This window comes from Sporofaciens sp. St.21A7 (assembly GCF_059728535.1).
This window is the reverse complement of sequence record NZ_BAAGFN010000001.1, coordinates 4,310,028-4,535,533: the sequence shown is the minus strand read 5'-3', so window position 1 is coordinate 4,535,533 and position 225,506 is coordinate 4,310,028. Positions and strand designations below refer to the sequence as shown.

Annotated in this window: 241 protein-coding genes, 9 tRNA genes and 9 pseudogenes (2 of these 259 cut by a window edge); 192 read left to right on the top strand and 67 right to left on the bottom strand. The window is 43.9% G+C overall.

Features of this window, described 5'->3' with window-relative positions:
* The 7 genes from AC6I3O_RS22555 to AC6I3O_RS22525 form a co-directional block, all read left to right on the top strand.
* On the top strand, positions 1-294 hold the 3' end of the coding sequence (locus AC6I3O_RS22555; RefSeq protein WP_497852775.1) for a type I restriction-modification system subunit M. Its footprint begins 1,281 nt before the window's first position; the window shows 294 of its 1,575 coding nt (coding positions 1,282-1,575); its start codon lies beyond the left edge, outside the window; its stop codon occupies positions 292-294.
* Complete coding sequence (locus AC6I3O_RS22550; RefSeq protein WP_497852774.1) at positions 287-2,317, top strand: restriction endonuclease subunit S; 2,031 nt, start codon at positions 287-289, stop codon at positions 2,315-2,317. The genes AC6I3O_RS22555 and AC6I3O_RS22550 overlap by 8 nt, the downstream gene beginning before the upstream one ends.
* Before the next feature lie 23 nt (positions 2,318-2,340).
* Complete coding sequence (locus AC6I3O_RS22545) at positions 2,341-2,991, top strand: hypothetical protein (RefSeq protein ID WP_497852773.1); 651 nt, start codon at positions 2,341-2,343, stop codon at positions 2,989-2,991.
* On the top strand, positions 2,991-6,167 hold the full coding sequence (locus AC6I3O_RS22540; protein WP_497852772.1) for a type I restriction endonuclease subunit R: 3,177 nt from the start codon (positions 2,991-2,993) through the stop codon (positions 6,165-6,167). Before AC6I3O_RS22545 ends, AC6I3O_RS22540 begins: the two co-directional genes overlap by 1 nt.
* Before the next feature lie 159 nt (positions 6,168-6,326).
* A complete protein-coding gene (locus AC6I3O_RS22535; RefSeq protein WP_497852771.1) occupies positions 6,327-6,707 on the top strand; it encodes a hypothetical protein in 381 nt (126 codons plus the stop codon).
* A 53-nt stretch (positions 6,708-6,760) separates the two neighbouring features.
* On the top strand, positions 6,761-7,774 hold the full coding sequence (locus AC6I3O_RS22530) for a PDDEXK nuclease domain-containing protein (protein WP_497852770.1): 1,014 nt from the start codon (positions 6,761-6,763) through the stop codon (positions 7,772-7,774).
* Between the two features lie 91 nt (positions 7,775-7,865).
* Complete coding sequence (locus AC6I3O_RS22525; protein ID WP_497852769.1) at positions 7,866-10,511, top strand: AAA family ATPase; 2,646 nt, start codon at positions 7,866-7,868, stop codon at positions 10,509-10,511.
* A gap of 387 nt (positions 10,512-10,898) precedes the next feature.
* On the opposite strand, the gene AC6I3O_RS22520 is transcribed toward AC6I3O_RS22525, so the two are convergent.
* Together AC6I3O_RS22520 and AC6I3O_RS22515 are read right to left on the bottom strand one after the other, a co-directional pair.
* On the bottom strand, positions 10,899-11,351 hold the full coding sequence (locus AC6I3O_RS22520) for a GNAT family N-acetyltransferase (protein WP_135991689.1): 453 nt from the start codon (positions 11,349-11,351) through the stop codon (positions 10,899-10,901).
* Positions 11,352-11,379: 28 nt separating this feature from the next.
* Positions 11,380-11,907 (bottom strand): helix-turn-helix domain-containing protein, encoded by a 528-nt coding sequence (locus AC6I3O_RS22515; protein WP_497852768.1) that lies wholly within the window; start codon positions 11,905-11,907, stop codon positions 11,380-11,382.
* A gap of 175 nt (positions 11,908-12,082) precedes the next feature.
* Here AC6I3O_RS22515 and AC6I3O_RS22510 point away from each other — a divergent pair, with 175 nt between their 5' ends.
* The 15 genes from AC6I3O_RS22510 (at position 12,083) to AC6I3O_RS22440 (ending at position 21,974) form a co-directional block, all read left to right on the top strand.
* Entirely contained in the window at positions 12,083-12,283 is a 201-nt protein-coding gene (locus tag AC6I3O_RS22510; RefSeq protein WP_268766767.1) for a helix-turn-helix transcriptional regulator, read from the top strand.
* Positions 12,284-13,363, top strand: a complete 1,080-nt coding sequence (locus AC6I3O_RS22505; protein WP_497852767.1) for a site-specific integrase — start codon at positions 12,284-12,286, stop codon at positions 13,361-13,363.
* 1 nt (position 13,364) lies between these two features.
* Positions 13,365-13,700, top strand: a complete 336-nt coding sequence (locus AC6I3O_RS22500) for a plasmid mobilization protein (protein ID WP_497852766.1) — start codon at positions 13,365-13,367, stop codon at positions 13,698-13,700.
* On the top strand, positions 13,690-14,787 hold the full coding sequence (locus tag AC6I3O_RS22495) for a helicase RepA family protein (protein WP_497852765.1): 1,098 nt from the start codon (positions 13,690-13,692) through the stop codon (positions 14,785-14,787). Before AC6I3O_RS22500 ends, AC6I3O_RS22495 begins: the two co-directional genes overlap by 11 nt.
* 268 nt (positions 14,788-15,055) lie before the next feature.
* Positions 15,056-16,213, top strand: coding sequence for a plasmid recombination protein (locus AC6I3O_RS22490; RefSeq protein WP_497852764.1), 1,158 nt, complete (start codon positions 15,056-15,058; stop codon positions 16,211-16,213).
* 8 nt (positions 16,214-16,221) lie between these two features.
* Positions 16,222-16,599, top strand: coding sequence for a TnpV protein (locus tag AC6I3O_RS22485; RefSeq protein WP_497852763.1), 378 nt, complete (start codon positions 16,222-16,224; stop codon positions 16,597-16,599).
* 149 nt (positions 16,600-16,748) lie between these two features.
* Complete coding sequence (locus tag AC6I3O_RS22480; protein WP_160203107.1) at positions 16,749-17,162, top strand: DUF3788 domain-containing protein; 414 nt, start codon at positions 16,749-16,751, stop codon at positions 17,160-17,162.
* A gap of 54 nt (positions 17,163-17,216) precedes the next feature.
* The gene (locus AC6I3O_RS22475; protein ID WP_497852762.1) at positions 17,217-17,756 is read left to right on the top strand and encodes a DUF1697 domain-containing protein; all 540 of its coding nucleotides are present in this window, start codon (positions 17,217-17,219) and stop codon (positions 17,754-17,756) included.
* Between the two features lie 36 nt (positions 17,757-17,792).
* On the top strand, positions 17,793-18,242 hold the full coding sequence (locus AC6I3O_RS22470; protein WP_497852761.1) for a HEAT-like fold family protein: 450 nt from the start codon (positions 17,793-17,795) through the stop codon (positions 18,240-18,242).
* A gap of 42 nt (positions 18,243-18,284) precedes the next feature.
* A complete protein-coding gene (locus tag AC6I3O_RS22465; RefSeq protein WP_497852760.1) occupies positions 18,285-18,482 on the top strand; it encodes a hypothetical protein in 198 nt (65 codons plus the stop codon).
* A 69-nt stretch (positions 18,483-18,551) separates the two neighbouring features.
* Entirely contained in the window at positions 18,552-19,337 is a 786-nt protein-coding gene (locus AC6I3O_RS22460; RefSeq protein WP_497852759.1) for a class I SAM-dependent methyltransferase, read from the top strand.
* A 42-nt stretch (positions 19,338-19,379) separates the two neighbouring features.
* Positions 19,380-19,850, top strand: a complete 471-nt coding sequence (locus AC6I3O_RS22455; protein ID WP_497852758.1) for a GNAT family N-acetyltransferase — start codon at positions 19,380-19,382, stop codon at positions 19,848-19,850.
* A gap of 24 nt (positions 19,851-19,874) precedes the next feature.
* Positions 19,875-20,051 carry a hypothetical protein gene (locus AC6I3O_RS22450; RefSeq protein ID WP_497852757.1) on the top strand — a complete coding sequence of 59 codons (177 nt, stop codon included), beginning with the start codon at positions 19,875-19,877 and terminating at the stop codon, positions 20,049-20,051.
* 284 nt (positions 20,052-20,335) lie between these two features.
* Positions 20,336-21,076, top strand: coding sequence for a hypothetical protein (locus AC6I3O_RS22445; protein ID WP_497852756.1), 741 nt, complete (start codon positions 20,336-20,338; stop codon positions 21,074-21,076).
* A 28-nt stretch (positions 21,077-21,104) separates the two neighbouring features.
* On the top strand, positions 21,105-21,974 hold the full coding sequence (locus tag AC6I3O_RS22440) for a KilA-N domain-containing protein (protein WP_172537379.1): 870 nt from the start codon (positions 21,105-21,107) through the stop codon (positions 21,972-21,974).
* Between the two features lie 339 nt (positions 21,975-22,313).
* Here AC6I3O_RS22440 and AC6I3O_RS22435 read toward each other — a convergent pair whose 3' ends face one another.
* Both AC6I3O_RS22435 and AC6I3O_RS22430 read right to left on the bottom strand, forming a co-directional pair.
* A complete protein-coding gene (locus tag AC6I3O_RS22435) occupies positions 22,314-23,078 on the bottom strand; it encodes a nucleoside phosphorylase (RefSeq protein WP_497852755.1) in 765 nt (254 codons plus the stop codon).
* 16 nt (positions 23,079-23,094) lie between these two features.
* Positions 23,095-23,643, bottom strand: coding sequence for a helix-turn-helix domain-containing protein (locus tag AC6I3O_RS22430; RefSeq protein WP_120480612.1), 549 nt, complete (start codon positions 23,641-23,643; stop codon positions 23,095-23,097).
* Between the two features lie 179 nt (positions 23,644-23,822).
* Here AC6I3O_RS22430 and AC6I3O_RS22425 point away from each other — a divergent pair, with 179 nt between their 5' ends.
* From AC6I3O_RS22425 to AC6I3O_RS22375, 11 genes are all read left to right on the top strand, one after another.
* On the top strand, positions 23,823-24,017 hold the full coding sequence (locus tag AC6I3O_RS22425; protein WP_497852754.1) for an ICEBs1 excisionase: 195 nt from the start codon (positions 23,823-23,825) through the stop codon (positions 24,015-24,017).
* 15 nt (positions 24,018-24,032) lie between these two features.
* Positions 24,033-25,097, top strand: a complete 1,065-nt coding sequence (locus AC6I3O_RS22420) for a site-specific integrase (protein ID WP_497852753.1) — start codon at positions 24,033-24,035, stop codon at positions 25,095-25,097.
* Complete coding sequence (locus AC6I3O_RS22415; protein WP_289227833.1) at positions 25,094-25,483, top strand: plasmid mobilization protein; 390 nt, start codon at positions 25,094-25,096, stop codon at positions 25,481-25,483. Before AC6I3O_RS22420 ends, AC6I3O_RS22415 begins: the two co-directional genes overlap by 4 nt.
* A 99-nt stretch (positions 25,484-25,582) precedes the next feature.
* Positions 25,583-26,560, top strand: a complete 978-nt coding sequence (locus tag AC6I3O_RS22410) for an AAA family ATPase (protein WP_497852752.1) — start codon at positions 25,583-25,585, stop codon at positions 26,558-26,560.
* 23 nt (positions 26,561-26,583) lie between these two features.
* Entirely contained in the window at positions 26,584-26,820 is a 237-nt protein-coding gene (locus tag AC6I3O_RS22405; protein ID WP_497852751.1) for a hypothetical protein, read from the top strand.
* A gap of 78 nt (positions 26,821-26,898) precedes the next feature.
* On the top strand, positions 26,899-28,248 hold the full coding sequence (locus tag AC6I3O_RS22400) for a plasmid recombination protein (RefSeq protein ID WP_497853569.1): 1,350 nt from the start codon (positions 26,899-26,901) through the stop codon (positions 28,246-28,248).
* A gap of 21 nt (positions 28,249-28,269) precedes the next feature.
* Entirely contained in the window at positions 28,270-28,584 is a 315-nt protein-coding gene (locus AC6I3O_RS22395; RefSeq protein ID WP_497852750.1) for a hypothetical protein, read from the top strand.
* A 107-nt stretch (positions 28,585-28,691) separates the two neighbouring features.
* Entirely contained in the window at positions 28,692-29,141 is a 450-nt protein-coding gene (locus tag AC6I3O_RS22390) for a HEAT-like fold family protein (protein WP_497852749.1), read from the top strand.
* A gap of 29 nt (positions 29,142-29,170) precedes the next feature.
* Positions 29,171-29,932 (top strand): MBL fold metallo-hydrolase, encoded by a 762-nt coding sequence (locus tag AC6I3O_RS22385; protein WP_497852748.1) that lies wholly within the window; start codon positions 29,171-29,173, stop codon positions 29,930-29,932.
* Between the two features lie 307 nt (positions 29,933-30,239).
* Positions 30,240-30,656: a YjdF family protein gene (locus tag AC6I3O_RS22380; protein WP_497852747.1), complete on the top strand. Its 417-nt coding sequence runs from the start codon at positions 30,240-30,242 to the stop codon at positions 30,654-30,656.
* 97 nt (positions 30,657-30,753) lie between these two features.
* Entirely contained in the window at positions 30,754-32,625 is a 1,872-nt protein-coding gene (locus AC6I3O_RS22375; RefSeq protein ID WP_497852746.1) for an NACHT domain-containing protein, read from the top strand.
* Positions 32,626-33,015: 390 nt separating this feature from the next.
* On the opposite strand, the gene AC6I3O_RS22370 is transcribed toward AC6I3O_RS22375, so the two are convergent.
* A complete protein-coding gene (locus AC6I3O_RS22370) occupies positions 33,016-33,468 on the bottom strand; it encodes a GNAT family N-acetyltransferase (RefSeq protein ID WP_497852745.1) in 453 nt (150 codons plus the stop codon).
* 28 nt (positions 33,469-33,496) lie between these two features.
* Positions 33,497-34,024, bottom strand: a complete 528-nt coding sequence (locus AC6I3O_RS22365; RefSeq protein ID WP_497852744.1) for a helix-turn-helix domain-containing protein — start codon at positions 34,022-34,024, stop codon at positions 33,497-33,499.
* 225 nt (positions 34,025-34,249) lie between these two features.
* On the opposite strand from AC6I3O_RS22365, the gene AC6I3O_RS22360 reads away from it, so the two are divergent.
* Together AC6I3O_RS22360 and AC6I3O_RS22355 are read left to right on the top strand one after the other, a co-directional pair.
* On the top strand, positions 34,250-34,450 hold the full coding sequence (locus AC6I3O_RS22360; protein WP_016304095.1) for a helix-turn-helix transcriptional regulator: 201 nt from the start codon (positions 34,250-34,252) through the stop codon (positions 34,448-34,450).
* Positions 34,451-35,431 (top strand): site-specific integrase, encoded by a 981-nt coding sequence (locus tag AC6I3O_RS22355; protein WP_497852743.1) that lies wholly within the window; start codon positions 34,451-34,453, stop codon positions 35,429-35,431.
* Between the two features lie 33 nt (positions 35,432-35,464).
* On the opposite strand, the gene AC6I3O_RS22350 is transcribed toward AC6I3O_RS22355, so the two are convergent.
* The 9 genes from AC6I3O_RS22350 to AC6I3O_RS22310 form a co-directional block, all read right to left on the bottom strand.
* Entirely contained in the window at positions 35,465-35,614 is a 150-nt protein-coding gene (locus AC6I3O_RS22350) for a hypothetical protein (RefSeq protein WP_497852742.1), read from the bottom strand.
* A 97-nt stretch (positions 35,615-35,711) separates the two neighbouring features.
* Complete coding sequence (locus tag AC6I3O_RS22345) at positions 35,712-35,900, bottom strand: cysteine-rich KTR domain-containing protein (RefSeq protein WP_172509772.1); 189 nt, start codon at positions 35,898-35,900, stop codon at positions 35,712-35,714.
* A gap of 24 nt (positions 35,901-35,924) precedes the next feature.
* Entirely contained in the window at positions 35,925-36,092 is a 168-nt protein-coding gene (locus AC6I3O_RS22340) for a DUF6440 family protein (RefSeq protein WP_172509773.1), read from the bottom strand.
* 28 nt (positions 36,093-36,120) lie between these two features.
* Positions 36,121-36,768 carry an ABC-2 transporter permease gene (locus tag AC6I3O_RS22335; RefSeq protein ID WP_288156309.1) on the bottom strand — a complete coding sequence of 216 codons (648 nt, stop codon included), beginning with the start codon at positions 36,766-36,768 and terminating at the stop codon, positions 36,121-36,123.
* Entirely contained in the window at positions 36,765-37,625 is an 861-nt protein-coding gene (locus AC6I3O_RS22330) for an ABC transporter ATP-binding protein (protein WP_120432885.1), read from the bottom strand. Before AC6I3O_RS22330 ends, AC6I3O_RS22335 begins: the two co-directional genes overlap by 4 nt.
* A gap of 2 nt (positions 37,626-37,627) precedes the next feature.
* The gene (locus tag AC6I3O_RS22325) at positions 37,628-38,005 is read right to left on the bottom strand and encodes a GntR family transcriptional regulator (protein ID WP_353957160.1); all 378 of its coding nucleotides are present in this window, start codon (positions 38,003-38,005) and stop codon (positions 37,628-37,630) included.
* A gap of 212 nt (positions 38,006-38,217) precedes the next feature.
* Complete coding sequence (locus AC6I3O_RS22320; RefSeq protein WP_497852741.1) at positions 38,218-38,517, bottom strand: hypothetical protein; 300 nt, start codon at positions 38,515-38,517, stop codon at positions 38,218-38,220.
* 72 nt (positions 38,518-38,589) lie between these two features.
* Positions 38,590-39,462 carry a DUF6017 domain-containing protein gene (locus AC6I3O_RS22315; protein WP_120432886.1) on the bottom strand — a complete coding sequence of 291 codons (873 nt, stop codon included), beginning with the start codon at positions 39,460-39,462 and terminating at the stop codon, positions 38,590-38,592.
* Between the two features lie 29 nt (positions 39,463-39,491).
* Positions 39,492-40,016, bottom strand: coding sequence for a DUF5720 family protein (locus tag AC6I3O_RS22310; RefSeq protein WP_497852740.1), 525 nt, complete (start codon positions 40,014-40,016; stop codon positions 39,492-39,494).
* Between the two features lie 259 nt (positions 40,017-40,275).
* On the opposite strand from AC6I3O_RS22310, the pseudogene AC6I3O_RS22305 reads away from it, so the two are divergent.
* The 12 genes and pseudogenes from AC6I3O_RS22305 to AC6I3O_RS22250 form a co-directional block, all read left to right on the top strand.
* Positions 40,276-40,443 (top strand): annotated as a pseudogene (locus AC6I3O_RS22305) (site-specific integrase); the annotation flags it as partial.
* A 1-nt stretch (position 40,444) separates the two neighbouring features.
* The gene (locus tag AC6I3O_RS22300) at positions 40,445-40,777 is read left to right on the top strand and encodes a plasmid mobilization protein (protein WP_268766769.1); all 333 of its coding nucleotides are present in this window, start codon (positions 40,445-40,447) and stop codon (positions 40,775-40,777) included.
* The gene (locus AC6I3O_RS22295) at positions 40,767-41,906 is read left to right on the top strand and encodes an AAA family ATPase (protein ID WP_497852739.1); all 1,140 of its coding nucleotides are present in this window, start codon (positions 40,767-40,769) and stop codon (positions 41,904-41,906) included. The genes AC6I3O_RS22300 and AC6I3O_RS22295 overlap by 11 nt, the downstream gene beginning before the upstream one ends.
* Positions 41,907-42,238: 332 nt before the next feature.
* Positions 42,239-42,937, top strand: a pseudogene (locus tag AC6I3O_RS22290) (plasmid recombination protein); the annotation flags it as partial.
* Between the two features lie 253 nt (positions 42,938-43,190).
* Positions 43,191-43,568: pseudogene (locus tag AC6I3O_RS22285) on the top strand (TnpV protein).
* A gap of 142 nt (positions 43,569-43,710) precedes the next feature.
* Positions 43,711-44,418: an SAM-dependent methyltransferase gene (locus AC6I3O_RS22280; RefSeq protein ID WP_497852738.1), complete on the top strand. Its 708-nt coding sequence runs from the start codon at positions 43,711-43,713 to the stop codon at positions 44,416-44,418.
* 74 nt (positions 44,419-44,492) lie between these two features.
* A complete protein-coding gene (locus AC6I3O_RS22275; protein ID WP_482673191.1) occupies positions 44,493-45,008 on the top strand; it encodes an adenylate kinase in 516 nt (171 codons plus the stop codon).
* 265 nt (positions 45,009-45,273) lie between these two features.
* Positions 45,274-45,642: pseudogene (locus AC6I3O_RS22270) on the top strand (GNAT family N-acetyltransferase); the annotation flags it as partial.
* 26 nt (positions 45,643-45,668) lie between these two features.
* The gene (locus AC6I3O_RS22265; RefSeq protein WP_482673192.1) at positions 45,669-46,187 is read left to right on the top strand and encodes a GNAT family N-acetyltransferase; all 519 of its coding nucleotides are present in this window, start codon (positions 45,669-45,671) and stop codon (positions 46,185-46,187) included.
* Positions 46,188-46,192: 5 nt separating this feature from the next.
* A complete protein-coding gene (locus AC6I3O_RS22260) occupies positions 46,193-46,642 on the top strand; it encodes a hypothetical protein (RefSeq protein ID WP_497852737.1) in 450 nt (149 codons plus the stop codon).
* Positions 46,643-46,654: 12 nt separating this feature from the next.
* A complete protein-coding gene (locus tag AC6I3O_RS22255; protein WP_482673194.1) occupies positions 46,655-47,125 on the top strand; it encodes a GNAT family N-acetyltransferase in 471 nt (156 codons plus the stop codon).
* Positions 47,126-47,152: 27 nt separating this feature from the next.
* Complete coding sequence (locus AC6I3O_RS22250) at positions 47,153-48,022, top strand: KilA-N domain-containing protein (protein ID WP_497852736.1); 870 nt, start codon at positions 47,153-47,155, stop codon at positions 48,020-48,022.
* Between the two features lie 137 nt (positions 48,023-48,159).
* Here AC6I3O_RS22250 and AC6I3O_RS22245 read toward each other — a convergent pair.
* A pseudogene (locus tag AC6I3O_RS22245) lies at positions 48,160-48,816 on the bottom strand (IS1634 family transposase); the annotation flags it as partial.
* A 150-nt stretch (positions 48,817-48,966) separates the two neighbouring features.
* Here AC6I3O_RS22245 and AC6I3O_RS22240 point away from each other — a divergent pair.
* Positions 48,967-49,230, top strand: coding sequence for a hypothetical protein (locus tag AC6I3O_RS22240; protein ID WP_497852735.1), 264 nt, complete (start codon positions 48,967-48,969; stop codon positions 49,228-49,230).
* 582 nt (positions 49,231-49,812) lie between these two features.
* Here the strand turns inward: AC6I3O_RS22240 and AC6I3O_RS22235 are convergent.
* The 3 genes and pseudogenes from AC6I3O_RS22235 to AC6I3O_RS22225 form a co-directional block, all read right to left on the bottom strand.
* Positions 49,813-50,139: pseudogene (locus AC6I3O_RS22235) on the bottom strand (helix-turn-helix domain-containing protein); the annotation flags it as partial.
* A gap of 372 nt (positions 50,140-50,511) precedes the next feature.
* A complete protein-coding gene (locus tag AC6I3O_RS22230) occupies positions 50,512-50,829 on the bottom strand; it encodes a hypothetical protein (protein ID WP_300701040.1) in 318 nt (105 codons plus the stop codon).
* A complete protein-coding gene (locus AC6I3O_RS22225; RefSeq protein ID WP_497852734.1) occupies positions 50,805-50,984 on the bottom strand; it encodes a hypothetical protein in 180 nt (59 codons plus the stop codon). Before AC6I3O_RS22225 ends, AC6I3O_RS22230 begins: the two co-directional genes overlap by 25 nt.
* 257 nt (positions 50,985-51,241) lie before the next feature.
* Here AC6I3O_RS22225 and AC6I3O_RS22220 point away from each other — a divergent pair, with 257 nt between their 5' ends.
* Both AC6I3O_RS22220 and AC6I3O_RS22215 read left to right on the top strand, forming a co-directional pair.
* Entirely contained in the window at positions 51,242-51,472 is a 231-nt protein-coding gene (locus tag AC6I3O_RS22220) for a helix-turn-helix domain-containing protein (RefSeq protein WP_300701036.1), read from the top strand.
* Between the two features lie 39 nt (positions 51,473-51,511).
* A complete protein-coding gene (locus tag AC6I3O_RS22215; protein ID WP_300701043.1) occupies positions 51,512-52,246 on the top strand; it encodes a PDDEXK nuclease domain-containing protein in 735 nt (244 codons plus the stop codon).
* Between the two features lie 285 nt (positions 52,247-52,531).
* Here the strand turns inward: AC6I3O_RS22215 and AC6I3O_RS22210 are convergent, their stop codons facing one another.
* Positions 52,532-53,416, bottom strand: coding sequence for a MerR family transcriptional regulator (locus tag AC6I3O_RS22210; protein ID WP_497852733.1), 885 nt, complete (start codon positions 53,414-53,416; stop codon positions 52,532-52,534).
* 382 nt (positions 53,417-53,798) lie between these two features.
* Here AC6I3O_RS22210 and AC6I3O_RS22205 point away from each other — a divergent pair, with 382 nt between their 5' ends.
* The 3 genes from AC6I3O_RS22205 to AC6I3O_RS22195 all read left to right on the top strand — a co-directional run bounded on the left by AC6I3O_RS22205 (position 53,799) and on the right by AC6I3O_RS22195 (position 55,547).
* Entirely contained in the window at positions 53,799-54,044 is a 246-nt protein-coding gene (locus tag AC6I3O_RS22205; RefSeq protein WP_497852732.1) for a hypothetical protein, read from the top strand.
* A 261-nt stretch (positions 54,045-54,305) separates the two neighbouring features.
* Complete coding sequence (locus AC6I3O_RS22200) at positions 54,306-54,755, top strand: HEAT-like fold family protein (protein WP_497852731.1); 450 nt, start codon at positions 54,306-54,308, stop codon at positions 54,753-54,755.
* 30 nt (positions 54,756-54,785) lie between these two features.
* Positions 54,786-55,547 (top strand): MBL fold metallo-hydrolase, encoded by a 762-nt coding sequence (locus AC6I3O_RS22195; protein ID WP_497852730.1) that lies wholly within the window; start codon positions 54,786-54,788, stop codon positions 55,545-55,547.
* A 196-nt stretch (positions 55,548-55,743) separates the two neighbouring features.
* Here AC6I3O_RS22195 and AC6I3O_RS22190 read toward each other — a convergent pair whose 3' ends face one another.
* Positions 55,744-55,992: a helix-turn-helix domain-containing protein gene (locus AC6I3O_RS22190; RefSeq protein ID WP_497852729.1), complete on the bottom strand. Its 249-nt coding sequence runs from the start codon at positions 55,990-55,992 to the stop codon at positions 55,744-55,746.
* A gap of 325 nt (positions 55,993-56,317) precedes the next feature.
* On the opposite strand from AC6I3O_RS22190, the gene AC6I3O_RS22185 reads away from it, so the two are divergent.
* The 3 genes from AC6I3O_RS22185 to AC6I3O_RS22175 all read left to right on the top strand — a co-directional run bounded on the left by AC6I3O_RS22185 (position 56,318) and on the right by AC6I3O_RS22175 (position 57,903).
* Entirely contained in the window at positions 56,318-56,698 is a 381-nt protein-coding gene (locus AC6I3O_RS22185; protein WP_497852728.1) for a hypothetical protein, read from the top strand.
* A gap of 132 nt (positions 56,699-56,830) precedes the next feature.
* Positions 56,831-57,649, top strand: a complete 819-nt coding sequence (locus AC6I3O_RS22180) for a hypothetical protein (RefSeq protein WP_497852727.1) — start codon at positions 56,831-56,833, stop codon at positions 57,647-57,649.
* A 125-nt stretch (positions 57,650-57,774) separates the two neighbouring features.
* A complete protein-coding gene (locus AC6I3O_RS22175) occupies positions 57,775-57,903 on the top strand; it encodes a helix-turn-helix domain-containing protein (protein WP_497852726.1) in 129 nt (42 codons plus the stop codon).
* A 58-nt stretch (positions 57,904-57,961) separates the two neighbouring features.
* Here the strand turns inward: AC6I3O_RS22175 and AC6I3O_RS22170 are convergent.
* Positions 57,962-58,102: pseudogene (locus AC6I3O_RS22170) on the bottom strand (helix-turn-helix domain-containing protein); the annotation flags it as partial.
* 66 nt (positions 58,103-58,168) lie between these two features.
* Positions 58,169-58,747: a GNAT family N-acetyltransferase gene (locus tag AC6I3O_RS22165; RefSeq protein WP_497852725.1), complete on the bottom strand. Its 579-nt coding sequence runs from the start codon at positions 58,745-58,747 to the stop codon at positions 58,169-58,171.
* 144 nt (positions 58,748-58,891) lie between these two features.
* On the opposite strand from AC6I3O_RS22165, the pseudogene AC6I3O_RS22160 reads away from it, so the two are divergent.
* The 8 genes and pseudogenes from AC6I3O_RS22160 to AC6I3O_RS22125 all read left to right on the top strand — a co-directional run.
* Positions 58,892-59,109, top strand: a pseudogene (locus AC6I3O_RS22160) (plasmid recombination protein); the annotation flags it as partial.
* A gap of 19 nt (positions 59,110-59,128) precedes the next feature.
* Positions 59,129-59,260: a hypothetical protein gene (locus tag AC6I3O_RS22155; RefSeq protein ID WP_497852724.1), complete on the top strand. Its 132-nt coding sequence runs from the start codon at positions 59,129-59,131 to the stop codon at positions 59,258-59,260.
* Between the two features lie 244 nt (positions 59,261-59,504).
* Positions 59,505-59,975, top strand: a complete 471-nt coding sequence (locus AC6I3O_RS22150; RefSeq protein WP_497853567.1) for a GNAT family N-acetyltransferase — start codon at positions 59,505-59,507, stop codon at positions 59,973-59,975.
* Positions 59,976-60,113: 138 nt separating this feature from the next.
* A pseudogene (locus tag AC6I3O_RS22145) lies at positions 60,114-60,500 on the top strand (GNAT family N-acetyltransferase); the annotation flags it as partial.
* Between the two features lie 51 nt (positions 60,501-60,551).
* Positions 60,552-61,040, top strand: a complete 489-nt coding sequence (locus AC6I3O_RS22140; protein WP_497853565.1) for a GNAT family N-acetyltransferase — start codon at positions 60,552-60,554, stop codon at positions 61,038-61,040.
* Positions 61,041-61,114: 74 nt separating this feature from the next.
* Positions 61,115-61,963, top strand: a complete 849-nt coding sequence (locus tag AC6I3O_RS22135; RefSeq protein ID WP_497852723.1) for a YitT family protein — start codon at positions 61,115-61,117, stop codon at positions 61,961-61,963.
* 93 nt (positions 61,964-62,056) lie between these two features.
* Positions 62,057-62,689 (top strand): hypothetical protein, encoded by a 633-nt coding sequence (locus tag AC6I3O_RS22130; RefSeq protein ID WP_497852722.1) that lies wholly within the window; start codon positions 62,057-62,059, stop codon positions 62,687-62,689.
* 49 nt (positions 62,690-62,738) lie between these two features.
* Entirely contained in the window at positions 62,739-63,164 is a 426-nt protein-coding gene (locus AC6I3O_RS22125) for a GNAT family N-acetyltransferase (protein WP_497852721.1), read from the top strand.
* A 68-nt stretch (positions 63,165-63,232) separates the two neighbouring features.
* On the opposite strand, the gene AC6I3O_RS22120 is transcribed toward AC6I3O_RS22125, so the two are convergent.
* From AC6I3O_RS22120 to AC6I3O_RS22105, 4 genes are all read right to left on the bottom strand, one after another.
* Positions 63,233-65,860 (bottom strand): FtsX-like permease family protein, encoded by a 2,628-nt coding sequence (locus tag AC6I3O_RS22120; RefSeq protein ID WP_497852720.1) that lies wholly within the window; start codon positions 65,858-65,860, stop codon positions 63,233-63,235.
* Positions 65,857-66,540 carry an ABC transporter ATP-binding protein gene (locus AC6I3O_RS22115; RefSeq protein ID WP_497852719.1) on the bottom strand — a complete coding sequence of 228 codons (684 nt, stop codon included), beginning with the start codon at positions 66,538-66,540 and terminating at the stop codon, positions 65,857-65,859. Before AC6I3O_RS22115 ends, AC6I3O_RS22120 begins: the two co-directional genes overlap by 4 nt.
* Before the next feature lie 429 nt (positions 66,541-66,969).
* Entirely contained in the window at positions 66,970-67,980 is a 1,011-nt protein-coding gene (locus AC6I3O_RS22110; RefSeq protein ID WP_497852718.1) for a sensor histidine kinase, read from the bottom strand.
* Between the two features lie 4 nt (positions 67,981-67,984).
* The gene (locus AC6I3O_RS22105; RefSeq protein ID WP_497852717.1) at positions 67,985-68,662 is read right to left on the bottom strand and encodes a response regulator transcription factor; all 678 of its coding nucleotides are present in this window, start codon (positions 68,660-68,662) and stop codon (positions 67,985-67,987) included.
* Between the two features lie 162 nt (positions 68,663-68,824).
* Here AC6I3O_RS22105 and AC6I3O_RS22100 point away from each other — a divergent pair, with 162 nt between their 5' ends.
* From AC6I3O_RS22100 to xylB, 8 genes are all read left to right on the top strand, one after another.
* Positions 68,825-69,736 carry an ABC transporter ATP-binding protein gene (locus AC6I3O_RS22100; protein ID WP_497852716.1) on the top strand — a complete coding sequence of 304 codons (912 nt, stop codon included), beginning with the start codon at positions 68,825-68,827 and terminating at the stop codon, positions 69,734-69,736.
* Complete coding sequence (locus tag AC6I3O_RS22095) at positions 69,711-71,753, top strand: DUF6449 domain-containing protein (protein ID WP_497852715.1); 2,043 nt, start codon at positions 69,711-69,713, stop codon at positions 71,751-71,753. Before AC6I3O_RS22100 ends, AC6I3O_RS22095 begins: the two co-directional genes overlap by 26 nt.
* Entirely contained in the window at positions 71,754-72,710 is a 957-nt protein-coding gene (locus AC6I3O_RS22090) for a carbohydrate kinase family protein (RefSeq protein ID WP_497852714.1), read from the top strand.
* The gene (locus AC6I3O_RS22085; protein ID WP_497852713.1) at positions 72,676-73,506 is read left to right on the top strand and encodes a helix-turn-helix transcriptional regulator; all 831 of its coding nucleotides are present in this window, start codon (positions 72,676-72,678) and stop codon (positions 73,504-73,506) included. Before AC6I3O_RS22090 ends, AC6I3O_RS22085 begins: the two co-directional genes overlap by 35 nt.
* Positions 73,507-73,725: 219 nt before the next feature.
* Complete coding sequence (locus tag AC6I3O_RS22080; protein ID WP_497852712.1) at positions 73,726-74,703, top strand: hypothetical protein; 978 nt, start codon at positions 73,726-73,728, stop codon at positions 74,701-74,703.
* A 175-nt stretch (positions 74,704-74,878) separates the two neighbouring features.
* Complete coding sequence (locus AC6I3O_RS22075) at positions 74,879-75,496, top strand: DUF4867 family protein (protein WP_497852711.1); 618 nt, start codon at positions 74,879-74,881, stop codon at positions 75,494-75,496.
* A 73-nt stretch (positions 75,497-75,569) separates the two neighbouring features.
* Positions 75,570-77,060: an L-fucose/L-arabinose isomerase family protein gene (locus AC6I3O_RS22070; RefSeq protein ID WP_497852710.1), complete on the top strand. Its 1,491-nt coding sequence runs from the start codon at positions 75,570-75,572 to the stop codon at positions 77,058-77,060.
* Between the two features lie 9 nt (positions 77,061-77,069).
* Positions 77,070-78,527 (top strand): xylulokinase, encoded by a 1,458-nt coding sequence (xylB, locus tag AC6I3O_RS22065; protein WP_497852709.1) that lies wholly within the window; start codon positions 77,070-77,072, stop codon positions 78,525-78,527.
* A 64-nt stretch (positions 78,528-78,591) separates the two neighbouring features.
* Here the strand turns inward: xylB and AC6I3O_RS22060 are convergent, their stop codons facing one another.
* On the bottom strand, positions 78,592-79,359 hold the full coding sequence (locus AC6I3O_RS22060; protein WP_497852708.1) for an HAD family hydrolase: 768 nt from the start codon (positions 79,357-79,359) through the stop codon (positions 78,592-78,594).
* 159 nt (positions 79,360-79,518) lie between these two features.
* Here AC6I3O_RS22060 and rpiB point away from each other — a divergent pair, with 159 nt between their 5' ends.
* From rpiB to AC6I3O_RS22005, 11 genes are all read left to right on the top strand, one after another.
* Positions 79,519-79,965, top strand: a complete 447-nt coding sequence (rpiB, locus tag AC6I3O_RS22055) for a ribose 5-phosphate isomerase B (RefSeq protein WP_497852707.1) — start codon at positions 79,519-79,521, stop codon at positions 79,963-79,965.
* A gap of 18 nt (positions 79,966-79,983) precedes the next feature.
* On the top strand, positions 79,984-80,616 hold the full coding sequence (locus tag AC6I3O_RS22050) for an HAD family hydrolase (protein WP_497852706.1): 633 nt from the start codon (positions 79,984-79,986) through the stop codon (positions 80,614-80,616).
* Between the two features lie 31 nt (positions 80,617-80,647).
* Positions 80,648-81,787, top strand: a complete 1,140-nt coding sequence (locus AC6I3O_RS22045) for an ROK family protein (protein ID WP_497852705.1) — start codon at positions 80,648-80,650, stop codon at positions 81,785-81,787.
* An 83-nt stretch (positions 81,788-81,870) separates the two neighbouring features.
* Positions 81,871-83,043: an ROK family transcriptional regulator gene (locus AC6I3O_RS22040; RefSeq protein ID WP_497852704.1), complete on the top strand. Its 1,173-nt coding sequence runs from the start codon at positions 81,871-81,873 to the stop codon at positions 83,041-83,043.
* A 14-nt stretch (positions 83,044-83,057) separates the two neighbouring features.
* Entirely contained in the window at positions 83,058-84,107 is a 1,050-nt protein-coding gene (locus AC6I3O_RS22035) for an NAD(P)-dependent alcohol dehydrogenase (RefSeq protein ID WP_497852703.1), read from the top strand.
* A 404-nt stretch (positions 84,108-84,511) separates the two neighbouring features.
* Positions 84,512-85,288, top strand: a complete 777-nt coding sequence (locus AC6I3O_RS22030) for an SDR family oxidoreductase (protein ID WP_497852702.1) — start codon at positions 84,512-84,514, stop codon at positions 85,286-85,288.
* Between the two features lie 27 nt (positions 85,289-85,315).
* The gene (locus AC6I3O_RS22025) at positions 85,316-85,498 is read left to right on the top strand and encodes a hypothetical protein (protein ID WP_497852701.1); all 183 of its coding nucleotides are present in this window, start codon (positions 85,316-85,318) and stop codon (positions 85,496-85,498) included.
* Positions 85,499-85,581: 83 nt separating this feature from the next.
* On the top strand, positions 85,582-86,559 hold the full coding sequence (locus AC6I3O_RS22020; RefSeq protein WP_497852700.1) for a sugar ABC transporter substrate-binding protein: 978 nt from the start codon (positions 85,582-85,584) through the stop codon (positions 86,557-86,559).
* Between the two features lie 27 nt (positions 86,560-86,586).
* Positions 86,587-88,089 (top strand): sugar ABC transporter ATP-binding protein, encoded by a 1,503-nt coding sequence (locus AC6I3O_RS22015; protein ID WP_497852699.1) that lies wholly within the window; start codon positions 86,587-86,589, stop codon positions 88,087-88,089.
* 12 nt (positions 88,090-88,101) lie between these two features.
* Positions 88,102-89,052 carry an ABC transporter permease gene (locus AC6I3O_RS22010; protein ID WP_497852698.1) on the top strand — a complete coding sequence of 317 codons (951 nt, stop codon included), beginning with the start codon at positions 88,102-88,104 and terminating at the stop codon, positions 89,050-89,052.
* 104 nt (positions 89,053-89,156) lie between these two features.
* Positions 89,157-90,179 carry a zinc-dependent alcohol dehydrogenase family protein gene (locus AC6I3O_RS22005; RefSeq protein WP_497852697.1) on the top strand — a complete coding sequence of 341 codons (1,023 nt, stop codon included), beginning with the start codon at positions 89,157-89,159 and terminating at the stop codon, positions 90,177-90,179.
* A 94-nt stretch (positions 90,180-90,273) separates the two neighbouring features.
* Here the strand turns inward: AC6I3O_RS22005 and AC6I3O_RS22000 are convergent, their stop codons facing one another.
* The 6 genes from AC6I3O_RS22000 to AC6I3O_RS21975 form a co-directional block, all read right to left on the bottom strand.
* Positions 90,274-91,524 (bottom strand): aminopeptidase P family protein, encoded by a 1,251-nt coding sequence (locus AC6I3O_RS22000; RefSeq protein WP_497852696.1) that lies wholly within the window; start codon positions 91,522-91,524, stop codon positions 90,274-90,276.
* Positions 91,521-91,943 (bottom strand): bacteriohemerythrin, encoded by a 423-nt coding sequence (locus tag AC6I3O_RS21995; RefSeq protein ID WP_497852695.1) that lies wholly within the window; start codon positions 91,941-91,943, stop codon positions 91,521-91,523. Before AC6I3O_RS21995 ends, AC6I3O_RS22000 begins: the two co-directional genes overlap by 4 nt.
* A gap of 105 nt (positions 91,944-92,048) precedes the next feature.
* Complete coding sequence (locus AC6I3O_RS21990) at positions 92,049-92,717, bottom strand: phosphatase PAP2 family protein (RefSeq protein WP_497852694.1); 669 nt, start codon at positions 92,715-92,717, stop codon at positions 92,049-92,051.
* A 129-nt stretch (positions 92,718-92,846) separates the two neighbouring features.
* Entirely contained in the window at positions 92,847-93,581 is a 735-nt protein-coding gene (locus tag AC6I3O_RS21985; RefSeq protein WP_497852693.1) for a glycerophosphodiester phosphodiesterase, read from the bottom strand.
* Between the two features lie 98 nt (positions 93,582-93,679).
* Entirely contained in the window at positions 93,680-94,630 is a 951-nt protein-coding gene (locus tag AC6I3O_RS21980) for a diacylglycerol/lipid kinase family protein (protein ID WP_497852692.1), read from the bottom strand.
* Between the two features lie 170 nt (positions 94,631-94,800).
* Positions 94,801-95,415 (bottom strand): TetR/AcrR family transcriptional regulator, encoded by a 615-nt coding sequence (locus tag AC6I3O_RS21975; protein WP_497852691.1) that lies wholly within the window; start codon positions 95,413-95,415, stop codon positions 94,801-94,803.
* Between the two features lie 371 nt (positions 95,416-95,786).
* Between AC6I3O_RS21975 and AC6I3O_RS21970 the strand changes: the two genes are divergently transcribed.
* The gene (locus AC6I3O_RS21970) at positions 95,787-97,943 is read left to right on the top strand and encodes a Tex family protein (RefSeq protein ID WP_497852690.1); all 2,157 of its coding nucleotides are present in this window, start codon (positions 95,787-95,789) and stop codon (positions 97,941-97,943) included.
* 230 nt (positions 97,944-98,173) lie between these two features.
* The gene (locus AC6I3O_RS21965) at positions 98,174-99,568 is read left to right on the top strand and encodes an ATP-binding protein (protein WP_497852689.1); all 1,395 of its coding nucleotides are present in this window, start codon (positions 98,174-98,176) and stop codon (positions 99,566-99,568) included.
* A gap of 550 nt (positions 99,569-100,118) precedes the next feature.
* Here AC6I3O_RS21965 and AC6I3O_RS21960 read toward each other — a convergent pair.
* From AC6I3O_RS21960 to AC6I3O_RS21950, 3 genes are all read right to left on the bottom strand, one after another.
* Positions 100,119-101,576, bottom strand: a complete 1,458-nt coding sequence (locus tag AC6I3O_RS21960; protein ID WP_497852688.1) for an AAA family ATPase — start codon at positions 101,574-101,576, stop codon at positions 100,119-100,121.
* Between the two features lie 26 nt (positions 101,577-101,602).
* Entirely contained in the window at positions 101,603-102,331 is a 729-nt protein-coding gene (locus AC6I3O_RS21955) for an SWIM zinc finger family protein (protein ID WP_497852687.1), read from the bottom strand.
* Positions 102,332-102,412: 81 nt separating this feature from the next.
* Complete coding sequence (locus tag AC6I3O_RS21950; protein WP_497852686.1) at positions 102,413-104,971, bottom strand: DEAD/DEAH box helicase; 2,559 nt, start codon at positions 104,969-104,971, stop codon at positions 102,413-102,415.
* Positions 104,972-105,303: 332 nt separating this feature from the next.
* On the opposite strand from AC6I3O_RS21950, the gene AC6I3O_RS21945 reads away from it, so the two are divergent.
* The 3 genes from AC6I3O_RS21945 to AC6I3O_RS21935 are packed head-to-tail and all read left to right on the top strand — an operon-like array spanning position 105,304 to position 109,467.
* Positions 105,304-105,834, top strand: coding sequence for a MarR family winged helix-turn-helix transcriptional regulator (locus AC6I3O_RS21945; RefSeq protein WP_497852685.1), 531 nt, complete (start codon positions 105,304-105,306; stop codon positions 105,832-105,834).
* Entirely contained in the window at positions 105,812-107,560 is a 1,749-nt protein-coding gene (locus tag AC6I3O_RS21940) for an ABC transporter ATP-binding protein (RefSeq protein ID WP_497852684.1), read from the top strand. Before AC6I3O_RS21945 ends, AC6I3O_RS21940 begins: the two co-directional genes overlap by 23 nt.
* Before the next feature lie 2 nt (positions 107,561-107,562).
* A complete protein-coding gene (locus tag AC6I3O_RS21935) occupies positions 107,563-109,467 on the top strand; it encodes an ABC transporter ATP-binding protein (RefSeq protein ID WP_497852683.1) in 1,905 nt (634 codons plus the stop codon).
* Between the two features lie 81 nt (positions 109,468-109,548).
* Here AC6I3O_RS21935 and AC6I3O_RS21930 read toward each other — a convergent pair whose 3' ends face one another.
* Positions 109,549-110,880: an ATP-binding protein gene (locus AC6I3O_RS21930; protein WP_497852682.1), complete on the bottom strand. Its 1,332-nt coding sequence runs from the start codon at positions 110,878-110,880 to the stop codon at positions 109,549-109,551.
* A 270-nt stretch (positions 110,881-111,150) separates the two neighbouring features.
* Between AC6I3O_RS21930 and AC6I3O_RS21925 the strand changes: the two genes are divergently transcribed.
* The 8 genes from AC6I3O_RS21925 to AC6I3O_RS21890 all read left to right on the top strand — a co-directional run bounded on the left by AC6I3O_RS21925 (position 111,151) and on the right by AC6I3O_RS21890 (position 116,882).
* The gene (locus AC6I3O_RS21925) at positions 111,151-112,428 is read left to right on the top strand and encodes an L-cysteine desulfidase family protein (RefSeq protein ID WP_497852681.1); all 1,278 of its coding nucleotides are present in this window, start codon (positions 111,151-111,153) and stop codon (positions 112,426-112,428) included.
* Between the two features lie 41 nt (positions 112,429-112,469).
* Positions 112,470-116,090: an SNF2-related protein gene (locus AC6I3O_RS21920; protein ID WP_497852680.1), complete on the top strand. Its 3,621-nt coding sequence runs from the start codon at positions 112,470-112,472 to the stop codon at positions 116,088-116,090.
* A gap of 109 nt (positions 116,091-116,199) precedes the next feature.
* Positions 116,200-116,271 (top strand) — tRNA-Glu (locus AC6I3O_RS21915).
* A 37-nt stretch (positions 116,272-116,308) separates the two neighbouring features.
* Positions 116,309-116,381: transfer RNA gene (locus AC6I3O_RS21910), tRNA-Thr, on the top strand.
* A gap of 27 nt (positions 116,382-116,408) precedes the next feature.
* A tRNA-Ile gene (locus AC6I3O_RS21905) sits at positions 116,409-116,482 on the top strand.
* Between the two features lie 75 nt (positions 116,483-116,557).
* A tRNA-Asp gene (locus AC6I3O_RS21900) sits at positions 116,558-116,631 on the top strand.
* 64 nt (positions 116,632-116,695) lie between these two features.
* Positions 116,696-116,768, top strand: a tRNA-Val gene (locus AC6I3O_RS21895).
* Positions 116,769-116,796: 28 nt separating this feature from the next.
* Positions 116,797-116,882, top strand: a tRNA-Leu gene (locus AC6I3O_RS21890).
* Positions 116,883-116,952: 70 nt separating this feature from the next.
* On the opposite strand, the gene AC6I3O_RS21885 is transcribed toward AC6I3O_RS21890, so the two are convergent.
* The gene (locus tag AC6I3O_RS21885; RefSeq protein ID WP_497852679.1) at positions 116,953-117,516 is read right to left on the bottom strand and encodes a site-specific integrase; all 564 of its coding nucleotides are present in this window, start codon (positions 117,514-117,516) and stop codon (positions 116,953-116,955) included.
* Positions 117,517-117,797: 281 nt separating this feature from the next.
* On the opposite strand from AC6I3O_RS21885, the gene AC6I3O_RS21880 reads away from it, so the two are divergent.
* The 7 genes from AC6I3O_RS21880 (at position 117,798) to AC6I3O_RS21850 (ending at position 123,645) form a co-directional block, all read left to right on the top strand.
* Positions 117,798-117,992 carry a hypothetical protein gene (locus tag AC6I3O_RS21880; RefSeq protein WP_497852678.1) on the top strand — a complete coding sequence of 65 codons (195 nt, stop codon included), beginning with the start codon at positions 117,798-117,800 and terminating at the stop codon, positions 117,990-117,992.
* Positions 117,993-118,093: 101 nt separating this feature from the next.
* Positions 118,094-118,384, top strand: coding sequence for a PLC family EF-hand domain-containing protein (locus AC6I3O_RS21875; protein ID WP_497852677.1), 291 nt, complete (start codon positions 118,094-118,096; stop codon positions 118,382-118,384).
* Positions 118,385-118,634: 250 nt separating this feature from the next.
* On the top strand, positions 118,635-119,768 hold the full coding sequence (locus tag AC6I3O_RS21870; RefSeq protein ID WP_497852676.1) for a hypothetical protein: 1,134 nt from the start codon (positions 118,635-118,637) through the stop codon (positions 119,766-119,768).
* 154 nt (positions 119,769-119,922) lie between these two features.
* The gene (locus tag AC6I3O_RS21865) at positions 119,923-121,218 is read left to right on the top strand and encodes a CHC2 zinc finger domain-containing protein (RefSeq protein WP_497852675.1); all 1,296 of its coding nucleotides are present in this window, start codon (positions 119,923-119,925) and stop codon (positions 121,216-121,218) included.
* 107 nt (positions 121,219-121,325) lie between these two features.
* Entirely contained in the window at positions 121,326-121,964 is a 639-nt protein-coding gene (locus tag AC6I3O_RS21860; RefSeq protein WP_497852674.1) for a class B sortase, read from the top strand.
* 371 nt (positions 121,965-122,335) lie between these two features.
* Positions 122,336-123,268, top strand: a complete 933-nt coding sequence (locus AC6I3O_RS21855; protein ID WP_497852673.1) for a ParM/StbA family protein — start codon at positions 122,336-122,338, stop codon at positions 123,266-123,268.
* Positions 123,269-123,273: 5 nt separating this feature from the next.
* Positions 123,274-123,645 (top strand): hypothetical protein, encoded by a 372-nt coding sequence (locus AC6I3O_RS21850; protein ID WP_497852672.1) that lies wholly within the window; start codon positions 123,274-123,276, stop codon positions 123,643-123,645.
* Positions 123,646-123,847: 202 nt separating this feature from the next.
* Here the strand turns inward: AC6I3O_RS21850 and AC6I3O_RS21845 are convergent, their stop codons facing one another.
* Entirely contained in the window at positions 123,848-124,180 is a 333-nt protein-coding gene (locus AC6I3O_RS21845; protein WP_497852671.1) for a helix-turn-helix transcriptional regulator, read from the bottom strand.
* 411 nt (positions 124,181-124,591) lie between these two features.
* On the opposite strand from AC6I3O_RS21845, the gene AC6I3O_RS21840 reads away from it, so the two are divergent.
* From AC6I3O_RS21840 to AC6I3O_RS21775, 14 genes are all read left to right on the top strand, one after another.
* A complete protein-coding gene (locus AC6I3O_RS21840) occupies positions 124,592-125,026 on the top strand; it encodes an RNA polymerase sigma factor (protein ID WP_497852670.1) in 435 nt (144 codons plus the stop codon).
* Complete coding sequence (locus AC6I3O_RS21835) at positions 125,026-125,217, top strand: helix-turn-helix domain-containing protein (protein WP_497852669.1); 192 nt, start codon at positions 125,026-125,028, stop codon at positions 125,215-125,217. Before AC6I3O_RS21840 ends, AC6I3O_RS21835 begins: the two co-directional genes overlap by 1 nt.
* Before the next feature lie 132 nt (positions 125,218-125,349).
* Positions 125,350-125,841, top strand: coding sequence for a hypothetical protein (locus AC6I3O_RS21830; protein WP_497852668.1), 492 nt, complete (start codon positions 125,350-125,352; stop codon positions 125,839-125,841).
* Between the two features lie 68 nt (positions 125,842-125,909).
* Positions 125,910-127,640: an ABC transporter ATP-binding protein gene (locus tag AC6I3O_RS21825; protein ID WP_497852667.1), complete on the top strand. Its 1,731-nt coding sequence runs from the start codon at positions 125,910-125,912 to the stop codon at positions 127,638-127,640.
* Positions 127,637-129,355 carry an ABC transporter ATP-binding protein gene (locus tag AC6I3O_RS21820; protein WP_497852666.1) on the top strand — a complete coding sequence of 573 codons (1,719 nt, stop codon included), beginning with the start codon at positions 127,637-127,639 and terminating at the stop codon, positions 129,353-129,355. Before AC6I3O_RS21825 ends, AC6I3O_RS21820 begins: the two co-directional genes overlap by 4 nt.
* Before the next feature lie 18 nt (positions 129,356-129,373).
* Positions 129,374-129,862, top strand: a complete 489-nt coding sequence (locus AC6I3O_RS21815) for a YecH family metal-binding protein (RefSeq protein WP_016219425.1) — start codon at positions 129,374-129,376, stop codon at positions 129,860-129,862.
* A 3-nt stretch (positions 129,863-129,865) separates the two neighbouring features.
* Positions 129,866-130,630: a LytR/AlgR family response regulator transcription factor gene (locus AC6I3O_RS21810; protein WP_497852665.1), complete on the top strand. Its 765-nt coding sequence runs from the start codon at positions 129,866-129,868 to the stop codon at positions 130,628-130,630.
* Positions 130,631-130,640: 10 nt separating this feature from the next.
* Complete coding sequence (locus tag AC6I3O_RS21805; protein ID WP_497852664.1) at positions 130,641-131,576, top strand: trigger factor; 936 nt, start codon at positions 130,641-130,643, stop codon at positions 131,574-131,576.
* A complete protein-coding gene (locus AC6I3O_RS21800; protein WP_016219428.1) occupies positions 131,577-131,891 on the top strand; it encodes a thioredoxin family protein in 315 nt (104 codons plus the stop codon). It abuts the gene before it with no gap.
* A gap of 12 nt (positions 131,892-131,903) precedes the next feature.
* The gene (locus AC6I3O_RS21795) at positions 131,904-134,684 is read left to right on the top strand and encodes an insulinase family protein (RefSeq protein ID WP_497852663.1); all 2,781 of its coding nucleotides are present in this window, start codon (positions 131,904-131,906) and stop codon (positions 134,682-134,684) included.
* 18 nt (positions 134,685-134,702) lie between these two features.
* Positions 134,703-135,971, top strand: a complete 1,269-nt coding sequence (locus AC6I3O_RS21790) for an L-cysteine desulfidase family protein (RefSeq protein ID WP_497852662.1) — start codon at positions 134,703-134,705, stop codon at positions 135,969-135,971.
* Positions 135,968-136,855 carry a YitT family protein gene (locus AC6I3O_RS21785; protein WP_497852661.1) on the top strand — a complete coding sequence of 296 codons (888 nt, stop codon included), beginning with the start codon at positions 135,968-135,970 and terminating at the stop codon, positions 136,853-136,855. Before AC6I3O_RS21790 ends, AC6I3O_RS21785 begins: the two co-directional genes overlap by 4 nt.
* 345 nt (positions 136,856-137,200) lie before the next feature.
* Positions 137,201-137,665 carry a recombinase family protein gene (locus tag AC6I3O_RS21780; protein ID WP_497852660.1) on the top strand — a complete coding sequence of 155 codons (465 nt, stop codon included), beginning with the start codon at positions 137,201-137,203 and terminating at the stop codon, positions 137,663-137,665.
* Positions 137,666-137,825: 160 nt separating this feature from the next.
* Positions 137,826-138,014, top strand: a complete 189-nt coding sequence (locus AC6I3O_RS21775) for an SOS response-associated peptidase family protein (RefSeq protein WP_497852659.1) — start codon at positions 137,826-137,828, stop codon at positions 138,012-138,014.
* A gap of 453 nt (positions 138,015-138,467) precedes the next feature.
* Here AC6I3O_RS21775 and AC6I3O_RS21770 read toward each other — a convergent pair whose 3' ends face one another.
* The 3 genes from AC6I3O_RS21770 to AC6I3O_RS21760 form a co-directional block, all read right to left on the bottom strand.
* Positions 138,468-139,829 (bottom strand): ATP-binding protein, encoded by a 1,362-nt coding sequence (locus AC6I3O_RS21770; RefSeq protein WP_497853563.1) that lies wholly within the window; start codon positions 139,827-139,829, stop codon positions 138,468-138,470.
* 174 nt (positions 139,830-140,003) lie between these two features.
* The gene (locus AC6I3O_RS21765; protein WP_497852658.1) at positions 140,004-141,242 is read right to left on the bottom strand and encodes a hypothetical protein; all 1,239 of its coding nucleotides are present in this window, start codon (positions 141,240-141,242) and stop codon (positions 140,004-140,006) included.
* An 18-nt stretch (positions 141,243-141,260) separates the two neighbouring features.
* Positions 141,261-142,523 carry a single-stranded DNA-binding protein gene (locus AC6I3O_RS21760; RefSeq protein WP_497852657.1) on the bottom strand — a complete coding sequence of 421 codons (1,263 nt, stop codon included), beginning with the start codon at positions 142,521-142,523 and terminating at the stop codon, positions 141,261-141,263.
* Between the two features lie 491 nt (positions 142,524-143,014).
* On the opposite strand from AC6I3O_RS21760, the gene AC6I3O_RS21755 reads away from it, so the two are divergent.
* The 6 genes from AC6I3O_RS21755 (at position 143,015) to AC6I3O_RS21730 (ending at position 145,822) form a co-directional block, all read left to right on the top strand.
* Positions 143,015-143,551, top strand: a complete 537-nt coding sequence (locus tag AC6I3O_RS21755) for a flavodoxin family protein (RefSeq protein WP_497852656.1) — start codon at positions 143,015-143,017, stop codon at positions 143,549-143,551.
* A 23-nt stretch (positions 143,552-143,574) separates the two neighbouring features.
* Entirely contained in the window at positions 143,575-144,177 is a 603-nt protein-coding gene (locus AC6I3O_RS21750) for a DNA-3-methyladenine glycosylase I (protein WP_497852655.1), read from the top strand.
* A 29-nt stretch (positions 144,178-144,206) separates the two neighbouring features.
* Complete coding sequence (locus AC6I3O_RS21745) at positions 144,207-144,599, top strand: TIGR04076 family protein (protein WP_497852654.1); 393 nt, start codon at positions 144,207-144,209, stop codon at positions 144,597-144,599.
* Positions 144,600-144,683: 84 nt separating this feature from the next.
* On the top strand, positions 144,684-144,953 hold the full coding sequence (locus AC6I3O_RS21740; protein ID WP_162212047.1) for a type II toxin-antitoxin system RelB/DinJ family antitoxin: 270 nt from the start codon (positions 144,684-144,686) through the stop codon (positions 144,951-144,953).
* 2 nt (positions 144,954-144,955) lie between these two features.
* Positions 144,956-145,360 carry a type II toxin-antitoxin system VapC family toxin gene (locus AC6I3O_RS21735; protein ID WP_497852653.1) on the top strand — a complete coding sequence of 135 codons (405 nt, stop codon included), beginning with the start codon at positions 144,956-144,958 and terminating at the stop codon, positions 145,358-145,360.
* 389 nt (positions 145,361-145,749) lie between these two features.
* Positions 145,750-145,822, top strand: a tRNA-Lys gene (locus tag AC6I3O_RS21730).
* Between the two features lie 732 nt (positions 145,823-146,554).
* Here the strand turns inward: AC6I3O_RS21730 and AC6I3O_RS21725 are convergent.
* The 3 genes from AC6I3O_RS21725 to AC6I3O_RS21715 are packed head-to-tail and all read right to left on the bottom strand — an operon-like array spanning position 146,555 to position 148,654.
* Positions 146,555-147,487: a hypothetical protein gene (locus tag AC6I3O_RS21725; RefSeq protein ID WP_497853561.1), complete on the bottom strand. Its 933-nt coding sequence runs from the start codon at positions 147,485-147,487 to the stop codon at positions 146,555-146,557.
* A 15-nt stretch (positions 147,488-147,502) separates the two neighbouring features.
* Positions 147,503-148,213 carry a hypothetical protein gene (locus AC6I3O_RS21720; protein ID WP_497852652.1) on the bottom strand — a complete coding sequence of 237 codons (711 nt, stop codon included), beginning with the start codon at positions 148,211-148,213 and terminating at the stop codon, positions 147,503-147,505.
* Positions 148,214-148,234: 21 nt separating this feature from the next.
* Positions 148,235-148,654, bottom strand: a complete 420-nt coding sequence (locus tag AC6I3O_RS21715; RefSeq protein WP_497852651.1) for a fimbrial protein — start codon at positions 148,652-148,654, stop codon at positions 148,235-148,237.
* Positions 148,655-149,241: 587 nt separating this feature from the next.
* On the opposite strand from AC6I3O_RS21715, the gene AC6I3O_RS21710 reads away from it, so the two are divergent.
* The 9 genes from AC6I3O_RS21710 to AC6I3O_RS21670 all read left to right on the top strand — a co-directional run bounded on the left by AC6I3O_RS21710 (position 149,242) and on the right by AC6I3O_RS21670 (position 155,387).
* Positions 149,242-149,562 (top strand): helix-turn-helix domain-containing protein, encoded by a 321-nt coding sequence (locus AC6I3O_RS21710; RefSeq protein ID WP_497852650.1) that lies wholly within the window; start codon positions 149,242-149,244, stop codon positions 149,560-149,562.
* Between the two features lie 160 nt (positions 149,563-149,722).
* Positions 149,723-150,427 carry a hypothetical protein gene (locus AC6I3O_RS21705; RefSeq protein WP_497852649.1) on the top strand — a complete coding sequence of 235 codons (705 nt, stop codon included), beginning with the start codon at positions 149,723-149,725 and terminating at the stop codon, positions 150,425-150,427.
* 305 nt (positions 150,428-150,732) lie between these two features.
* The gene (locus tag AC6I3O_RS21700; RefSeq protein WP_497852648.1) at positions 150,733-151,788 is read left to right on the top strand and encodes an alpha/beta fold hydrolase; all 1,056 of its coding nucleotides are present in this window, start codon (positions 150,733-150,735) and stop codon (positions 151,786-151,788) included.
* A gap of 24 nt (positions 151,789-151,812) precedes the next feature.
* Positions 151,813-152,439: a DUF4317 family protein gene (locus tag AC6I3O_RS21695; RefSeq protein ID WP_497852647.1), complete on the top strand. Its 627-nt coding sequence runs from the start codon at positions 151,813-151,815 to the stop codon at positions 152,437-152,439.
* Between the two features lie 35 nt (positions 152,440-152,474).
* Positions 152,475-152,693, top strand: coding sequence for a hypothetical protein (locus AC6I3O_RS21690; RefSeq protein WP_497852646.1), 219 nt, complete (start codon positions 152,475-152,477; stop codon positions 152,691-152,693).
* Positions 152,694-152,844: 151 nt separating this feature from the next.
* Positions 152,845-153,645: a non-homologous end joining protein Ku gene (ku, locus tag AC6I3O_RS21685; protein WP_497852645.1), complete on the top strand. Its 801-nt coding sequence runs from the start codon at positions 152,845-152,847 to the stop codon at positions 153,643-153,645.
* Positions 153,645-154,583, top strand: a complete 939-nt coding sequence (locus AC6I3O_RS21680; RefSeq protein WP_497852644.1) for an ATP-dependent DNA ligase — start codon at positions 153,645-153,647, stop codon at positions 154,581-154,583. The genes ku and AC6I3O_RS21680 overlap by 1 nt, the downstream gene beginning before the upstream one ends.
* Before the next feature lie 114 nt (positions 154,584-154,697).
* The gene (locus AC6I3O_RS21675; protein ID WP_497852643.1) at positions 154,698-155,156 is read left to right on the top strand and encodes a YaiI/YqxD family protein; all 459 of its coding nucleotides are present in this window, start codon (positions 154,698-154,700) and stop codon (positions 155,154-155,156) included.
* Positions 155,157-155,183: 27 nt separating this feature from the next.
* Positions 155,184-155,387, top strand: a complete 204-nt coding sequence (locus tag AC6I3O_RS21670) for a hypothetical protein (RefSeq protein WP_497852642.1) — start codon at positions 155,184-155,186, stop codon at positions 155,385-155,387.
* A gap of 126 nt (positions 155,388-155,513) precedes the next feature.
* On the opposite strand, the gene AC6I3O_RS21665 is transcribed toward AC6I3O_RS21670, so the two are convergent.
* From AC6I3O_RS21665 to AC6I3O_RS21640, 6 genes are all read right to left on the bottom strand, one after another.
* Positions 155,514-156,446 (bottom strand): RNA-binding protein, encoded by a 933-nt coding sequence (locus AC6I3O_RS21665; RefSeq protein WP_288893113.1) that lies wholly within the window; start codon positions 156,444-156,446, stop codon positions 155,514-155,516.
* Positions 156,447-156,461: 15 nt separating this feature from the next.
* The gene (locus tag AC6I3O_RS21660) at positions 156,462-158,489 is read right to left on the bottom strand and encodes a VirD4-like conjugal transfer protein, CD1115 family (protein ID WP_288893116.1); all 2,028 of its coding nucleotides are present in this window, start codon (positions 158,487-158,489) and stop codon (positions 156,462-156,464) included.
* Entirely contained in the window at positions 158,479-159,585 is a 1,107-nt protein-coding gene (locus AC6I3O_RS21655) for a hypothetical protein (protein WP_497852641.1), read from the bottom strand. Before AC6I3O_RS21655 ends, AC6I3O_RS21660 begins: the two co-directional genes overlap by 11 nt.
* 148 nt (positions 159,586-159,733) lie before the next feature.
* Complete coding sequence (locus tag AC6I3O_RS21650; protein WP_288893120.1) at positions 159,734-160,399, bottom strand: DUF6100 family protein; 666 nt, start codon at positions 160,397-160,399, stop codon at positions 159,734-159,736.
* A 2-nt stretch (positions 160,400-160,401) separates the two neighbouring features.
* Positions 160,402-160,941, bottom strand: a complete 540-nt coding sequence (locus tag AC6I3O_RS21645) for a DUF5697 family protein (RefSeq protein WP_288893122.1) — start codon at positions 160,939-160,941, stop codon at positions 160,402-160,404.
* 371 nt (positions 160,942-161,312) lie between these two features.
* A complete protein-coding gene (locus tag AC6I3O_RS21640; RefSeq protein ID WP_288893125.1) occupies positions 161,313-161,756 on the bottom strand; it encodes a LytR/AlgR family response regulator transcription factor in 444 nt (147 codons plus the stop codon).
* Between the two features lie 265 nt (positions 161,757-162,021).
* On the opposite strand from AC6I3O_RS21640, the gene AC6I3O_RS21635 reads away from it, so the two are divergent.
* Entirely contained in the window at positions 162,022-165,288 is a 3,267-nt protein-coding gene (locus AC6I3O_RS21635; protein ID WP_497852640.1) for an ATP-binding protein, read from the top strand.
* Positions 165,289-165,324: 36 nt separating this feature from the next.
* Here the strand turns inward: AC6I3O_RS21635 and AC6I3O_RS21630 are convergent, their stop codons facing one another.
* Positions 165,325-166,995: a carbamoyltransferase family protein gene (locus AC6I3O_RS21630; protein WP_497852639.1), complete on the bottom strand. Its 1,671-nt coding sequence runs from the start codon at positions 166,993-166,995 to the stop codon at positions 165,325-165,327.
* Between the two features lie 526 nt (positions 166,996-167,521).
* On the opposite strand from AC6I3O_RS21630, the gene AC6I3O_RS21625 reads away from it, so the two are divergent.
* Both AC6I3O_RS21625 and AC6I3O_RS21620 read left to right on the top strand, forming a co-directional pair.
* Entirely contained in the window at positions 167,522-168,010 is a 489-nt protein-coding gene (locus AC6I3O_RS21625) for a hypothetical protein (RefSeq protein WP_497852638.1), read from the top strand.
* Between the two features lie 7 nt (positions 168,011-168,017).
* Positions 168,018-168,887, top strand: coding sequence for a YecA family protein (locus AC6I3O_RS21620; protein ID WP_497852637.1), 870 nt, complete (start codon positions 168,018-168,020; stop codon positions 168,885-168,887).
* A 239-nt stretch (positions 168,888-169,126) separates the two neighbouring features.
* Here AC6I3O_RS21620 and AC6I3O_RS21615 read toward each other — a convergent pair whose 3' ends face one another.
* The 3 genes from AC6I3O_RS21615 to AC6I3O_RS21605 form a co-directional block, all read right to left on the bottom strand.
* Positions 169,127-170,053 (bottom strand): tyrosine-type recombinase/integrase, encoded by a 927-nt coding sequence (locus AC6I3O_RS21615; protein ID WP_497852636.1) that lies wholly within the window; start codon positions 170,051-170,053, stop codon positions 169,127-169,129.
* Positions 170,054-170,115: 62 nt separating this feature from the next.
* On the bottom strand, positions 170,116-170,682 hold the full coding sequence (locus AC6I3O_RS21610; protein ID WP_497853559.1) for a hypothetical protein: 567 nt from the start codon (positions 170,680-170,682) through the stop codon (positions 170,116-170,118).
* 181 nt (positions 170,683-170,863) lie between these two features.
* The gene (locus AC6I3O_RS21605; RefSeq protein WP_497852635.1) at positions 170,864-172,054 is read right to left on the bottom strand and encodes a MarR family transcriptional regulator; all 1,191 of its coding nucleotides are present in this window, start codon (positions 172,052-172,054) and stop codon (positions 170,864-170,866) included.
* Positions 172,055-172,353: 299 nt separating this feature from the next.
* Here AC6I3O_RS21605 and AC6I3O_RS21600 point away from each other — a divergent pair, with 299 nt between their 5' ends.
* Both AC6I3O_RS21600 and AC6I3O_RS21595 read left to right on the top strand, forming a co-directional pair.
* On the top strand, positions 172,354-173,025 hold the full coding sequence (locus tag AC6I3O_RS21600; protein ID WP_497852634.1) for an Ig-like domain-containing protein: 672 nt from the start codon (positions 172,354-172,356) through the stop codon (positions 173,023-173,025).
* A gap of 67 nt (positions 173,026-173,092) precedes the next feature.
* Positions 173,093-174,985: a dockerin type I domain-containing protein gene (locus AC6I3O_RS21595; RefSeq protein ID WP_497852633.1), complete on the top strand. Its 1,893-nt coding sequence runs from the start codon at positions 173,093-173,095 to the stop codon at positions 174,983-174,985.
* Between the two features lie 79 nt (positions 174,986-175,064).
* On the opposite strand, the gene AC6I3O_RS21590 is transcribed toward AC6I3O_RS21595, so the two are convergent.
* From AC6I3O_RS21590 to AC6I3O_RS21580, 3 genes are all read right to left on the bottom strand, one after another.
* The gene (locus tag AC6I3O_RS21590) at positions 175,065-176,843 is read right to left on the bottom strand and encodes an MATE family efflux transporter (RefSeq protein WP_497852632.1); all 1,779 of its coding nucleotides are present in this window, start codon (positions 176,841-176,843) and stop codon (positions 175,065-175,067) included.
* Positions 176,833-177,831, bottom strand: a complete 999-nt coding sequence (locus tag AC6I3O_RS21585; protein WP_497852631.1) for a phosphotransferase enzyme family protein — start codon at positions 177,829-177,831, stop codon at positions 176,833-176,835. Before AC6I3O_RS21585 ends, AC6I3O_RS21590 begins: the two co-directional genes overlap by 11 nt.
* 300 nt (positions 177,832-178,131) lie before the next feature.
* Positions 178,132-178,202: transfer RNA gene (locus tag AC6I3O_RS21580), tRNA-Gly, on the bottom strand.
* Between the two features lie 131 nt (positions 178,203-178,333).
* Between AC6I3O_RS21580 and AC6I3O_RS21575 the strand changes: the two genes are divergently transcribed.
* The 3 genes from AC6I3O_RS21575 to AC6I3O_RS21565 are packed head-to-tail and all read left to right on the top strand — an operon-like array spanning position 178,334 to position 181,978.
* On the top strand, positions 178,334-179,053 hold the full coding sequence (locus AC6I3O_RS21575) for an ABC transporter ATP-binding protein (RefSeq protein WP_497852630.1): 720 nt from the start codon (positions 178,334-178,336) through the stop codon (positions 179,051-179,053).
* The gene (locus AC6I3O_RS21570) at positions 179,050-180,606 is read left to right on the top strand and encodes a COG1361 S-layer family protein (RefSeq protein ID WP_497852629.1); all 1,557 of its coding nucleotides are present in this window, start codon (positions 179,050-179,052) and stop codon (positions 180,604-180,606) included. Before AC6I3O_RS21575 ends, AC6I3O_RS21570 begins: the two co-directional genes overlap by 4 nt.
* The gene (locus AC6I3O_RS21565; RefSeq protein ID WP_497852628.1) at positions 180,572-181,978 is read left to right on the top strand and encodes an ABC transporter permease; all 1,407 of its coding nucleotides are present in this window, start codon (positions 180,572-180,574) and stop codon (positions 181,976-181,978) included. The genes AC6I3O_RS21570 and AC6I3O_RS21565 overlap by 35 nt, the downstream gene beginning before the upstream one ends.
* Positions 181,979-181,985: 7 nt before the next feature.
* Here AC6I3O_RS21565 and AC6I3O_RS21560 read toward each other — a convergent pair whose 3' ends face one another.
* Complete coding sequence (locus AC6I3O_RS21560; RefSeq protein ID WP_497852627.1) at positions 181,986-182,249, bottom strand: hypothetical protein; 264 nt, start codon at positions 182,247-182,249, stop codon at positions 181,986-181,988.
* Between the two features lie 76 nt (positions 182,250-182,325).
* Here AC6I3O_RS21560 and AC6I3O_RS21555 point away from each other — a divergent pair, with 76 nt between their 5' ends.
* From AC6I3O_RS21555 to AC6I3O_RS21515, 9 genes are all read left to right on the top strand, one after another.
* A complete protein-coding gene (locus AC6I3O_RS21555) occupies positions 182,326-182,907 on the top strand; it encodes a cob(I)yrinic acid a,c-diamide adenosyltransferase (RefSeq protein WP_497852626.1) in 582 nt (193 codons plus the stop codon).
* 147 nt (positions 182,908-183,054) lie between these two features.
* Positions 183,055-183,765 (top strand): GTP pyrophosphokinase, encoded by a 711-nt coding sequence (locus AC6I3O_RS21550; RefSeq protein ID WP_497852625.1) that lies wholly within the window; start codon positions 183,055-183,057, stop codon positions 183,763-183,765.
* Positions 183,766-184,118: 353 nt separating this feature from the next.
* Positions 184,119-185,462 (top strand): ATP-binding protein, encoded by a 1,344-nt coding sequence (locus AC6I3O_RS21545; protein WP_497852624.1) that lies wholly within the window; start codon positions 184,119-184,121, stop codon positions 185,460-185,462.
* Between the two features lie 182 nt (positions 185,463-185,644).
* Positions 185,645-186,325 carry a PHP domain-containing protein gene (locus AC6I3O_RS21540; protein WP_497853557.1) on the top strand — a complete coding sequence of 227 codons (681 nt, stop codon included), beginning with the start codon at positions 185,645-185,647 and terminating at the stop codon, positions 186,323-186,325.
* Positions 186,326-186,473: 148 nt separating this feature from the next.
* Positions 186,474-187,079 carry a sulfurtransferase-like selenium metabolism protein YedF gene (yedF, locus tag AC6I3O_RS21535; RefSeq protein ID WP_497852623.1) on the top strand — a complete coding sequence of 202 codons (606 nt, stop codon included), beginning with the start codon at positions 186,474-186,476 and terminating at the stop codon, positions 187,077-187,079.
* A 192-nt stretch (positions 187,080-187,271) separates the two neighbouring features.
* Positions 187,272-188,312: a selenide, water dikinase SelD gene (selD, locus tag AC6I3O_RS21530; protein WP_497852622.1), complete on the top strand. Its 1,041-nt coding sequence runs from the start codon at positions 187,272-187,274 to the stop codon at positions 188,310-188,312.
* Between the two features lie 61 nt (positions 188,313-188,373).
* Positions 188,374-189,801, top strand: a complete 1,428-nt coding sequence (gene selA / locus AC6I3O_RS21525; RefSeq protein WP_497852621.1) for an L-seryl-tRNA(Sec) selenium transferase — start codon at positions 188,374-188,376, stop codon at positions 189,799-189,801.
* Positions 189,802-189,857: 56 nt separating this feature from the next.
* Complete coding sequence (gene selB, locus AC6I3O_RS21520) at positions 189,858-191,771, top strand: selenocysteine-specific translation elongation factor (protein ID WP_497852620.1); 1,914 nt, start codon at positions 189,858-189,860, stop codon at positions 191,769-191,771.
* Entirely contained in the window at positions 191,771-192,682 is a 912-nt protein-coding gene (locus AC6I3O_RS21515; RefSeq protein ID WP_497852619.1) for a selenium metabolism-associated LysR family transcriptional regulator, read from the top strand. Before selB ends, AC6I3O_RS21515 begins: the two co-directional genes overlap by 1 nt.
* Before the next feature lie 48 nt (positions 192,683-192,730).
* On the opposite strand, the gene AC6I3O_RS21510 is transcribed toward AC6I3O_RS21515, so the two are convergent.
* The gene (locus AC6I3O_RS21510; protein WP_497852618.1) at positions 192,731-192,922 is read right to left on the bottom strand and encodes a hypothetical protein; all 192 of its coding nucleotides are present in this window, start codon (positions 192,920-192,922) and stop codon (positions 192,731-192,733) included.
* A gap of 254 nt (positions 192,923-193,176) precedes the next feature.
* Here AC6I3O_RS21510 and AC6I3O_RS21505 point away from each other — a divergent pair, with 254 nt between their 5' ends.
* From AC6I3O_RS21505 to AC6I3O_RS21490, 4 genes are all read left to right on the top strand, one after another.
* Positions 193,177-194,310: an aminotransferase class V-fold PLP-dependent enzyme gene (locus AC6I3O_RS21505; protein WP_497853555.1), complete on the top strand. Its 1,134-nt coding sequence runs from the start codon at positions 193,177-193,179 to the stop codon at positions 194,308-194,310.
* A 242-nt stretch (positions 194,311-194,552) separates the two neighbouring features.
* Complete coding sequence (gene yedE, locus AC6I3O_RS21500; RefSeq protein WP_497852617.1) at positions 194,553-195,650, top strand: YedE family putative selenium transporter; 1,098 nt, start codon at positions 194,553-194,555, stop codon at positions 195,648-195,650.
* Between the two features lie 96 nt (positions 195,651-195,746).
* The gene (locus AC6I3O_RS21495) at positions 195,747-195,950 is read left to right on the top strand and encodes a sulfurtransferase TusA family protein (RefSeq protein WP_497852616.1); all 204 of its coding nucleotides are present in this window, start codon (positions 195,747-195,749) and stop codon (positions 195,948-195,950) included.
* Positions 195,951-195,952: 2 nt separating this feature from the next.
* Positions 195,953-196,189: a putative Se/S carrier protein gene (locus AC6I3O_RS21490; RefSeq protein ID WP_497852615.1), complete on the top strand. Its 237-nt coding sequence runs from the start codon at positions 195,953-195,955 to the stop codon at positions 196,187-196,189.
* A gap of 90 nt (positions 196,190-196,279) precedes the next feature.
* Here the strand turns inward: AC6I3O_RS21490 and AC6I3O_RS21485 are convergent, their stop codons facing one another.
* Positions 196,280-196,867, bottom strand: a complete 588-nt coding sequence (locus tag AC6I3O_RS21485; RefSeq protein ID WP_497852614.1) for a TetR/AcrR family transcriptional regulator — start codon at positions 196,865-196,867, stop codon at positions 196,280-196,282.
* Positions 196,868-197,059: 192 nt separating this feature from the next.
* Positions 197,060-198,094: a proline racemase family protein gene (locus tag AC6I3O_RS21480; RefSeq protein ID WP_497852613.1), complete on the bottom strand. Its 1,035-nt coding sequence runs from the start codon at positions 198,092-198,094 to the stop codon at positions 197,060-197,062.
* Positions 198,095-198,409: 315 nt separating this feature from the next.
* On the opposite strand from AC6I3O_RS21480, the gene AC6I3O_RS21475 reads away from it, so the two are divergent.
* The 8 genes from AC6I3O_RS21475 (at position 198,410) to AC6I3O_RS21440 (ending at position 204,558) form a co-directional block, all read left to right on the top strand.
* Positions 198,410-198,507, top strand: a tRNA-Sec gene (locus AC6I3O_RS21475).
* A 115-nt stretch (positions 198,508-198,622) separates the two neighbouring features.
* On the top strand, positions 198,623-200,026 hold the full coding sequence (locus tag AC6I3O_RS21470) for a proline reductase-associated electron transfer protein PrdC (protein ID WP_497852612.1): 1,404 nt from the start codon (positions 198,623-198,625) through the stop codon (positions 200,024-200,026).
* A 237-nt stretch (positions 200,027-200,263) separates the two neighbouring features.
* The gene (prdA, locus tag AC6I3O_RS21465; RefSeq protein ID WP_497852611.1) at positions 200,264-202,105 is read left to right on the top strand and encodes a D-proline reductase (dithiol) proprotein PrdA; all 1,842 of its coding nucleotides are present in this window, start codon (positions 200,264-200,266) and stop codon (positions 202,103-202,105) included.
* An 18-nt stretch (positions 202,106-202,123) separates the two neighbouring features.
* Entirely contained in the window at positions 202,124-202,420 is a 297-nt protein-coding gene (locus tag AC6I3O_RS21460; RefSeq protein ID WP_497852610.1) for a CBO2463/CBO2479 domain-containing protein, read from the top strand.
* Positions 202,421-202,422: 2 nt separating this feature from the next.
* Positions 202,423-202,875: a glycine/sarcosine/betaine reductase selenoprotein B family protein gene (locus AC6I3O_RS21455; RefSeq protein WP_004607307.1), complete on the top strand. Its 453-nt coding sequence runs from the start codon at positions 202,423-202,425 to the stop codon at positions 202,873-202,875.
* A 135-nt stretch (positions 202,876-203,010) separates the two neighbouring features.
* Entirely contained in the window at positions 203,011-203,148 is a 138-nt protein-coding gene (locus AC6I3O_RS21450) for a hypothetical protein (RefSeq protein ID WP_497852609.1), read from the top strand.
* Positions 203,149-203,297: 149 nt separating this feature from the next.
* Entirely contained in the window at positions 203,298-204,065 is a 768-nt protein-coding gene (gene prdD / locus AC6I3O_RS21445) for a proline reductase cluster protein PrdD (protein WP_497852608.1), read from the top strand.
* A 13-nt stretch (positions 204,066-204,078) separates the two neighbouring features.
* Positions 204,079-204,558 carry a glycine/sarcosine/betaine reductase component B subunit gene (locus AC6I3O_RS21440; protein ID WP_491866244.1) on the top strand — a complete coding sequence of 160 codons (480 nt, stop codon included), beginning with the start codon at positions 204,079-204,081 and terminating at the stop codon, positions 204,556-204,558.
* A gap of 516 nt (positions 204,559-205,074) precedes the next feature.
* Here AC6I3O_RS21440 and AC6I3O_RS21435 read toward each other — a convergent pair.
* The 4 genes from AC6I3O_RS21435 to AC6I3O_RS21420 form a co-directional block, all read right to left on the bottom strand.
* Positions 205,075-205,635, bottom strand: a complete 561-nt coding sequence (locus tag AC6I3O_RS21435; protein ID WP_497852607.1) for a YcxB family protein — start codon at positions 205,633-205,635, stop codon at positions 205,075-205,077.
* Between the two features lie 123 nt (positions 205,636-205,758).
* On the bottom strand, positions 205,759-206,649 hold the full coding sequence (locus AC6I3O_RS21430; RefSeq protein ID WP_497852606.1) for a permease: 891 nt from the start codon (positions 206,647-206,649) through the stop codon (positions 205,759-205,761).
* Between the two features lie 220 nt (positions 206,650-206,869).
* Positions 206,870-208,237 (bottom strand): sensor histidine kinase, encoded by a 1,368-nt coding sequence (locus tag AC6I3O_RS21425; protein ID WP_497852605.1) that lies wholly within the window; start codon positions 208,235-208,237, stop codon positions 206,870-206,872.
* Positions 208,234-208,965, bottom strand: coding sequence for a LytR/AlgR family response regulator transcription factor (locus AC6I3O_RS21420; protein WP_497852604.1), 732 nt, complete (start codon positions 208,963-208,965; stop codon positions 208,234-208,236). The genes AC6I3O_RS21425 and AC6I3O_RS21420 overlap by 4 nt, the downstream gene beginning before the upstream one ends.
* Before the next feature lie 451 nt (positions 208,966-209,416).
* Here AC6I3O_RS21420 and rpsJ point away from each other — a divergent pair, with 451 nt between their 5' ends.
* The 31 genes from rpsJ to AC6I3O_RS21265 form a co-directional block, all read left to right on the top strand.
* Positions 209,417-209,734 carry a 30S ribosomal protein S10 gene (gene rpsJ, locus AC6I3O_RS21415; RefSeq protein ID WP_159750265.1) on the top strand — a complete coding sequence of 106 codons (318 nt, stop codon included), beginning with the start codon at positions 209,417-209,419 and terminating at the stop codon, positions 209,732-209,734.
* Between the two features lie 68 nt (positions 209,735-209,802).
* Positions 209,803-210,483, top strand: coding sequence for a 50S ribosomal protein L3 (gene rplC / locus AC6I3O_RS21410; RefSeq protein ID WP_497852603.1), 681 nt, complete (start codon positions 209,803-209,805; stop codon positions 210,481-210,483).
* A gap of 29 nt (positions 210,484-210,512) precedes the next feature.
* Complete coding sequence (gene rplD, locus AC6I3O_RS21405) at positions 210,513-211,133, top strand: 50S ribosomal protein L4 (RefSeq protein WP_497852602.1); 621 nt, start codon at positions 210,513-210,515, stop codon at positions 211,131-211,133.
* Positions 211,133-211,438, top strand: a complete 306-nt coding sequence (gene rplW / locus AC6I3O_RS21400; RefSeq protein WP_497852601.1) for a 50S ribosomal protein L23 — start codon at positions 211,133-211,135, stop codon at positions 211,436-211,438. Before rplD ends, rplW begins: the two co-directional genes overlap by 1 nt.
* Before the next feature lie 165 nt (positions 211,439-211,603).
* Positions 211,604-212,446 carry a 50S ribosomal protein L2 gene (gene rplB, locus AC6I3O_RS21395; RefSeq protein WP_497852600.1) on the top strand — a complete coding sequence of 281 codons (843 nt, stop codon included), beginning with the start codon at positions 211,604-211,606 and terminating at the stop codon, positions 212,444-212,446.
* A gap of 24 nt (positions 212,447-212,470) precedes the next feature.
* Positions 212,471-212,752, top strand: a complete 282-nt coding sequence (rpsS, locus tag AC6I3O_RS21390) for a 30S ribosomal protein S19 (protein WP_159750270.1) — start codon at positions 212,471-212,473, stop codon at positions 212,750-212,752.
* 26 nt (positions 212,753-212,778) lie between these two features.
* Positions 212,779-213,165, top strand: coding sequence for a 50S ribosomal protein L22 (gene rplV, locus AC6I3O_RS21385; protein ID WP_497852599.1), 387 nt, complete (start codon positions 212,779-212,781; stop codon positions 213,163-213,165).
* A 12-nt stretch (positions 213,166-213,177) separates the two neighbouring features.
* Positions 213,178-213,831, top strand: a complete 654-nt coding sequence (rpsC, locus tag AC6I3O_RS21380; RefSeq protein ID WP_159750272.1) for a 30S ribosomal protein S3 — start codon at positions 213,178-213,180, stop codon at positions 213,829-213,831.
* Between the two features lie 3 nt (positions 213,832-213,834).
* The gene (gene rplP, locus AC6I3O_RS21375; RefSeq protein WP_491867978.1) at positions 213,835-214,272 is read left to right on the top strand and encodes a 50S ribosomal protein L16; all 438 of its coding nucleotides are present in this window, start codon (positions 213,835-213,837) and stop codon (positions 214,270-214,272) included.
* A complete protein-coding gene (rpmC, locus tag AC6I3O_RS21370; protein WP_491867979.1) occupies positions 214,262-214,465 on the top strand; it encodes a 50S ribosomal protein L29 in 204 nt (67 codons plus the stop codon). Before rplP ends, rpmC begins: the two co-directional genes overlap by 11 nt.
* A gap of 175 nt (positions 214,466-214,640) precedes the next feature.
* Positions 214,641-214,895 carry a 30S ribosomal protein S17 gene (gene rpsQ, locus AC6I3O_RS21365; RefSeq protein ID WP_497852598.1) on the top strand — a complete coding sequence of 85 codons (255 nt, stop codon included), beginning with the start codon at positions 214,641-214,643 and terminating at the stop codon, positions 214,893-214,895.
* Positions 214,896-214,914: 19 nt separating this feature from the next.
* Positions 214,915-215,283, top strand: coding sequence for a 50S ribosomal protein L14 (rplN, locus tag AC6I3O_RS21360; RefSeq protein ID WP_016220065.1), 369 nt, complete (start codon positions 214,915-214,917; stop codon positions 215,281-215,283).
* Between the two features lie 13 nt (positions 215,284-215,296).
* Positions 215,297-215,608 carry a 50S ribosomal protein L24 gene (gene rplX, locus AC6I3O_RS21355; RefSeq protein WP_159750275.1) on the top strand — a complete coding sequence of 104 codons (312 nt, stop codon included), beginning with the start codon at positions 215,297-215,299 and terminating at the stop codon, positions 215,606-215,608.
* 23 nt (positions 215,609-215,631) lie between these two features.
* A complete protein-coding gene (rplE, locus tag AC6I3O_RS21350; protein WP_497852597.1) occupies positions 215,632-216,171 on the top strand; it encodes a 50S ribosomal protein L5 in 540 nt (179 codons plus the stop codon).
* 12 nt (positions 216,172-216,183) lie between these two features.
* Positions 216,184-216,369, top strand: a complete 186-nt coding sequence (locus AC6I3O_RS21345; RefSeq protein WP_497852596.1) for a type Z 30S ribosomal protein S14 — start codon at positions 216,184-216,186, stop codon at positions 216,367-216,369.
* Between the two features lie 14 nt (positions 216,370-216,383).
* Positions 216,384-216,785 carry a 30S ribosomal protein S8 gene (gene rpsH / locus AC6I3O_RS21340; RefSeq protein ID WP_497852595.1) on the top strand — a complete coding sequence of 134 codons (402 nt, stop codon included), beginning with the start codon at positions 216,384-216,386 and terminating at the stop codon, positions 216,783-216,785.
* Between the two features lie 362 nt (positions 216,786-217,147).
* Positions 217,148-217,690 (top strand): 50S ribosomal protein L6, encoded by a 543-nt coding sequence (rplF, locus tag AC6I3O_RS21335; RefSeq protein WP_497852594.1) that lies wholly within the window; start codon positions 217,148-217,150, stop codon positions 217,688-217,690.
* Between the two features lie 17 nt (positions 217,691-217,707).
* On the top strand, positions 217,708-218,076 hold the full coding sequence (gene rplR / locus AC6I3O_RS21330; protein ID WP_491867982.1) for a 50S ribosomal protein L18: 369 nt from the start codon (positions 217,708-217,710) through the stop codon (positions 218,074-218,076).
* 14 nt (positions 218,077-218,090) lie between these two features.
* Entirely contained in the window at positions 218,091-218,600 is a 510-nt protein-coding gene (gene rpsE, locus AC6I3O_RS21325) for a 30S ribosomal protein S5 (RefSeq protein WP_491867983.1), read from the top strand.
* Positions 218,601-218,614: 14 nt separating this feature from the next.
* Positions 218,615-218,794, top strand: coding sequence for a 50S ribosomal protein L30 (gene rpmD, locus AC6I3O_RS21320; protein ID WP_491867984.1), 180 nt, complete (start codon positions 218,615-218,617; stop codon positions 218,792-218,794).
* A gap of 25 nt (positions 218,795-218,819) precedes the next feature.
* Positions 218,820-219,260, top strand: a complete 441-nt coding sequence (rplO, locus tag AC6I3O_RS21315) for a 50S ribosomal protein L15 (protein WP_497852593.1) — start codon at positions 218,820-218,822, stop codon at positions 219,258-219,260.
* The gene (gene secY / locus AC6I3O_RS21310; RefSeq protein WP_497852592.1) at positions 219,260-220,576 is read left to right on the top strand and encodes a preprotein translocase subunit SecY; all 1,317 of its coding nucleotides are present in this window, start codon (positions 219,260-219,262) and stop codon (positions 220,574-220,576) included. Before rplO ends, secY begins: the two co-directional genes overlap by 1 nt.
* A 229-nt stretch (positions 220,577-220,805) precedes the next feature.
* On the top strand, positions 220,806-221,450 hold the full coding sequence (locus AC6I3O_RS21305; protein ID WP_497852591.1) for an adenylate kinase: 645 nt from the start codon (positions 220,806-220,808) through the stop codon (positions 221,448-221,450).
* A gap of 4 nt (positions 221,451-221,454) precedes the next feature.
* On the top strand, positions 221,455-222,225 hold the full coding sequence (map, locus tag AC6I3O_RS21300; RefSeq protein ID WP_497852590.1) for a type I methionyl aminopeptidase: 771 nt from the start codon (positions 221,455-221,457) through the stop codon (positions 222,223-222,225).
* An 18-nt stretch (positions 222,226-222,243) separates the two neighbouring features.
* Positions 222,244-222,513: a KOW domain-containing RNA-binding protein gene (locus tag AC6I3O_RS21295; RefSeq protein ID WP_497852589.1), complete on the top strand. Its 270-nt coding sequence runs from the start codon at positions 222,244-222,246 to the stop codon at positions 222,511-222,513.
* Positions 222,495-222,713, top strand: coding sequence for a translation initiation factor IF-1 (gene infA, locus AC6I3O_RS21290; protein WP_004607275.1), 219 nt, complete (start codon positions 222,495-222,497; stop codon positions 222,711-222,713). The genes AC6I3O_RS21295 and infA overlap by 19 nt, the downstream gene beginning before the upstream one ends.
* 202 nt (positions 222,714-222,915) lie before the next feature.
* Complete coding sequence (gene rpmJ / locus AC6I3O_RS21285) at positions 222,916-223,029, top strand: 50S ribosomal protein L36 (protein WP_005339020.1); 114 nt, start codon at positions 222,916-222,918, stop codon at positions 223,027-223,029.
* Positions 223,030-223,399: 370 nt separating this feature from the next.
* Complete coding sequence (gene rpsM / locus AC6I3O_RS21280; protein ID WP_497852588.1) at positions 223,400-223,768, top strand: 30S ribosomal protein S13; 369 nt, start codon at positions 223,400-223,402, stop codon at positions 223,766-223,768.
* Between the two features lie 44 nt (positions 223,769-223,812).
* Complete coding sequence (gene rpsK, locus AC6I3O_RS21275; RefSeq protein WP_004607272.1) at positions 223,813-224,208, top strand: 30S ribosomal protein S11; 396 nt, start codon at positions 223,813-223,815, stop codon at positions 224,206-224,208.
* Positions 224,209-224,290: 82 nt separating this feature from the next.
* Positions 224,291-224,884, top strand: coding sequence for a 30S ribosomal protein S4 (rpsD, locus tag AC6I3O_RS21270; RefSeq protein WP_497852587.1), 594 nt, complete (start codon positions 224,291-224,293; stop codon positions 224,882-224,884).
* A 30-nt stretch (positions 224,885-224,914) separates the two neighbouring features.
* Positions 224,915-225,506: the 5' portion of a DNA-directed RNA polymerase subunit alpha gene (locus tag AC6I3O_RS21265; RefSeq protein WP_497852586.1), read on the top strand. The gene runs 368 nt beyond the window's last position; the window shows 592 of its 960 coding nt (coding positions 1-592); the start codon lies at positions 224,915-224,917; the stop codon falls past the right edge of the window.

Genomic DNA, 225,506 nt, shown 5'->3' with positions numbered 1-225,506 from the left:
GTAAAGATTACAAACAATAACAAACTCACAAGTGAGAATATAGAGAATATTCTAAATGCCTATGAGGCAAGAGCAGATAAAGAGCATTATGCAACGGTGGTTGTAAATGACAGGATTGCTGAAAATGATTATAACCTTTCAGTTTCCTCTTATGTGGAGCAGGAAGATACAAGAGAAAAAATAGATATTAAGGTACTGAATGCCGAGATTGAACAGATTGTAGCGAGAGAGCAGGCACTTCGGGATGAAATTGCTAAAATCATCGCAGAAATCGAGGTGGATATTGATGAGTAAATTGAATGAACTAATACAAGAACTTTGTCCAGATGGGGTGGTGTATAGAGCGTTTGGAAAAATGGCACAGATTGTTAGAGGAGCGTCACCACGACCAATTAAAAATTATATTACAGATGACAGCAATGGGGTAAATTGGATTAAGATTGGAGATGTTGCGGTTGGAGATAAATATATTAGAAAAAGTGCTGAGAAGATTACAGAGGAAGGAGCACTAAAATCAAGATTTGTAAAAAAAGGTGATTTTATTTTATCAAACTCAATGAGCTTTGGTAGACCATATATTTTGGATATAGATGGCTGTATTCATGATGGCTGGTTAGCAATTAGTAAGTTTCAAAATTACTATATAACAGACTTTTTGTATTACTTATTAAATTCAACAGATATACAAAATGAAATGAAAAAAAGAGCCTCTTTTGGAGGTGCAGTACAAAATTTAAATGCAGATATTGTAAAGGCAATACGTTTGCCTGTACCTCCGTTGGAGGTACAACGTGAAATAGTCCATATTTTGGACTCTTTCACGTTACTTACAGCCGAGCTTACAGCCGAGCTTACAGCTCGGAAGAAACAATATGAGTTTTACCGGGATAAAGTACTTTCTTACAATAAAGAGCATCCTATAAAATCACTTTCTGATTTGGGAAAATGGTCAGGCGGAAAGACTCCAAATATGGCTGAAAAGAGCTTTTGGGAGGATGGTACAGTTCCTTGGATTTCATCTAAAGATATGAAAGCATCAACATTGTATGATACTCAGGATCATATTACAGAAAAAGCTGTGGAAGAAACATCTATGACGATGCATCCGGCTAATAGTATTGCAGTGGTAACTCGATCTGGAATTTTAAAACATACATTTCCGGTTGCTTATATTCCTTTTGAAACTACTGTAAATCAAGATATTAAAATTCTTGTGGTTAATGAAGATATTCTTCCACGTTATGCGTTTCACGTTATTCAGGGAAAGGGAAGAGATATTCTTGCAAAAACAAAAAAGCAGGGGGGAACAGTGGATTCTTTAGACTTTCAGAAAGTTCTTGCATATAAGGTTCCGGTTCCATCTATAGAAGTGCAGAAAAAGTTAGTTGAGGCGTTGGATAATTTTGAAAAAATCTGTAACGATTTGGATATCGGACTTCCGGCAGAAATAGAGGCGAGGAAAAAACAGTATGAATATTATCGAGATGTGTTGTTGACATTCGCTGAATGCGGCGAGACAATTCTTGACAGACAGACAGACAGACAGACAGACAGACAGACAGACAGACAGACAGACAGACAGACAGACAGACAGACAGACAGACAGACAGACAGACAGACAGACAGACAGACAGACAGACAGACAGACAGACAGACAGACAGACAGACAGACAGACAGACAGACAGACAGACAGACAGACAGACAGACAGACAGACAGACAGACAGACAGACAGACAGACAGACAGACAGAATGTAATTAGATTGATCCAGTATGTATTTGGCGCTATTTATTTAGAACTTGGAAGTGTGGTAAAAGTATTTCGCGGTGAATATATAACAAAAAAGGATACGGCTAGTGGGGATATTCCTGTCATTTTAGGCGGTCAGGAACCAGCTTATTATATTGATAAGTCTAATCATAAAGGAGAAGTCGTTGTTGTGGCTCGCAGCGGTGCTTCTGCTGGATTTGTTTCATACTGGAATCAGCCTATTTTCATAACAGATGGATTTGGGTATGATGCAGACGAAAATACTCTTATTCCAAAATATTTATATTATGTTATGAAAAATATGGAGAAACAATTTAACGATATGAAACGTGGCGCAGGTGTACCGCATATTAGTGGTGCTACACTGTTGGAAACGAAAATACCCATTATATCTTTATCTGAGCAAGAACGTATTGTTGCAATTTTGGATCGTTTTGAGGCGCTTTGCAATGATATTTCAGAAGGACTTCCGGCAGAGATAGAAGCAAGGCAGAAGCAATATGAGTATTATAGAGATAAGCTATTAAATTTTAAAGAAAAGATATGAGTTCATTTAAGTAGGAGAAAACAATGGATAAATTGACTTTTCGGAATACATATTGGAATTATTATAAGCAATTGGAAAGTGATTTCTTTTCATATAGTCCATATTGCGAAGTTGATGAGTGCAATGATGATGCCTTTTCGGTAAGATATTTGCAGCTTTATTTATCTATATGTGGTGAAATTGATACTATTTGTAAAAGATTTTGTAAATTGCTGGATGATAATCTGGAATTGAATAGATGTGGAATCAAGAATTATATCTCTATTTTAAATCGAGAGTATCCGACAATCGCAGAGGAAAAAGTAAAGTTGTTAAATTATAAATACAATGAAATGCAACCATGGCAATCTATTAAGGATGATGAAGTACCGAGTTGGTGGACTACATATAATGCTATTAAACACCATAGGGATGAAATAAAAAATGGGAAAGAAAATTATAAGTGCGCAAATCAGAAAAATGTGATAAATGCATTATGTGCGTTATATGTTCTGATTGAATATTGGGCAGCAAAGAATTTTGCTATAGATAAAAATGAAACACAAAATTCAGTTATGATTTTGTTTGTATCTAAGAAATTGAGATTGATTCATTGGAATTTTTATGAGTCATTTATAGGGGAGTGGTTCAATACAAAAAGATTCTATGAATATTTAGAAAAGAAGGTAGTATAATGAGCACATTCAATATGGTTGCATCCATGAATGAAAGTACGGTGGTGGCAGAGTATACATCGGAGAGCAGGCGTTCCGACAGTTATCAAAGTGAGGCGGAGCTTGAAAAAGAGTTTATCCGTATGCTGACGGAACAGAGTTATGAATATTTGCAAATCCATTCAGAAGCTGAGTTGATAGAAAATCTTAAACATAAGCTGGGGCAGTTGAATGGCTATGATTTCACGGATAGCGAGTGGGAGAGATTTTTCCGGGAACATATTGCAAATGCTAACGAGGGTATTGTAGAGAAGACGCGTACCATTCAAGAGGATTATACAAAGGTTTTAAAGCGTGATGACGGAAGTACGAAGAATATCAGGCTGATCGATAAAGGGAACATACATAACAATCGCTTGCAAGTGATTAATCAGTACGAAGTGCCGGGAAAAATAGGAAATGCTACGGAAGATGCGAAAAATCCGGCTAATTATGATAACCGCTATGATGTAACGATTCTTGTCAATGGTTTGCCGATTGTCCATATAGAGCTAAAAAGGCGTGGAGTTGCAATCAGAGAAGCGTTCAATCAGATTAACCGTTATCAGCGTGATAGTTTTTGGAGCGGGTGTGGGCTGTATGAGTATGTGCAGATTTTTATTATCTCGAACGGCACAAATACAAAGTATTATTCTAACACCACAAGGTTTTCTCATTTAAAGGAACAGGAGAAAGGTTCCAGTAAAGGGAAAAAGACAAGTAATAGTTTTGAATTTACTTCCTTTTGGGCAGATGCAAATAACAAAGTGATACCTGATCTTGTAGATTTTACAAAAACTTTTTTATCCAAGCATACTCTTCTGAATATTTTGACAAAGTATTGTGTATTTACCACAGAAGAACTGCTCCTTGTTATGCGTCCGTATCAGATAGCAGCTACGGAGAAAATATTAAACCGTATAGAGATAGCTGCGAATTATAAGAAATTGGGAACGCTTGACGCAGGAGGGTATGTCTGGCACACAACTGGAAGTGGAAAGACACTGACTTCCTTTAAGACAGCACAGCTCGCAAGCCAGCTCAATTTTGTTGATAAAGTGCTGTTTGTAGTTGACAGAAAAGACCTTGATTATCAGACAATGAAAGAATATGACCGTTTTCAGAAGGGAGCAGCGAACAGCAACACATCTACTGCAATTTTGCAGAGACAGTTGGAAAACAAGGACAAGAACGGTAATTATCACGAGTACAAGATCATTATAACCACCATTCAGAAATTAGACGGATTTATCCGCAAAAACAAAGGACACGAAGTATTTGACAAGCATATTGTCCTGATATTTGATGAATGTCACAGGTCGCAGTTCGGGGATATGCACACAGCGATTGTCAAGAACTTTAAGAAGTATCATATCTTTGGGTTCACGGGGACACCGATATTTTCGGTCAATGCAGGAAGCGGCAAACACGCTGATCTGCGTACCACACCGCAGGCTTTTGGCGAAAAGTTGCATACATATACAATCGTTGATGCTATTAATGATGGAAATGTACTTCCATTTCGTATTGATTATATTAAAACTATCAAGGACAGCGATAAAGCAAAGGACAAACAGGTATCGGCAATAGATACAGAAAAGGCACTTTTAAATCAGTCGCGTATTAGCGAAATTGTATCCTACATATTAGGACATTTTTATCAAAAGACAAAGCGTAATCGGGGAGACAGTTTCGTATTTTCTATTTTGGAAAATGTGGAAGAAGTGGCTACAGCAAAGAATAGAATCGAGATAGAGGAAAAGAAGAATAAAATTCGTATAAAAGGTTTTAACTCCATATTTGCAGTAAGCTCCATAGCGGCTGCAAAGCTCTATTATACAGAATTTAAGCACCAAATGGGGAACTTGCCAGAGACGAAAAGGCTCCGGATTGCCACAATATTCAGTTATGGTGTCAATGAGGCGGAGAATGATGATTTTGTGGTAGACGAAAATTCTGAGAATACAGACGGACTGGATCAAAGCTCACGGGATTTTCTGGAAAGCGCTATTGATGATTATAATAAGCTGTTTTCTACTACCTACGATACCTCAAGCGACAAGTTCCAAAACTATTATAAAGATGTATCGCTTAGAATGAAAAACCGGGAGATTGATATTTTAATTGTTGTAAATATGTTCCTTACCGGATTTGATGCGACAACGCTGAATACTCTTTGGGTGGATAAGAATTTAAAGTACCATGGACTTCTGCAGGCGTTCTCCCGTACCAACAGGATTCTCAATTCGGTAAAGACATTTGGAAATATAGTCTGTTTCCGTAACTTGGAGCAGGAAACAAATGATGCGATTGCACTTTTTGGGAATAAAGAGGCAGGCGGTATTGTTCTGCTGAAAAACTATGCAAGTTATTATAATGGATATGATGAAAACGGAAAACACTATGAGGGATATGCAGAGCTGATTGACAAGCTGCAGACCCTATTTCCCCTTGGGCATTTTTCGGAATTAGGAGAGCAGGACAAGAAAAAATTTATATCTTTGTATGGTGCAATTTTGAAAATGAGGAATATCCTCTCAACCTTTGATGATTTTGTTGGGCAAGAGATACTTTCACCACGGGATTTTCAAGATTATCAGAGCGAGTATATAGATCTTTATCACGAGTTCAAGCCCAAAAAGGGGGGAAAGGAAAATATTAATGATGACATTGTATTTGAGATCGAACTTATAAAGCAGGTCGAGGTCAATATTGATTATATTTTAATGCTTGTGAAGAAGTATCAGAAAGACGGGAATAAGGATAAAGAGATTGTAGTTACGATTGAAAAAGCAGTCAATTCAAGCTTGAACCTGCGAAGCAAAATAGCGCTTATCAGAGAATTTTTGTTAAGGGTTAATGCTGATACCGAGGTTGACGGGGAGTGGCTGAAATATGTTGATGAGCAACGGGAAAATGACCTTGTTGCAATTATAAAAGATGAAAAGCTAAAGGATAAGGAAACACATATTTTTATCGAAAATTCTTTTCATGACGGAGTATTAAAAACTACGGGTACAGATGTTGATGCGATAATGCCTGCAGTATCAAGATTTGGCAGTGGCAGTGCAGGGAACCGCAGTGAAATGAAGAAAAGAGTTATTGACAGGTTGCTTGCGTATTTTGAGAAGTATTTGGATTTAGTTGGGGTAAAATAATTTTGTTTGTATTTTTGAAATTCGCTACATGAGTGTAGCGAATTAGAAAAGGTATATGTCGAAAACAGAAGTTATGGGATGTGCTATTTTATTTTGAGAAATTTGCAGATGTTTTGCGAGAACTGTAACATAAAAAGGTTGTAAAGTGGAGAAATGGGAATGATACATTTTTATAAGGAACAAGTAGAATTTGCGGTAAAATTATTAGAAATAAAAAGCAAATATGATGATATAAAAGCATCGAAGGATGTAACTGAAATAAATACTATGATTAATATTGCAAAGCCAACTGTGGAGTTTGTCAATGCGGCGAAACAGTTAGATAAAAGAATCAATGCGGACTATCCAGAAATCAAGGAAATGCATAACATAGCATCAAACATGGCAAATCCTGTAAGTATATGTCAGGACAAGTCATTTTCTGAATATGATGCAATTTTAAAAGATTTGAATAGTGACTTATATGGAATTTTAGCATCTGTATTATTAAAACATGGGAAGATCTCTTGTATTAAAGAGTTTATTGAAACCGTTGATTAATATTTATCAAATTGAATTCGCTACACGCATGTAGCGAATTGAGGAGAATGAAAATGGCGAATACAGAATTGATGGATACAGAAGATGAACTGAAATTTTATCAGGATGTTCATGCGATATTGGATGAGGCAAAAAGTAAAACATATGAAGCGGCTAATAATATCATGACATATACATATTGGAATGTCGGAAAAAGAATTATTGAGCAGGAACAAAAGGGCAATAGAAAAGCAAAGTACGGTTCATATCTTATAAAACGTCTTTCGCAAGAATTGTCCAATAAATATGGCACAGGATTTTCAGTTGCCAATATTAGGAATTGCAGACAATTATATTTGACATTTCCAAAGGAATCCTACGGTTATTCATTGATTGGGAAAATTCATTGGTCACATCTTAGAACTATTATGCGATTGGATAATGAAGAAGAGCGGAATTTTTATTTGAATGAGGTTGCAAATGAATACTGGTCTGTCAAGGAATTGGAACGCAATATAAAATCAGGTTATTTTAAACGGATTCTCTCGACGCAATTTCCTGAGAAAATTGGGCAGACACCTAAATTTGTAAAAGATCCGTATGTGTTAGAATTTATGGGTATAAAAGATGATAGTGCAGTTATTGAAAAGGATGTAGAAAATGCAATTATCAGTAATTTGCAGAAATTTTTGTTAGAGATGGGGCGGGGATTTTGCTTTGTAGACAGGCAGATGCATATATGTACTGAAACATCAGATTTTTATATCGACTTAGTGTTTTACAATTATATACTGAAATGCTTTGTGTTGATAGATTTGAAAACTCATAAGCTGACTCATCAGGATATTGGGCAAATGGATATGTATATCAGAATGTTTGATGATCTAAAAAGACAGTCAGATGATAATCCGACTATTGGTATTATCTTTTGCACAGATAAAGATGAAACGATGGTAAAGTATTCCGTTTTGAACGAGAGTGAACAGATATTTGCATCTAAGTATATGACTGTGTTGCCTACGGTAGAAGAACTAAGAAATGAGTTGGAACGTAATCAATTAATGTATATTGATGAGAATAAGAGATAGTAAATTGTCTATACAGTGTGTAGCCAATTTGAAACAAGCTATATTTGTGAAAATTGTTTTAGAGAATAGTTAAACGGAGGATAATGGTAATATGAGTGTGATTGTGGGCAAAGAGCTAAAAGATTGGTGTGATTCATTGAATGTTGGAAGTTTGAATGATTATGAAATAACGGTAGCTAATATTATTATAAATCATTATAGTGACCTTATGACAGCTGGAGGAACAGCTAATGGAAAAAGGGCAAATAAATTTGTGGAATATGTAAATGCAAAAAAAGGTATTTGTGACAAGAATCTAGATATAATGTCGGTTGGCACAATGGAGGAAACTGGAAAAATAAAAAGACTGAAAAAGTTGTCTTTAAGTTCATTTAGAGGTTTTGCCATTAGTAGGGAGTTTGATTTAAACAAACAGTATGTTTTTTTATATGGACCAAATGGTTCTGGAAAATCAAGTTTTAGTGAAGCATTGGAATATGGTTTGCTTGGAGCAATCCAAGAGGCAGAGGCAAGTAAAATTAAGTTATCTACTTATATAAAAAATGCATCGACGGGAAAAGGAAAGGCGCCTCAAATTATATGTATATATGAAGATGATACAGAAGGTGTTGTAGCCGCAAATTATGGATTATACAGATTTGCGTTTGTTGAAAAAAATAGAATTTCAGATTTTTCCCACATTAGTGTTTTAAATTCCAAAACACAAAGTGAGAGAATTTCTGCCTTATTTGGATTATCAGTATTTAACGATTTTGTACAAGGATTTACTTTAAATTTTGATGATAAATATTTACCAGTAAAATCGTCAACAGAGGATTCGTTTAGGGAAGGAAAAGCACTTAGGGATTCCAAAGAAAATCAAATGCAGACAACTAAGGAAGAACTGCAAAATATTCAAAATATTAGTCAGGATACAATTAAAAAGTTAGGGAAACCTGAAATCACGGATATCGATGTAGCTTTGGATTATATTCAGCATCCTCAAAAAGGAATTTTAACTATTAAGATTGCTGAACGAGAAAAAAGTCATAAAGAATTACTTATAGCCGATGAAATTGATATCTTGAAAAACAATGCAAATGAAATTTATAAAAATATTGAAAATGTGATAGAGTGTAGGAATAAATTATGTGATAGAGCAATGCAAGTAAACTATAAATCATTGTATGAGGCAATAGAGAATTTACAAGAAACAGATGCTTGTCCAGCATGTGGTACTCCAATAGAAAATGCAATAAGAAATCCATTTTTATATGCTAGGGAACAATTAAATTCATTTTCGGAATTAGAAAGAATACAGGAAAATATAAATAACTATGTAAGAGATATAAAATTAAAGATTCAAGAAATGATAAAATTCTTTTCAAAAAATACTCAGTTAATTCATCAGTTGAACATTGATATAAGTGATGCGGTTTCCGTAGATATTGATGAAATAAAATTAATGGGTGAAAAAGTTGTAAAATGGAAAACTTTATGCAGAGAAATTTCTGATGTTGATAAAGTTTCTGCTATTGCCCAAATTGATAAATATAATGATGATGCAAAAAAATCAAATGATTTATATGAGGAACAAGTAAAAAAACTTAGTGAATTAAACAACCAATTATTAGCACTAAAAACGCAGATATGTGAGAAAAAACAGCAAATTGAATTATTTAAGAAGGAAATTCAGGAGTTTGATAATCAAAGTGTAGAAATACTAAAGAAGATAAAGCAAGAAAAGGATTTATGCAAATTTAATGAAGGAATTATTGAAGCATATGGCAAAATAATAAACAATATCATTTTATATAACAATGAATTACCAAAGAAAATAGCAAAAGATTTAGAAGAAAAAATTATTGATTATTATAATGTCATAAATCAAGATGATGCTGATTTTGAAAAGATAAAAGAAATTGAATTGCCGGATGCGCAATCGGACAAACTAAATATCATATTCAAAGATGGAAGTAGAGCTGAGGCATTGCAGGTACTTAGTGAGGGGCATATAAAGATTCTTGGATTATCTATACTTTTAGCCAAAGCTGTGCATGATAAATTGAACTTCATTGTTTTCGATGATATTGTTAATGCCATAGATGATGACCATAGAAATGGTGTTGCCGATTTGCTGATGAATCATACGGATTTTAGTGATATCCAAATTATTTTGTCAACACATGGGGATCAATTCATTGTTAAATTACAAGATAAGCTTGGAAAATCGCGTTATAATAAAGCTGCTATAACTTATAAATTTATTCCCGCAGATTCACTGATTGAAAGGGGAGTTGTTGCTGAGTATTCTGATGCGAAAGCGCCTTTAGATGCGGCAGAAAAGAAATATGAAGAAAATGAGATTAAAGATTCGGCATCGAAGTGCCGTCAGGCAATGGAATGTATAGCATATAATTTATGGAACGTGATTGCTAAAACACCAAATGGGATGATTTCAGTTGGCATTCGTAGTCCTAAGGCAATTCCAGACTTGAGTTCCATTATTGAGGCGCTAATTAAAAAGACGAATAAAATGGAAGGGATGGAAGATATACATACTGAATTGGTCTGCTTGAAAGAGGATAGCAATTGGCGAGTTTTTAATAAAGGGACGCATTATGAAGATGAACAGAAAGAATTTGAACGTTCCGAGGTAAAAAATGTTATAGAACATCTAAATAAGTTAGATGATTTGGTTAGAAATGTCAAAATTGTAGAAAAGGTTGTGAATCAAGAGGAACAATTAAAAAAATAAAGTGGGTACAAAATGGGTACGCCAGCTTCAGAACCACATAAACAATCAACAAAAACGTATCAAAATGATACGTTTTTTGTAAGAAAAAGCAATGTAAAACAGGAATTGCAACGGACAGGAAAAAGAGTTCGAATAAACAAAAATGCTTAGTAAACCTAGTGTTTATGCGGGTTTGCGGACTTTGGAAAGGTCTTTTGATAACAAATTGATAACAGTCGTTTGGGTGCGATTATTCTTACTGTCAGGTGGTTTGTTGGTGGGAGAATGATTTGCAAGAGGTTTGGACGGCTGAAATAAATCCATATTAGAAACGCCCTTAGCTGTGGGTAGGAACTCATGGCTAAGGGCGTTTTGTTGTGTTTTTTGATTAGTGAATTGGGGTGATGGTTAAAGCGGTTTTTCCATAATGTAATTCGTCAAGGGGATATTTGACCTGATTACCTGCTGTTCTTTAATTATGTTATATCCTCTGTGAAGAAAGAACGGCTTTGCAGTGATGGAAGCATGTGTGGTTATTTTGCTTACCTCAAAAGCGTGTTCCAGTTTATCGCAGATAGCGGCGGCAATCCCTTGGCTTTGATAGTCCTTGTGGACATAAAGTCTGTCAAGGTAGCCTGTTTTGTCAATATCGCCAAACCCTGCTATGATGCCGCCTTTTATGGCAACAAGTGAGAAATGCTCGGATAAAGACAGGTTCCATTCATTTATGTCTACATTGCCAGTTGCCCAGACGTTTAACTGTTGGTCTGTATAGTCTTTGGCATTTATGGAATGGACAGTCTGATAAAACAGCTCCGCTAAGTATTTACAGTCCGAGGGGCGGTATTCTCTGATAATCACGTTTTTTACACCTTCCAATCTGGATTGGTTAGTCTGGCAGCTTGTCTTTGAACGCTTCGACTAAGGCATCGCTCAATTCATCAGAGGGAGATTTCGCCCAATGCTGCGTGGTGTCAAACTTCGGGTAATTGTACCGCCACTGGTCGTAATCTTCCCTGCTGATTTCCTCGGCAGAGAGCTTGTCTGCCTGCTCTTTCCAAGCAGAGAGCATTTTCAGCAGTTCGGCGGCATCCTTATTTTTGTCTTTGTTGACTTTTAAGCGGATTTCACCGTCTGATTCACTGATGGTAAGACCGTAAATGTCCTCAAGGGTAAATAAGGTGTGCATAAGCCCGATGTAACTGTCAATGTCGGGTATGTCAAGAGCCTGCGGCGCAACGTCAAGAGCCTGCGCCAGTGTAGCCGTCAAGTCTGCCTTTGGCTTGCGTGAGCCAGTTTCATACTGTGCCAGACGTACGTCTGCGCTCCGTTCGGGAAACCCGACAAGCATGCCAAGATATTTCTGTGTCATGCCCCGCATGATGCGGAAAAAATGTATTCTTTCGCCAATTGCCATGATGTTTCACTCCTTGTTTTTATGTTTATGAGGAGTATAGCATATATGTTTAGATAAAGTCAAGCATAGGAGAAACAAAAAAGTTTAATATTTTCTTGCAAACCTATTGACAGTAGCAAAAATGTTTAGTGTTATGAATTAAGCAAAAATGCTTAGACAAGAAAGGGGAAATTGTATGGACAACAAATTTATCCGTGTGGATGAGGTGGCGCAAGAGCTTTCCGTATCAAAGCCTTATGCTTACAAGCTCATCAAGAAACTGAATGACGAGCTGAAGGAGCAGGGCTTTATCACGATTGCGGGGCGTGTCAACCGCCAGTATTTTGAGGAAAGGCTCTACGGGGCAGGAGAAAAACAGGGAAAGGAGATGGTATAAATGCCAGTATTTAAGAACGAGGGCAACGGCACATGGTATGTGATGGCAAGGTATGTGAATTGGAAGGGCGAACGTAAACAGAAATGCAAGCGTGGGTTTGCCACAAAGCGGGAGGCGCAGGAGTGGGAGCGGAAGTTCCAGTTACAAAATTCCGCTGACCTTGATATGGACTTTGAAGCCTTTACAGAGCTTTATGCGAATGATGTCAAGAACCGACTGAAAGAGAACACTTGGCTGACAAAAGAGCATATCATTCGGACGAAGATTCTTCCGTATTTTGGAAAGATGAAAATTAGCGGGATTGGCACAAAGGAAATCATTGCATGGCAGAATGAGCTGCTTGCCTACCGTGATGAAAAGCGCAATCCCTATTCGCAGACGTATCTGAAAACCGTACACAACCAGCTTTCCGCGATTTTCAACCATGCGGTGCGTTATTATGACCTCCGCTCCAACCCTGCGGCAAAGGCGGGGAACATGGGGAGCGAGGAACACAAGGAAATGCTGTTCTGGACGAAAGAGGAATATAAGAGGTTTGCGGATGAAATGATGGACAAGCCAGTTTCCTTTTATGCTTTTGAAATGCTTTACTGGTGCGGAATCCGTGAGGGAGAATTATTAGCTTTGACTGCCGCAGATTTTAACTTTGATAAGGAAACGGTCACGATTAATAAATCTTATCAGCGTCTGCATGGCGAGGATGTGATTACCTCTCCGAAAACGAAAAAGAGCAACCGTACAATTAAAATGCCAAAGTTTCTATGCGAGGAAATGCAGGAGTATATTGGTATGCTGTATGGTTTAAAGAAAAAAGACCGTATCTTTACAATAACAAAGAGCTATCTCCATCACGAGATGGACAGAGGTGCAAAAGCCGCAGGGGTGAAACGCATACGGATTCACGATTTGCGGCATAGCCACATCAGTCTGTTGATTGACATGGGGTTCTCGGCGGTGGCGATTGCTGACCGAGTAGGGCATGAGAGTATTGAAATCACTTACCGCTATGCACATCTGTTTCCGTCAAAGCAGGCAGAAATGGCAGACAGGCTTGACGATTTAGGAAAGGGGGATTTTTAATATGTCGAATAAGAACTTAGATAACTGCAACCGATGGAGAAATAAAACTGTTGCTTTTCGGGTATCTCCCGAAGAAAGCGAGCGGATTGATAAAGCGGTGCGGCTTTCGGGGCTTACCAAGCAGGACTATATCACAAGGCGGCTCTTATGCCAAGACGTAGTAGTGCAGGGCAATCCGAGGGTGTATAAGGCACTCCGCAATGAGCTTGCCGTCGTTCTTGCAGAATTGCAGAGGATTGAAGTGGGCGGGGGCGTAAATGAAGAACTGCTTGACACAATCGAACTGATTGCGGTTATTTTTGGCGGTCTGAAAGGAGAAAGTGAAGATGGCGAATAAAAAAGAAACGGCTACCCTGAATGTATCTGTTGGCGCAGATACGGGGCAACCGTCTGATGTAAACAATAACAGTATAACCAATTACTCGCCGAAAAACAATAGCAAAGTCCTTGAAACTGTATCTATGGCTGAATTGTATGATTCTGTATATCCGAGCAAGCCGCCCTTGATTGACGGTCTGCTCTACCCTGGGACTTATCTTTTTGTAGGTGCGCCGAAGCTTGGAAAGAGCTTTCTGATGGCGCAGATTGCCTACCATATCAGTATGGGTGTGCCGCTGTGGGAATATCCCGCCCGAAAAGGAACGGTCTTGTACCTTGCCCTTGAAGATGATTACCGCCGCCTGCAGGAAAGGCTGTACCGTATGTTTGGAACGGACGGGGCAGACAGTTTGTTTTTTTCTGTTTCGGCGGGTAATCTCGGAAACGGATTAGACGAGCAGTTGCAGGAATTTATGAAACAGCATACCGATACAAAACTGATTATCATTGACACGCTCCAAAAGGTGCGGGAAGTCGGCGGGGACAATTACAGTTACGCAAACGACTATGAAATAATTACAAGGCTGAAACAGCTTGCAGACAGCTACGGTATCTGTATCCTGCTTGTCCATCATACCAGAAAGCAGGGTTCTGATGATAAGTTTGACATGATTTCGGGGACTACTGGCTTGCTTGGTGCGGCTGACGGAGCGTTCCTGTTGCACAAAGAAAAACGTATCGGCAACGCCGCCACGCTTGAAGTGTCGGGCAGAGACCAGCAAGAGCAGAAACTCTATCTTCTCCGCAATCCCGAAACATTGTTATGGGATTTTCAAAAGGCAGAAACAGAACTTTGGAAAGAGCCGCCAGAGACTTTACTTGAGGAAATAGATAAAAGAATTACTGCCGACTGCCCATTGTGGCAGGGAACGGCGACGGAGCTTGCGGCTTGGTTGGAAACAGAGTTGCAGCCGAACAGCCTTGCACGGAAACTGAATGTCCTGTCGGGACGTTTGCTCAACGAATACGGCATTTTCTATAAGCGGGAGCGGTGTCACGAGGGGCGTATGATAAAGCTGTACCGTGGGGAGCGTGACGGTATGTGACGGTGTGACGGTATTTTTAGGAGCGAGGTGCGGTACTGAAATAACCGTCATACCGACGCAAACCGTCACGGATAAAGTTTAGACGGGGTTGTAAGGGTGTTCTTTTCAAAGGACAGCCCTTGCCCCTCGGAGAGCGCAAAACCTGCTTGCAGGTTGCATTTTTGTTGGCACAGCCGACAAAAGTGCTTTTGCGTTACTTTCGGGAAAGTAACAAAGCCTACCAGCCGAAAAGAAAGGGTGTGATTTTATAAGACGGACGATTAGTGCAATGGTGGGGAAAGGCTCGGTCAACCATAACAGCCGTAAATTCAAGGCTGAAAATGTGGATGCTGAACGCTCCCACCTCAATGTAGATTACTGTAATGAGAATATCAAGAAAGTATATCATAAGCTATTTGATGAAGCATTACAGAGATATAACGAGAAACAGACAAGGGCAGACCGCCGCATTGCCGATTATTACGAGAAGATACGGAACTCAAAGCAGGAAAAGCCGTTCCATGAGCTGATTTTGCAGATTGGGGATAAGGAAAATATGGGCGCAGGAAGTGAAAACGGACAGCTTGCAAGGCAGATTTTGGATGAATATTATCATGGATTCCAAGAACGAAACCCTAATCTCTATGTATTTTCCGCTCATATCCATATGGATGAGGCAACGCCACATCTTCATATTGATTTTGTCCCATTCACGACTGGCAGCAAGCGTGGACTTGATACGAGGGTATCTCTAAAACAGGCATTAGCGGCGCAGGGATTCAAAGGCGGCTCCCGTGGCGATACGGAGTGGAGCCAGTGGGTACAGTCCGAAAAAGAAAACCTTGCCGCTGTGATGGGGCGGCATGGCATTGAATGGGAGCATAAAGGCACGCATGAGAAACATTTATCTGTCCTTGATTATAAAAAGCAGGAGCGGGAAAAAGAGGTCGTCCAGCTTGAGGGGCAGATTTCGGAGAAAAAAGAGGAATTTCAAATATTGTCGGACAGGGTGGAGAATTACGACAGAGGAATGGAAAACCTAAAAACTTTGGAACAGGTGCTTGACACTTCTCCAGAGTACCAGTTGCCAGAGCCGCAGGGGTTTATGTCTGCAAAGTCATATAAAAATAAATTGGCAGAGCCTTTGGTGCAAAAGCTGAAATCGCTTGTTAAAACAGCTCTTATAAGGTGTTTTGAAGCGTGGGACAGCTACTATCGGTTGAATGTCACAAACAGCAATCTTCACCGTGAGAATGAGGGGTTAAGGAAAACCAATGAGAAACTGGCAGGGGAAAATGAAAATCTCCGTGCAGAAAACAAAGATTATAAGCTGCTCCGCAAAGCATTTGGGAGTAAGCAGATGGACAGCTTTTTGGAGCAGGCAAAAGCGGCGCAGAAGTCAAAACAGCGTGATAAACGCTTAAAAAACAACAAAGAGGAAAGGTAGGAAACACTATGGAAAACAGGATTTATGACGAAAGTAACGGTCTTTGGTATGCAAGGCAAGGCGAATACTATCTCCCAGAGCTTGCATTACCTCCCGAAGAAGAAAAGCCGATTGGTGTATGGGGTCAACGACATTTGCGGTATCTAAAAGAGCATAAGCAGCTTGTTTATATCAATCTGCTGACAAGCGGCAGATTGAATGAATACCTTGTAAGCATGGATGAACAGGCAGAGGATATGTTTTTTCGGCTGGTAAAGGAATATGCCGACAGGCAAGGTGTGACGGAACAGTTAAAGGCAGAAAATCAGCTTTTATGGGTTAGAAGAATGAATAATATTCGGGCTTGTGCGAGGGAAGTTGTGGAGAGCGAATTTATCTATTCATAAGCGATAAGTGGCACTTCTGCGGTATGTGGGAGTGCTGCTTAGTTAAGCAAAAGCAGTTCGGGGAATTGAAAAATCTTATAATTTTGTGTATACTTAGAAAAAGAAATTAGACTGAAAAATCGGGAATTATATTATATAGGAGGGCTAATATGCTTGATACGATACCTAACGAAGAAGAAATGACTGCTTTAATCGGACAATCTTTATATGATGTATGGAATAAGTTGTGTATTTTAATTGATGAAAAATACGAAATGGAATGTCAGTGGAATAAAGGCGGTAAAGCATGGAATTATGAGTATAAATACCGCCGAGGTGGTAAAACATTGTGTGCATTATATGCAAGAGAAAATTGTATAGGTTTTATGATTATATTTGGAAAAGATGAGAGAGCAAAATTTGAAACAGAACGAAATAATTATTCGGAACAAGTTCAAAAAATCTATGATGAAGCACAAACTTACCGTGATGGTAAATGGGTAATGTTTGAACCGACTGATACATCAATGTTTCATGATTTTATTAAATTATTAGGAATTAAGAGAAAGCCAAACAGGAAGTAGCAATTTTTTGGTAGGATTTATATAAATTTAGAATATGCAGAGGTGCTTGTGGATATGAAAAGATATGTTGCATTATTAAGAGGTATCAATATAAGCGGTAAAAACAAAGTACCGATGGCGGAATTAAAGAAAGAGTTTGAAAAGCTGCAGTTTGGAGGGGTTAAGACATATTTGAACAGTGGTAATGTGCTTTTTTCGAGTGAAAAAGGTGATACAGAGGGGGTTGCAAAACAGATTGAGATAATGATAAAAAAACAGTTTGCTTTAGATATTCCTGTTTTTGTCATATTAAGAGACGAACTTGATGACATTTTGCTCAATGCGCCCGACTGGTGGGGAAACGATAATAAGGAAATCTATGACAATCTAATCTTTATTATACCACCCGCTACATTCGCAGAGGTATATAATGAGATTGGAGAGCCTAAAGAAGGTTTAGAGAAAATAGAGAATTATAACGAGGCGGTATTCTGGTCTTTTAGTAGAAAAGATTATCAAAAAACGAACTGGTGGTCTAAGACGGCAAGTGCCAATATCAGTACTAAACTAACAATAAGGACAGCAAACACTGTTAGAAAAATAGTCGATATGTAATCACTTTTCCAATTCTAACTTGTGAAGGAGGAGTTTATGTTAGGCAATATAGAGGAAACATTTGAATTATTGTTTGATAAAAATAATAATGTTGCTTACAAAGCATTACAAGAATTGCAAAAAGAAAGTGAAGAAACGGATTGTGTTTATCCTTTTATAGATAGATTAAGTGATATGCTTGATAGTGACAATTCTTATATTCGCACAAGGGGGCTTACACTGCTTGCCTACAATGCAAAATGGGATAAAGAGTATAAGGTTGATGAAATTATAGATGAATATTTGAAACACATAACAGATGTTAAACCAATTACTGCCAGACAGTGTATTAAGTTGCTGCCGATTATTGCAAAACATAAGCCAGAATTGAAAAATGATATTCTTTCCGCACTTAATAAAGCTAATATATCTATTTATGATTATAGTATGCAACCATTGGTTTATAAGGACATTCAGAAAGCGTTGAAGGAAATAAAAAAATTATAAAAACGACAAATCGACATTTGCTAATTTGAAAGGAGTAATATTATGGGAGAATTAAAATCTATTATGGAGAAGTTTGTTGCATCTGGTTGGGATTTAATATCTATTCCCGCACAACAATGGTTAGATGGAAAAGCTCATAAAGATACTTTAATATCAGCAATTAAACAGGCAAACGAAAAATGTGGAAGTTGTGGTTGTGATTTAGACCCACTATATAAAAGAGCTTTAGAGCTGATTTAACAATACAGTCAATTGTTGTTTATCGGGAAGCTGCATACAAAGAAAAATCGGGGTTGAGGAAGGTCTGATATGAAGATAATAAACAGAAATATAGATAGCGGAAAACCCTTTGACTGGGGGAAAACCTCTTTCGATTATGCGAAATTTCGTGACATTTATCCGAAAGAGTTTTATCAAAGAATTATTGACCGTAAACTATGCTTAAAAGGACAATCTGTCCTTGACATTGGAACGGGAACAGGCGTCCTTCCTAGAAATATGTACCAGTATGGGGCGAAGTGGACGGCGGCAGATATTTCAGAAAACCAAATCGAACAAGCGAAAATTCTTTCAAAGGGTATGGATATAGATTATCATGTTGTATCAACGGAGGATATCAGTTTTTTGGACAACTCTTTTGATGTAATTACAGCGTGCCAGTGCTTTTGGTATTTCGACCATGAGACTGTTATGCCTAAGTTTTATCGTATGCTGAAACAAGGGGGAAGTATTCTTGTTTTATATATGGCATGGCTGCCGTTTGAGGATGAAATTGCAGGAGCCAGTGAAAAACTCGTATTAAAATATAATCCAAATTGGAGCGGCGCAGGAGAAACGAAACATCAAATAGACATACCAGATTATTATAAAGAAAAATTTGAGCTTGTATATCATGAAGAATTTACTTTAAGAATACCATTTACCCGTGAAAGCTGGAATGGGAGAATGAAGGCTTGCCGTGGAATTGGGGCTTCACTTATCGAGAAAGAAATTTCGATGTGGGAACGAGAGCATATGACGCTCCTTGAACGAATTGCGCCGAATGAATTTGACATTCTGCATTATGCTGCTATTGCAGAGCTTAAAAAGCATTAAATTCCGTTTAGTGGATTGATAGATGTGAGGTTTTATATAGGTATGGATTATAAAATTCGAGAAATTAGAAAAAATGAATATTCAATATTGTTTGATTTTCTGTATGAAGCAATTTTTATTCCAGAGGGCATGGACAAGCCGCCAAAATCTATTATTGAACAGCCAGAGTTGCAAGTATATATTGAAGATTTTGGGAAAAAAGATGATTGGTGTTTAGTTGCAGAAATAAAAGAGAAGATTGTAGGCACAGTATGGGTGCGTATTATGGATGATTACGGGCATATTGATGATGAAACGCCCTCATTTGCTATTTCACTGTATGAGGAGTACAGGAATATGGGCATTGGTACAGCACTTATGAGGAATATGCTTGAACTTTTAAAGAATAAAGGTTATAAGCAGACATCCCTTTCTGTGCAGAAGGCAAATTATGCAGTTCGTATGTATCAAAAAGTAGGTTTTGAAGTCATTGACGAAAATGAAGAAGAATACATCATGGTTTGTCGGTTGTGATGTGATGGGGGAGGCTATGTGTAAATGACTGGTAATTCAGATGAAAAAGCGGTAAAGGAATTCTTAAAAAAGATTATTGAGAATAATAACAATATTCCGTATAAGGCTAAAGCAGAGATAAAAGCGATAATAGAATTAGAACACAATCCAGAAAAATTGATTCAAGAGTGTCTGTTGTATATGCTGTCATATAGGGGATAATCTGTGCTAAAGGAAGTGGTTGGAGACGATGAAAAATAAAGAGAGTTAAATAATGCTTGATGCTGTAAACAAAATTATTTATAATGTGAGCCATGCATATAGTTGTTTTTGCACAGTTAGAGTTGTTGTTATAATTTATAGAGGGTTTAAGAAAGAGAAATTATATCATCTTATACGATTGGTGGAAAGTTTCTTGGATTATCAGATAATATGTTTTATTTGTATTTATTTAAGAAGTTGGGTTCCAGTGTTTTTATAATTACAAAGGAAAGGATATATAAGTAATGAGTGAAGAACAAGAAAACAATAAAAACAATAGTAGTGAGAAAAAACAACAGAATAAATCAGAAAAAGATAGAAATGGCGTGATAGGGGGTCTTGTATTTGGATTAATTTTAGCATTCCTTGCGTATCAAATATATATCAAAATATTTGAATTTCCAATTGGACAGATGTTGGTGTATATAGTTGGATTTCTTGCATTTATTTGCTTTATGGCATCTGTAAGTTGTTTCTTTGATTTTAAAGAATCGAAAAAAATTGAAAAATTAGATGAAGATGCTCGTAAAGAAGAAAAAGAATTTTCGGAAATAGATCTCGAACAGAAAGAACTGCGCGCAGAAAAAATGTTTAGAATGAATCAAAAAGAGTTAATGAGATACTATGATATGAATTTAACTCAAACAAAATTTCTATCTGCACTTGGCATCATGATGGTTATATTTGGAATGTTGATAGTGGCGGCAAGTTTGTATATGTATATGTCTTTGAATGCAGATAAAGTTTTGTTGTGTATAGGCAGTTTAAGTGGAGTTATAGCAGATTTTGTTGGTGCAGTTTTTATAAAAATGTATACAAAAAATATTGAAGCGGCTGTAAAATTTCATGCAAAATTTGCAGAAAGTAATAATCTTTTATTGGCAAATTTAATTGCAAATAAAATAGAGAATGAAAAATTAAGAGAAACTACTTTATCGGAAATATCTAAAAATATTATATTGAGTAAAGAAAGTATAGGAGAATAATTGAAATGAATATAAGGAAAAGTTTAATATGAAAAACATGAAAATAGATGCCAATGGAACAAAAATCAGAGTGAGGGGCGATGTTGTTAATGAGAATGCCTATATTTCTCTTACGGATATTGCTAAATATAAAAATCCAGACAATGCTTTTATCGTGGTTGCGAACTGGATGCGTAACCATTCGACAATCTCGTTTTTGGGTTTGTGGGAGCAGATTCATAATCCCAATTTTAAACCTATCGAATTCGATAGGTTTAAAGCGAAGTCGGGAGATAATGCATTTACATTGACACCGCAACAGTGGATAAAAGCAACAGATGCAATCGGTATTATATCAAAATCGGGACGATACGGCGGTACATATGCCCATACAGATATAGCCTTTGAGTTTGCGTCTTGGATTTCACCAGAATTCAAGCTCTATATTATTAAGGACTATCAGCGATTAAAGAAAGATGAAGCGAACCGATTAGCGATTGGATGGGATGCTAAGAGGGAACTTTCAAAAATAAATTATCGTATTCATACAGATGCGGTAAAGGAATTTCTGATAACACCAACATTATCTCCGCAGGAAATGGCTTATACATATGCAACCGAAGCAGATATTCTTAATATGGCTTTGTTTGGCAAAACGGCGGCACAATGGAGAAATGAAAAGGGAATAAGCGGAAAAACACCTAATATCAGAGATTTTGCTTCGGCAGAGGAATTAGTTGTACTTATCAATTTGGAAGATACCAATGCAGATTTGATAAGGCAAGGGTTATCTAACATTGAACGATTAAAGATATTAAGAGAAAAGGCATATAGGCAGCTTGAACTTTTGAAAAAGAACCAAGAAACTCTTAATGCATTGAAGAAAAATCTGATTGAAGATACGGAAACAACCGGTTGATTTTCTTAGCAAAATCGCTTATAATTTAAACCATAACATATAGCTATTATCCGCAGTTACAGAGCCAGTGTTATCAACAGCGATAACAAAATGATAACATTAGCTTATACAGGCAGGATAATATGGATATATCAAATAATCAAAAGATTTACATACTCGACAGAGAATAATACCTAAGCAAAATTAGTTAGGAAAAGTCGAGTTCGAGTAACGGATAAAATCCCGGAAATGCTGATAAAATGGGCGTTTCCGGGATTGCTTTATGCCTGTTGGCTCTAAAATGGCTCTAATTATTTGATGAATACTGGATTTCGGGCGGGTATCATGATACCTGCTTTTTTACATGGCAAGTCCACATTCAAAGGCAAGAACCATATACTTTTCCGCATTGGTAAGACCATAAGACATTAAATCTCTGATTTCCCATGTATCGGAACTAAGGTTATCCGCTCCATACAAAAACTGGATAAAAGGAATGTGCCTGTATTTTGAAACTGCCAACATAGAAGCACACTCCATTTCTACAGCAATACAGCCCTCTTGTCGGCGTTCTTCAATAGCGGAGAGGGTTTCTCTGTAAATGGCGTCCGAAGTCCATGTTTTGCCTTTTACATAGGAGTAGCCACAGTCTGTTAAAACGTTTTCTAATATCTGAATGGAATGTGCGTCTGCTTCGATTTCAGGCGAAGGTGCTATATAATGATAGCTTGTACCTTCATCACGGACAGCGGAAACAGGGATAATAATGTGGTCTTTTACCTTATCATCGTCCAATACTCCGCAGGAGCCGAACAAAACAAACTTTTTAGCTCCCATAGCAATGATTTCTTCAAAACACGCAACACAAGCAGGTGCGCCTGCCATAGAACGATAAAAAGCTATCGCAGTATTCTTGTAATTGGTTTGGTAGACAGGTAGTGCGCCGCTTGCAGAGTAGAGTTCTGCTATTTTCTCCACATTATCCAAAGAAGAAAACTTTTGAATAATGTTGTCAGAAAATGTGGAAATACAAATTTCCGGGAAATTTTCTATTCTTTTGGTTGTGTCGGACGGACTGAATAAGGATGGTTCTGAGATTTCTGTTCTTTGAAATATTGTATACAATTTTTACACCTCGTTTCTATTCATTTTCGGGATATATTTTGACGGAGATACCTCTAACCCCTTTTTTGACAATCTTACTGTCATCAAGAATACTCTGCTTAACAGCGTCCAAATCTTTTGAGAGTGCTTCAATCGCCCGTTGGTGTTCTTCCTCCGACGAGAAGCGTTCCGTATCATTCAAAAGGTTCTCCTGCAATTCCCTTGCTTTCATGTATACGCCCAGCTTATGATTGAGCAGGGAGTTCTGAAAAGATATTTTGATTGTGGCGGGATTGAAACTTCCGTCCTCGTATCTCTCTGCTTCAAAGTTCATATCTAATTGTTCGTCCATTTTCAAAATTAAAGACAATACATCTGACACTGTTTCTATATCAAAATCCATGAAAACATTGATACTGATACCCAAAGCATTTGCAATTTTCAGCAGTTGGTCGGGCTTGGGATTGCGGATGCCATACTCATATTTTTTTATTGTGGCGGAATTGATGCCGGAAAGCTGACCGAGCGTTTCCTGTGATATGCCGCGCAAATTCCGAAAGTGTTTAATCTTTTCCCCGGTAGTCATGCCAAAACCTCCATTTTTTGTGATTTTCGTTAGTGCTTAGTTCAATTCTATCACATCAGGACACATTTGTGTATAGAAATTTAAAATAAATACTTGACGTTCACAAAAGTGTACCGTATAATAAAAACATAAAGGTCACATATGTGTACCTAAAATAAAAAAGGAAAGGACAGGATTATATGGAGAATGGAAAGAAAATGTATGTAACGGCAGAGGAAGCGGCTGAAATGCTTGGCGTATCAACGGGTTATGCCTATAAGATTATCCGGGGGCTGAATGAGGAGCTGAAAGCAAAGGGTTATCGGACAATCTGCGGCAAAATCCCGACAAAATACTTTGAAGAAAAATTCTACGGTCTGACCGTAGCCATGTAGGAAAGGAGAAATTTTATGTCAGCGACAAGGGATGGAAAGATGTGGCGTTGCCAGTTCTATTATAAGGACTGGCAGGACGTAAGCCACAAGAAGAACAAGAGGGGATTTAAAACAAAAGCGGAAGCGGAACAGTGGGAGCGTGACTTTCTGCAACAGCAGCAGAGGAATTTAGACATCAATTTTGAAAACTTTGTGCAAATCTATTATGAGGATATGGAACACCGTCTGCGTGAAAATACCATGCGTACAAAGAAATTCATTATTGATTTGAAAATCATTCCGTATTTCAAGAAAAAGAACATGAATGAGATTAAGGCTTCCGACATTCGGGCATGGCAAAATGCACTGATGAAAAAAGGCTATTCGGAAACGTATCTGAAAACAGTCAATAATCAGTTGTCGGCAATCTTCAATTATGCGGTTCGGTATTACGACTTGAAAGACAATCCTTGCAGGAAAGCCGGGAGTATCGGAAAGAGCCACGCCGGGGAAAAGGAGTTTTGGACGAAACAGGAATTTAAGCAGTTTCTTGTGACTGTGGAGAACAAGCCGGAAACAAAAATGGCGTTCCTGCTCCTTTACTGGACGGGCATGAGGATTGGAGAATTGCTTGCTCTTACTTACAATGATATAGATTTGGAGAAGCGCACCATTTCCGTAAACAAGTCCTATCAGCGGATAGAGGGCAGGGACATTATCACGCCGCCCAAAACGCCAAAGAGCAAGCGCATCATAACGATACCGCCGTTTCTGGCGGAAGAATTAAAGGAGTATATTTCACATTTGTACGGAATTATGGCGGATGAAAGAATGTTCCGTTTTACAAAATCCTATATGGAGCATGAGATTATCAGAGGTATCAAGGCTTCGGGAGTGAAAAGGATACGCTTGCACGATATTCGTCATTCCCACGCTTCGCTACTCGTGGAAATGGGTTTTACGCCATTAGCGATTGCGGAACGGTTGGGGCATGAGAAAATCGAAACAACATTGAATACTTATTCGCATTTATATCCCAATAAGCAGGGGGAACTTGCAGATAAATTGGAGATGGAGAACAGCAGGGAGGAAGAAGAATGAGCGGAGTGCATAAATACCCGACAATCAGTTTTCGTATTTCCACCAGAGAGAGGGAGGAAATCGAAGCAAAGATTTTAGCAAGCGGACTTTCTAAGAAAGATTATTTTGTCCGCTCCTGCATTTATAACCGGGTGTGCGTGGTTGGTAAAAAAGAACTTGTTTACCAGTTGGTAGAGGAACTAAAGATAATGCAGACCAATATCCGGGAAGTAACAGAACAGTTTGAAAAGGCAGATGTTGATTTAACGCCGGAGGGATTAAAAGATATGCGGAATGACTGTCTTGATATGCTGAAAGCTATCCTGTGGGTATTGGACGGAGCAAAATATCTGTGGCAGGGCAACACCAACGGAGAAGAAAAAAGCCCCGACAGCGGCAACTGTTAGGGCTGTGATAACTGGAAAACCTCTGTTATCAGTATCCACAATACAAGTATAGCAGAGGTTTCTTCCAATGACAACGATTTTTCAGAAATGGAGGGCATTATGGAAGAAACAAAAACAGAATTGCAGTTGATTAAGTTATCGGAGATACAGTCTCAGGAAGTTTCTTGGCTGTGGTTTCCGTTTATCCCTTATGGAAAACTGACAATTATTCAAGGTGATCCGGGTGACGGAAAGACAACATTTATATTGAACATAGCGGCGAAGTTGTCTAAGGGAGAAAGTTTAGACGGTGGAATGAATTTTACAGAGCCTTTGACTGTAATCTATCAGAGTGCAGAGGACGGTCTTGCCGATACGGTCAAGCCCCGATTGGAACAGGCAGGGGCAGACTGTGAGAAAATCTCGGTCATTGATGAAAAGATAAAATCTCTATCCATGATAGATGAACGGTTGGAGCAGGCTGTGATAAAGACGAGCGCAAAGCTGCTGATTTTAGACCCGATACAAGCCTATTTGGGCGGCGGCATGGATATGAACCGGGCAAACGAAGCAAGGGATATGACGAAGAAATTAGCGGCACTGGCAGAGAAATACCAGTGTGCGATTGTCCTTGTCGGGCATATGAACAAAGCGGCAGGAAATAAAGCGGCATATAGGGGAATGGGTTCGATTGATTTCTTTGCAGTCGCTAGAAGTGTTTTGTTGGTCGGCAGAGTAGAGGGGGAAGAAAATACAAGGGCTGTGGTGCAGATTAAAAACAACCTTGCTGCGTTCGGACACCCAAAAGCATTTGCACTGTCGGAGGACGGTTTTCAATGGCTTGGAGATTATGAGATTACCGCTGATGAAGTGTTAGGCGGCATTGCTCCAAAAGTAAATAAAATGGAACAGGCGAAACGGTTACTCCGGGAACTGGCAGAAACAAACAACGCCATACAAAGCAATGAGATTTTCAATCTTGCAGACGAACAGGGCATATCGAAGCGGACACTGGAAAATGCGAAGAAAGAGTTGGGTGTCCGGGCGAAACGGATAAACAACACATGGTATTGGGAACTGGATAAAATCAGACAGTGACGGAGAAAGGTAACAGCGCAACAATGCAGGGTATTAGAATTTTGCAGTCTTGGAATTGCGCTCTTGAAGATTGCAAGGTTGCAAAAACTATAGACATTGCAATGTTGCGCTGTTGGGAGGAAGCCGGGAAGCGGCGGTATCAAGGCGGCGAAAAGCCGCCCACCGTCCGCAGGACGGAAAGCCCCCGGCAGGGCGCAAAGGCACTTTTGATAGAGCGTAGCCTGTCGAAAGTGCTTTTGCGTTACTTTCGCAGAAAGTAACAAAGGCTATGCGCCGTTTCCGGCGCTCATTACCCGATAGGGAGAAAGGAAAATTTATTGAAGCGGACAATCAGCGTTATGACAGGGAAAGGCTCTGTCAACCACAATAGCAGAAAATTCCACGCAAAGAACACCGACCCGGAGCGGAGTTGTCTGAATGTGGAATACTGCAATGAAAATATCAAAGACGTATACCACGAATTATTTGATGAAGCACTTGCCCGGTACAATGAGAAGCAGACCAGAAGTGACCGCATAATTGATGATTATTATGAGAAAATCTGTTTCGGCAAACAGGAGAAGCCATTCCATGAGATTATTTTGCAGATAGGCAACAAGGACGATATGGGGGCAAAGACAGAGGACGGACAGCTTGCGGCAAAAATACTTGATGAATATATGCAGGACTTTCAGCGGCGCAATCCTACGTTAAGGGTATTTTCGGCACATCTCCACATGGACGAAGCCACGCCACATCTGCATATAGATTTTGTACCTTATACGACTGGAAGCAAGCGGGGACTGGAAACAAGGGTGTCATTAAAAAAGGCACTGGCAGAACTTGGCTTCAAAGGCGGCACAAGGAGTGAAACAGAGCGCAATCAGTGGGTAGCGGCAGAAAAAGAACGGCTTGCGGATATTATGTTACAGCATGGTATTGAGTGGGAGAAAAAGGGAACACATGAGAAGCATTTATCTGTTTTGGATTTTGAGAAAAAGGAGCGTGCAAAAGAAGTTGCGGAACTGGAACAGACAATCTCTGGCAGTAAAGAGGAATTATCCGATATTCTTCATCAGCAGACAGTGGCAGGACAGGAAACGGAACAGATACGGAAAGAGGGCGAAGCGATCCGGCAGGAAGTATCGGAACTTACCATAACAAATCATCTTTTAAAAGAGCAGACGGAAACACTGGCAGAGGATAAGGAAAGATTGTTATCCGAAAATGAGAAGTTGGAGAAACAGCAGAAAAAGTTACAGCAGGAACTTAACAAAATGGTACAGTCAAAGGAAGTCATGGAGAGAAATATCCATGCCTATGATGAAGATGTGAAATGGCAGTTGGCAGAGCCGGGGGCATGGATGAGCGCAAAGAATTATCGGGATAAAAAGGCACTTCCACTTGTGGAGAAATTGAAAGAGGTCGTTAAAAATCTGACTATCAAATGTGTACAGCTTACGGAGCAAAGCAAGAAGCTGACCGCCAAAATGGACGGGCAACAAAAACAGATTAGCCGCTTGACGGATAAGGTTATGGAACAGAGCGACATCATAGACCGATTGCAGGAAAAAGCGTCTGATTTGGAGCGTTTGGAGCGTCATTTAGGCAGGGAACAGGTACAGTCGATAGTGGAACGGTCAAAGGCATTAGAACAGGCAGAAAGGGCAAATAAATGCCCGAAACGTGCCTTTGAAATGAGCCGATAGGAAAAGGGGGATTGAAAGGATATGACGGATATGGAAAAGAAAATAATGATACGGTTATGTGCTAAAATTGTGGCAGATACAGACCTTTACGAAACGGACAGGGAAGTGCGAAATCTGATAGACTGGGTATGCCTGTCGGAGCAGATAAAGGAAAACAATAATACAATCCGCAATCTGACCGGGGAATATAAAAAGATAGAGCCAGATTGCCGGGAGGGAGTACGGGCGCAGTTGGAGCGCATGAAAGAACTCTGCAAAGAGCGAAATAATCTGTATGAGAAGCAGAATGACCTGAAGGGGCAGAAACAGCAGATTGAGAAATCATTGGAGCGATAAAAAATGTGGGGTGTGGCGGTTGTCATGCCCTGTATTTTATAGTGGCAGATACAGAGAGAAAGTGCTATAATCGGAAGCATGATTAAAGATAGGGGAGATGAAACAGCATGGAAATAAATGTTGAGGATAATTTTACGCTGTTATTTGACAAAAATAATAATACGGCATACAAAGCATTACAGATGTTGCAAAAAGAATGTGAGAAATCAGACAAGGTATATTGTTATATGGATAAGTTAGCCGATATGATCGACAGTGATAATTCTTACATTCGGACAAGAGGGCTTACGCTGATTGCCTATAACGCTAAATGGGATAAAGATAATAAAATTGATGAAATCATAGACAAATATTTGAAGCACATAGAAGATGTTAAGCCGATAACAGCAAGACAGTGTATAAAATTGCTGCCTATGATTGCGAAGAATAAGCCGGAATTAAAGTGTGATATTGTTTTCGCACTGCAAAAAGCAGATACATCTATTTATGCAGAAAGTATGCAGTCGTTGGTCTATAAGGATATTCAAAATTCTTTGGCAGAGATAGAGAAACTATAGGTTGTTGAGATTTTAAGGAGTGTGGAGTAATGGATAACTGGTTTACAATAGATGAAATTGACGCAAATACATATATTATCAGTGAATACCGACATTGGGAGGAAACGCATTGCTATCTGTTGAATGGAAATACCCGAAGCCTGCTTATTGATACGGGGCTTGGCATTTCTAATATCTATGAGGAAGTGCTGAAGCATACCGATAAGCCAATTACGGCAGTAGCCACGCATATTCACTGGGATCATATTGGCGGGCATAAGTATTTCCCGGATTTTTATGCTCACGCTGATGAATTGGATTGGCTGAATGGTAAATTCCCTTTATCAATCGAAACGATAAGAGAGATGGTCATAGACCGTTGTGATTTGCCCGAAGGTTTTTGCGTGAGCGATTATGAATTGTTTCAGGGTATGCCAACAAAAGTACTGACAGACCATGACATCATTGATATTGGCGGTAGGGAAATTGAAGTGCTGCATACTCCCGGACATTCCCCGGGGCATTTGTGCTTTTTGGAAAAAAGCAGAGGATATTTATTTACAGGCGATTTGGTTTATAAAGATACTCTGTTTGCTTATTATCCGTCTACTGACCCGGAGGCATATCTCGATTCTTTGGAAAAAGTTGCGGCATTGCCTGTGAAGAAAGTGTTTCCGGCACATCATTCACTGGATATAAAGCCGGAAATCTTAAGCCGTATGCGGGAAGCGTTTAGAAATCTCAAGATGGACGGAAAACTTCATCATGGCAGTGGAACATTTAATTATGGGGATTGGGGAGTATGGTTATAGGAAATAAGCTGTGACAAAGATAATGTTCCCTTTGACGATAGTTATCACATGGTGCTAGCACCATGTAACTTAAAGCAGATAAGGAAAATGGTAAAATGGCAGTTTGCAGTTATATGTGGATTGCCATATTTTTGTGGAAAAATGGGCGTTTATGTGGTAAACTATAAGGGCAAAGATAAAAACACAACGCAAGGCAATCTTGTAGAGCTGGTAGGTAGTCCAGTCGCACCGATTTGGTGTAAGTAGCCCTCCCTCCTTAGGGTCGTCCGTTCTTTGTTCATCACAATTATTTTAAGGAGGAATTGTCATGGACAAAGTATCGGGAAAGTTGACAGTATTTTTTGAAGAACCCTTTTGGGTGGGAGTGTTTGAAAGTGTATCAGATGGAAAGCTATCTGTATGTAAGGTTACGTTTGGCGTAGAACCCAAAGACTATGAGGTATATGACTTCGTTTTGAAAAATTACTATCGGTTACGATTTAGTCCGGCTGTGGCAACTGATGTAAAAGAGGCTGGTCGCAATCCTAAACGAGTACAGCGTGAAGTGCGTAAACAGGTACAGAATAACGGAATAGGAACAAAATCACAACAGGCTTTGAAATTACAGCAGGAGCAGTTGAAAACTGAACGCAAGACTATGAGCCGGGAACGGCAGGAAGCAGAGAAACAGCGGCAGTTTGAACTGAGACAGCAGAAAAGGAAAGAGAAGCATAGGGGGAGGTAATATCAACCTGATTTTTTAGTAGTGTAAATAATTTGGCTTTAATTTCATATGTTTGCGTAAAGTAAATATGGTATTATTAAGCAGAAAGGAATTAATTATGTCAGGAGCGAATGATAAAGTCTCATTTGTGGAAATTGAACAGAATGTGATGAAGAAAACGGCTGAAAATGTTAGTGAAAGAGCCTTGAATGCGATTTTAAATTTTATTAAAAATAAATATGGAAAAGCAAGTGTAGCAACAGGTAGTGCGTTTAGGGCATACCTTAGAAATTCTGAAATAAGATATAATAAAGTAAAAACTTTGGCAGATTTATCTGAACCTAGGGTGCTAGAGGGAACAGATGGAATATATGTAGATGTATTTGTAAAATATAAGAAGAAAAAAATCCCCATGACAATAGTTGATAATGTTATGAAAATCAGTAATAATATTGTCATTACAGGTAGCGGTGGAACGGGCAAATCAATGATGATGCGGCATTTATTTTTGAATACACATCATAGAGGTGAATATATACCTGTTCTGGTTGAATTAAGGAAAATTGGTGACATTAAGGAGGAAAATGCGCTGTTTAATTTAATTCATTATTGCATAGAAAGTTTTGATGTAAAACTGAATCAAGAGCAGTTTGAATATAGTTTGAGGTCAGGTAAATATTTATTTTTATTTGATGGATTAGATGAAGTAAAAGAAGAATATCGTGAAAAGGCAATGCAACTAATACAAGAAATAAGCAAGAAATATCCAGATAATGGTTATATTGTTTCTTCAAGAGAAGAGGGAGTAAGTTTTCATGAATTAGAAACATATACTTTATTGAAAGCATGTCCATTAGAAAAAAATCAGGCGATTGAATTAGTAAAAAAAATTGGAAAAAATGATGAGAAGATATTTGAATTTGCAAATTTATTAGAATGTGAGTTATATGATAAGCATGAGGATTTCGCATCAAATCCTTTGTTGTTAACGATGATGTATATTACGTTTATAGATAATAATATGATTCCTGAACATTTAACGGATTTTTATGATAGTGCATATGATGCTTTATATAAGAGACATGACGCAAATAAAGAAGGATTATTTAATCGAGAATATAAATGTAAAAAAGTTGGAGAACGGGAATTTAAAGATTTATTTGCTTATTTTTGTTTTCAGTCATATTTTTCTCAACAATATGAGTTTAGCAAGGAGGAAATCTGTAAGTACATTGAAAGAGGGATAAAAAGACTGAATTTGGTATCTTCTATAGATAGACCAGAACTGTTTTTTGATGATATTAAAGACATAGTATGTTTGATAGTTGATGAAGGAAATAAATATAAGTTTGCACATCGTTCTTTTCAAACATATTTTGCAGCTTATTATACTGCAACACATGTTACAGACGAACAGCAAAAAATTTTTTTGAAAAAGGAAATGGATAAAAGACATCTTTTTCGTGAAGATTTTTTTCATATGTTATATAGATTAGAAGGGGAACGTTTTAATATTAATGTATTGGAAACGGGGTTAGAAGATGTTCTGAATAATCTTAAAAATAATGATTCTCCTCAATTTGCTTTTTTTAAAACTGCTTATCAAAGTTTATCGGTTCATAATAATATATTATATAGAGGTATTAATTCTGCCGAACATATGGATATCCCTTATGAGAGAAATATTATTTTGCTTTTTGATGAGTTATATTGTGTGGAGAGACACCAGGATAAAGTATTGGGCGAGAAAATCATTATGTTATTAAAGGAGCAACATGGTTTTTTCCGAGAAAAAAATGAAATTGAGATTGAAGATTTGGCAAGAATAGAACCAGAGAGTAAAAAAAGTGAGATTCTAAAATTGCTTTATGAGTACTGTGAGGTTGATAGTTTGCTAGAAAGGATAGGGAGATGGATGTCGGAACAGAAGAGAAAGAGGGATAGTATAACAGAAAACAGCGCAAAAGACGAAATGTTGTTATTGTTATAAAAATTGGCTCTATTTTGGCTCTAAAAACTTTGACTGGTACAAATATAAAAGCGATTTTTAAAGAATATGGATAATAAATGCTTGAGAAATGAGGGAAAAACAGTCAGTTCAAGCTATCCGCCGAGGAGTTCGAATAAACAAAAATGCTTAGTAAACCTAGTGTTTATGCGGGTTTGCGGACTTTGGAAAGGTCTTTTGATAACAAATTGATAACAGTCGTTTGGGTGCGATTATTCTTACTGTCAGGTGGTTTGTTGGTGGGAGAATGATTTGCAAGAGGTTTGGACGGCTGAAATAAATCCATATTAGAAACGCCCTTAGCTGTGGGTAGGAACTCATGGCTAAGGGCGTTTTTTGTCGTGCTTTTTAATTGATGAATGGGGGTGATAATTAAAGTGTTTTTTCCATAATGTAATTCGTCAAGGGGATATTTGACCTGATTACCTGCTGTTCCTTAATTGTATTATATCCCCTGTGAAGAAAAAACGGCTTTGCAGTGATGGAAGCATGTGTGGTTATTTTGCTTACCTCAAAAGCGTGTTCCAGTTTATCGCAGATAGCGGCGGCAATCCCTTGGCTTTGATAGTCCTTGTGGACATAAAGTCTGTCAAGGTAGCCTGTTTTGTCAATATCGCCAAACCCTGCTATGATGCCGCCTTTTATGGCGACAAGCGTAAAATGCTCGGATAATGATTGATTCCATTCATTTATGTTTACATTGCCAGTTGCCCAGACGTTTAACTGTTCATCTGTGTAGTCTTTGGCATTTATAGAGTGGACAGTCTGATAAAACAGCTCCGCTAAGTATTTACAGTCCGAGGGGCGGTATTCTCTGATAATCACGTTTTTTACACCTTCCAATCTGGCTTGGTTAGTCTGGCAGCTTATCTTTGAACGCTTCAACTAAGGCATCGCTCAATTCCTTAGAGGGGGCTTTCGCCCAATGCTGCATGGTGTCAAACTTTGGGTAATTGTACCGCCACTGGTTGTAATCTTCTTTGCTGATTTCCTCGGCAGAGAGTTTTGCAGCCTGTTCCTGCCAAGCGGTAAGCATTTGCAGTAACTCGGCGGCATCCTTATTTTTGTCTTTGTTGACTTTTAAGCAGATTTCACCGTCTGATTCGCTGACGGTAAGTCCGTAAATGTCCTCAAGGGCAAATAAGGTGTGCATAAGACCGATGTAGCTGTCAATGTCGGGTATGTCCAGAGCCTGCGGCGCAACGTCAAGAGCCTGCGCCAGTGCAGCCGTCAAGTCTGCCTTTGGCTTGCGTGAGCCAGTTTCATACTGTGCCAGACGCACGTCTGCGCTCCGTTCGGGAAAACCGACAAGCATACCAAGGTATTTCTGTGTCATGCCCCGCATGATGCGGAAAAAATGTATTCTTTCGCCAATCGCCATAATGTTTCACTCCTTGTTCGTATGTTTATAAGGAGTATAGCATATATGCTTAGAAAAAGTCAAGAATAAGCGAAACAAAAAAGTTTAATATTTTCTTGCAAACCTATTGACAGTAGCAAAAATGTTTAGTATTATGAATTAAGCAAAAACGCTTAACAAAAAACGCCGCAAGGGCATACCTATATGCCCAGAGTAATGGGCGGCAATAAGGAAAGGAGAGGTTGTATGGACAACAAATTTATCCGTGTGGACGAGGTGGCGCAGGAGCTTTCTGTATCGAAGCCTTACGCTTACAAGCTCATCAAGAAACTGAATGACGAGCTGAAGGAGCAGGGGTTTATCACGATTGCAGGGAGAGTAAACCGCCAGTATTTTCAAGAAAGGTTTTACGGAGCAGGAGAAAAACAGGGAAAGGAGATGGAGTAAATGCCAGTATTTAAGAATGAGGGAAATGGCACATGGTATGTGATGGCAAGGTATGTGAACTGGAAAGGGGAGCGGAAACAGAAATGCAAGCGTGGGTTTGCCACAAAGCGGGAGGCGCAGGAGTGGGAGCGAAAATTCCAGTTGCAAAATTCCGCTGACCTTGATATGGACTTTGAAGCTTTTACAGAGCTTTATGTGAATGACGTCAAGAACCGACTGAAAGAAAACACATGGCTGACAAAGGAGCATATCATTCGGACAAAGATTCTTCCGTACTTCGGGAAAATGAAGATTAGCGGGATTGGCACGAAGGAAATCATTGCATGGCAGAATGAGCTGCTTGCCTACCGTGATGAAAAGCGCAATCCCTATTCGCAGACGTATCTGAAAACCGTCCACAACCAGCTTTCCGCTATCTTCAACCATGCAGTAAGGTATTACGACCTCCGCTCCAACCCTGCGGCAAAGGCGGGGAACATGGGGAGCGAGGAACACAAGGAAATGCTGTTCTGGACGAAAGAGGAATATAAAAAGTTTGCAGATGAAATGATGGACAAGCCAGTTTCTTTTTACGCCTTTGAAATGCTTTACTGGTGCGGAATCCGAGAGGGAGAATTATTAGCCCTGACCGCCGCAGATTTTAGTTTTGATAAGGAAACAGTCACGATTAACAAATCCTACCAACGCCTGCACGGGGAAGATGTGATTACCTCTCCGAAAACGAAGAAAAGCAACCGAACAATCAAGATGCCGAAGTTTCTCTGCAAGGAAATGCAGGAGTATATCGGTATGCTGTACGGCTTAAAAAAGAAAGACCGTATCTTTACAATAACAAAGAGCTACCTCCATCACGAGATGGACAGGGGCGCAAAAGCCGCAGGGGTGAAACGCATACGGATTCACGATTTGCGCCACACGTATGTCAAGCCCACGACAAAAAAATTTATAACTTTTTTTGAAGTTTTTCGGGCAGCTTCATAGCTGCCCATAGCTGTTTCAAATGGGTGTTCACGGTTATACCTCCTTTTCGGATTCCTTAGTTTCTAAGAAATCCTGTGTTGCATATTCAATCTTAATCCGATCTCCTGGAAAGACGTAAACTTTGTTGATAAGCCGGTCAATCAGAGCTTTCGTCAGCATGTTGGCGTTTCCGACTTCCTGCACAATTTCCTGTTGTTTCAGCTTAATCTCATAATCACTTTTCCTATAAATTCACAGCTGATTAGGAAAAAAGAGTCGATAACACAAGGGGTCTTGTGTGCTATCGGCTCTGCGTCTGTGCGTCTGGCTCTTTGATAACAGTAACTTCTAAATGTTTGATATTTACAAGAAATTCCTTTTTGCATTTCGGGCAAAACAATGGAAAATTCTCTAAAACTGAATCTGTTCTGATTTTTGTACGGGTTTTACTCTGACATATTGGACACAGCACCCAATGTTCAAGCTGCATGGCATATCTCTTTTCCATAGGCAGTTACTTTGTAACAATGGGTTTTCCATCTTTATCAATTAAAGGACAGATACCAGCACCCGCACCAAACTTTGCAACAAGATAATTGACACCGGTTTCTTTATCTACCACCACATAAAACCCCTTTACACTTCCAGCGGTTTCGGTAATTTCAAATCTCTTATTTTCCATATAGATACCTCCTAACTATTCAAAAAAATCAAATTTCTTGCTTTGCAAAAATACGATAACTGATTTGATACATCACATAGCACCACGCTAATGCCAAAAGCGGAGAGCAACAGAGAAGAATAAACACAAGCTGATCGGTCAGCGTAACTCCTAATGTAGCAAGAAGCTGATATACTCCAAAACAAATCCCTGCCGGAATAAGGAAAGATACCAACAGCAGGACGCGGCCTCTTTCTGCTCCAAACTTGAATACAAGAGGAATTGACATACTACCAAAAATCAGAGCAATTACCCATGAAATCAAGGTCAAAAATAAAAGTTCTCCAATCCCTATAAGGTCAAGCGTGATTTTATTTGAGATAAGGCCGCCGATAGAACCAACAACCAGTCCAAAGAGGCTGCCAACAGCGCAGAAGATAGCCAGTACAATAAATTTTCCGCCCACCAATTCTTTCTTGGAAACTGGCATAATCATGGCATATCGTGTCCACTTAGAATTATCGTCAAAAGAGAAAGTTGTTACAATCATCATGCTACACAGAATGGCGCACACAAAGATATAACCTTCAACACCAGAAAACGGGATAAGGGCAATAGCAAAAACCAAAAGGATGAACAACATAGATTTGGCATTATGACCGATATTCAATAAATCTTTCAAAACAAGGCTTTTCATTTAGCTTGATCTCCTTTCACATACAGCAGCAGAATATCATCAATCGTTGCATCATCCACTACGGCATTTTTATATTTTCTTTTGGCCTTTTCCTTATCAGCTACCAGAACATTCCATTGGTAATCGTCTTTACGGTAGGCCAGAATTTCGTCTTTGTCCAACTGATCGAACAGAGCTGCCCCACAGCGAATAATACCGTAGTTATAACGGAGTTCATCTTTCGTTTTGCAGAAAAGGACTTTTCCTTGATGAATAAAAGTAATATAGTCTGCAACTTTTTCTAAATCCGTCGTGATATGCGAGGACATCAAAATAGAATGTGTTTCATCCTGCACAAAGTCGAGGAACACCTCAAGAATATCATCCCGCATTACAGGATCAAGTCCACTGGTGGCTTCATCTAAAATAAGCATCTTCGGTTTATGTGAGAGTGCGAAGGCAATGCACAGCTTCATTTTCATACCTTTGGATAAAGTTTTGATTTCTTTATCCAAAGGGAGCTGAAAGCGTTTCAGATATTCCTGATATAAATGTGCATCCCACTGTTTGTAGGCCGTTCTACCGATTTTTCCGACTTTGGCAGGGGTGAGAGTTTCATAGAAGTTAATTCCATCGAACACCACTCCAATATCCTCTTTGAGCTGTTTCGATCCCGATAACTCCTGCCCCCAAAAAGTGACAGTTCCCTCGTCCTTATGGATTAAATCAAGAATGGCATTGATAGTCGTACTTTTTCCAGCTCCATTTTCACCAATCAACCCCATAATTGCTCCTTTTGGAACCGAAAACGAAACATGATCTAATTTGAAGCCATCGTATTGTTTTGTTAGGTTATTAACCTGCAAAATAGAGTCCATAGTTAATCCTCCTCATGATAAAACATCGTCAGTAATTCAACCAATTTTTCTAACGATATTCCACTTGTTCGGCCAATATCAGCCGCTTCCTGCAAATGTTCTTCAGCCAATCTCTGCTGTTCTTCTTGATAAAAGTCTTTGTTCTGTGCCGACACAAAACTGCCTCGACCAACTGTTGTTTCTATAAACCCGTCCCGCTGCAAATCTTCATACGCCTTTTGGACGGTAATGACACTCACATGAATGGATTTTGCCAGTGCCCGCATAGAGGGAATCGGGTCGCCAGTTTTCAGTTCACCACTCATAATCATGGCTTTTATCTGCGAAGTTATTTGCTCATAGATTGGCTTGCTGGTATTGCTACTTATGATAATTTCCACTACGCCCCTCCTTTGTTTTATAGTGTGATTATTGAACAAGTACATTATACACAAGTTGGGTGGCGTTGTCAACAAAAGTATGTCAATAAATGAGGATAAACTACTGGCAAGCAATGCAATCTTCCGTAAGATTGCGTATTTTGGCAGGAATCCCTTTCCGGTATTCCTGCCAAAATGCTTGTTGGTGACATATCCCCAAACCCCTGAGATCATCACCTGCGGTAATGGCTGCGCGTTCCGTTGGAACGCTGAAAAACAAAAGAGAGCTGTTTTAAGTTGAACACCTTCGCCCAGCGTTCATACCCCGGACCTTTGCCGGAACGGATCGCCGCCTCAATATCCACCAGCAGCCCGACTTTGGAAACCGGCTTTTGTGGGGAGGTACGGCGGGGCTCCGCCGTCCGCGTGCCGGCGATCCGTTCTTTCAGCACCCCAGGCTCATGGAACTGCAGGTAAGCAAACAGGTCCGCCTCCCTCGCCGCCTGAATCTGCTCTTTGCTTACGCCGGGCATAGTGCCGGCACAGAATTTCTTTTCATCGTGCCCCGCCTCCTTTCTGTGATGAAAAAAGACGCCCGAAGGCACCTAACAGCCGTATAGGTCGTGATTGACCTCGGCACGGTAATAACTGTCCATTGTTGCCGGGGCATTATACAGCGCTGCCAGCAGGTATGCCTTGATATTTCCGACTTTTGTGGTGTTCTTGTCAATACAGTCAAAGACATACTCCAGGTGGCCGGAATTGATCTTCAGGAAACGGCCCTTTACCACCTCCCTGGGAAAATCATCCCCGGCAATACGGATATATGGCCGCTTGGACAAAACAACTTCAAGCATAAGCTCCATAGTCTCGTCTAAGCGTTCTTTCCCATAACGGGAAACCATACAGTCATACTCAATATTTTCTTTAATGATCTCGCGGTAGGCGTCTGTCAGCTCTATTCGATCCATCCTATCCGGGCGGCCTGCCGCCTCCGGCTCTGCCGGATAGATTGATTGATGGGTCCTTGATATATCCGTTTTTGATTTTTTAGTCCTTAGTGGATTAGTATTTAATTGTGTGGGATTTTCCTGTCCAGGTTCGGCCTGTTCAGGTTTTGCCTGTCCTGGATTTACCTGTCTTGGATTTTCCCGTTTAGGTGAATACTCCCGTTTTTCAGCATTTACAGGCTTTTCATGGATCGTATACTCAATGTCTCCGAGCTGTCCGTTCCCATAGCGGAGGCGCTGCCTGGTGAGATACCCGTGCCGCTCCAGCTCTTTCAGGGCGGTAGTGATCGAATCCACGCCATCCTTACAGATATGGGCGAGCCCCTTTGTGGTATAATCCCAATCTTCCGGCAGCGACAGCATGAGCGAGAGGAGCCCCTTTGCCTTTAAGGACAGTTCCGTATTGCGCAGGTGGTGGTTGCACATGATCGTGAAGTCCTTTGTTTTTTCTACCCGGAATACAGCCATAACAAAAACCTCCTTCCTTTTCCTCCGGGTTACAAGGCGCGGTCCCTGCAGTCATAGTGCAGATGGCCGCCCGGTGCAACCTTCGCATGGTTTTTCAGTCTGACCTCGCCCCGTTCCTGGCTGTCTAAAAATTTCTGGTAGCCGGCATCCGTAAGGAACAGGCGCATCTTGTCGCCTTTATCCCCGACAGGGGCATTACCTGAAAGCACGTCAAAGACAATCATGTGCTTTACTTCCGGGTCAAAGCGCTCCAGAGCCATGATGTCATGCCCCTTCAATTTCTCCGCGCCGGATTTCTGCCTGGCCTCTGCCAGTAGTTCCCCCATCGTCTTAGGTCCTGCCGGAATCCGGTAGTTTTTCCGAATATCCTGAATGAGCGCCAGACAGTCTTTTTCCGGCATGGCGTCCAGCTTTCGCATAAGCTCCTCCGCCGTTTTCCTCTTTACCGGGTCCGGTATATAGGGGAGGCACATGCGCAGCTCATAAGTGACATCTGATTTCCCATAGCTTTCCGTCTGGAAGATCAGGCGCTTTTCCATTTCGTTCAGTTCCATGTGAATCTCCTTTCTCCTGAAAATGGATATGAAAAAGGGCGTCCACCTATAAAAGTGAAACGCCCACGGCAATCAGCGGCCAGGCAATACACCGGACCGCTGGCGTTATTAAATTTTGTCGTTAATGAAACAGCCTCCTTTTTTCGATATTTTTCTCGTCAGATTTCAACTTGGAAAAGGAATTGAATAAATGACGGCAAACGCTCAAACCCCTTGAAAATAAAGGCTTTTTCCGTTTGTCGTTATTATACCGTAATGGCACAGCCACATCAGTTTATTGATTGACATGGGGTTTTCAGCGGTGGCGATTGCCGACCGTGTGGGGCATGAAAGCATCGAAATCACTTACCGTTATGCACACCTGTTTCCGTCAAAGCAGGCGGAAATGGCGGACAGGCTTGATGATTTAGGAAAGGGGGATTTTTGAGATGTCGGCAAAGAATTTAGACAACTGCAACCGTTGGAGGAATAAGACCGTCGCTTTTCGGGTATCTCCCGAAGAAAGCGAGCGGATTGACAAGGCGGTGCGCCTTTCGGGGCTTACCAAGCAGGACTATATCACAAGGCGGCTCTTATGCCAAGATGTAGTAGTGCAGGGAAATCCGAGGGTGTATAAGGCTCTCCGCAATGAGCTTTCCGCCGTCCTTGCAGAATTGCAGAGGATTGAAGCGGGCGGCGTAAATGAAGAACTGCTTGACACAATCGAACTGATTGCCGTTATCCTCGGCGGTCTGAAAGGAGAGTGTGAAGATGGCGAATAAAAAAGAAATGGCTACCCCAAATGTATCTGTTAGCGCAGATACGGAGCAGCCAATTCAAAAATGTACTGACCATAGTATATCCAACTATGACGAAAATATCAATAGTTTTGAGGAAATGCAGAGGGAAATGCTGCGGCAGCTAGACTCGTCCTATCTGAAAACCGTATCTATGGCGGCACTTTATGATACGGTATTTGATATACAGCCGCCGCTGATTGATGGTCTGCTCCAAAGAGGAACCTACCTTTTCGTAGGCTCTCCAAAGGTGGGGAAAAGTTTTATGATGGCTCAGATTGCCTACCATATCAGCATTGGAATGTCGTTGTGGGAATACAAGGTGCGGAAAGCGACGGTTTTATATTTTGCGCTTGAAGATGATTACCCACGTCTGCAGAAACGGCTGTTCCAGATGTTCGGTGCAGAAGAAACAGGCAACCTATATTTTGCAACAGAGTGTAAAACGGTCAATGGCGGTTTGGAAGAACAAATCAGAGGGTTTATGCAGGAACATCCCGAAACTGGTTTAATAATCATAGACACCTTAAAGCGTGTCCGTGAAGCTGGCGGTGCAGATTACAGTTACGCAAGCGACTATGACATTGTGGCAAGGCTCAAAGCATTGGCAGACAGTTACAAAGTTACGATGCTCATTGTCCATCACACCCGAAAGCAGAAAGCGGAAGATATTTTTGATATGATTTCGGGAACAAATGGACTGATGGGTGCAGCAGACGGAGCATTTGTTCTCAGCAAGGAAAAGCGAATTTCCAATAACGCCACGCTTGATGTGGCAGGCAGAGACCAGCAGGATATGAAAGTCCATCTTGTGAGAGATGCCGAGCGTCTGGTGTGGAACTTTGAAAAATCGGAAACAGAGCTGTGGAAAGAGCCGCCAGAGCCTTTACTTGAAAAAATAGCAGCTACTCTTTTTTCGGCGAGTGACAGGGAGGGGACAGCTTCAGAACTTTGTGAAAGGCTCGGCGTGGATATTAAGCCGAATGTGCTTTCCTTAAGGCTTAGTATCAATGCAAGCAGGCTGTTCCGTGATTATGGTATCCGCTATCAGAACAGCCGTACCCACAATGGCAGAAAGGTTTCCCTTTGGAAAGAGATTAATGGGGAAGCGTGACAAACGGTGTCAAAGGTGACAATGTTTATGAGCGCAGGGGCGTTGTCTAAAACATTGTCACCATCGTCACACATTGACACTGTTTGAAGTTTGGCGGAGAGTGCAGAGAGTGCCTTTTCAAAGGCGGCTCTGTCTCGTCTGCCGACTCGGTCGGTTCGCAGCTTGTGTGCCACTGGCACACGCTCACCCCTCGGAGTGCGCAAAACCCGCCTGCGGGTTGCATTTTTGTTGGCACAGCCGACAAAAGTGCTTTTGCGTTACTTTCGGGAAAGTAACAAAGCCTACCAGCCGAGAAGAAAGGGCGTGATTTTATAAGACGGACGATTAGCGCAATGGTGGGGAAAGGCTCGGTCAACCATAACAGCCGCAAGTTTAAGGCTGAAAATGTGGATGGTGAACGCTCCCACCTCAATGTAGATTACTGCAATGAGAATATCAAGAAAGTATATCATAAGCTGTTTGATAAAGCATTACAGAGATATAACGAGAAACAGACGAGGGCAGACCGCCGCATTGCCGATTATTACGAGAAGATACGGAACTCGAAGCAGGAAAAGCCGTTCCATGAGCTGATTTTGCAGATGGGGGATAAGGAGAACATGGGTGCGGGAAGTGAAAACGGACAGCTTGCAAGGCAGATTTTGGATGAATATTATCATGGATTCCAAGAACGAAACCCGAACCTTTATGTATTTTCCTCTCATATCCATATGGATGAAGCAACGCCGCATCTGCACATTGATTTTGTTCCGTTCACGACTGGCAGCAAGCGCGGGCTCGAAACAAGGGTATCTTTGAAGCAGGCGTTGGCGGCGCAGGGATTCAAAGGCGGCTCCCGTGGCGATACGGAGTGGAGCCAGTGGGTACAGTCCGAAAAAGAAAACCTTGGCGCTGTGATGGGGCGGCATGGCATTGAATGGGAGCATAAAGGCACGCATGAGAAACATTTGTCTGTCCTTGATTATAAAAAGCAGGAGCGGGAAAAAGAGGTCATCCAGCTTGAGGGGCAGATTTCAGAGAAAAAAGAGGAATTTCAAGTTTTGTCGGACAGGGTGGAGAATTATGACAAAGGAATGGAAAACCTAAAAACTCTGGAACAGGTGCTTGACACTTCCCCAGAATACCAGTTGCCAGAGCCGCAGGGGTTCATGTCGGCGAAGTCGTATAAAAATAAAGTGGCAGTAAGCAGATGGACAGCTTTTTGGAGCAGGCAAAAGCGGCGCAGAAGTTGAAACAGCGAGGGAAATGCTTTAAAAACAACAAAGAGGAAAGGTAGGAAACATTATGGAAAACAGGATTTATGACGAAAATAACGGTCTTTGGTATGCAAGGCAAGGCGAATACTATCTCCCAGAGCTTGCATTACCTCCCGAAGAAGAAAAGCCGGTAGGCTTATGAGGGCAAAGGCATTTGCAGTATATCAAAGAGCATAAGCAGTTCATTTATCTCAATCTACTGACAAGCGGCAGGCTGAATGAATACCTTGCAAGTGTGGATGAACAGGCAGAGGATATGTTTTCTCGGCTGGTAAGGGAATATGCCGAAAGGAAGGGGGTGACGGAGCAGTTAAAGGCAGAAAATCAGATTTTATGGGTTCAAAAGATGAATAATATTCGGGCTTGTGTAAGGGAAGTTGTGGAGCGCGAGGTAATCTATTTATAAGTTATAGGTGGCACTTCTGCCGTATGTGGAAGTGTCTCTCAATCAAAAAAATAGTTCGGAGAATTGAAAAATCTTATGAATTTGTGTATACTTGGAAAAAGAAATTAGATTGAAAAATCGGAATTTAGAGGAGGTAAGACTTTTGAATATTAGCAGCTATAAGAAATACATTTCAGAAGAAACGATGATGGGACCAAATAGTGTCAGGATTTTAGCTGAATTACTTGACAAATATCCCTTACAACTGACCGATGATGATTTGATTCTTGATTTGGGATGCGGAACAGGATTAACAAGTTTTGTAATTGCGAAAGAAACAAAGGCGAAGGTTTATGCAAACGACCTATGGATTAGTGCAGAAGAGAATGGGAAGCGATTTACTCAATGGGGAGTTGGTGAACAGATAGAGCCAATTTGCGAAGATGCGAACAACCTTCATTTTGAAGAAAAGCAGTTTAATGCTCTGGTTAGTATTGATTCTTATCATTATTTTGCAGGTCAAGAGGGATTTTTTCAAGAGAAAATTTTGCCGTTTATGAAAGACGGTGGGGTAGTTTTAATTGGTATTCCTGGTTTGAAAGATGAATACACAAACTGTGCAAAAGAGCTCCTATTTGATTGGCTTGGTGATGATGCCTATATGTTTAAAAGTCCAACACACTGGAAAAAACTTGTTGGCAGCCACGACAGAATTAAAACGGTCATAACATGGGAAATGGATTGCTTTGAAAAAGCATGGGGTGAGTGGATTGCAACAAATAATCAGTTTGCTTATGGTGACAGACAACACTTTGAAACAATCATTAGGCCATATACTTGTTTTGTAGGTATCTATATAAAGCTGAAATAGGCGCTATAATATAAATTCCAGTTTATCAGGAAGTTACAAGGAACGAAAAGTCTGAAATTGTGAGGATACAAGAGATGGTTATTTTAATTACAGGAGCATCGCATACAGGTAAAACAGCACTTGCTCAAAAGTTACTTGAAAAATATAAATACCCATATTTATCAATAGACCATCTAAAAATGGGGTTAATTCGCAGTGGAAATACAGAACTCACACCAATGAGCAGTGATAAGGATTTAACCGCATATCTATGGCCTATCGTTCGTGAGATAGTTAAAACGGCTATTGAAAATAAGCAGAATTTAATTGTTGAGGGTTGCTATATTCCGTTTGATTGGCAAAAGGATTTTGTTTACGAATATCTCGAAAATATTAAATATTATTGTCTTATAATGAGTGAAGGCTATATTAGAAGTCATTTTGCAGACATAAGAGGATATGCAAACACCATTGAAAAACGATTAGATGATGAATGCTATACGATGAAGAGTGTTTTGGAAGACAATGCAGAAGTATTACGTAATGCACAGAAATATCAATTAAACTACATACTCTTTGAAGATAAATATGAAGTCAATATTGATTTCTAGGGACAATTTCCTGTTTGTAAAATTGACTCCAAAACTTAGTGTTGATTTTCTTAACAAACTCGCTTTTAATTTAAGCCATAGCATATAGCTATTATCCGCAGTTACACAGCCAGTGTTATCAACAGCGATAACAAAATGATAACATTAGCTCATATAGGCAGGATAATATGGATATATCAAATAATCAAAAGATTTACATACTCGACAGAGAATAATTCCTAAACAAAATTAGTTAGTAAAGGTCTATCCGAAATATTATCCAAAGGAAGTAGTGGATTTCTTTTGCAGACATCATAGTAAAGAACACATTCTAAACGGAATAGCATCGGGAAATATGGGAGTGTTGGTGTATAATGATATGATTGTCGGAACAGGTTGTTTTGATGGCAATCATATTACAGGGGTATATGTGCTGCCCGCTTATCAAAATCAGGGCTGCGGCTCGCATGTTATGAATTGTTTGGAAAAGGAAATTTCTAAAACATATGATACGGTTATTTTGGACGCTTCGCTTCCGGCAGCGTGTTTATATGAGCATAGAGGCTATAAAACGGTGGGGCATGGGATATACGAATTGGAAAATGACGTAAAGCTGATTTATGAAATCATGGAGAAAAAGCTAAAAGAAAATTGAAAATGTGGATTGAGAGGAATTGAAAAATGAAATGCAGAATAAGAAAATGGGAGCTATCAGATGCAAAAGATTTGGCGGCTGCACTTTCAAATAAAAAAGTACAAGATAATCTTCGTGATGGGTTGCCTTACCCTTATACTGAACAGGATGGAAAAGATTTTATTTCTGCTATGCTTTCCGCAGATGAAAACGAAACCTTTGCTTTTGCTATTACCGTAGATAATACAGTGATTGGCAGTATTGGCATTTTTCGGCAAGAAAATATTCATAGGCAAACCGCCGAGTTAGGATATTATATTGCTGAGGAATATTGGGGCAAAGGCATTATGACCGAAGCTGTCAGGCAAATATGTGAGTATGTTTTTAGAGAAAGTGATATTATCCGTATCTATGCAGAGCCGTTTGTTTATAATATAGCGTCTTGCAGGGTGCTTGAAAAAGCAGGGTTTCAATATGAGGGTACATTGAGAAGCAATGCCGTGAAGAATGGTAAGGTAATGGATATGAAAATGTACTCTTTACTAAAAGAAGAAATAAGGGAGTGAATTTGGTGCTAAAAGAATATAAGTTTGGGTTCAATATTTATGGGCTATTATTGTTTTTGATTATAATGATACCTAACTTTATTTGGTTTGCTGTTCCAGCACCTAATGATGTATTAAGGGCGGAATCGGTTACTGAAGTGATTGACACCATAGCTTCTGTCTGTCAGGTTATGATGGTTATAGCTTTGTGTGTTTTTGTTAACGTAAAGAGCCATAAATTCCATATCACGCCTTTAATTATTCTTGCGATAATTTGTTGCTTAATATATTTTGCAAGTTGGGTAGGATATTATTCAGGTACCGTGAATACAGGTGTTATAATGGGGCTGACAATTCCCCCGTGTTTGGCGTTTTTGTTTTTTGCTATTGATAGAAAAAATATGATAGCAGTTGTGCCAATTTCCATTTTTCTAATTTGCCATTTGACATATGGTATTGTTAATTTTATTGTTTGAGGTTATATAAGTATGGATTATCGGATTAGAGAAATCAGAGAAAATGAATACTACATATTATCTGATTTTCTGTATGAAGCGATTTTTATTCCAGAAGAAATGGAAAAACCGCCAAAATCTATTGTTGAACAGCCAGAGCTTCAAGTATATATCGCTGATTTTGGGAAAGCAGATGATTGGTGCTTGGTTGCGGAAGTAAAAGAAAAGATTGTGGGCGCAGTATGGGTACGTGTTATGAATGATTACGGGCATATTGACGATGAAACGCCTTCCCTTGCCATATCGCTTTATGAAGAATACAGGCATTTGGGGTTAGGTACGGCACTTATGAAAGAAATGCTGCGATTTCTAAAACACAAAGGATATAAGCAGACATCTTTATCCGTGCAGAAAGCGAATTATGCAGTTAATATGTATCAGAAAGTAGATTTTCAAGTAGTAGGGGAAAATGAAGAAGAATATATAATGGTTTGCCAGTTGTAGCGTGGCAGAAGGAGATAATGAGAAATAATGAAGAATATGAAAATAGATGCTAACGGAACAGAAATTAGAGTAATGGGCGATGTCGTTAATGAGGACGCTTATATTTCGCTGACAGATATTGCTAAATATAAAAATCCTGATAATGCTTTTATTGTGGTGGCAAACTGGATGCGTAATCATTCCACGATTTCGTTTTTGGGCTTGTGGGAACAAATCCACAACCCCAATTTTAAACCTATCGAATTCGATAGGTTTAAAGCAGAATCGGGAGATAATGCGTTTACGCTGACGCCGCAGCAATGGATAAAAGCAACGGACGCAATCGGTATCATATCAAAATCAGGTCGGTATGGCGGCACTTATGCTCATACAGACATTGCCTTTGAGTTTGCTTCGTGGATTTCGCCAGAATTTAAACTTTATATTATCAAGGACTATCAACGATTAAAGAAAGACGAAGCAAACAGATTAGCGATTGGATGGGATGCAAAGAGAGAATTATCAAAAATTAATTATCGTATCCATACAGATGCGGTAAAGGAATTTCTGATAACACCAACATTGTCTCCGCAGGAGATGGCATATACATATGCTTCAGAAGCGGATATTTTGAATATGGCTTTGTTTGGGAAAACGGCGGCGCAATGGAGAAGTGAAAAAGGAATAAGCGGAAAAACGCCAAATATCAGAGATTTTGCTTCAGCGGAAGAATTGGTGGTACTTATCAATCTGGAAGATACGAATGCTGACTTAATAAGACAGGAAGTGCCGAAAATAGAGAGGCTGAAAATATTAAGAGAAAAAGCTTATAGGCAGTTAGAACTTTTGAAAAAGAACCAAGATACGATTGAAGCACTAAAGAAAAATCTTATTGAAGATACGGGAACAAACAGTTGATTTTCTAAGCAAAATCGCTTATAATTTAACACGGAACATATAGCTACTATCCGCAATTACAGAGATTACGGATATGCCTGACCATATGATTTATTTGAATAAGTACAACCTAAAATCCCATATAAATTATACATATGTTAGCCGATGTTAAGACCAAAGAGTTCAATAATTTCTTTCTGAAAAGCTGTTGTCGTTGTGTAGATCTGTTTACGTTTCCCTTCAACAGAAACTACCCGCAAGGATTTCATCTCATCTATCACTTCCTGCATATTATGGCTCTTGAACCATCCGGCCTCATTCATGATGTTTTTAATCTGAGAAGTAAGTATCAGGGCAATATACTGGATAAACAGCCGCCCGTCCATTGCTGCTGAGGAATGGATACGCAGCCTTTTCATATCAAGGTCATTTTTCAAGTCATCGAAGTGCTTTTCTATTGTATCCTTCATCCGATATATTTCAAGTGCCTTCACCGGATCTTTGACATCATTTGTCGCAAGCACAAGCCAGCCAACACTGTTCTTTCTGCAGACATCTATCGCTTCCTGATTGTATTCAACCTTCCTGCCCCGCTTAGGAGTCTCCTTGACAGTAAAAAATCTTTCGTAGTCTTTCTGATGCTCTTTTACCGTACTCCCTGAGCAGAGTTCCTCATATTCCATCAGAATCCGATGGCTGAACTTTTTCTCATCCAGCGCGGCTTTGATACTGTCAAAATAAACATGAAGGTAGCAGCGGTGCCCTTTCCACTTTATGAGTTCTGTGTCCGCATAGAGTTCTTCCCCAAGGACATCCATATCTCAAAGGCAACAAGGTAGGAAATAGACCACACTATTATTGCTTTGAAGATACAAGCAGAGGAATTTATTGGATGATACCCTTGTCCAGCCAGATTGATAAATATAAGCGAATTGTAGAGAAGAAAGAGAAAGCAGGAAAGCCCTGTGATATTATCACATATTGTGAAATTGGATGATAGCAGGCAGAGTGCATTTTTGATACAGGATATGTTTCCAATAACAGATGAGTACATAGAGCGAGAATATACCATAGCCGGAAATCATTTGATGCTGACAAGTGAGCATACTGCTAAAGAGATTGAACAGAAAGCAAAAAAGGTTATGGGTATGCTGAAGCGTGGTATAAAATTTATACCAACGCAGCCGAATGTGATAGCCATATTAGAAAAGTTGAAGCAGAGCAAATAGTTGTTCTTTAGGGGCGTTAATTACATGGTGCTAGCACCATGTAGATATGGCAGTCAAGGGGAAAATCTGTGATACCCGTATGATACCTGTTTGCTCTGAAACTGCAAATACGACGTGAAATATGGATATTATAGCTATGAAAACCCTTAAAAAGTAATCAAGTATTTAGCAATTATGTTATAGCTATAGGGATTTCAAATAAACAAAAATGCTTAGCAAATCCAGTGCTTATGCGGGTTTGCGGACTCCCAAGAGGTCTTTTGATAACAAATTGATAACAGTCATTTCAGCGGCATTATTCTTGTTGTCTGATGGTTTATAGGTAGAAGAATGATTTTAAACTGGCTGGCAATGTTCAGAGCCATACTGAGAAATATTACATATTTCTCAGTTGTGGCGTATCCGCCAAATGGACTTTTGCCAATATATGCTCTTGAATGTAAACATTCATCGCATATATTGTCTAAATTCCGCTTGGCTCTGAACGAATCCATATTAGAAACGCCCTTAGCTGTGGGTAGGAACACATGGCTAAGGGCGGTTTTGCCGTTTTTATAACACGGTGGGCAATTATTTCGGTATTTAGTAATCTTTTAAGCGGTCTTTGAACTGTTCAGCCAAGGTATCGCTTAATTCCTTAGAGGGGACTTTCGCCCAATGCTGTGAAGTATCAAATTTAGGGTACTGATACCGCCACTGGTCATATTCCTCTTGGGTGATTTCTTTATTAGCGAGCCTTGCCGCCTGTCCCTGCCAAGCGGTGAGCATTTGCAGTAAATCATCGGCGGCTTTGCATTTGCCTTTATTGACATGCAGACAGATTTCCCCGTCTGTTTCACAGACAGTAAGACCGTAGATGTCCTCAAGGGCAAATAAAGTGTGCATAAGCCCGATTTGACTGTCTATATCGAACAGCATGGAATGGTCAAGAGGAAAACGTGCTGCTTCCCGCAGCACGTTCTTATAGGCGTTATTTGGAACTAGAGATTTTAATTTGACGTTTTTGTGCGGGAGATTGGAACTTTAGTTTGCGGGACGACAGGATGGGATGCTGGGGAAGTTTGTGATAGATTTCGTTTTCAGCTGGTAAAATAGGCAGTGTCGGATGCAGATAGCGGACAAAAAATCAATACACAATACCAGCCAGCAAGCAACGCCTTTGGATTGCCACGCCCATATGGGCAGCGGCAACCTCCGGCACTTGTCAGGGGAAATCCCCTGGCCCTTTTTTGACAACCATACTTTTAAAATGTTCCAGTCTAATGTATGGAAAAATTCAGGTTATTGTTTTGTAGAATCAATGTTGGAATTCAACTTTTCAGAATTTGAGCTATCGTTTCCTTTGGCACATTCCATAAATAAAGACCAGGCATATTTGAATTCCAAAGTAGACAGCAGTTCGTCATTCCTTGAACTGTACTGTAAGATAATATTTTCCAGCTTGCGGAAATCCTTCATGTCCAGAATACCCTCCAGCCAGTCGATGTCAAAATCGTTGTTCATAAGAATCTCGTCATTTTCCCATCTGCTGACGTACTTTTCGTAAATTCCATGGATTCTGCGTTCCGTTTCGTCTATCTCCAGATAAATGTTTCGCACTTGGCATCCCTGTTTGAAATTTTAATCGGGAATTCGCTATTATCAGAAGTTTCTATTGCAAATAAACCTTTGTCCGATTGTATGCGCTTTATTTCTGCAATAGGAAGTCCAGATTTTTCAATGTCTTTTAAAAGTATGGCTGCAAAATTTTTCATATCCATAACATCACCTGTTCCCCTTTAAATTAGTATATTTGGCGGCATTCTAATTCAAAATGAATGAAAATGCGGTGGACAGGTATTGTGAAAATGACATTACCCGGTTGGACACCTTTGTATTGTGCAAGCTCTGCACCGCCTTGGAATGTGAAAATTTAGTGTTCTGATATTTGTTTAGGGTTAGCGAGTTTCTGCAATAAATATAGAATCAAACTGTGAGCATGAAACAAATATGAAAATGTAGAGGTGGGAACGTGGAGGAAAATTACGGATATTTGGAAATAAGGCTGAATGAACTGCTGAAGAAAAAGGGACTGAGCAAGAACAAGCTGTCACATAAGGCAGAAATGAATTGGAAACAGATAGATAATTACTGCACGAACAGCATTACCCGGCTGGATGTGTATGTGTTGTGTAAACTGTGTACGGTGTTAGGACGTGAGATACAAGATTTGCTAGTATTCCATCCGCCGGGGGAAAAATAGCCAGGTCGTTATTGAAAATATCAATTTGATAGTAGATTTATAAAACTCGCGCCACTGGTGCGAGAAATTAGCTGGAGCAATAATATCGTCATTATGGAAAAATGCAAAGACGATTTGCAGAGGGAATTCTACATCCAGATGGCAAAGCGGTATGGATGGACAAAACGTATTTTAGCCAATTTCATTGAGGCACAGACTTACGAAAAGTATTTATTAAATCAGACTAATTTTGATTTAACACTGCCGAAGGAACGCAGGATTCAGGCAAAGCTGGCAGTAAAAGATGAATATACTTTTGACTTTGCGGAACTGTCGCCGGAATACTCTAAGCATGAGCTGGAAATGCAGTTAGTAAACAATATCCGGGCATTTCTAATAGAGATGGGCGGGGATTTTACATTTGTCGGTAATCAATACCATTTGACCGTTGGGAATCGGGATTTGTATACTGATTTACTTCTCTTTCACAGAAGATTGAGGAGCTTGGTGGCAATCGAATTGAAAATAGGCGAGTTTGAGGCGGAATACTCAGGGAAGATGCAATTATACCTAACAGCACTGGACGAGCAGATAAAACTGCCGGGAGAAAATCCGTCTATTGGCATTACTATTTGTAAGAGCAAGGACAAGACATATGTGGAATATGCATTGAAACAGTCGAATGTGTCGATTGGGGTGGCGACTTATAAGTTGAGTGATTCTCTGCCGGAGGATATGAAGGAAATGCTGCCGGAGCCGGAGGAGATTGTGGAGAGACTGAAGATATTTCAATAGATGAGTTATTAGCGTGAAAGATTTATGATAAGGGACTGTGTGGAGGAAGAGTAATGAATAAAAAACCAGAATTTATTTAGCTTCATATGTAACATATAAAGAATTATATAAATGTGAAAAATATTGAATAGGGAATGTCAGGATTTTCCTGTAAGAATTCATAAAATACCTATTTGTAGGATTTTTTGACATAACTTACACAGAAATCCTGACACTCCCGTCGAATATGTCTATTGTCACATATTTTGTGCCTTTAGTCGAGGTACTCGCTATCTACCGTTTACTCTAATTGTTTTCGGAAGCGTTATTCTCCGAGTAGTAACGGAACGCTTTTACGATATAATCAGAAGCCCCCTCTCCGTATTTGCTATCAGTCATGCTTTTGATATAATCGCTTGAATATGCGTTGATAAGCATATTCATGTAGGATTTACTACAAGATATGGATACGTTAGTGCTGTTTTCCTGTATAAATGACCATATTTCCTGAACAATGGACTGAATTTTGGAAGAGGAAACATCTTCTGACAAATCAGCAGTTAGTCTGCCATACAGTATATCAGATTGTTTTCCGATTTCTTTCACTTCTTCCGTTAAATGTGTATCTATGAGTTCAGAGAAATGCTCTAAATTATGTTTCATGGCTTCGGTGTACTTTTCAATGCTGCCGAATTGCTGAATGGCAAGTTTAGCTACCTCTGCTTCATCATCTTTGATTTTTTGAATAAACATATCAAAATTTTCAATACTTCCCCAGTGCTTGATAACATCATCAGTGCTGTTATTTTTAAAATCCTCTAAAGCGGTAATGTAATCAGACAGGTCAAATTCCTTAAAACTCATACATTGTTCTCCTTTCTCTAAGCGGCTAAGAAGCTGTATAAGTCGGTCTGTCCGATTGCGTTTTAGCAGAAGCAACTCTTTTTGCCTTTTGAAAGCCTTGATTCTATCAAAGTCTGGTTTTAGCAGAATTTCTTTAATCTCTTTCAGCTTAAATCCCAATTCCTTAAAAAATAGAATTTGTTGCAGCTTTTGTAAGGCTTCATCATCATATAGGCGATAGCCGGATTCGGTCAATTTGCTTGGCTTTAACAATGCAATTTCGTCATAGTATTGTAATGTTCGTATGCTTATGCCTGTTAATTCGGCAACTTGGCTTATGGTTCGCATTCTTATCAGCTCCTTAAATTTGTGAAGAAGCAAGACAGAGATTGTCGGCTTATATCTATTCTGCTCCTATGAGTAAAGAATACAGTATCACGTTACGTGGAAGTCAATACTTTTTGCAAAAATTTTTCTCATTCATTTTCGGGATATATTTTAACAGATATTCCCCGAACACCTTTTTTAACAATCTTGCTGTCATCGAGAATACTCTGTTTAACAGCGTCTAAATCCTTTGAGAGTGCTTCAATCGCCCGTTGGTGTTCTTCCTCCGACGGGACGGTTTTCAGTGGCTAGGGGATTATGAGATTACGGCTGATGAAGTCTTAGGCGGTATTGCCCCGAAAGCAAATAAAATGGAACAGGCGAAACGGAACGTAACCAGTGGGTGGCGGCAGAGAAAGAACGGCTTGCGGAAATTATGCTAAAGCATGATATTGAGTGGGAGAAAAAAGGAACACATGAGAAGCTCTTATCAGTTTTAGATTTTGAAAAGCAGGAGCGACAGAAAGAGGTTGCGGAACTGGAACAGATAATCTCCGGCAGTCAAGAGGAATTATCCGATATTCTTCATCAGCAGATAGCGGCAGGACAGGAAACGGAGCAGATACGGAAAGATAAAGCTGTTATCTGAAAATGAAAGGTTGGAAAAATAGCAAAAAAGGTTACAACACGAACTTAACAAAATGGTACAGTCAAAGGAAATCATGGAGCGCAATAATCTTTATGAGAAGCAGAATGACCTGAAAGGGCAGAAACAGAAGATTGAGAAGTCGTTGGAGCGATAAGAAATGTGGGGCGTGGCGGTTGCTGTGCCCTGTATTTTATAGTGGCAGGTACAGAGAGAAAGTGCTATAATCGAAAGCATGATTTAAGACATGGGAGATGAAACGGCATGGAAATAAATATTGAGGATAATTTTACATTGTTATTTGATAAAAATAATAATACGGCATACAAAGCATTACAGATGTTGAAAAAAGAATGTGAGAACTCGGACAAGGTATATTGTTATATGGATAAGTTAGCCGATATGATCGACAGTGATAATTCCTACATTCGGACAAGAGGGCTTACGCTGATTTCCTATAACGCTAAATGGGATAAAGATAATAAAATTGATGAAATCATAGACGAATATTTGAAGCATATAGAAGATGTTAAGCCAATAACGGCAAGACAGTGCATAAAATTACTGCCTATCATTGCAAAGAATAAGCCGGAATTAAAAGAAGATATTTTTACGGCATTACAAAAAGCGGATATATCTATTTATGCAGACAGTATGCAACCATTGGTTTATAAGGATATTCAAAATTCTTTGGCAGAGATAGAGAAGCTATAAATTTATTGAGATTTTAAGGAGTGTGGAGTAATGGATAACTGGTTTACAATAGATAGAATTGATGCAAATACATATAGTATCAGTGAATACCGCCATTGGGAGGAAACACATTGTTATCTGTTGAATGGAAATAACGGAAGTCTGCTTATTGATACAGGGCTTGGCATTTCCAATATCTATGAGGAAGTGCTGAAGCTTACCGATAAGCCAATTATGGCAGTTGCCACGCATATTCACTGGGATCATATTGGCGGGCATAAGTATTTCCCGGATTTTTATGCCCATGCTGATGAATTGGATTGGCTGAATGGTAAATTCCCTTTATCAATCGAAACGATAAGAGAGATGGTCATAGACCGCTGTGATTTGCCCGAAGGGTTTTGCGTGAGAGATTATGAATTGTTTCAGGGTATGCCAACAAAAGTGCTGACAGACCATAACATCATTGATATTGGCGACAGGGAAGTTGAAGTGCTGCATACTCCCGGACACTCTCCGGGGCATTTGTGCTTTTGGGAAAAAAGCAGGGGATATTTATTTACTGGCGATTTGGTTTATAAAGATATTCTGTTTGCTTATTATCCGTCTACTGACCCGGAAGCATATCTTGATTCTTTGGAAAAAGTTGCGGTATTGCCTGTAAAAAAAGTGTTTCCGGCGCACCACTCACTGGATATAGAACCGGAAATCTTAATTCGTATGCGGGAAGCGTTTAGAAATCTCAAGGCGGACGGAAAACTTCATCATGGCAGTGGGACATTTGATTATGGAGATTGGGGAGTATGGCTATAGGAAATAGGCTATGACAAAGATAAACTTTTATTTCTTATCCAGAAATGCCCGGAAACACTGCATTTGCGGGCATTTGAAGCAATATGACGATTGAATTTACTACCAATTTACTACTTTTGCCGAACCTTACAAAGAATGGCATAATAAATTAAGGAACGTTCCAAATACGAAATCACGGAACGTTCCTTTTCTTTTGCTAACTATTAGGAAATGATTCAGAATCATCTTGGGTATCGCTGTCGGGGATAAAGCGGACAATCTTTGAAATATCACAATCTAAGATATTGCATAAGGAGTTCAATGTATTCGTAGATACAGATTCATCATTCATCAATCTTTTGATTGTCTTGCTATCCAGATTATAATTCCCGCATTTATTGCGGAGATAATAAGTTGTGATACCTCTCTGAACGAAGAGTTCTCTTAATGGTTCAAAGGAAATCATCCAAATTCTCCCTTTACTTTTTCTTTATTATTACACATAATAATTGTGGATAATATGAGGGTTATTCCTCATATATTAATACGGATAGTACAATAGGGAATGTTGACAAAAAATACTGGGGGGGGGGTATTATTAATTAAGTAAATTTTATTTACGTCTCAATCTTGCACAAATCAGACGACAATCTGATTTTTGAGGGAAATTTGCAGAAGGGAAAGGAAATTGGAAGAAGCTCTCTTCTTACGGCAGGACTCCGCCAAATGAGAATACGGCAGTAAATGAAAATGTAGAAACGATTGACAACCCAAAAGAAACTAAAGGGAAATTGAACATCGGGCATATTGGCGTACTGGCAGGAAGTATCTTGGCGTTGGTTTCGGCGTTTATAAAAAACAGCGGCACATGGAGCGGTGAATCCATCATAATGCTGATAAGCTCCAGTAACGTTAATAACGGCGATGGGAAAACATATATCATGGTTTTAGCGGCACTCTTGATTGCTACGATTGTATTAGGCTTTTTCCAGAAAAACTTGATTATGCTTATTACTTCCTTAGCAAGTATGGGATGGATTATATATACATACAGGAATTGCGGGCAATCGTTTTTAAATGGAATCGGTCTTCTCCTGTTTCTGGCAGGTGGAATCCTTCTTGTTGTATCGTCCATAGCCGCTTTCCAAATCAGCAGAAGCCAAAAGGCGTAAAGGGGTGCATTCCATTCGGAATGCCGGGTGTGTCAATAGAGCAATCGGATTTAGTTTAGGAAGGAGCGCATGACCATGAGAAAAAAGGAAACATATGTGGGGAAGACTTGAGTCTGCCTTTCATGTTAAACCATGGCTAAAATGGATACGGTCGAGATTGACCGTGACAAAGAGGATACTCAAGATAAGAAGGACGATACTTCCAAGACGGAAGATAAGAAAACCGACGACAAGAAAGAGGAATCCAAGATAGAGGATAAAAAGACGGAGGATACCAAGACGCCGGACGACAAGAAAGAGGAATCCAACAAGACGGATACCAAGAAAGAAGATACGAAAAAACCGTCTACGTCCACGGATACCAAGAAGCCGTCTACCTCTACGGATACCAAGAAGCCGTCTACATCCAACGATAAGAAACCGTCCACACCGTCCAAGCAGCCGTCTACGTCCAACGACAAGAAGCCGAGCCAGCCAACGACCAATGACAAAAAGCCAGAAGCTCCGAAGGGATGCAGCCATAACTGGAAAGCAAACTATAAGACCGTAACTACAAAGGCAGCATGGGATGAGACTGTAACAGTCAAGGCGGCATGGTCCGAGCAGGTACTGGTCAGAGACGCATGGTCCGAGCAGGTATGTGTAAGAGAAGCACAGACCACTACCAGAAGCTACGACTTATGTTCATGCGGTGCAAAACTATATACCGAAGCTGAAATTCAGCAGCACTCACTGCTGGCATTCACGAATCCCGCAGCAGCAGCGAACTGCGGCAGCCGTAACGGTAAAACAGAAACCATTACGATTCCTGCGGAATACCAGACCGTAAACCACCCTGCGGAATACAAGACGGTAAACCATCCTGCCGAGACAAAGACCGTTCATCACAACGTAGAGACGAAGCAGGAACTGGTAAACCATACCTGTACGAAATGCGGGGCTGTGAAATAAACAGCATAAAAAAAGCGATATCCACCACGGATGTCGCTTTTTTTTGCGTATGCCGATAGTATAACGGAGATAGCACCCAGCAAATACTGGGTGCTATCTTATAAGTTGTGCTCCAAAACGCCTACATGAATGTATGTGAAAATGACATTACCCGGCTGTACACTTTTGGATTGTGCAAGCTTTGTACCGCCTTGGAATGCAAAATTCAAGATTTGCTTGTCTTTGTCTCAGCAGAGAAAGAGCTGGAAAAATAGATATATATGCATAATCTGCATACCAGAAAACAGAACTAGCGTTTCTGCATTTCAATATCTTTGCCATTTCCAATAAAGTGTTGGTTTTAAGAACACGATAGCCGGATTCATACTGTGCGATACGAACATCAGCGTTGCGTTCCTCATATCCCAATTTCAAGCCCAATTCACGCTGTGTCAAGCCCCGGAACGTGCGTATTCTCTTTAGCCGCTTTCATATTGCCATGTTAATTCTGTCCTTTATGAAATCATATATTTAAGGGAATCATTTCTTTTGATATCTCATGTATATTTTTGCCGAAAATCCTTTCTGCTTACTGTGCTTTTCTTTTACTCTTTTAAATTCCTTGAATCCTAATGCAGAATAACAATGGATAGCGGCAGTGTTGACATCTGTAACGTCAAGTACATAATCTTCATAGGAGCTCTGTATTATACTTTCTTTCAACATAGATGTAGCAATTCCTTTTCTTTGGTATGTATTTCGGACAGCGACAAATTCAATATAGCCTGTGGTTGGCGGATAGTCTAATGATGATTCAAATTCTTCTTTTAACACTAAATTTGCAATGTTCCCTTTGATAAATCCAAAATTTTCTTTATAAAAAGCTATATCTGTTACTGCGGCTCTGCCATTGCAATCAGATATAGCTACGACACCAACTACTTTATTTTCGGATTCCGCCACATAAAACTTTGAAATCTGTATGCCTGTACTGATTGCGGTTGCTACGGTATGTGTATTTTTGCATAATACATTAAAGTCTTTTTTAAATCCCTCTGCGATACACAAAGCGATATCACTCCTATCATTTTCGGTAGCTTGTCTGATATTTATGTTCATGTAATTTCCTTTCAAAAGTTCGATTGTTTTATTTACTATATTTTAACACATTTCAAATAATACAGTAACAAAAATTTATCAGAAATGCTAAATCTAATAAAAAAGATAAGTTTAACAAATGGGATATTTGTAACTGCAGGGGAACTGGACGGGCAACAAAAACAGAATAGCCGCTTGACGGATAAGGTTATGGAGCAGATCGATACCATAGAACGATTGCAGGAAAAAGAGTCTGATTTGGGGCGTTTGGATCGTCATTTAGGCAGGAAACAGGTGCAGCCGATAGTAGACGGTCAAAGGCATTAGAGCAGGCAGAAAAGGCAATTAAACGCCCGAAACGTGCTTCTGAAATGAGCCGATAGGAAAGGGGATTGATAGGATATGCCCTATAAAGTCAATGAAGAGAGAAAGAAAACGCCTAATTATCGACAGCTTGAACTGCTGAAAAAGAACCAAGAAACTCTTACTGTGTTGAAGAAAAATCTGATTGAAGATACGGAAACTAATAGTTGATTTTCTTAGAAAAATCGCTTATAATTTAGGCCATATTATATAGTTATGATTGAGTAGCAGGAGAAGCAGATGGCAGGCAAATAACATCTTGCCATTGATGTGAACTCGATAGTGAATGATTTTTGTTAAGTTTCTTAGGTGGTGCTTTGGAAAGTGGAGAAAGTCATTTGGATTGTGTTAAAAGAATTTGCCTATAATTGAGCATCTTGCAGAGTGTATTAAAAGAAGTAATAAAGGAGTAAGTATGCATTATCAAATTAGGAAAATCAGAGAAAATGAATATCCAATATTATCTGATTTTCTGTATGAAGCAATTTTTATTCCAGAGGGTATGGGAAAACCACCAAAATCTATTATTGAACAGCCAAAGCTTCAAGTATATATCGAAGATTTTGGGAAAGAAGATGATTGGTGCTTAGTTGCAGAAATAAAAGAGAAGATTATAGGTGCGGTATGGGTGCGTATTATGGATGATTACGGGCATATTGATGATGAAACGCCCTCATTTGCAATATCACTGTATGAGGAATACAGGAATTTAGGAATTGGTACAGCGCTTATGGAAGCTATGTTGCAATTTCTGAGAGAAAAAGGGTATAAGCAGACCTCTCTTTCTGTGCAGAAGGTAAATTATGCGGTTTGTATGTATCAGAAAGCAGGTTTTGAAATCATTGACGAAAATGAAGAAGAATACATCATGGTTTGTCGGTTGTAAAGAAGATAAAAGCGATAATAGAAACACAAAGATGCTTATTTATTATGGTGAGAGGATACGACGACAACAATAAGGGAAGGTTAGTGTGCCGCCCGCATTATATTCAGTGGATCGATAATTAAAAGTTGGAGAAAGATTATGATATATGAACTCGCAAAAATACAGGATGCGCAGGAGGTATATAATGTAGTACAACATACGATAAAAACAGTATATCCGAAATATTATCCGGTTGAAGTGGTGGACTTTTTTTGTGATTTACACAGCATGGATGCTATAAAAAAGGATATTGAAAATAATTATGTAAGCGTTATCAAAATAGATGGGAAGATTATAGCTACAGGATGTTTCGTAGATAATCATATCACAAGAGTTTATGTGTTGCCGGAACAGCAGAAAATGGGCTATGGCACATTTATTATAAAGAATATTGTAGCTCAGATTAGCGAAAATTATGATAAGGCTTATCTGGATGCTTCACTGCCCGCAGCAGCACTTTATGGAAAGTTGGGCTTTTCTATAACAAAGCATGAACATTATCCAGTAGAAAATGGAGTGATACTTGCGTATGAGGTTATGGAAAAAGAACTTCATATAGATGCGGCAGATGAATTTGAATATAAAAGAGCTACTATAGAAAATATTGATGAACTGGTAAGAACAAGAATTATAGTCCTTCGTGCAGCAAATAGGCTGCTTGATGACGTGGATATGTCCATAGTGGAGCAGGAATCTTATGCATATTATAAGCGGGCGTTGGAGAGTGGTGAACATATCGCATATTTAGTATATGACAACGAGAAATTTATCGGTGCAGGTGGCGTGAGCTTTTATCAGGTCATGCCGACCTATCACAATCCAACTGGTAAAAAGGCGTATATTATGAATATGTATACGGCGCCGGAATATCGCAGACGGGGGATTGCATTTCGCACATTGGATTTACTAATAAAGGATGCGAAGGAACTGGGCGTGATACAGATTGCGTTAGAGGCAACTGATATGGGGCGACCGTTATATGAAAAGTATGGCTTTGTGAAAATGGAAGATGAAATGGAGTTATAGCAATTATAGTGGCAGATACAAGGTGAAAATGATATAATCGAAAGTGTAGTTTATGAACAGGAGATATTAAAAAAATGAAAAGAACGATTCGAGAATTATTAGTGATGACAATAGCTACGCTGATTATTGCGGCGGCAGTATTTTTCTTTCTGATTCCCAGCCATGCGGCGGTCAGTTCAGTGTCTGGTCTGGCAATAGTACTGTCCAATTTTGTTCCCTTATCTGTGTCAGTAATTACAATGATCCTGAATGTTATTCTACTGATAGCTGGTTTCCTCCTTTGCGGACACGAATTTGGGTTCAAAACCGTATATACATCTATTCTGCTGCCAGTATTTCTTGGTATTTTTGAGTTCTTGCTGCCGAACAACGGATCGATTTCCGGAGATGCCCTGCTAGACGTGGCCTGTTATATCTTTACTGTGAGCATTGGGCTTAGCATTCTGTTCAATATGAACGCGTCCTCCGGTGGGCTTGATATTGTGGCAAAGATACTGAACAGGTATTTGCATATGGATCTCGGCAAGGCGATGAGTATCAGCGGTATGTTGGTAGCGTTGAGTTCGGCATTTGTGTATGATAAAAAGACCGTGGTATTAAGTGTCCTGGGAACTTATCTGAATGGCATGGTGCTGGATCATTTCATTTTCGGACAGAACATAAAGAGAAGAGTCTGCATCATCTCAAAGGATAAAGAGAAGCAAATCCGTGACTGGATATTGTATACCCTGAAAAGTGGAGCAACCATTTATAAGGCAGAAGGAGCATATGGAGGTACATTCCAGAATGAGATTATTACGATTGTTGACAAAAATGAATACCAGAAATTAATGCAATATGTTACCAAGGAAGATCCGGCGGCGTTCATTACCGTTTATAATGTGAATGATATGCGTTATACGCCAAAGAACGGGAGAATTTAAAAGCTTTCCTGTTCTGTGACAAATAGCTATTACTACAATGATGAAACAAGGAGACGAAAGAATGAGTAATCCGACTGCTACTATTAAGCTTAAGTGTACAGCAGCGCAGTTCTTGGGGAGACAACGACTGCCAAGAAGCGGCTGATTCGTTTCCCGGAATCATTGGACAGACCATCCTTCCATTTGATGAAGCTTGGCGTTGTCGGCGTAGTTAGTTACTATTTTTCCGCAATTCTGCTGCAGCTGACAGGAATCAACGTAAGTTATATTATCGTTGCCCTGATTATGGGTACTATTTTCACTGAGATTGGATTCTTGGATGAGGATACGTTAGGGAAGACAGAGTCTTTAGGATTCATTCTGTTTGCCTGTGTTATCATTCTGTTTTCAGATTTCGCAACATGCTCGCCGTCAGACGTACTTGCACTTCTCGGGCCAATGGCATTCATTCTGTGCGTTGGCACATTCTTCGGATGTATTACGGGCTTTATATGTGGGAAGATTTTTAAAATCGAGCCGAACCTGGCAATCGTAATGTGCCTGACATGTATGTATGGATTCCCTGCAACCATGTATCTGTCGAAGGAGGTTGCGGAAGTAACGGCAGAGAATGAAATGGAGAGACAGACCATCGAAAACTATCTGCTTCCAAAGATGAATATTGCTGGTTTTGTAACCGGGAGCTTTGCCACAGTTCTTGCCGGAATTTTCGGGGGAATGTTGTAGGCATCAGTTTGAATGATTATCGAAAAGCAAACGGCTTGAAAGGACAGATATGGAAGTTTTTATCAAAGAATATAAAGAATATAATGAGAGCGAGATATTGAAGTTATACCAAAGTGTTGGTTGGACAAATTATGTAAATAACCCTGAAATGCTGAAGAATGCATACGAAAATTCTTTAAAGATCTATGCTGCTTATATGAATGATAAAATGGCGGGGATTATCAGAGTTGTAGGAGACGGTTTTTCTGTGGTATTTATTCAAGACTTGTTGGTTTATCCAGAGTACCAACACAAGGGTATCGGGAAGGCATTGCTTGAAAAGATTTTATTAGAGTACAAGGATGTATATCAGAAACATTTACTTACCGACAATACAAAAAAGACTATTCAATTTTATAAGTCTATTGGATTTACAATGGATACAGATATGGGGTGTAGGGCATTTTCACAGTATAGAACTTTGCAAGAGCAATGACGCTTCAAGGGAAATTCACAAGCAAATAGGGCTTGCATAAAATATGCAAACCCTAACTGCTTTTCACATTAATTCATTTTCAGCTCTTCCACAATATTATTCTTCTTAATCACTCTCATGGTATACATCATTGTCAGGAACACCACCAGGAACACCCCGGCTGCCGCCACGGACAGATACCCCCAAGGCATCAGGAAATCCACATCCGCCCCAGCTCCCAGCGTCCGGTACAACGCCGCGCTGATAAGCCCGGTCAGCAGGAATCCATATACCAGCGAGCGAATCCCATAAATCAAACATTCAAAATTCATCATTTTCCGGAACCCTTTAGGCGACATTCCCATAGAGCGCAGCATAGCGAATTCTTTACGTCTAAGCATCAGGTTCGTGGAAATGGTATGGAACACATTTGCCACAGCAATCAGAGAAATCAAAACCACAAAACCATAAGTCAGCACCTTGACTGCGACAAGGGTATTCCTGTCCGTCTCGTATTCTTCCATCAAATTTTCCATATACCCGCAATCCGACAAACGCTGTTCTTCCATCTGGGCTTCAAGTTTCCGGAAGGTCTCGTTTAGATTCTCACATTGTATCCCATAGACGGCGCTGAGAAATTCTGTTTGAAAATTTTCATAGAATTTCTGGTACATACATTCCGGCAGAATCATAAAGATTCCATCTGTGTATTCCCCAAAAGACTCCGGCATCTGCTCAACGGGGTCTCCAAGCTCGAATTCCATCGTCTTGTGGAAACTTACGGCTCTTCCTTCATCGTCATACTCCAGATATCCGCCCTCAAACAACTGGTCAGTCTCTTCCGGGAAAATGGTTTCCTTCTCATACCGCTCAGTATCCGTGTTAAAATTTATTGCAGTATTCAGATATAACGCCTTCACATGGCCGCTGTCTTGATAGGAGGAAACTTCCACCTTTTGTTCCCGGGCAAATTGCCTGAAATCCGCATCATTTAAAATGAGCATATTTGCGTGAATCCAGACGGTGTCATCCGGAGCCGTTTCCGGCGTATCCCCCTCGGCAGACAATGTCTGGGAATAGATACTGAGAAGCCCTGTCTGCGCCCAATCCTTTGGAATGGCAAAATAAAAGGAGTCCCGATAATGTTTCGACACAGCCTGGATTCCTTCCGTCCGTTTCAGGACATGTTCTACGTCTGCCTCTCGTTCGTTTACATCTGCATAAAGGGTATACTTCAAATCCATCTCCGGCGCTTCCAGAACAAAAGCCCCTGTCTCTAACAGATACATATTAAACAGTCCCGCCGCCGTAAACAGCCCGATGCTCATGGTCAGAGAAATCACGGTGGCGCGGTATTTCCTGCGGTCACGCTTGTAATTCTTCTGCGCCATCATCCCCTCAAGCCCGAATAAGGATGAAATCCAGTTTCCCGTCTTGACTTCATTGGGTCTGATACGGATGTCCGTACTGGAACGGATTGCCTCCAAGGGCGTAATCTTGCGAATCCTTCTGGAAGGAATCCACACAGAAATCATAATCGTCACAAATGCAATGAAAGCCGCCGCCGCTACAGCCCAGATTGGGACATACAGCGGAATTCCCTTTTCCGTGCCATGAATCCAGTTGCTTAGCCCGCTTCCAATATAATGGAGCGTCACCCCGATTCCCCCGACTCCGGCAAGGATTCCCAGCGGGATGCCCACTGCGCTTACAAAAAATGCTTCATAGCGCATGGCGCGCCGGAGCTGCTTTTTCGTTGCGCCAATGGAGGAAAGAAGCCCGAACTGTACTGTCCGCTCCCGCATTGAAATGGAAAATGCATTGTAAATCAGTGAAATGGAGCCAGCCATAATGACTCCGACCAGAATCACCATAAGCCCTGTCAGCACAATCACCCAATTGGAGTTGTCCGCAATTCCAAGCCATCTCAGGAGAGAGTTGTTGTACATGACCGCCGTCCCGCCTTTTCCCAGGTTTTCATCTGAAAAATCAAAAACGTGGCGGGGCTGCTTCAATTCCAGAAATACGTCCTGATACTCTGTCTCCTCTTCCGTCGGGCCGGCCAGCACGTCATAACCCGGAGCCCAGAAGGACACGTCGGGCCAGGTAGCATAGACGCCCACCACGGTAAATGTCCGTGTCCCCGTTGGAGTAAATGTCTCGTCATCTTCATACTCATCATCCATATATTCATTTGACTGCCCGAGTCTGATGCCCTCATAGGAACGCTCGCCAAGTTCAAGCGTCAGCGTGTCGCCAATCTCCGTCTGGCTGCCCTCATCTTCATTTGCCAGCATAAATGCAGGAACGGCAATCTCATCCGCTGTCTTTGGCATCCGGCCTTCCTTCATGTGGGCGGGCAGCATCTCAAGGGCTTCCTTGGACAGTGAGCGCACATACAGATAAGGCATGGAAGGAGACTGCCTCACTACCGGTTCAAACCAGGCGTAGCCAAGGGTTTTCAGCACTGCCGCCTTCTCCACGTCTTCATGCTCCGAAAGGGAATGTGCCTGTTCAGAATCTGTGCCTGTGACGGCTACATGCCACTTGCCGTTTTGAGAAATGGAATAATCCACCAGAAATCTCTGGAAACTGGAGCCGAAGGTCGCCACTGCCGTAATCATAGAAGTAGATAAAATCACGCCGATTATGGTCACGATTGTCCGGACACGGTTTGCCTTCATAGTTTTTGCCGTTATTTTCGAGAAAATATTCATCGGCGGATCACCTCGTCTTTCACAATACGGCCGTCTTCCAAGGCAAGAATCCGGTCTGCCTGAAGGGCGATATTTTCATCGTGGGTAATCACAATGATGGTCTGGTGGTACACTTCATTGGAATAGCGCAGAAGTTTCATGATTTCCCGGCTATTCTCGCTGTCCAGATTTCCGGTAGGCTCGTCGGCAAGAAGGAGAGCCGGTGCGTTGAGCAGCGCTCTTCCGATGGATACGCGCTGCTGCTGCCCACCGGAGAGCTGGTTGGGAAGATGCCCTTCCCTGTTTTTCAGCTTCAAAAGTTCTAACAGTTCCTCCATCCGTTTTTCGTTGATATCCCTGCCGTCCATCAACACCGGAAGAGACATATTTTCCCGCACATTCAGTACAGGAATCAGATTATAGAACTGGTAGATCAGCCCCACCTGGCGTCTGCGGAAGATAGCAAGCTCCTCCTCGTTCTGCCCATAGACATCCACGCCCCCGACCGTCACCTTTCCGGAGGTAGGGCGGTCAACACCGCCAATCAGATGCAGAAGCGTCGATTTGCCCGAACCGGAAGAGCCGACGATGGAGATAAATTCCCCACGGTTCGCTGAGAATGAAACATGCTCAAGCGCATGGACCGCATTTTCACCTTCCCCGTAAACCTTACAAAGATCCTCAATCCGTAATATTTCCATACGATTCCCCTTCTTAAAATAGACTCTCAGAAATGATGCAGATAATTTCCTGCATGCTTTACTCTCCTGATGTGCTTTCTAGTATATCCTGCCTACATTACCCATCCGTGACTATTCCATAACAAATCTGTCACTTAACGTATCATTTTAGCAATCCCTGATTAAAGAGAAGGACTTCCGACAGCACCACTAATCCTCCAAAGCCGATAGTATGAGAGTTTTATCCAACGAACAGCAGTTATGGACGGGCGGCTCCCAACACAGACAATTCAGGGACGTTTTTAATGGAGGTGAAATCCACTGCTTACGGAAACTTAGGAACGAAGGTTCTCCTGAGTTCCTTAGTTGCAGTTAGCAGTTAGTTCACCGAAATGTTGTCCCGTCTGTGTTGGGAGCCGCCCGTCCATAACTGCGTCCGCTACCCAAAACTCAGACCATCGCCTTATAAAACCGTATCCGAAACTGTCCGCCCCCTTCCTGTGCATTCTGCGCCCGTATCACCGCATTTTCCCGTGAAAGAATCATCTGCGCCAGAGCCAGCCCGATACCGAAACTATCCTTCCCCGCATTCTCTCCCCGGTAAAACCGCTCGAACAGATGGGGCAGATCTGCCTTTGGAATCCCAGGCCCCGAATCCGTAATCAGAAGCTCCGTGTAAAGCGGATTTTCCTCACAGCATATGGTCAGCGTCCCGCCATCCGGTGTATATTCCAGTCCGTTTTTGATTACATTCTGTACGGCTTCCAGCGTCCACCCATAGTCCCCGGTAAACGACACCCCGTCCGCCCCGCGGATGGCGCAGGACTTACAGTGAAGGTCCATGGCAAGTTCAAAAGGCGCGATTGCATCCGCAAGGAATTTCTCCATAGAAACCGTTTCTTTTTGCAGTGAAATGCTCCCGGCTTCCAGTTTGGACATTTTCAGGAGCGCGGTGACAAGCCATTCGATTTTAGAAAGCAGCATTCCCGCCTCCCGGAGGAGCCTCCTTCTTGCGTCCACGTCAAGTTCCGGGCTTCGCAGCCGTTCCAGAAGGATGTGGAGCGCAGTGAGCGGCGTCCGTATCTGGTGGGAGATATCGGCAAGGGCATCCGCAAGGGAAGTCTTCTCCTTTTGAAGAAGCGCCGCCTGTTCTTTTAACCGGATGGTCATCTTATAAATCTCATCCCGCAGGATTTCCAGATCTCCTTCCTGAAAATGTTGGAACTCTGGCCTGTCATTTCCATGCAGAATCTCATCGATTTGGCCCGCAAGCAGACGCATGCCCTGATAACGCCTGCTTTCCTTTGAAAGGTGCAATGTACACCAGAATAAACTGCAAAAAAACGCCGCAGCTGCAGCGTTCCTTCCTGACAGCATCCAACCGGCAAGGACAGAAAGAAGCGTTCCTGCCATGGACACCCCGATATATCTCACAAATCCTCTGTTGCGAAATCTCCACATAGTGTCATACCTCCATCCGATATCCAAGCCCGCGGACCGTTTTGATTATCTCCGGATTCTGGGGATCGCGTTCAATCTTGTCACGTAGTCGTTTGATGTAGACGGTCAGGGTATTATCGTTGACATATTCGCCGGCTATGTCCCAGATGTCTTCCAGTAATTGCCCGCGGGAAAGGACTTTCCCACGGTTATTTAAAAAGACAAGGAACAAGCGGTATTCTAATGCCGAGAGGAACAGTTCCTCCCCGGAACGGGTGACGACGCCCTTCTCGGTATCCACCTTCAGATCCCCTGCATAGACCGCGCCTCCGGATTTTCCGGCGCGTCTTAACACGGAACGCATCCGTGAGACCAGCTCCCGGGGGCGGAAGGGTTTGCTGATATAGTCGTCCGCGCCCATGTCCAGTCCTGTTACTACGGAAAATTCATCCCCAAGGGCAGTCAGGAATATGACGGGGATATCATATTTCGCTTTGATTGCCGTACAAGTACTGTAACCGTTTCCTTCGGCGAGCGTCACGTCAAGAAGGATGAGCTGTGGGTGTTCTATGTCAATTTGCTCCATTGCTTTGCGTTGTCCGTTGGCGGAAATGACCCCGAATCCTTCTTCTTTTAAAAATGCCGACAGATTCTCCACGATTGCCGGGTCGTCTTCGATTAATAGTATTTTAGTTCCTAACATGTCTGTACTCCTTGTATTTTCTTAAATTTATCATAAAATTGCGACGCCTTCAAGGTATAACATGGATTATTGAAAGTGTTTATGCTAAGATAAGGAGGATAAAAGTAGATTCATATGTTTGTACTGCATCAAAAAAGGAACAAAAAAGCAAGGAGAAACACAATGATAGAAATCCGGCATGTAACCAAATGTTTTGACAGCATCAAAGCCTTGAACGACGTGACGTTTACCATCCCCAAAGGCAGGATATTCGGCCTTCTTGGAACCAACGGAGCAGGGAAAAGCACGCTGCTTAGGGCGATGGCGGGAATCCTTGCATGCGACGCAGGAGAGATTCTGATAGAAGGGGAGGCGTGTTACGATAATCCGCAGGGGAAGGAACGGTTTTTTTACCTGCCGGACGACCCATACTATTTCCCCAATGCAACCATGGAGACCATGACAGATTTTTACCGCAGGCAATACCCGGGCATGGAACCGGAAGCTGTGGAGTACATGGCAGAGCGGCTGGAACTGGACGCCCGAAGGCCTTTGCGCACATTTTCCAAAGGAATGAAGAGACAGGCGTTCTTGATTCTTGCCTTGTGTGCGAATACGGACTACCTGCTGTGCGACGAAGTGTTTGACGGGCTTGACCCCGTAGTGACGGAAGTGATGAAGGATTTGTTCCTCCGGGAAATGAAAGAACAAGACCGTACGGTGGTGGTTGCCGCCCATAAGCTCAAGGATTTGGAGGAGTTCTGCCAGGATATTGCAATCCTGCACAAAGGCGGGATGCTGCTTGCCGGGGATATGCGCAGGAAAGCGGGGGAGGTCTATAAGATTCAGTGTGTGTTCGACGGAGAAATGCACGAGAAAGCAGAGGAACTCCTTCATTCATATCTGGATGTGGTAAAGTTCCGGCAGGAAGGCTATTTTACAACCTTAATCGTAAAAGGACAGAAAGCAGAAATCTTAGGGCAGATACAAAAAAGAAATCCCGTGTTCTGCCGGGAGGTTCCTATGACGCTTCAGGAGGTATTTCTTGCGGAAATGGAGGGGAGCGGTTATGACGTGGGCAAAGTATTTCAGTAGATGGTTTCGGGAAGCGGGGCGTTCCCATCTTGCGGCAGTACTCTCATGGGGATTCCTGTCGCTCTATATGCTCATGATGCTGATGGAGGTTTCCGCAGATGGGGAATATGTTTTTTTCGGGATTGGGAGCATGGAATTATGTATCTTGTGCGCCGGGCTTGGGCTTGCATTTTCTATGATTGAGTTTTTCTACCTGTTTCAGGGCAGGCAGCAGGATTTCTATTATAGCCTTCCTGTGAAGAAAAGTACGGTATTCTTTAGCAGATATGTCCATGGAGTTTGCCAGTTTTTTGCGCCGCTTCTGCTGACCCAGATGATCCTTGGGGTATATGGGGCGATGAACAGCCAGAAGTTTGCCCCATATGCAGGAGGTTATCTGGGGAGGAGCATCGGGGCGTCGATGCTGGTTTTTCTAGTATTTTATCATACGGGAATGCTTGCCGTAGCCATTGCGGGGAAGATTGCGGCGGCAGTAGCGGCGGCAGCGGTGTTCCTTTTTTATTTTCAGGCGGCGGTACAGAATCTTTTTTACGGATATGTAGAGGAATTTTACCAATATTTTTACCGGATTCCTCTTTTGGAAGAAGTGAAAGAGATTCTGGCGCCATTGGGGATTGCCAAGGGACTGATGGGAACGGAAGTCTATGACTGGCAGGAGGTATGGGAATATGTGCCGGAGGGAAAGGTCATTGCTGCGGCAGTTCTCTGGGCAGGGATATTCTTTGGGCTGGCTGTATTGGCGCACAGGAGTCGGAAAACGGAGATGACAGGTCGTGTGTTTGTAAATATCCTGGCGGAGCGTGTTCTGGAAGCGGCTGTTTCATTGTTTGCTGGGATGGGGCTTGGATTGCTCATCATGGATGGGGCGCAGGTGAAAGGGCATGGTGCAGCGGCAGTGTTGGCGATGGGTGCCGGAGGCATAGCGGGTGTATGCGGGATACATTTGTTGACAGAGTGCCTTGTGCGGATGCCGGGAGCATCCCTTGGCCGGAGAAAAGGGCAGATGTGTGCAGTCAGCATTTGTGCGTTTGCCGTAGGATGTGCTTTTCTAGGGAATCAGGGCAGGTTTGACGGGTATGTACCTGAGCGCGGGCAGGTTCTTGAGGTGGCCGTGAGCGTCGGCGGGATTGATATGGGACAGAAACAGTTTATACGCGGGGAAAACGGGGATGATTCGATTGCGGAGGAAAGGCTTTTGCGGTATTCGCTGGCGGAGGATGAGAGCATTGACGAGGGGATGGCGTGGATTCAGGGAGTGGTTTCCGGGCTAGAGCATGGTCGGGATGCAGATGCAGTGCATGGTGAAGTGAGAGAAGCAAAAGAGGATAGACTTACGTCGGCAACCGTTTGCTATCATTTTAAGGACGGCAGCAGATGTTACAGGCGCTATCCGCTTAACGGGGAGGCATTAGAGTCATTTTCCCGGGTGTATGAAACGGAAGAATATAAGAAACGGGCGTATCCGCTGGTGGAAGTTGCGGATATTACAAAGGGGCAGGTCACATGGTCGGACGGTGTGGCAAAGAAAATGCTGGCAATGTCAGAATCGGACAAGGCGGCGATGCTTGCAGCGTATAAGAAAGACATTGCGAGGCTTAGGATGGAGATGTTGGGGACGGCATTTCCTATTGGATTTATGGAAATTATTTCCGAGGTAGATGGAATTTATCTGGAGGCAATGATTTATCCCTTCTTTGAGAGGACTTGTAAAATACTTGAGGAAGCGGGGGCTGATGTGGGAAAATCTCTTGTAGATTATGGAATTACGTCGGTGAAAGTAAAGGCTTCGTCTCCGGCGGGGCAAGGGTATTCCGGGGGTGTGCATATGCAGTTCTACGACAAGGAGAATGACATTGCCAAGTGGAGTGAGAAATTGATACCGGATAGCTTTGCGGTACAGCCTGTTCTGCGTCCGGTGGATTCTTCTGTGCAGGCCGAAGTACAGGTGGAAGATGAAGCCGCTAACGGCGCGGTGGTCGTGGATTGTTATGGAGTGGAAGAAAGGGGCGGAAAGTAAATGGAAACAGGGGAACCTGAGGTGCTGTTGATGGGAGCGGCGATTATTGACGTGCTGGTCCGTCCGGCCGATGAAGAGGTATTTCGGACAGGCTCTTATCCGGCAGAGGATATCCGGATGTCGGTAGGCGCGGATGCGCTGAATGAGGCGACTGTGCTTGCCCGTATGGGGAAGCCCGTCCGGCTTGTCACGGTGATTGGAAATGATTTGGCGGGAAGGTTTCTGATTGAACACTGCAGGCGGGAGGGAATCGGGCTTTCAGACGGATGTGTCCGGGACGGTATGGCAACGGGAATCAATGTGGTGCTGGTAGGGGAGGATGGAAGACGGAATTTTCTTACGAACGCCAGTGGGAGCTTGCGGAAATTATGTCTGGGAGATATTCAGACGCCATTTCCGAAGAGTGTGAAGATTGTCTGTTTTGCCAGTATTTTCGTGTTCCCGCAGATTGGGGCGAAGGAGCTTGCCTGTATCTTTGCACAGGCCAAGAGACAGAATAAGATTGTGTGTGCGGATATGACGAAATGTAAGAATAGGGAGACCGTGGAGGAGATGGCGGAGGCATTTTCCTATATTGATTATTTACTGCCAAACGACGAGGAGGCGATGCTTCTTACCGGGAAGGAGACGGTTTCTTTGGCGGCGGCGGAGCTTTTGAAAACGGGCGTGGGGAATGTGGTGGTTAAGTGCGGCCGGGATGGATGTCTGGTGATGAACCGGGAAGAATCTTATATGGTGCCTGGGAAAACAGGGACGCCGTGCGTGGATACTACGGGAGCGGGAGACAGCTTTGCGGCGGGATTTATTTTCGCATTGTCGAAGGGGCGGCCGCTAAGGGAATGCGCGGAGTATGGGAATGAATGCGGAGCGAGGGCGGTTGCTGTGGTGGGGGCGACGGAGTGGTTGAAAGGAGAAACATGTCATGGTATACTCACACGAAATTATTCTGCCGAATGATGATATCCCCTTTAAGATGTTCATCTTCGAGGGAAAGGACGGCAATTATGTGCGCAAGAAGCATTGGCACAGGTCGATTGAGATTTTTGCGCTTTTCGAGGGTGAATTGGAATTCTATGTAGATGAGGCGCGGTATTCGCTGCGGCCGGGAGAATTTATGCTGGTGAATTCCAATGAAATTCATTCTATTTTTTCCCCAAAGCGGAATCAGACAGTGGTTCTGCAGATTCCGCTTACCACATTTGAAAAATATTATACAGACGAAAAATTTATCTATTTTTCCCATAGTTCCAGATTGCAGGATGAAGAAGTCATGCATCTGCTTAGGGATATGTACCACACTTATCATGAAAAGCCGTGTGGGTATGAGTTGAAGGTTCAGGGGCAGTTCTATATGCTTCTTTATATTCTTGTGACAAAGTATCGCGAAACGGACGTGAATGAAAAAGTAATCCAAAATAGCCGGAAACTGGATAGGCTTTCCCAGATTACTGCTTACATGGAAGAAAACTATAGGGAAGATATTTCGCTGGAAAGCCTGGCGGAGATCTTCGGGTATTCGGCGACGTATCTGTCCAGGATGTTCCGGAAATATGCGAAGACGAATTACAAAGCATGTCTGGATGATATCAGGCTGGAGCACGCGGTGAAGGAGCTTGCGGATACAAGGCTTCCGATTGGTGAAGTCGTATTTAGGAATGGGTTTCCGAACAGCAGAGCATTTGTAAAGGTATTCAAGAAGCGGTATGGGATGCTGCCGAAGGAATACCGCAGGATGATGCAGCCTTTTTCTTAAAGGTTTCTTAAAGTAGGAGGTTCAGCTTGTACTTCTTGACAGGATGTGCTATACTCAAAAGCAAGAATTCTAGAAGGCATTCGTCTTTTATATTCTCACAGACAGTTCGTCTGATGTTTACCTGATAATATTTTAGAAGGCAGAATGTTACTGCCGGTCATTTTGCGCATGTATGTGGTAACATTTCTGCAGACAGCACACTAGGCAGAAAGGGGGATTATGGCATGGAGAAAGCGCAATATCGATATAGAGCCGCAGAAAACGTATAAGCCGGGGTATCCCATTGAGAAGCGGGGAATTTATTATCTTGCGCGGCGGTTGTCTTCCCAGCTGTCATTGGCTCTTGAGGGGACGGATTACTCCCAGTTGACAAAATGTTACAGTATTTGGATTTGCCGGGATGATGTCCCGCCAAAAGAGCGTTACAGTATATCCTTCTACGAGATGGCCAACACGAAGAATACTGCGCCGAATTCTATAGCGAAAGAAAATTATGATTTGATGACGTTAGTAGTTATCAAATTGGGGAATGAGGTGTATAATGGGGGAAAGGAAGATGAAGGATATGAACTTTTGCATTTCCTGAATGCAATTATGTACCCGCATAAGGAGGACTTTATGGCTACGGTGACGGAGTACATTGATTATCCTGAAAATACGGATCTGTGGAAGGGGGTAACACAAGTGAGCAGCTTGGAGCAGGTTATCTTTGAAGGGGCTATCGATGATGCATTAAAGTTTGTAGAAAGAGAAACAAGGGAAGTCAGGGAAGCGCTGTATCGAGAGAAAGAAGAAGCAGAGAGGGAGAAAGAAAAGATAAGCCGGGAGAAAGAAGAGGTAAGCCGGGAGAAAGAAGAGGTGAGCCGGGAGAAAGAAGAGGTAAGCCGGGAGAAAGAAGAAATAAATCGAGAAAGAGAAGAGGTAGAACGAAAGAAAGAAGAAATAAACCGAGAGAGAGAAGAGGTAAATCGGGTGAGAGAAGAAGTGTGTCAAGTCAGAGAAGAAGTGTGTCAAGCCAGAGAAGAAGTGTGTCAAGCCAGAGAAGAAGTGTGTCAAGCCAGAGAAGAAGGAATCCAAGCGATTATTTTAGACAATTTGGAAGAACAGGTTCCAAAGGAAAGAATTGTTCTGAAGCTTCAAAAGCATTTCAATCTTACGAAAGAGAAGGCAGAGCATTACTATAAAAAGTATGCCTGATTTATTGTGGTAAAAAAGCATCACAAATATAGAAGGGGAACAGCAGAAAATGTGCTGTTCCTTTTTGTAAAAGACAAAAAAATACCATAAAAAGGCTAATTATTGCGTTGTATGCCCATAAAAAAGTTGATAAAATGACATTAATAAGCAACAACGCAAAAAGGAGAGAAGAAATATGGAGATTCAGAAGGTAACAGATGCCGCCTTCGGTGTCTACGGAAAAGTTCTGACAGGATATGACTGTGCCGAATTGTTGGAAGTGATGAAGCGGCAGCCTTGTCCGGCGGATGATGTGGTCTATGTCCCGTCTGTGGAAGCTTTGGAGAAGCTGTCAGTGGCAGAGGAGCTAAAAAAACGTGCATACGGCGGGCTTCCGATTCAGGTCGGGTATTGCAATGGGAACAACCGAAAACTTAATGCCGTGGAGTATCATCGCTCATCGGAGGTAGATATTGCAGAGAGCGACTTAATTCTCTTGCTTGGAAAGCAGCAGGATATTGAAGCAGACCATACATACGATACGTCTAAGATTGAAGCATTCCATGTGCCTGCGGGGACGGTTGTGGAATTATATGCGACGACGCTTCACTATGCGCCTTGCAGTGCGAAAGAGAGTGGATTCCGCTGTGTAATCGTATTGCCAAAGGATACGAACCTGGAGCTTGACTTTACGTCCGCAGCCGAGGGCGAAGATAAGCTGATTACAGCAAAGAATAAATGGCTGATTGCACATGAGGATGCAAAGATTAACGGAGCATTCTGTGGATTAAAAGGAGAGAACATTACGTTGTAATAATGCGATTGAAAATACCATTAATATGGCGGAATGGGTATAAAGTAATAAGAAAAATAGGAGGATTAGAACAATGAACAACATGCCAGAATTAAAGATTGGTGTAGTAGCGGTAAGCCGTGACTGTTTTCCAGAGAGCCTGTCCGTGACGAGAAGGGCAAACTTAATGAAAGCATATACTGAGAAATATGGTGAGGAAGGAATCTATGAATGTCCGATCTGCATCGTGGAGAGTGAAATTCATATGGTACAGGCCTTAGAGGATATCAAGGCGGCAGGATGCAATGCGCTGGTGGTATACCTTGGAAACTTTGGTCCGGAGATTTCCGAGACACTTCTTGCGAAGCATTTTGAAGGTCCGAAGATGTTTATCGCAGCAGCAGAGGAGCGGGGCGACAATCTGGTACAGGGGCGCGGCGACGCATACTGCGGTATGCTTAACGCAAGTTATAATCTCAAGCTTCGCAATGTAAAGGCATATATTCCAGAATACCCGGTGGGAGACGCGCAGGAATGTGCGGATATGATTCACGAATTTGCTCCCATTGCAAGAGCAATTGTAGGGCTTAGCGAATTAAAGATCATCAGTTTCGGCCCAAGACCGCTGAACTTCCTTGCATGCAACGCGCCGATTAAGCAGCTCTATAATCTGGGCGTTGAGATTGAGGAGAACTCAGAGCTTGACCTGTTCGAGGCATTTAACAAACACGCCGGGGACGAGCGGATTCCTGCAATTGTGAAGGAGATGGAAGCAGAGCTTGGCGCAGGCAACAAGAAGCCAGAGATTCTTGAGAAACTTGCCCAGTACGAACTGACATTGAAGGATTGGATTGAGGCACACAAAGGATACCGCAAATACGTTGCACTTGCAGGGAAATGCTGGCCGGCATTCCAGACACAGTTTGGATTCGTGCCTTGCTATGTCAATAGCCGGCTGACTGCACAGGGAATTCCGGTATCCTGTGAAGTGGACATTTACGGTGCGCTTAGCGAGTTTATCGGAACAGTGGTAAGCAACGATGTGGTAACGCTCCTTGATATCAACAATTCTGTGCCTAAGGATATGTATGAAGAAGACATTCAAGGCAAATATGACTATACACAGCAGGATACATTCATGGGCTTCCACTGCGGCAATACGGCGTCTAAAAAGCTGTCCTTCTGCGAGATGAAGTACCAGATGATCATGGCAAGGGCTTTGCCTGAGGAAGTGACTCAAGGGACACTGGAAGGGGATATCGTACCCGGGGACATCACGTTCTACCGCTTGCAGAGTACGGCGGACAATCGGCTGCGTGCATACATTGCGCACGGTGAGGTTCTTCCGGTAGCAACACGTTCCTTTGGAGGCATTGGGGTATTCGCGATTCCGGAGATGGGCAGGTTCTACCGCCATGTGCTGATTGAAGGAGGCTATCCACACCATGGTGCAGTTGCATTTGGACATCACGGAAAGGCATTGTTTGAAGTATTCAAATACATCGGGGTGCCTGTGGAGGAGATTGGGTATAACCAGCCTGCAGGCGTGAGATATCCGACAGAGAATCCGTGGAGAGCTTGTTAGGAGGAAAAAATGTTATATATAGGAGTAGATTTGGGAACATCCGCAGTAAAGCTGTTATTGATGGATGGCGATGGAAAGATTCACAAGATTGTATCAAAAGAGTATCCGTTATATTTCCCGCATCCGGGATGGTCTGAACAGAAGCCGGAGGACTGGTTTTCACAATCTATGGCGGGAATCAGGGAGTTAGTCGGCGAATGCAATAAAAGCGAGGTTGCAGGAATCAGCTTTGGTGGACAGATGCATGGTCTGGTGGCTTTGGACAAAGAGGACAAAGTTATCCGCCCGGCAATCCTCTGGAACGACGGACGGACCGGGGAAGAAACAGACTATCTGAATCATGAGATTGGAAAGGATAAAATATCCGAGTATACGGCGAATATTGCATTTGCAGGATTTACCGCGCCTAAGATTCTCTGGATGAAGAAGCATGAGCCAGAGAATTTTGAGAAGATTAGCAAGATTATGCTGCCTAAGGACTATCTGGCGTACTGCCTGTCCGGCTCATTTTGCACAGATGTTTCCGACGCATCCGGTATGCTGCTCATGGATGTGAAGAACCGCTGCTGGTCCAAAGAAATGTTGGAAATCTGCGGCATTACAAAAGAGCAGCTTCCTAAGTTGTATGAGAGCTATGAAGTGGTCGGGACTTTGAAGCCTGAGATTGCAAAACAGCTAGGTTTATCTGACCAGGTAAAGGTCATCGCAGGGGCGGGAGATAATGCGGCTGCTGCAGTCGGAACCGGGACGGTCGGGGACGGTATGTGCAATATTTCCCTTGGGACGTCCGGGACAATCTTTATCTCGAGTAAGTCATTTGGCGTTGACCAGAATAATGCGCTGCATTCTTTTGCTCATTCCGACGGGCATTACCACTTGATGGGGTGTATGTTAAGCGCAGCGTCCTGTAATAAATGGTGGAATGAGGATATCCTGAAGACGAAGGATTTTGCGGCGGAGCAGGCGGATATTACGAAATTAGGAGAAAATCAGGTATTCTATCTTCCCTATCTGATGGGAGAGCGTTCTCCCCATAACAATCCAGATGCGAGGGCAATGTTTATCGGGATGTCTATGGATACAACGAGGGAGGACATGACGCAGGCGGTATTAGAGGGCGTTACGTTTGGCCTTCGGGATTCTTTGGAGGTGGCAAAGAGTCTGGGGATTCAGATTGAACGCACGAAGATCTGCGGAGGCGGTGCAAAGAGCCCGCTCTGGAAGAAAATTCTCGCCAATATTATGAACCTCAAGGTAGACGTCATCGAGAGCGAAGAAGGACCGGCCCTTGGCGGCGCTATGCTTGCAGCCGTGGGATGTGGAGAGTATCCGGATGTGGAGACAATTGCGAAGAAGGTTGTGAAGGTCGTGGATACGGTAGAGCCGGAGCCGGAACTGGTGGCGAAGTATGAGGAGAGATACCAGAAGTTCAGGAAGATTTATCCTACGGTGAAAGAATTGTTCTAACAGACAACAGCAGGCAGGTGCAAAGATTCAAGTGGTAAACTGATCTATGCACCTGCTTTTTCGTCTATAGCTGCCTCAGCACATCTTCCACAGAATCCGTCACATCGGTGGCATACTCTGCGACCCCGGGCGCACCGTCGGACATGGCATAGCTCCTTCCTGCAAATTGCAGCATCTCCACATCATTATATTGATCGCCAAAAGCCATGCACTCTTCCGGCTTAATTCCCAGATGCGCCGCTAAGCCTGCAAGCCCGGTTCCTTTATTGGCGTTAGGCGCAATAAAGTCGATCCAGATCATCCCGGATGTGACAGCCTTGATCTCGGATTCAAACATTTTCTGGAAATAAGCTTCAATATTATCAGCCCCCGTAAAATCACAGACTGCAATCTTCAAGAAGGGCTCCGTGACGTCCTCTAGCCTGTCCACTGTCTTCATATCATAGCGGAGCACCTCCCGGATGTGCCGTATAAAAGCAGGATCCGTGGAATCCGTATAACATGCGGACTCACAGGACAGGAGACAGTGGCATCCGCCCCGTTCCCGGATAGCCTTAAAAATACGCAGCCCCAGCTCCCTCTCAATCAGGCCCTTTGAGATGACCTGATCACGGCATACGCACAGAGAGCCATTTTCCGCAATATAATGGATATCATCTTTGACCGGCGCAAAGAGAAGACGCAGATTGTAGTACTGCCTCCCGCTTGCGGCGGCAAACTGTATCCCCTTTTCTTTTAACCGCCTCACGAGCTCGCAGAACCCTTCGGGCAATTCCTGCGCTCCATTTTTTAATATTGTACCGTCAAGGTCGCTTGCAATTAATTTTATCATAGATAACTCCTTTGTGTTGTCAGCAGGTTCACTTCCTGCATTATAAAATGCAAAAATACGAAAGTCAAGTGAATTTGATGCTTGGATGTGTTGCGATTTACGGGCGGGGATATTATAATGTAGAAGGAAATGAAATGGCAGAAAGAGAGGATATATAGAATGAAAATAGGAATCGGCAACGACCATGCGGCGGTCGCAATGAAGAATGAAATTATGGAATATTTAAAAGAACTGGGACATGAAGCCGTGAATTACGGGACAGACAGCAACGAAAGCTGCAGTTATGCCGTATACGGTGAAAAAGTGGCAAGGGCAGTTGCAGCGAAGGAAGTTGACCTTGGAATCCTGATTTGCGGGACCGGCGTAGGAATCTCCCTTGCCGCTAACAAGGTAAAGGGAATCCGGGCGGCAGTATGCTCCGAATCATGCACGGCCCGTCTGGTCAGGCAGCATAACAACGCCAATATCCTTGCCTTCGGCGCAAGGATTATCGGAATCGAGACGGCGAAAGAGATTGTGAACGCATGGCTTAGCGCAGAGTTTGAAGGCGGAAGGCATCAGGAGCGGGTAGACATGATTACGGCAATCGAGGAAAAAGAAGCATAAGATAAGGGGAAGGCATACATGGCAGCAATTATATTTGACGTAGACGGCACGCTTTGGGATTCCACGGAGGAAGTGGCAGTTTCATGGAATCAGGCAATCCGGGAACGCACCAGCCTTGAACGCGTGCTGACGGGAGAAGAACTCAAGAAAGAATTCGGAAAGCCTCTTGACGAGATTATGGACGACCTGTTCCCGGAACTTAGCAAGCCTGAGAAGGAGGAACTGGCATACCATATGTATCAATATGAGAATGCGCATATAGAGGGTGCGCCGTGTATCCTCTATGAAGGGATGCCTGATACGGTCCGCAGACTAAGTGAGAAATATCCACTGTTCATCGTAAGTAACTGCCAGTCAGGATATATCGAGGCGTTTCTCAAAAACACAGGGCTTGGGGACTGTATCCGGGATTTTACCTGTCCGGGGGATACGGGGAAATTAAAAGGCGATAACATCCGGATTATCATGGAGCGCAACGGTATTGAAGACGCCGTGTATGTAGGCGACACAAATGGGGACGCTAAGGCCTGCAAAGAGGCAGGGATTCCCATGATTTATGCGGCATATGGATTCGGAGAGGTAGAGGGCGGTTATGTGACGATACATTCCTTTGGGGAACTGCTTGACATTGATTTTGATAAAGTGAAGTAGGATTTTATCAATGTTAGAATGAGGAAATATCATGAGTACGGAAAAAATAAGCGCAAATGAAATTAAGGCGAAGAACAGGCAGAACATCTATCACTATATTAGAGAGCGCGGCTCGGTATCTAAGCAGGAGATTGTTGTAGATATGCAGTTGAGCCTCCCCACAGTGACCTCAAACCTGGATTATTTGAAGAAGCAAGGGCTGATTGACACTTCCGGCAAAATCAGGAATACGGGAGGGCGCAGCGCCACCGCGTTTTCTTATATCAAGGATGCAAGGATGGCGATTGGCGTTGATATCACGGCGAACCACATTACGGCTGTGGCCGTTAATTTGTCCGGCGACATCGCCAGCATGGAGCGGCGGCGGATTCCGTTCAATCTGGAAGACGACGCATACCTCCGGGAAATCGGCAAAGTGGTAGAGTGGGTAAAAACAGAGGCAGAGATTGCAGATGAGAACCTTCTTGGGGTCGGGATTTCCGTACAGGGTCTGGTATCAGATGACGGAGAGTATATCGAGTATGGGAAGGCTTTGGACTTTACAAAACGGCGGCGGGAAGAGATTGCCGCATATGTACCCTACAGAAACCGCCTGATTCATGATTCCTATGCGGCCGGATACCGGGAAACATGGACAGAACGTAATTTCCAGAATGCATTTTATATTAGTTTAAGCAACAGTGTGGGAGGTTCGGTCATTATCGACGATGCAATCTATGAGGGAAATACCCATAAAGGCGGCGAAATCGGCCATATGGAAGCAGTATCCGAGGGCGGAGGATTATGTTACTGCGGAAGGCGGGGGTGTTTCGACACCGTCTGCAGGGCCGGGAAACTTGCAGGATACACGGACGGCAGCCTGGAAGAATTTTTCCATGTCTTGGAGCAGGGAGACGAAACTGCAGAGAAATTGTGGGACGAGTATCTGGAACATCTTGCAAGGGCAATCCACAATATCCGGATGCTGTTCGACGGTATGGTAATCCTGGGTGGATATGTGGGAGCGCACATGGGGAAATATCTGGACGACATCTGCCGGAGGGTAGATGAGAAAAATCCCTTTGGCGACAGGGCGCAGGATTATCTTGTGGAATGCAGGTACAAAGTAGAGGCTTCGGCAGCAGGAGCGGCGTTGTTCTACATTGATGAATTTTTAGACCTTTCCTGTTGAAATTTCAGTACGTTTATGTTATTATATCCATAGTTTGGAAAATGCTTGAATAAACTGATTAACAAAGTGAGGAGGCAGAGGGAATGAGACGTGGGACGAATAGCCTGGAAGTAAAAAAGCTGAACAGGAACCGGATATTCCGCTATGTACACAGCCAGAGTGAGACAAGCATGCCGGACATCTCTGCCGCGTTAGATATCAGCGGGCCTACGGTCCTGACTATCGTTAAGGAATTAAAAAGCGCCGGGGTCGTGGAAGAAGTGGGAGAGCTTAAATCCACCGGAGGACGGAAGGCGAAGGCAATCGCCAGCGTCAGGGATGTCAGATATGCCGTCGGGATGGATATCACAGAGAATCATGTAGGGTTTGTCTATACAGACCTTGGCAGGAAAGCGCTGAAGCATGAGCGTATCCGTAAGCACTTTCGTAATGAGGAATCTTATTTCCGTGAGATTGGGGAACTTCTCGGGGAGTTCGTAGCCAGGAACCGAATTCCGGAAGAGAAGATAGAAGGGGTTGGAATCGCCCTTCCGGGAATCGTGGACAGACAGAAGAACATACTGAACGGCTCCCATGTACTGGGAATCCATGAGGTATCCTGGGAAAAGTGGGCGGCGCATATCCCCTACCCCTGCGAACTGCTGAACGACGCCAACGCCGCCGCCATCACGGAAGATGTATGCTGTAAGAGGCCGGAGAGCAACCTGGTTTATCTGTCGCTGAGCAATTCTGTAGGGGGAGCAGTCATTTTTGCGGATGAGATGAAGAGCAATGAGGGAATACCGGCAATTACGGATAACACAACCATGTATATGGGAAATAACTGGCGCAGCGGAGAGTTCGGGCACATGGTAATCCATCCAGAGGGAAAGACCTGCTACTGCGGCAAGAAGGGATGCCTGGACGCATATTGTTCGGCATTAAACCTTGCAGAACTGGAAGACGGGAACCTGCGCGCCTTTTTTGATAAAATGGAGTCCGGCAAGGAAGAGTACCGGCAGATATGGGACGAATATCTGGGAAATCTTGCGATTGCAGTAGATAACTTGCGGATGTGTTTTGACTGTGAGGTTGTCTTGGGCGGGTATGTAGGCAATTACATGAAACCGTATATCGGGCGTTTTCAGTCTCTCGCCGCCGAAAAGAACATTTTCAGCGGAGGCGGGGACTATGTCCGGGTTTGCCAATGCCGGGAAGAGGCGTCTGCATACGGGGCGGCATTATATCAGATAGAAAAATATATTTCAAAAATATAAGGAGGAACAGTGAGATGGAAGGAACAATGAAGGTAGCTGTAATGAATGGAATCGGCGAGATGGGGTATACCGAGAGGCCAATTCCTGTACCGCAGGACAATGAGGTGCTGGTGAAGCTTGAGTATGTAGGAATCTGCGGAAGCGACATGCACTATTACGAGACTGGCAGAATTGGGGATTTTGTGGTAGAACCCCCCTTTGTACTGGGACATGAGCCCGGCGGGGTTGTGGTAGGGGTAGGAAAAGACGTGACCCATTTAAAGGTCGGCGATCGCGTTGCATTAGAGCCTGGGAAGACCTGCGGAAAGTGTAAATTCTGTAGGGAAGGAAAGTATAACCTCTGCCCGGATGTGGTATTCTTTGCGACGCCGCCGGTGGACGGCGTGTTCCAGGAGTATGTGGCACATGAGGCGGCTCTGTGCTTCAAGCTGCCTGACAACGTAAGTACACTAGAGGGTGCGTTGATTGAGCCGCTTGCAGTCGGTTTCCATGCGGCAAAGCAAGGCGGCGCCCAGGCGGGACAGACGGCGGTAGTATTTGGCGCAGGCTGTATCGGGCTGGTATCCATGATGGCGTTGAAGGCATGCGGCGTATCCAGAGTTTACGTGGTAGATATTATGGAAAAACGTCTGGAAAAGGCGATGGAGCTTGGCGCAGACGGCGTCATCAATGGCAGGGAAGAGGATGTGCTGGCGAAGGCGAAAGAACTGACCGGCGGGGAAGGCTTCGACCTTGCGATAGAGACGGCCGGCACGGAGATTACCACGAACCAGGCGATTCAGGTAGTGTGCAAAGGGGCGAATATCGTACTGGTAGGCTATGGCAAGACCGGCATGATGAACATGATGATGAGCCTGGCGCTGGATAAGGAGATCACATTTAAGACCGTATTCCGTTACCGTCACATCTACCCCATGGCGATTGACGCGGTGGAGCAGGGCAGAGTCAACCTGAAAGGGATTGCGACCCATATCTTCGATTTTGACGATATCCAGACGGCGATGGATAGGAGCGTCAATGAAAAGGCAGAGATTGTGAAGGCTGTGGTAAAGATTGCAAAATAAAAGATAGAAGCATTTAAGAGGTGAAAACCGTTGAAAAAAGCGGGTTTCGCCTCCTTTTCGCTTATATCGGAAATTGTGCGCACCTAAAAAATATATAAAAATAATAAAAAAATGTTGAAATCTATGGTAAAATATGCTATTATATAAACAATTTAGAAAAGACTTAATTAAACACATTAATAAAGAAAAAATGAAATATTTTTGTTAAATATACATAAAAAAGAGAACTGAAATTTGTTGATAATACATCTTGTGTCTAAGAGTAAAAAGAATTATAATAAAAATAGCTTTTATAAAACACTTTTATAAAACGCATGAACAGAAAAAATAAAAAAGCGGCAAGGAGTGCACAATGAAGGCACACAGTACGGGAACTGCCCGCAAAAAGCAAGGAGGAGAACAAGATGGGTATTATTGAGAAGATGAGGCTGGATGGCAAGGCAATCTATGTAACAGGAGGGGCAAGCGGAATCGGCAAGTCCGTGGCAACTGCATTCGCAGAGGCAGGGGCAGATGTGGCAATCGTAGATATCAATTTAGAAGGCGCGAAGGAAGTGGCAGAGGAGATTGCTGGGGCGACCGGTTCTAAGACGATTGCGATTCAGTGTGACGTGACGAAGAAGGAAGAAGTAGAAGCCATGGTCGCAAAGGTCGCAGATACATATGGCAAGTTGGATGCATGCTTTAACAATGCAGGAATCTGCCTGAATGTGCCGGCAGAAGAGATGTCATTTGAACAGTGGAAGAAAGTCATAGACATTAACCTGACAGGCGTCTTCCTCTGTGCGACAGCGGCGGGAAGAGTAATGCTGAAGCAGGGATACGGCTCAATCATCAATACGGCATCTATGTCCGGGCATATCGTGAATGTGCCGCAGCCACAGTGTGCATATAATGCATCCAAGGCAGGAGTCATTATGCTGACCAAGTCACTTGCCGTAGAGTGGGCGAAGACGGGAGTCCGGGTAAACTGCATCAGCCCTGGATATATCGGGACGGATCTTACACTTAATTCCGAAGCGCTGAAGCCATTGATTGCAAAATGGAATGAGATGGCGCCGATGGGAAGGCTGGGAAAACCGGAAGAATTACAGTCCATCGTCGTATATCTGGCAGGAGACACCAGCAGCTTCACGACAGGTTCCGATATTGTTGTGGACGGGGCGTTTACTTGCTTCTGATTCTGGCAGGATGAATCGGATATCCGGATGAAATCCGAGTGGCGCCGGTGTACTGGCCGGGCGTATATGGTTGGGGAATCCGGCGGATTGCCCGCCAGCCAGAACCTATGGTTTTGGCTGGGCGGTCAGTACACTTATGGAAATATATTTACATCTGCAAGGATCCATGCCGGGGCAGCAGGATTTGGCTATGGAGTTTTGCAGATATAAATATAAATGTTCACCCATAATATGGGATAGCTGATAGCGTAGCTATATGAAAATATATCATTCCAAAGAAGGAGGAAAGAGGTATGAAGAATAGGATTGTGGCAGCGCTCCTGTGCGTGTCCATGACCGGGCTCATGCTGATGGGGTGTGCGGATACGCGTGATGACGGCGCTGTAAAGATAGGCATCACGATCCAGAATCTATCCAACGCTTACTGGGCAGGCGTCATGGGAAAGCTTGAACAGGAGATGGATGCGAGGGGATGGGAGTACACCATTGTAGGCTGTGACAATAACGCCGGGACGCAGGTGGGCCAGGTTGAGAACTTCATCATATCCGGATGCGACCTGATTATGGTTCATCCGGCAGACGCGAAGTCAGTTGAGGGTATCTGCAGCGAGGCGATGGAGGCAGACATCAAGGTTATGTGCTGGGATGACCCGATGGAGAATACCACGGCGAACTGGGTTCTGGACAACACGGAGCTTGGGAAAGAGATTGGCAAGACGGCTTCTGAATTCATCAATGAACACTACACAAAGGATGAGAAGGCCCAGGTAACGGTCATCGGGTATCCCTCCACGAAGGTTCTGCTTGAGCGGGCAGACGGCATCAAAGAAGGGCTGGAAGAGAACTGTGAGGACAACTACGAGATCATCGCAGAGGTGGACGGCTTGGAAGCTCCTGAAGCCCAGACGAATGTGGAGACGGTTATGTCAGCCCATCCGGATGCGAATGTGTTCGTGGGTGTCTGTGCAGGAGCTATGATTGGCTCGAACGAAGCCCTTCTTGCAGAGTTTGGCAAAGGAAAGATTCCTGAGAGCTACGGCGTAATTACCACGGACGTTACCTTGCAGCAGCTAGAGTCCCTGAAAGCAGGAAATGAAGCGGTGCGGGCAATCGTAGGTTTTGAAGGCTCTAATGAGGATACGGCGAAAGCCTGTGCCGACATGTTTGAGCGGATTCTGTCCGGAGAAGACTTTTCGGCTGACAAGAATATATACCGTGCAATCGGGCCGATCACACCGGAGAATGTGGATAAGATACTCGAAGGAATGTAATAGAAAGTATAGTCACGGGGGACGAATATGAGTGAAGAATATGTATTACAGTTACAGCATATAAGGAAAGAATACCCGGGCGTCGTTGCGCTGAAAGACGTTACGTTGGAGCTGAAAGCAGGTGAGATTCTTGCGCTGATCGGAGAAAATGGTGCGGGAAAGTCTACACTGATCAAATGCTGTTCCGGTGCGGTCATCCCTACTTCCGGGAAGATTATCGTGAACGGGAAAGAATTTCCCAGCATGACGCCCCAGCTTGCGGCAGAAAATGGGATTGCGATCATTTATCAGGAATTTAATAATGTAAAGGAATTATCGGCGGCGGAGAACCTGTTCTTGGGACGCCCCATCCGAAAGGGAATCGTTATAGACAGGAAAGCCATGGAAGCCGAAGCGGCAAAGGCGTTTGAACAGTTACATATCAAGATTGACCCGAAAGCATTGATGAAGGACCTGACGGTAGGATATCAGCAGATGGTAGAGATTGCAAAGGCAATTCAGCAGAATGCCAGGATTCTGATTATGGATGAACCGTCTGCCCCGCTTACCAGCGCAGAAGTAGAGAGTATGTTTGAGGTGGTGGAACTCTTGCGGAAAAAAGGCGTATCCATCATCTACATTTCACACAGGCTGGAAGAGATTTACCGGCTGTCAGACCGTATCGTAGTCATTCGGGACGGGGAGTACGTAAAGACGCTGATTACGAAGGAGAGCCAGGTTGAAGAGCTGATTCAGCTCATGGTAGGGCGGGAACTGACGGAGACATATCCGCCGCGTGGAAAATGCATCGACGAGAACGAAGTGGTGCTGGAACTTAAAAATGTGTCCGGGAACGGCGACAGAGACATCAGCCTGAAACTGCATAAGGGAGAGATTCTGGGACTTGGCGGCCTGGTAGGCGCAGGGCGTACTGAGCTTGCGGAGATGATTTTCGGGTCTGTACCTAAAAAATCAGGGCAGATGTTCTATAAGGGGAAGGAGATTAATCCAAGAAGCCCGAGAGAAGCCATCGACTTAGGTATAGCGCTGGTGCCGGAGGATAGGAAACGCCACGGCGCCATGCTTGGAATCTCCATCAAGAACAATATCAATATGCCGGTTTACGAGAGGAATTCCCGTTTCAGCGTAATCGACGAGAAGCAGGAGCAGGAAATTGCCGAGAAGTACCGGAAGAATATGGCAATCAAGACGCCGAACCTGAATCAGTTAATCAAGAATCTAAGCGGCGGAAACCAGCAGAAGGTAATCCTTGGAAGATGGATGGCTGCGAATTCAGAGCTGATTATTTTCGACGAGCCGACCAGAGGTATCGATATCGGCGCGAAGTACGAAATCTATAAATTGATGAACGATTTGGTGGAAAAGGAAGGAAAGTCAATCCTGATGATTTCTTCCGAGATGGAAGAGCTGATGGGCATGTCTGACAGGATTCTTGTGTTGGCAGAGGGTAATATGACCGGTGAACTGAATAAGGAAGAGTTCAGCCAGGAGACGATTATGACGTTTGCGTCTGCGGCGTCAAATGAGTAGGAGGGTAGACCGATGAAGGAAAATAAATTAACGAATTTGATGAAGGGTCAGGCAATATGGGTAGTATTTATCGTGCTTTGTATTGGGTTTACGATTGCCAATCCAAGATTTATTACGGCGACGAATCTTTTGATTATGCTTAGGCAGGTAGCAGTATGGGGGATTGCATCCGTAGGTATGACGTTCGTGATCCTGCTGGGGGATATTGACCTTGCGACCGGTTCAATTATTACATTTGTGAATGTATTGTGTTCATATCTGATGGTACATATGGGAGTGCCGATGGCATTGGCGATTATCATCACGCTGGCTGCTTCCACGCTGATTGGCGTACTGAACGGGTTCATGGTATCCACCATAGGTATCCCGGCCTTGATTGCCACATTTGCCACACAGACGGCATTTTCCGGTATCGCGCTGATTATCTGCGATGGACAGCCGATCAACGGATTTACAGAGTCGTTTAAGGTCTTCGGACAGGGGAAGATAGGGCCTGTGCCTGTACCGGTCATCATCATGATACTTTGCTTTGCACTGGGTGCGTTTATTCTGAATAAGACGTATTTCGGGCGTTACTTTTACGCCGTGGGCGGCAATATCGAGGCGGCAAGGCTGTCCGGTATCCGTACGGGAAGGGTAAAATATCTGGTATTTGCACTTTCTGGATTTTTCGCAGGATTAGCAGGACTCGTACTTTTGTCCCGTGTTAATTCAGGAATGGGAAATGCGGGGCTTGGATATGAGTTCAAGGTGATTACCTGCGTGGTACTGGGCGGTGTGTCCGTATCCGGAGGTTCCGGAAGGATGTCTGGAGTCGTAGCGGGGACATTTATCATCAGCGCGCTGAATAATGGTATGGTATTGATTAACCTGAATAGCTGGGTGCAGAATATCGTGCTGGGAATCGTGCTTGTGCTTGCCGTTGGATTTGACTGCTACCAGAAGAAGAGACAGGCGAACTGATTTTAGGGTGCATAAAAATCTCGGCAAAATCTTGGAAAATAGAAGGTTTGCCGAGATTTTTCAGAAGAAATGGTTTATAATGGAAGAATCAGGAGGTATGAAGTATGAAAGCAGCAGTTTATCATGGCCCGCAGGATTTGAGGGTAGAAGAAGTTCCGGTAAGGGAACTGAAAGACAACGAAGTGATGATACAGGTGAAATATTGCGGCGTATGCGGTACGGACATCCACATCTTTAACGGGGACGGCGGTTCCTTCGAGGTGAATCCGCCGCTGATTCCCGGGCATGAATTTTCCGGTGTTGTTGCGAAGGTAGGTTCGGCAGTCACAACGGTAAAAGAGGGGGACAGGGTCAGCGGCGACCCCAACGATATGTGCGGGGAGTGTTATTTCTGTAAGAATGCCATGCAGCATTTCTGCACCAACAATGTGGGCGTTGGTACGACGGTGGACGGCGGGTTCGCCGAGTACGTGATTATGCGGGAGAAGCAGGTGTATAAGTTCTCGGATAGCCTAAGTTTTAAAGAGGCTGCCATGGCGGAGCCCATTTCCTGCTGCCTGCATGGGATTGACCTTTGCAATATTAAACCCGGATGTACCGTCCTTGTCATGGGCGGGGGACCCATTGGCATGATTATGATGCAGCTTGCGAAGAATGCGGGGGCGGCACGGGTGATTATGTCCGAACCTGTGGAGGAGAAGCGTGAGCAGGCGTTGAAGCTTGGGGCGACGAAGGTCATCAACCCAATAGAAGAAGACGTACAGGCTGTCTTGGATGCGTATTGTGAGAATGTTGACGTGGTGATTGAGTGTGTAGGGAATATTCATACTCAGGCGGATGCGGTAAAGTTTGCGGGAAAAGGCGCAACGGTCATGTATTTCGGGCTGGCGTCCCCGGAGGAGTCTTATCCGCTGAAACCGGATGATGTGTTCAAGAAAGAGCTGACGATTACTTCGTCGTTCATTAATCCATATACATTTGAGCGGGCAATCCGCGTGTTGGAGTCAGGAATGATTGAGCTTGAGAGCTTGATTACGAATGTGGTTCCGCTGGATGATATTGTGGATGTGTTCACGAAACCGGAATACCGCAGGGCTGGAAAAGCGATGATTAAAATTGCTGACTAGAGAATGGGGTAATTCAAAGAATATTCAAGATTTACAAAAGGGGCGGCGCTTTATTGTGCCGCCCCTTTATCCGTGTACCTAATGGGCACACGTTCTAGCGCTTATACTGAGCCATGAATTCCTCAATCTCTTCCACAGTCTTAGGAATCTTTCCTGACAGCACCTCGCAGCCGTCTTTCGTGACGAGAAGCGTATCCTCAATCCGGATTCCAAGTTTCAGGTCGTCGAAATACAATCCCGGTTCCAGTGTAAACATCATATTCTCTTCCAGCGGAACATCATTATTCCCTACATCATGGGCATAAAGACCGATATAGTGTCCGGAACCATGGAAGTAGTACTTGGAAATCTCCTCTGGTTTTTGGATATATCCAAGCCGAATCAACTCGTCAGCCATGACAGACTTGCTCAATTCCTGAAGTTCTTCCTTGGGCTGTCCGGGTTTTGAAGCGGCAAGGGCTGCATCAAGGCCCGCCAGCACTACATTGTAGAGCTCTTTCTGCTGTTCGGTAAATTTCCCGTTCACAGGAAACGTCCTGCTGACGTCGGCGGCATAATACCCCCACTCGGCGCCAAGGTCAAAGAGGATCATATCCCCATCCAGCATCTTCCGGTGGTTGTCTTCATAATGCATACAGCACGCGTTGGCTTCCGAAGCCGCAATCGTAGGAAATGCATGCCGGGCATTCATAGAACGCAGGGTATAATCAAAATGCGCCTCAATCTCATACTCATACATATCCGGGCGCAGGTGGGCAAGAATATTCTCCACGCCTTTTGCCGTAATGTCACAGGCTTTCCTGTGCAGGGCAATCTCTTCGGGAGACTTTACCTGCCTCATCAATCCTAAATCGTAAAAGGTATTGTGCATCTTTAATGTGGGGTTATACTCATGGACCCGGGCGGCAAACTTTTGGGCCTCGTTCGTGGAAAATGCTCCTTCCCAGTTCGCAATGTCGATATAGACATTCTGTACACGGCCAGACCCACTGAAAAACGGGAGGGAATCCTCGAAAGTTTCCAGATATTCTACATTCTCAATACCTGTCTCTTCCTTTACGCTTTCTTTGGTATAGAATATCCCGAGCCATCTCTTCGCCATCTCGTTCGGATGGTCAATAAATAATACTTCCCGTACCTTCCCGGCGATCTTTGTAATCATAAGGACAGCCTTAGGCTGTGTAAATCCGGTCAGGTAATAAAAATTGGCGTAAGGGGTAAAATGATGCATCATATCGCCGCGGTCGCCCCTCTGCCCGCCAGAAAAGACGAATCCGGCGGATCCGTCTTCTAATAAGTCGCTGTATAGTTTTCGCTTTGAAGCATGGAAATCTTTTGTAATCATAATCTTTCGTTATTTTCCTTCATAAATTTATATTCTGCAACAGACCTGTCAAAGCCCTCAATATGTGTATAGAACCACTGAATTACATTCTCATGTACTTTTTTCACAAAAGCGTTAGACGGCCCTTCCTCTTCCACCAACATCTCCTCAAGCTCCTTGATGGTGTTCTTGAACGCCTCATGCTGTGCCTTATGCTTCTCAAATCCCGGATATTCAATCTCCTGCTGAAGCTTTTCCTCGGCGGAGAAATGGAAGTCCGTATAATCCGCAAGATAGTCCATCATCTTGATTGCCGCGGTCTTCTCATTGCTCTGCTCGCAGCTGTCCAATAACTTGTTGATGCGGTCAATCAGCTCCTTGTGATGAGAGTCAATCATCTCGTTGCCAGTTACCAGGTTTTCACTAAATTCTGCATACATAAAATGTATCCTCCTCTTAAAATTAAAGTATATCTTCATCTTCCCGCCCAAGACATGGGCAGGAAGGTTCAATCTAAAATCAGTAAAGCACGGCCGTGTCCTTCTTTAAATGGGCTGGTGGGACAGCTTAGTCGCCTTCTTCTCCTGCGTGGCATACACAAAGGGATAAATCACGCAAGCCAGTGCAAAAGCCGCAATCACATCCGTCACGGAGTGCTGCTTCAAGAACACGGTAGATAAGATAATCAATACGGCAAGCAGATAAGCCCCATACTGTATCTTCCTGTGCTTTTTAAGCGCCTCGCTGTGCCAGATGGCGATACAGACGCCAAGGGAATTAAACACATGGATACTGGGCAGCACGTTCGTCGGCGTATCCGTGGCATAGACATGTTTCACCAGCTCGACGAAAATATTATCTCTTGCAAATGTAGCCGGACGCAGATTCAGCCCATTGGGGAATACGGTACATAAGAACAGGAAAAACGTCATCCCGACTATCAAGAAAGCGCTAAGGCGGTAAAACCCTGTCTTATCCGTAAAGAAAAAATATCCGGCGGCAACAGCCACAAACGCAAACCATAACAGATATGGCACAATAAAATATTCAACAAAAGGAATGTAATCATCAAGGGGCGAATGAATCAGGAAATAATGGACGTCCGTCCTTTTCTCCAGATAAATGAACCATGGCATATAAATGAATCCATATAACAATACCCATGCGTGCCGATATTTTTTTATAAAGTTCTTCGTCCGTTGGATGATGCTCATAATTATTACCTCTTTTACATAAGCCTGAAGATCAATGCGTTTAGATATAGGCGTTCTCTAAAGCATATTCATGGTTCAATCCGAATTATAACATGAAAAAAAAGAATCAACAACAAAGTTCATGGTTTGTTAATAATTTTCATTCCTTTTTTCAAATATCTGCATGTCAAAATGCTGAGAACCCTTTTTTAGCATGTCCGGAGTATTGAGTGTCCATACGGCGACAGGCACATGAAAAATATGTTTAAGAATCCAGACATTGACAATCGGCAGATCATTCAAGTTATAAGAGATAAAATCCGGCCTCCCTAAAAAATTTGATAATAAATGCTTTACCATGAAGCGGAAAAGCCATGCCTCTTTCAAGGGATCGCGGGTCAAATTGGACGAAAGCTGCCCGCGCAGGATGTGGGGCGCGTTCAGTCTGAACCAGCGGATCCCGATGGTGTTGAAGGACTGAATCAGGCAAGGACCTTGGTAATGGCTGAGGCAGCGCATAGTCTCCCGGCAAATGTACATCGAGGAATCCGGAATTTTAAGCTCAATCAGCAGGGGGACCCGTCCCTTTACGAGGGAAAGCACTTCGTCAAAAGAGGGAATCGTCTCGGCAGTACCGCAAAGGCGGCAGGATTTCACCTCCTCATAGGTCAGATTTTCTACCGTGTCCGGGCGGCCGCAGAGCCGTTCCAGCGTGTCGTCGTGAAAGACTACCAGCCGCCCGTCCCTGGTAAGGTGGAGGTCGATTTCAATACCGTACCCTTTTCCCAGCGCGGCGCTAAAGGCCGCCATGGAATTTTCGGGAATACCCTTCTCTATGCAGTGATACCCTCTGTGGGCGAACATGGTGTGCCTATAGCGGCGCATATCTCTTCGGCGGGTGAAGCGCGGAGAGATGGCGAATATGTATAGTAAGAGAATTATTGTCAATATGATGAAAATAAGTACCAGCATAACACGTTCCTCTAAAAAATCATCTGTAAAGGCGCTGCAATGATCCGAAGCTTTTCGGAGTGCAGCGACATGGAAACTTGCGTCTGACGAAAGACCGGCTCTCCGTCCGTATGGAGGGGGAGAGGGCTTTGGCTTGCAATCTCCATTTTCCTGCAGCGATAGATATGGACGCCCCGGAAACGGGTATGCCAGCCCTTATATGCCGTAGGAAGCAGGGACAGTATCTTTAGTTTGGACAGCCCGGATATGACAATGACGTCCAAAAAATCATCTTTGCAGTCCGCAGCCGGGCAGAAAAGAAAACCGCCGCCTTCGTAGGGCTGGTTCATAGCCGTGGCAAAATAGGCTTTCGGAAACTTCATCTTGTGCTTATCATCCAATGTCACGGTAATCTGCCCGGGAGTGAGGGTAAGGATTTGGTGCAGCGCAATTCCCACATAAGTCAGCTTCCCGAGACCCAGTCTGTTTAGCAGCGGCTTTAAGGGGGAAACCATGGCTTCATGGCAGATGCCGGCGTCAAAACCTATCCCCGAGCTTACGGCGAACCGCCGTTTCCTGCCGTCATATGTAAGGATACCGATATTGGCCGACAGATAGCGGGTAGGCGAAAGGATATTGGAAAGCGCCGGAAGCGGGTCGGTGGGAAGCCTGAGGCTTCGGGCAAAATCATTGCTTGACCCGGTGGGAATGTACCCAAGGGTGGCTTTGGACAGATACGCAATACCATTAACTACTTCATTGATTGTACCGTCTCCACCAAGTACGATGATGGTGTGGCATTCCCCGTCTCCGGTAATCTTCCGGGAAATTTTTACGGCATGCTGCCGGTATTTTGTAAAAAATACCTCATAGGGGATTCCCTGCTTCTTTAAGGCGGGTTCCACTTGACGGCTCCATATCTTGCGTCCTAAGCCGGATTTAGAATTCGGGTTGACGATGAAGGTGTATCCAGATGTCCTCATAAAGACCTCCTTATAGATAATATCTATAAATTGAAAAGTTATATTATAATTAATGATTGGATTTATTGGAAGGGCAGCGTTATAATACACTTACAAGATATTATTGTAAATGGTTTCACTACCATATTCCCTTCTAAAAAATCCTTTGAGTCCGCTTGCTCGAAGGATTTTTACTTTTGGGTTTTGAAAAGCCCGTCCAGATATATTTCCAGAGAACGCCGCATATTTCCCTCAAAATCTGTGTCGCCGCCTTTCAGGCACCACTCAAAAACATTTCCTATGACAATCATCCGGATGTCTGTGGAGATGTCTTCTAAGCCGGACGTGGGAGACACAACGCCGGCGTCGATTGCTTTTCGCAGGTAATCGGATACCGTTACGATAGGGTAGGGGCGCTTTGTCCAAATCAGCGGATTCAGGGATTGGTTCTTGGGCGTATAATAATTAGCCATAAATTCTACGCCCAGGTTTTGGCAGTAATGTACATAATTCAGGTATACATAGACGATTGCCTGCTTTGCCTCCTCTGGGGTGGCAGGTAAATCCAGAAGATTTGGGTCGATGCCGGGCTGCTCTTCTATGTAATAGGAAAGGAGGTCGTCCTTGGTCTTAAAATGATGGTAAAAACTTCCGTTGGAGACGCCGGCCTCTTCGCAAATATTCTTGATGGAAAGCTGTTCGTAACCTTTTTTTTGCAAAATGTTTTTTGCGGCGCGGAAAATTTTTGCCTTTGTTTCCTGTGATTTTAACTGCTGCCGGGACAGCTCTTGGATTTCCTGGTTCATATTGTAGCTCCTTGAGAATCGTTATCTTATCCTTTCCTGCGTTATACGTCACAGTTGAACGTACACGGTTAAAGTTCTTTCTGTGGTATACGATTATAACATAGCGCAGGAGGATTTTCAAGAAAACCGAGTGAACTCGGTATCTGCCGTCAGAATATATCTATTGATAGCATAGACTGCGGCTGATTAGAAATTCAGACGCGGTGCTTTGCCGGAATTTTTAAACAGAGTGAACTCGGTATTGAGTATTTCGTTGCAGATTTGGCAGATTTTAGTTATAATAAAAAACAGTGTGAGGAGGTCCGCGGTAAGCGGGCGTTACTATCATCTTACGGTTGGTGATAAGGGAAATTTTAGAAAGGGTATAGAGCATGGATATTAATCAGAAGATTACGGAAGAACTGGGTGTGAAGAAATGGCAGGTGGATGCAGCAGTCAAATTGATCGACGAAGGCAATACCATACCATTTATAGCAAGATACCGGAAAGAGGCGACCGGAACTCTGGACGATGAGCAGCTTAGGAAACTGCATGAGCGGCTGACTTATCTTCGCAATCTGGAGGAAAAGAAGGAGCAGGTATTATCCAGTATCGAAGAGCAGGGAAAGATGACGGAAGAACTGAAAAAGCAGATTCTTGCGGCAGAGACACTGGTAGTCGTAGAAGACTTGTACCGCCCTTACCGCCCGAAGAGAAGGACACGGGCGACCATAGCAAAAGAAAAGGGGCTTGAGCCGTTGGCTGCGGTCATTACACTGCAGAAGACAAAGCAGCCGGTTGAAGAACTGGCTGCAAAATACATAGATTCCGAGAAAGGCGTTAATACTGTGGAGGAAGCCATTGCCGGAGCGAAGGATATTATCGCCGAAGGCATTTCCGATGAGGCAGATTACCGCATCTGGATTCGGAAGATTACCGCGCAGAAAGGGCGTGTCGTTTCAGCGGCGAAGGATGAGAAGGCAGAGTCCGTATATGAGATGTACTATGACTTTGAAGAGCCGGTGAACCGCCTTGCGGGACATCGGGTTCTGGCGCTGAACCGGGGGGAGAAGGAGAAGTTTTTGTCCGTGAAGATTGAGGCACCGGAGGAGGATATCATCCGCTATCTGGAGAAGAAGACCATCCATGGGGATAATCGGTTCACAGCTCCGATTTTGAAAGCTGTGGTGGATGACAGTTATAAGAGGCTGATTGCGCCTGCAATTGAGCGTGAGATCCGCAATGATTTAACTGAGAAGGCAGAATCTGGGGCGATTGAGGTATTTAAGAAGAATCTGGAGCAGCTTTTGATGCAGCCGCCGATTGTGGGGCAGACGGTCCTTGGCTGGGACCCGGCGTTTCGTACCGGATGCAAGCTGGCAGTCGTTGACCCTACCGGAAAGGTTATCGGAACAACGGTCATCTATCCGACGGCACCCACGACGCCCCAGAAGATAAAAGCGTCGAAAGATCTTCTCAAGAAGATTATCGCAAAATATAATATTACTTTGATTTCCGTGGGAAACGGTACTGCTTCCCGTGAATCAGAGATGTTTATTGTAGAGCTGCTCAAAGAGATACCTCAGAAGGTGCAGTATGTAATTGTCAACGAGGCGGGGGCTTCCGTATATTCTGCAAGTAAGCTGGCGTCGGAGGAATTTCCTAAGTTCGACGTAGGGCAGAGGAGCGCGACGTCCATTGCGAGGCGCCTGCAAGATCCTCTGGCAGAGCTGGTGAAGATAGACCCTAAGTCTATCGGCGTGGGCCAGTATCAGCATGATATGAACCAGAAGAAGCTAAGTGAAGCGTTGTCGGGCGTGGTAGAAGACTGTGTGAACCGGGTAGGAGTCGATCTGAATACGGCATCTGCGCCACTTCTGGCATACATTTCCGGTATCTCCGGGACAATCGCCAAGAATATTGTGGCATACAGGGAAGAGAATGGGAAATTTGCCAACCGGAAGCAGCTTCTAAAAGTCGCCAAGCTTGGGCCTAAGGCTTTTGAGCAGTGTGCAGGTTTTATGCGGATTCAGGGAGGGGACAACCCGCTGGATGGCACGAGCGTACATCCGGAAACCTACGAGGCTGCGGCAAAATTGCTGGCGAAGCAGGGCTTTGCCGTGGAGGATATCAGCGGAGGGAAGCTCGTGGGCCTGTCGCTGACGATTAAAGATTACAAGAAGCTGGCAGAAGAGCTGGGAGTGGGCGAGATTACTTTACGGGATATTGTAAAGGAGCTGGAGAAGCCGGCAAGAGACCCCCGTGACGAGATGCCTAAGCCCATATTGAGGACGGACGTCTTGGAAATGAAGGATTTGACCGAGGGGATGCTGCTGAAAGGCACGGTGAGGAACGTCATTGATTTCGGCGTGTTCGTGGACATCGGAGTCCATCAGGACGGATTGGTGCATATTTCCGAGATTACAGACAAGAAGTTTATCAAGCACCCGTTGGAAGTGGTGAGCGTCGGGGATATCGTGGATGTCAAGGTGCTGGGCGTTGATATGAAGAAGAAGCGCATCCAGCTTACAATGAAGGGGATTTCGTAGGCCGCGGCTGGGCGGTAAAGCAGTAAGAATGAGGAGTTCATTCCTGATAAAGAGAGGTGCCGGAAACCGTTGGTGGGCGGCATCCCTCTTTTTTTTGTGCAAAAGTGGGAATGACTATATTGACAATTATTTTATTTTGCCTATAATAAACTTATCAGAAGGCAACTCGTAAGAAGGTAACTCGTAAGAAGGCAACTGATAAGAAAGTGAATCATAAGAAGGAGAATGATATGTTTTATTGCCGTGAAAAAGAAATTAATACGATGAACCAGCGATATGATAAAGGAAATTTTGAATGCATTGTCATTTATGGAAGAAGACGTGTGGGCAAGACGGCTTTAATCAATGAATTCTGCAAAGGAAAGCCTGCAATCTATTTTTCGGCTTTGAATGCTTCCTCTCAGGAGAATCTGGAAGCTTTGTCCAAAGCAATTTACCTCTATAAGAATCCGGGTGAGATTCGTGCGCCTGTCTATCAGAATTATGAAAATGCACTGGAAGCAGTCACGGAGATTGCGAAGGAGCGGCGTGTTGTTTTCGTGATTGATGAGTATCCTTATCTGGCAAAGGCAGAGAAGTCGATATCTTCAAGGTTACAGCATGTGATAGATCATGTATGGCAGAACGGACAGCTCTTTTTGATTTTATGCGGTTCATCTATGACTTTTATGGAATATCAGGTATTAGGGTATGAGAGTCCGCTGTATGGAAGACGGACGGCGCAATTCAAAATACAGGCATTGACTTACCGGGAGATGACGGCATTCCATCAAGAATTGGATGTGGAAGATCAGGCGTTGTTATACGGCATTACAGGAGGGATTCCCCATTATATTAATAAGCTGGAGGTTGAAGGAGATATGGATGAGGCGTTGAAAGAACATCTGTTCAATGCATCCAGCTATCTGTTTGAAGAGCCGGAGAATCTTCTCAAACAGGAGTTGAGAGAGCCGGCGGTTTATAATTCTGTCATATCCGCAGTCGCGGGCGGAGCCAGCCGTGCAAATGAAATCGCCACGAAGGTTGGAGTGGAATCGGGAATTTGTGCGAAATATCTCAGGGTACTTCTGGAACTAGGGATTCTGAAAAAAGAAACGCCCGTTACGGAAAAAACAGGAAAGAAGACAATTTATGGCATAGATGATAATTTTTTCCGGTTCTGGTATCGTTTTGTCCCGGGGAATATGTCCGCAATCAGCGCCGGACGGATGGAACAGATTTACGACCGGGCAGTCAGGAAGTATCTTTCAGATTATATGGGACTGGTCTTTGAAAAAATGTGCCGGGAATATTTGCTGCGGTATGCCCAGGACTTACCGATTTTATTGGGCGAGGTAGGCCAATGGTGGGGAACAGATCCGAAGACGCACAAGGAAGTGCAGATAGATATTGTGGGCGTACCTGTGGAAGGAAGGGAATATATTATCGGTTCCTGCAAATATAAGAATGTACAGATAGGTGTGGACGAACTGGAACTGCTTCGTCAATATGCGGCTGTGTTCAATCGGGGGTGCAGATTCCATTATTTCATATTTTCAAAAGGGGGGTTTACGCAATCTCTTCAAGAGCTTTCAAGGCAGGGAGAGGTCACACTTTTGACGCTTGAGGATATTTATAGGAGATGATTGTTATCGGTAGGTTCTGTTGGTGGTCATGTGCTTGGGGCGATTGGTAAATAGCATGAGAAGCGGAAGTATTCGCGTAAAATATCTGAATATTCTAATAAATATAAAAAAGAAATAAAATATTAAAAAAATATATTGACAAACATGAATAAGTGTGATATCTTATATTTAACAAATAACAGAACCGAATTACAAGACAGACGCGAGCTGTAAGTGATGGGATGTTATTTAAGAATCAACACAAGTGTTGGAAGAAGATTCTTGAGAAAGAAGGCGCTGAGTATCAGGAGTCGAAGAGTTTATGAATAGGAGGTACGGACCACCAAGAACTTAAACTTATTTCCGGGATTTAAATCAAGATACCAGAATCGGCAAGTGAATTGGTAAAGCATCGAGAATCTTGGACCGAGGAAGAAAGAGGTAAAAAGAATGATTGAAGGGTTAGAGTAAAGGCGGATATCAATGAAAAGGTTGGTATCCGTCTTTACATGTTTTATATTCGGAATAATGCCTTTTGCCTCCAACGCAGCAGTGTATTTCTTGCGTGGTTTTACCGCACCAACCCTTTTTCTATTTCACAGGTATGGATCTTGGTTCTTTCATCATAATTGATTCCAATCAACAATATTTCCCCTCCGTAATCCTTTAACACTTCCGGATATCCCTTATCTTTTATCTGGCGAATCGCCCCTCCTGATGTCTTGTTCCATTTTAACTCGACGACCATCGCTGGAAGCTTCGTAAGTCTTTTGGGAATAAACACAACGTCGGCGATCCCTTTCCCCGACGGCAGTTCTTCAATCTTCACATACTGGCCAAATGTTACAATATATGCAAATTTTATCACCGCCCTCAACGCCAGTTCGTTGTTGTAATAAACCGGCGCATACTGCTCTTTCCGGATTTCTTCAATAGCCCTGGCCACCGCATCTCCATTTCCTGCAACCGTGTCGTCCAACAGCTTTCGGGAACGGCGGATCAGTTCCATCCATTTGGGATTGACATCGTTTCCCTTCAATATATTCCTGAATTCATTGCGTACTTCTTCATTCGGTATCCGCACTGTATGCTCCGATTTTCTATAAGTTAAATACCCCAGATGGGTGAGCAGCGTAAGGATGTCATCCCTGCTCCGGAACGTTTGAAAATCATTCTGGAAACTCCAGGTATCTACCTCAATCTCCTCTCCGGTAATAAGCCTGGAAACCATTTCCTGCATGCCGTCAAAATCCATATTAATATATGTTTTCAAAGATTCTGCCGCAGACGATTCTCTCCAGAAAGAGCGGCATTCTGCCGCCTCCATGGCCCTTACGACAGAAAACGGATTATAGATTGAACCCACCTCATGGAAATCGTATCCGTCATACCAGGCTTTCACTTTTTCAAAATCCATTTTATTCTTCTTACAAAGTTTCCGTACCTCTCTCTCAGTAAAACCCGTAAACTCTGCAAACTGATCCGGGTTCAGGATTGAATACTCCTGAAAATCCGAAATCGCAGATTGGGATCCATTTGCATCCCATTCGTCAATAATGAAGATAAATGACTTCCCCTCCGGCTTCTCAACATAGCGGACCAGGCAATCCGTAAGACTCTTCTGCCACGGCAGTTCGGGAGCTTGCAGCATAAGTTCCTCATGGATTGTCCCAACAATCATATTGGGTACGTCCCTGAGTGGAATCCCCTGTCTCTTGGCAGCAGATATGAAACCAGTAATATCCAGATAGATTACATTGTATTGGTTTAAATAAGTACGGTATGATTTTGCCTTACCGATATTCCGCTTTGCAAACAAATGATGGGAATCGCAGGAGCAGTCATAGTATGCACACAGCATCTTTGCCGCATAGGATTTTCCAAAACGCCGGGGTCTGCTGATACACAGCAGATTATTGGGCCCGCCAATCCTCTGGTTGACCAGCCGGATCAACCCCGTCTTATCAATATATTCACCTCTGCAGATCTGCTCAAAACCGATATTCCCCGGATTAAGATAAATCCCCATTCCTGCCACTCCTTACCTTCAAAGCCTCAAATCACTCCAAACATCCCTTCGATCTCCTCATCGTCCATCATCCGGCTGCTTCTATTCCCGGCATTCGCAAGCATCGCCTCCACCCGGTTCGCAAGCGTCACGTCAATGAACCTCCCTACTTCGATTCCACGAAGTTCAAAAAACAGCAGCGGATTCTCATCTAGCCTCACCCCTACCCCGTAGAGCGCTGCAGCCACATGCTTGCAGAGCAGCGCCCAGTCCGGGCAGCTGCAGTTAAAACTAATCTCCCGGGGAGCCGGGAACAATCCGTCCTTGCCCTGGAATAATTCCTGCATCTCTTCCGGAAAGTCTCCTGCCAGTAGCGCCTCCAGATTTTCAAGTTTCCTTCCACATCTTTGGATAATGGACTGGCATCGCTCCTCCGACAGGGGGCTAATCCTAATCTCTACCTTATAAGGGGTCTTGCGCGTCCCCTGCACCCTCGCAAGGATCTTGCCCTTCTGGATCTTCAAGTCAATCACTGCGCCGGTTCGGACATAGCGTTTTCCACGGTCCAGACGGCTTTCGTAATCCGCATACCGCTCCAGATTATCGCACCATGCCTTCCCCCACCAGTGATTGACAATGCTCCTTCCCTTTATTACGACAGGCTCTAATACCTTTCCCTTTGCTTTCTCTTTCTTCTTGCTTTCCGCCGATTTCTTCCGCAGTTCCGACGCATTCGGCTGGCTATATTGCGGGAACTCTCCCCAGTATTTGCTCATCTTGAGCCCTCCTTCATCCGCACGCTCCCTGACGGGCGCACATGCTTGCCCATCGAATTTTAAATATCACCGCCCGGCTTCCTACCCAAGCCTCAGAAGGGACATCAGTTCATCATTCCCAAGCTCTGTAATCCAGCTCTCGCCGCTGGATCCAATTACATTCTCTGCCAGTTCCTTCTTGGATTCGATGACCTTGTCGATTTTCTCTTCAATGGTCTTCTGGCACACCAGCTTATGCACCATCACATTCTTCTTCTGCCCAATCCGAAACGCCCGATCTGTCGCCTGGTTCTCCACAGCCGGATTCCACCAGCGGTCAAAGTGAATGACGTGGTTTGCCTTCGTCAGGTTCAGCCCGGTGCCTCCTGCTTTCACGGACAATACGATGAACGGCACGTACGCCTCTCCCTGAAACGCCTCCACAATCTTCCCCCGGCTTGCCACAGGCGTCCCGCCGTGCAGCACGTAACCGTCCGCATGGAAGATTTCTTTGAGAAATGCCGCCAAATGGTTGATGATCTCCCGGAACTGGGTAAATACCAGCACCCGCTCTCTCTTTTCATAAATGGTCTCGCAGATTTCCCTTAGCATCGCGAATTTTCCACTCTCTTCTTCCGCAAATGTCTGCTGCCCCAGATACTGGTCCGGATGGTTGCAGATCTGCTTGAGCTTTACGATGGTAGACAAGACAATGCCGCACCGCTCGATTCCGTCGGATTCCATCACCCGCTTTTCCATTTCATCCACGACATTCCGATACAGCACCACCTGTCGTTTTGACAGCCCTACATAATCCATCGTCTCCAGTTTCTCCGGAAGATCCTTGATGATACGTTTGTCTGTTTTCAGCCTTCTTAACATAAACGGGGCCACCATGGATTTCAGCCTTGCATAGTTTTCCGGGCAATCCTTCAACTTCTTACAGAAATCACGGAACTCTGTTGACGTACCCATCAGCCCTTTGTTCAGGAAATCAAACAAAGACCAGAGGTTCGTCAAATCATTTTCAATAGGCGTTCCCGTCATGGCGATACGCATACGTCCGGAAAGCTGTTTAATCTCCCGGGTCTGCTTCGTCCCGGGATTCTTGATTGCCTGCGCCTCGTCCAGTATGATACACGACCACTGGATTTCCCTCAGCTCTTTGATCCGTGAAACCATTCCGTAGGTCGTGATATTCAAAAATGTGGGTTCTGCTTTCACCATCTTCCCTAAGGCGGCTGCCCCACCGCCATGGAGAATAGATAAATCCATGCCTGGAACAAACTTTTCCGCCTCCTTCTGCCAGTTCCCAAGCAGCGACGCAGGTACGACCAGCAGCACACGGGCAGACTTATCCTGTTTCCTGAGCTTCTCCAGATAAGCTAGGACCTGCAGGGTCTTCCCAAGCCCCATATCATCAGCAAGGCATGCGCCGAACCCTAACTGGTCCATATAGCCAAGCCAAGCGTAGCCGTTTTTCTGGTAGGGGCGTAGTACAGCTTTTACCGTGCCGGGGACGGCAGCCTTTCGGATCTTCTCTGGTTTCCTTAAATTTGCCAGCAGGGAGGACAGCCATTTCCCGTTTGTGACCAAAACGCCTACATCGGCTGCTTTCCCTTCCGTGCCTGCCCCCATCTCCATCCGGAGGGCTTCCATCAAAGTAATCTCCCTGTCTTGCCCTTCCATTTCCTTCAGCAGCCGTTCCAGCCGGGCATGGTCTACCTCAATCCATTTTCCTTTCAGGAACGCCAGCCCTTCCGTCTGTGCCAAAAGCTTACGGATGTCTTCTTCCGACAGCTCCACGCCGTCCACCATCAGCTTGGGCTTCATAGAAATCAATGCGTCAAACCCAAGCATGGACGGCTTCTCGTCGCCTAAGCTCACCGCCATGGATACGGCCGCTGCATTCCGCTTCCACCAATTGGGAATCCGGCACAGAATCCCAGTCTCCTCAATCTCTTCGATCTGTTTCAGGAATGTATATGCCTCTTGGGATGTGAGCTTTAGGGGATGGAACAATTCCCCGCTGTCCATGAACCCGCCGATCAGCTCGGACACCTCCGCCGCACGGTTCAGGCAAGACAGCAGGGCAAGCAGCTTGCTCCGGTCATTCTGGTATTCTGTCAAGGCATATTTCAGAGGGACATGCCGGATCTTCCCGTGTTCTCCCTTTGTGGCGTACGTGGCAAGGAAGGCGAACGGGAAATCCGGGTCTTTGTTCTCCACCAGATGAAAAAATACCCGCTCGGGAACGCGCAGCTCCTGATTCTTTTCCGTCAGGTACATCTCCACCGTACCGTCGTAGTCTGCGATTTCTTGGGAGAAGATTGCCTGAAGCTTCCGGAATACGTCCCGGAGCCATTTTTTCGTAATATGCTCTGCGCCGATTGCAAAGGGAACCGCCCACAGAAGTTCTTCGGCAGCTTCATCGGTCAGTATTACCTTTGCTTTTCCCCGCGCGATTTCCAGTTCCGGCAGATCTGTGAGCCCGCCGAAGAAGGCGGCGGCCACCTGATAAAGGAAGCTCTCCGAGGGGGTTGCATCCTCCGGTTTCCCTTCGAGGCCGAACCGGTAGAGGGACGGGTATCCTCCGTCTATAGTCCACTGCTTTGCCTCCTCAAGCGCCGCTTCCGTGTCCAGGGAAGATACGTCGGGCATGAAACCCTCCTGCGTAAACAGGAATTGGATTGCAGTTCTTTTGTTCGATTTTGACGTCATCGTCTGTACTCACTTTCTGGTTATTATTTTACAGAAATGCTGTTGTATTTTAGTATATATAATTTGTTAATTTCTTGTATTTTATCATTATTTTAAGGGGAATTCAACGATAAGGAAAAATTTAAAATCACTTGACTTCTATTTTTTTTGTGGTAAAATATGTTTTGCATCAAACAGTTTAATATCGAACAATTTGATATCAAACAGATGGGAGATTCTGATAGGTCAACAGCAACTCGTGAAGGATATCAAATATAGAAAAGGAGGCTGATATGAAAAAAAGGGAAGAACGGATTGGTTTCGAGATACGAAGGCTCGATCATATGCTGGCGAGAAATGTGCAGGCCCGTGTGAAAGCGGCAGGACTTGACGAGGTCACGCTGATGCATGGCTGGATCATCCGCTATCTGTATGAGAAACGGGATGAAGATATTTTCCAGAAAGACATCGAACAGCACTTTTCCATAGGGAGATCCACCGTCACGAACATCATTCAGTTGATGGAGAAAAAGGGATTCGTCCTTAGGGAATCTGTGGAACATGACGCTCGGTTAAAGAAAGTGGTTCTGACAGAGAAGGGCGTGCTAAGCCATGAGATGATTGAGAATCTGATCGAAAACCTTGACATGAGCCTTGTCGAAGGGATTACGGACGAGGAATTATCCGTATTTTATTCTGTAGTTAAGCAATTAACTGAGAATCTTTCCAGGCAGGATAGGAGCAATGCTGTGAATACTGGAATAGAGAAAACGCATACCGGTAACAGAGAGGAGGAAGTAAATGATCCGGACTATATTGCATGAAGTAAAAGAATACAAGAAAGCCTCAATCGCGACGCCGTTGTTCATGATTCTGGAAGTTTTGATGGAGATGATGATTCCATTCCTGATGGCTTCCATCATAGACGACGGCGTCAATGCGGGCGATATCGGGCATATCTACAAAGTCGGGGGAGTCATGGTTATTGCGGCGTCCATCGGCCTGCTGGCGGGAATGGCAGGCGGAAGGTACGGCGCCAAGGCAAGCGCCGGGTTTGCAAAGAACCTGCGGGAGACCATGTTCAACCACATCCAGACATTTTCATTTGCAAATATTGACAAGTACAGTACCGCAGGGCTGGTGACAAGGCTTACAACCGATGTAACAAACGTCCAGAACGCCTACCAGATGACCCTTAGGATGTTCACCCGGGCGCCGGCAAGCCTTTTGTGCGCTATGGTCATGGCGTTCCGTATCAACGGGAAGCTTTCCAGCGTCTATCTGGTGGCAGTGGTGATTCTCGGCATCCTGCTGGCGTTGATTATGAGCCATGCGACGGGATATTTCCAGCAGGCATTTCCCAAGTACGATGATATGAACGCGTCTGTCCAGGAAAATGTGTCTGCAATCCGCGTGGTAAAGGCTTATGTCCGGGAAGAGCAGGAGACGGTCAAGTTCCGGAAGGCAAGCGAGAACATTTACAAGATTTTTATGAAGGCGGAATGCAACCTCGTATACAATGCTCCGCTGATGCAGTTGACGGTTTATAGCTGTATCCTGCTGATTAGCTGGATTGGGGCGAAGATGATTGTGGCCTCAGAGCTTACCACAGGCGAGCTGATGAGCCTGCTGGCCTATTGTATGAATATCCTGATGAGCCTGATGATGCTGTCCATGGTATTCGTCATGATTTCTATGAGTATGGCGAGTATCCGGCGTATCTCAGAAGTGTTAAATGAGAGCAGTGACATCAAGAACCCGGAAGAGCCTGTGCATGAAGTAATGGATGGAAGCATTGAGTTTTCGCATGTGGATTTCGCTTACCGGAAGGACAGTAAAAGCCCTGTGTTAAAGGATATTAATCTCAAGATAGAATCCGGCGAGGTGATTGGAATCATCGGTGGGACCGGAAGCGCCAAGACCAGTCTGGTGAACCTGATTAGCCGTCTCTATGACGTGACGGGCGGGGAGGTCCTTGTAGGGGGAAGGAATGTCAGGGAATATGACATGGAAAGCTTACGGAACCAAGTGTCCGTGGTACTGCAGAATAACGTGCTGTTCTCCGGGACGATTCTTGATAACCTGCGGTGGGGCAACCGGGAAGCAACAGAGGAAGAATGCCGGGAAGCATGCCGCGCGGCCTGTGCGGATGAATTCATACAGCGGTTCCCAGAAGGGTATGAGACTCATATTGAGCAGGGCGGCAGCAACGTATCCGGCGGCCAGAGGCAGAGGCTCTGCATTGCCCGGGCATTATTAAAGAAGCCGAAAATCTTGATTTTGGACGACAGTACCAGCGCGGTGGATACGGCGACGGATGCGAAGATAAGAAAGGCGTTCCGGGAGGAGATTCCGCACACGACGAAGCTGATTATTGCACAGAGGATTGGAAGCGTAAAGGACGCAGACCGCATTATCGTGATGGATGAGGGATGCGTGGACGGATTCGGGACTCATGAGGAGCTTCTGCGTGAAAATGCCATTTACCGGGAGGTCTACGAGTCCCAGACCAGCGGCGGCGGAGATTTTGATGAGAAGGCAGGTGATTAAAGATGGCGGGACCGATGAGAAGAGTACCAAGGGGCGTAAAACCTCAGGTCGAGAATCCAATGAAGATATTTAAACGGCTGATGGCGTATGTGTTCCAGTATTATAAGTTCCATTATATGGCAGTAATCGCATTGATTTTCGTGAGCGTACTTGCCAATGTACAGGGAACCATGTTCATGAAAAATCTGATTGACGATTACATAACGCCGTTCCTCATGACGGATGCGCCGGATTTTTCGCCTCTGGCAAATGCAATCGCACGGGTGGCGTGTTTCTATGGCGTGGGGATTCTGTCTACCTATACGTATAACCGAATCATGATCAATGTGACGCAAGGCACGCTTAGGTCGCTTAGGGACGATTTGTTTGCCCATATGGAGCGTCTCCCCATTAAGTATTTTGACACCCATGCCCATGGGGATATCATGTCTGTCTATACCAATGACATTGACACTCTGCGCCAGATGATCAGCCAGAGCATCCCTCAGGTGGTGAACAGCGGGATTACCATTGTCAGCGTATTTGTCAGCATGGTGATTCTGAGCATTCCGCTGACGGCTGTGACCCTTGCCATGGTGGCGGTGATGATTTTAAGCTCCAAGGCGGCAGCCGGAAGGAGCGGGAAGTATTTCCTTGAGCAGCAGAAGAACCTTGGGGCTGTGAACGGGTATATCGAGGAAATGATGAACGGGCAGAAGGTGGTTAAGGTGTTCTGTCATGAGGAGGAGAATCAGAAGGCGTTCAAGGAGCTGAACGACCGTTTGTTCGTCAGCGCGGACAGGGCGAATACCTTTGCTAATTTCTTAGGGCCTATCAATGCCCAGCTTGGAAATATCAGTTATGTGGTGTGCGCGATTGTGGGCGGTGCGCTGGCGCTTAATCATGTGGGCGGATTTACGCTGGGAGGGCTTGCAAGTTTCCTGACGTTTAATAAGAGTTTCAGTATGCCCATCAATCAGGTGAGCCAGCAGTTAAATGCCGTGGTCATGGCGATGGCTGGCGCCCAGCGTGTGTTTGCCATGCTGGATGAGAAGGAAGAGCAGGACGACGGGTATGTCACGCTGGTCAATGCCGTAGAAGAAAACGGGAAACTTACGGAAAGCAGCGCCAGAACCGGAAGGTGGGCGTGGAAACATACCCATCAGGCGGACGGCAGCGTGGACTATGTGGAGGTTAGAGGCGATGTTGTGTTTAACGGCGTGGATTTTGGCTACAGCGATGACAAGATTGTACTCCATGATGTGAAACTGTTTGCCGAGCCCGGGCAGAAGATTGCGTTTGTAGGCTCTACGGGGGCAGGGAAGACCACCATTACGAACCTGATAAACCGGTTTTATGATATTCAGGACGGTAAGATAAGATACGACGGGATTAATATTAATAAGATTAAGAAGGCAGATTTGCGGCGTTCCCTTGGGATTGTATTACAGGACACCCATTTGTTTACCGGGACTGTGATGGAGAATATCCGTTTCGGGAAGCTGGATGCGACGGATGAGGAGGTCGTGGCGGCGGCAAGGCTTGCCAATGCAGACGGGTTTATCCGGAGGCTGCCGGGTGGGTATGATACGATGCTGACCGGGGACGGAGCGAATCTAAGCCAGGGCCAGAGGCAGCTCCTTGCGATTGCGAGGGCGGCTGTGGCAGATCCGCCGGTGCTGATACTGGATGAGGCCACCAGCTCGATTGATACCAGGACGGAGCGGATTGTGCAGGATGGAATGGATAAGCTGATGAATGGAAGGACGACGTTCGTGATTGCACATAGGCTTTCGACGGTGCGCAATTCGGATTGTATTATGGTCTTAGAGCAGGGCAGGATTATCGAGAGGGGGACACATGAGCAGTTGATTGAGGAGAAGGGGCGCTATTATCAGTTGTATACCGGGAACTCAATTAGCGCATAAGGTGCAAGCATTTGAAGGCAAACGGCGGAGCTGTAGGGAGGAGCAAATTTGTGTTTTCTCCCTAAGCTCCGTTTGTGTATTTTATGATGTTAATGCAAGACCAATCAACCGATTTGTATGGTCTGCCATAAAAAGAGGAATATTCAGTATGTCTCCGTCTAATTTCAAGTTGTCCAAAGAGTACCGGATGCGCAATTTTACTTTGTCGCCGAATAATTCTTTAAATTTTTTCAGGCTTTTGCTTGCCGTATTCGCTTCCGCTTTTACTTCAACAGGGTAGATATCGTTATCCCGCTGTATCAGAAAATCAACTTCGTAGGGAGGATTGTTCTGGCTCCAGTACCTTGGAACTACTTCAAACTGCGTGAGTAGTGTCTGTAGTATATAATTTTCGGTTAGTGCCCCTTTGAATTCTGTGAATAAACGGTTTCCTTCCCCAAATGCGGTCGGGGCAAGCATGGACAGGCGGCGGAGAAGCCCCACGTCTGCAAGGTAAATCTTGAAAGCCGACAAATCGTCATAAGCGGCAATTGGAAGTCCGGGCGCGCTGCTTCGGTATATTTTATGCACCAGTCTGGCATCTGCCAGCCATTGCAAGGCGTTCTCATATTCTCTTGCCCTTGCGCCTTCTTTGATTACTTTATAGAGGAATTTCTTATTTTCTCTGGCGAGTTGGGAGGGGATGGACTTCCAGACCATTGAGATTTTCGGAAATTCACTTACATTCGGGTGCTTTGCAAAATCGCGTTCATATGCGCCGATGATGCCGGCCAGAGATTCCTGCATGGCGTCCACATCGCGGGCTTCTGTCCACATTAGTACAGATTCCGGCATTCCCCCAGTAACATAGTACATCTTTAATTTTTCATACAAGGGGTTAAAAAATGCATCCGGGAGCGGTTCCGGCGTATCAATGCTGTCCAGATAGGCGGCAAGATTCTCGTCGCCATTGGCCATCAGGAATTCTGTAAAGGTCATAGGGTCAATCTGCATGAAATTTACCTTGCCTACCGGAAATGAGGAGGGCTTCGCCAGAGCAATCCCAAGAAGAGAACCTGCACAGGCGATGTGATACTCTGGGGCGTTCTCGTAGAAGTATTTCATGGAGTTAATGACCTTGGGACAATCCTGCACTTCGTCGAAGATGATGAGGGTTTTCCCGGGGAAGATTTTTTGCCCGCCGGCAAGCATGAGGTTCTGTAAAATACGTTCCACATCTTTCGTTGTCTCAAAGAATTGCCGGTACTCCTCGTTTTCATCAAAATTAAAGTAGGCTGTATTTTCGTAATACTGCCTGCCGAATTCTTTTAACACCCAGGTCTTGCCTACTTGACGGACGCCTTTTAATATTAATGGTTTCCGATAGGGGGAATTTTTCCAGTTTAGCAGCTTCTTCATGACGGTTCGTTTCATAGCAGGTTGCTCCTTTCACAAAATTATATGAAATAACGTGGCAATAATCACATATTTGTTAATAAAAGTGTGATAAAAATCACATTTTTATTATATTTTATTGTCGATAAAATATCAAGGTTTTTTATTCTTCTATTATGTGTAATTTTTAAATGTATCTTTCAAACTTCCCGCAAATGGTTGCAACTTGCCTCGAATTTTCTTATAATATAGTCAAATATGTCGTATGGGACCGAAAGAAGAATAAGGCGGTTCCGAAGGAGGATAAACGTGCAAAAATCAGATGAAAAATATCAGGCGTATGTGCAGATTTTAAAGGAGGAGCTGGTTCCGGCAATGGGGTGTACCGAGCCGATTGCCCTTGCATATGCGGCGGCAAAAGCGAGAGAAGTCTTGGGATGCATCCCGGATAAGGTCAGCATTGGGGCGAGCGGGAGCATAATCAAGAATGTGAAGAGCGTCATTGTCCCGAATACCAACCACCTGAAAGGGATTCCTGCTGCGGCGACGGCGGGGATTGTTGCCGGGAAGGCAGAGAAGGAGCTGGAAGTAATCGCGGAGGTTACGGAAGAACAGACGAAGCAGATGGTGGAATTCCTTGATACCGTTCCGGTCAGCGTGGACCACATTGACAATGGGATTACATTTGACATTATCGTAATCGTGTTCAAGGGTGATTCTTATGCAAAGGTGCGGATTGCCAACTACCATACCAATATCGTATTGGTAGAGAAGGACGGAGAGAAGCTTGTAGACGTCCCTGTGGAGGGAGAAAGCGAAGAGGGGCTGACGGACCGGAGCCTTCTGGATATGGAGAGTATCTGGGATTTTGCGAATACGGTGGATATTGAGGATGTGAAGGAAGTGCTTGACCGCCAGATTGAGTATAATTCTGCCATTGCCCAGGAAGGCTTGAAGGGAAATTACGGGGCAAATATCGGGAGTGTGTTGTTAGATACCTATGGGACGGATGTGAGGACCCGTGCAAAGGCTATGGCAGCGGCAGGTTCGGACGCGCGTATGAACGGGTGTGAGCTTCCGGTTATCATCAATGCGGGGAGCGGGAACCAGGGAATGACCTGTTCGCTGCCCGTACTGGAATATGCGAAGGAGAAGGAAGCGGGGAAGGAGAAGACTTACCGTGCGCTGGCGTTATCGAACCTGGTGGCAATTCATCAGAAGACGGGCATCGGAAGGCTGTCGGCTTACTGCGGAGCAGTGAGCGCCGGGGCGGCAGCGGGCGCCGGGATTGCGTATCTGTGCGGCGGCGGATATGAGGAGGCGGTACATACGGTAGTCAATGCACTGGCGATTGTGTCTGGTATGGTCTGTGACGGCGCGAAGGCTTCCTGTGCGGCAAAGATTGCGGCGTCGGTGGATGCCGGGATTCTGGGATACAATATGTACCTGCGGGGACAGCAGTTCTATGCCGGGGACGGTATCGTGACCAACGGTGTGGAGGCTACGATTACGAATATCGGACGCCTCGGGAAAGAAGGCATGCGGGAGACGAATGAAGAGATTATTAAGATGATGATTGGAGAGTAACGCTGCGTCTATAGGTTGGATAGAAAAGAGCGGGTTTAACGATGGAAAAATGGATGGACAGATTTCAGAAAAATACGCTGCTTCTGGGGAAGGAATATTTTGACAGGGGCAGGGTTATGGAACTTGAGGAAGCGGACGGCGTTTATACGGCGGCGGTAGTCGAGCGGCGCAGATATGAGGTGAGGATTACCGGATATGAGAACCCGGAGTCATGCAGGATGAACTGCAGCTGCCCCCACGCTAAGAGCGGGAGCTGCTGTAAGCATATGGCGGCGGTTTTGTACGCGATTAAGGACTTTGAGGAACAGAAGGAAAAATATACGTGGAAGGACGGACAGATAAAGACAGGAGCTATGGAGCCTTATGCGTATTTTGACAAGGTCAAGATTAAGGAGTCGCTGCACTTGCCGTTGGATTCGGTACGGCAGGGAAAGGCGCTTTTGGCGGCGGACAAAATCAAGCTGGAAACGATTGACGTGGGGTATTTCGAGGGATGGGACGAGATGCTCGGGATTATAGAGGGAGTGGTGGACAGCGGAAAGACCTGTTTCCCGGTCCGGATTGTATTTGCAAGAGACAAGGTGGTGTCGGCGGACTGCTGCTGCGGGATGTACGCCAGGAATTTCTATCGTTACTATACGCAGATGGACAACTGTGAGCATATTGCGGCGCTGATGCAGCTGCTTTCCGAGTATTTGGACAAGAACCGCCTGGGGGACGCCACTGACTTGTGGGGAAACGAGATTATCCGTTCTTTCCAGACGAACCGGGCGAATCAGACCATTTCTGATGTTATGGGAAGCGATGAGAGCGTTATGCTGAAGCCACGGCTGGTAAATAAGGATGGAAAACTGACAGTTTCTTTTAAGATTGGGCAGAAGAAGATGCTTCTAATAAAAGATCTGTTTGAGTTCTCATCAAACGTAAGAAATTCTGCCATGGGAAATTATGGTACGAATATGCAGATTAACCATAGGCTGGAGAATTTTACCCCCCAAGGGAGGCTGTGGATTGAGTTTATTGGAAGCCTTGTAAGGGAAGAGATTGAGTTCGGCAACCGAGTGATTGAATCAGGCGCGTATACCCGGAAATCATTGGTAAAGAAAAATGAGATGGGATTGTTCGGGTGGCGTCTGGACCGTTTCTATGAGATTGCTTCCGGGGAAAGGGTTCTCTATGAAAAGAAGGATGACGACGGTAAAAAGAAATGCGAGTTGACATGCCGAGACGGGAATCCTAAGATTGCTATGGTAATTCGGAAGAATCAGTTGGATAAGGGAAAAATTTTCCATGGGATTTCTGTGGATTGTAATATTCCATTTCTGTTTTACGGCGTCAATACCGCATACTTTATCGAAGACGATATTTTATACAGGCTGGATGAAGAATTCCTGAGAAAGATCCGTCCTCTTGTTATGAAACAGGGCGCAGTAGGCAGATCTTTCCGGATAGGGAGAAATACGCTGTCAGACTTTTACTATTCTGTGCTGCCCCAGATTCGTGACGTAGTAGATGTGACGGAAGAGGACGAGGAGGAGATTAACCGCTATCTGCCGCCTGAGGCAGAGTTTGTGTTCTATCTTGATGCGGAAAATAACAATATTACCTGTAAGCCCCATGTGCGCTATGGCGAGGTGGAATTTGCAATTTTAAAGCCTGAGGAGGAGCATGGAAATATTCCCCGGGAGGAGCATAAGGAGAGAGAGATTTTGTTTCTGGTCCGGCAGTGGTTTCCGCATTTGGATGAGAAAAAGCGGGAGCTTGACTGTGGGAAGGATGAAGAGTGCATGTACCAGGCGCTGGCTAAGGGCGTAGACGGGCTTTTGAATCTGGGAGAGGTACAGTGTACCAACCGTTTCTCCAACTTGAAGATTACACGGAAAATGAATATGTCGGTGGGGGTATCTATTTCCAGCGGGCTGTTAAATCTGGATATTGCTACGGAGGATCTGCCTATGGAGGAACTGTTGGATATTCTTTCCAGCTACCGAAGCAAGAAGAAGTATCATAGGCTGAAAAACGGTGATTTCGTAGACCTTGAGGACAATTCTTATGAGATGCTCAGTGAGATGATGGATTCCCTGCACTTGTCTGCCAAGGATTTTGTCAAAGGAAAGGTAGAACTTCCGCTGTACCGGACTTTGTATCTGGACAAGATGCTTGAGGAGAACGAGAGTGTCTATAGTGAGCGTGACAGCCATTTCAAGAACTTGGTGAGAGGATTTAAGACGGTAAATGATTCGGATTTCCAGCCTCCTAAGTCCCTTGTCAGGGTGTTGAGGAATTACCAGAAAAATGGGTTCCGATGGTTACGGACGCTGGAGGCATTTCAGTTTGGCGGGATTTTGGCTGACGATATGGGGTTGGGAAAGACCTTACAGGTCATTGCTGTGCTGCTTGCGGCGAAGCAGGAAGGAAAGGAAGGCACATCTCTGGTGGTAGCACCTGCTTCGCTGGTGTTTAACTGGGGGGAGGAGATCCGAAAATTTGCTCCTGAACTTGAGTTTCTTCTGATTGCAGGGACTCAGGAGGAACGCCGGAAAAAACTTGAGAACTATCAGGAGGCGGATGTGCTGGTCACTTCTTATGATCTGCTGAAACGTGATGCTGTGTTCTATGAGGGAAAGGAGTTCCTGTACCAGATTATTGACGAGGCACAGTATATTAAGAACCATCAGACTGTGGCGGCAAAAGCTGTGAAGGTTATCAAGAGCAAGACCAGGTATGCGTTGACCGGGACGCCGATTGAAAACAGGCTCAGTGAACTTTGGAGTATTTTTGACTATTTGATGCCGGGATTCTTGTATCGGTATGAGGTGTTTAAGAGGGAGATTGAGACGCCGATTGCCAAAAATCAAGACGAGGCGGCAATGGAGCGGATTCAGAAGATGACCGCGCCGTTCATCCTGCGGAGATTGAAGAAGGATGTACTCAAGGATCTTCCGGATAAGATTGAGAAGACTCACTTTGTCAAATTCGAGAAAAAGCAGCAGGAATTATACGATGGGCAAGTGGTGTATATGCGGCGTCAGATTGCCGGACAGGACGGGGCAGAGTTCCAGAAAAATAAGCTTAAAATTCTTGCGGAGCTGATTAAGCTCCGGCAGATCTGCTGCGACCCGTCGTTGTGTTTCGAGAATTATAAGGGAGAATCCGCTAAGCTTGAGGCATGTTTGGAATTGGTGCAGAGGGCAGCAGAGGGTGGCCATAAGATCCTGTTATTTTCGCAGTTTGTGTCGATGCTGGAAATTATCAGGGAGAAGCTTGAGGCAAATGGTATGTCCTATTACATGATTACTGGGGAGACAGCCAAGGAAAAACGGTTGAAACTGGTGAAGAATTTTAATGAGGACGATACGCAGGTGTTCTTGATATCTCTCAAGGCCGGCGGCGTGGGGCTGAACCTTACGGGGGCGGATGTGGTGATTCATTATGACCCGTGGTGGAATCTTGCGGTTCAGAATCAGGCGACGGACCGGGCGCACAGGATTGGACAGGATAAGAAGGTTACTGTTTATCAGCTTATCGCAAAGGGGTCTGTGGAGGAGAAGATTCAGAAGGTCCAGGAGTCGAAGAAAGAGCTTTTAGAGCAGGTAATTGGAAGCGGCGCGGGGCAGCTTGGGAATATGAGCAAGGAGGATTTCCTGGAATTGTTGGAGTAGGGAAAGGTGTTTGAAAAAAATAATAAAAAATGTGAAAAAAGTGTTGCATTTTGTTGGCAGGTATGGTAATATAAATCTTGGTCAGCACGGAATGTGAGTACCGAGATATGGCTCCATGGTCAAGCGGTTAAGACATCGCCCTTTCACGGCGGTAACACGGGTTCGATTCCCGTTGGAGTCATTTGGGAATGCGCCGATATGGTGCTTTTCTTATAAGCGCCGATGTGGCTCAATTGGCAGAGCAGCTGATTTGTAATCAGCAGGTTATCGGTTCGAGTCCGATCATCGGCTTAGTCCTATAAGGGACTTAATGATTTTGGACCTTTAGCTCAGTTGGTTAGAGCAATCGGCTCATAACCGATCGGTCCTGGGTTCGAGTCCCCGAAGGTCCATTGCTTATGGTAAGGAGGAACCCGCAGGGCGGAGGATTCCTTATCATATAGTGAAGATAGATATTTTTATAGTTTGGCCCAGTGGCTCAGTTGGTTAGAGCGCCGCCCTGTCACGGCGGAGGTCGAGAGTTCGAGTCTCTTCTGGGTCGTTGATATGGAGTATTTGGCGGATGTTTTTTTTGTTAGATATGAAGTGTCATAGTTTCATAATTTGGGATCTTAGCTCAGCTGGGAGAGCATCTGCCTTACAAGCAGAGGGTCATAGGTTCGAGCCCTATAGGTCCCATTTATGATGTGAGAACATCATAAGGAATGCCGCAGTGGCGGAACTGGCAGACGCCCGGGACTTAAAATCCCGTGGGTAGTGATACCCGTACCGGTTCGATTCCGGTCTGCGGCACTTGTAAAAAGGCTTATTTTGCGGATTGATAAGTCTTTTTTTATTTTTGATGAAGGAGCATCCCTCCAAATCATCCCTCCCGCTTTTGCTCGATCTGTGCGGGATAATTCCCCATAATTGCTTCAGCAGATTGTACTTTTTTACTGAAATCAAAATGGGTGTAAGTATTGGCAGTTGTAGTAATCGTACTATGCCCTAGCCATTCCTGAATGGCCTTCAAGTCAACGCCGTTCGCATACAGCAAACTTGCACAGCTATGCCTGAGATCATGGAAGCGTATCAGCTTCAGGTTATTCTTTGTCAGGACGATTCTAAAATGCTGGCTGACGTATCCTGGTTTTATCCTATTTCCCATCTTATCTCTGAGAACATATTCCAAATAATCTTTGTTATAAGCGTTACCACATAGCTTCTGTTGCTGCTTCTGCTGTTCTTTCAATTCTATAAGCGCATCTTCGAACGGTTTCACCAAAGGAAGCGTTCTTGTGCTTGACTTGGTTTTTGTTTTATCTTTTTCGATAGTAACTAAGTGGCCGTCTAAATAAATATCCGTAACAACGTGTTGAATAGAGATGGTCTTTTTCGCGAAATTAATGCAGTTCCATTTTAAACCGACAATTTCGCTTCGTCTCATACCATAAAAGGCAGCCAGGATAACAGGTAATTCTATAGGAGCTCCACATCCTCTATACAGCGATTACCAGGGCGAAATGCAAGGTTTATCTGGTTGGAGACTGGAAGGCAGTATGCCAGTGTATCCATACGGATGACAGCGGAAAGCGCAATACAGTCTTAGGGCAGAGAATCCAAGGATATTATGATGCAGAACAAAGGCAGAAACCAAAAGAGATGGAACAATTGAAGCTGGCAGTTTAAAGAAAAAGCTGTAAACTGCCATAAGAAAGGGAAAAACGGATGATAGAAAAAATACCAATTAGTGATACGAGAGAAGGTAACTGCTGTCCGGTATGTAACAGTACAAGAATTACAAGGCATGAACAGAGGAATCTGCAGGTATCGGTGAATCTGTCTACGGAAAAGCCTTTTTGCATGAAGAACGGACGGATGAAGCCTTTATCAAAGCGTGAGAAAGCATTTGCTTTTGACTAGGCTGATCTTGCTAACGGAGGCGGCTGCTGGTCCTATGAGTGTCGTAAATGCGGCTGGCAAAGTGGTCTTTTTACAGAGTGAAGTAAACGAGGTGGAAGAAAATGGAACAGAAGGAATTAGAATTTACAAAAGAAATGTTAGAACGCAATGACGTACTAGACAACGCAGTATATAAAATGTGTCTGACATTTTTGCAATTTGAAGATGATGAAAATTCAGATGTGAAATTTCCATGGGATATATCCATACTGGGGGAGATACGGGATTTGACCGTCGAGTTATTACGGGAAAAATGGTATCCTGTGTGCGATCCCTGCATTGTATGCGATGAACCGAACCGGTATTGCGATATTGAGGAATGTTACATGCATAGCTGTAATTTACATCCATAGGAGGTAGGAATGAAGCTGATGATTTCTCTCATTTTGGGAGTATATCTTATGAGGAAACACGGGATTGCGGAAATGATCCTGGTATCATTAGGTATATTCCTGGTTTTATGTATGGTATTTCGGTAAATTATTAAAAAAGTGTAAAAAACAGAAGAATTTTCCAATCTGAAAGAAATGCAGACTATTACTCTTATGAAAGGGTATCGTCTGCATTTCATTTTCACGAAGAGAATGAAAGGAGCGTAAGCGAATGAAAGAAAAGTTATATGACCGGTCAGAGGCGGTTGCAGCATTGAATCGTGTAGAGGGATTTAACCCGATGGAACTTGCAAGGACACTTACTAAGGAGGGACAGGAGGATCAGCTTTATCTGGACGTGAAGTACCGGAAGCTGTGGTTTCGCCTTGTCTACCCGTTAGGAAAGATTGTCAGCAGTATCCGAAGTTTTACGGAGAACATGGCAATCGTGGAGGCAAGGATCTATCTGGATAAATGCGACGCAGAGGAAAATTACGTTGCCAATGCCTTTTCCCAGAGGTTCCGGACCAATGATCCGAATTTCGGGGACAAATTTTTGGAGATGGCGGAGACAGCTGCCGTAGGGCGTGCGCTCTCTGATGCCGGATTTGGCCTGCAGTTTGTTGATGTGGGGGAAGAGAATGATCCTATGCAGGTAGATGCGGGAATCCAGATGCCAAGTATGACGGCGCAATCCCAGGTACAGGGGAATGATATCCCGCAGGGAGGCATGCCGTGGAACCCACAGATGCAGCCTAGTATGCAGGGAAACAATATCTCGCCTGCTAATCAGTATGGACAGAATATACAGCCTGGTATGACAGGAAACCCGCAGATGCAGCCTGCCATGACGGAAAATCAAGGCATGCAGGCAACCGCACAGAACCAGGGCAATCAGTCACAGACTATGCCGCAAGGAACAGCTAATCCGCAGTCTTCGGTGCCAACACAATCCAATCCTATGATGAACCAGTTTTATCGGCAGGCTCAGGAAAAAGGCACAACGATCGGGCAGAATCCGTCAGAAACACCTCAGATGCAGAATAGTTTTGGAAATCAGAACCAGCAGGCAGGTCAGATGCCGCAGATGCAAGGGAATTCCCAGTCTTCCAATCAGTACTCTCCCGCCGCTTCTCTGGATGAATCACTTCCGGTAGAAGAACTGGTACAGCGCATGACGTATGAACAGGCTACCCAGGTAGTGATTACCGGGAATGGGAAGTTTGGCGGCAAGACCATGGGACAGGTTGCAGTAGAAAGCCCAAAGAATCTGGAGTGGTTCGCACAGAGTTATTCTGGCAAGAACCATCTGATCCCGGCTGCAGCCAGAGTCCTTTTAAATGCGGCTATGCCAATGGCTGGTTAGTCAGAGAAATGAACCCTTTTTAAATTAAAAACAGTTACCAGAGTTATTCCAGAAAGCTTTACTTAATATCTGCGTATTCTATACGTATAATATTATCTATTGAAAGCAGATTGGGAGTTCCCGGAATGCTCTGATAACGAGAGGAGGCGTGTTTATGGATGTATACCCGTCCGGGCATCCCGTAATGCATACCCCTGACGGGGTGGGCGGGCTGCGCCCGACAAGGTATGATATATCTGGATTTGGCTACGACATCCGGGATGTGGTGCAGGTGCTGAATCTTACCATCCGGCGTAAAAATGCGAGGTCGTATGACGTGGACTGTCCATTTTGCAATCACAAGACGGGAAAGCTGAACATCAATATTGAAAAAAATGTGTTCCGCTGTAATTATTGCGATGCGCACGGCGGGATGCTGGATCTGTATTCCAAGCTGTATAATGTCACAAAAACGGAGGCAAACCAGCAGATCCGGGAGGCATTGAATCTCGGACAGTACCGGGATAATTACCAAAAGCCAGTAAGACTGGAAAGGGATTTGGAACCGCCAGCACCAGTAAACAGCGAACGGGCTTCAGATCTGGAAATCGACCAGACCTATTCCCAGATGCTTTCCATGCTTACACTATCACGGAAGCATCAGGAAGACTTGCAGAAACGCGGATTAACGCCGGAGCAGATTGCTGTACAGAGATACCGGAGTGTTCCGTTATTTGGAATCAAAAAACTGGTGGAACGGTTGGAAGACAAGGGATGTACTATAAAAGGAGTACCTGGGTTCTATCAATGTGAAGATGGAGCTTGGAGTATCCATTTTACAGCCAAAAACTCTGGTATCCTGATTCCGATTCTCTCTATGGAAGGACAAATACAAGGATTCCAGATACGGCTTGATTTTGCGACAGACTCCAGAAAATACATCTGGCTTTCCAGCGCTAACTATCAGATGGGTGTCTCTTCTGGCAGCCCGGTGCATGTAATCGGGAATTTGGATGCTGAAACAATGTATGTGACAGAAGGGGCACTAAAAGGAACGATTGCCCATTATCTGTCCGGAGATACATTTCTATGTGCGCCAGGCGTCAATCAGTACCGGAGCCTTCATCCTGTATTGGAAGGTCTTTCAAAAAGAAATCTGAAGCTGGTTTTTGAGGCTTACGACATGGACAAGAAAATGCGGGTGAAGTGTGACGGAAACCACAAAAAATGCGGGGAATGTCTGGATGCCGGTGTACATGACTACTGCCCTTTTAAAGCGAAAAAGAGGGAGATCCTACAGAACGGCTGCAAGAAGCTTTATGAAGGCTGCCGGAATCTTTCACTGCCGGTCCAGAGGATGATCTGGGACATGGATGAAAGGGGTGAATGGTGTGGCAGGATAAAAGGGATAGATGATTTTTACTATGCCACCAGAAGAGATACAGTGAAACAATCAAACGGGAGTATTTGAAACATAAATTACATAAGCCAGAGGATACAGCACTCTGGCTTTTCTGTAGAAGGCATATGAAAGCGCGCTTTCAGAAGATACATTTATTTATCAGGAGGAAACGATACATGAGAAAAAAGAGAGATTATGCATATTTGATTTTACTGCTTGCTTCTCTTGCAGTTTTTGCATTTGCAGCGTGGAAGCTGTTTGGTATTTATTCAGAATATCACAAGGGAACGGAAACCTATGAGGAACTGCAGGATTATGTGCAGGAGCCGAAAGAAAAGGACGAGCCATCATCAGAGGATGGAACTTCAAAGGAATCACCGGAGGATACCGAAAATATTTATCTGCAGGTTGATTTTGCAGGGCTTAAGAAAGTGAACCCGGATGTTATCGCATGGATTCAGATTCCGGCTTTGGATATCAGTTATCCGGTGGTACAAGGGAAGGATAATTACTATTACTTGCACCATATGTTTGACGGTCAGGAAAATAAAAACGGGAGTATCTTTGTGGATTATCATAATCAGCCGGATTTTTCAGACAGCAATACCATTGTCTATGGCCATAATATGAAAAACGGTTCGGTACACTTGACCGTTACAAGGACCAAGATCTATACCAGCAGTATCCGTATTTTTATATCTATGTTCCGGGAGCTGTACTGGAATATCAGATCATATCCTGCTATGCTGGTCGGAACGGAAGCATTGGATATACCTACGCCTTTCCGGATCCAGCGGATTTCCGGAAGTTTGTAGATACGCTACTCTCCTACTCCGGGTATGATACGGGAGCAACGGTAACGGGTTCAGACCATATCGTGACACTCTCGACCTGCGTGAATACAGACAGGAATTATCGCTATCTTGTACATGGGAAGCTGGTACAGAAAATTCAGAATTAAGAGGAGAACCAAGAGATGATAGATTTGGAATACAGCCGTTATATCACGGAGCTATTGGGCATCGGCATTTGGCCGGTGCCTTTTTCCATGCTATATTCAGAATAATACTAACAGGATATGATTTGGAATAAAAACTTATCTGAGCATGAATTAATAAGAATCGGTTGCACTTTACATGTCTCACACGTACAGAGTATGTATCAATGACAAAGGAGTGGATGATATATGATTAAGAAATTAAGAGTTGCGGTAGACCATGGCAACCGGAATATGAAGACCTGTCATTTTATTTTCACAAGCGGACTGAATGTGCTGGATAAGAAGCCTGCCAGGGGCGAGCAGTATCTTCAGTATGAGGGAAAGTATTATACCCTCAGTGAGCAGCGGATTCCTTACCAGCGTGATAAGACTTTAGACTTCCGGTTCTTTATTCTCACACTGTTTGCGCTTGCAATGGAGTTGGAAGGGAAGGATCCGATTCAGCCGGAGGATGTGGTTCAGATCCAGCTTCCTATCGGACTGCCGCCGAAGCATTTTGCAGAGCTTTATGAAAAGTATGAGGCTTTTTTCCGGGCGGAAGGCAAAGTATTGGATCTGAATTTTAACGGAAAGATTTATCATATCTGTATTCAGGAGGTACGGGCCTTTGTACAGGACTTTGCGGCCATGATGACCATAGGACAGGATATTATGCAAGTCCCGAAAGCAGTCGGTATTGATATTGGAGGCTTTACAACCGACTATCTTCTGATGAGGAAAGGAAAACCGGATATGGGATATTGCGATTCTCTGGAAAAGGGAGTGATTACCATGTATAACCAGATTATCTCCAGTGTCAACAGCGAGTATGACATGCTGCTGGAGGATACGGATATTGACAGTATCCTTGCCGGGAATACACAGTATTATGATGACAGCGTGGTACGTATGACAGAGAGCATGGTGCAGGATTTTGTGACAGATCTGCTGAATAGCATAAGAGAGCGCGGAATAGATACGAAGACATCCTATACGGTTTTTATCGGCGGCGGTGCTGTCCTGCTGAAGCAATTCCTTGAAAGATCGGATCGTCTTGGAAAATATCTGTTTATTGAAGATCTGAAGGCTAATGCCAGGGGATATGACCTGTTATACCGCGCATATGAGAATGGGAAGTGATGGATATGGCGAAGAAAAATCCGTATGTATTTACCATTGGATTTGATGAAACAGATCCAGGCCATGTACGGGCTGCCGAGATTCTGAACGGAACGAAGAAGAAGGCCCAGTTGATTGCTGCTGCTATTTTAAGCTATGTAGATGGTGTTGATTCAGAAAGAATCCCTGATTTTCATGTGGAATCATTTCAGCCTCTTTTGGAAAAACTGATACAGAAGGAACTGGAAAAAGCCATGAGCGGGTGCCTGGCAATCTCTGCTGGTAAGGAAGATCAGTCTTCAGATTCAGTTTTGGATCTTTCACCTGAAGAAAAGGAAATGGATGAAAGCATAACCCAGAACATCATGGAGGCAATGGACACCTTCCGCAAGAACTAATCAGGTTTATAACTATTAAACATAGCTGTTATAAAACGTAACAAAGAAAAAGCAGTCCCATCATAGGCGGGGCTGCTTTTATCATATTCGGACATTTTTTTATTTTCCATCTAAACTCACAGATTTACCACAGATTACTCACAGATTCGTTTTTTATACTCAAAAACAATGGTTAAGTCAATATGGGATGCAAAAATAAAGACTATTGGTTCTGGGATACTGCGGATAAGAGACCGCGCAATGTCCCCAGTGCCAGGCGCTTTGTTTCATTGGAACACTGATTAAGTTCTGCGATAATCTGTTTCATGGCAGAATCCATGGGCTCGTTTTCACCATTAAAGACTGCATCTATGGATAAATTCAAATAAGATGCCAATAAGTACAGATTTTCAAACCGGGGATTACCATTGTAATTTTCAATATCAGAGATGGTGCGGAGAGATACATGCACCATTTCTGCAAGAGCATTTTGGGACAGATTTCTTCTTAATCGTTCTTCTTTTACCGCATCTCCTAATAATTTCTTAGCCATCATTTGTATCACCTCACTTAGTTCTTATATTTTACATGAGATATGCACTATATGAAATGCGTTAAGATACCTGTTTTCACGTATTATATTGCGTGTTCGATGTGTAACAGGCAGGAAAACAAGGAATGTAGGTTTATATATGGCAGGAAAGGAAAATGTGCAGTAAGTAGTTTGTTAAAAAAATCGTAACCGCATGGTGGATGCATGAGACTCGTACACATGCAGTATATGCTGTGCCGATATTTCATATAGCACATGAGATCCGGTTGTTTTTTAATGCTGTCAGACTGGTAATATGCCGGTTTGGCAGTATTTTTTATGTAGAAATAGAGTCTTCCATGGAGCTCCATTGCCGATCTCCACCCTTAGAAATCTTTGAAACAAATTGATTTTGAAGATTTTGGAGGGAAAAATATGAATGAATATGATTATATAGGAGATAAAACAAAGAATTACTTTACTGCATATCTGCAGAAATGTATCCGGTGGAAGAGGTGGAATTATCTGAAGAAAAAAGAAAAGATTGGCAGAATGGAAAGACCTTTAGAAGAATCTTTAGAGGATTTTAGTTCATCAATAGACGAAATGCTGGAATTGCGTTATAAAGAAGCCATTCTTTCAAGAGAACAAGAAGGACGATATCCAGGATGGAATGAATTATCAGATCAAAGGCTTACAGAAGCCCTACTGATGCTTCGGGAGGATGAAAGGTGTTTCATTTATCAACATGTTTTTGAGGAAAGAACTTTTAAAGAGATAAGCTGCCTAAACGGAGTCAAAGAAGATAAAGTAAAAAGTATTTACTATTATGCTATTCATAAAATCCGTAAATGGATGGGAGGTGACTGATGATGGAATTTGAAAGGGTTTTATTTAGAGCCAAGCAAGGAGATGAGAAGGCTATAGAACAGATATTGGAGATGTTTCGGCCAATGTTAATCAGAAATTCTTTAATACGGGGAGTATTTGATGAAGATCTATATCAAGAGCTTGCGATAGAAACATTAAAATGTATACAGCGCTTTAAACAATTGGAGTAGTGGGATGAGAGATAAAAGACACTATGAACGAAATCGGGGACAGAATAGGATAACCTTCTTGTTAAACTGCTGATTTTGTTGTAAAAATAAAGTAACCTAATTGTAAAATTTTTATAAAAGGAGATTGATGAGATGGGAACAAAAAAGATGAAGAAGACTGCGGCAGTTATCATTGCGGCGGCAACCGTATGTGGAATGACGGCGGGATGTACGCCGAAAGAAGAAAAAATTGAAGTGAATGCCTCCACTTCTCCATATGAAGATATGGTGGATTATTTTGAGCAGGAAGGATTCATTTTGGAGGACTGCGAACCGGTTGATATCAATGAAACAACAGGATATCTCACGGACAATACAAACGGAGAGTTTACTGAGACGAAAGTGGCGGATAAAGCATATGATTATGATGGACTCTGGCTGTTCTGGTGGGATCAGGAAAACAAGACGGATTTATATGGAAACTATGAGTCTATGGCTACTAACCAGGGAACGATAGTCCTTGCTGGAGGCGCCGCGGTTCTTGAGACGGAAGCGGCAAACGGAGCTTATGCGATTGCATTTTCAGAGGACTATGAAAAGAAACAGGACGCGGCCAAAGCGTTTGAAACGCTGGAAAACGAATAGCAGCTCCAATATAACTGTGAAAGTACGAAAGCAGATGCTCTGAAATTAAGAAAAGGCAGGGAAACAATATGGAACGGGTTTTTGGAAAAGACAGGGGTAGCATGGGAAGCTTCTTCCGCATGCTGCAGAAGGCAAGACTTCCTTATCTGTGGATTCTTGCATATATTGCCATTACAGCTCTTCTTACCAACGTAGGAATCAGCGTAACGGAATACACGGCCGAACTATTTGCCGGGAATGTGAATTTTGGCACCGTGGTTCTTCCGTTTTTGGCTTTTACATTACTATCCCAGCTGATCGGTTCGGTCAGTAAGATTATGAGTAACTTGTGTGTTGCGCGAATTGACCGTAATATCAGGAAAATGATCTGGAGTAAGACCGTCAGGCTGCCGCTTCGATATTACGAAAAAAATAAGCCCAAAGAAATGATTTCCCGTATTACAACGGATATCACGGCGATCAGTCAGCTTATCATGCAAGTATTTGTTGCTATTCTCACTTCCGCGTACACGCTGGTCATTACGCTTGGAAAAATCGGCTCCTACGACCAGAAGCTGATGATTGCTCTGATCGCGGTACTTCCGCTGAATTTAGTCATTGCATTCGTTATGGGAAAAATGAAGTTCGGAGTGCTTGATCTGGTAAATCAAAAAAATGCAGAGCTGACACAGACGATTGCAGAAAAAACCAATAATCTTCTTCTCATCAAATCTTACGGAAAAGAAGAAAAGGAGCTTCAGACAGGGCAGGAGAAGATGAAAGGGTTCTATAAGAGTTCGATTCTGAATGCGTGGCTGGGATTCGCAACTCCGATGTATGCATTGGTGGGCGCTATGCAGTTTATTGTGATCGTGATGGTAGGCCGAAGCTTTTATTCATCCGGCGCATTGACTCTTACCCAATGGATCGCCTATTATGGATTCGCGGTGAACATCGTTAATCAGCTCAGCGCGTACTGTGTATATTGGACAACCTTCAAGGGCTCCCAGGGAGCAACCAGAAGGGTAGCCCAGATTATGGAAGAAATGGAAGAAGATATAGAGAACGGCGAGCATGTGGAGCATCTTTGCGGCGATATTGAATTAAGAGAGGTTGATTTCTCTTATGAGGATAAACTTCTGTTCGACAAACTCAATCTGAAGATTCCGGCAGGACGCGTGACGGCGCTTATCGGACCGTCAGGGAGCGGAAAGACGACGCTTCTGAACCTGGTGGAGCGTATGTATCCGGTTTCGGGAGGTAAGATTTTATTTGGGGGCGAAGATACCGCGCGGTATTCGCTCAAGAGCTTCCGAAGCGAGATCTCATACGTAACGCAGGAAAGTACATTGTTTGCAGGAACGATCCGCGACAATATCCTGTTCGGAATTAAGAGAGAAGTCACGGATGAAGAACTGGAAAAAGCATGTACGGACGCGGAAATTATGGATTTTATCAGGGAACAGCCGGAGGGATTCCTGGCGGATGTAGGCGAACAGGGAGAGAAGCTTTCCGGCGGACAGAAACAGCGGATTGCTTTTGCGAGGGCGCTTCTAAAACAATCGGATTATCTGTTTATGGATGAGGCGACCGCGGCTATGGACATCCGGGGAAAAGATCAGGTATGGAAGAGTGTGAAACGGCATATGGAAGGTAAAACCGTGCTTATGGTTGCCCACGACAGACAGACCGTACAGAAAGCAGATTATATCATAGTAATGCATAACGGAAAGATTATCTGTCAGGGAGAACCGGCGGAAGTATATGCCGAGAATACATATTACCGAGAATTAATAGGAAGTGAGGGACAGGGCAGATGAAAAACAACAAACATGTAATATCGTTTTTTCTGAGCTTTTACAGAAGGCTTTCAATTCCCTGGTGGCTCTACCTGATCGCATTCGGAAGCGGCGTGGTTTATGCCGAGGTCGGAATGAGAGTATCGGAGTATCTGGTCCGTGTGAACAAGGGGGAACTATATAATTCTGTTATTTTAGGTTATGTCTTTTTTACGATTTTTAATGCATTGCTGGGATTTTTGCGGCCGCTTGTGGAAGAGTATGCCAATCAAAAAGTGATCCTGCGGGTAAGGTTTTCGATGTGGAGGAAGATCCTGCATCTTCCGATGGATCAGTTCGGAAAGGAACAGCCGTCTTCGCTGGTGTCGGCCGTTACGAACGACGTAACTCAGGCGACTCTGGTGATCAGCGGAATATTCTCAGGAGCTGCGTCGCTGTTCGGATTTGTCCGCGCCTGTATGATCTTGTATCAATACAATTCGCCTCTCGCAGCATACCTTTTGCTCTGCATACCGGTTGCGGTGGCAATGTTTGTCATCGTCGGCAAGCTGCAGTTTACCATAATGAAAAAGCGCTATGCGGCGTTGAATGAAATGACCACCTTTTTCTCCGAACACCTGTCGGCCGGAAAATACGTAAAAGCGCAGGTAATGGAAGAGAAAGAGCTGGAAAGCGGATATGCGGCAATCGATTCACGGTATAAGGCAGATATATACTATGCTTTCATGGAGCAGATTCAGGTTCTGACCAATTCCCTATACTCCCTTCTTACGACTGTCGTAATGGCAATGGGCGGTTCCAGATTGATTAACGCCGGGAAAATGGAAGCGACAGGGATTAATATGTTCAGCACCTATATGACGCAGGTAAATCTCTATATGGCGGAGCTTTTGACGGTGTGGCAGAACGTGATGGGCTCGAAAGGCGCGCTTGTCCATGTCGGGGATATTCTTGATATGGAAGAGGAGCATACGGAAAAAGGCAATTCCTGGACAGAATCCGAGAACAGAGATATTGTGTTCAAAAACGTGAACTTTGGATATGGGAGCGAAAAAGAAATCCTTCATGACTTTTCCGTTTGCATTCCGGGAGGAAAGACGACGGCGGTGATCGGTGATAACGGTTCCGGAAAATCTACGGTCATGAAACTGATACAGGGATTCTACCAGCCTGATTCGGGAGAAATATGGGTTGGAGGAAACAGGATAAGCGAAACGAGTCCCCGGGAATGTCATAAAAAATTTGGCTATGTACTTCAGAACAATCCGCTGATGTCAGGTACGATCCGGGATAATATTCTGTATGGCACAGAAGGAGAGACACCGGAGGAAGAGATGAAAAAAGCGGCAGGAGAAGCCAGGGCGGATTCTTTTATAGATGCGCTTCCCAACGGATATGATACGACTCTTGGAGAGGCGGGGAACCGTTTGTCAAGCGGTCAGAAACAGAGGATAGCCATTGCCAGGGCATTGATTGCGAAGCCGGATTATCTGATACTCGACGAGGCGGGGGCGAGTCTGGACCATGACACATATATGAAGATCTATCATGGTATCAGGAAGAAGATGGAAGGCAATACTATTGTTTTCATCGCCCATGATATGCGCGAGATTGCAGAAGCAGACTATCTGGTCGTTATGCATCACGGACGTCTTGAAGCCTGCGGAACCCATGAAGAAGTATTTGCCGTAAGCAGGACTTATCAGGAATATCTGCAGTCCACTGAGGCATCTTAAAAGAAAGAAGGAATGATTATGAAGAAATTTACGATTGTGTCTTCCCTGCTTTTCGTGTTACTGTTTTGTGGGATGGTGGGATATGTGGCGTCGTCCGAAGACTTTACGCCTCCAAAGGAGGAGGAAGAAGCGGCCGTGCCTGAAGAAGAAGACAGGGAAGCGCCTGTCTGGAATAAGACGGTGGATGAACTCGTCTCATTTCTGGAGGAGAAGGGGCTGATCCATGCAGACAGTAAAGTGACGCTCAGTGCGGAAGGTCTGTGTACGCTTGCGCTAAAGTATGACGGAGCCGAAATATACTGGTGGGATCTGGAGAATCTGGATCCGGAATCTGGCGAGTATCAGGCATATGAGAGTCTCAGGACGAAAGGCGAGATTGATTTATATGGAGCCGGTACGATTATTATGCCGAAGAAAAACGGTCCTTTTGCACTTTTATTAACCTATTATGAAGGCGATGTGCAGGCGTTAGAAAAAGCGTTTGGAGAATTTGGTCAGGAGAATTGATTGATGAAAATGAAGCTTGTTCTGGTAGAAAAAGATGAAACATTGTGTACAGAGCTGAAAGAATTACTGGCGTTTTATAATGTATTTGACATTGTGCATACCTTTGACGGAATCAATGAAGCCAATAAATATATCTGCCTGAACGAGGTGGACGCGGTATTTATCAATATCAAAACAGGGAATCCAAGATACAGCGGGGACGGCTCCTTTCTGGCATACAATCTGTCCCAGATAAAGCCGGACGTCTTGGTGGCGCTGTATTCGGAAGAAAAGTTAGAGGCGGGGCTGGTATTTGACTGCTGCTGCGATGAATACTTTCGGCTTCCGTTTGATAACCGTGTGCTTCAGCGGGTGGTTAAGCGGCTGCAGTATTTGTTTGAGCTGCTCCAATACAAACGGTTATCCGTGAACCGTTCTATGATGATCAAGACGAGAAACGGATATCAGCTTGTGGATATTGATAAGGTTCTCTTTATCGAACGGACGGACCGCAAGAACAAGATGGTAATGGTGGACGGAAAGGAGATGATTCTTTCCGGATATTCTATGAATGAATTGGAACAGATTCTGGAAGGTTATAATTTTTACCGGTGCTATCAGTCTTTTATCGTGAATCTTTCCAAAGTATCTTATGTCCGGGCGGACAACGAAGCGAAAAATTTTGCTCTGATTTTCGACGGATATGCGGGGGAAGTCATGGTGAGCCGCGATAAATATACGGAAGTACTGCAGCTTCTGAAAAGTAAATATGCGAAGCTTACGCTTTAGGAGGAGAAAGATGAAGTCAAAAGTTTTATCGTTTGCCGAATATGATCAGGTGGATATCAGTATGTACAAGCAAATATTCACGCTTGATGAGAAGGCGTACAAGAAAGAAATGGATTTTATTAAGAACAAAAACAGCACATGGGAAGAAGCGGGGGAAGTTACCGACGGAGCGCTTATTGTATGCGACATGGAATCGGCAAATCCGTTTTTTAACAGAGAGAACCTGAAAATCATGGTAGGACAGGGGTTCTTTCACAAGAAGCTGGAAGCGATGTGCATCGGGCTGAAAAAAGGGACGGCCGGTGTGCTGGACGTCGACGGGGAGAAAGTGACCGTAACGGTTCGTTCCATTCAGCAAAAAAAGATTCCTGTGATCACGGACGGGATGATAGAAGCTCTTGGAATTGAAGGAGTGAGCGATGTAGAACAATATGAGGCTCGTCTGATCCGGGAACAGAAAAAAAAGATTGCGGAAAACGAGGGATACGAAGCCGTTCAATATGTGATGGACAAAGTATTTGAGGCCAGTACGTTCGATCTTAAGAAGGCTGACTGGAAAGAAATGACAGATCATGAAATTAAGAGATTGAAGGAAATCTCCAGAGAACAGGGGTTGAATCTGGAAACCATGACGCCAGAGGACTTTGAAGGGAAGATGCCGTTCTCAAGCTATCATGAATTATTCGCAAGCGTGCAGAACGATTCATGGGACAGGCTCTGCGGCTATCTTCTGGGGCGGGAATACGCAGAAAAAGACGGCGTCGGATATACGATGGAGCAATACCGGGACGATATGGATGAGTACGTGAAATTCTGGCATGAAACGAAAGAAAATGCAGAAAAAATCAATACTTATGAATATTCGGAAATTATGTTTTATGTAAATTATTATTACAATAAAGTAAAAGAATACGTGACAGAGAATTTTTTTAAGGAGGAAAAGTAGATGGCAATTCAATATGCGGATGATGAAAGCTTTAAGGAACAGATTAAGGAAGGGTTTGTGATCGTGGATTTCTTTTCCGCAACATGCGTACCGTGTAAAGCCTTTTCCCGTATTTTGGAAGAGTTAGACGCGGAGCTTCCGTTTATCAATATCGTGAAAGTGAACACCACAGATTATCCGAAGCTTGGCAAAGAGAATCGTATTTTTGCGGTTCCAACCGTTCAATTCTACAAAGACGGTGAAAAGAAGTTTGAGAACGTAGGCGTGATGGAAGTTGAGGAAATAAAAGAGAAGATTACAGAATTCATGTATTAAGAGGGAACGGATATGGAAATCGGGGAAAAAATCTATGGATTTGAAGTTAAAGAAAAGAAGTATGTGCGGGAGGTCGAAGGAGATATTATTCAGATGGAGCACTTGTCAACCGGAGCGCAGGTCGTCGTCATAGACAATCAGGACGTTAAAAAGAGCTTTCTGGTTGGATTTCGGACCATACCAAAGGACAGCACGGGAGTTTTCCATATTCTGGAGCATTCTGTGCTGAACGGTTCCCGCAGATATCCGGATAAAGCTACGTTCGTCAATCTGATGAAACATTCCATGGCAGAATTTGTCAATGCAATTACATATCCGGATCATACGGTATATCCCTTTTGTACAGAGAATGAGAAGGATTTTATGAATCTGACGGACGTTTACCTAAACGCGGTATTTTGTCCGAATGTTCTTACGGATAAAGAGATCTTTGAACAGGAGGGCTGGCATTTTCAGTGTGAAGACGGAAAAGCTCCGGAGATTAACGGCGTTGTCTATAATGAGATGAAGGGAGTTTTCTCGTCCCTGGACAGCATATTAGAGGATGAAATGTCTAAGGCAATGTTTCCGGAAACGGCTTATCGTTTTGTTCCCGGAGGATTTCCGGATACGATTCCCGCGCTATCTTATGAGGAATTTCTGGAATATTACAGGACATTTTATAATGCTTCCAACTGCTGTATTGTTCTATATGGGAAAATGAATACGGAACAACTGTTTGAGTATATTGACAAAGTTTATCTGGGAAAAATGAAACGATCAGAACCTGCGAAGCCGGTTATGCTGCAGAAACCCGTAAAGGGAATCCGAAATAAGCTGTATGATAAGGAGAAGTTCGGCGATCAGGGTGTGTTTGCGTCATGCACCTATAGTCTGGGTGATTTTGACAACCGGGAACGTATGAATGCAGTCTATATCCTTATGCAGGCGATTATGGGGGAAGACGAGGCGCCGATGAAGAAAGGGCTTATTCAGAGCCTGGGAATCCCGGAGATTCAGTATTTTATCATGGATGGTATCAGACAGCCCTATCTTGCCGTTAAAATAAAGAATACAGACAAAGAAACTGCCGGTCGGTTGAAAACGGTTATCACAGAACAGGCGGACAGACTTTGCAAAGAAGGAATAGGAGAAGAGCTATTGGTTTCGGCGATCAACCGTCTGGAATTTTGGATGAGGGAAAAAGGCGGGAGCCAGCCGGAGGGAATTGAATATGTACTGGATATTGCCGGCGGATGGGCGCAGGGAATCGGACCTTGCGAGATGATAGAATTTGAAGAAACATATAGGAAAATGAGAATCCTTGTAAAGGAAGGATACTTTGAATCACTTCTGAGGGAAGTCCTCCTGGAAAATGATCATGAGGCAGAGGTTTCCCTGGAACCTCTTGAAAAGGCCGAAGAGAAGAGGCAGACAGAAGAAGAGACAGAAGACCTGCCGGGTCTGTCTGCGGATGATCTGCTTCATAAGAAGGAGGAGCCGCTCACAAGGGCAGAGGAAGAATCCGGTATTACATATTTGAAACAAGAGATCCCTTCAAAAGGAGTGGCATATCAAAGCTGCTATTTTGATATCAGTGATCTGGAGCCGGAGAAAGTTCCTTATGCGAAGCTGCTTTCGGAACTTCTTGGAGACCTTCCTACGAGAAAGCATAGTCTGGAAGAATTAGTGATTGAGAAGAATATGTGGCTTGGAAATGTAAGGGCTTATCTGGAAGCGTACACCAATACAGATGATATCCGGCATGTCAGGCTTAAATTTGTGATGGATATCAGCTGTCTGGAACAGAATCTTCTGAGAGCGGTAAAACTGGGGGAAGAGCTGCTGTATGATACCATTCTGGAGCATCCGGAGATTATTCTGAAAAGGATCAGGCAGAGCAGGATGGAACTGGAAAGGGGATTTGTTACCAGTGGGAACAGCTATGCGTCCGGACGTGCGGCCGCACACTATATGCCGGAAGGAGCGGCAAGGGAACGCTATAACGGAATTCACTATTATCAGTTCTTAGGAAAGCTTCTGAAGAACTTTGACGCGGACCAGGGGCAGATTATCCGGGAACTTAAGAAAATTCAGGAGAAGCTTTGCCGTAAGTCTAATCTGGTGATGAGTTTTACAGGCACAGAGAAAGCTTACGGCGATTTCCGCCAGTTGATCGCAGCTTCCGGGTTCTGCGGCAGTGCAAGGGAAAGGGAACCCGGATGGTATCAGGATAAATTGCTTCCCGGGAAATCAGAGGCATTTATCATTCCGTCGGAGGTATCCTATGTTGCGCTTGGAGGAATCGGGGAATATACCGGTGAGGATTATCTTCTTGGCAGAATGGTGAGCTTCGATTATCTGTGGGCAAAGATCCGCGCTGAAGGAGGGGCTTACGGCTGCCAGATGTCTGTACTCCCAAATCAAAGCTGGACCATGAGCTCCTATCGAGATCCGAACGTAAAAAGAACGATAGAAACCTTCCGCAACACTTCAAGTTGGCTGAAAGATCTTGAATTAGGAGAGCAGGAGCTTCTGAATTATAAGATTGGCGCAGTTGCCGGATATGACCGGACTCCCAAAACATATGTACAGGCAAAACGAATGGATTCCTGGTATCTGAGGCAGGAAGGACCGCAGGTCAGGGCAAAGGTCAGAGAAGGGTTGTTAAAGGCGTCGGAAGAAGATTTGAAAAACAGGCGTCAGGCGATGGAGAGCTTTGCCAAAGAGGGAACCGTCTGTGTTCTTGGAAACAGAGCTAAGATCGAAGAGGCGACCGGTCAATTCGACAATGTAACGGTACTGATGGAGTAAATATACGGAGATGTGAGAATGAAAAGAGAGGATAATATTTATCAGATATATGTGCAGATTCTGAAAGAAGAACTGGTTACAGCCATGGGATGCACGGAACCCATCGCGATTTCTTATGCGGCTGCAAAAGCAAGGGCGGTATTAGGGGAATTGCCGGAAAAGATTGTAGTAAAGGCAAGCGGAAGCATTATTAAAAACGTAAAAAGCGTTGTTGTTCCGAATACCGGCGGTTTAAGAGGAATAGAGGCCGCAGCCGCGGCCGGCGTTGTCTGTGGAAATGAGAACAAAAAACTGGAAGTTCTTTCGGAGATAGAGTCGGAGGACATAGAGCGTATTAAAGGTTATTTGGGACAGGCAGATATCAAAGTTGAATATCAGGAGACAGGGCGTACATTTGATTTGTCCGTATGTGTTTATAAGGAACATTCCCAGGCAAGCGTCAGGATTACGGATTATCATACCAATATTGTTCAGATAGAAAAGAACTGGGAATTCATCCGTGACGATTTGAAAGACGAGAAAATAGAAAAAGCGAACAGGGACGTTCTTTCCATGGAGAATATATGGGAATTTGTCCGATGTGCAGATATTGAAGATGTGAAAGAAACCCTGGATAAACAGATAGAATGCAATATGAAGATTGCCAGGGAAGGTATACGCGGAAATTATGGGGCAAATATCGGAAGTATACTGCTCAAAATGGAAGGCGATGCTGTGCAGGTACGCGCAAAAGCGATGGCAGCAGCCGGTTCTGATGCAAGGATGAACGGCTGCGGACTGCCGGTCGTGATCAATTCAGGAAGCGGCAATCAAGGCATTACCTGTTCTGTTCCGGTATTGGTTTATGGAGAAAGTCTGAACTGTGATATCGAGAAGATTTATCGGGCATTATTGTTGTCTAATCTTACGGCTATTTATATAAAAGCAGGAATCGGGACATTATCTGCATATTGCGGGGCGGTCAGCGCAGGCGCCGCCGCAGGAGCGGGAATTGCTTATCTGCATGGAGGCGGGTATGAGGAAATCAAGCATACGGTCGTGAATGCGCTTGCAATTGTATCCGGCATTGTCTGTGACGGCGCTAAAGCATCTTGCGCAGCGAAAATCGCATCATCTGTAGAAGCAGGAATTGTCGGTTATTATATGTATCTGAATGAACAGGAATTCTGCGCGGGGGAAGGAATTGTGGCGGAAGGAATCGATCGGACGATTGAAAATATAGGAATACTCGGCAAGGAAGGAATGAAAGAAACGAATAAGAAGATTATAGAGATGATGATAAAATGAAAAAGAGCACCAGCGAAAAATTAATGAATTTATTGGGCGTTGCAGCCGGGAATGCAATATTGGCGCTTGCCGTGGTTGCTTTTATTGTTCCGGCAGGGATTCCGATGGGAGGAGCTACCGGCTTGGGAATTGCCGGGAATCATTTTTGGGGAATTCGGACTTCAATCATCGTCTTTAGCTTGAACAGTATATTGCTTATCATAGCATGGTTTATTCTGGGAAAAGGATTCGTAAAGAAAACTCTATTGAGTACATTTATCTATCCCTTATTTCTTGAACTGTTACAGAAAATTCCAGGAATCACAACTATGACAGACAATATACTGTTGTCTGCCATTTTTGGAGGACTTCTTGTAGGCGTTAGCATGGGGATTGTGGTAAGAGTTGGAGGATCGACGGGGGGAACGGATATTATTGCCCTGATAGCAAACAAAAAAACTTCCCTTTCAGTCGGCGTCACGGTGTATATGGTAGATTTTGTGGTTTTAGGCATACAGGCTTCTTTCTCTGATATGGAGCAAATACTTTATGGGATTATACTGACTCTTCTGGCAACGGTTGTGATTGATAAAGTTGTTCCGAATGGAAAGGTCTCTATGCAGGTGATGATTATTTCAAGAGAGTATAAAAAGATTCAGGAAAAAATATTGCAAGACATAGAAGCCGGAGTGACGCTTTTTCACATACAGACGGGATATAGCGGTGAAGAACAGAAAGGAGTTATGTGTGTGATTCCAAGACACAAACTGTTTGCTTTGAAAGAGATGGTCTGTGAAACAGATCCGTTTGCGTTTCTTACCATTAATCAGATTAACGAGGTGAATGGTCAGGGATTTACCAGAGAACGTATTGCATATGAAGAACTCAAAAAGGAAAGAATATAAACTTCCTGTATCAAGATTTAATATCGGACTTCCATTGCTGGTATGTATAAATTCGATTATCTAAAATAAGGTTTTCAAAAATATATGAAAAAAGAAACGATGAGTTACATTAGGGGACAATTAGATGATTCATATACCGGAGAAAGTGTGGACATTTTGGTATAAATCATGGAGACGGTTACCAGTTTATAAGAATAAAAGAAAAATGAAGAATCCCGGAGGAGTAATCTTCCGGGATTTTTTTTGACTTAGAAGGTTGCGTTTAGCGCTGTCTGCCGTACAGAACTGGTAGAAATATATGAAGAAGCACGGTTTGGTATGGTGCTTTATGCGGGAGACGGAAGAATGGCTACATATGGTTATCATCGAATCAGTACACGGGATCAGCATCTTGACAGGGGGATTCATGAGATTCAAATATTTTGCAAGGAGCACGATTTGGAACTGGAAAATATCTTCACAGACCAGCAGACGGGCAAAAACTTTAACAGGCCGAGATACACGGTTCTTGTGGAAGAGGTTCTTCGGGAGGGAGATATACTGCTTGTGACAGAACTGGACCGGTTAGGCAGGAATAAACGGGACACTATGGAGCGGTTCCAGAAGATAACAAGGAGCAGTATCCGTGAGAATCCGGACGGGGAGAAACGGGCAATTCCGTCGAATATGATTAATTGTTTCTGCATGTATTCAGACTATACCCCGCTCACGCTGGATGAATGGATACTCTGCGACAGGAAAAGGAGAGAAAAATTATGTGCGGAAGATTCTATGGAGATGGGGAGACAGCCAAAGAGATTGAACGGGTGATTCATAGCATAGATCTGAAGATACAGAAAATGCGTTTAGGGGATATCTACCCGTCCCAGTCTGCCAGTATTCTGACTTGTTACAGCCGACAGATAAATCCGTTGTTGGCAGGTCCTACAGCAGAAAAATCACCGGCAAGTTCCAGAATAAGGAGCGTTTTATGATTCTTACCACACAGGCAAACGCTTCTGTCAGTCCTGTCCATAACCGTATGCCGGTGGTTTTGGATGAGAGTGAACTGGAAGACTGGGTTTATGATGATAAGTTCACGGAATACGTGCTTCATAAAATTCCGCCAAAACATTGGAGGAAACAGGAATATGAGCAGCAGAGTCTGTTCCTGACATGAAAAAACCATCTGGTGATTATGGTAATCTTATCACCAGATGGCACAGAAATTCAGTCTGTTTTGTTTCCCTGCTGTTTATATTGTCTGATGGTTCGCAAGCTGCTCTACTTCTGCAACACTAAGAGCAGAGTATTCCGCAATCTCCTCGACCGTCAGCTTTCCCATTTTTAGCATCCTGAGTGCTGTTTCTTTTTTGCTTTCGTTTAAAATAGTTCTTGCTTCTGTTTGAATCAATGGTCCTCTCATCATAGCACCTATGCCTTTCTGCACGTTTTCAATATCTTCTTCTGAGGTATTACATAGCAGGATAATCTGGCTGTCTGTAAACCCTTGCTTAATTATCCTGATTATGATTCTCCGCCTATGTTTTCATTAGCTTGATTTCTCATTTACAATGTCATATACTTATGTCTCTCTGTCTAAAGTCCTTCAAAATGCTATGTTGTATCCTATTTAGACAAATTGGTAACGCTCCAACATATAAATCGGCAGAGTTTCAATTTTATTATCAATGCCACCTTTTGTATCTCCCTTTAAATAAAGCAATTTATGTGCTTTTCCCTGTTCCAGTGCTTTCAATGCGGTGACGGCCGTTCCTTTGCCGGATTTTACTTCTACCAGATAGCGGATAGATGAATGGACACTCTGCACAATGAAATCAATTTCACCGCCCCGGTATGTGGCAAATGCTGGTGTTTCAAAAACAATCTCTTCCGGAAAATCCTGTCTTTTTTTCAGGTTGATATAAACATAGTTTTCATTCAGCGTACCTGAGATGGATCTGGAATCTATACCAGTCCGGGACAAATAATAGTTTGCCAGTCCAGGATCCATAAAATAACAGCGGCTTGCCGGTTTAAAATCAAAGACGTCCATTTCTGTGATCTTGGCACAAAAACCAATGATGCCTGAGAAATACAACCAACTGATTGCCCGGTTGCAGGCGGCTTTTGAAAGATTACTGGAATAATCCCTGGTCACCAGTTTCTGCAGTTCTTCGCTGATGCTGCCCTCTGCCAGCCCCCTGCTCTCCCTGCATAAAATACGGCAGACAGAAAGAAAAATCTGGGTAAATACACTGGTATCCAGGATATCCGTAAAATATCGGGTAGATTCATTGGTAAAGGTATCAATAATTTTCACAAGAGCCCCCCTGGCTTTTTCAATGTCCTTCGTTTCCAGATAGGTTTTGACTACGTTTGGATATCCGCCGATCTGGAGGTAGATGTCATATGCCGCTTTTAATAATTCGTAAACATTGCTGTCCTGTGGTGAATCTAACTTCAGACTGAGATATTGTGTATACAGGTTCCTGTCAAATGCCTGGAGGAACTCACCGAATGACAGGGTATAAATGGAAATCCGCGTCATATCCCCGCTGGAATATCGAAATTCCGGCTCTAAAATCTGTCCCAGGTAGCTTCCGGTTACAATATAATGCGCCTGAAAGTGTCGGGTAAATTCCCGGATGCAGTTATAGATTTCGGCAGACTCCTGTATTTCGTCAATAATGATTACTGTATCGTCAGAATCAATAAAGTCAGGTTCAAAAAGACGGAGTGCGTCATGAAGGGGATGTTTCGGGCGTTTTGTACCGGGTATCCATGATGTAGCCTGTTTGTAGCATTCCAGGAACTGTTTTCCGCTTTGTTCAAAAAAGTTGATATAAATTTTATGCTTAAAATGTTCATCTGCAAATTTATTGATGATATATGTTTTTCCCACCTGCCTGGCACCGTTTACTTCTAAAGTGCTTCGGTTTTGTTCATTTTTCCATTCCAAAAGTTTATCATAAACGGTTCGTTTCAGATACATTGCTTTGGCTCCTTTCATAATAAGGTTTGTCCTGATATTGAATTACCAGCCTTGCCCAAAATGCATGGCTGGTAATCATATGTATTGTTTTCTTTTCTATTTTATCATGCTTTTTGTATTTACTCAATTCCTATTCAAACTACTTTGCTGCTTGAATTTATTAAATTTTCCGAATTATCCCTGATTTTTGTTGATCTTCCGCAACCCACGCAACAGGTTTTCAGAGTTTTCCTGGTAAACCGTATCCTCATCTACCGTTTCGTCATAGGTGCCGGTCAGCTTCTGGTAAGCCGTTGCCGGGTCCATCATGATGTCCTGGAATGTGGGATATTCGCTCTGGAGGGCGGAAAGCTTCCCGTCTACATCGGGCAGGATCTGTCCGAGCAGATCGAAAATCTCGGTATTTGCAGAACAGGTAATACACCGGTAAGGGAGATGAAGGCCGGAAGCAATCGCTTTAGCGCCTTCGGTCTTTCCCGTCCCCGCAGGTCCTCTTAATAAGAAGTTCCGCATGGGTGACACGGTATTTGTGGTTAATTTGGCGTGTTCGCAGATCCGTTTGATCTCCGGCGGTATGATGTACCAGTCGGGGATCTGCGGCACGGTGAGTTCTTCCTGGGGAGTCAGTGTCCGAGATTCGGACAGGATGTATTTGCCTGCGAAATCTTTTTTTGAAACGCTCGCCATTACTTTTCGGGTAGATGTACCGGGTTTTACGACCTGGAAGGTTCCAAGGATGACATCTGTTGGAGAATAAGTGCCTTTCTGTACTGTAAATGCTTTGAGCTGTGGAATGGAACCGTTAGTTGGCGTATCATTTGGAATCCCGCCGACTGTCAGGGAGGTTCCATAGCGGATACGCCGGTAAAGGTTATCGCAGAGGATTGCTGCAGTCTCTGCCGTTTCGTCCATGTTTGGATAGCCGTTATCCCGGTCTTCCTTCAGCTTCTGGTAATGCTCATTGAACTCGTCATCCGCCATAGCAGTTGGGATGAGAGCAAAGCTCAGGGCAGCGCCGCTTTTGTCATCTTCCTTCAGCATATATTTTTCCGGATTGCTTTCCGGATCCGGAGGCATCTGGTAACAGCCCGCCGTAAACTTGCCGTTTGTCCGGTTGTAAACTGCTACGTGGAGTTCTCCGGTCTTGCTCGGATATTCCGCAATCGTGAAATTATTTCCCTGGCTTCCGATTGCACCAAGTTCCTCCGGCGGTTTCCCGCCTGTGGGTGACTCCAGTTCCAGATATGCCAGGATTGCCCGAAGCGTCGCCGCATGGAGCGTGGAACGCTTCTGGGGCTGTATGCAATGCTTGGAATAAACATTTTTAAATACCGGGTCATCCGTATAATCCTCGAACGGTTCCGGCAGCTTTCGCTTAAAGGACCAGTTGGGTAATATATTTCCATTTGCCATATAATCATTCCCTCCCTTCTATGCCCAGGATACTTCCAGGGTGTCATTGGTTTCCGCTGCTTTCAGCTCATCACGGGTAAAGATGTCCATGAGGGCTGCCCAGTAATCCCTGGGTGGGAAATGCTGGAAGGTATCTTTTATTTCCGGAGTATTGTTCGTATAAATAAATATTTCCCCGGCTTCATTGATAAAAAGCTTCTGGTGTCCCCTTGCCTGCAGGTCGCCGATCAGTTCCGTCAGTAACGGCTTCCCGATGAGGGAATACCAGGATTCCGGATCTACATGGACGGGAGGTTCTGCTGGATTTTCAGGATTACCAGGCATAGGGTTATCTGAATTCGTCCTCCCCGGGCTGGGTGTGAAATCTGTAATAGTCATCATGAAAAGCTTCAGATGTCCATACCGGTCCAGGGAAATATCCGCGAAGTTATAATCTCCTGTATGAAAGGTCCGGATGCGGATGAGCTCACAATTCAGCAGGGACTCCGCCTTGATGGGCCGGGTATATTCCCAGGACGCATCCGGGAAAGTTGCTTTGATCTTATCGGTGATCTGGTAACTGATCTGTCGGATCAACAGCGTTTCCATGTCAAAGACAGGGCTTTTCTGCCGGTTTTTCCCACGCTTCTGTATGTGTGAATGGGTATCTCTTAAAAAGGCTGGAACTGAGACACGCGGCAGCATGGGAATCAGAAGGAAAAGAAGACTTCCTGTGATTCCAGCGATTGCGATGCCGGCAATGACAGGATAGTTCCCGTTTCCGGCAGCATTTCCATTGGCAGGATATGCGCCTCCCTGTGCAGCGCCGGCAGGATTCTGATAGCCGCCGTTTTGCGGGCCTGGATTCGGATATCCTCCGGCTCCCGGCGTAGCCGCGCCTCCATTGTACGGCGGTGCGCCTGCCTGGTTTCCTCCTGCATCTCCTTCTGATTTGTTGGAAAGGCAGAACTGCCAGTCCCGTACATTGATCTTGGCGCCGGAACCGGCCTGGCCTGCTCTCTGTCCCTGACTGTAAACAAAGGGATGGAGTTCAAGATCTCCATAGATATACAGGCAGGTCCCTTTCTTAACTCCCGCTTTCGAAAGCCGTTCTGCCAGATGCTTGTTCAGATAACACTGATAAAAAACGGACTCATACGGATTATCCGGGTTATTCTGTGCGTTCTGGCTTCTTTGTGAAGTGGCAAGGTCTAAAGAGATGTACTCCGTACCGTTGTTCCTCCCCTGCTGCATGACGGGATCCTTAGTGACCCTTCCCATGAGATGAATGATTACTGACATAAAATTTCTCCTTTCTGCCCTCTGGGCGTTGAAATAATAAAAATAGGTAAAAGAATAGGAAATCCTTGATTCAGATTTCCTAAAAATAAAAAAAGAGCCATTAAGTGACCGCAGGGTGCGGCTATCCTAATGACTCTGATTTCCAAACTTAAACTCGCGTGTGCTCTGGAGGAATGGTCCAGACTCCCGATGTGAGATAACACAAAAACTTAAATACATGATTATAATAGCACAAGATATAGTGTATGTCAATTTTAAAAACACAATATATGACATTTCGAAATCAAAAAGCAAATTTATATGCCACAAATCTTGAATTTTTTTGAAATTGTGGCATATTAACTGGTGTTAATAGAATTTTAGAAGAATTGTCCGTATATGAGTGTCCAAAAAGTATCTTTCAGAAATCCTTCTTTTTCTGAGAATTGCCCCGTGTTATAATAAAGAATATTGAATGTATATGATAAAAATAGAATTGGAGGAGTTATAAGATGAGGATTTTAGTAATTACCGGCAGCGCGCACAAAAAAGGGACATCATCCTGTTTGGCGGATGCCTTTATCAAGGGAGCAGAGGAGGCAGGACATGTAGTCTGTCGTTTTGATGCGGCATTTAAAAATGTGCATCCCTGCATTGGATGCGATTCATGTAGAAAGAATGAGCGTGTCTGTGTATTTAAAGATGATATGCAGGAGTTGAATCCGGAACTTTTAAAAGCGGAAGCAGTCGTGTTTGTTTCACCGATTTACTATTATGATATAAATGCGCAGATAAAAGCGGTGATTGACCGGTTTTATGCAAATAATTCGGTATTAAAGGGTGCAGATAAAAAAGCAAGCCTGATGCTTACATATGGCGATGAGACCGAAGAATCCGCAGAAGGAGCCATTGCTTCTTTTAGAGGCATGGTAAAATATCTGGAATGGGACAATGTGGGGATTGTCTCCGCAAAAGGTTGTTACGTACTTGATGATGTTATAAATTCAGAATATCCGAAGCAGGCGTATGAATTAGGAAAGAGTTTATAGAAAGATCATGGGGAGAATTGAAAATGAAACGGTGTTCCTGGTGTTTGTGCAATGAAAAAATGATAAAATACCATGATGAAGAATGGGGCGTTCCGCTGTATGACGACCGGAAACAATTTGAGTTTCTAATGATGGAAGTCATGCAGTGCGGACTGAACTGGAACATGATGGTTCAGAAAAGGGAGATATTCCGTAAATGTTTTGATGATTTTGATTATCAGAGCGTGGCAGAATATACAGAGGAAGATGTCCAGAGGATTATAGATACAGAAGGAATGATAAAGTCTGAGAGAAAGGTTCGTGCAGTAATCCATAATGCTCAGTGTTTTTTGAAGATACAAAAGGAGTTTGGTACATTCAGCGATTATTTGTGGAGATTTACGAAAGGCAAGGTAATTCTGTATATGGGCCATCAAAAAGGAAGTCTTCCGGCAAAGAACGGACTTTCAGATGAAATCAGCCGGGATTTGAAAAAGAGAGGGTTTAAATATCTTGGCTCTGTGACAGTATACTCCCATCTGCAGGCTTGCGGGATAATCAATGACCATACAGAGGAGTGCTTCCGCTACAAGGAAGTCATGGAAGGAAAACAAGCAGTCCGTAAGAGAAGAAACATAGAAGGCTGATTCTGAACGAATGAATGGAGATGGAGAGTATGAAATATAAAGTGAAAGTAACTGTAATTGATAAAAAACTATATCCTGAACTTCAACAGCAGTATTGTGCGGATCCTGCTTCCGGAGCATGTCAATGTTATAATGTGGGTGATGAATTCATTTTTTTCAGGGATGATGAGAGGGATGATTTCTGGAATATGGGACTTAACACACTGGTTAAAACAGAAGCTGATCCTGATACTGTGGCAGGCGGGCCTAAAATGCCGCATTGTTCTGAGGCGTGGGATGCAATCTCGCGATATATCTATGCGGGATTACAGGGTGGCTCTATTATGAAAGGGTGGATGAAGGAAGAAAACACAATGATTGCTTGCTGCTCAGATGGTACAAGACCTGTAATTTTCAAAATTGAACGAATAGACTACGAATAATAGTGGAGATATTAAATACGATAATATAGTTGAAAATGCAATACAGTTGTAATATAATTGTATTACAAAAAGGAGGTGCTTGTTATGGCTAAGGAGGCAACCCTGCAAGTAAGAATGGATTCAGAGTTAAAGGAACAGGTTGAATTATTGTATAAACAACTGGGAACATCTTTTGCAGAGGCGGTAAGAATATTTGCAAGGCAAAGCGTGGAGGATCAGGGAATGCCTTTTTCCATGCATTTATCAGCAGCCGGGCGGAAAAGAACATTGGGGATTGCAAATGGAAAATATAAGATTCCGGATAATATTGATGAGAATAATGACGAGATAGCAGAAATGTTTGGGGTGAAATAGACGTGAGGATTTTGCTGGATACGCATATAGCACTATGGGCTATTGCAGATACGTCAAAGCTGTCGGATGAAGTGACAGAACTTCTCGAAAAGGAAAGTAATGAAGTATTTTATAGTATGGCCTCTGTATGGGAAGTTGCAATCAAGCATATAATCAAGCCAGAAAATATGCCTGTATCAGAAGAAGAATTTGTCCGGCTGTGTGAGGATACAGGATTTACCAGGCTGCCGATAGAGGCAGGACATATTTTCCTGTTAAAGACGTTATCACGACCGAACGATGCACCAAAACATAATGATCCATTTGACAGGCTTCTGATAGCGCAGGCTAAATATGAGAATTTAGTATTACTTACACATGATTCCCAATTTCCATATTATGGAGAAAAATGTGTGATGAGTGTGTAACTAAGTCTGCCGTCCGCAATACAAAAATTATATTACCAGTATAATGACAAAGCGTGATATAGGTGATATAGTAAGTACAGATAAAAATAAAGCGGACGAAAATAAGTCCAGAAAGGAAAGAATCATGACAACAGTTAATTTCGTATATTACCTGAATAGTGAACATTATGAGACGCTGCACAGTAAAGAAAAAAAGCAGGGTTTGATTTTGGTACGCTCATGTAAGGTAAGAAAACGGAAAATAACTGTGTGATTAAAAAGCTGTCTTTCTACACAGGAGACTGACAGATAAAAACATGGATATCAGATGCCGCTTATCTTGTATGAGGTAGGCGGTATTTTTTGCTTTAATAAACAGAAAAGATTCCATTGGAAAGTTTTCTGTGCGCGCTCCATTAGCTCAGCTGGCAGAGCACTCGACTTTTAATCGAGTGGCCGTGAGTTCGAATCTCACATGGGGCAGTACCGCCTGGATATTTGTAAAATGACAGGAGGTGAATGAACATGGATCTGCCGACAATAGATATGATACGGACAGGAAAGAACCCGGAAGCAGATGAACCGAAAAAGAGTTCCAGATTCTCCGCATAAGCTTCAGCCAGCTCTTTCTGTTTGTCCGTCAGATGGAATACATGATCTGCAAAATAGGTATCACCGGCATATTTCACAACATAATTGTGACGCGTAAATGTAACCGTTTTGGTCTGAGGTGCGGTGGAAGTGCCTTCGGAACTTCCATTCCCAGCCTCGCCTTCCGCACCTGCGTCAACCTCAACTTCTATGGTGACGGTCTCCGTTGAGACATCATAAGAAAAAAGATCATCCTTATTTTCCCGGATGACCTTCTGAAGCTCTTTTATATTAATTTCCTTGTAGCTTTCCCTGCTGGCACAGAACTGTGCAATCAGCAGATTAGAGTTGACGGAAATGGAAACGGCATAGGGATCGGTAATGGATACGGTATCCCCTTCCGGAACCCTGGACGCTTCCTGCTGGATTTCCGCCAGCACCTCATCGTGGCACTCCATTAAAACCTCAACGATTGCCTGGTTTGCTTTCTGCAGGTTCTCATTGATCAGGGTGCCGCTGTTTAATACGCCGGTGTTCTCCGACAAGTCCCCGAAGGTAAGTCCGGGGAGCATGGTCAGGAACAATACCGGCAGCATCAGCGCTGCGGTTTTGCTGTTCTGCCAACTAGATCCGCTCCTTTCTCTGGGGAGCCTGCGGAAGCTTCTGGACAATGGATTCATGGTAGGCAACTTTTCCATCCTCCGTTTCGTAAGGTGTCTTATTAACCGTAGGCTGGGCGTACTGCTTGTACCAGGCAGCGCCGTCAACCGACTGTACGGTATCGTAAGTTCCCGGAGTGGGCGCCACATACTGGTCTGCATGGTACAGGGCAAACTCCCGGCTCCCGGAATCTTCCGTAGTCTCTGTCCCGGTCATGCGCCCGCCGCCAATCTCCATGTTGGTATATACCGGAAGCGGCGTGTCCTTGTCTTCTTTCATTCCCATATAGGAAATGAAAGCTTTTTCCGCCTCTTCTCCCTTAATGGAGCCGACCTGGCTGTAATTTCCCTGGGCGATGTTGCTGATGACGTTATTGGCAAAATCCCCGCCTTTATTTAGGGATGAGTGATACATGGCACTCCCGATGCTAGAGTTCTCTGTATACCCGGTTACGTTATTGACAGCACTCCGTTCGGTCTGCCTTCCCACGGATCCGGCGAGTCCGCCAGACAGGAAATTTCCCCCTACGGCTGCATCGCCCGGAGAACCGGATTTCCGGTATCCGCTGCCTCCGCTGCCGCCTCCCTTCAGGTGCATGGCCCCGGCCAGACTCCGGCCGGCGATCAGAAGTTCCGCCATCATGTTTCCGCCTGTATTCCCCACGTTGATGCCGAGGCTTGCCATGAAGGAATCAATCTTCTGGCTGACCTTTAGAAAGGCAATGGCACACAGGAACCAGATGAAGACATTCCCGGTTACGGCTTCCTTTCCCTGCTCTGCCACAGCCTGCTCGACCTCAGCTTCCGTCAGTTCTGAGGCAAGGACTGGCATGGAGAAAAGCAGTACCATACAGGCGACCAGCAGGATTATATACAATAGTTGTTTCTTATGTTTCATCATCTTCTCCTTTCATCAGATGGACAGCGGGTTCGCGAGGAAGGTGCCGACCATGGAGGTGAACAGCCTCAAACACCAGGCGTTCATTAATAATAGGAAGAACTGCCCTCCCAGCATCCGGCACCAACTCTTGAAAATGTTTCCGGTGGACTGGGAGGCTCCAGTGGCAAAGGCAACCGGAGCCGTAAAGACCAGAACACCCAGAAGGATGTATCGTTCCGCCGCTTCAAAGAGGAGCTTGATGTAATTCCACGCCAGGATCAGCACCAGAATCAGAGCAATCAAAGCCACCGCCCCATTTGCACAGACTCCTAAGATAACGGTGATGACTGAGTTAAAATCTGTAAACTTTAAGGATGGCAGGTCATCGGTCAGAATCCAGCTGTAAGGTGTTCCGGCGATATCCAAAAGCAGGTCCACAATGTCCTTTGCATAAAAGGTCAGGAACAGGAAGAGGAAGGTCCGCATGGATAATTTCAGCGGATCCTCTGCCTCCACCCCTGCCCCTGCGAAGTAATTTTTAAAGAGCTGCCAGACCCAGTTTAAAAGGATAAGCCCGATGGCCAAAGCGAGAAAAATCTGGTACATGCTCTCGGCTGCCGGGAAGTAGCGGAGGAAGGTATCCATGGAACAGCCCAGTGCGCCTAATACTGAAGTAGTGATGAGGTCCAGGATGTTCATGACCTGCTCTGCGATCCACTCCACAATTCCGTCTAAGATCTTCATGCGGATGCCTCCCTTCTTGTCCTAGCCATTCCACTGGCCGCCCGCAAAGAACGGGGTGATGTAGGCCATGATGAATCCAAGCCCGTTTAAAATGGCCCAGGTGATGATGATCCGTTTGAGCCATGCGCGGGACTCATCCACGGTCTTGCCGGATTTGGAGAAGTTCATCATCAGCAAAGCAACGGATGCGGTCACAACGGCGGCGATGGTTGAGATCAGGACGATCTGGTTGTAAACGTCTTTCATGATTTCCTTTGCCTTGTCCCACACATTTGCCGCCATGACCGGCTGGACGCTGCAGGCTAAGAATGTAAATAACAGTGCTGCCGTATAGAGGTATTTCATGTAGTCGATATGGCGTTTTTCACCATGCGGACGATGAAAGCGTTTCATGAACGATTTTGGATTCGGCGGTGTTTCCTTGACTTTATGTTGTCTCATATCAGTGTTGTCTCCTTATTCTGAATCAGGCAGGGAGACGGTGCGTCTGCCCTGCCTATGGTTAATGCCTGAGATCAGGATTCCTGTAACCTACCGTTCGATAAGGAACGAAAAATGCTACTGCCCTTATACAAAGGATGGAATAACGATTCCAAGCAGGTTATCTGCCTCTGGCCGGATTTCCCGGCAATGCAGAGAATGCGTCACTGGCGTATTCTCCTGCATATAGTAATGAAAAAAGCAGCCCGGTCAATACAGGCTGCTTCTTAGAGTTCCATATGAAGTTGTAAGTCCATTTTCACCTCCTGCAGCAAAAAACGCAGCCAATATCCGGGGATGAGGCAATGCCCTGATACTGCTGCGTTGTTTCTGCACATAATTTTGACAATATCAATTTTAACATATGACTTTTACGGTGTAAATCGCATAACCGTGCCAGTTTAAGAAATTATTGTGCCAATTTTGTATCAGTTCCAAAAGCGTTGCTGCACGTTCTGGTAGATACTGTTTGCTGGTTACGGGAACAAATATACTGATAGAAATGGTATCCACGCTTTTAGCGTTGGTAGGAAATGGAGGTTGAACAAATGCAGGGATTAGGAAAACGGATCCAGAAATGCCGGGAGGAGGCAGGAATGACGCAGGAAGCGCTGGCAGAACGTGTGGGGATCAGCTGGAACTACCTTGGAGCGATTGAACGGGAAGTGAAAACTCCAAAACTGGAAACACTTGTGCGGATCATCAATGTCCTTGAGGTATCAGCGGATGATGTGATGCTGGACGTGCTGCGTGTCGGGCGGAAGGCGCGGTGCACAAAGTTAGAGGAAAAGCTTCAGAGCCTTCCAAAAGAGAAACAGGATAAGATCCTGCGGATTCTGGATTTTCTAATAGAGGAAGAAAGAAAATAGCCTGTGCTTTGCAGGTTATTTTTATCTGAAAACAACAGGCACGCACTATAATACTGGAAATATATGGTAATACGGCAATATATGATGAAAATGCTGTTTGTGTTTGCTATACTGATTCTGATAGCGTTGGAACTATATCTATTAGAATTATGGAGGGAGTATGAGCAGAAACAAGGCAGTATTTGGAATCGGCATCCTGTGTTTTACTGCAGGGATGTATTTTGGAGGAGCTTTAGCAGAGGTTAAGAGACCGGAGTTTCCGGCTGAAGAACAGGAAACGGGGAGGACATGGGAAAAACAGGAACAGCCTCCGGCAGACAGCACGCTTTCGGATCCGGCAGAGTGTTATCTGTGCGGAAACCATAACCGGAGCCTGATGAGCATGTTCCGGGGAAGGGATGACCTGGGAGTGATCTGTGTCAATGACTGGTATGTAATGGATATGCAGATCCGGAATCTGGACGGAATGGGCGGAGGCGGTTCCGGCTGGACCGTTGGTGCCGAAGAAGCCTGCAGCTTCCAGACAGACCGGAATCCGGAACGGGGAATCTCAGAAGTAACGGTGGAATATGGCACGAACAGTATCTTTGATGTAAAGAAGGTGCAAGAGCATTTATGCCAGACTTGTCTGGATAAGCTGTTGGAGGTCATGGACAGTTATGGAGGGGAAGGGGAGGAATCCGGAGCAAGGGACGTATGCCTGGTGGATTTTCAGACGCTGGAGCTTTACTCTCTGCAGGAACATTACATTTCCCATTACATACGGGATTATTATGTACAGATTGATGGACGGGACGGAGACGAACTGGAAGTTATCGGAATCTATGCACCGGTACTGGAGAATGGGGAACGGGTGGAGGAATGATTGCGCAGGGAGAGAAAGAAGGATATAATAGAAAGAAAGTACTGGCTGGAAAGGATAGATGCAGTGGAAAACAAAAATAATAAGAGAATCTGCCCAAATTGCGGAAGAAAAATGAAACAGCAGTTTATTGGTCTGAAGCATTGCAAATGCGGTATGAGCTGGAAAAAGGACATTGGTTATTTTGAACGCACAGGAGATATGGTTTTTGCATTGGAAAGAAAAAAATGCGGGAAAAAGTGGAAACAGGTGCCAGTAATCAGATATAAATAATGAAAGAAATGATCGGAAAGGATTGGCATAAAAATATGAAATGGAAGAAAAGAGTTATTATTCCGGTAATAAGTTTCCTCTTTATAGTAATCGTTTGTATCTGGTATGTAAACGACTACTATCATACAGATGAAAACGTACAGGAATATTTGCAGACAAAAGAGTCTGTCTCTGTATCAGAGATGTCAGATGGTCTATATCTGGATGGACCGGGAGATAATGAGGCATTGATTTTCTATCCAGGAGCGAAGGTGGAATATACCTCATATCTTCCATTATTGAGTGACTTGGCAGAGCGGGGAATCGACTGTTTTCTTATTAAGATGCCGTGTAATCTTGCGTTTTTCGGGCAGAATAAGGCTGAAAAGATTATGGATTCTTATGAATACGATCACTGGTATCTCTCCGGGCATTCTCTGGGCGGGGCGATGGCGGCATCTTATGCTTCCGGACATCTGGAGAGTCTTAATGGTCTGGTGCTTCTGGCAGCATATCCAACGAAAAGCCTGAAGTCGGATTCCTTTTCTGTCCTGTCGCTCTATGGAAGTGAGGATGGTGTTCTGGATATGGAGAAGGTGGAGGAAGGGAACTCGTTTATGCCTGCAGATTATGCAGAAATCTGTATAGAAGGCGGAAACCATGCACAGTTTGGAAATTATGGGGAGCAAAAGGGCGACCATGCTGCAGATATCAGCCGGGAGGAACAGCAGGCGCAGACCGTGGAGGCCATTTTGAATATGATGAAAGCTCATAAGGATCAGAAGCAGGAGGAAGCAATGATGACTTATGAGCAGATTAGCCCACAGGAGGCAAAAGAGAGAATGGATAAAGAGGCGGATGTGATTATTCTGGATGTCCGGACGCAGGAGGAATATGATTCCGGGCATATCAAAAACGCCGTATGCCTGCCAAACGAAGACATTTTAAGTGAACCGGATATACTGCCGGATAAAGGTCGGCAGATCCTGGTATACTGCCGGAGTGGGAACCGAAGCAAACAGGCGGCACAAAAGCTTGCAGATATGGGATACGAAAATGTTCTGGAGTTCGGCGGGATTCTGGACTGGCCTTATCCGGAGCTGGTAGAATAAATTAATTTATGAGGGGAGACCAAAATGATCAATAGGGAAGACATGCTGGAACTGACCAGGCGGATGACGCCGGCCCGGACATCCATGACAAGGGTTGCCGGGTGCTACATAGACCGGGACGGAGAGTTTGATGGGAGCTTCAACACCAATTTTCTGAAGCTGTCCGGTTCCGACAGAACTAGAAATCTGAAACTGGCAAAGACGGTGCCGTTTTCTGATACGAATAAGAATCTGAAAAAATATGAGTTCGCACCGAAAGCCCAGAAGCCGGGAAGCATGTGGCAGTTACTTATGGCTATGAAGGAATGCGGGCTGAAAAACGATGCGTTGATGGATACCTTTTATGATGTGGTGATGGAGCGTTACCACACAGATTCGGAGTATGCCATCTTGGTTTTCCATGACCGCTACGATATTCCGGCGAAAGCGTCAGATAAAGAGCGGCTGGGAGAATCGGAGGAAGTGTTTGAATATCTGATCTGTGTAATCTGCCCGCTTTCTGGTGAATATGAGCCGGGAGAACCGGAATGTGGATTCCTGTTTCCGGCATTTACAGACCGGTGCGGGGATCTGAACCATGTAAATGTCTATCAGAAGAATCCTGACAGGCCGCATATGGAAGTAGTAGGGGAGATTCTAGGGGCAGAATAAATGGACGTACTTTTAAGAAGAAAGGGAGATGCAGGATGGCATACAAACCAGAACTTTGGGCTGAAGCAAAGAAAAAATGCCGGTTAAATGAGGAAGATATCCGGATGGCGAAGGAAATGGGGCTGAATCCGAAAAGCCTGATCAAGAATATCCCCAGTCCCAGGGAACAATGGAAACAGCCGGTGAAAATCTGGATTCGTGAAATGTATGAAGAAAGGCATAGAAAAAGGAGAAACCGAACGGCATCATCTTAGCGGTGCTGTTTTCTTTTGTATACCTGTTCATGTATCCCCTAATACTTTCCCTGTGGAATATACAGCTTTCAGGTAGGAGGACTTTGTCAGCCGAAGTATAGAAACTGCCCAGCCGCAGATAATATCTAAAAAAGACTTTGAGGTGAATAATATGGCAGTTGCACATAAAGGAAGTATCTCTATGGGGCTGGTACTGATCCCCATCGGGATGTATAAGGCGACACAGGATAATGATATCCATTTTAACCAGCTTGATAAGGAAAGCAAAGCCCGTATCAAGTACAAGAAATACTGTAGCCATTGCGGAAAAGAAGTGACGGCAAATGATATCATCAAGGGTTACGAATATGAAAAAGACAAATATGTAGTTATGACAGATGAAGAACTGGAGAAGATCAAGACCAAAAAGGATAAAACCATTCATATCGTCCAGTTTGCAAAGATGTCTGAAGTAAATATGATCTACTATGAAAAAGATTATTATGCAATTCCGGATACAGGCGCAGAAAAAGCATATGAACTGCTTCGCCAATCATTACTCTCCCAGAAGAAAGTTGCGATTGCTAAAACCGTAATGGGAACCAATGAAAAACTGCTGGTATTATATCCCACAAAGGAAGGAATTATCGTAAAGACGTTATTTTATCATGATGAGATTGCAGCCATACCGAAGGCAGTTCCCAAGATGAAATTAGATGAAAACGAACTCAATATGGCAAAAATGCTGATTGAAAATATGACAAAGCCCTTCAAGGCAGAAGATTTTCAGGATGAATACCAGGCCAGGCTCCGGGAAGCGATCATGAAGAAGATTCAGGGCCAGGAAATTGTTGCAGTGGAAAGCAGCAGTCCGTCAAATGTGATCGACCTGATGGAAGCCCTGCAAAAAAGCCTGGAATTATCAAAAAATCCGGATGAGGACAGCCAGAAACAGCTTACAGGTACAGCGTGATGGAACTGTATGAAAACCGCAGTGCGAGCCCTATGCTGATTGCACAGCAGATGGAAGCCTTCGATGATCCGGACTGGATCTACGAACTGAAGATGGATGGATTCCGCTGCCTTGCTTATATTGATAAGGATACTGTAGACTTTCGGAATAAACGGAATATGCAGATGCTTTCGAAATTTCCAGAACTTGCAGAGATTTATAAAAATGTAAACGGCAAATGTATTTTAGATGGGGAAATCGTGGTGCTTGCAGGCGGTGTACCGGATTTTTACCGCCTGCAGAAACGCACCATGCTGACAGATAGATTTAAAATCGAAATGGAGGCGAAACGGTTTCCGGCTTCGTTTGTAGCATTTGACTGCATTTACCAAAAAAATCAGGAACTGGTTTTCCAATCCCTTATGGAACGGAAGCACAAGCTTTCCACTATGGTTACAGAAAATGACAGGATTGCCGTATCCCGCTATATAGAAAAGGAAGGGCTGGCGCTTTACCGGGCGGCAGAGACCAGGGAGCTGGAAGGGGTTGTGGCAAAACGAAAAGAGAGCCTGTATCTTATGGGCAAGCGTACAAAAGACTGGGTAAAATTTAAGCGTATGGCAGATGAAGACTTCATTGTTGCAGGTTATATTCCAAAAGGCGGACATACCTTCAGTCTGGTGCTGGCAAAATACCGGCTTGGTTCGCTTGTTTATAAAGGCCATGTCACTTCCGGGGTGACAAAAGATACAGTTGCGCGGTTGGAAGAAACCGGAAGGAATCCGTTCCGGATGCTGCCGACAGGGAATGAAAACGCTGTCTGGGTGGAGCCGGGTTTGGTCTGCGTGGTGGAATATATGCCGAATACGCTTCAGTCTTTCAGGCAGCCTGTCTTTAAAGGGTTCCGGGATGATATTTCCCCGGAAGAAGTGCAGGTAAATGAAAGCAATTTGAAATAGCGTCCGGCGTTAAGAAGATAACTCATGCCATCCTTTGAGAGACAATATATAGAAAAATCCTAATGCTTGTGTTAATATGGTGATATTAAATCAAGAGTTGTGGAGAGCGTTTCTATGAAGATACTGGTAGATGCAGATGCCTGCCCGGTTGTTTCGATTGTGGAGCGTGTGGCGGAGAAATACGGGATACCTGTAGTTCTGCTGTGCGATACAAACCATGTGCTACAGTCTGAGTACTGTGAAGTCAAAGTGATTGGAGCCGGTGCAGATGCAGTGGATTTTGCACTGGTTGGACTTTGCTGGAAAGGAGATCTGGTAGTGACGCAGGATTATGGAGTGGCTGCCATGATTCTGGGGAAAGGTGCTTATGGAATCCATCAGAGCGGAAAATGGTATACGGATGAGAATATCGACCGCATGCTGATGGAACGGCATATCAGTAAGAAGGTACGGCGCTCAAAATCAAAGCATCACCTGAAAGGGCCTGCAAAACGGACAGCAGAGGATGATGTAAGATTTAAGGAGTCGCTGGAACGGCTGATTCAGAAATTGTGTGGAAAATCTATATTGTAAGATATTGTAAATTTTGGTAGAATATTTATGGGTACTACTAGAAAAACGGTAGGCGGTTGGTCCTTCACCAGAGGGACTGGACTCTCTGATTACATAGAGATCCCTGCAAAGGGAAATCTGGGAAAGGAGGGCGAGCTTATGAGTGATTTTGAAATGCTTTCGATTATGCTGATGGTTCTTGGAATTGTCGTATCAATCCTTATAGCGTATATAAATCATACAAAAAAGTAACCGCCCCTCAGCCAAAGGTATACGGTTACTTTTTTTGTAACTAAATAAATTTGGACTAGCCGTCTATCGGTAGTACCCTTTTCTGCTCTTATTTTAGCAAAGAGATAGGAAAATGTCAAATTTTCTTTAGATGTTCTGCCTGATAATTCGTGAAATTAGCCCCACTGCCACATTCCGCTCTTCATCAATATGCGTCACGACAAAGGAAACTTCATCCTTCTTTCCCACCGTTCGGCTATCATAGCAGGAATGAGCAATGGCATTGACCCCGGTGGAAAGCCGGACAAATACGGTCCCTTTGTGGATATCCTCCACAGTTCCGGCATACTTCCCTTGAATCTTGCATTTTCTCATGTTCTCCTTGCTGGTATTCCCTTCCACGCTTTTGACATCTGCCTTGACTGTGATCTTATCCAGGCTTTCAGCAGTCACAGATAAGATACGCACCAGGATATGCTCGCCTACATGGAAGCGTTCCCGTGCGTCCCCCAACCAGTCAAAGGACAGGTCGCGTGCCAGGATGGAAGTCTCCACACCGAAGATCTCCGCCCGTACAACCTTCTCCGCCACAGCGACAACCCTCGCCTGTACGATACGGTCTTCATAAATCTTAGAATTGCCTGACGCATTCCGGTCGAGATAAAAGATCTGGCGTTTCTTCAGCATAGCCTCTTTCCGGCTGGCAACCACACTCCTTGACTGGGCATCCAACCCCTTCACAATAAAGTCGATCTCACAGCCGAGCATGTTGTTAAGGACTTTGTTTTGGCGAAGGGAAATGTCACCGTAGTCGTGTGATTCATCTTGTACCAGATTGATCATCATTTCCGTAATCGGAATGACGGTACGGAAGTCCTTATAGTAGACGATAGCAATTAAGCTGCCATTTTCCGTCTTTTCAATTCCGCCTAACATCCCGGTCAGGATCTTCTTTGTGCGGTAGGCATTCTGGATCTCGTGCCAGATGAGGTCTGCCTTCGACTGCGCCGTTTCCAGCACAGCGTCAGAATCAAGAGTTAGTACAGGTACGTTTGTGATTGTGTTCTGTTCGTTTTGCATAAATGATCTCCTTTTCTATGACATAATTGAATTTTTATCTAATGGAACCATCTCCGGTTCATCTGGCCACACGTTATCTGAGCTATCGGATAACAGGTCTGAAGAATCCGGATATGGTGGTTCCTGATAAATGTGTTTCTGAGTTACCTGTGTCGGCATTGCAGGTATTGACGTCCCTAGTGGCTTACGGGGAGCTGATGATGAAGCAGAAGAGCCATTCCTTTGCCTGCGTGGTTTCGAGGGCGGCTTGGGGAGATAGTCATATTCCTCTGTTTTTCCTTCTTCCCGCCACTTCGGAATATGTTCTGCCGCCTTTTTCGTAATCAGCTTTTTGGCATCCGGGTGCAGTGTGTAGTCATATTTCTGTACTTTCAGCACTTTCTGCCCCCTGAGAATAATGAGGGCAGTATCCAGCGGGAGCCGCAGGATCTCGTCCGGCGTCAAGAGCTTCCGTTTGCCGATGGACTGGGTTTTCCGGTACTCCGGAGAATAGTCTGACACTCGCCAGGTATTGAGCTGCTTTGCTTCCGAACTGACACCCACCGTTACGTCTCCGGAACGCGAACTGATAAATTCAGCCGTTACTTCGTCCGTGCATCCTAAGAATAACTGAGTGTCGCAATTCCCTATGATTTCCTGCCACTGATTAAAGGGATAGCGGTTCTGCATCTGAGGCAGGTTCTGGAAGATGCACGAAATGCTTAAGCCTCTGGAGCGGCAGACCGAGATTTTCTTATTTAACTCCAGGATGGCTCCGGTATTTGCCAGCTCATCCGCAAGGATATGCACCGGAACCGGCAGATGCCCGTCTACCCCATGCTTATCCGCGAAACGTACCAGTTTGATAAATACAAAGGTCATAAACAGGGATGACAGGAAGTCAAAGGTGCTGTCCTGATCGGAAGTAATGCAGAAGTATGCGCATTTCTGTTTTCCCGGCAGTGTCAGGTCGATCTCATCATAGGAAGTGATCTGCCGGATCAGTTTATTCTGGAATACCTGAAGCCTGGCTCCAAGCCCGATAATTACCCCAGATCGCACCGTATCGCTTGCCTGCTTGTAGATGCAATAGGGAACCTTTGCCGGGTGGCTCACCGGAAGCAGGTCAAAGAGGCTGTTCCGTTCTTTCTCCGAGCTGAGTGTCAGCAATTTATATACCTGCCCGATGTTCTTGGACTCTGGCGGGAATCCCTGCTCGACATAGAGAACCAGCGCTTTGAGCAGATTTAATTCCGCATTATCCCAGAAATGATCCCCTTTGGCAGAACCAGTATTTTGGATAATGACGTCGGAAAAGACCTGCGCCATAGTCTCCTGGCCGTCAATCTCCATCAGACAATTCCATGCATCGGAGTTCTCCGGGTTTACAAGGTTAAAGCATCTCACGGTGTAGCCCTCGTTTTCCAGATAACCAGCCATGCTTTCATACAATTCACTTTTGGGATCAGTGATAATTAAGCTTTCCCCAACTCCGCCATTCTTCCCGCGTGCGACACACTGGAAGATCATATTACGGGCAAACGCCCTGGACTTCATAGAACCGCTTGCGCCATAGACGGCAATGTTGCGGTTCATGCGTGTTTCATAGGGAAGGCAGACCGCTTTCCCGTTCAGCTTTCCAAGGATTGTCCCTTTGGTTTTCTTCACATGGTCTGTCAGTTCCAGCACCTTGTACATCTCATCCGGCGTCATAAAGCCGGATGTTCCATAGGTTCCCTTCAGGGAATAATTCAGGTTCCGCTCCTTATCAAAGACCTCCCCGTTCCGGTCAACGCCCATCCGCATTAACAGAAAGACTAATAGTCCGAGCGCGAGAAGGCAAAGAAAAATCCCATATAAGTTATATGGAAAGTGAGCCAGTGCTGATAGGCATGCCATCGGGTGCAGGGAGGGTGCCTTTGGATAGGAGCCGTTACCGGCGAAGTTGCCGGCACTGGTCCAGACCTTGTAATTACAGATAAACTGTGCAATATAGCCTCCGGCATATAAAATGCAGAGGAAAATTGGAAGCACGAAAATGAGATTCCACCATTTACGGTTCATTTAAAAACTCCTTTCTGAATTTAGTCAAGTCGATACTGGAGAAGAGTGCATCGCTGTTTATATATTTCTTCAGAACCGGAACCTGGAAATCAAAACAGATCACGTTCCCTGTCATGCCAAATACATTCAGACCTATATTAAAACGGTTAAGCCGCTGCATATCAAAATCGTAGGCGAGTAGTGTTGGGACTCCATCCGGGGTTACGGCATCGTATTCAAACCGAGTGTCACCCTGGCAGACATCTAGATCCGAAAGCAATAACTGGTTTAACCGTTCCGTCAGCCTTGGATTCATCAGCAGCTTTAATAGCAGTTCCCCTTCTGAATTACTAGGCAGAAAATAAAAGTTATGAAAAGATGTATCCAGCATGAACAGGCCGCGTTGTTTTCCGCCAGTACTCTTCAGAAGCTGGAATGCCATATCCATATCGTTTCCAAACACAATAGCCCGGATATCAGGCTGGCCGTTATAAAGACGGAGCTTCAGATAATGCTGTAGGAAAGCATTTAACCGCACCTCTGCCTGGTATTCCCATTTCATGAGGCTGGATCCTGTATTATAGATACAGTAAACGCAATGCGGCGCCATCAGGATTCCGATACTTCGTGAATTTCGGATCTTCGTTGTTTCATCTCCCAGTTCCTTTATCTCCCTTGATGAATAAAAACAAGGGATGTCCTGTAGGTTCATTCGTTCTTTCGGAAAGCTTTCACTGAAAAGCGGCGGCTTGTCATCCGCAAAGAATGGAATACCTGCATGGGAAAGGGTTACGTATGTCTGTGCTTTCTGATAAAGCCTAAGCCTTCTTTGCGGCTCGCTTCGGACTGCATTGGTCTCTGAATTTCCTGTTAAACAGCATTGGAATCGGAGAGGGTTGTGGGAGAGGAGTAATTCCTTGGCCTGCTTTTTCAGACGGTAGCCGCGAAGCCGGTCTTTGTAGTGGAGCCTGATTAGCTTGTCGGCTTTTAACTCTGTGATCAGTTTTTCTGTGTATGCCGGGGTGTCAAATAATCTGGGGAGTTGGTCAGCCGGGAACTCTCCGCTTATCCCGATCATCTCTAAAAGTTTATATTTCTGTGTATCTGGTCTTAGCATAAATGTGTCACCTCAAAATTGATTTTTTTAAATAGTATTACCTTGGCAACATCTGCTTCGGTGAATTTCGTCCATTCTGAAAATGAAATGCGGGGAAATGAATGGATTCCCCCGCATTTTACCGGTATCGACGCGATTTTTTGAAAAATCACATATTTTCAGATATGGTAATTTTATGTTTTTCACGGTTCATAAGCCATTCGGGGAACCGGTTTTTCTCCATAATCGTTACAATCATCTGATCCGTCTCCCCTAGCTCTGTTGTGTAATGGCTGTCGCAATAAAGGCCGCTGTCATCAAGCAATACATAAGTTGAAATGACATCCAGTATCGTCTTCAGCTCCAGATTATCATAGTCTTTCACCCGGCGTTTCGGCATGCTCTGGTCATAAATAAAACAGAAGCAGATGACACATTCTTTATAAGGTTCTATTTCATGGTCTTTGAGAAATTCCTTTAACGCAGCATGCAATGGATCACGTAAAAACGCCATGTTCGTATGGAGTCTCCGTTTGGGGAGAAGTCCGGGAAGCGTTGCAGAAAAAATTTTGTCTTCGTAGGAGATTTTGATTCCCAGCGCATCCGCAGCCTGTGTCATATAAGTAGAATCGCCTTTGAAATCTGTAAAAAGTACCAGATTTCTTAACTGGCAGGCAATCCGCTCTGCCCGCAATGTGGCATTTGTGCTTAATTCCGTGTAATTAGCCCCATATTTCACGATATCAGTGGATTTCAGGGCAAAAAGTGTGTTGTTCAGCAGAGCAACTTCGTTCTCTACCTTTTGGATTCTCTGAAAAATAGTTGTTTTGTCCATAATTACCTCGTTTCTTTTGATTTTTGATAGTAGTTTACAGTTCCATCTGGACTTACCAGACAGTAAGCGGTCACCCCGTTAAGAGAAAGACGGGACGCCTGCTGTTCGGATTCTAAGATGACCAATCGGTTTGCATCATCTGCAGGAAGGCCATTCAGGACATGGCTGATCAGAATTTCCTGCTCTAAACCGATATAGACAACTTCATAGTCTTCATTTTGCGTGAAAAAATGAAGCTTGACAGGAAATTCTCCGCTGGTGTGGTAGACAACAGCCTCTTTGAAGTCCAGAAGAACCCAGACGGCGGCAATCATGCCATAATCCGGGGATTCAGAAGCTTCCGGGCTGTCGCATAGGAGATCTCTGTCCTGGTCATAGTAGATACGCCCCTGCTTGATCAGGCTTGTAATCAGGGATTTCATGGAATCCCTGTTACGAATAAAAAACTGCAGTACCTGTTCGTACTGCAGCGCATGGTAGGTGGTAATGAGTTTTAGAAGACGCTCACCTTCCCCTCTGTAAATTTGGTTCCTTGATTTCATGACGTTCTCCTTTGTTACATGGATTGGCAGGTCTTTGCATAAGCTGTACATATTGCATACGTATCATATACATATGATGTATATACAGTATACTTGTTATGCTCGTATTGTACTGGTTTTTAATAATGATATGCATAGTGTACGTACAGCCTATGTATCAGCCTGCGGTCAATCATCGGTTTACGGGGTACAAAAAAAGCACCGTCGAGGGTGCTGTAAAAAAGTATAACTTTAACCAATACCAATTATAACACGCATGGATATACGCTTCAATCGCAGAACTGTGCCAATGAATGTCAATTCTGTGCCAATTCTAAATATTACATAAAATCAGCCTGCAATTTGCATTAAAAACAGCATAAAAGCGTGTTTTATCTTGAAACACGACTTCGTGCAAATGCTGCCAGAACCTTCGGTGCATAGCGCTGGCTCATGTGAAGCTGGATATGATTGGCCAAAATAATGGTATCGCTGCAAATACTATAGATCTTTTTCAAAGAGACAAGGCAGTTTTGCCGGCATCTGATAAATCCATATGGTGCCAAGAATTTCAATTCATCTGTTAGAGAACCGTATTTTTGATTGTTGCCATGTTCTGTATGGATGGTAATGGTGTGTGTCTGTATTTCCAGATAGTAGATGTCATCCATTTTAATTTTGGTAACAGCAGTCTTTGTTTTGCAGATGTATTCTGCCTGTGTGTTTGAGTAAAGCTGCAGGGCCTTTTCTAACCCGGAGAATCCATGCTGGTCTAAGAAAGTATTCAGAGAACAGCTTAAGGATTCATTATGTGTTAATTCCTGTATCCAGTCCATGTTTACACATCCTTTTTTATTGCTCTATATATAAAGACAATCGAATCGTCAAAAACTGACGGCATTTGGGGAAATTTAAGAATGTTTTTGTGATGTGATGTAAAAAGTAGCGGATATGATGTAGAAAATTTGCCAAATTATAGAAATAATTGTATGATTAGTGTAAAATAAGGGGTGTAGTATGAACAGAGGATAATTGAATATTATCCTTCGTTTATTATTATTTATAGCGTCTACTTTTATAAATATAAACGGAGAGAAAAATATGCTTACAACAGTGAGTTATATAACAGAAAATTTTAATAATCAATTTTGGAATTTTGAAGATTGTTCTGGGCAAGATTTTGAAGATTATATCTATACTATATTGGCAAAAGAGTTAGAACCTTATTACAAAGATGACTTACGAATTGTAAAAACTTCTCGTACAAGAGACGATGGGATTGATATTTATATAGAATCCCCCATTGAATTTTTGCTAATGGGAAATAAATTTTCGTTAAACGGTAAAAAAAACATAAAAATAGTTATTGAATGTAAATCCACAAATTATAATAAAATTGCGTTTGATAAATTTGCAAAAAATATTATTACGAATAATGAATTGGAATTAGACTACTTTATATTGGCTACTAATGGAACTATAGTCCCTAGTGCATTTTATAAAGCAATTACAGAATTCAAAAAAGTTAACTGCAAATTTTATCTATTTGATCAATATTTTTTACTTCAATTTTTAATCAATTCTGTGTATAAGATTAAGGGAAATGTTACATATATTCCTCATGCATGTCAACTTCAATTACAATATCAAATAAGGAAAGGAAGAATAGAAGGCAGAAATTGTTTTGAGTTATACTTTGATGTAAAAAATTATTCAAATAAACCTACAAATATAAAAATAAATCTAATTTCAAATAGGAATTGGAATATTGAAGAAAAACTCAATGAAAAATTAGTACCTGCTCATCAAGGAATATGTTTACGTTTCCTAGTAAAGAGAATCTACAATGATGGAATAGATGATTTTAAACTAAATGTAACATATAATAATCAGTCACAACTTTTGAATATAAAAAATCCAGAAGTTATTCCGGACTTTCTTCCACCATTAACAGGAAGTCAACATAAAAAAATAATAAATGATATATACAACGATCTATTATGTTTAGCAACTTCACAATTTTATTATATATATGGCGAAGCAGGAATAGGAAAAACACGTATTATTGATGAAATTGTCAAAAAAGTTTTTGATACAAATTATGTAATTTCACATATTCTATGCAATAAACGAAATAAGGTTTCTTTAAAAAAAGCACTATATAAAGAATTAAAAATAATAAATTCTGATAATAAAGAATCATCCTGGGATGATTTGACAACGCTTTTTGACAAAAACAAATATTCTAAATACTTAGTAATTATTGAGGATTTGCATAATTCTTCAGATGATTTTTATGAAGAACTAAAAGATCTGGTATTATCAATAAAAAAATATCCTTGTGCTTTCATTATTGCTGGTAGAGAAGATGACACTGTATATAATGAAGCCTTCTTTTCATGCGCCAACTGGCTAAAAAACAATTCAAAAAGATTTCATATAGAAAGATTATCAAAAAATGATTGTGAATTGTTTATCAAATCAGTCATAAAAGATATACCTTCACTCGTATTAGAAAGACTTACAAAAGTTTCCAAAGGAAATCCGTTTTTTATTGTACAGTTTATAGAATATCTTTTGGAAATTGATTTTGCAACATTGCTTAATAGAAGTACTGTCGGGATGACAAATGTTAATACTTTTTCTAGCCATAAATATATTCCTGAAAAGATAGAAAATTTAATTCAAAAACGACAGGAAAAATTGATGCAATTAAGAGAAGGGCAAAGATATACTGATTTTTTACGAATACTTTGCCTGTTTGGGATTACGGCTCCTAAAGAAATCATTGAAGAATATTGGGGAAGTGAAGAAAATGAGGGATCCATTGATTTGCTTTTTCGTAAACACTATTTAACATACGATGATAATGGAGATATAAGATTTGATCATGAAACATTATTCTTATTTTTTAATAAGGAATTGGAAAATTCGCGTAACATAATACGTATTAGTCAAATAATCATAAAAAAATTCAAAGGTATATTAATATATTTAACGAGTTTTCAAAAAGCTAAAGTTTACTTTTATGCGAAAAACTATTTACGATCGGAGCAGCTTTTTTCTCCTATAATGAATGATATAGACAATATTAAAAATATCTCTTCAACTAATTTGTCAAGCGAATATTTTGAATATTTGGATGAGATCTATCAGTTGGCTAAAAGAAAAGCTAACGGTATGTTGCAAGAAAAAATTATACAATCATCTGTATATATTCCAATGCACAATATGGATTATGGTACTACTATTACTTCTATAAATAAAGCATTGGAAAAAATAAATAAAAATCACTCAGAGAATAATAAACTAAAAAATACAATATTACAATTAAGAGCACATACCGAATTAACAGCTGCTAATTTGAAACAAGCCGAACAATTGTTCCTTGAATTATTGGCTGAAGAAAGAATTGATTCTAATCAATTCTCGTTAGAAAGTCGATTTGATTTATTTGATAGAACTGCCAGTCTTTATACAAGATATAATCATAAGGCTCTTGCCGAGAAATATAATATTTTATCAGAAGAAATTGCAAATGAATTAGATGACTCTAAATTGATTAGCTTATCTAAAATGATGAAAGCTAAAATCAATTATTATAGTGATACTCAACTTTCTATCGAATATATGGAACAAGCACGCAAAATCATGACATACGACAATGCGTATCGAATTAATTGCCACAATAATGTTTCAATAGTGGGTGCAAATGTAATGCTTGCAACTAACAAGAGAGATTTCTCAAAATATATAAAAGATGCTAAAGAACTGCTTACAGAAGCAATTGATAATAACTATTCATTCACAATCATTCGATGTAATCTTTTATTAGCGGCATTATATTATTTATCAGAAGATAATTCCAATATAGCGATATCGAAACAGTATATTAATGATGGAATAAATGCTAGTGTTCGATATGGATGTGAAAAATTAATGAATTATTTTTACAACCTGAAAGCTGTTATATCAATAAGAGAAGGACTTTTAGCGGAATACACTTTGAAATATTTTGATACGATGTTAGACTTTTTGGTAAAACAAAATTTGATATTTTTAGGTAATTTAGACTTTTGTTACGGTAATATCATATCAATTACAAATTATGCAAAATTTATTTATAGTTATGGAGACGAACAACGTTTGTATCACTTTTTAAATAAATTAAGTTATTATAAGAGTAACCAAACATGTGATTTTGATTGTTCGAAAAGAAAAGATTGTTATTATTCGTGCAATAAAAATATAGATATATTCAAAAAAAATATAAGACGCATTGAAGATAAAAAGCTGATACTTCTAGACGAAAAATTTCAATATCCTTTATATGATGATCATACAGGATATTATATCGTAATACACTGAGAAATAAAATTACTATGGGGGACACCCATAGTAATTTTATTTCTCAATAATATAATTTTCGAGAACTAAAATATCAATGTTAGTATTTAAAAAAGTTTGTATTGCATTTGATGGGGATTCGACAATAGGCTCCCCATTATCATTAAATGAAGTATTAAGCAAGACAGGCACTCCAGAAAGTTTTTCAAATTGTAATAATAAGTCATGTATAAAGGGTTCCTGTATTTTACTTACTGTTTGGACACGAGCTGTTTTATCAATATGCGTTACAGATGGAATTTTTGAGATAAACTCATCTTTAACTCTGCAAGCCAAAAGCATATATGGTGATTCTTGCTTTAAATCAAAAATCTTGTAAGCTTCCTCCTCTATGACAACGGGTGCGAATGGTCTAAAATATTCCCGATGCTTTACTTCTTTGTTTAGATGATCTTTCATTCCCTCCCATGTGGGGTTTGCTAAAATACTTCTATGACATAATGCACGAGGTCCGAATTCACTTCTTCCTCTTACAATAGCGACAATTTTATTGCAATAAATATATTGAGCAAGATGTCTGCATAAATCACTATCATCATAATATGTATATTTTAGATTAAACAAATCCAAATCTTTTTTGATTACATTGTTTGTATAACTAATCCCTAAATAGGGAAGAACTTTGCTGCTATTATTTACTAATTTTCCACTTTTTTTATAAGCATGAAATGCAGCTCCAACAGCTTGCCCATCATCACCAGCTGCGGGACATATATGTAAACGTAAATTGGGAATAACTTCTAACAATTTGTGATTTAGCATACAGTTTAAAAATGTTCCGCCGGATAAACAGATATCATTGATATTATACTTTTGAATTATATACTTTATTAATTGAATAAGAACTGTTTCTGTTAAGTCTTGAACAGTCTGTGCAATATTGATAGCCTCTTTATCAAGAAATTCAAAATAATTAACCCCTGATTCTAGATACTTAACATAGAGCTCTTGGATTAAAAAACCAAATTGTAAATCAAAATCTAAAGAATTAATTTTCAATTTAGAAAAATCTAACATTGATTTTCCATATGAAGCTAATCCCATAGTTTTTCCGCATTCTCCCCACTTGAATCCTAATAAATATGTGATTTGTTCATATTTTCTTCCTATACTAATAGGATTATGAAGAGACTCTTTATTCATAAATGGATAAATATAATTTTGCTTTTTATATATTGTATTAATAGGTGGCACTTGATATCTGGCTTCTAATAATGACACTTTATTATTACATCCAATATAAAGACTTTCTGATTCTGTCATAATTCCGTGGTTATCACCACCCCCATCAGCAACCAATATTAATGCCTTTGTAAAATCTGAAGTACAAAATGCAGATTCTGCATGTGCTAAATGATGCGAAATAGGAATTAATTCAAATGCATAAATATGATAATGTGCTTCTAATTCTTCACGATAATATTGTTCTAGTTCATATGCATTTACAGATGAGAAGGTAATTCCAATATAGTCAATCATTGAGATATTAATTTGACAATAATTAAGCAAACTATCAATCACTTCATATGGAATTTCAGAAGAATCGGAATGTTTAATTCGATCAATCCTCTCTTGAGCTAAAGATGCAATTAGTTTACCATTTTTTACTAATGCAGCACAGCGGTCGTGACCAATATGGATTCCTAATGAATATATATCCTTTAACATTACTTTAATTCCTTTCTAATTTTGAACTATAAAATAGTAGATATAATCGTTAATTATCTCTAATTAATAATCAAAGGATAATATTCAATTATCCTTCGTTTATAGTATAAAAACGGAGAATCTGTGGAGGATAAAACAGTCCGGGCAATCCTACGGTAGCGTTCTAGAAGACAATTTATGATAATGTGTTGCATAAAAGAGCCCAATTGGTTTTGAACGACAACGGTGGCGACGATGCATTGAGAACATCGTTTCAATCATATGATCAAGTGATAAAGTGAGATTTATCGGGTGCAAATGCCGAACACCATGCCTATTCCCAAAATCTTATGATTTGTGGTAAAATAATAAGGGATGATTTGAATGAGGCAAGATAAATTGCATCCATATCAGGAATGTTTTTGGATTTATTTGTCACATATGTTATGTATAGGCAGTTGGATGTTTGACATCGACAATAGGCACTCTCACTCATTGTATACAGATTGGGTGAGCGGAATGAATAATTTTGAGGAGAAGCATAGACATGGAAAAAAATATTATTGTAAAAGAAACCGAAATAGATTTTTCTGATTATTATAAACAAAAGAATATTTCGATGGAAGTTCAATCCAAATTCGAATGTGCAAATTTTTTAGCTGTTCCATATAAATATGAACAGCATGAATATTATTTTGCCCAAGAAACCATAGACTTTTTGAAGTTTTGCCGTAGCCAGTCACCAGAGTATTCATTTGATGTGTTAGCAGAAGATGATATTCAGATTCGATCCTTGCATTCCTTTGATATTTGGATGCCAGTTATATGGGTGGCATCAAGCGTGTTGTTACCTTTTATCATTAATATGGTTAGCAGCTATATTTATAATAAAATGAAGGGACGTGAAAGAGAGGATGTCAATGTCGATGTAACTTTTTTAGTTAAAAGAGAAAATGAGGAAAAGTATATTCATTACTCTGGAGATGCCAAGACATTTAAGGAAAGTTTTGAAAAGATGGATTTAAATAAGATGTGAGGTGCTAATGATAAATTATTTTTTATCTCACAAAGAGATTTTTGAAATTTCAAATGTATGTGCTCAATTAAAAAAATTGAAAATGCGTATTAATGCGGGTGATTATGATGATTCTTGTAAAGAATACAACAAGTGCAAAGATTCATTTGATAAAATAAAAAGGATAGCCATCGAATTGAATGACGAAAGATTGGCAAATTCACAAATAGTTTTTAGAAATTATTTTCTGCTATTTTGCCATCTTTCGAGTTACTTTAGTTTATTGCAAAAACGTAACTACAAGGTATCATGGAGTGCTTTGCAAGATTGCTTCGATGATTTAAGATTTGTTGGTAAATATTTAGAAATTGAAGAACGTAAAGAAATGCCAGATATTTACAAGTTGTTAGAAGCATACGAGGCATTATATCCTTACAAGGTCTTTTTTAGTAGCGAGTATATTATCAGCAAATCTCATTGTAGCATTTGTGGTAAATCCATGCAAAGTCTTTCCTGTCCGCATATAAAAGGAAATTTATATTGGGGAGACATTGCGTTAGACATTGTAGATGAAATAGAAGAATTTCAAGCTGCTTGTTTGGTTGAGCACCCTGAAGATAAACGGTGTATAATCGAATTGTCAGATGACAATAGAAGTGAATCAGATCAGTTTGCTAAGCTTGGACAATTCTTAGAGCTTAAACAACCATTTCTTCAACAATTTTCAATTACAACGGTTATGGAAACAAGGCAGCGAACAGATATCGTTAAAGTCGGTAGAAATGATCCATGTTCATGTGGTAGTGGTATAAAATTTAAGAAATGTTGCGGAAAGAATTTATACTATCAGCATGAGCGAAATATCATTCATCTTGGAAAAAAAGTACAGCTTGTATGAAATTTTTTGAGGTTAATGGTTCATAGTTTTTATGGTTTATGAAGCAGAACTTAGTACTTTGGCATTTACAAAACCCAACATAGCACTAATTCTCCGCCACTTGCTACACTCTAGAAATAGAAGCTAGGATAGGATTGTCGGCGGAGTGGGGAGTTGAAAGTAATAGAAAAGCAGTGAACGCAGTTCAAAAGAAAAGTTCACTGCTTTTTCTTCAGGAAAGCTAAAAAGTTAACGTGCTTTTAGTATTCATTTAATTTCATAAAATTCCTTGGATGTTTAGTCGTCAAGATATTATTCTGCTTTGCCATGGATACACTCGTATAAATTTCAGTTGTTTTGATTGAACTGTGACCAAGCATTTTTTGTATATACCGGATGTCAACGTCAGCTTCCAGTAGCAAAGTGGCGAATGAATGGCGGAACATATGCGGAGTAATATGCATATCGATCATTGCCAGTTTTAAGTACTTCACAATCATAGCCCGTACAGATTGTTCTGAATACCGCTGATGAAGTCGATTGATGAAAAACCATCCGGTGGAGAGAATATCTGCTTGAAAAGCATTATAATATTCAGACACCACCTTTTTGACGTCATCATTGCCGATTTGGATTAGTCGTTCTTTAGAACCTTTTCCGTAAATGATTATTTTGTAGGACACCAGATCCACTTGCTGTAGTCTTAAGGCGCACAGTTCTGAGATTCTGACGCCTGTGGAAAAGAGCAGCTCAATAATAGTGATGTCGCGAAGGATTGCATTGTATTGATAGGTTGTATCTGCAAGCGACTTTTGTTTATACATTGTGGAGATAAAATCAGCAATCGTAGCTTCCGGTATTGTCCGGGGTAGTATTTGTGGTTCTCTAAATTTTACGTTGATCTTGTCAAATGGATTCAGGGTAATAATCTCTTCATAAATCAAATGGTGGAAGAAAGCTTTTAGAGCAGCAATCTTTCTTTTGGTGGTTCGGGGCTTATACTGGTCATGGAGAGATGAGATATACTCGTTTATAGCAGTTTTATCTTCAAAATCGGGATATTTCCGCATAAATGCTTGAAATTGCGCCAGATCAATACGATAAGCCTTCAGTGTCTTCCTATCCAGTTTTTTAATGGATTCACAGTTTTTCAAGTAGTTTGCAATTAAAGTCTCTAATCTGCTCATAAATGGATACTCCTTAGTTTTTATACTAATTATGAGCATCCATCTATGAAATGTCGATGATTTTATTCTTCAGGGAAAAATTCATTTAGTATCTCAATGGTTTCCTTAGCGGTATACCCCCAAAGTATGGTACTCAGTGATTCGATTGCCTTATGCCTTTTTCGATAATAGGTGCGATAGGAAATATTGGAAATATGTGGCCGCAGCTTCTCTATGATCTCGTTTGTACCGCTCGGTTTCTGAGGGGAAAGGAAGGTATAGTAGAGAATCCAATAGTACTGTTCTCCGTGTTTGTGATTGATTCTAAGCAAATCCACAGAGGAATCCAGCATTTTCAACATCCGGTTGCTCCGCTCAATGCTCTTTGCTCGTTCTTCAATATCATCTCCGGACAGATCGGCTCCTGCAGTATAGATGGAATCAAGGAATTCATCCACACTTGTCCCATATTTCAGCCGGAACTGTGTCTCCATCTGGTGGACTACTACTTTCAGGCTATAGGTGGCATCCCGATATCTCCGAAGAAATTTATAGGTATCATGAAAGCGCGGATCCTCTTCCGGATTCCAGTCGCTTAATCTATTCCGGCTATCCCTCTTTCTGGTATTACTTTTCTTTAAATTGGGGATTTCAGCACCATTTTCAGTTATTCCCCGACTTTTTTTTGCATTCATCTTTGCATTCCCCATTCCTGTATTCTCCGATTCTGTACCATTCATTGCTGTATCCTCCGATTCCACATCATTCACTCCAGTATCTTTCCATTTTGCATTCTGCATCCCCGCATCCTTCCTGCTTGTATCCTTCATCCTATTCAGCCCCCTTCAGAATCTTTTCCACAATATCTGCATGCTCTTTCAGAATCGGATTCCTCTCCAGATAGTCCTTCTCTTCAGGCTTGACGGTCAACTCAAACCGATAGGCTGCATTTCCGTAAGGGCAGATAATACTTAGAGTATATATATTTACTATATTCTTGCAGGCAGAGGATAAAGGAGATAATATATAGCGGGTTTTGGGACACTCGCAGCACGGAATCCCTTGTGATTTCAGCATTTCCGCCACTTTTTGGATGATAAACTGCATGTGCGATTTCGAAACGCACGGATCATTTTCTGGAACGCTGACCTGTTCTTCTTTCACGACTTCTGAAACGCAGGGTTCGCCCTTGTTTTCTGGTACATGGATTGGTAGCTGCATAGTCATGGCAATCTCCTCCTTGTCGATCATCACATCGCTGATATCGAACATGACTGACAGATAATCATTCAGATAAATCATGCTGCCATGCTTCCCGGTGAAGGAAACTAATGTGATAAGCTTCATTTCTTCAAATTTCTTTAAGGTACGTGATACGGTTGTTTTGGAATGGTTCCAACGGTCGCCCAATGTCTGGAAGCTGGTCACCGGATTGCCGGTGTTGTTGCGGTAATACACAACCGGACCTGAATAGGAGCCTTGCACAGACGGATCGTTATAGATGGCATGAATCCACATATCTAAAAGCATGTCCATCTCCGAGCATTTCCCCATGCTGATTAGCTCATGAACTTTGGCAATTGGAAAAAAGAAAAAGCCGTCATCCTTCTTGCAGGGGAAGTTGTATTCCAGTACGGTATTATCCTTCGGCCAGTCTGTGATCTTAAACTTCACAACCTTCTTGTTCTCCAGAAGAGAGTATGTGATATAGTTCTGTTTCTGTAGGTACTCCAAGATTGAGATTGCCTGATGCTGGAACCGGCACCGAAACCAGATGCGCAGTTCAGCCAGGGTGCAGATCCATTCCCCAGGCCCGACAAGATATGTCATAGTTTCTGTACGGCGGTAGGATGACCTGTAATTTGCATAAGAGCACAGGACGATGTAATAAAAAAGAAAAGAGCCTCCGTTTGTTCGGATGCCCTTGTTAGTGACGAGTGACCGTATGAAATCTCTGTAAATTCTGCAGCGAGGAAATTCTACGATTTGTTTCAGCTCTAATTGATAGGTTTGATTTTCCATAATAGTTCCTTTCTTTGAATCGAAAAAGACGGATGGCTAAAAACCGTCCGTCTTTGCTAATAGTAGTTATGGCAGTTACATTATAATTTGTATGGAAGAGAATGTGAAATCTGGGTAAGATCCCTTCTACATCCCTCCAACATCCCTCCAATATGATTTTTTCCTTGCCAAAACCAAATTCTTGATTTGTCCTGTATTTAAAAGGATTACCAGCTTTTTGCTGTAAAAAACCCTGAATTTCCTGCATTTTCTAAGGGTTCTAAGTTCCAATGAGTTCCAATTTGTACTAACGTGGTTAATTGGGCTTTACGGACTTAAAATCCTGCGGGACTAATCTCCCGTACCGGTTCGATTCCGGTCTGGCTGTCTCGGATGAAGAAGTTGCGTCCATTGATACGGTATCCGGTTTGCTGAAAGGAGTAAAAGAAGGGAAGATAAAAGTGAAGGCTGTCATTACCTTCTTTGACGGTGCAGGGAAAGCCGGGGAAACGGTTGAAAAAGAAACGGAAATCGAAGTGAAAGAAATTCCATTGGATTCTATCGCCTTTGACAAGGTTATCAAGGAAATGGTAGTCGGGACTGAGGAAACGCTCACCGTCATTTATAACCCTGAAAACACAACCGATTTGAAGGATGTAGTATGGGCAAGCTCAGACTCAGCCATTTTATCAGTAGAGAATGGAAGGGTCAAGGCATTGAAAGCCGGGGAAGCGGAAATTACCGCAACGGTAGGCGATAAGAAAGCAAGCTGTAAGATTACGGTAAAAGAAGGCTCTGTGAAACCGGCGCCGGGACAGGATAAGGCAGATGGGACAAAGACGGACAGCACAAAGAAGGATAGTGCAAAGACGGGAAATAGCCCAAAGACAGGGGATACAGCGGATGTTGTATTATATGTATTGATGTTTGCACTTTCAATGGCTGTGGTTCTGTTTGCATGTAGGAGAAGATTCTGCAAGGCAGGAAGATAGGGAAGGGGATACAGCGTAGTGAGTCATTTGGACTACGCTGTATTTTTAGCAGTAGGAGGTATAAGGCATGAGAAGATATTTTAAGAGAGCCATAGCGGTTCTGGTTATAGCGTTGATGTGTTCAACCCTAATCGGCGGGGGTGTTTTGGCTGAGATTGAGAGTGAAAATGATATTAATAACGAGGTGAATGTAGAAGAAATAGGCGGTAATGAGGATGTCCCGGAGATATCCCCGGAGGAAAAGTCGGGGACGGTCAGCGGTGAAACAGAGGGTGAAGAATTAGAAACGAATGTTGAAGAAGCAAGGAGTGGGGTGGCGGGTGCTGTCAGTGCACAGTCAGACGAGTGCCCTGTGCAACTTACTATAAAGAGTGAGCCTTCTTCGATTTCTGAGGCTTATCCAGTTCCTGTAAACTTAGGTGACACGATTGAGTACTATGTCCAAGTAAAAAACGTACATGATAAGGATGATTTAACAAATGTAGAAGTTAAGATACATATAGACAACTCTCTTGAGGCAGATGTATCTACTGCTAAGTACAACTTAACTTCGTCTACTTCGGCGGCTAACCAACATACGATATCTGGTAGTTCTGGTTATTCTGCTAGGCTTGAGGGCAACGACGTAGTATTCAAAGCTAACCAGTTATCTTGGGATGATGCTGTAATGTTCCATATTACATGCAATACTAAGTCTGAGGGTACTGTATCTAGTAAAGCTAGTGTTTGTTCGGTAGGTGGTGTTTCTTACAGTGGTATAGAGAGTAGCAGTACATACCATAACGTCAGGCAGGAAGTAAGTGACTTCACTTTATCCACTCGTATAGATGGCAACGGTCAGTATATGGATGGTGATAGGGTATTTACTTACAACTTTAATCTTATTAAGGATGGTAAAGGTCTTACTACTTCTTTGCCTTATAAATTAGTATATGGTGGTGACGTAGTAAGTGAACACACTCTTGAATTAGAGAATGGTATTGGTAGTGTATCATTTCCGGCGAGGTATCAGTTCAAGACTGAATCTATGCCTACTGGTGTAAATTATCAGATAACCCATAAAGAGGATAATAACTATACATGGAATAAGGAATCCGTAACGGGTACTACCGATTTAAGTGGTTCTAATGAGAGCTTTAATGCCACATACAAGTATTCGCCTGTGAAGTATTCCTTAGATACTAACATCATAGTCAATATGGAGGGTAGAAATTTTAAGGCGGGCGACTCGTTCACCTACTCTATCGCCCCAGAAAAAGAAGGCGACCCTATATTCAACAAATTTCCATATCCATACGGGGATACTGATACACCTGCTTATTTTGAAGGAATTGCAAGAGTTAAGCCGAGTAGTGGTTCTTCAATTACACTACCTCTTGAAGAAAATATAGAACGTGTTTCTGGAGTTAAATGTTCTTCTTGTGGTAGAATTTACAGAGTACAGGCAGAATACTTAGCACATGTTAATGAAATTGGCTGTGGAGGGGGATTTTCAGGTATTGTTGCAAACATGAATACAAGTCCCGAGATAAAATTTATATATCCAGGCACCTACAACTACATAGTATTCCAGACCACAATGGAATCCTCTGACTATGACAGTATCCAAAAAGACCAGACCCAGTACAAAGTCACCGTCACTGTTACCGCCAACGGTTCTAGCCTAACCCCGTCCCTAACTTCTGTAAAGAGGTCTACCGATGGAGGTAAAACATGGTCAAAGGAATCAGATACATCTAAACTAACTTTTACAAATTATTTTGGAGTAAAAAAGGGAGATATTGACAAAGACGGGGAAATAACTATGAATGATGTAATACTGTGTCTGAACCATGTGTCTAAGAAAAAAATATTGACAGGTGAAGCACTGGCGGCGGCAGATGTAGATGGAAATGGGGTCAGTATGAATGATGTAATAAAATTATTGAATTTTGTCAGCAAAAAGAACTCTGATTTGTAAGACTGGTGGAGGAAACGCTGTAGAATCAACATTTCCTCCATTTTTTATGTATTCAAAATCTATGTCCTTTTTCTCAAAATCAAATGTGAGTTTCGCAATGCTTTTTAAGGGCAATAATCAGGACATTAAGTCCCATATTGCGCGAGTAATCAAATTTATCGGCAAGGGAAGAGATCATTTTAATGCCAAATGTCTCTTTTCCATCCACGTCTTTGGCCATATTCAGATAATCGGAAGGGTCAAAGGCGGAGCCGTTATCGCGCATACGTATAACGACAGACTCGGGCTTATTTAAAATCAGCACGTCAAACCACTTCTTTTCTCCCGGCTTAAAAGCATGTTGTACAACATTGCCGGCCATTTCCTCTATGCAGAGGGAAATTTCATTCAACATTTTTTTGTCGGTATCCCAGTTATTTTCTAACCGCAAAATGCCGGAAGATATATTCATTACTTCATCCATACTGTTGCCGATAGAAAGCTCCAGCCTGTCTTTGGGATTTCCTCCGAAATCCTCGTCCAGAAGCATATAGGACGAAATTTTCAGGGAAAATTTTCTATTCTTTATGGAAACATATAAAACAATTGTAATAAACGTAAATATTTCCCCGAGAAGGAACGCAGTCCAAACGCCGGTGCTGCCCATAGGCCTGATCAGCAAAAATGCCATTACCACGGTAAATACCAGGCTTTGGAGTACACAGATCAAAGTTGCCAGGCCTGTTTTTCTGGTACTTTGATAGAAATTCATCATAATCGTGTTTGTCAAAGCAATAGGCATTCCGACAGCAAACATCCGTATGGCTGTATTTGACATTTCCATAATAGCAGGATCCGTAACCCCGAAAATCCCTACAAAAAATGCCGGGAACAAAAGCAGTATGACAGCCCCTGCCAAACAGAGTGTCATCCCTATCCGCAGGGATGTCTTTAAGGTATCTTCAAGGGCGGTCCGATCCTCTTCCCCATAGAACATGCCGGTCACGGGAATCGCCGCCTGTCCGATGCCGACGATCAATGCGCCTACGATGTTATTTGCCTGTGTCCGGACATTCAGCGCCGTGACCGCACCTACGCCGATAACAGTAACCATAAGATTATTCAGGATCATCACTTTAAGAGTATCGCTGATCCGGCTAATGGCCGTAGGCGCTCCGGTTACGATCATAGAGGACAGTTCTTTTCCGATTCCCTTTACAGCCGTCAGTTTCAGTGTGTTGTATTTTCTGGTAAAATGCGAACAGCCTACCAGAACTGCAATGAAATAACTGATGGCTGTTGCCAGCGCCATACCCAGCATACCTTTATGTAATACAAGAACCATGAACAGATCCAACGCAATGTTACATACCGTCATAACAGCGATACACAGGATTGGCAGACGCGGGGAACCGTCGATACGGAAAAATCCCATCAGAGCCGTCATCATAAGCGTGGGAAGGGCGCCTAAAAAATAGCCATACAGATATTGGGTGGTCAACTCCTTTAGCGCTCCATGGGCGCCCAGAATATCGGCAATCTGCGGTGCAAAAAGCAAGCCGGCAACTGTAAGAACCACTCCCACAAGAAAAGCAAACAGCATGGTAACAGTGAAAATACGGCAGACCTGTTCCTTATCACCTCTGCCAAGCGCCTGGGAAGCCCTTGCCGTCCCTCCGCCGGAACAAATGTTTCCAAAGGCAGAAAAGAGCAGGCTCACAGGTCCGACAACGCCCATTGCCCCCAATGCGTCTGAGCCCAGAAAACAACCTACAATCATATTGTCAATCAGCATCCCTACCGTCGCCGTCAATGCAGACAATATGGAAACAATCACAAAAGAGCGATATAAATTTCGGACGATATAATCATTTTTCATTGGAAGTTCCTCGTTTTTTCAATGCTGCCGTCATAGCGTCCAATACATCATCCTGAGAGATTATGTAACCCAAAAACTGCCTGATCTGTTCCAGATTGTCCACAACACCGCACTCGTCAATCTCCAAGAGAGACATATATGCCATTGCCACACGGTAAGCGATAAACAGCTCCAAATGCTCCCAATAATGTTCGTCACAATCCTTATTCAACTCATAACCCGTCTTAAAATAGGGCAGGATGTCCTCGTAAAGCACTTTGCGGCAGTCTTCGCCTGCTTTGTAACCCATAAGGAAACATGCCTGGACAAAGCTGGCTACGTCATACAGATAATGAGCATAGGTACAGCCGTCAAAATCGAACAGCCAGATATTATTTTCCTCCACAAAAAAGTTATTAATATGAAAATCTCCATGGCAGATGCCATACCGCCCCAGTTCTTCCGGCAGATTGTCTACTTCCTGCTGAATGGCATGAATCCTCTTTTCGATTTCAGGCGTCATATTTACTGCCACGCGGTTTTTTAATTCGCCAAAGGTATCCTTCATCCTTTTCCGGCCATACTGGATTCCCAGTTCTCTTTCGTTGGTGCTGACATGATGGATGGTTCCTAACAGATCGCCCACACAGATAAAGAACATGGGCTTCATCTCGGTTGTGGGCTTAATGTTCCCTCGTGCCGTACGGAACATACTGGCACGGTATAAGACGCCGTCAATCTCAAATTCTTCCAGAAGAATCCCATTAAGCGACTCGTTCGGCTCACAGATGGTCTGTTTGAACGGTTTTAAGTCGTCCACCCACATCAGTTCGCTGAGAATCTCTTTCCTGCTCTTTTTAGGCGAAATACTGACGCGGATCATATAGGGCTTTTCTGAAAAAATGAAAGCATAATTCTGCGTTGAAAAACGGCATACCGCCTCATCAATGTCTACTCCATACCGTTCCAACAAAATTCCGCGCATCTTCTTTTTTAATTCTTTGTTCAATGGCCTCACTCCTTTTCGTGGCTTACGGGTTTTCAAACCGAGCGATAAATTCTTCAAAAAACAGCATACAGCCGGTGTATTCTAATGTAACGCTGAATTTATCGCACAACATGTGAACATTATACTATAAAACAATTATTCAGTCCAGTTAATAAAAATATCCAGGAACCAATAGAATGATAAGTAAGTAGTGTTGCTATTATCGAAAAAGATGCTATAATGGTTAGAAAAGAACATTTGAAATAGAAAAGCTACATCAAAAAAGCTAAGAATAAAAAATATCCTTAGCTTTCGGTAAAAAGCAGATAACGGGAATCGAACCCGCCTCTCCAGCTTGGGAAGCTAGCATTCTACCAATGAACTATATCTGCATGTCAATGATTATAGCACCAAATAGATGAAAAAGCAATTGTTTTTTTAAATTAAGAAAAAATTCAGAATTTCTATCGAAAATGTTTGGATTTGAGGCTTATAATGATGAAATATATGCTAGGAGGAGTCTATGGACAAAGTAATAGAAGTAAAAAGTCTTTATAAGTTGTACCGGGTAGGCGACGAAGTCGTGCGTGCATTGGACGGAGTAGGGTTCGATATTTTCGAGGGAGAGTTCTGTGCAATCGTAGGTACGTCAGGCTCCGGGAAGTCTACGCTTTTGAATATGCTTGCGGGACTTGAAAAACCTACCAGAGGCAGCGTGGTAATTGCAGGGCAGCACATCGAGAACCTGACGGAGGAACAGTTGGTGCGTTTCCGGAGGGACCATGTGGGGTTTATCTTCCAGTCTTTCCATCTGTTAGGAACCATGAATGCGGTGGAGAATGTGGCGCTGCCCCTAAGCTTCCGGGGCGTCCCCCGGGATGTACGGATGCGCAAGGCAGATAAGATGCTGGATTTGGTGAAGCTTAAAAAGCACAAGAAGCATCTGCCGAACCAGATGTCCGGAGGCCAGCAGCAGCGGGTAGGCGTCGCCAGGGCGTTGGTGGTAGACCCTAAGATTATATTTGCGGATGAGCCTACCGGGAATCTGGATTCCCACACATCAGAGGAGGTCATGCGGCTGATGCAGCAGGTGGTGCGAGAGCAGAAGAAGACCCTTGTCATGGTAACACATGACGCACATCTGGCGACTTATGCAGACAGAGTCTTCCATATCCGGGACGGGAAGATTCTCAAGATTGAAGAAAACCGGAAGAATGCATTACAGGGAGGACTGAAAGGATGAGAAGATTAAGAAGGATTCTGGCGGGAGTTTGTCTGGCCGCACTTTTGGCGGCAGTGTCCATGCCGGCGGGAGTGCAGGCAGAAGAAGTGCAGAAGGAGGGGCAGCCGTCTGTAGAAGCAAAGAGTGCAAGCGGCATCACGATTGTATCTCAGGATAACCGGGTGCCCACATTTGAGGCGGGAAAAGCGACGACTTGGACGCTAATTGTACATAATAATTCCGGTGTGGATTTAACGAATGCTGTGTTATCCCCAAGCCTTGGCGATACCAATGAAGAATGGCCGTTTAATACGGAATACCAGAGCTATGCCCAGGAATTAAATATAAAAAATGGTGAGTCCCAGGCAGTTTCTTTTGAATTTACCCAGAGAGAAGATGTGGCGACTTCGAGACATACTTTGCAGTTCAACGTGTATGCCCAAGGCGTTTCGGACGCTGTGGTTTCCCAGAAATTTTATGCAAATACCACGGCGAAACCCGAAGAAAAGCCAGAACCTCCGGTTGATAATACGCCGGTTCCAAACCCTGGCGACCAGATTATCGGAGACGGCGTAGATTTCCCGTCAGCCGATGCAGGCGGATTCAGTAACGGCGGCGCTTCTTTCAGCGGAGGGGGCGGTTCCGGTTCAGAAGGTTCCAATTCTGTACCAAGGGTAATCGTCACCGGATTCAAGACAGATCCGGCGGAGGTACGTGCAGGCGGCAACTTTACCCTGACCATTCATCTGAAAAATACGTCCAAATCAACGAAGGTGCGGAACATGCTGTTTGATTTGAGCGCACCGACAGAAGGAAGCGATGCACAGACGGTAGCGCCTGCATTTCTTCCGGCGTCAGGTTCCAGCTCTATTTATCTGGACGGAATCAAGGCAAACGGGGCGGCGGACATTTCTATCCAGCTCAATGCCAAGGCGGATCTGTTACAGAAACCGTACAGTGTAGACTTGTCGATGAAGTATGAAGATAGCGACGGCGCGCAGATTGATGCGGCGTCCAGTATCTCCATTCCGGTAAAGCAGGATGCAAGGTTTGAGTTCAGCGACTTCGAGATCAGCCCAGAGAGCATTTCCGTAGGCGACGAGGCGAATGTTATGTGTAACCTCTACAACTTAGGACGGATTAAGCTCTATAATGTCAAAGTAACTTTTGAGGGAACCTGCATCAAGAAGGAAGAGGTATTTCTTGGGAATGTAGAGTCCGGCGCGACAGCGTCCATCGACGCCATGTTAGAAGGCGCCCAGGCGACGGCAGGCCCGGCGAATGTGACCATGACGGTGAGCTATGAAGATGAAGCGGGCAAGATATCTACGACTACGAAGGAACTACAGATTGAAGTCATGGAGATGATGGAAGATATGTCCATGATGTCAGGTATGGATATGCCGGAAGAAGAAAAAGGATTTCCAGTGATTCCGGTGGCAGTCATCGCAGGGATTGTCCTTTTGGTCATTATCATCGTAGTCGTAAGGAAGAAAAGGAAAAAACGGCAGAGATTGAATGAAGAGGAGGAATTGCTGGATGAGCTGGATAGATCTTCTGAGGATGAGCGGTAGCAATTTAAAGCGGCGGAAGCTTCGGACCTTCCTGACTGTCCTTGGAGTGATTATCGGAACAGCGTCCATCGTCGTCATGATTTCGCTGGGACTGGGGCTGCAGGAGTCCCTCTACAGGGAGGTGGAGAATTCCGGCGGCCTGACCAGTATTAAGGTGACTGGAGCCAGCGCGGGCGACTCTATGTATTCCTACTCATATGGCAGCGAAAGCGGGGAGGAGTCGAAGAAATATATCAACGATAGGGCAGTCGGCGAGCTTGCCCAGGTGGAGCATGTGACCAATGCATCGCCCGTATATGAGATGTGGGTGAACATGATAAAAGGCAAATACGAAGGCTCCGGGCAGTTAGTGGCTATGACGCCGGAGGGGCTGGCGGCAAAGAATATCCCTCTGGGGGAAGGTACGCTCCCCACGCCTGGCGGCAGCACGCTAGAGCTGGTGTACGGCAACGGGATTCCCACGATGTTCTATGAGAAAGGAACGGGGAATGGGTATTATGAGACGATGGAGATGCCGGATATTGATTTTCTTCATGACTCCATTTTCCTGATCCTTGACCAGGACGGATACTATAATAATATGGGAAGCGGACTGGATATGGGTGTAGATGAAGGCGGCGGGCAGATGGCGAAGTCCAAGACCGTTAAGAAGCATGTAGTAAGGGCATGCGGTATGGTGAAAGGCGGACCGGAGGAGTATAATGCCAATTATTATTATATTTACTGCGATTTGGATACATTGAAACAGATTTTGAAGAAAGAATTTTCCGGAAGGGCAATTCCGGGACAGCCGACTACAAAATCGGGAAAACCGTATAAGGAATTCTGCTATTCTTACGCCCAGGTCAATGTAGACGATATCGAAAATGTCGATGCAGTAGCGGCAGCGATCCGTGAAATGGGTTACAATGTGGAGACGAATGCGGAATACCTGAACAGTATGAAGAGCCAGTTTGCCATTATCCAGGCAGTGCTGGGCGGGATCGGCGCCGTGTCCCTGTTCGTGGCGGCGATTGGAATCGCCAATACGATGATGATGTCCATCTACGAACGGACCAAGGAGATTGGCGTCATCAAGGTACTGGGATGCAGCTTGAAGAATATTAAGCAGATGTTCCTGCTGGAAGCGGCATTTATCGGACTCATGGGCGGTGCGATTGGAAATGTCTTGAGCTTCCTGATGTCGTCGGTCATCAATTTCCTGACCGGAAATGGGGCGGCAATGGGATTTGACGGGAATATTTCTTATATCCCTGTGTGGCTGGTGCTGCTGTCCATGGGATTCGCGATGCTGGTGGGTGTGATTGCAGGATATTTCCCGGCGCTGCGTGCTATGAAGCTTAGCCCGCTTGCGGCGATCCGGAATGAGTAGTGAATCCTCATTCCTCAATAATATGGATTTCAAGATAGTCGAAATCAATCATGTCCACGAAATTATCCTGTGTAAACCGTGTCTTGTCATGTCGCTTGAATTCGTCAATCGTCGCATCCAGCCAGATTGGCTTGCTCAGATCGAATTCGTAGCATATGGCGTCTAATGCGTTAAAAATCTTATGTGTCCGGGTATCGTCCGTATCATCACAGACGACGGTGTCCCGGACCATTCTGTTATCCTTGAATTCTTTTCCCCATAAACGAAACATAAACGTACCTCATTTCCTAGAAATATCATGACAAGTATAGCTGTTTTTCATACGGCTGTAAAGAGGTTTCAAATCTTTGCTATACAAATTCGGGAAGAGGGATTATAATAACTATGAAAGCGGGGATGATTGGATGATTGGAACAGGAAGGATACATGTATACTATGGAGATGGGAAGGGAAAGACCACCGCAGCCGTCGGGCTTGCCGTGCGGGCTGTAGGAGCGGGACTAAAGGTGCTGGTGTTCCAGTTCCTAAAGGACAACTCTTCCAGTGAGAGAAAAGTACTCGAAGCGCTCCCTAATGTTACCTGTCTGCCGGGGAGAAAGCAGGTGAAGTTCGTAAGCAATATGAACCGTGACGAACGGGCAGAACTTCGCCATTACAATAATAAGGCGTTGGATGAGATTATAAAGTTCTGCGGGCCTTTCGATATGCTTCTGTTGGATGAAGTGTTGTGTGCCTTGCAGTTGGACGTGATCAGTGAAGAGAAGCTGATCAGTTTCATTCAGCATAAGCCGAGAGGCTTGGAAATCGTAATGACAGGCCATGAGGTCCCGGACAGCCTGCTTGAGATGGCGGACTATGCCACGGAAATCCGGAAGGTCAAGCATCAGTTCGACTTAGGGCGTTCGGCGAGGCAGGGGATTGAATTCTAACGTATTTGTTTTCTTGATGATTTTTAAGATAATTTACAAATGTAACCACTTTCTTAAATAAATGTGAATTTCATGACATACCTTGATTCATATGGTATACTAAGGACAGTACGAATTAACTCTTCGGTATGAGAGGAGAGATACTATATGGAGAATGCAATAAAGAATTATGAGGATGTAGACAGTTGGAAGACGATTATGTTCCTGTATAACTCGGCATTGAAGGAAGTTGGGACGAAGCTTGAGATACTGAACGATGAATTCCAGCACGTACATAAGTATAATCCGATTGAGCATATCAAGACAAGAGTAAAGACACCAGAGAGTATAGTAAAGAAGTTAAGGAAGAACGGGTACGAGATATCAATCGAGAACATGGTCAAGTATGTCAACGATATTGCCGGCGTGAGGCTGATTTGCTCCTTCACATCCGACATTTATCAGTTGGGAGAGATGATCGGGAATCAGAGTGATTTGAAGGTCCTGGCAATCAAGGATTATATCAAGCGCCCGAAGGCGAGCGGTTATAAGAGCTACCATATGTTGGTATCCGTACCTATTTTTTTGTCGGACAGTGTGGTAGATACGAAAGTAGAGATACAGATCCGGACGATTGCCATGGATTTCTGGGCAAGTCTTGAGCATAAGATTTATTACAAGTTTGAAGGGAATGCCCCCGAATATATCAGCCGGGAATTGAGAGAGTGTGCGGAGATGGTGTCGTCGCTGGATGAGAAGATGCTGTCCCTGAACAAGGCGATTCTGGATTGCCTGAGAGAACAAGAAGAGTTAAGAATCAGTACGAAAAGAAATGATAGGAGCCATGCGCAGCGTATGGCAATGTCGGGCCTGAGTTAATCTCAGGCTCCTTTTTATGTCGGAGTCCTTCTTATGTGATTGATAAAGTGCAGTTGTTTCTGGAACTTTCGTTGTAAAAAATGTATTCTGTCCTCGTAATTACGCTGTAAAAAGTGTGAAAATAAAACGAAAATTCATAGTAAAAATAGGAATATTTCTCGGTTTTTTCTTGTATATTATGTGATTTGCGTGTTATGCTATGTTTGTATACCTAACTGGACGAAGTCCACCCGCCCCGCAGGGGCATGTATTACGGTGTGCCCGGAGGGTATACCTAACTGGACGAAGTCCACCCGCCCGTAGGGCATGTATTACGGTGTGCCCTTGGGTATTACTTGATGGAGGTGAGTTTTATGTATCGATCTGCAATCGAAAAACTTTACAGATGGAAAGAGCGCAAACGCCGCAAGCCGCTGATTATCGAAGGGGCAAGACAGGTGGGAAAGACTTGGCTGATGAAAGAATTTGGCAGTAAGGCTTATGATGATACCATATATATCAATTTTGATTCCAATTCCAGAATGGCAGAGTTATTTTCTGCCGATTTAAATCCCAGCCGGCTGATTCTGGGGATTGAACTGTATGTCGGAAAAAAAATAAATCCAAAGGACACGCTGCTTATATTTGATGAGGTACAGGAGGCGCCAAGAGCGCTTTCATCCCTTAAATATTTTTATGAAGACGCGCCCCAGTATCATATTATATGCGCAGGTTTCCTGCTGGGCATTGCATTGCACGAGGGGACGTCATTTCCAGTGGGGAAAGTGGATTTCCTGAGCCTTTATCCACTGTCGTTCAAGGAGTTTTTAACGGCGACCGTGGGAGAACGTTTTGCAAAACTTCTGGAAGAGCGGGACTACTCGATGATGACCGTGTTTCGTCAGACTTATATAGATGCGCTGAAATACTATTATTTTGTTGGCGGTATGCCAGAAGCAGTGCTAAGTTTTGCAGAGGAAAAGGATTTTAACGAAGTACGGGCAATCCAAAAGAGGATATTGGCGGCCTACGAACAGGATTTTTCCAAGCATGCTCCCAATGAAATAGTGCCGAAAATCCGTATGATATGGAACAGTATTCCTTCCCAGTTAGCAAAGGAGAACAAAAAGTTTATCTATGGACTTGTACGTGAGGGAGGGCGGGCAAAGGATTACGAGGCGGCAATTATGTGGCTCTGCGACTGTGGGCTTGTTCTCAAGGTCAGCCGTGTCAACGGAGCGCGGATTCCTCTGAAAGCCTATGAGGATTTAAGAGCTTTTAAACTGTTTATTGTTGACGTGGGACTTCTTGGCTGTATGGCTGGCCTGCATCAGCATACGCTTTTGGACGGCAGCGATTTATTTACTGAATTTAAGGGAGCGCTGACCGAGCAGTATGTATGTCAGCAGTTACAGACCATAGACGATTTAAGGGTCTACTATTATACCAATGACCGTGGTTCCTGTGAAGTGGATTTTATTGTTGATACCGGTGAGCAGATTATCCCTCTTGAAGTCAAGGCAGAGGTCAATCTGAAAGCAAAGAGCCTGAGAACTTACCGAGAGAAATTTAATCCCGAAATTTCCGTCCGAACGTCCATGGCGGATTACAAAAAAGAAGATTGGCTGGTCAATCTGCCTCTATATGCAGTGGAGGAAATATGTCCTGCTGGGCGGGTGGACTTCGTCCAGTTAGGTATACCCAAGGGCACACCGTAAGGCATGCCCCTGACGGGGCGGGTGGACTTCGTCCAATAAGGTATAGAAAAATAAAATAAATAAAGTGATATATTATAAAAGTCTATTTGAAGCCTGAGCCATGGATTTATATAATAGAAGGAGAGGTACGGACGCACAGGCAGATGATGCCGGGTATGAAACGTCTGAAAGGAGAAGAAAATATGCTGATAGACACCCATATGCACGAACTGACATACTCAAAGGACAGTTTCCTGAAATTAGACCAAATCGTACGGATTGCAAAGGACAGGGGACTTGGAGGAATCTGTATTACCGACCATGACAGCATGGGATTAAAGGAATATGCGGCTGAGTATTCCAGTCAGACTGGATTCCCGATTTTTGTAGGAATCGAATTCTTCTCCTTGCAGGGGGATATCGTTGCCTTCGGGATTGAGGATTACCCGAAAGAGCGCATACCGGCGCAGGATTTCATCGATTTGGTAAAGGGACAGGGCGGCGTATGTTTTGCAGCGCATCCCTTCCGCAATAACAATCGGGGTCTGGAAGAACATCTCCGGGAAGTGAGAGGGTTGGACGGGCTGGAAGTACTCAATGGGAGCACATCCATGGATGCCTGCAGGAGAGCGGCTGAATTTGCATTGGAGCTTGGGCTTTTCACCATGGGTTCAAGCGACTGCCACGTACCTGAGAAGGTTGGCGTCTGTGCGACTTATTTTCCTGAGGAGGTACATACGATGCAGGAGTTTCTTTCTGTTTTTAAAAAGGGAGAAATGAAACCGGCGCTTTATGACGGCAGGTCTTATCACACATTAGACATCAGGAACCGAAGCATACGCGAGAAACCGGAGAGCTACCGCTATGCCACATGCGCATACTGATACGTTTACAGTGGTAAAAGAGTCTGGGATTTTTCTCAAACTATTTTATAATATATCAAATATCCGTTTACCTTTTTGTCAAACAATGATAGAATATGTCTATATGTGTTGGAGGTAGGCGAACCTAAGAAGAAAGGTGGAATGTACAATGATTACAGTCAACGCAATGGGAGATAATTGCCCGATCCCGGTCGTTAAGACCAAAAAGGCAATGCAGGCGCTTACAGGGCCGGAGACAATCGAGGTTCTGGTGGACAATGAGATTGCAGTGCAGAACGTTACGAAGATGGCGTCAGGCGCAGGCGGCCAGGTATCCTCCGAGAAACTGGGGGATGCCCAGTTCAAGATTACGATTCAGATGGAAGGCGCAGTGGCGCAGGACGCGGCAGAAGACGCGGTATGTGCGCCGGATGCAAGGGACAATACGGTGGTAGTCGTTTCCTCTGACCGGATGGGTATAGGAAATGATGAACTGGGAAAAGTATTGATTAAGGGATTTATTTTTGCCGTAACACAGCTTGACACGCTGCCGAAAACCATGCTTTTCTACAACGGCGGCGCGACCTTGACGGCGGAAGGCTCTGATTCCTTAGACGACCTGAAATCTCTGGAGGCTCAGGGCGTAGAGATCATGACCTGTGGAACTTGTCTGGATTACTATGGATTGAAGGACAAGCTGGCGGTAGGTTCCGTGACGAATATGTACAGCATTGTGGAGACAATGGCGAAAGCAGGAAAGATTATCAGGCCATAGAGGTTATGGTCTTGTGGAAGGCGGATTCCGATAAGGCCTTGCGGATATGTTGATATCTAAAATTTGGGGTGCATCATTCTCTGGATATTCCAGAAATGATGCGCCTGTATCTGGAATCCGGCAGAATGAAAGGAAGGCTGGGAAGGTTCCTGGCAGATTGAAAGAAAAGAGAGGTTCAGGAGGTTTTTTGAAATGAAATCAGATGTCAGATTAACGCAATTAAGCAAGACGGCTGGATGAGCGGCTAAGATAGGTCCGGAGACCCTTGCTCAGGTACTGAGTAAGCTGCCCCAATTCCACGACGATAATTTAATAGTAGGGATCGAAACATCCGACGACGCAGCCATTTACAAAGTCACTGATGAGATTGCGATGATCCAGACGGTAGATTTCTTTACTCCGATTGTTGACGACCCTTATATGTTCGGTCAGATAGCGGCGGCAAATTCCCTAAGCGACGTATGGGCGATGGGGGGAGAGCCGGCAGTGGCGCTTAACATAGTCGGATTCCCCAATTGTCTGGATCCGGCGATTTTGGGCGACATCCTTGCGGGTGGAGCGATGAAGGTGAAAGAAGCAGGAGCCGTACTGGTCGGAGGGCATTCCGTACAGGACGACGAGCCTAAGTACGGGCTGTGCGTGTCCGGCTTTGTGCATCCTGATAAGATATTTAAGAATTTTGGCTGTAGGCCGGGAGATATCCTGGTGCTTACGAAGCAGATTGGGAGCGGTATCGTGAATACCGCAATTAAGGCGGAGATGGCGTCCCCGTCTGCGATCCGTGAGGCCCAGACAGTCATGGCTTCCCTGAATAAGAAGGGTAAGCAGGTGGTGGAGAAGTATGATGTGTCCGCATGTACGGATATTACGGGCTTCGGGCTTCTCGGGCATTGTGTTGAGATGGCGTCGGCCAGTGAAGTGACATTTGAAATCCGTGTAAAGGATATTGCATATTTTGAGGATGCGATTGATTATGCGAAGATGGGGCTGGTTCCGGCGGGAGCCTACAAGAACCGGGGCTATTCCATCGGAAAGGTAGAGACGGGAGCCGTTGAAGAGCATTATCTTGACCTGCTCTATGACCCCCAGACTTCGGGAGGTTTATTGATCAGTGTTTCGCCGGAGTATGTGCAGGAGATGCTCAGAGATTTTGAGAAGGTGGGGATGGATACGGCAGTCTCGATTATTGGAAAGGTAGCTGAGAAAAGCGATAAATTAATCCGTCTGTTCTGATGCGTTTAAGGGCGGGTATACAGCGGCAGAATGAAAAGAAAAGAGTCAGGGAATGAGAGATATGAATAAGAATAAACTATACCGCAGTATTCCCAAGGTGGATGTACTGCTGGAAAATGAAACAATTCAGGATTTGGTTGCCCATTACAGCAGGGACACGGTAATGGAAGCTATCCATATGGAGATGGACAAGTTAAGGGAATTCATCGGGCAATGTGAGGAGGAAGATGCAGCGAAGGCACAGATTGAGCTGTTGCTTGCACATATTGAGATGACGGTTGCAGCCATGCACACGCCCAATATGTGTATGGTAATCAACGGCACCGGGACGATTCTCCACACGAACCTTGGACGGGCGCCCATTGGACAGGAGCATATGCGGCGTCTGTCGGCAATTGCGACGGGATATTCCAACTTGGAATACAATTTAGAGGCGGGACGCCGTGGAGAGCGTTACTCCCATTTTGAGAAGCTGTTGTGCAAGATTACGGGAGCTGAGGCAGCCATGGCGGTAAATAATAACGCTGCGGCAGTCATGTTAATTTTGAGTTCTCTTGCGAAGGGCGGAGAAGTGGTGGTTTCCCGGGGGGAGCTGGTGGAGATTGGCGGCAAGTTCCGGATTCCGGACGTGATGGAGCAGAGTGGCGCCACGCTTGTGGAAGTCGGCACGACCAATAAGACTCATTTTGATGATTATGAGAATGCAATTACAGAGGAGACGAAAGCCCTGCTGAAAGTCCACACCAGTAATTATCGGATTGTGGGCTTTACGGAGAGCGTGGGAATCGACGAGCTGATTCCCATTGCGAAGGAGCATGAGATTCCGGTCATCGAAGATTTGGGAAGCGGCGTGTTGATTGACTTGAGCAAATATGGCATTACATATGAGCCGACCGTTCAGGATTCTATTAAGAAGGGCGCGGATGTGGTGTGTTTCAGCGGCGACAAGCTGTTAGGCGGCCCTCAGGCGGGAATCATTATAGGACGGAAAAAATATATTGACATGATGAAGAAGAACCAGCTCACAAGGGCGCTTAGGATTGACAAGTTCACGGCGGCGGCTCTTGAGATGGTGCTGCAAGAATATTTATCCGAGGAAAAAGCAATCAAGAACATCCCGGTTCTCAGGATGATTACATGCCCATTGGAGGATGTAAAATGGGAAGCCGAGGATTTGTGTAAGATATTGACGGATAAAGAGCTGCCTGCAAAGATTACGTGCGTGCCTTGCGAGTCCCAGATTGGCGGCGGCTCCCTTCCCCTTGAGCGGATTCCCAGCATGGCTGTGGCAATCCACCCGAAGAAGATTAGCGTTGCGGAGCTTGAGGAGCGTATGCGGCATCTGCCGGTTCCGGTGATTCCAAGGACGGTCAATGATACGGTGCTCCTGGATGTGAGGACGATTGAGCGGCGGTTTTTCAAGGTGCTTGCAGACCAGTTTAAGGAGCTGGACGTGTTGGAGGAAATCAGCCTGATTGCAGGACGGTGACAGACAGGATTATTTTCTGGCGGATAATAAATGGGAAAGCAGGAGAGAGTTGAAATATGAAGAATATAATCGTTGGTACGGCAGGTCATATCGACCATGGGAAGACGACGCTTATAAAGGCTCTGACGGGGAGGAATACAGACCGGTGGGAGGAAGAGCAGAGACGGGGAATCACCATTGACCTTGGATTTACTTATTTCGACCTTCCGGGCGGCGACCGTGTGGGTATCATCGACGTCCCCGGGCATGAGCGGTTCATCAATAATATGGTCGCCGGAGTGGTGGGCATGGATTTGGTGCTGCTGGTGATTGCGGCAGACGAGGGTATCATGCCCCAGACGAAGGAACATGTGGATATCCTGAACCTGCTGGGAATTGAGAAGAGTATTATTGTTTTAAATAAATGCGACCTTGTGGATGAAGAGTGGCTGGAGCTTGTTGAGGAAGAGGTAAAGGAAGAGTTAGAGGGAACGTTCCTTGCGGATGCTCCGGTGGTCAAGGTGTCGGCGGCGACGGGCGAGGGCCTTGAGGGATTGATTGGATTGATTGAGCGTATGACCAGCGACGAGGTGGTGGCGAAGGATATTCAGACGATTCCCAGGCTGCCGGTAGACCGTGCCTTTACACTGTCAGGTTTCGGGACGATTATTACCGGGACGCTGGTATCCGGGACAATTACCAAAGAAGATACGCTGGAGATGTACCCGGTGGGCAAGGAGTGTAAGATTCGCAGTATTCAGGTGCATGGACAGGACAAGGAGGCGTGCTATGCCGGACAGCGTGTGGCAATCAATCTGTCCAATGTGAAGAAGAAGGAGATTAAGAGAGGCTGTGTGCTGGCTCCTAAGAACAGTATGAAGAATACGGATTTGCTGGATGTGAAGCTGAGAATCCTGGATTCTTCCGTAAGGATTTTGACGAACCATATGCGGCTGCATTTTTTTACAGGAACCAGCGAGGTGCTGTGCCGTGCCGTCCTGCTTGACAGGGAGGAAATCGGACCAGGAGAGAGCGGGTTCGTGCAGCTTAGGCTGGAAGAAGAGGTGGCGGTAAGGCGCGGCGATAAATTTGTCGTGCGTTTCTATTCGCCTATGGAAACGATTGGAGGAGGAGAGGTGTTAGAGCCCAATCCAAGAGTAAAGCGGCGGTTCCAGCAGGATGTTATTGAAGAGCTAAAGCGGAAGGAGTCCGGCTCCACGGCGGACGTGATTGAGCTGCATGTGAAGGGGCATGGGGATACCCTGATTACGGTTGCGGAGCTTGCGAAGCTTACCGCTTTGTCTCTGGAAGAAGTGAAGGAGGATGTGGAGCAGTTAGAGTCGCAAGGACTGGTCTGTGTATTCCCTATGCGCAAAGATATCTATGTGTGGCATAGTGACAGCAGGCGCAAAGCAAGACAGACCATTCAGGATGCGCTCAAGGCTTATGAAGAGAGGTTTCCGTATCGGTATGGCATGAAGAAGGCGGAGGTTCAGGCGACCCATTTCCAGAAAATCAAGGCAAATGTTTTCGATAAGATACTGGAAATGTTGATTGACGATGGCTGCCTGAGGCGTGTAGACGAGTTTTTGTGTACGCCGGAGTATGAGGTGAAAAAGGACGGCACCTATGACAAGGTGTCAGGGATTCTTCTGGATACGTTCGGAAAAGCGAAGTATGATTTTGCCCGTTACTCCGAGATTGATTTCAAGGGCGTTGACAGGATGATTGGGGACGATATCCTCAATATCCTTCTGGAAGAGCAGAAAATCGTGAAGGTCACGGATGATATGTATACGCTGAAGGAATATATGGAGCGTGCGAAGGAAGTAATCAAAGAGAAGCTTAGAGAGGATCCTCTGATTACGATTGCACAGGTCCGGGATTTGTTTGAGACTAGCAGAAAGAGCGCTAAACCGATACTTGAGTACATGGATAGTATTAAAGTAACTAAGAAGACGGGGGCAGAGAGCGAAAGGATTGCGTACTAATGAATTTGAAGCAATTAGAAGCCTTCGTCCAGGTGGCGGAAGGCGGTAGTTTTTCAAAGGCAGCAAAGGAGCTGTTTCTGACGCAGCCTACCATCAGCGCGCATATTGCTTCTTTGGAGAAGGAGCTGAGCGTAAGGCTGTTTGTAAGGAATACGAAGGAGGTCGGCTTATCGGACGACGGGAAAGATTTATATAAATATGCCAGGCAGATTGTAGATTTGGAGAAGAAGATTGAAGAGCGTTTCGGCGGGAAGGATGCCGGGGAGAAGCACTGTATTACGATTGCGGCGTCTACCATACCTGCGCAGTATCTTCTGCCTAAGGTACTGATTCGTTTTAATGAGCGGTATCCAGAAGAGCAGATTAAGATTACTGAGACGGACAGCACGAAGGTTGTGACTCAGATTGTGGAACACATGGCGGATGTGGGGTTCACGGGTACGGTGCTTGAAAAGAAGCATTGTAAATATATTCCTTTCTACAAGGATGAACTGGTGATCATTACGCCCAATACGGAGAAGTACCGGAAACTGAAAGAGGAGTCGCCGGAGGATATCCGGTGGATTCTAAAGGAACATGTGATTATGCGGGAGGAAGGCTCCGGTACGCGTAAGGAAGCGAAGAAGCAGTTGAAGCGGGCGGGGGTGAACCCGTCGGAGCTGGATATCATTGCCAGTATTGAGAATCAGGAGACGATTAAGAAGTCTGTGCGGCAGGGAATGGGGGTATCGGTATTGTCCCGCCTTGCTACCAAGGATGAGACGCGGGATGGGTATGTGCTTGCATTTCCGATTCCGAAATCTGACGATGGGAGAGATATTAATCTGGTGTATAATAAGAATTACCAACTCTCGGGGTCGGCGGAACGGTTCATCAAGGTGGTAAGGGAAGTTTATCAGGTGAAGAAGTAGAAGGATTGATAACAGATGGGAGGGGATGCGTCATATCCCCTCCCATAGTTATTCCTTGATTTCATCAATATCTGTAAGATTTACACCCAGAGAAGTTAGAACTGCCTTCAATGAGCGATAATCTTTTTTCAGGCTTTCGTATGTCTCTGTAGCATTTTCTTTCCTTGCAATCATCATATGAGCCTGTACCCTTTGAAAAGCATTTATATTTCTTTCTATAATTTCGCCATTACTTGGCATATGCCCACCTCCTGGATTATGAAACACAACGTATTGTTATAACGATTTTAGTATAACATAATCGGAGAACAAAGTCTATTCATTTTCCCGTCGGAATAAATGCTATTTATTTAAAAAATCTATAAATAATGGTTTATATAAAAGATTTCGATTAGACGAAATGGGAAAATGGGAATATACTATAGAAAGAAACAGTCTTCGGAATTACTTGTTTCCGGAGATTTTTTTTGCTGGTGGAAAGGATGGATAAGGAAATGATTTATCTGGATAATGCGGCGACTACGATGCATAAGCCGCAGGAAGTGATTGAGGCGGTGGCGGCGGCAATGGGCTCGATGGGCAATGCAGGAAGAGGCGTGAATGATGCTTCTTTAAGCGCATCCCGTATCATTTATGATACCCGGGAGAAGATCTGCCGGATGGTAGGCGGAACAGACCCAAGACAGGTGGTGTTTACCTGCAATTCGACAGAAAGCCTGAATATTGCGCTCCGCGGGCTGTTGGAGCCGGGGGACCATGTGATTACGACCATGTTGGAGCATAACTCTGTACTTCGCCCCCTTTATGATTTGGAGACAAGGGGGACAAGCCTTACAATCGTGAAGAGTGACGAGAAGGGGAACTTTGATCTCGAGGATATCAAGAAAGCAATCAGGCCAGAGACGAAGGTAATCGTGTGTACCAACGGCTCAAATCTGACGGGGAATTATGTGGATTTGAAGCCGATTGGCGAATTTGCGCGCAAGAAAGGAATCTTGTTCGTGGTGGATGCGTCCCAGACGGCGGGGGTTTTTCCGATTGACGTAGAGGAGATGAAGATAGACGTGCTCTGCTTCACCGGGCATAAGGGTCTGTTAGGACCTCAGGGTACAGGCGGCATGTATGTGCGGGAAGGCGTGAAGGTACGTTCCCTGAAGGCAGGGGGGACCGGCGTCCAGACCTACAGTAAGACGCAGCCGGCTCAGATGCCTACGGCATTGGAGGCAGGAACGCTGAACGGACATGGGATTGCCGGGCTTCATGCGGCGCTTGCATATATCGAGAAGTACGGGATGGACAAGATTCGTTCCAGGGAGCAGGAATTGATGCAGAGGTTCTATGAAGGCGTCAAGGATATTGAAAATGTGACGGTATATGGGGATTTTAGCACAATGAACCGCTGTGCAATCGTGACGCTGAATATCGGGGATTATGATTCTTCAGAAGTGAGTGATGAGCTTCTTACAGAATATGGAATTTCTACAAGGTCAGGAGGGCATTGCGCACCGCTTATGCACGAGGCGCTCGGGACGGTGGAACAGGGGGCTGTGAGATTCAGCTTCTCACATTTTAACACGGATGAAGAAGTGGACACGGCAATAAAGGCTGTCCGGGAACTAGTGCGCTGACCGTATTATATTCAGGCAAACCTCCTTGCCTATTCGCCCATCTGCCGCGTTGGATTTTCTAACCGTAGCCACCGCTACGCCGTCGAAAATCCGCCTTGCAGATGAACGAATATCCTGCGGAGTTTTGCCAGATATAATGCGGTCAGCACACTAGCCAGGGATGAGGAATTATAGAGCGTGACTAGAAAATGCTGTATGAGGATGATTGCTGGCACAAAAGAAAGGTTTTAGGAGGAACTAAGATGAATTTATCTGATTCAAAGAAAAAACTGGCGTTAGCCGGTGTAATCTGCGGACTTGTAGCGGCATGTCTCGCATTCATGGGCAATCCGGCGAACATGGCGTTCTGTATCGCATGTTTTATCCGTGATACCGCCGGGGCGCTTGGTATGCATCAGGCAGAGGTAGTACAGTATGCAAGGCCGGAAATTATCGGCCTGGTACTGGGAGCATTTGCAATCTCTGTCGCAACAAAGGAGTATCGTTCCACAGGAGGCTCATCACCGATGATTCGCTTCATCCTGGGAATGATTATCGTAATCGGCTCTCTCGTATTCTTGGGATGCCCGCTGCGTATGGTGATCCGTATGTCGGCAGGAGATTTGAATGCATGGGTTGCGTTGATAGGATTTATCCTTGGAGTAGGAACAGGCGTGTTCGCCCTGAAGAAAGGTTTCAGTCTTGGCAGGGCGCATGCTGTAAATAAAGTGGGCGGAACCATGCTTCCGGCAATGATGGTGGGAATCCTGATTCTTGCACTGTTCTCATCCGTCTTAAAGGCCAGTGAGGCAGGACCGGGAAGCATGCATGCGCCGCTGATTGCGTCATTGATAGGCGGTTTGGTATTCGGAGCGGTCGCACAGAAGTCGAGAATGTGCTTCGCAGGAAGTATCCGCGACGTCATTCTGATGAAGAACTTCGATTTGTTCAGTGTGATTGCAGGCTTGTTCGTAGTTATGCTGGTATTTAACATTGCTACCAGCCGTTTTGTGGTAGGATTCAATACGCCGGGAATCATTGCGCATTCTGACCATTTGTGGAATATCCTGGGCATGTATACCGTAGGATTTGCGGCCACATTGGCTGGAGGATGCCCGCTGCGTCAGTTGATTCTTGCAGGGCAAGGCTCCTCTGACTCAGCCGTGACGGTGATGGGAATGTTCGTAGGCGCGGCTCTGTGCCACAATCTGGGGCTTGCGGCAAGCGGCACGGCCATGAATGCAGAGACGAAGGAACTGGTAGCAGGCGCAGTACCGCCTCACGGGAAGGTGGCATGTATTGTGTGCATTCTCGTATGTTTTGTAATCGCATTTACGTGTAAGAGGGATGAAGCAAAATAAAAGACATGCAGGGATGTCTCATATTGGATGTGGGGACAATAAAAAAGGATTGAAATTATGAACAATACATAGTATTCTATGAAAGAAGGTAATAATATGAAGGAAGTAGATGCAAGAGGCCTTTCTTGTCCGGAACCGTTGATGCTGACCGCGGAGGCGCTGAAAAGCGCGTCCGGACCAGTCAAGATACTGGTGACAGAGCCTCATCAGAAGATGAATGTGGAGAAATACGCCAAGGATCACGGTAAGAAATCAACTGCCAGCGAGAAGGACGGATATTTTGAAGTGGTGATTGAGTAGACATGAGGAAAAAAGAATTAAAATTAGTCGTGACATTCCACACGACTGCGGATGCGATGGCGATGGAGAAGGCGTGTAAGGAATATCAGGTTCCGGGACGTATCATTCCCGTCCCAAGGGCAATTTCGGCCGGGTGCGGATTGTCCTGGTGCGCGGCGCTTGAAGAGCGGGAGCAGATTGTGGAGATGATGCGAAAGGCAGGGATCGAGGAAGAGGAGATGCACGAGTGCATGGTATAGTAAGCCTCAACAGCTCTTGCAGGAGAATACGACGCAGAAAAAGACAGGTATGTGTAAACGTACCTGTCTTTTAAGGTGTAACATCCATAACTAAACTCCTTTAACAAACGTATCCAATACATGCGGCAGCAGTCTGTCGCTGTATTCCGTAAGTGAAAAATTCCCTTTGAAGAGGGCCCAGTCATAGAGCAATGCCCGCTCGTACATAGCATAGATGTTCATCAGTTCTTCGGTTGTGCTGGTATTGCTGAATTCCCCGCTTCCCAGGGCATCATCAATAATCTCTGAAATCCATTTGAAATAAAATCGCTTGTGGTCTGACAGCGACTTCTTGTCCTTCGTCGTAAGCTGAGAAGAATAGAGGAAGGCAAGGAGGGTAATATCAACGCTTGTCTCAATCATATAGAACAATTCGTGGTTCAGGAACAGCAGCTTGTCGTAGGCTGACATATCCGGTGCGACCACAGTATACAGTTCCTCGTACTTCTGGTCGAATAAGTCCGAGAGTGAGTTGAGCAGCGCCTCTTTCCCCTTAAAATAATGATAAAATGTTCCTTTGGACGTCTTGGACGCCGTAATAATATCCTCTACTGTGGTAGAGTCATATCCGTTCTTATAGAACAGGTTCCAAGCGGCTTTTACAATGCGGCTTTTCGTTGATCGCCTTTTACGCGGCATTGGCATCATTCCTTTCCTTTTTCGACATGCAGTCAGAGGACATGCCATGGTTGAATATCTTCATACTTAATGTATAAGAAGAGAAGCGGATTATTGCTGTAACCCGCTTCTTTGCTTATTGCAGTATATCACATATTGCCGTAAAATGCAAAACTAATACGCATCTTAATTATATAAATCTTAATATATAGGTTAACCTACCTGGAAACCATACTTCAACGGATCGGTCGGATCAATGAGGTATGTCGCAACGCCTGTCAGGTAGCAGCTTCCGGTAATCATCGGGATAACTGCGTCATAATCTTCTACCTTTGTTGTCTCCTTGATTACGCCTTTGAACCGTGTGCCGATAAAGCTCTCATAAATGAATTCCTCGCCTACTTTGATCTCGCCCCAGTGATGAAGGGTAGCAAGTTTTGCGCTTGTACCGGTTCCGCAAGGTGAACGGTCAGCCATAGCATCGCCGAAGATAACCACATTCCTCATGTTTGCTTTGTCCGGATTCGGTGTAGGACCATAGAACTCAACCAAATCAACAGAAGTGATGTCGAGCAGCGGATGCTGGATCGGGATATCTCTGTTGATGATCTCAAGCATCTTCATGCCCAGTTCTGCATATGCCGGAACTGTCTTAGGGTTAATCTCTCCGATGTCAAGCTTCGTGGTATCCACAAGTGCGAAGAAGCTTCCGCCGAAGGAAATCGTAAATTCAATCTCTTTCCCGTCGATAGTCACTTTCTGATTCTCTTTGTAAACGAAAGCAGGTACATTGGTCAGGGTCACGCTCTCTACCTTTCCTTCCTTTACAATAGCGGTCGTACGAATTAATCCGGCAGGAGCGTCCAGAACAACCTCGTTCTCCCCCTCTTTGGACTCAACAAGGCCTGCCTCGATTGCAACCGTAACCGCACCGATTGTACAGTGTCCGCACATGTTCAGGTATCCGCCTGTGTCCATGAACATTACGCCGAAGTCAGCTTCCTTGTTCACCGGCTCGCACAGGAAAGCGCCGAACATATCGTGGTGTCCGCGAGGCTCAAACATCAAAGCGGTACGAACCTGATCGTAGTTCTCCTCCATCCATTTCTTCTTCTCAATCATAGTGTTGCCCTGCGGCTCTGGGAAACCACCAATGACGATACGGCAGAACTCTCCGACGGTATGGGAGTCAACTACCTGCAATGCACTTTCGAAACGACCGAAATTAACATTTGCTTTCAATTCCATAATTCTTATACCTCCTAAAGAAATTTAAATATTTATAGATAAAAACTATAAATTTACTGTAAAAACACTTTAAAAGTCCCCTTACTTTTCCGTGTTTTAAAAAAATGTATTACAACATACAGGAAAAAAATCCACTATAAACGACAGCGATGTAAAAATTAGACTGCGTTCTAGTATGCCGTTCAATTTCTTATACTTATTATGTACGAAAACCCTTGAAAAGTCAATGGTTTTTTGATGTTATAAAAATATTAAAAAAGTGTTGAAATTAGGCGGGAATTATGCTATTGTTAAAACACATGAGAGAATAGATATGGGGGTAGTTGGGTGACTGGTGTGCCTCCTGGTCTTCAAAACCAGTGTGGGGCGTTAAGAGCGTCCCGGGTGGGTTCGATTCCCACATGCCCTCGCCAGAAGATATCATTTATAGATGTTATTTATAGATTGTGCAGCAGCAGGAAGTAAGTAGACGAACTGTGAAGTTTTGTTTTTTACTTATAATTTAATCAAAAAAGGAGAAGGATAGCAATGGGAAATGTACAGATTTTGTTACGTCAGCATGTCGGCGCGCCTTGCGCGGCAATCGTAAAAGCTGGGGACGAAGTAAAAAAAGGTACGAAGATTGCGACACCGACAGGCCTCGGGGCTAACATTTTTTCCAGCGTATACGGCGTAGTGGAAGAAGTGCTGGAAGACAGAATCATCATCAGACCGGACGAAGAGCAGAAGGATGAGTTTGTCCCGATTGAGGTAGAGGACGAGAACGATAAGCTTGCCATGGTGAAAGAAGCCGGAATCGTTGGTATGGGCGGCGCCGGATTCCCGACAGGAGTGAAGCTTGGCATCAATCTGGCTGAGACGGAGATGGCGGAGCTTGATCCGGAGATTAATCCGGAACTTCCGGCAGACTTTAAGCTGGAGCACAGTTATATACTGATCAATGCCGCCGAGTGCGAGCCGGGCCTTGAGCATAATATCAGACAGATTGAAGAACAGTGCGGCAAGGTTGTGCGCGGCGTGAAGTATTGTATGGAGATTACCCATGCGGACAAGGCCATATTTGCGATCAAGAAGAAGAACGAGAAGGCAATCGAGATCCTGAGGAAAGCGATTGCAGGAGAGGATGAGATTTCTATCCACCTTCTGCCGGATATCTACCCGATGGGCGAGGAACGTGCGGTAGTGAGAGAATGTCTGGGCGTGAACCTTACGACGATGCAGCTCCCGTCAGCCGCAAGGTCTGTTGTTGTGAATCTTGAGACGGCAGCGAAGATTGCGGAAGCAATTGACGAGAAGAAGCCATGTATTACCAAGAACTTAACGGTACGCGGCAAGATTAACGGAGGCAATCAGGCGCATGTATTCATGGATGTGCCGGTGGGCGTAAGCGTTGGCGAGCTGATTGAGAAAGCAGGCGGTATCGAAGGCGTATACGGCGAGATTATTATGGGCGGAGCCTTTACCGGAAAGTCAACGGAACTTGACGCGCCGATTACGAAGACGACAGGCGGCATTCTTGTTACGATTGAGTTCCCGGATCTTCACGGAGCGAACGTAGGGCTTCTTGTCTGTGCGTGCGGTGGAAGTGAAGAACGTATGCGTGAGATTGCGGATAAGATGAACGGCAAAGTAGTATCCGTATGCAGATGTAAGCAGGCAATCGAGAATAAGCCGGGCGCACCGCTCAAGTGTCTGAGGCCAGGGAATTGTCCGGGACAGGTTAAGAACAATATGCAGTTTAAGAAGGATAAGTGTGAATATATTATCATCGGCAACTGCTCCGACTGTTCCAATACGGTTATGGCATCCGGCCCGAAGATGGGATTGAAGGTCTTCCATCAGACAGACCATGTGATGAGGACTGTTGGCCATGCGCTTTATAGGACGTTAAGAGTTTCTAAACAGGTAGACCAGCTCCCGAACGGGAAATAATATTTTGTGTTAATAAAAGCGGTATTGCTGTTGCAGGCAATAAGGCAAGGGACCCCCGATTCTTTTGCCTGGGGATAGAGAGGTACTCTCCACATTGCATGTAATTGTTATATACATTTCATGCCGTGAATGTCACGGCAGCCTGTAAGGTGTGCGAAGGGCGCGCTGAATCGGGCGGTAATTATCTGAGCGGACCGCAAGAGGGACGCGTGGACCAAATTAAGGAGGGAAAACAATATGTCAATCACAGCTGAAACAGCGAAAGCTCATGCTCATGATCCAGCGGTATTATGTTGTAGAGCCGAGGGCGGCATTACAATCGAACCGGCGAATCTGGAAGATCCGGCAATCTTTGATGATTTGGTAGATTCAGGATTATTGAATCTTGACGGCTGCCTTACTATTGAGGAAGTTCTGGGAGCAAAACTTACAAAAACGTGTGATTCTCTCTGCCCACTGACTGCAGACGTTGTAGAAGGTGCAAAAGCGCCGAGTGCACCTGTAGTTGAGGAAGCAGTTGAAGAAGCAGCACCGGCACCGGTGGCAGCAGCGCCAGCGGCAGCAGGTGGAATTTTGAAGATCCACATCGGAGAAGGAAAAGATATTGACCTTGAGATTCCGGTGGGAGCGCTTGGCGGCGGAAGTGCGGCGGCAGCACCGGCAGCGGCAGAAGCGGTTGTGGCAGCAGGAGCAGCAGCTGACAGCAAGGTAGAAGAAGAGAAGGTTGTAAGGACTTTAACAAGAAAGCATTTTAAGATCACAGAAGTTAAGAGAGGACCGGAGACAAAGATTGAAGGTACGATTCTTTACATCCGAGAGGGAATCGAAGCAGAAGTAATCGACAACCAGGAACTTGTTAAGGATTTCCATTTGGAGATCATTACTCCGGATTTGTACCATACTTATTCAGAGACGATTATGGACGTTCAGCCGATCGCTACAAAAGAGGGCGACGATGATATCGGATGCGGTGTTACGAGAGTTCTCGACGGCGTTGTTATGATGCTGACTGGTGTAGATGAAGGCGGAGTTCAGATTGGTGAGTTCGGTTCCTCCGAGGGATACTTAGATGAGAACATTATGTGGGGACGTCCAGGATGTCCTGATAAGGGTGAAATCTTCATCAAAGGTAATATTGTAATCCAGGAGAAGACCAATATGGAGCGTCGCGGACCTATGGCTGCACATACGGCATTTGATGTTATTACGCAGGAAATCCGCGAGGCTATGAAGAAGCTTGACGACAGTCTTGTAGCAGAGACGCAGGAATTGAAACAGGTTCGCCGTCCAGGCAAGAAGAAAGTCGTAATCGTAAAAGAGATTATGGGACAGGGAGCTATGCATGATAACTTTATCCTTCCTGTAGAGCCTGTAGGAGTACTTGGCGCAAGGGCGAACGTTGATTTAGGAAATGTTCCGGTATGCGTATCTCCGCTTGAGGTTCTTGACGGATGTATTCATGCCCTGACATGTATCGGACCTGCATCAAAAGAGATGTCCAGACATTACTGGAGAGAGCCATTGGTTCTTGAAGCTCTTCATGATGAGGAAGTTGACCTGTGCGGTGTTGTATTTGTTGGTTCACCACAGATTAATGCAGAGAAGTTCTATGTATCCAAACGTGTAGGACACACCGTAGAGATGATGGACGCAGACGGAGCTTTCGTTACAACAGAAGGCTTTGGAAATAACCACATCGACTTCGCAAGCCATATCGAACAGATCGGTATGAGAGGAATCCCGGTAGTAGGTATGTCCTACTGTGCAGTTCAGGGAGCGCTCGTTGTTGGTAACAAGTACATGCAGTACATGGTTGATAACAACAAGTCCGAATCCGGTATTGAGAATGAGGTACTTGGATGTAATACACTTTGTCCGGAGGATGCAGTACGTGCGATTGCTATGCTCAAGACGGCTATGGCAGGAGAAGATGTAAAGGCTGCTGAGAAGAAGTGGAATCCAAACGTTAAGTCTTCAAACGTTGAGCTGATTGAAGCTGCATACGGCACGAAGATTGCTCTGGAAGAGAATGAGCAGTCCTTGCCGATGAGCCAGAAGCGTAAAGAGAAATACGATTAATCAGGTGTTGGTTGAAGAATGAATGACGAACGTTTGAAATATGGCGACAAGGTCATTTATATGGAAGGTGTTATTGTGGATGTTGATGATTGCAGCATAAGTATAGACCTGAAGGGACGTCTTGGTTTTTTTAAAGCGCCAAAGCGTATGTTTATCTGTGACACAGAACCCAAGGTCGGACAGGAAGTTGGCTTTCGCATGAGCTTTCCGGAGCAGTTAGGACCAGAGATAAATGACAAGTACGTCAGTAACATTGAAAAAGAACGGCGCAAACAAGAAGAGATGCGTAAGCGTTTGGATAATGAGGAGGTCTAAAAATGAGTTTAACGGTTGTTAAAGGTTTACAATCAGAGATATTCGTTCCTATTACTCCACCGTCTGTATGGACTCCTGTAACAAAAGAGCTGAAGGATATGTCCATTGCTCTTGCTACGGCAGCAGGCGTTCATAAGAAAGATCAGGAAAGATTTAATCTTGCCGGAGATTTCACATGGAGAAAGATAGAGAACACCACACCATCTAGCGAGTTGATGGTATCCCACGGTGGATATGATAACAGTGATGTTAATAAAGACATCAACTGTATGTTCCCGATTGATAGAATTCATGAACTTGCAGCAGAAGGATTTATTAGGGCTTGTGCTCCTGTACATGCAGGATTCATGGGCGGCGGCGGAAACCAGGAGAAGTTCAAAGGTGAGACTGGACCGGCGATCGCACAGATGTTTAAAGAAGAGGATGTAGATGCAGTTATCCTCACAGCTGGCTGAGGAACCTGCCACCGCTCTGCAGTATTGGTGCAGAGAGCGATTGAAGAAGCTGGAATTCCTACAATTATTATTGCAGCTCTTCCACCGGTTGTTCGTCAGACCGGTACTCCTCGTGCGGTAGCTCCGCTCGTTCCTATGGGTGCGAATGCAGGTGGACCGCATAACGTAGAACAGCAGACGCAGATTGTAAGGGCAACTCTGGAGCAGTTGGTAGAGATTCAGACACCAGGAAAGATTGTTCCTTTGCCATTCGAGTATATTGCGAAAGTTTAAGAAGGATTAACATGGAAAGGGCAGATAATGGAGCTATCTGCCCTTTTTAGAAGGAAGATATGACAATATATCGGAAAGTCATACGATATATTGCATGACAGGTATGAGGTAGCCTGCGCATGCAGGCTGCGTTGACGGAGGTGATAAAGGTGGCTGATGAAGTAATAGACCTGAGAAAACTTGTAATTAAAGCATTCCATATGAATGATGTAGAATGGGGCGAGCATAACGATATTAAGGTAGACGGGAAGATGACAGTCAGCAAAGAGATGCTTGACGGGCTGGTGGCTGAGGAGGAATACATAGAGAAGATAGATATACAGCTAATTAAACCGGGGGACCATGACAGGTGGACGAACACAATCATGGATATTATACCAATCTCTACAAAAGTTCTTGGCAAGATTGGGGATGGAATTACGCACACGATTACCGGTGTATATGTGATGCTTACCGGTGTGGATGTGAACGGGAAACAGTGCCATGAATTTGGGTCATCGGAAGGGAATCTCAAGGAGCAGTTGTATTTAAACCGCGCAGGGACTCCGGGAGATGATGACTATATTATTTCCTTTGACGTTACTCTTACTGCCGGGATGGGGCAGGAAAGACCAGGACCGACGGCAGCACACCGCGCCTGTGACAAGTTTATTCAGACCTATCGGGATAAGCTGAAGAGATTTCGTGGAGAGAAATGTACGGAGAGACACGAATACCATGACATTGTAAGGCCAGGCAAGAAGAGAGTGCTTATCATCAAGCAGGTAGCTGGACAGGGGGCCATGTATGATACGCATTTCTTTGCAAATGAGCCGTCCGGTGTAGAGGGCGGACGTTCAATCATTGATATGGGCAATATGCCGATTCTGGTGACTCCTAATGAGTACCGGGACGGAATTATCCGCTCTATGCAGTAAGGAGGTAGAAGATATGGGAATAGGACCATCAACCAAGGAGACTTCGCTTCATCATTTCAGAGATCCGCTTCTGGATGTAGTGTCGAATGATACGGATCTTGACCTGATGGGCATCCTTCTGGTAGGGACGCCGGATGATAACAAAGATAAGATGTTGGTAGGAACCCGCTCGGCAGTGTGGGCTGAGGCAATGAGGGCTGACGGGGTGATTATCTCATCTGACGGCTGGGGAAACAGTGACGTGGACTTCACGAATACATGCGAGCAATTAGGGATAAGGGGAATCCCGGTGACAGGGCTCAATTTCAGCGGTACGGTAGCACAGTTCGTGGTGGTGAATGAATACCTGGATGGTATCGTAGATATTAATAAGAGCGCAGATGGGACGGAGACCAATGTAGTAGGGGAAAATAACATGGTCGCGCTCGACTGTAGAAAAGCGATGGCGTTATTGAAGCTAAAGATGCGCCAGAAAGATCAACAGAAGAAGTAAGAATGTTGATGAATATGAGAGGTTGAAGAAGAGATTTTGCGTTGGTGTATGGACGCAGAATCTCTTTTTAAATTTTTCATAGCAGGAAGATAGAAATCATGAGAAAGGTTCGGACAAAAGAAAAGGCACGACCTGTATGTCGTGCCCTTTCTTTTTGGTATGTCATTGAGAGGTTTTCCTCGTTGCATTGCAGTTTTGTCTTATATACAAAGCTGGGGAATGCTCCTCTGTAAAGAGGACGTATATATTAATTGGAGTTCACTGTTGCAAGAACGTTCTTGGGGGAAACGATCGGCAACTGTGTAACTGCAAATACAACCGCAACGGTTTACTTAATGTATATAACCTTTTCTTTCTTAATTGTTTATACACATTTAAGATAGGTTTAATATATCACCTTTGTCTTAGGGTGTCAATACTATAGTTGTATGAAAATAAAAATTTATGCAAAATAACAATTATTTATTATAAGAAGATTAAAAAATTTGTTCACTTTGTACTTTAGTCTATTGTGTGCTATTTGTTGAGCGATGGCGTGACAGGACCAAAAGCAATCTCCGGATGTTTATCGTGCATCCACTGTTTAAAACTGTCGGCATCTCCTTCGGTAAAACACGATTTATCAAGCATGACGCCTTCGTTCCGCTCGTTTGTGGATAATCTAAAATAGGATTTTGCCTCCTCAAATTTCAAGATTTCGTTCCATTCTACTTTATTATTTACTTTTCCATTAATATACAAAGAGATGTTCTTTTCTCCGACTATGACCTTGCATGTCCAGTCTTTGCCGTCAAAATAATTAGCTCTGGTAACGCGGAAAGTCTTATCGGCATGCATCCATTGAAAGAACACGCCTCTATATACAGCTACAAATGTCAGGAAGGCTCCGATGGTCTGCCATCTTGCGGGTACATCTGCTTTCCCAAAATAAATCCAGCCGAATACACCTGCGACAAAAATGACACAGTAAATATAAAAAATAGGTAACTTCCAGAACTTAGGAGTTGCCCATTTATCATAACGTCTTCGAGTCATTACATATTCGTTTACAAACATAATAGTTTCTCCGTTTTTCATAATAAACTCCTAAAATATATGTCCTTATGACAGATGAATTGCATCTGTCATATATATAAATGGCCATCCCTCCGGACAGCCATTTATATCTTAAATATAAAAAACTAAGTATTAATTTCTAAGTTAAGCGACGCCAGCTTTTCTGTCTTTGTTTGCAGCGCTGATCAATGTATAGGAAGTCCAGAACAGAACGACACAGATCAGGTTAATCAGCCAGAACATCGGAAGGTTTGTAACGAGCTTCCAAGCGATGAATACACCGATACATCCGCCGATCGCATTGCCGATTGTATGGGATACATCGTATCTGTGTGTCTTGATGAACTCGATGGAACATGCAGGCATCAGACATGCACAGGAACCCATGAATACTGGGAAACAAGCCGTTCCGTCAACACCAAGCAGAAGACAGGTCGCCATACATGGAGCATACAGACCAAAACCGATATCCATCAGAGCGCCCCATAAAATATTAAGTCCTGCAGCTACAATCAATTTCCATCCAGTTAAACCGGTAGCAGTTCCTACGGCGCCGAAAGGTCCGACACCCGTGTTTTTGCAGAGCATAATAATTGCAAGAGGTATCATGATGAAGCCAAGAGCGTATCTGATCTTGTTACGCGGCCACTTCGTAACGATGGTAGCAAATCCAAATGAACCTACGGCTGCACATATGTACATAATCCACAAGAACATAGGGTCACAGTCTACGGATGCAGTGAAGATGAATGCCTCGAAAATAACCGGGAAGGTATCTCCAATATTCAGAGTACCCGGAATGTCGATATCGTCCATCTGGTTGAATAATTTGTACATGAAGGTGGATGGGGCATAAGAGCCGCAGCCAAGTGTGTCAAGGAAGTTGGCGATAATACCTACCGTAAAACCAGCCGCCCATTGCTTGCCGGTTGCACTGTGGAGGTCATCCATACGATTCTTGAAAATATCGAAGATGAGTCCGAGTCCGGTTCCGGCTGCCAATACGCCGAATAAGATTTGTAGTGCTAGTAACATAAAAATTCCCTCCAATCCTCAGATTATAAGATTAGTATAATTTTTTCAGAGGCAATCCCCCGATTTATCGCCTCTGATATAAATTTATCATTTTACTGTAAAAAAGTCAATGAATTCTTGCATGAAATATATACGAATTGATGAAAAAATTTCGTTAGCTTGTATCATGTATAGTGCAGTTTTGATAATAAAATAGGGCAGGCATCCGTTCGCGGAGGATTTAGGACGTCCGGTCTTCGCTGGTTTTCCGGAAGGGGTCGTCTTTTCCGTTCAGCAGCAAGGAGACTTTGAAGATATGGTCCGGATATTCAATCCGGGCAATCCCGTTGTATTTGTCTGTTGTACTCAAGACAGAAGCAAGACCTATTCCTTTCCGATCTTTCAATTTAGAAGAGAGAAAGGTGCCGTCGGGCGCCAGACGTATGACGCCTTCATAGCTATTACTGATCTGGACAACCAAAATGGATGTACTCGCCATGGACAGCTTGACTTTGATGAAACGTTCCTGTGATTTCATGCGGTTACATGCTTCGATGGCATTTTCCAGAAGGTTTCCAAGAATGATGCAAAGCTCGGTATCTGAAATCGGTGGAGTATGCTCCAGGGAAATGTCCAGAGACAGAGGGATCTCCTCTGATTCCGCCTGTTCCTCGTAATAGCATAGCAGGGAGTTGACGGCTACGCTGTTGCAGTAGAAATGGACGGTCTGGGCGGGAAACAGAAGCATGGACTGACGGATGTATGACCGGAGTCCTTCCAGTTCCCCGTCATTGATATAGCCTTCTATGGCGAGGAAATGATGCCGCATGTCGTGGCGGAAACGGCTGGTTTCCTGAATATTATGCTGAAGGAGTTCCATCTGTTTCTGCTGTGCCGCAATCTGTGTCTCTGATAGGTGGAGGTTTTCTAAAAGCTGTGCATTTTGGCTGACATCAACAACCATCTTTAACAGGATCACATAGGTTGCGAAGGTGAGCAGAATCCACAGAGGCGGTATGAGGGAAAATTCATTTCCCGGGTAAAGAGTATAGTGGGAAACATCCGTCGTAATAATCATTGTAAAGATGGCATTATTGCAAACCGGGATGACCCATATGAATTTCCAGACAGAAAGCGATACCGTGTAATCCAGCGCAGGACGCATGATCATCTTGTAGAACAGAAGGATGAATGGAAATGTCAGTATGGTAAGCAATGTCGTAATGCATGAAATCTCAAGGATAGCATGTACAGGGAGCTCGTCTGTGAACAGGTAATAAATATGTGAGGAGAGACAACGGATGTTCTCAGAGTAAGATTTTACAACGGCAATAATAAAGAAACCTTGCAAAAAGCTGTACCGGCACAAACCGACAAAGATAAATACGCCGACGAACGTAGAGATCATAGAAAGCACGAAACGCTGCAGCGGGCTGCCAAGTACCAGATAAATGTAAGCTCCCCAGAAAGAGGCGGCAATAAAAAGGGAAATACCAGCCAGAATCAGGGGGAGCACAGGGGTTTTTAACTGATCTTTAAAGACGAGAAACAGTAGCAGGATGCAGGGGATGACGAAGAGCAGGTTGTTAATAATATACGCAAATGTCATGATAAAAGATCTCCTTTGGACCGGTGGTCAAATATATAGTCGGCATAGAGCTGCAGGACCTCCTGCCTGCGGGCTGATGCAATGGGAATACGTTCCTTGTTTTTCAGGATGAATTCCTTGTGGGAAAAGGATTCGATATAGTCCATGTTGACTGTGCAATTCCGGTAGCACCACAGGAAGTTTGCATAAGGTGAAAGCATCGGGAGGAACATATCAAAGGACATATAGGAGCGCACAATACAGGAGACCGTGTGTACCTGTATATAGTGGTTGGAATAATCGGTATACAGGATATCTGAAAGCATTACACGCGTACGGTAACGCCCTTCTTTCAGTTCGATATAACGGGCGAACCGGGAAGCAATCTGCTCATAATGGTCTAATGCATCCTCTAAATCAACATATTTATAAGGTTTGACAAGGTAGTCAAGGGCATGGACCCGATATGCGGCAACAGCATGTTCTTCACTTGTAGTGATGAAGATAATCTGGCACTTAGGGTCTTCCCTGCTGATTTCACAGGCAAGCTGGATGCCGTTCATATGCTCCATGTAGATGTCAAGGAATACCAGATCATAAGTCTTGTGCTGCATTGAATTTAAAAATATATGCTCATCCGTAAATTTCTCGATGGTCATATACACATGATGGTCATGGCAATAACGAGACAGGTAATCGTGTAAGAGTTCAATATCGCTGTCGGAATCGTCTACCAGTGCTATTGTCATAGTTTCCCTCCTGAACGTCATAATATCATAAAATACTCCCGATTTGATATTATACCACATATTTTTTAGTTGTCAGATATGAAAAACAGTAAAAAACAGGAGATTCTGGTAAAAACAGGTTGTTTTGTATCAAAAAAAATACAATATTTCTCAAAAAAGGCTTGAAAAATATGCTTGCCTCAGATATACTAAAAAAGCTGTGACATGATAGCAATGAAGCGAGAGGTTGCTGCCGTAAGTGGCAGGTTTTCCGTGGAGCGAATGTCAAGTTAGGAAACTGGCGACAAGTCACTGTACGTATCACAACAGCCCGTTGGATATGCGGCTCAGGAGAAGATAGGCAGCTGCGGCGGGTAACAACGTGTGAGGTTCTCACGACACACACGGGAGAGTGTACAGTCACCGCTTGTCGTACTGAGTTGAAAAGTACGAAAAGGAGGCGACTTTTTTTATGGCAAGTCAAGTAATGAGAATCACTTTGAAGGCGTATGACCATCAGTTAGTTGATGCATCCGCCAGGAAAATCATCGAAACTGTGAAGAAGAACGGATCTAAGGTGAGCGGACCTGTACCGCTTCCGACAAAGAAGGAGGTAGTTACAATCCTGAGGGCTGTCCACAAATATAAGGATTCCAGAGAGCAGTTCGAGCAGAGGACTCATAAGAGACTGATCGATATCATCGCGCCGACCCAGAAGACGGTTGACGCACTGTCAAGGCTTGAGATGCCGGCAGGTGTGTACATTGATATCAAGATGAAGAGTAAGTAAAACAGTATTCCTATCATTTAGGATGAACGCCATGTGCGTTCCGCTGTAAATCACAGGAGGTAATTATAATGAAGAAGGCTATCTTAGCTACGAAAGTCGGAATGACTCAGATCTTCAACGAAGACGGAACACTGACGCCGGTAACGGTTCTTGAGGCTGGTCCTTGCGTGGTAACGCAGATTAAGACGGTTGAGAATGACGGCTACGAGGCGGTTCAGGTTGGATTCGTTGATAAGAAGAACCGGATTGTCAATAAGGACAAGGGCGGTAAGAAAGAAATTGTTCATCGTCATGGCGCCACGAAGGCGGAGCAGGGACATTTTGCAAAAGCAGGCGTGTCCAGCAAGAGATTTATCAGAGAATTTAAATTTGAGAATGCAGGCGAGTATGAACTGGGACAGGAGATTAAGGCGGACATCTTCGCTGCGGGCGACAAGATTGACGCAACTGCAATTTCCAAAGGTAAGGGATTCCAGGGTGCGATTAAGAGACATGGACAGCACAGAGGTCCTATGACCCACGGCTCTAAGTTCCATCGTCATGCAGGTTCCAACGGAGCTGCTTCTGATCCAAGTAAGGTATTCAAGGGGAAGAAGATGCCCGGGCAGATGGGTAACAAGAGAATCACGATTCAGAATCTTGAGGTTGTACGTGTAGACGCTGAGAACAACCTGCTTCTGATTAAGGGTTCCGTACCTGGACCGAAGAAATCTTTAGTAACTATTAAGGAAGCGGTAAAAGCGAACTAGGCTTTGACGAAGGAAGGAGGACACTAGAGATGGCAAACGTATCCGTTTATAACATCGAAGGCAAAGAAGTTGGCACAATCGACTTGAACGATGCTGTATTTGGTGTAGAAGTGAATGAACATCTTGTACACATGGCAGTTGTCAGCCAGCTTGCAAATAAACGTCAGGGAACACAGAAAGCGAAGACACGTTCTGAAGTTTCCGGCGGTGGAAGAAAACCATGGAGACAAAAAGGGACCGGTCATGCAAGACAGGGTTCAACAAGAGCTCCGCAGTGGACAGGCGGCGGCGTGGTATTCGCACCGGTGCCGAGAGATTATTCATTCAAGATGAATAAGAAGGAGAAAAGGGCAGCCTTGAAGTCTGCTTTGACCTCCAGAGTGGAAGAAAAGAAGTTCATTGTAGTTGACGAGATTAAGTTCGACGAGATCAAGACGAAGAATTTTGCGAATATTCTGAAGAATTTAGACGTATCTAAGGCGTTGGTCGTATTGGAAGATGATAACAAGAATGCAGAGCTTTCCGCAAGGAATATTGCCGGCGTGAAGACTGCGAAGACAAATACGATTAATGTGTACGATATCTTGAAGTACAACACAGTGATTGCAACGAAAGCTGTTGTTGCCAATATTGAGGAGGTGTACGCATAATGGCTGATATTAAATATTATGATGTAATCCTTAAACCGGTTGTGACGGAGAAGAGCATGGAGCTTATGGGAGATAAGAAGTATACCTTCTTGGTTCACCCGGAAGCAACAAAGACGCAGGTGAAGGAAGCCGTTGAGAAGATGTTTAACGGCGCCAAGGTGGAGAGTGTGAATACCATGAACTGCCCTGGGAAGAAGAGAAGAGTCCGCGGGACGATGAAGTTCGGCAAGACGGCTAAGACGAAGAAAGCGATTGTGAAGCTGACGGCTGACAGCGCTGAGATTGAGATTTTTGAGGGCTTATAAGACTTGGCGAAGAAGGAAACATCGCAGCTACTAAGCTCGTGAAGGACCTCGCTAAGTATCTCGATGTGCTTTCGCACTAAGCTCGTGAGGAACCTCGCTAAGTGCTCAATGCATGCATACGGATAGAAACCGTGATAATAAACAGGATTGAAAGGAGAAGTAACCATGGGAATTAAAACATACCGCCCATATACGCCTTCCAGAAGACAGATGACTGGTTCTGATTTCTCAGAAATCACCAAGAAGACACCAGAGAAGTCTTTGTTAGCTCCAAGGAGCAGACAGGCAGGACGTAACAATCAAGGTAAGATTACAGTTAGACACCGCGGAGGCGGCGCTAAGAGAAAATATAGAATCATCGACTTTAAGAGAAAGAAAGATGGAATCCCTGCAACAGTAATTGGTATCGAGTACGATCCGAACAGAACAGCGAATATTGCGCTGATTTGCTATGCGGACGGCGAGAAAGCATATATCCTTGCACCGGAAGGATTGAAAGACGGCATGAAGGTCATGAATGGACCGGAGGCTGAGGTAAGAGTAGGAAACTGTCTGCCCCTTTCTGAGATTCCGGTAGGTACGCAGATTCACAATATTGAGCTTTATCCTGGAAAAGGCGGACAGCTTGTACGTTCCGCAGGAAACAGCGCTCAGTTGATGGCGAAAGAAGGCAAGTATGCAACACTCAGACTTCCTTCAGGAGAGATGAGAATGGTTCCGATTGTTTGCCGCGCGTCTGTCGGAGTTGTGGGCAATGGAGACCACAACCTGATTAACATCGGTAAGGCAGGACGTAAACGTCATATGGGTATCCGTCCTACTGTCCGCGGTTCTGTTATGAACCCGAACGACCATCCGCACGGCGGTGGTGAAGGTAAGACAGGAATCGGACGTCCGGGTCCATGTACGCCTTGGGGCAAGCCGGCGCTTGGTCTTAAAACAAGAAAGAAAAACAAGTCTTCTAACAAGCTGATTGTAAGAAGAAGAGACGGCAGAGCAATCAAATAATTTTCATGGAGGAGGTTAGAACCTATGGCACGTTCAGTTAAAAAAGGACCATTTGCAGATGCGAGTCTGCTCAAGAAGATTGACGCAATGAACGCTTCCGGTGACAAGTCCGTAATCAAGACCTGGTCCCGCCGTTCCACAATCTTCCCAAGCATGGTTGGACATACAATAGCCGTTCATGACGGAAGGAAACATGTTCCTGTATATGTAACAGAAGATATGGTAGGACACAAGCTCGGTGAGTTTGTTGCGACCAGGACTTACAGAGGACATGGAAAAGACGAGAAGAAATCAAGAGTCAGATAATTACACTGTGAAAGGAGGGTTCATCCATGGCAAAAGGACACAGATCCCAAATCAAGAGAGAAAGAAATGCGATTAAGGATACGAGACCGTCTGCTAAGTTGTCTTATGCAAGGGTTTCTGTCCAGAAAGCATGTTTTGTATTAGATGCCATCAGAGGCAAAGACGTAACGACAGCGCTTGGTATTTTAACTTACAATCCAAGATATGCTTCTAGTTTGATAAAGAAACTGCTGGAGTCAGCGATTGCGAACGCTGAGAACAACAACGGTATGAACGCTGAGAATCTTTATATTGCAGAGGCTTATGCAAATAAAGGACCAACAATGAAGAGAATCAGACCGAGGGCACAGGGAAGGGCTTACAGGATCGAGAAGAGAATGAGCCACATTACACTGGTGCTTGATGAAAGATAAGGAGGGGCAATCATGGGACAGAAAGTTAATCCTCATGGCTTGAGAGTCGGTATTATCAAAGACTGGGATTCTAAGTGGTATGCAGAGAAAGAGTTCGCAGATTACTTAGTCGAAGACCATGAAATCAGAAAATATCTTAAAAAGAGATTATACAGCGCCGGTATTTCCCGGATTGAAATCGAGAGAGCGTCCGACCGTGTCAAGATTATCATTTATACCGCGAAGCCTGGTGTGGTAATTGGTAAGGGCGGCGCTGAGATTGAGAAGGTAAAAGGCGAGCTTGGAAAATTTACTGATAAGAAGTTAATTGTTGATATCAAAGAAATCAAGAGACCGGACAAAGACGCTCAGCTTGTAGCAGAGAATATCGCATTGCAGCTTGAAAACCGTATTTCCTTCAGACGTGCAATGAAGTCTTGTATGTCAAGGACGATGAAGTCAGGCGCCCTTGGTGTGAAGACTTCCGTATCCGGACGTCTCGGCGGAGCTGACATGGCGCGTACAGAGTTCTACAGCGAGGGGACAATTCCTCTTCAGACATTGAGAGCAGACATTGACTACGGATTCGCTGAGGCAGACACAACCTACGGAAAAGTTGGTGTCAAGGTATGGATCTATAAAGGCGAAGTTCTTCCGGAAAAAGCAGCAAAGGAAGGAGAGAGATAAATCATGTTAATGCCAAAGAGAGTAAAACGTCGTAAACAATTCCGTGGTTCCATGAAGGGTAAGGCTCTTCGTGGCAATCAGATTACACATGGTGAGTATGGTATTGTTGCAATGGAACCATGCTGGATTAAATCCAATCAGATAGAGGCTGCCCGTATTGCTATGACCCGTTATATCAAGCGTGGCGGTAAAGTATGGATTAAGATATTCCCGGATAAACCTGTAACTACGAAACCAGCTGAGACTCGTATGGGTTCTGGTAAAGGAACCTTAGAATATTGGGTAGCAGTTGTGAAGCCAGGCCGCGTAATGTTCGAGATCGCGGGCGTTTCAGAGGAAGTTGCAAGAGAGGCTCTTCGTCTGGCGACACACAAGCTGCCATGTAAATGTAAAGTAGTTTCTCGCGCAGACTTAGAAGGCGGTGATAACAGTGAAAATTAATGCATTTGTAGAAGATTTAAAGACAAAATCAGCTGCAGAGCTGAACGAAGAATTAGTAGCTGCTAAAAAGGAACTCTTTAACCTGAGATTCCAGAACGCAACGAATCAGTTAGATAATACAAGCAGAATCAAGGAAGTAAGAAGAAACATCGCAAGGATCCAGACTGTGATCACGCAGACTCAAAAAGGTTAGCGACGCATTGAGTACTTGGCGAGGTATTTTCGAGCCTAGTACGAAAGCGGATACTCCGAATGGAATGAGGAGTATCAATGAGCTTAGCTTTTTGGCCGTTCTCCGGACATAGGTGAGGAGAATAGCTTTGGGATAGAGTGAGGAGAACTTCCTTGTAATAGAAAGGAGACAGACCGTGGAAAGAAATCTTAGAAAAACCCGTGTGGGTAAGGTTGTCAGCAACAAGATGGATAAGACCATTGTCGTTGCGGTTGAAGATCATGTAAAACATCCACTTTACAAGAAAATCGTAAAGAGAACTTATAAATTAAAAGCGCATGATGAAGCAAACGAGTGCAACATCGGTGACAAGGTGAGAGTTATGGAGACAAGGCCGTTGTCTAAGGATAAGAGATGGAGACTTGTCGAAGTTATGGAAAAAGTGAAATAGTATAAGGAGGGAAACCTGCATGATACAGCAAGAAAGCAGACTGAGAGTAGCAGATAACACAGGCGCGAAAGAGCTGCTGTGTATCCGCGTACTTGGCGGTTCAACCAGAAGATATGCAAGTATCGGGGACATTATTATTGCGACTGTTAAAGATGCAACACCAGGCGGCGTTGTAAAAAAAGGCGATGTAGTGAAGGCAGTTGTTGTCCGTACCGTAAAGAGTACACGCCGCAAAGACGGCTCATATATCCGCTTTGACGAGAATGCCGCAGTTATTATAAAAGAAGACAAGACACCAAGAGGAACCCGTATTTTTGGACCAGTAGCGAGAGAGCTTCGTGACAAGCAGTTCATGAGGATCGTTTCCCTGGCTCCGGAAGTGCTTTAAGGAGGTGCGTGAGATGTCAATGTTAAAAATCAAAAAAGGCGACACAGTGAAAGTAATCGCAGGAAGCCAGAAAGATAAAGAAGGCAAGGTAATTGCCGTGAACCAGAAGGACGGCAAGGTCGTTGTGGAAGGCGTCAATATGCTGACAAAGCACACAAAGCCAAGCGCTGCGAACCAGAATGGCGGTATTATCCATCAGGAAGGCCCAATCAACATTTCCAACGTAATGTATGTACACAAGGGCAAGCCGACGAGAGTAGGCATTAAGATGGACGGAGACAAGAAAGTCCGTTACGCAAAATCAACAGGCGAAGTGATTGATTAATCTGAGGAAGGAGGGCCAGTGCTTTGAGTAGACTGAAAGAACAGTACCAGAACGAAATCATTGACGCAATGAATAAGAAGTTCGGTTATAAGAATATTATGGAAGTGCCAAAGCTTGACAAGGTTGTTATCAACATGGGCGTCGGCGAGGCAAAAGATAATGCAAAAGTTTTGGATTCAGCGGTTGCTGATCTTGAGAGGATTACAGGACAGAAGGCTGTTATCTGTAAAGCAAAGAAATCGGTTGCGAACTTTAAGCTGAGAGAAGGAATGTCAATCGGATGCAAGGTTACTTTAAGAGGAGAGAAGATGTACGAGTTTGTTGACCGTCTGATTAACCTCGCATTACCCCGTGTACGTGACTTTCGGGGCGTGAATCCGAACGCATTTGACGGAAGAGGGAATTATGCCCTTGGTATCAAGGAGCAGCTCATCTTCCCTGAGATTGAGTACGATAAGATCGACAAGGTAAGAGGTATGGATGTTATCTTTGTTACGACAGCGAAGACAGACGAAGAGGCGCGCGAACTGTTAAAGCAGTTTAACATGCCGTTCAAAAAGTAAAGGAGGTAAATTATGGCTAAGACAGCAATGAAAATCAAGCAGCAGAAAAAGCAGAAGTTCTCGACCAGAGAATACAACCGCTGCAGGATCTGTGGACGTCCACATGCATATTTGAGAAAATATGGTATCTGCCGTGTTTGCTTCCGTGAGCTGGCATACAAAGGACAGATTCCAGGCGTTAAAAAAGCAAGTTGGTAAGGAGGAAAAGAATCATGACTATGACTGATCCAATCGCAGATATGCTTACAAGAATCCGTAATGCGAATACTGCTAAACATGATACAGTAGATGTGCCATCTTCCAAGATGAAGCTTGCGATAGCGAATATCTTACTGGACGAGGGTTACATTGAGAAATACGACATCGTAGAGGACGGCGTGTTCAAGACGCTCCACATCACATTGAAATACGGTGCGGACAAGAATGAGAAAGTTATCACAGGCCTGAAACGTATTTCCAAACCAGGTCTTCGTGTATACGCAGGAAGTGCTGATGTACCTAAGGTATTCGGCGGACTTGGCACAGCGATCATTTCCACAAATAAGGGCGTGATCACAGACAAAGAAGCAAGAAAGCTCGGCGTAGGCGGAGAGGTTCTTTGCTATATCTGGTAACAAAGAAGCATCACAACACTAAATTCGTGAAAAACCTCATTAAGTGTTGCGATGTGCGTTCGTACTAGGTTCGGGGAATACCTCACCAAGTACTTGCAGCAAAGGAAACATCACAACACTAAATTCGTGAAAAACCTCATTAAGTGTTGCGATGTGCGTTCGTACTAGGTTCGGGGATTACCTCACCAAGTACTTGCAGCAAAGGAAACATCACAACACTAAATTCGTGAAAAACCTCATTAAGTGTTGCGATGTGCGTTCGTACTAGGTTCGGGGAATACCTCACCAAGTACTCACAGCAACTGAAAACAGAGCAGGCGCGAAGTTCTGCTCCGAAAATCTAAGTTAAGGAGGATATAGGTATGTCACGTATAGGAAGACTGCCGATTACAATCCCGGCGGGAGTGACCGTTGAGATTGCGGAAAATAATAAAGTGACTGTAAAAGGTCCAAAAGGAACACTTGAAAGAGAACTTCCGACAGAGATGGAGATTAAATTAGACGGCGACACAGTCGTTGTAACAAGACCGAACGACTTAAAGAAGATGAAATCTTTACACGGCCTTACAAGGACGCTGGTGAACAACATGGTCGTAGGTGTTACAGAAGGATACCAGAAGGTTCTGGAAGTAAACGGCGTTGGTTACAGGGCTGCAAAGTCCGGAAGTAAGCTCACATTGAGTCTTGGATATTCTCACCCAGTTGAAATGACAGATCCGGAGGGCGTGGAGACTGTTGTAGAAGGACAGAACAAAATCGTCGTTAAAGGTATCGATAAAGAAAAAGTAGGCCAATACGCAGCTGAAATCAGAGACAAGAGAAGACCGGAGCCATATAAGGGCAAGGGAATTAAGTATGCTGATGAAGTAATCAGACGTAAAGTTGGTAAGACTGGTAAGAAATAAGTAAGGAGAGTGTGAAAATGGTTAGCAAAAAATCAAGAAGTGAAGTTCGCGCAGGAAAACACAGAAGAATCCGCAACCGTTTGAGCGGCACGCCTGAGTGCCCGCGTTTGGCTGTGTTTAGAAGCAATAATCATATGTATGCTCAAATTATTGACGATACAGTTGGAAATACTCTGGTTTCCGCTTCCACTCTTCAGAAAGATGTGAAAGCAAACTTAGAAAAGACTAACAACGTTGATGCAGCAGCATATTTAGGCAAAGTGATTGCAGAAAAGGCAATCGAAAAAGGTATTAAGGATGTAGTCTTTGACAGAGGCGGCTTTATATACCATGGTAAGATTCAGGCATTAGCAGACGCAGCTAGAGAAGCTGGGTTGAATTTCTAGAAGGAGGAGCACACATGAAACAAGAACGTATTGATGCTAATTCACTGGAATTAAATGAGAAAGTAGTGTCAATTAAGCGTGTAACCAAAGTTGTTAAAGGTGGCCGTAATATGAGATTCACAGCTTTAGTAGTTGTCGGCGATGGAAATGGCCATGTTGGTGCAGGTTTAGGGAAAGCTACTGAGATTCCGGAAGCAATCCGCAAAGGAAAAGAAGATGCTGCGAAGAACCTTATTACCGTAGCATTGGATGATAATGAGAGTATCACACATGATTTTACCGGAAAATTCGGAGGCGCATCCGTACTGCTTAAAAAGGCTCCGGAAGGTACAGGAGTAATCGCCGGAGGCCCGGCGCGTGCCGTAATCGAGATGGCAGGAATCAAGAATATTCGTACGAAATCTCTTGGTTCCAACAATAAGCAGAACGTTGTCCTTGCTACCATCGCAGGGTTACGCCAGATTAAGACTCCGGAAGAGGTAGCACGTCTTCGCGGTAAATCCATTGAAGAGATTTTAGGCTAAGGAGGCAGATTCAGATGGCAGATTTAAAGGTTACATTAGTAAAATCCACGATTGGCGCCGTACCTAAGCATAAAAAGACTGTAGAAGCATTGGGGCTTAGGAAGCTCAACAAGACAGTTGTCCTGCCGGACAATGCGGCGACCAGAGGAATGGTTAAACAGGTTTCACACCTGGTAAAAGTAGAGGAAGCATAATTATATCGGATAAGGAGGTGTCACAATGGATTTATCAAACTTAAAACCTGCGGATGGAGCAAAACAGAGTGATAATTTCAGAAGAGGGCGTGGACACGGTTCTGGTAACGGAAAGACAGCCGGTAAAGGACACAAAGGCCAGAAGGCTCGTTCCGGAGCAACAAGGCCGGGCTTTGAAGGCGGTCAGATGCCGTTATATAGAAGAATACCAAAGAGAGGATTTACGAACCGTAATTCCAAGACAATCGTTGGTATTAATATCGATGCTCTTGAAGTGTTTGATAATGACGCTGTTGTTTCTGTAGAGACGTTGATCGAACAGGGAATCGTTAAGAATCCAAGAGATGGCGTTAAGATTCTTGGTAACGGTGAACTGACGAAGAAACTGACTGTACAGGCCAACGCATTCAGCAAAACTGCTGTAGAGAAGATTGAGGCTGTAGGTGGAAAAGCAGAGGTGATCTAATGTTAGAGACATTTCGGAAAGCATTCCAGATCAAAGACATCCGTAATAAGATTGTCTATACGTTTTTGATGCTGGTTGTAATTAGAATTGGCTCCCAATTACCGACGCCTGGAGTAAATTCCAATTATATCAAAGAATTTTTCGCACAGAACACTGGTGAAGCGTTTAACTTGTTTAACGCTTTCACTGGTGGCTCTTTTGAACAGATGTCCGTATTTGCATTAAGTATTACGCCGTACATTACGTCATCCATCATCATGCAGCTTCTCACAATCGCCATCCCTAAGCTGGAAGAGATGCAGAAGGAAGGCGAGGACGGGCGGAAGAAGATTGCAGCGATTACCCGTTACCTTACGGTAGGGCTTGCGCTGTTTGAGTCTACGGCGATGGCAGTAGGGTTCGGACGCCAGGGGCTTCTGGTGAAGTTCAATTTCGTGAATGCTGCGATTGTTGTCCTGACATTGACGGCAGGTTCCGCATTTTTGATGTGGATCGGCGAGCGGATTACGGAGAAGGGCGTTGGAAACGGTATCTCTATCGTCCTGGTTATCAACATTGTTTCAAGAGTGCCAAGTGATATGACATCACTGTTTGATCAGTTTGTGAAAGATAAACCGATTGCGTCAGCAGGGCTTGCGGTTCTCGTGATTCTTGCCATTATCATCTTATTGGTGGTATTCGTAGTCATCCTGCAGGGGGGAGAAAGAAGGATTGCCGTATCCTACTCCCAGAAGATGGCAGGCAGGAAGATGTATGGAGGACGTACTACGAATATTCCTCTGAAGGTCAATACTGCGGGAGTCATTCCAATTATCTTCGCATCATCCCTGATGCAGTTCCCGATTGTGATTGCATCATTTCTGGGAAAAGGAGACGGGACTGGCGTAGGCAGTGAGATTTTAAGAGGATTGAACCAGGGGAACTGGTGTAATCCGGAGAAGATTCAGTATTCATGGGGATTGTTAGTCTATATTGTCCTAACCGTATTTTTCGCTTACTTCTATACTTCTATTACGTTCAATCCGTTAGAGATTGCCAATAATATGAAGAAGAACGGCGGGTTCGTGCCGGGTATCCGTCCTGGCAGGCCAACGGTTGAATACTTAACTAATATTTTGAATTATATCATCTTTATTGGAGCGTGCGGGCTGATTGTGATTCAGATAATCCCGATTTTCTTCAATGGCTGGCTGGGGGCGAGCGTATCTTTCGGCGGTACTTCGCTTATCATTATTGTCAGCGTTGTGTTAGAGACAATGAAGCAGATCGAGTCGCAGATGCTTGTCCGTAACTATAAAGGCTTTTTAAATAGCTAGTATTATATTATTGATTTTAGTGAATTCTGTATGCGCCATCCGCATCATCGGCACGTCGGCGAAGCTTATGGCAGCCTGTTGCGCGGCTTGCCGTGCCGAGAAGGATGGGCTGCAGGATTCATTATTATATACGGCCATTTGGCAGATTGTCAGTGGCAGCTTTTCTGTCGTAGAACTCGCGGGATTCTTTTCGCGGGTTATCATGCTATAAAGAGGAGGAACATTTCTTATGAAGATTATCATGTTAGGAGCCCCAGGAGCGGGCAAAGGGACACAGGCGAAGAAGATTGCCGCGAAATACGACATTCCTCATATCTCTACCGGCGACATTTTCCGGGCGAACATTAAAAATGGGACAGAACTTGGCAATAAGGCGAAGACGTATATGGATCAGGGGCTTCTGGTTCCGGACGAGCTGGTGGTAGATCTGGTGGTAGACAGGGTAAAGCAGGACGACTGTAAGAATGGGTATGTGCTGGACGGTTTCCCGCGGACCATCCCTCAGGCAGAGGCATTAGATAAGGCGCTGGCAGCAATCGGCGAGAAGATGGATTATGCTATCGACGTAGATGTGCCGGATGAGAATATCGTACACCGTATGTCCGGACGCCGTGCCTGCGTGGGATGCGGAGCTACATACCATCTGGAGTATGCGCCGACAAAGACCGAGGGCATCTGTGATGCCTGCGGAAAGGAACTGATTCTGCGGGACGACGATAAGCCGGAGACGGTGAAGAAGCGCCTGGGTGTTTACCATGAGCAGACACAACCGTTGATTGATTATTATACGAATGCAGGCATTCTCAGGACTGTTGATGGGACTGTGGATATCAACGATGTATTCCAGACGATTGTGGATATTCTAGGAGAGTAAGAATATGGCAATTACGATAAAATCGGCGAGAGAGATTGAATTAATGACAGAAGCCGGACGTATATTGGAGATTGTTCACAATGAGTTAGAGAAAGCCCTTCATCCGGGAATGAGTACCAAGGACATAGACAGGCTGGGGGAGGATATCATCCGAAGCTATGGGTGTATCCCATCCTTCCTTGGCTATGACGGCTATCCTGCGTCAATCTGTGTTTCGGTCAATGATGAAGTCGTCCACGGGATTCCGGATAAACACCGGATTCTAAAGGAGGGGGACATCGTAAGCCTGGATGCAGGCGTAATCTATAAAGGATATCACTCCGATGCCGCAAGGACTTACGGCATCGGGGAAATCAGCAAGGAGGCGGAAACTCTGATCAGGGTGACGAGGGAATGCTTCTTTGAAGGTATAAAGTTTGCAAAAGTTGGCAATCATCTATGTGATATTGCGGCAGCGATTGACAGCCATGCCGGCAAGTACGGATACGGAGTGGTACGCGACCTGTGCGGACATGGAATCGGGACCGAACTGCATGAGCCGCCTCAGATACCGAATTATAAGATGGACAGAAAAGGCGTGAAGCTCAGGGCTGGAATGACCCTGGCGATTGAACCGATGATCAATATGGGAACCTGGGAAGTGAAATGGCTGGAGGATAAATGGACCGTCGTGACAAAGGACCATAAGTTTTCCGCGCACTACGAGAATACGGTATTGATCACAGAGGGAGAACCAAGGCTTTTGACCTTGACAGACCAAGATGCAGCGCTTTAGTAGACGGAGGATGCAGCGATGGAGGGATTTAAGGCAGGTATGCTTGCGCGCTCAAAAGCGGGCCACGACAAGGGAAAAGTTTATGTTATAATCGAAGAGGACGACACATATGTATATTTAGCGGACGGCGGCATTAGAACACTTGGGCATCTCAAAAAGAAGAAAAAGAAGCATGTCCAGCCCATATTAAAGGAACATGACGTCTCCGCTGCTGATGATACAGCGATCAAACGGATTTTAAAAGAATGGAGTATGGAGGAAAGTAAGACATGTCAAAAGCTGACGTAATCGAAATCGAAGGAACTGTAGTAGAGAAACTGCCCAACGCAATGTTTCAGGTGGAGTTAGAGAACGGACATCAGGTGCTGGCCCACATCAGCGGGAAGCTGAGAATGAATTTTATCAAGATTCTGCCGGGAGACAAGGTAACGCTGGAACTGTCACCCTATGACTTGTCCAAGGGAAGAATCATCTGGAGAGATAAGTAGGAGCCGGGCTTTCTTGCTGGAGAAAGCCGGAAATATATTTGGAAATATATGAAATTGTCTATTGACTTTGCTTGACAGGCGGTGCTATAATATATAAGCGTGTTTTCGGGCATTTTTATAGGATTTGTGTACTTCTTATAGCCTGTCTGGCAAATACGCAGGTAGAATGTTGGCATAGCAATGGATGAAAGGAGGATTTGACGTGAAGGTTAGATCATCAGTAAAACCAATTTGCGAAAAATGCAAAGTAATTAAGAGAAAAGGAAGCGTTCGCATCATTTGCGAGAATCCCAAGCATAAGCAGCGTCAGGGCTAGGCAGTGGCAGTGGCACTGAACACTTAGTGAATCCAAGCGCAGGGCGCGCAGGATGAACTTAGTGAGAAGGCCGTTCTCTGAGCGACAGCGAAGAGAACATCATCGACTTATGCATCAAATTAGGCGGCTGATAGTACTGACACGCCAGGGAGCGTGTAGACTATTTGATATACAAGGAGCACCTGTAGCCGGTGAACATCCTTCGTATATTGCTTCTAATGCCGGCCCGTCATTACCGGATGGTTCATTCGGTGGCCGGAAAGGGCGTGGATACCGAAACACGCCTGGACAAAAGGGGAATCCTTAAAGTCCCTATTAAAGACAGTATGTAAACAGTAAAAGAATTTTTAGAAAAATGGAGGAAATTCACATGGCTCGTATCGCAGGTGTAGATTTACCAAGAGACAAACGTGTTGAAATCGGATTAACTTATATCTACGGAATCGGCAGGGCAAGTTCTAACCGTATTCTGGCAGAGGCAGGGGTTGATCCAGACATTCGCTGCAGAGATCTTACGGACGAGGATGTTAAGAAGATCAGCGCGGTCATCGATGAGACACAGATGGTAGAAGGTGACTTGAGAAGAGAGATTGCGCTGAACATCAAGAGACTGCAGGAAATCGGATGCTATAGAGGAATCCGTCATAGGAAGGGACTTCCGGTCCGTGGTCAGAAGACGAAGACCAACGCAAGAACCAGAAAAGGACCTAAGAGAACTGTTGCGAATAAAAAGAAATAGCATAAAATGAAAAAATAAAAAGGAAAGAGTAGGTTAGTTTTATTATGGCAAAGAAAGTTACAAAGAAAGTGACAAAAAAACGTGTCAAGAAAAACGTTGAACGCGGACAAGCACATATCCAGTCATCTTTTAATAATACCATCGTTACATTGACAGATGCACAGGGTAACGCACTTTCATGGGCAAGTGCAGGCGGTCTGGGATTTAGAGGTTCAAGGAAATCTACCCCTTATGCAGCGCAGATGGCGGCTGAGACAGCGGCTAAGGCGGCATTGGTACATGGTCTGAAATCCGTTGATGTTATGGTAAAGGGACCAGGTTCAGGTAGAGAAGCAGCGATTCGTGCCCTTCAGGCATGTGGAATTGATGTAACCAGCATTAAGGACGTTACTCCTGTACCGCACAACGGATGCCGTCCACCAAAGCGCAGAAGAGTTTAGCTTCGAGCTTAGATTTTTACCCGTTCTTCGAGCGAAGGCGAGAAGAACAACCTTATTAGAAAAATAGGAGGAGTAATATAACATGGCAGTGAATAGAGTCCCGGTTCTGAAAAGATGCAGATCCCTTGGCATGGATCCGGTTTATTTGGGAATTGATAAGAAGTCGAACAGACAGTTAAAAAGAACCAATCGGAAAATGAGTGAGTATGGTCTCCAGTTACGTGAGAAGCAGAAAGCAAAATTCATCTACGGCGTATTAGAGAAGCCATTCAGGAACTATTTCGAGAAGGCGCAGCGCATGAGCGGCATGACCGGTGAGAACCTGATGAGGCTCTTAGAGTCAAGGTTGGATAACGTCGTATTCCGATTAGGTCTTGCAAGGACAAGACGTGAGGCAAGGCAGATCGTTGACCACAAGCATGTTCTGGTAAACGGAAAGCAGATCAACATCCCTTCTTATCTGATTAAGGCAGGGGATGTGATTGAAATCAAAGAAAAGCATAAAAGCTCTCCGAGATATAAGGAGATTGTGGAAGCTACAGGAGGACGTCTTGTTCCGGAATGGCTGGATGCTGACCTTGAGAATCTGAAAGGGACAGTAAAGGAGCTCCCGAGGCGTGATGTCATCGATGTTCCTGTAGATGAGATGTTGATTGTCGAGCTGTATTCTAAATAATAAACCGTAACACCACAGGAGGTGGACTTAGTGTTTGATTTTAATAAACCCAATATTGAGATAACTGAGATTTCAGAAGATAAGAAATATGGAAAATTTGTTGTAGAGCCTCTTGAGAGAGGATACGGTACGACATTAGGGAATTCTCTGAGAAGGATTATGCTTTCATCTCTGCCTGGCGCTGCGATCAGTCAGGTGAAGATTGACGGCGTTCTTCACGAGTTTAGTTCGATTCCGGGTGTTAAGGAAGATGTTACAGAGATTATCATGAACTTGAAGTCCCTGGCAATCAAGAATACATGCGACACAGATGAACCAAAGACCGCCTATATCGAGTTTGAGGGAGAAGGCGTTGTCACGGCGGCGGATATTCAGGTGGATCAGGATATTGAGATCATGAATCCGGAGACGGTTATTGCGACATTGAACGGCGGGGCAGACAGTAAGTTATATATGGAACTGACCATCACAAAGGGCAGGGGCTATGTAAGTTCTGACAAGAATAAGAATGATGAATTGCCGATCGCAGTGATTCCGATTGATTCTATCTATACCCCGGTGGAGCGTGTGAACCTTACGGTAGAGAACACGCGTGTCGGACAGATTACAGATTTTGACAAAT

What these genes read in the sequence shown, in the direction of transcription:
- AC6I3O_RS22550 (WP_497852774.1), top strand. Translation starts at nt 287, where the DNA reads ATGAGTAAATTGAATGAACTAATACAAGAACTTTGTCCAGATGGGGTG.
- AC6I3O_RS22545 (WP_497852773.1), top strand. Translation starts at nt 2,341, where the DNA reads ATGGATAAATTGACTTTTCGGAATACATATTGGAATTATTATAAGCAA.
- AC6I3O_RS22540 (WP_497852772.1), top strand. Translation starts at nt 2,991, where the DNA reads ATGAGCACATTCAATATGGTTGCATCCATGAATGAAAGTACGGTGGTG.
- AC6I3O_RS22535 (WP_497852771.1), top strand. Translation starts at nt 6,327, where the DNA reads ATGATACATTTTTATAAGGAACAAGTAGAATTTGCGGTAAAATTATTA.
- AC6I3O_RS22530 (WP_497852770.1), top strand. Translation starts at nt 6,761, where the DNA reads ATGGCGAATACAGAATTGATGGATACAGAAGATGAACTGAAATTTTAT.
- AC6I3O_RS22525 (WP_497852769.1), top strand. Translation starts at nt 7,866, where the DNA reads ATGAGTGTGATTGTGGGCAAAGAGCTAAAAGATTGGTGTGATTCATTG.
- AC6I3O_RS22515 (WP_497852768.1), bottom strand. Translation starts at nt 11,907, where the DNA reads ATGGCAATTGGCGAAAGAATACATTTTTTCCGCATCATGCGGGGCATG.
- AC6I3O_RS22510 (WP_268766767.1), top strand. Translation starts at nt 12,083, where the DNA reads ATGGACAACAAATTTATCCGTGTGGATGAGGTGGCGCAAGAGCTTTCC.
- AC6I3O_RS22505 (WP_497852767.1), top strand. Translation starts at nt 12,284, where the DNA reads ATGCCAGTATTTAAGAACGAGGGCAACGGCACATGGTATGTGATGGCA.
- AC6I3O_RS22500 (WP_497852766.1), top strand. Translation starts at nt 13,365, where the DNA reads ATGTCGAATAAGAACTTAGATAACTGCAACCGATGGAGAAATAAAACT.
- AC6I3O_RS22495 (WP_497852765.1), top strand. Translation starts at nt 13,690, where the DNA reads ATGGCGAATAAAAAAGAAACGGCTACCCTGAATGTATCTGTTGGCGCA.
- AC6I3O_RS22490 (WP_497852764.1), top strand. Translation starts at nt 15,056, where the DNA reads ATGGTGGGGAAAGGCTCGGTCAACCATAACAGCCGTAAATTCAAGGCT.
- AC6I3O_RS22485 (WP_497852763.1), top strand. Translation starts at nt 16,222, where the DNA reads ATGGAAAACAGGATTTATGACGAAAGTAACGGTCTTTGGTATGCAAGG.
- AC6I3O_RS22480 (WP_160203107.1), top strand. Translation starts at nt 16,749, where the DNA reads ATGCTTGATACGATACCTAACGAAGAAGAAATGACTGCTTTAATCGGA.
- AC6I3O_RS22475 (WP_497852762.1), top strand. Translation starts at nt 17,217, where the DNA reads ATGAAAAGATATGTTGCATTATTAAGAGGTATCAATATAAGCGGTAAA.
- AC6I3O_RS22470 (WP_497852761.1), top strand. Translation starts at nt 17,793, where the DNA reads ATGTTAGGCAATATAGAGGAAACATTTGAATTATTGTTTGATAAAAAT.
- AC6I3O_RS22465 (WP_497852760.1), top strand. Translation starts at nt 18,285, where the DNA reads ATGGGAGAATTAAAATCTATTATGGAGAAGTTTGTTGCATCTGGTTGG.
- AC6I3O_RS22460 (WP_497852759.1), top strand. Translation starts at nt 18,552, where the DNA reads ATGAAGATAATAAACAGAAATATAGATAGCGGAAAACCCTTTGACTGG.
- AC6I3O_RS22455 (WP_497852758.1), top strand. Translation starts at nt 19,380, where the DNA reads ATGGATTATAAAATTCGAGAAATTAGAAAAAATGAATATTCAATATTG.
- AC6I3O_RS22450 (WP_497852757.1), top strand. Translation starts at nt 19,875, where the DNA reads ATGACTGGTAATTCAGATGAAAAAGCGGTAAAGGAATTCTTAAAAAAG.
- AC6I3O_RS22445 (WP_497852756.1), top strand. Translation starts at nt 20,336, where the DNA reads ATGAGTGAAGAACAAGAAAACAATAAAAACAATAGTAGTGAGAAAAAA.
- AC6I3O_RS22440 (WP_172537379.1), top strand. Translation starts at nt 21,105, where the DNA reads ATGAAAAACATGAAAATAGATGCCAATGGAACAAAAATCAGAGTGAGG.
- AC6I3O_RS22430 (WP_120480612.1), bottom strand. Translation starts at nt 23,643, where the DNA reads ATGACTACCGGGGAAAAGATTAAACACTTTCGGAATTTGCGCGGCATA.
- AC6I3O_RS22425 (WP_497852754.1), top strand. Translation starts at nt 23,823, where the DNA reads ATGGAGAATGGAAAGAAAATGTATGTAACGGCAGAGGAAGCGGCTGAA.
- AC6I3O_RS22420 (WP_497852753.1), top strand. Translation starts at nt 24,033, where the DNA reads ATGTCAGCGACAAGGGATGGAAAGATGTGGCGTTGCCAGTTCTATTAT.
- AC6I3O_RS22415 (WP_289227833.1), top strand. Translation starts at nt 25,094, where the DNA reads ATGAGCGGAGTGCATAAATACCCGACAATCAGTTTTCGTATTTCCACC.
- AC6I3O_RS22410 (WP_497852752.1), top strand. Translation starts at nt 25,583, where the DNA reads ATGGAAGAAACAAAAACAGAATTGCAGTTGATTAAGTTATCGGAGATA.
- AC6I3O_RS22405 (WP_497852751.1), top strand. Translation starts at nt 26,584, where the DNA reads ATGCAGGGTATTAGAATTTTGCAGTCTTGGAATTGCGCTCTTGAAGAT.
- AC6I3O_RS22400 (WP_497853569.1), top strand. Translation starts at nt 26,899, where the DNA reads ATGACAGGGAAAGGCTCTGTCAACCACAATAGCAGAAAATTCCACGCA.
- AC6I3O_RS22395 (WP_497852750.1), top strand. Translation starts at nt 28,270, where the DNA reads ATGACGGATATGGAAAAGAAAATAATGATACGGTTATGTGCTAAAATT.
- AC6I3O_RS22390 (WP_497852749.1), top strand. Translation starts at nt 28,692, where the DNA reads ATGGAAATAAATGTTGAGGATAATTTTACGCTGTTATTTGACAAAAAT.
- AC6I3O_RS22385 (WP_497852748.1), top strand. Translation starts at nt 29,171, where the DNA reads ATGGATAACTGGTTTACAATAGATGAAATTGACGCAAATACATATATT.
- AC6I3O_RS22380 (WP_497852747.1), top strand. Translation starts at nt 30,240, where the DNA reads ATGGACAAAGTATCGGGAAAGTTGACAGTATTTTTTGAAGAACCCTTT.
- AC6I3O_RS22375 (WP_497852746.1), top strand. Translation starts at nt 30,754, where the DNA reads ATGTCAGGAGCGAATGATAAAGTCTCATTTGTGGAAATTGAACAGAAT.
- AC6I3O_RS22365 (WP_497852744.1), bottom strand. Translation starts at nt 34,024, where the DNA reads ATGGCGATTGGCGAAAGAATACATTTTTTCCGCATCATGCGGGGCATG.
- AC6I3O_RS22360 (WP_016304095.1), top strand. Translation starts at nt 34,250, where the DNA reads ATGGACAACAAATTTATCCGTGTGGACGAGGTGGCGCAGGAGCTTTCT.
- AC6I3O_RS22355 (WP_497852743.1), top strand. Translation starts at nt 34,451, where the DNA reads ATGCCAGTATTTAAGAATGAGGGAAATGGCACATGGTATGTGATGGCA.
- AC6I3O_RS22345 (WP_172509772.1), bottom strand. Translation starts at nt 35,900, where the DNA reads ATGCAGCTTGAACATTGGGTGCTGTGTCCAATATGTCAGAGTAAAACC.
- AC6I3O_RS22340 (WP_172509773.1), bottom strand. Translation starts at nt 36,092, where the DNA reads ATGGAAAATAAGAGATTTGAAATTACCGAAACCGCTGGAAGTGTAAAG.
- AC6I3O_RS22335 (WP_288156309.1), bottom strand. Translation starts at nt 36,768, where the DNA reads ATGAAAAGCCTTGTTTTGAAAGATTTATTGAATATCGGTCATAATGCC.
- AC6I3O_RS22330 (WP_120432885.1), bottom strand. Translation starts at nt 37,625, where the DNA reads ATGGACTCTATTTTGCAGGTTAATAACCTAACAAAACAATACGATGGC.
- AC6I3O_RS22320 (WP_497852741.1), bottom strand. Translation starts at nt 38,517, where the DNA reads ATGCCCGGCGTAAGCAAAGAGCAGATTCAGGCGGCGAGGGAGGCGGAC.
- AC6I3O_RS22315 (WP_120432886.1), bottom strand. Translation starts at nt 39,462, where the DNA reads ATGGCTGTATTCCGGGTAGAAAAAACAAAGGACTTCACGATCATGTGC.
- AC6I3O_RS22310 (WP_497852740.1), bottom strand. Translation starts at nt 40,016, where the DNA reads ATGGAACTGAACGAAATGGAAAAGCGCCTGATCTTCCAGACGGAAAGC.
- AC6I3O_RS22300 (WP_268766769.1), top strand. Translation starts at nt 40,445, where the DNA reads ATGTCGGCAAAGAATTTAGACAACTGCAACCGTTGGAGGAATAAGACC.
- AC6I3O_RS22295 (WP_497852739.1), top strand. Translation starts at nt 40,767, where the DNA reads ATGGCGAATAAAAAAGAAATGGCTACCCCAAATGTATCTGTTAGCGCA.
- AC6I3O_RS22275 (WP_482673191.1), top strand. Translation starts at nt 44,493, where the DNA reads ATGGTTATTTTAATTACAGGAGCATCGCATACAGGTAAAACAGCACTT.
- AC6I3O_RS22265 (WP_482673192.1), top strand. Translation starts at nt 45,669, where the DNA reads ATGAAATGCAGAATAAGAAAATGGGAGCTATCAGATGCAAAAGATTTG.
- AC6I3O_RS22255 (WP_482673194.1), top strand. Translation starts at nt 46,655, where the DNA reads ATGGATTATCGGATTAGAGAAATCAGAGAAAATGAATACTACATATTA.
- AC6I3O_RS22250 (WP_497852736.1), top strand. Translation starts at nt 47,153, where the DNA reads ATGAAGAATATGAAAATAGATGCTAACGGAACAGAAATTAGAGTAATG.
- AC6I3O_RS22225 (WP_497852734.1), bottom strand. Translation starts at nt 50,984, where the DNA reads ATGAAAAATTTTGCAGCCATACTTTTAAAAGACATTGAAAAATCTGGA.
- AC6I3O_RS22210 (WP_497852733.1), bottom strand. Translation starts at nt 53,416, where the DNA reads ATGCGAACCATAAGCCAAGTTGCCGAATTAACAGGCATAAGCATACGA.
- AC6I3O_RS22200 (WP_497852731.1), top strand. Translation starts at nt 54,306, where the DNA reads ATGGAAATAAATATTGAGGATAATTTTACATTGTTATTTGATAAAAAT.
- AC6I3O_RS22195 (WP_497852730.1), top strand. Translation starts at nt 54,786, where the DNA reads ATGGATAACTGGTTTACAATAGATAGAATTGATGCAAATACATATAGT.
- AC6I3O_RS22190 (WP_497852729.1), bottom strand. Translation starts at nt 55,992, where the DNA reads ATGATTTCCTTTGAACCATTAAGAGAACTCTTCGTTCAGAGAGGTATC.
- AC6I3O_RS22180 (WP_497852727.1), top strand. Translation starts at nt 56,831, where the DNA reads ATGGCTAAAATGGATACGGTCGAGATTGACCGTGACAAAGAGGATACT.
- AC6I3O_RS22175 (WP_497852726.1), top strand. Translation starts at nt 57,775, where the DNA reads ATGAATGTATGTGAAAATGACATTACCCGGCTGTACACTTTTGGATTG.
- AC6I3O_RS22165 (WP_497852725.1), bottom strand. Translation starts at nt 58,747, where the DNA reads ATGAACATAAATATCAGACAAGCTACCGAAAATGATAGGAGTGATATC.
- AC6I3O_RS22155 (WP_497852724.1), top strand. Translation starts at nt 59,129, where the DNA reads ATGCCCTATAAAGTCAATGAAGAGAGAAAGAAAACGCCTAATTATCGA.
- AC6I3O_RS22150 (WP_497853567.1), top strand. Translation starts at nt 59,505, where the DNA reads ATGCATTATCAAATTAGGAAAATCAGAGAAAATGAATATCCAATATTA.
- AC6I3O_RS22140 (WP_497853565.1), top strand. Translation starts at nt 60,552, where the DNA reads ATGGAAAAAGAACTTCATATAGATGCGGCAGATGAATTTGAATATAAA.
- AC6I3O_RS22135 (WP_497852723.1), top strand. Translation starts at nt 61,115, where the DNA reads ATGAAAAGAACGATTCGAGAATTATTAGTGATGACAATAGCTACGCTG.
- AC6I3O_RS22125 (WP_497852721.1), top strand. Translation starts at nt 62,739, where the DNA reads ATGGAAGTTTTTATCAAAGAATATAAAGAATATAATGAGAGCGAGATA.
- AC6I3O_RS22120 (WP_497852720.1), bottom strand. Translation starts at nt 65,860, where the DNA reads ATGAATATTTTCTCGAAAATAACGGCAAAAACTATGAAGGCAAACCGT.
- AC6I3O_RS22115 (WP_497852719.1), bottom strand. Translation starts at nt 66,540, where the DNA reads ATGGAAATATTACGGATTGAGGATCTTTGTAAGGTTTACGGGGAAGGT.
- AC6I3O_RS22110 (WP_497852718.1), bottom strand. Translation starts at nt 67,980, where the DNA reads ATGTGGAGATTTCGCAACAGAGGATTTGTGAGATATATCGGGGTGTCC.
- AC6I3O_RS22105 (WP_497852717.1), bottom strand. Translation starts at nt 68,662, where the DNA reads ATGTTAGGAACTAAAATACTATTAATCGAAGACGACCCGGCAATCGTG.
- AC6I3O_RS22100 (WP_497852716.1), top strand. Translation starts at nt 68,825, where the DNA reads ATGATAGAAATCCGGCATGTAACCAAATGTTTTGACAGCATCAAAGCC.
- AC6I3O_RS22095 (WP_497852715.1), top strand. Translation starts at nt 69,711, where the DNA reads ATGACGTGGGCAAAGTATTTCAGTAGATGGTTTCGGGAAGCGGGGCGT.
- AC6I3O_RS22090 (WP_497852714.1), top strand. Translation starts at nt 71,754, where the DNA reads ATGGAAACAGGGGAACCTGAGGTGCTGTTGATGGGAGCGGCGATTATT.
- AC6I3O_RS22085 (WP_497852713.1), top strand. Translation starts at nt 72,676, where the DNA reads ATGGTATACTCACACGAAATTATTCTGCCGAATGATGATATCCCCTTT.
- AC6I3O_RS22080 (WP_497852712.1), top strand. Translation starts at nt 73,726, where the DNA reads ATGGCATGGAGAAAGCGCAATATCGATATAGAGCCGCAGAAAACGTAT.
- AC6I3O_RS22075 (WP_497852711.1), top strand. Translation starts at nt 74,879, where the DNA reads ATGGAGATTCAGAAGGTAACAGATGCCGCCTTCGGTGTCTACGGAAAA.
- AC6I3O_RS22070 (WP_497852710.1), top strand. Translation starts at nt 75,570, where the DNA reads ATGAACAACATGCCAGAATTAAAGATTGGTGTAGTAGCGGTAAGCCGT.
- xylB (WP_497852709.1), top strand. Translation starts at nt 77,070, where the DNA reads ATGTTATATATAGGAGTAGATTTGGGAACATCCGCAGTAAAGCTGTTA.
- AC6I3O_RS22060 (WP_497852708.1), bottom strand. Translation starts at nt 79,359, where the DNA reads ATGATAAAATTAATTGCAAGCGACCTTGACGGTACAATATTAAAAAAT.
- rpiB (WP_497852707.1), top strand. Translation starts at nt 79,519, where the DNA reads ATGAAAATAGGAATCGGCAACGACCATGCGGCGGTCGCAATGAAGAAT.
- AC6I3O_RS22050 (WP_497852706.1), top strand. Translation starts at nt 79,984, where the DNA reads ATGGCAGCAATTATATTTGACGTAGACGGCACGCTTTGGGATTCCACG.
- AC6I3O_RS22045 (WP_497852705.1), top strand. Translation starts at nt 80,648, where the DNA reads ATGAGTACGGAAAAAATAAGCGCAAATGAAATTAAGGCGAAGAACAGG.
- AC6I3O_RS22040 (WP_497852704.1), top strand. Translation starts at nt 81,871, where the DNA reads ATGAGACGTGGGACGAATAGCCTGGAAGTAAAAAAGCTGAACAGGAAC.
- AC6I3O_RS22035 (WP_497852703.1), top strand. Translation starts at nt 83,058, where the DNA reads ATGGAAGGAACAATGAAGGTAGCTGTAATGAATGGAATCGGCGAGATG.
- AC6I3O_RS22030 (WP_497852702.1), top strand. Translation starts at nt 84,512, where the DNA reads ATGGGTATTATTGAGAAGATGAGGCTGGATGGCAAGGCAATCTATGTA.
- AC6I3O_RS22025 (WP_497852701.1), top strand. Translation starts at nt 85,316, where the DNA reads ATGAAATCCGAGTGGCGCCGGTGTACTGGCCGGGCGTATATGGTTGGG.
- AC6I3O_RS22020 (WP_497852700.1), top strand. Translation starts at nt 85,582, where the DNA reads ATGAAGAATAGGATTGTGGCAGCGCTCCTGTGCGTGTCCATGACCGGG.
- AC6I3O_RS22015 (WP_497852699.1), top strand. Translation starts at nt 86,587, where the DNA reads ATGAGTGAAGAATATGTATTACAGTTACAGCATATAAGGAAAGAATAC.
- AC6I3O_RS22010 (WP_497852698.1), top strand. Translation starts at nt 88,102, where the DNA reads ATGAAGGAAAATAAATTAACGAATTTGATGAAGGGTCAGGCAATATGG.
- AC6I3O_RS22005 (WP_497852697.1), top strand. Translation starts at nt 89,157, where the DNA reads ATGAAAGCAGCAGTTTATCATGGCCCGCAGGATTTGAGGGTAGAAGAA.
- AC6I3O_RS22000 (WP_497852696.1), bottom strand. Translation starts at nt 91,524, where the DNA reads ATGATTACAAAAGATTTCCATGCTTCAAAGCGAAAACTATACAGCGAC.
- AC6I3O_RS21995 (WP_497852695.1), bottom strand. Translation starts at nt 91,943, where the DNA reads ATGTATGCAGAATTTAGTGAAAACCTGGTAACTGGCAACGAGATGATT.
- AC6I3O_RS21990 (WP_497852694.1), bottom strand. Translation starts at nt 92,717, where the DNA reads ATGAGCATCATCCAACGGACGAAGAACTTTATAAAAAAATATCGGCAC.
- AC6I3O_RS21985 (WP_497852693.1), bottom strand. Translation starts at nt 93,581, where the DNA reads ATGCGCCGCTATAGGCACACCATGTTCGCCCACAGAGGGTATCACTGC.
- AC6I3O_RS21980 (WP_497852692.1), bottom strand. Translation starts at nt 94,630, where the DNA reads ATGAGGACATCTGGATACACCTTCATCGTCAACCCGAATTCTAAATCC.
- AC6I3O_RS21975 (WP_497852691.1), bottom strand. Translation starts at nt 95,415, where the DNA reads ATGAACCAGGAAATCCAAGAGCTGTCCCGGCAGCAGTTAAAATCACAG.
- AC6I3O_RS21970 (WP_497852690.1), top strand. Translation starts at nt 95,787, where the DNA reads ATGGATATTAATCAGAAGATTACGGAAGAACTGGGTGTGAAGAAATGG.
- AC6I3O_RS21965 (WP_497852689.1), top strand. Translation starts at nt 98,174, where the DNA reads ATGTTTTATTGCCGTGAAAAAGAAATTAATACGATGAACCAGCGATAT.
- AC6I3O_RS21960 (WP_497852688.1), bottom strand. Translation starts at nt 101,576, where the DNA reads ATGGGGATTTATCTTAATCCGGGGAATATCGGTTTTGAGCAGATCTGC.
- AC6I3O_RS21955 (WP_497852687.1), bottom strand. Translation starts at nt 102,331, where the DNA reads ATGAGCAAATACTGGGGAGAGTTCCCGCAATATAGCCAGCCGAATGCG.
- AC6I3O_RS21950 (WP_497852686.1), bottom strand. Translation starts at nt 104,971, where the DNA reads ATGCCCGACGTATCTTCCCTGGACACGGAAGCGGCGCTTGAGGAGGCA.
- AC6I3O_RS21945 (WP_497852685.1), top strand. Translation starts at nt 105,304, where the DNA reads ATGAAAAAAAGGGAAGAACGGATTGGTTTCGAGATACGAAGGCTCGAT.
- AC6I3O_RS21940 (WP_497852684.1), top strand. Translation starts at nt 105,812, where the DNA reads ATGATCCGGACTATATTGCATGAAGTAAAAGAATACAAGAAAGCCTCA.
- AC6I3O_RS21935 (WP_497852683.1), top strand. Translation starts at nt 107,563, where the DNA reads ATGGCGGGACCGATGAGAAGAGTACCAAGGGGCGTAAAACCTCAGGTC.
- AC6I3O_RS21930 (WP_497852682.1), bottom strand. Translation starts at nt 110,880, where the DNA reads ATGAAACGAACCGTCATGAAGAAGCTGCTAAACTGGAAAAATTCCCCC.
- AC6I3O_RS21920 (WP_497852680.1), top strand. Translation starts at nt 112,470, where the DNA reads ATGGAAAAATGGATGGACAGATTTCAGAAAAATACGCTGCTTCTGGGG.
- AC6I3O_RS21885 (WP_497852679.1), bottom strand. Translation starts at nt 117,516, where the DNA reads ATGAGACGAAGCGAAATTGTCGGTTTAAAATGGAACTGCATTAATTTC.
- AC6I3O_RS21880 (WP_497852678.1), top strand. Translation starts at nt 117,798, where the DNA reads ATGATAGAAAAAATACCAATTAGTGATACGAGAGAAGGTAACTGCTGT.
- AC6I3O_RS21875 (WP_497852677.1), top strand. Translation starts at nt 118,094, where the DNA reads ATGGAACAGAAGGAATTAGAATTTACAAAAGAAATGTTAGAACGCAAT.
- AC6I3O_RS21870 (WP_497852676.1), top strand. Translation starts at nt 118,635, where the DNA reads ATGAAAGAAAAGTTATATGACCGGTCAGAGGCGGTTGCAGCATTGAAT.
- AC6I3O_RS21865 (WP_497852675.1), top strand. Translation starts at nt 119,923, where the DNA reads ATGGATGTATACCCGTCCGGGCATCCCGTAATGCATACCCCTGACGGG.
- AC6I3O_RS21860 (WP_497852674.1), top strand. Translation starts at nt 121,326, where the DNA reads ATGAGAAAAAAGAGAGATTATGCATATTTGATTTTACTGCTTGCTTCT.
- AC6I3O_RS21855 (WP_497852673.1), top strand. Translation starts at nt 122,336, where the DNA reads ATGATTAAGAAATTAAGAGTTGCGGTAGACCATGGCAACCGGAATATG.
- AC6I3O_RS21850 (WP_497852672.1), top strand. Translation starts at nt 123,274, where the DNA reads ATGGCGAAGAAAAATCCGTATGTATTTACCATTGGATTTGATGAAACA.
- AC6I3O_RS21845 (WP_497852671.1), bottom strand. Translation starts at nt 124,180, where the DNA reads ATGATGGCTAAGAAATTATTAGGAGATGCGGTAAAAGAAGAACGATTA.
- AC6I3O_RS21840 (WP_497852670.1), top strand. Translation starts at nt 124,592, where the DNA reads ATGAATGAATATGATTATATAGGAGATAAAACAAAGAATTACTTTACT.
- AC6I3O_RS21835 (WP_497852669.1), top strand. Translation starts at nt 125,026, where the DNA reads ATGATGGAATTTGAAAGGGTTTTATTTAGAGCCAAGCAAGGAGATGAG.
- AC6I3O_RS21830 (WP_497852668.1), top strand. Translation starts at nt 125,350, where the DNA reads ATGGGAACAAAAAAGATGAAGAAGACTGCGGCAGTTATCATTGCGGCG.
- AC6I3O_RS21825 (WP_497852667.1), top strand. Translation starts at nt 125,910, where the DNA reads ATGGAACGGGTTTTTGGAAAAGACAGGGGTAGCATGGGAAGCTTCTTC.
- AC6I3O_RS21820 (WP_497852666.1), top strand. Translation starts at nt 127,637, where the DNA reads ATGAAAAACAACAAACATGTAATATCGTTTTTTCTGAGCTTTTACAGA.
- AC6I3O_RS21815 (WP_016219425.1), top strand. Translation starts at nt 129,374, where the DNA reads ATGAAGAAATTTACGATTGTGTCTTCCCTGCTTTTCGTGTTACTGTTT.
- AC6I3O_RS21810 (WP_497852665.1), top strand. Translation starts at nt 129,866, where the DNA reads ATGAAAATGAAGCTTGTTCTGGTAGAAAAAGATGAAACATTGTGTACA.
- AC6I3O_RS21805 (WP_497852664.1), top strand. Translation starts at nt 130,641, where the DNA reads ATGAAGTCAAAAGTTTTATCGTTTGCCGAATATGATCAGGTGGATATC.
- AC6I3O_RS21800 (WP_016219428.1), top strand. Translation starts at nt 131,577, where the DNA reads ATGGCAATTCAATATGCGGATGATGAAAGCTTTAAGGAACAGATTAAG.
- AC6I3O_RS21795 (WP_497852663.1), top strand. Translation starts at nt 131,904, where the DNA reads ATGGAAATCGGGGAAAAAATCTATGGATTTGAAGTTAAAGAAAAGAAG.
- AC6I3O_RS21790 (WP_497852662.1), top strand. Translation starts at nt 134,703, where the DNA reads ATGAAAAGAGAGGATAATATTTATCAGATATATGTGCAGATTCTGAAA.
- AC6I3O_RS21785 (WP_497852661.1), top strand. Translation starts at nt 135,968, where the DNA reads ATGAAAAAGAGCACCAGCGAAAAATTAATGAATTTATTGGGCGTTGCA.
- AC6I3O_RS21780 (WP_497852660.1), top strand. Translation starts at nt 137,201, where the DNA reads ATGGCTACATATGGTTATCATCGAATCAGTACACGGGATCAGCATCTT.
- AC6I3O_RS21775 (WP_497852659.1), top strand. Translation starts at nt 137,826, where the DNA reads ATGATTCTTACCACACAGGCAAACGCTTCTGTCAGTCCTGTCCATAAC.
- AC6I3O_RS21770 (WP_497853563.1), bottom strand. Translation starts at nt 139,829, where the DNA reads ATGTATCTGAAACGAACCGTTTATGATAAACTTTTGGAATGGAAAAAT.
- AC6I3O_RS21765 (WP_497852658.1), bottom strand. Translation starts at nt 141,242, where the DNA reads ATGGCAAATGGAAATATATTACCCAACTGGTCCTTTAAGCGAAAGCTG.
- AC6I3O_RS21760 (WP_497852657.1), bottom strand. Translation starts at nt 142,523, where the DNA reads ATGTCAGTAATCATTCATCTCATGGGAAGGGTCACTAAGGATCCCGTC.
- AC6I3O_RS21755 (WP_497852656.1), top strand. Translation starts at nt 143,015, where the DNA reads ATGAGGATTTTAGTAATTACCGGCAGCGCGCACAAAAAAGGGACATCA.
- AC6I3O_RS21750 (WP_497852655.1), top strand. Translation starts at nt 143,575, where the DNA reads ATGAAACGGTGTTCCTGGTGTTTGTGCAATGAAAAAATGATAAAATAC.
- AC6I3O_RS21745 (WP_497852654.1), top strand. Translation starts at nt 144,207, where the DNA reads ATGAAATATAAAGTGAAAGTAACTGTAATTGATAAAAAACTATATCCT.
- AC6I3O_RS21740 (WP_162212047.1), top strand. Translation starts at nt 144,684, where the DNA reads ATGGCTAAGGAGGCAACCCTGCAAGTAAGAATGGATTCAGAGTTAAAG.
- AC6I3O_RS21725 (WP_497853561.1), bottom strand. Translation starts at nt 147,487, where the DNA reads ATGAAACATAAGAAACAACTATTGTATATAATCCTGCTGGTCGCCTGT.
- AC6I3O_RS21720 (WP_497852652.1), bottom strand. Translation starts at nt 148,213, where the DNA reads ATGAAGATCTTAGACGGAATTGTGGAGTGGATCGCAGAGCAGGTCATG.
- AC6I3O_RS21715 (WP_497852651.1), bottom strand. Translation starts at nt 148,654, where the DNA reads ATGAGACAACATAAAGTCAAGGAAACACCGCCGAATCCAAAATCGTTC.
- AC6I3O_RS21710 (WP_497852650.1), top strand. Translation starts at nt 149,242, where the DNA reads ATGCAGGGATTAGGAAAACGGATCCAGAAATGCCGGGAGGAGGCAGGA.
- AC6I3O_RS21705 (WP_497852649.1), top strand. Translation starts at nt 149,723, where the DNA reads ATGAGCAGAAACAAGGCAGTATTTGGAATCGGCATCCTGTGTTTTACT.
- AC6I3O_RS21700 (WP_497852648.1), top strand. Translation starts at nt 150,733, where the DNA reads ATGAAATGGAAGAAAAGAGTTATTATTCCGGTAATAAGTTTCCTCTTT.
- AC6I3O_RS21695 (WP_497852647.1), top strand. Translation starts at nt 151,813, where the DNA reads ATGATCAATAGGGAAGACATGCTGGAACTGACCAGGCGGATGACGCCG.
- AC6I3O_RS21690 (WP_497852646.1), top strand. Translation starts at nt 152,475, where the DNA reads ATGGCATACAAACCAGAACTTTGGGCTGAAGCAAAGAAAAAATGCCGG.
- ku (WP_497852645.1), top strand. Translation starts at nt 152,845, where the DNA reads ATGGCAGTTGCACATAAAGGAAGTATCTCTATGGGGCTGGTACTGATC.
- AC6I3O_RS21680 (WP_497852644.1), top strand. Translation starts at nt 153,645, where the DNA reads ATGGAACTGTATGAAAACCGCAGTGCGAGCCCTATGCTGATTGCACAG.
- AC6I3O_RS21675 (WP_497852643.1), top strand. Translation starts at nt 154,698, where the DNA reads ATGAAGATACTGGTAGATGCAGATGCCTGCCCGGTTGTTTCGATTGTG.
- AC6I3O_RS21670 (WP_497852642.1), top strand. Translation starts at nt 155,184, where the DNA reads ATGGGTACTACTAGAAAAACGGTAGGCGGTTGGTCCTTCACCAGAGGG.
- AC6I3O_RS21665 (WP_288893113.1), bottom strand. Translation starts at nt 156,446, where the DNA reads ATGCAAAACGAACAGAACACAATCACAAACGTACCTGTACTAACTCTT.
- AC6I3O_RS21660 (WP_288893116.1), bottom strand. Translation starts at nt 158,489, where the DNA reads ATGAACCGTAAATGGTGGAATCTCATTTTCGTGCTTCCAATTTTCCTC.
- AC6I3O_RS21655 (WP_497852641.1), bottom strand. Translation starts at nt 159,585, where the DNA reads ATGCTAAGACCAGATACACAGAAATATAAACTTTTAGAGATGATCGGG.
- AC6I3O_RS21650 (WP_288893120.1), bottom strand. Translation starts at nt 160,399, where the DNA reads ATGGACAAAACAACTATTTTTCAGAGAATCCAAAAGGTAGAGAACGAA.
- AC6I3O_RS21645 (WP_288893122.1), bottom strand. Translation starts at nt 160,941, where the DNA reads ATGAAATCAAGGAACCAAATTTACAGAGGGGAAGGTGAGCGTCTTCTA.
- AC6I3O_RS21640 (WP_288893125.1), bottom strand. Translation starts at nt 161,756, where the DNA reads ATGGACTGGATACAGGAATTAACACATAATGAATCCTTAAGCTGTTCT.
- AC6I3O_RS21635 (WP_497852640.1), top strand. Translation starts at nt 162,022, where the DNA reads ATGCTTACAACAGTGAGTTATATAACAGAAAATTTTAATAATCAATTT.
- AC6I3O_RS21630 (WP_497852639.1), bottom strand. Translation starts at nt 166,995, where the DNA reads ATGTTAAAGGATATATATTCATTAGGAATCCATATTGGTCACGACCGC.
- AC6I3O_RS21625 (WP_497852638.1), top strand. Translation starts at nt 167,522, where the DNA reads ATGGAAAAAAATATTATTGTAAAAGAAACCGAAATAGATTTTTCTGAT.
- AC6I3O_RS21620 (WP_497852637.1), top strand. Translation starts at nt 168,018, where the DNA reads ATGATAAATTATTTTTTATCTCACAAAGAGATTTTTGAAATTTCAAAT.
- AC6I3O_RS21615 (WP_497852636.1), bottom strand. Translation starts at nt 170,053, where the DNA reads ATGAGCAGATTAGAGACTTTAATTGCAAACTACTTGAAAAACTGTGAA.
- AC6I3O_RS21605 (WP_497852635.1), bottom strand. Translation starts at nt 172,054, where the DNA reads ATGGAAAATCAAACCTATCAATTAGAGCTGAAACAAATCGTAGAATTT.
- AC6I3O_RS21595 (WP_497852633.1), top strand. Translation starts at nt 173,093, where the DNA reads ATGAGAAGATATTTTAAGAGAGCCATAGCGGTTCTGGTTATAGCGTTG.
- AC6I3O_RS21590 (WP_497852632.1), bottom strand. Translation starts at nt 176,843, where the DNA reads ATGAAAAATGATTATATCGTCCGAAATTTATATCGCTCTTTTGTGATT.
- AC6I3O_RS21575 (WP_497852630.1), top strand. Translation starts at nt 178,334, where the DNA reads ATGGACAAAGTAATAGAAGTAAAAAGTCTTTATAAGTTGTACCGGGTA.
- AC6I3O_RS21570 (WP_497852629.1), top strand. Translation starts at nt 179,050, where the DNA reads ATGAGAAGATTAAGAAGGATTCTGGCGGGAGTTTGTCTGGCCGCACTT.
- AC6I3O_RS21565 (WP_497852628.1), top strand. Translation starts at nt 180,572, where the DNA reads ATGAGCTGGATAGATCTTCTGAGGATGAGCGGTAGCAATTTAAAGCGG.
- AC6I3O_RS21560 (WP_497852627.1), bottom strand. Translation starts at nt 182,249, where the DNA reads ATGTTTCGTTTATGGGGAAAAGAATTCAAGGATAACAGAATGGTCCGG.
- AC6I3O_RS21550 (WP_497852625.1), top strand. Translation starts at nt 183,055, where the DNA reads ATGGAGAATGCAATAAAGAATTATGAGGATGTAGACAGTTGGAAGACG.
- AC6I3O_RS21545 (WP_497852624.1), top strand. Translation starts at nt 184,119, where the DNA reads ATGTATCGATCTGCAATCGAAAAACTTTACAGATGGAAAGAGCGCAAA.
- AC6I3O_RS21540 (WP_497853557.1), top strand. Translation starts at nt 185,645, where the DNA reads ATGCTGATAGACACCCATATGCACGAACTGACATACTCAAAGGACAGT.
- yedF (WP_497852623.1), top strand. Translation starts at nt 186,474, where the DNA reads ATGATTACAGTCAACGCAATGGGAGATAATTGCCCGATCCCGGTCGTT.
- selA (WP_497852621.1), top strand. Translation starts at nt 188,374, where the DNA reads ATGAATAAGAATAAACTATACCGCAGTATTCCCAAGGTGGATGTACTG.
- selB (WP_497852620.1), top strand. Translation starts at nt 189,858, where the DNA reads ATGAAGAATATAATCGTTGGTACGGCAGGTCATATCGACCATGGGAAG.
- AC6I3O_RS21515 (WP_497852619.1), top strand. Translation starts at nt 191,771, where the DNA reads ATGAATTTGAAGCAATTAGAAGCCTTCGTCCAGGTGGCGGAAGGCGGT.
- AC6I3O_RS21510 (WP_497852618.1), bottom strand. Translation starts at nt 192,922, where the DNA reads ATGCCAAGTAATGGCGAAATTATAGAAAGAAATATAAATGCTTTTCAA.
- AC6I3O_RS21505 (WP_497853555.1), top strand. Translation starts at nt 193,177, where the DNA reads ATGATTTATCTGGATAATGCGGCGACTACGATGCATAAGCCGCAGGAA.
- yedE (WP_497852617.1), top strand. Translation starts at nt 194,553, where the DNA reads ATGAATTTATCTGATTCAAAGAAAAAACTGGCGTTAGCCGGTGTAATC.
- AC6I3O_RS21495 (WP_497852616.1), top strand. Translation starts at nt 195,747, where the DNA reads ATGAAGGAAGTAGATGCAAGAGGCCTTTCTTGTCCGGAACCGTTGATG.
- AC6I3O_RS21490 (WP_497852615.1), top strand. Translation starts at nt 195,953, where the DNA reads ATGAGGAAAAAAGAATTAAAATTAGTCGTGACATTCCACACGACTGCG.
- AC6I3O_RS21485 (WP_497852614.1), bottom strand. Translation starts at nt 196,867, where the DNA reads ATGCCGCGTAAAAGGCGATCAACGAAAAGCCGCATTGTAAAAGCCGCT.
- AC6I3O_RS21480 (WP_497852613.1), bottom strand. Translation starts at nt 198,094, where the DNA reads ATGGAATTGAAAGCAAATGTTAATTTCGGTCGTTTCGAAAGTGCATTG.
- AC6I3O_RS21470 (WP_497852612.1), top strand. Translation starts at nt 198,623, where the DNA reads ATGGGAAATGTACAGATTTTGTTACGTCAGCATGTCGGCGCGCCTTGC.
- prdA (WP_497852611.1), top strand. Translation starts at nt 200,264, where the DNA reads ATGTCAATCACAGCTGAAACAGCGAAAGCTCATGCTCATGATCCAGCG.
- AC6I3O_RS21460 (WP_497852610.1), top strand. Translation starts at nt 202,124, where the DNA reads ATGAATGACGAACGTTTGAAATATGGCGACAAGGTCATTTATATGGAA.
- AC6I3O_RS21455 (WP_004607307.1), top strand. Translation starts at nt 202,423, where the DNA reads ATGAGTTTAACGGTTGTTAAAGGTTTACAATCAGAGATATTCGTTCCT.
- AC6I3O_RS21450 (WP_497852609.1), top strand. Translation starts at nt 203,011, where the DNA reads ATGGGTGCGAATGCAGGTGGACCGCATAACGTAGAACAGCAGACGCAG.
- AC6I3O_RS21440 (WP_491866244.1), top strand. Translation starts at nt 204,079, where the DNA reads ATGGGAATAGGACCATCAACCAAGGAGACTTCGCTTCATCATTTCAGA.
- AC6I3O_RS21435 (WP_497852607.1), bottom strand. Translation starts at nt 205,635, where the DNA reads ATGAAAAACGGAGAAACTATTATGTTTGTAAACGAATATGTAATGACT.
- AC6I3O_RS21430 (WP_497852606.1), bottom strand. Translation starts at nt 206,649, where the DNA reads ATGTTACTAGCACTACAAATCTTATTCGGCGTATTGGCAGCCGGAACC.
- AC6I3O_RS21425 (WP_497852605.1), bottom strand. Translation starts at nt 208,237, where the DNA reads ATGACATTTGCGTATATTATTAACAACCTGCTCTTCGTCATCCCCTGC.
- AC6I3O_RS21420 (WP_497852604.1), bottom strand. Translation starts at nt 208,965, where the DNA reads ATGACAATAGCACTGGTAGACGATTCCGACAGCGATATTGAACTCTTA.
- rpsJ (WP_159750265.1), top strand. Translation starts at nt 209,417, where the DNA reads ATGGCAAGTCAAGTAATGAGAATCACTTTGAAGGCGTATGACCATCAG.
- rplC (WP_497852603.1), top strand. Translation starts at nt 209,803, where the DNA reads ATGAAGAAGGCTATCTTAGCTACGAAAGTCGGAATGACTCAGATCTTC.
- rplD (WP_497852602.1), top strand. Translation starts at nt 210,513, where the DNA reads ATGGCAAACGTATCCGTTTATAACATCGAAGGCAAAGAAGTTGGCACA.
- rplW (WP_497852601.1), top strand. Translation starts at nt 211,133, where the DNA reads ATGGCTGATATTAAATATTATGATGTAATCCTTAAACCGGTTGTGACG.
- rplB (WP_497852600.1), top strand. Translation starts at nt 211,604, where the DNA reads ATGGGAATTAAAACATACCGCCCATATACGCCTTCCAGAAGACAGATG.
- rpsS (WP_159750270.1), top strand. Translation starts at nt 212,471, where the DNA reads ATGGCACGTTCAGTTAAAAAAGGACCATTTGCAGATGCGAGTCTGCTC.
- rplV (WP_497852599.1), top strand. Translation starts at nt 212,779, where the DNA reads ATGGCAAAAGGACACAGATCCCAAATCAAGAGAGAAAGAAATGCGATT.
- rpsC (WP_159750272.1), top strand. Translation starts at nt 213,178, where the DNA reads ATGGGACAGAAAGTTAATCCTCATGGCTTGAGAGTCGGTATTATCAAA.
- rplP (WP_491867978.1), top strand. Translation starts at nt 213,835, where the DNA reads ATGTTAATGCCAAAGAGAGTAAAACGTCGTAAACAATTCCGTGGTTCC.
- rplN (WP_016220065.1), top strand. Translation starts at nt 214,915, where the DNA reads ATGATACAGCAAGAAAGCAGACTGAGAGTAGCAGATAACACAGGCGCG.
- rplX (WP_159750275.1), top strand. Translation starts at nt 215,297, where the DNA reads ATGTCAATGTTAAAAATCAAAAAAGGCGACACAGTGAAAGTAATCGCA.
- AC6I3O_RS21345 (WP_497852596.1), top strand. Translation starts at nt 216,184, where the DNA reads ATGGCTAAGACAGCAATGAAAATCAAGCAGCAGAAAAAGCAGAAGTTC.
- rpsH (WP_497852595.1), top strand. Translation starts at nt 216,384, where the DNA reads ATGACTATGACTGATCCAATCGCAGATATGCTTACAAGAATCCGTAAT.
- rplF (WP_497852594.1), top strand. Translation starts at nt 217,148, where the DNA reads ATGTCACGTATAGGAAGACTGCCGATTACAATCCCGGCGGGAGTGACC.
- rplR (WP_491867982.1), top strand. Translation starts at nt 217,708, where the DNA reads ATGGTTAGCAAAAAATCAAGAAGTGAAGTTCGCGCAGGAAAACACAGA.
- rpsE (WP_491867983.1), top strand. Translation starts at nt 218,091, where the DNA reads ATGAAACAAGAACGTATTGATGCTAATTCACTGGAATTAAATGAGAAA.
- rpmD (WP_491867984.1), top strand. Translation starts at nt 218,615, where the DNA reads ATGGCAGATTTAAAGGTTACATTAGTAAAATCCACGATTGGCGCCGTA.
- rplO (WP_497852593.1), top strand. Translation starts at nt 218,820, where the DNA reads ATGGATTTATCAAACTTAAAACCTGCGGATGGAGCAAAACAGAGTGAT.
- secY (WP_497852592.1), top strand. Translation starts at nt 219,260, where the DNA reads ATGTTAGAGACATTTCGGAAAGCATTCCAGATCAAAGACATCCGTAAT.
- AC6I3O_RS21305 (WP_497852591.1), top strand. Translation starts at nt 220,806, where the DNA reads ATGAAGATTATCATGTTAGGAGCCCCAGGAGCGGGCAAAGGGACACAG.
- map (WP_497852590.1), top strand. Translation starts at nt 221,455, where the DNA reads ATGGCAATTACGATAAAATCGGCGAGAGAGATTGAATTAATGACAGAA.
- AC6I3O_RS21295 (WP_497852589.1), top strand. Translation starts at nt 222,244, where the DNA reads ATGGAGGGATTTAAGGCAGGTATGCTTGCGCGCTCAAAAGCGGGCCAC.
- infA (WP_004607275.1), top strand. Translation starts at nt 222,495, where the DNA reads ATGTCAAAAGCTGACGTAATCGAAATCGAAGGAACTGTAGTAGAGAAA.
- rpsM (WP_497852588.1), top strand. Translation starts at nt 223,400, where the DNA reads ATGGCTCGTATCGCAGGTGTAGATTTACCAAGAGACAAACGTGTTGAA.
- rpsK (WP_004607272.1), top strand. Translation starts at nt 223,813, where the DNA reads ATGGCAAAGAAAGTTACAAAGAAAGTGACAAAAAAACGTGTCAAGAAA.
- rpsD (WP_497852587.1), top strand. Translation starts at nt 224,291, where the DNA reads ATGGCAGTGAATAGAGTCCCGGTTCTGAAAAGATGCAGATCCCTTGGC.